The organism is Lichenicola sp. (assembly GCF_965198575.1).
Taxonomy (GTDB): Bacteria; Pseudomonadota; Alphaproteobacteria; order Acetobacterales; family Acetobacteraceae; genus Lichenicola.
Genome location: NZ_OZ240671.1, coordinates 1,680,668 through 1,909,713, shown reverse-complemented (window position 1 = coordinate 1,909,713; position 229,046 = coordinate 1,680,668). Strand labels below are relative to the sequence as shown.

The following is a 229,046-nucleotide window of genomic DNA, read 5'->3' as shown; positions in this document are numbered from 1 at the left end:
TGTTCGCGGCCCAGCATGTGCAGCGCGTCGGCGTCCAGGCTCTGCACCCCCAGCGACACGCGGTTCACGCCGGCGTCGCGGAACCCCCGCAACCGACCGAGCTCGACGCTGGTCGGGTTGGCCTCCAGGGTGATCTCGAGGTCCGGCATCGGCGGGAACAGACGGCAGGCGTCGTCGATCAGGGCGGCGACGGTGGCCGGCTCCATCAGGCTCGGAGTGCCGCCGCCGAAAAAGATCGACGCCAAAGGCCGTGGCCCCAGCCGGGCGGCCTCGGTGGCGAGCTCGGTGCGGAGCGCGCGCGCGAACCGGGCCTGCGGAATCTCGTCCCGGACATGGCTGTTGAAATCGCAATAAGGGCATTTGGCCAGACAGAACGGCCAGTGCACGTAGAGGGCGAGACCCATCGACGACAGATGGCCCCCCTTGCTCAGATAGCAACGCGGACGCCGAGCTCCACCACGCGGTCGGACGGAATGCGGAAGAATTCGATCGCCGGCACCGCGTTGCGTGCCATCACCAGGAACAGCGACATGCGCCACAACGGCATCTTCGGGATCGCCGCGCGCACCAGCACCTCGCGATTGACGAAATAGGAGGCCTGCATCGGGTCGAACGCCACGCCGTGCACGCGCAGCTCTTCCAGCGCGCGAGGCAGGTTCGGGCTCTCCATGAAGCCGTAGCGGAGCGTCACCCGGTGGATGCCCGGCGCCATCTCCTCGACCATCATGCGGCCGCCGACATCGGCTTCCGGCTGGTCCAGGTTCTGCGCCGTGACGAACAGGATGCGCTCGTGCAGCACCTTGTTATGCTTCAGGTTGTGCAGCAGCGAGGCCGGCACGAAGTCGGCATTGGCGGTCAGGAAGATCGCGATCCCCGGCACGCGCAGGGTGCGGGATTGCGGCAGCCGGGCCAGGAACGAGGCGAGCGGCAGGCTGTCCTGCTTCCAGCGCTGCAGGATCAGCCCGCGGCCGGTCTTCCAGGTGGTCATCAGGGTGGCGAGCACGGTGCCGAGCAGCAGCGGCACCCAGCCACCCTGCGGGATCTTCAGCGCGTTGGCGGCAAAGAACACGGCGTCCATCAGGAAGAACCCGCCGAACGTGCCGAGGGCCGCAAACCGCGACCAGTGATACACGCGGCGGAACACCACGGCGGCCAGCACGCAGGTGCACATGAAGGTGCCGGTCACCGCGATGCCATACGCCGAGGCAAGCGCGCTTGACGAGCGGAACGCCAGGACCAGCAGCAGCACGCCGACCAGCAGCGCCCAGTTCACCTGCGGCACGTAGATCTGGCCTTCCTCGTCGGCGTTGGTGTGCAGCACACGCATGCGGGGGAAGTAGCCGAGCTGCACCATCTGCCGGGCCATCGAGTAGGCGCCGGTGATCATCGCCTGGCTGGCGATCACGGTCGCCATGGTCGCCAGGATCACCATCGGCAGCCGGATCCAGGACGGGCACAGCAGGAAGAACGGGTTCACCATGGCGTCCGGGTGCTCGATGATGAGCGCGCCCTGGCCGAGGTAGTTGAGCGCCAACGCCGGCAGCACCAGGGCGAGCCAGGCCGCCCGGATCGGCTTGCGCCCGAAATGGCCCATGTCGGCGTAGAGCGCTTCCGCCCCGGTCACCGCCAGCACCACCGCCCCGAGGGCGACGAACGCCATCCAGCCGTGATTCCAGATGAAGATCGCCGCGTGGTGGGGCAGCAACGCCTCCAGTACGAAGGGGTAACGCGCGACCTCGATCCCGCCGAAAATGCCGATGCTGATGAACCAGAGCAGCATGATCGGACCGAACACGCGTCCGACGCCGCCGGAGCCGCGCCACTGCACGCTGAACAGCACCACGATCACCACGACGGAGATCGGCAGCACGACCTCGGCGGCGCTGGGCAGGCTGACCTCGAGGCCCTCGACCGCGGACAGCACCGAAATGGCGGGCGTGATGGTGCCGTCGCCAAAGAACAGGCAAGCGCCGATGACGCCGACGAAGCCGAGGATCTGCCGCAGACGCTGGCCGGTCGCGACCCGCTGCGCCAGCGCCATCAACGCCAGGATGCCACCCTCGCCGTTGTTGTCGGCGCGCATGATCAGCATCACGTACTTGACGGTGACGACCAGGATCAGCGCCCAGAAGATCAGGCTCTCGATGCCGAGCACCTCCCAGCGCGAGACGGCGTGGGCGTTCGGGCTGACGATCTCGAGCGTGGATTTCAGCGCGTAGAGCGGGCTGGTGCCGATGTCGCCATAGACGACGCCGAGCACCGCCAGCAGCGAGGCCACGGTGACACCACGGTTGCGGACCAGGCCGTGGCCACTGCCAGGTGCCGGCTCCGTCGACTGGCTCTGGTCGCCAGCAAACCGGCTGGACGGGGTTGCGCCAGAGACCCCGGCGACATCACTCATCCAGCCATGCTCCGGAGGATGGGCGCGTTCGATCAGGCGCCCGATGCAGCCCCATACGACCTAGTCCGAGGCGGATGCAAGCAAAGTCCCGGCATCGGGGGCGACCGGTGCCGGCCTGCCGCCGAAGATTGCCGTGCCGATCCGCACCGAGGTAGCCCCGCAGGCGATCGCCTGTTCGAAATCACCGGACATGCCCATCGAGATCCCGGCCAGGCCGTGCGCTGCCGCCATCGCCGCCAGCCGGTGGAAGAATGGCTGCGGGTCGACGTCCGCGGGCGGGATCGCCATCAGGCCGGTCAGGACGCTGCCGAACCGTTGCCGGCACGTCTCGATGAACCGGTCGGCATCCTCGAGGGCGATCCCGGCTTTCTGTGGCTCGCTGCCGATATTCACCTGGACCAGGAGGTCGGGCAGGCGGCCGGCCTTCTGCGCAGCCTGGTCGATCGCATCGGCCAGGCGCGGACGGTCGAGCGTCTCGATCACATCCGCCAGCCGGACCGCCTCGAGCGCCTTGTTGGTCTGCAACGGACCGATCAGGTGCAGCACCGGGCCAGGCGCACCCGCTTCCATGCGTGCGGCACGCAGCTGCGGGAACTTGGCCTGGGCTTCCTGCACACGGTTCTCGCCGAACACGATCTGCCCGGCGCCGACGGCTGCAGCGATGGCGCTGGCGGGATGCGTCTTGGATACCGCAACCAGGGTCACCTCGGCGGGATCGCGTCCTGCCTCCGATGCGGCGGTCTCGATCCTCCGGCGGATCCGTTGCAATGCTGCACCGATCCGGTCATCGGGCAGTTGCAGGTCACCTGTGTCGGCGTCCGCGTCGGGTGGAGTCATCGAACGCAAGGTCCCCTGCCACGGCGTCATGGTCAAGGCCAGGCGGTCTCGATCTCCAGTGTGATTTCGCGCATCCGGATGCGCTCGTTGCGCGTCACCATCTGGCCGAGCTCGTCGGACCATGGTTGTTGCCCGGCCTCCCCCGGCATCTGGCGGCCCGCCCCCGGCTTGCCCGGCGGCGACCATCCCTCGCCGGCACCGGTCGCGCCTGCGAGCGTCGCGATCTCTGGAATCAGGGAGCGCCTGGCCCGTGGGGTCCGGGCGTCGAACCACACGAGGCAGATCCGATCCCAGCCATCGAACACGCTCTCCAGGCCATCGAGCCAGGCCGGCACGCCATGGGCGACCCCGTCACGCCAGGCCTCGAGCGCCGGCCTCGGGTCGATCAGCAGCGCGTCGATCTCCGGAAGCAGGTCCCGGGCGAGGCGGATGCAGCGGTCGGTGGCGACGATGATCCGGCCCAGCGTCATGCTGTCCGGGCCGCTGCGGGAGAACTGCTCCTCCGCAAGAGAGAGCCGGAGTTGCTGGACAAGTGCGAGCAGCTTGCCCCACCGGCCGGTGGCGAGGGAGGGGCGGAACTCCAACCGATCAGCAGCTGAAGTATCGTGCGGACTGCCTGCGGCCGCGCTTCCACCGGGTGTGGTTCGACCAGGCCCGGCAACCACCGAAGCAAGCTGCACCGAGAGCTGCTCGATGGCGTCAGCCAGTTGCGGTCCGTGCCAGCCCAGGCGAGCGGCCAGCCTGTTGAAACCGGTGGCGGTCAGGCAGCTCGCTTCGTCCTCCGCCCGCTGGAAGCCGGCGAGGCGGATCAGGGTGCGCAGGAAATGCGCCCGCAGGCGCAACGATGCCTTGGTCAGCGCCTCGAGCGACAGCTGCGCCGCCTCGCCGGCTGCATGTCCGGCATGGCCTGCGAGGGCGACTTCACAGGCAGCCTGCCTGACGTCGGCGGGGCCGATCGCATCCCGACCCGAGAGCCGCCCGACGAGCAGCGTGTCGTGCAGTGTCGGATCCGCGAAGCCACTGACGACGCCCCAGGCTGCCACGTACACGCCGCGGCCGCCGGAGGGGTTCGGCAGGATGAACTCGAGCTCACCCCGGTTGGACCTGACCCGGACGCCGCATAGCGTCGGCGCGATGAACGGAAGATGGACGCCCAGATCGACCCCGTGATCGGCGCGTCGCTGCGGCATTGCGCCGATGCTCCAGGCCGTCCGGCTGACGACCGGCGGCGCATCGGCGAGCCGGGGCGTGGACATGCCGTGGCCCGGGATCCCGAGCGCTGCAACTCGTCCGCGGAAGGCGGCCCCACCCGAAGACCGTTCCATTGCGAGCATCGACTGGAAAGCTGCCAAAGCATGTCACCTGGTGCCGATGGTTCAGGCCGGTGCGGGAAGGCGTTGCTGCCGTGTCGTCTGCCGGTCATTCGATCCCGCACGATTGCACAGGTGAGATGAACGAAACGTGAAGACGCTTCGTGATCACGATGTCGGACCTAGGCCAGGCGGAACAACTGGATGGTCTTCTCAGCCCCGACCAGCAATTCCGTCAGCCGCATCCGGTCGGCGTCGGTCAGGGAAGCATCGGCGGCGGCATAGCGGGATGCAGCCTCCAGCAGCAGGCGGTCATACTGATCGCCATCGCCCAGTTTCGCGGCCGCGAGCGAGAACCGCCGCAGCGCGCGAGCCTCCGATTCGAGCACGCCGACTTCAGCCGGCGTGCATAACGGCGCCGCCACAGGGCCCGAAGGTTCCGGCACAGGCAGATCTGTACCCCACTTTCGTGAGCCCGGCAGTCGCGCGGCGAGTGTCTGCTCGAACACCAGCCGGTTTGCCTTCGACAGGGCCTGACGTAGCGCTGCGACGTGGCGCTGCTCGCCGGGCGGACGATGCTGCAGCCGTCCGAACGCCTCGACCCGGCCGATCAACCCGAGCCTGACATCGAGCCCATGCGGGTCGAGCAGGTCCGCCGGCGTCGGCGGCTCGTCGATCAGCGTCTGCATCCGATCGAGCGTTCCGGCCACTGCGGCATCCAGCCCAGCATGCAGCGACGTCGCGAACCGGTTTCCGCGGGCGAGGGTGGTGGCAGCTGCTGCCACGCGGTCGGGTGCCGAGGCGTCCATCAGCAGCGCGAGCATGATGCCCCATCCGAGGGGGCCGGTGCGGGCTGCGTCGCTGAGCAGCGCGGTCAGTAAATGTTCGTAGAGCGGGTCCGTCGGCGCAGGCAACGTCCGGAGCTCGACCGCCCGCCCGAGGATCAGGCGGATGACCGCGATCAGCTGCCTGGCCATGGCGGCGGTCAGGCCGTGCTGGGACTGCCATGCCGGAGTGGACCAGCTTTCGGGCAGCACCAGGTCAGACAGAAGCTGGGCGGAAGCAGCCCAGAGCGGTGCGCCGACCCGTGTCACCGCAGCCCGGTCGGGCTCGCCCAGGCGAAGCGAAGCAGCGGGAGACGATGCGAAAACGGTCCTGTCGAGGTTCTCCAGGATCAACGCCGATAACGGCCGGATGATCGAGCGCGGGACCGCCAATTCGCCCGGCTTCCAGCGACCGGCCGCGACCAGCACGGGATCGAATGGCACGAACAGCAACCGGCTGGTGGTCATCGCGCGGACCGGACGGAGCCGGGACAGGCGATCGCGTACCGGTGCCAGCAGCAGGTCTGCCTGACCCCGCTCGGGAAGCAGGTCGATCATGCGGGTGATCTGCAGCAGCTTCGGGTTGTCTGCCCGCAGCAATTCCTCGGAAAGGGTGCGCAGTGTCGTATCTCGGCCGCCGTCGCGCTTCGTGGTCGCGTCAGGCATCGACATCATCCAGTGCCAGTTCGTCGGCCCGGACACGTTCGTTGCGCTCGACCAGCACGGATGGCGGGTCCGCGAGCGCCGTGGTCGCACTGGCTTGATCCGGCGAGGCTGCAGGTCCGGCGGGTCTTGCTGACCCCGGCGGTCCAGGCGGCTGTGGGGCTCCGGGCGCCGCCGGCTTCGCACATGCCGGGAGGCCGGCGATCGAGGCCAGCCGGCTGAGTTCCCCGATCATTCCGACACGCGCGGAGAGCGTCGGAGCGTCCAGCCAGAGCAGGCAGATCCGATCCCATCCATCGAGGGCCGCCTCGAGGGCAGACATCGGGGCAAGTGCGGCAGCCGGGTTCTTGCGCCAGCGGTCGACCAGGGCCGCCGGATCCGAGCATGCCGCGGTCGCCGCAGCGAGGAGCAGGTCGCCCTGTGCGAGGCACTGCTCGAGGCGGCCGAGGATTCGGGCAACACCGGCCAGGGGCTGCATCGTCAGGTGCGATTGTTCCTCGAGCAGCGCGTCGTGCAAGCGTCGGAGCAAGGCGAGCAGCTTGTGCACACGGCCCGGGCCGGTCTTGCCGGCGGTTCCGGGCGCGATCGGCACGAAGGCCGTCGAGAGTTGTTCCAGCGCGCTCGACAGCAGTGCTGGCTCCCATCCCAGCGAGTGCGCCAAAGCCGCGAACCCGTCGGCCACCTGGCTGGGAACGACGCCGGTCGCCTCGTTCAGGACGATCGGGTGGTCGAGCGCGGAGACCTCGCCGCGGCGGACCATCGCCATCAGGAAACTCGCCCAGAGCCGGAGCGCCTCGGCGTCGATCGCTGCTCTGGACGTGGCGCCGGCAGCGGCGGCGGCCCGGCCGGCATAGCCCTCGCATGCCACCGCCCGCGCTGCGGCTCGCACCGAGCTCGGCGTCAGGAGGGGCAGCCCGGCCAGACGCTGGGACAGCAGCGTGTCGTGCAGCGTCGGGCTGGCGAAATCGCTCACCATGCTCCAGAGCGCCACGTAGGCGCCGCGGCCACCCGACAGGTTGGGCAGGATGTAGTCGACCGTGCGGTCCCGCAGCCGCCCACGCGCGCCACCCAGCAGTGGCGCGGTGAAGGGGAGGTGTACCCCGGGGGCCGGCGGCGGTGCCTGTTTGGCTGCGGGCCAGGTCTGGGTCGTCGTACTGCTCAACCCGATGCTCCCACGGTTGCTCGCATGCTGCGGCCGGGCAAGGGCGCCCGCGCGCCGCTCTGGTCGACGGCAGGGCCACGTGCCATCTGTCCTGCCGACACTGTGCCCGGTTTGAATGAACAAGCGATTAAGCGATGCCGGCTCCAGGCCGGGTAATACGGCGACTCCCCCTGCGACTGGTCCTGCCACGGCGCCGGCCGACCCGACGCGCGCGATCGCCTTCGACGTGCTGGTTGCCGTGACCGAACGGCGGCGGCCGCTCGAGGAGGCGCTCGACCAGGCCGACACGTCCGGGCTGGTGCCACTGCGTGACCGTGCCGCGGCACATCGGCTGGCCGCGACGGTGTTGCGCCGCATGGGGACGCTGGATGCGGTGCTGGAGCCGTTCCTGGCCAAGGCACCCCCCGGCCGGGTGCGGCTCGCGCTGCTGATCGGGGCGGCCCAGCTGCTGATCCTCGACACCCCGCCGCATGCCGCGGTCGGCACCGTGGTGTCGCTGGTGCGTGCGCGCGGACTTGCACCCTTCGCCGGGCTGGTGAACGCGGTGCTGCGGCGGGTCGCTACGGCGGGGGTGGGCGCGCTGGACGGCCTCGACGCCCCACGGCTGGACATCCCGGCCTGGCTCTGGTCGTCCTGGGGCAGCAACGCGCGCCAGATTGCCGAAGCGTTGGTCGCCGAGGCCCCGCTCGATCTGACGCTGGCGAGGGGCGTGGCGGTCCCGGAGGGCGGGATGCTGCTGCCGACGGGGTCGGTGCGTCTGCCGCCCGGCACGCGTGTGGCCGATATCCCCGGCTACGCTGAGGGCGAGTTCTGGGTGCAGGATGCCGCCGCGGCGCTGCCTGCCATGCTGCTGGGTGCCCAGGCGGGCGAGCATGTCGCCGATCTCTGCGCCGCGCCCGGCGGCAAGACGGCGCAACTCGCCGCAACCGGCGCCCGGGTGTTCGCGGTGGAGCGTGACGGCCACCGGCTGCAGCGGTTGCGCCAGAACCTCACCCGGCTGCGTCTCGAGGCCGACGCCGTCGAGGCCGATGTCACGACCTGGACGCCGCCGGAGCCGCTCGACGCGATCCTGCTCGACGCACCCTGCAGCGCCACCGGGACCGCGCGGCGACACCCCGACGTGCTGCGCCTCAAGCGGCAATCCGATATTGCAAGCCTGGTCGAGGGGCAAGACCGGCTGATCGAGGCGGCGGCGAGGATGCTCAGGCCGGGTGGACGGCTGGTCTATGCGGTGTGCTCGCTGCAGCCGGAAGAGGGCGAGCAGCGCGCGCAGGCCGCAACCCGGTTCGGGCTGGAGCCGTCGCCGTTCACCCCGGAAGAGCTGGCCGCCCTGCCCGAGGCGCGGACGCCGGAGGGGTGGTTGCGCACGCATCCCGGCATGTGGCCGGAGCTGGGTGGAATGGACGGGTTCTTTGCCGCCCGCTTCATTCGTCCTTCATCGTGGTGATGGGATCGAGCCACCTCTCCATCTTGTGTCAGGCTTGTCACTTCCTGCTACAACCCTCGCAATGTCAGCCACCGATACGTCCGCGCTCCGTTCATCCCGACGTGTGATCGTCGCGCCCAGCCTCCTGGCTGCCGATTTCGGCCGTGCCGCCGACGAGGTTGCCGCGGTTGAGGCGGCAGGTGCCGACTGGTTGCATCTGGACGTCATGGACGGTCATTTCGTGCCCAACCTCTCGTTCGGTCCGCAGCTGATCAAGGCGTTGCGCCCGCGCACCCGGATGACGTTCGACGTGCATCTCATGATCGCCCCGGTCGACCAGTACCTCGCCGCCTTTGCCGAGGCCGGCGCCGACCACATCAACCTGCATATCGAGGCCGGTCCCAACACCCACCGCTCGCTGCAGGTCGTGAAGTCGCTCGGGCTGAAGGCGGGCATCGCGCTGAACCCGGCGACCATGGCGGAGGCGGTGGCGCCGGTGCTGGATCTGGCCGACCTGATCCTGGTGATGACCGTGAACCCGGGGTTCGGCGGCCAGAGCTTCCTGCACAGCCAGCTCGACAAGATCGCGCGCCTGCGTCGCATGGTCGCCGCCACGGGTCGCGACATCCGCATCGTGGTCGATGGCGGCATCGATCCCGCAACCGCCCGGCTGGTGATCGAGGCCGGCGCGGATACGCTGGTCGCCGGGACCTCGATATTCGCCCAGCCGGACTATGCGGCGGCAATCGCGGCGCTGCGTGGCGACGCCACCGGCCGGCACGCCGCCTGACGTGAGGCCACCCGCACCCCTGGCGACGGCATCCGGACCAGGGGCCGGCTGATGGTCGTCCGGCGTCTTGCCCGTGACGCGCGCCTCTCGCTGGCCCGGCTGCCCGGCCTCGGGGGCTCGCTCGGCGGGTCCAACGTCCCGGATGCGCCGGCGGTGGCGATCCGCGATCTGTGGCCAGGCGATACCGGACGCGGCGCCCGCCTGATGAAGGGTGAGCTGGTGTTCGCCGGCGCCGTCACACCGCTGCAGCCGGGTGCTCCCGCCAGGAACGGGCACGCGCCGAATGGGCACGCCTCGGGGGGCCAAGTGGGCAGCCATTGGACCGACCTCGGCGTGCCGCCGCTGCTGCGCGCCCATGCACAAGGATTTTCCTGGCTGCGTGACCTGCGGGCGCTCGGGACCGATGGCGGCCGGCTGCGTGCGCGGGCTCTCGCCTCGGAGTGGCTGGCGCGGCCGCCGAACGACCCTGTCGCGCGCGCTCCGCATGTGGTGGCGTCGCGGGTCACCGCCTGGCTCACGCATTACGACTTCTTCGCCGCGTCCGCCGACGACGCCTTCCGGCAGCGGCTGATGACCCGGCTGATGACCGACGCCCGCACGCTGGCCGCCAACATCCCGACCTCGTTCCACGACCACCGGGCGCTCACCTGCCTGAAGGGCCTGCTCGCCTGCGCCGTGGCGATGCCGGAGCAGTCCGGGTTCCTGACCCGCACGATGCGCCATATCGGCCCGGAGATCGGCCGCCAGATCCTGGCCGACGGCACCCACGCCGAGCGCAGTCCCGGCGCGCAACTGGGTGCCCTGCGCGAGCTCGCCGAGATGCGTGCGCTCATGCAGATCGGCCAGATTGCGCCGCCGCTGGCACTTGCTGCCGCACTCGACCGGATGAGCCCGGTGCTGCGCGCGCTGCGTCATGGCGATGGCGGCCTGGCGCTGTTCAACGGCAGCCACGAGGAGAACCCGGCCCAGATCGACCTGGTGCTCGCGCAATCGACCCGCGGCCGCGTGGTGGCGGCGGAAATGCCGGATGGCGGCTTCATCCGGGTCCAGGCCGGGCGCAGCCTGCTGCTGGTCGATGCCGGGCCGCCGCCGCCGACCGGCTTCGACGTAACCGCGCATGCCGGCACCTTGTCGTTCGAGCTGTCGGTCGGTCGCGAGCGGCTCATCGTCAATTGCGGTGCAGGTATCCTCCCCGCCTGGCGTGACGCGCTGCGGGCGACGGCGGCGCATTCCACCCTGGTGGTGGCCGATACCAGCTCCTCGGAGTTCCGCCAGGGCGCGATCGTCCGTCGCCCGGCCAACGTCACCATCGATCACCGGCAGGCGAACGGCGCGCACTGGCTCGACCTCAGCCAGGACGGCTACGCACCGGGTTTCGGCGCCGTGCATCATCGCCGCATCTATGTCGCGGAGGGCGGCGAGGACGTCCGTGGCGAGGACATGCTGGTGGCCGACAAGCCGGTGGCGCTGGCACTCCGGTTCCATCTGCATCCCGGGGTGAAGGTCGCGCGCGACGGCGTGGTCGGGGCGAATGCGGGTCCGGAGCAGCCGGAGGAGGAAGCCGGCGCCGTGTTGCTGACTTTGCCGTCGGGGTCGATGTGGCGGCTGCGGGCCGATAGTGGCCGCCTCAGCATCGAGGAGGGCGTCTATCTCGGTGGCGAGAGCCCGCGACAGGGAAGCCAGGTCGTGATCACGGTCACGCCGGACGCGGCGTCGGCCGACGGTCCGCCGGGTGAGCCGCCGACACCCGCAGGCGATGCAGCGGCTTCCGGATCTGGCGAGGAGCAGCCGGTCGGACGGCAAACCGTCCGGTGGGCGATCAGCCGCGTCGAGTCCTGAGCTGGCCGGCTTCCGCGTCCCCGCGTGAAGATCCTCGAGATCACCAATGTCGATTTCTCGCTCCGGCACTTCCTGCTGCCGCTGATGCGGGGGCTGCGCGACCGGGGGCATGAGGTGGTGGGCGTCTGCGCCGACGGGAAGCTGCTGTCGGACGTACGGGCTGAGGGGTTCCGGGTCGAGCCGTTGCCGATGGCGCGCAGCCTGTCACCTCTCGCGCAGGCGCGCGCGTTCCTTTCCCTTGTCGCGCTGATCCGGGCCGAGCGCCCCGACCTGGTGCACGCTCACATGCCGATCAGCGGCGTGCTCGCCCGTTTCGCCGCCCGTCTCTGCGGGGTGAAGGTGATCGCCTACACGTGCCACGGCTTCCTGTTCAACCAGCCAGGCCGGTGGCCGCGGCGGGTCGTGGCTCTCGTGCTGGAGTGGATCGCCGGGCACGTCACCGATCGCTATTTCACGGTGTCCGAGGAGGAGGCCCGGGATGCGCGCCGGCTGCGCATCCATCCCCGCCCGGTCGCGATCGGCAACGGACGGCCGCCGGCGGTCTTCCATCCGGACGCCATCGCCAGAGCAAGGGTCCGAGCGGAACTGGGCGTGGACCAGGCGACCGTCGTGGTCATCGTCGTGTCCAGGCTGGTGCGCCACAAGGGACACCCAGAGTTGTTGACGGCGATGCAGCAGGTGCCGGGCGCAGAGCTCTGGGTGGTGGGCGACCGTCTTGCCTCCGACCATGGCGAGACGCTGGAGGCTGCGTTTGCCGAGGCGGGGCGGCCTGATCGGCTCGGTGCCCGGCTGCGTCGCCTGGGCTATCGCACCGACATCGCGGCATTGCTGGCCAGTGCTGACATCTTCGCGCTGCCGAGCCATTTCGAGGGGCTGCCGATGTCGGTGATCGAGGCGATGCTGTGCGGACTGCCGGTGGTCGCGACAGACATCCGCGGTCCACGCGAGCAGGTGATACCGGGTGAGACGGGGCTGCTGGTGCCACCGATGGACGTGCCGAGCCTGGCCGTAGCGATCCAACACCTGGTGTGCGACGCGTCGCTTCGTGCCCGGATGGGCGAGGCCGGTCGCGCCAGGGCCATGGCCCTCTACGACGAGGCGGCCATCACCCGGCGCACCCTGGATCTCCTGGGCGCCTGATCAGCCGGGCGGCGTCACACCCACTCGCCGCCGCGCATGAGCGGCTCGTGGTCGCCACCTTGCGTGATCGCGTCGACATCGATCTCGCCGGAGCCGATCATCCAGTCGATATGGATCAGGCTGGTGTTGGCGCCACGCGCCGATAGCGTGGCGGCGTCCTGGCCGTCGGTGTCGCGCAGGCACTTGGTGTAGGCCTGACCGACAGCGAGATGGCTGGCCGCGTTCTCGTCGAACAGTGTGTTCTGGAACAGCACGCCGCTCTGCGAAATCGGCGACGAGTGCGGCACCAGCGCCACCTCGCCGAGCCGTGAGGCACCCTCGTCGGTGGCGAGCACACGTGTCAGCACGCTCTCGCCGCGCGATGCATGGGCCTCGACGATCCGGCCATCCTGGAACCGGACCATGATGTCCTCGATCAGGGTGCCCTGGTAGGACAGTGGCTTGGTGCTGCGGACGAACCCGTCGACCCGCGCCCGATGCGGCGTGGTGAACACCTCCTCGGTGGGGATGTTCGGGTTGCAGACGATGCCGTTCATCGCCCGCTCGGCACCGCCCGCCCACAGGTGACCGTCCGCCAGTCCGACCACCAGGTCGGTGCCGGGACCACGGAAGTGCAGGCCGGAGAAATCACGCTCGTTCAGGTACTGGCTGCGGGCGGCCAGCGTGGCGTTGTGGGCGGCCCACGCCGCCACCGGATCGTCGCCGTCGGTGCGCGAGGCAGCGAAAATGGCGTCCCATAGCTTGCCGACCGCAATGTCCGCGGACTCCCCCGGGAATACCGTCCGGGCCCAGGCCGGCGTGGCGTAGGCGACGATGTTCCAGTTGATGGCGAAGGTGGTGATCAGCTCGAGCGAGGGGCGGTTGACCCGGGAATTGGCCCGGTTCGCGCGCGCAACCCGGTCCGGATCCTGGCCGCCGAGCAGCGACGGATCCTCGCCGCTGATCGCCAGGCGAGCCGCATTGCCGCGGAAGGCGTTGGCGATCCCGTCCGCAAGCCAGCCGGACGCCACGTCGAAGGCATCGTCCGGCGCATACTTGAAGCGGGCAAGCTTGCTCTCGTCGTCGCTGTAGAAGCAGGTCACCAGCGATGCGCCTGCTCGATAGGCATGCTCGGTGACGCGCCGGACCAGTGGGGCCGCATCCATGGGCGCGGTGATCACCAGCTCCTGGCCGCGCGCCAGATTAAGCCCGACCCGGACGACGATCTCGCCGAGACGGTCGAGACGTGCCGGATCGGGGTGGCCTGCCTGGAGCGGAGCCTGGACCGGGACCGCGGCGGCGTGGGTGTCCATGAATGGACCTCCGGGTGTTCCTGGTGTCGAGGGATCGAGCGCAGCAGCCCCTTCGGGCACGCTTGCCAGCCGTTGCGTGCTGCGCGAAGGCAAGCCGGCCGAATGACCGGCTTGCAGTCGGCCAGCTACTTCTTCTTGGCGGCAGGCTTGGCCGGCGCCTTGGCGGCTTTCGGTGTTGCCGCGGCAGCGTGCTTGCCTTCATCCGCGTTGAGCGTGTCCTTCAACGACTTCGCAGCGCGGAAGCGGGCCACCTTGCTGGCGGCAATGGAGATTGCCTCGCCGGTCTGCGGGTTGCGTCCCTGGCGGGCAGCGCGTGCCGAGATGTCGAAGATGCCGAGGCCCGAGTAGCGGACCTCCTCGCCGGCATGCAGGGACTCGCTGATGGTTTTGGCGATGGCTTCGATGGCCTGCGCGGCGCTTTCCTTGGACAGGTCGGCAGTCGACGCGACCTTGGCCACGAGATCGGCGTGATTCACTAGATTTCCTCCCGATAGTGATAAGCAGCAACGTCCGGCGCGCCCAAGGTTTCGATGCCGAAGCGTCGAGCGACATGCCGTGATGCACGAGAGTCGGCTGCCGGGCGGAAAAACACAACAGCGGGAGCGGTCGCATCATCCCGTCGAGGGCTCCGTAACCGCCGTGCGGCCGCTTGAGAATGGCGGCACCAGCGTTCATGTAGAGCCTCGCCGCGGCCCGATATGGGCCGGGCCGCGCCGCCCAGGAGCCAGACGATGCCGACCGAGACCCTGACCTACCAGGCAGACGGCCTGACCATGCACAGCCAGCTGTTCTTCGAGCCCGCCGATGGACCGCGCCCCGGCGTGCTGGTGTTCCCGGAGGCGTTTGGCCTCAGCGAGCATGCGATCGGCCGGGCAAAGCGGCTGGCCGAGATGGGGTACGTGGCGCTGGCCTGCGACCTGCACGGCGATGGCTGCCTGGTGGACGACCTGCAGGAGGCGTTGGGCCTGCTGAAGCCGCTGTATGCGGACCCCTCCAAGACCCGTGCCCGGGCGGCGGGCGGCCTGCAGGCGCTGGTGCAGCGGGCGGAGGTCGATCCGGCCAAGGTCGCGGCGATCGGTTTCTGCTTCGGCGGCACCATGGGGCTCGAGCTTGCCCGGTCCGGTGCCGACATCAAGGCGGTGGCCGGCTTCCATAGCGGGCTCGGCACGGCCGCACCGAAAACCGACGCGAAGGCGATCCGCGGGCGCATCCTGGTGTGCATCGGCGCCGACGACCCGATGATCCCGCCCGAGCAGCGCGCCGCGTTCGAGACCGAGATGCGGGAGGCCGGCGTCGATTGGCAGATGCACCTGTATGGCAACACCGTGCACAGCTTCACCAGCCAGGGTGCGGCCAAGCGCAACATGCCGGACGCGATCCGGTACAGCGCCGAAGCCGATGCCCGCTCGTGGGCTGCGATGCAGACGCTGTTCGGCGAGACCATCGGCTGACCGGCGCGCACGCGGATCGTGGTGATGCGATCGATGGGAGCAGCCGGATGCCTGTAGAGGGCGCGACCTACCGGGAGGCGATGTCGCGTCTCGGCGCTGCGGTGAACGTCATCACCACCATCGACGAGCGCGGGCGGCATGGTCTCACCGCGTCGGCCGTATGCTCGGTGACCGACCAGCCGGCAACCCTGCTGGTGTGCATCAACCGGAGCTCGCGCTCGCGCGTGGCGTTCCGGGTCGGTGGGCCGATCTGCGTCAACACCCTGGCGCACGCGCAGCGGGAGATCTCGGTGGCGTTTGCCGGCCGGCTGGGAATGGAGGAACGCTTCGAGGAAGGCGTCTGGACAACCCTCGCCACCGGCGCGCCGGTGCTCGAGGAGGCGCTGGTGTCGTTCGATTGCCTGGTGTCGAGCATCGTCGAAGTCGGCACCCACAGCGTGATCTTCTGCCATGTGCAGGAGATCCGGCTCGGCGACGCGGCGGAGGCGCTGGTGTATTTCGCCCGCGCCTACCACGGACTGTCGCACCAGCCGGGCTGATCACGGCGTCAGGGGAGTGACCCGCCAGCCCTGGTTCATCTCCGTCACCGTGTAGCGCTGGGGCTGCAGCAGCACGCGCGGCTGACCCGGCCGCGGCGGTTGGCCCGGCCCCGCGGCGTAGTCCGGATTGCGCACGCGTTGCCAGATCGAGCAGACCCGCGTGTCCGGCGTGGCGCCCGGCTGGCTGCCTACCCCGTCACGGACCAGGCCGAGATAGGCCAGGTTGGCGTTGCGGTCGGCGTTGTCGAGCCAGTCGAGCACGTACGGGTTGCTGCAGCCGGGGGCGGCACAGCCTGCCAGCGTCGGGATGGCCAGCGCCGACGCGACCAGGGCTGCCAGCCGCAGCGGCGCCGGTGACCGGGTGGGCCAAGTCTTGATCATGCGTTCCTCCATGCAACCGTCCGTCGCTGCCGCCGCCGGAGCCAGTGTGTGGCCGGGCCACCGCCCGGTGCTGCGACGATGCCGTCTGCACCCTGCAGCGGTTCGGCCAGCAGATCGAGATGGTCGGTGCCGCGCGCCTCGTGCTCGGCGGTGCTGGCGTCCGGCGCCGCGCGTGTAAGGCTGCCATCCGGCATCATGATCCTCGGGCTGTATCCGGGGCCGACCAGCCAATCGGGATACAAGCGGCCGTGCATCAGGCCCTGGCTGGATTGGTTCATGTTGCCGGGCCGGTCCAGGCGGATGAGCTCGGTGCGTCGGGCTCGCGGCGCCAGCGTCTCGACACGCCGATAGCCGGCCATCCCGGCCTCGAGCAGAGCCGTCCGATCATCCGGCGCGGCCGAGGTGATGCCGTTGGAGTGGGAGCGGTGCGGTATCGGCAATCCCGGCGCCGGGCCGCCAGCGACCTGCAACATGGTGACCTGGTCGAAGCCGTTGGCGGGCCGACTCGCCTCGACCGGGCGGGCGTTGCTCGGGGTCGGCTCGACCGCAATGACCGAGCCGGCCGGTCCGACCAAGCCCGCTGACAGCATCGTGAAGCAGCCGATCTTCGCTTCGAAATCCCGTACTTCGGCCCCCGCGGCGCAGCAACGTCCGGAACACCTTCGTCGCATTTGCCCCGTCGCTGTCGGCCGCGACATGGCCGACGGAGGCGTCGTCGCGTTATGTGGAGATGCGGAAGCGGGGAGCTTGGCGAGATCGATGCTGCCCCGCATGGCCGGGCGGTCCAGACCGCGGGGCGAGGATTCGCGCCGGCCGGCATGGCGCGACATCACCTGACTGAGCCGCTCCCCGACCCGCATCGTGTGTTCCGGCCACCCCTCATGGTTCGGCACGCGTCCCGGCGGCGGCCGGGAGCGGTGATCGATGTCGGTGGCATCTGCGGACGGCGAGGCGTTGCCGTCCCGGGGTTTGCGAAGCGGCGCCGGGCGATCATCCGTCTGTGTCTTCGACAAGGCCACGTTGACGCACCGCTCCGGATGGCGCACCCCGACCGGAGTTGGCAGGATGCGCGATAACGGAACAGTGGCAGCGCTTTCCGACAAGTGCCAGCTGCCGGCCGACGGGATGTCGCGACGTTTTGGCGTGACGACGGTCCCGCGCGAGACCTGTCCATGACGCCGGCGCCCGCGGCCCTGACGACCCCAAGAAGCGGGAGAAAAACGTGCCCAACAGGATCTGGGTCGATGTCGAGGATCTTTTCCAGTACGCGATCTTCAACACCCGGCCGAGCGGCATCCAGCGAATCGAGTTCGAGCTGTGCCGCTCCCTGGCGCTGATGCCGGAGGCGCGCGACCGGGTCGGTTTCGTGCGCCACGCCGCCGCCCAGAACAGCTTCTACGCGATCCCGTTCGCCGAGGTGGACGCACTGCATGCGCGCCTAACCGGAGCACCTCCTGCCGTGGCCGGATCGCCTGCCGCCGAGCAGGCGAGGCCGTCCGACAGCGCCGGTGAGCACTCGGCCCGTCCCGCGGCCCGGCGCAGTGCCGCGCAGCAGCCGCGGGGCCTCGGTGTCGCTGCACGGCGTCTGGCCTATCGGATGCCGCTCGATCTGCGGACGCCGCTGGTCACGCTGTTCAAGGCGCAGCGCGACAGCCTGCGTGCGGCTGGCAGCCTGACCGCCGCCGCCGCCGGGCGGATCTCGATGCGACGGACGAATGCGGCGCCCGCGTCCGGCGGTGCCTACGGGTCCGGTACGGCCACGGACGGGCTGACGGTGGCGGCGTTCGAGACCACCGCCGAGGCCGGTGACGTGCTGCTGGTGCTGGGATCGCCGTGGTTCCACCCGTTCTATGTCGATCTGGTCGCTCGTACGCGCGACAGATGGGGCCTGCGGGTGGCGCTGCTGATCTACGACATCATCCCGCTGCTGCGGCCGGAATGGTGCGACGAGAACCTGGTCGCCCGGTTCGGGATGTGGGCGCGCGGCATGCTGCCGCTGGCCGACACGCTGCTGACGATCAGCCAGGCCAGTGCCCACGATATCGTCCGGATCGCGGACCGCCTGCATCTGCCGCTGCGGGCGCAGCCGAGCCCGATCCCGGTCGGCACCGGTTTCAGCCGGCCGGTCGGCCGTCCCGGCGATGCCATCACGGCGAATGCGCCGCCGCCGGTGCGCACCGATCGCCTGCCGCCCCCCGGCAGCTACGTGCTGCTGGTCTCGACGATCGAGGCGCGCAAGAACCACGTGCTGATGTTCCGGGTATGGCGCCGTCTGCTCGACGAGCTGCCGGCGGACCGGGTGCCGACCCTAGTATTTGCCGGCAAGGTCGGCTGGCTGGTCGACGACCTGATGCAGCAGCTGCGCAACGCCCATTGCCTCGATGGCAAGATCCTGCTGATCGAGAACCCGCAGGATGGCGAGCTCGAGCGGCTGTACGAGGGCTGCCTGTTCACCGTGTTCCCGTCCTTCTACGAGGGCTGGGGCCTGCCGGTGACCGAGAGCCTGAGCTTCGGCCGGCCCTGTATCATCTCCAACGCGAGCGCGTTGCCCGAAGCCGGCGGCACGCTGGCGCGCTACTTCGATCCCGAGAATGGCGGCGAGGCGTTCCGCGTGATCCGCCGGGCGATCGAGGATCCGGACGAGACCCGGGCCTGGGGTGCGAGGGTGGCGGCCGAGTTCCGGCCGGTCAGCTGGGACGAGTCAGCGCGCGCCATGCTGCGGCTGATCGATCATGCGCGTCCCCGCGTGAAGCTGCTGGATGCCGGGACCGAGGCCGGGCCGCCCGGAGCGGCCGTGCATGATGAGACGATCGTTCGAAGATCGGCGTCGCACCTGGCATGACGCGGCCGACCTGCTCATGACGTTCGTCTCGCCCGCGCAAGAGTGCGAGGACGTGCTGATGTGGCGCGCCCTCGGCACCCTAGACCCTGCGGGCCTGATTCCGGCCGGGCAGTGCGCTTGATGGGCTCGCCGCGATCAGCTGTTCACGCCAGCTGATCCACACGGCCTTCGGTTCACCGCCATCGGTTTCCCGATCATGGCCTGGCACGCGCCGTATTGGCCGGCGGCATCGCGATCGGCCGCACTAGCGTCGTCCGCGTCGGAGCTGACGGGCGAGGGTGCCGGCGCCGACAGGGGTCGGCTGCTCAGCCGACCGCGCGCCGGGCAGTCCGGATGAGCCGCCGCTGCATCGCCAGCCGCGCGGCCACCCCGCTTTTCGCGATCGATCGAGGGCCAGCCTGTCCCGGCACGAACAGCCGGATCGCCGACTGCGTCACCAACACCTGATACGCCGTGTTGAACACCGCGGTGTGCGAGTGATAGTTGCCGACCGCACGCATCAGGTCGCCATGCGTCTCGTCGAGGTAGGTGCGCATGATCGCGCCGGCTGCCGCCACATTGTAACAGGCGTCGTCGCGCAGCCGCATGTACACGGTCGCGGCGGAGGTGTGGGTGTAGCTGGCCAGCGGCCGCAGCCAGGTCGTGTTGACCTGCATGACGCCCAGATCTTCCGTGTTGTTGGTGTTCCGGTGCACGATGCCCGGGCTACCGCCTTCGACCGCCTGGATCGAGGGCAGCACGCGCGGCGGCAGATGGTAGATCGAGGCGACCAGTCCCATGCAGGCGAGGTATGGAACCGGCATCAGGAGGCCAGGGTCCGGTGGTCGCCCGCATCGTTGCGCATCAGGGTCCCGTTCGTTGTCACGCCACCATTCTAGAGGGTCTATCGGTATATGTTGAAGAGCCTTCGCATGACGCGCCGTCAGACGCCTGCCGGCGAGCCCCTGCCCGACGCCGGCTTCACGCTGATCGAGTTGCTGGTGGTGATCGCCATCCTCGGCCTCCTGATCGCGCTGGTGGCGCCGGCGGTACTGCGCCAGCTGAGCGGCGCCAAGCTCAACATCGCCCGGCAGTCGATCGAGCGGATCGGCCAGATCCTGGACCTCTACAAGCTCGACGTCGGCAACTACCCGGGCACCGATGACGGCCTGCAGGCGCTGGTCACCAAGCCGTCCGACGCCGACAACTGGAACGGCCCCTACGTGAAGAGCAACCAGGTGCCGATGGACCCTTGGAACCACGCATACCTGTATCGCAACCCGTCCAACCGGGAAGGCCATGATTACGACCTTTGCTCGGCCGGGCCCGGTGGCAACGCGAACGATACCGCCGCCGAGATCTGCAACAAGTAAGCGGCCGCGTGCCGGTCTGGCTGCTGCCGTTGCTGCTGGCGCCGATCGTCGGCAGCTTCCTGGGCGTGCTGGTGCGGCGCCTCCCGGAGGGGCGGCCGGTGGCGCTGGCGCGATCCGCCTGCGACAGCTGCGGCACACCGCTCGGGGCCCGCGAGCTGGTGCCGCTGGTCAGCTACCTGGCCCTGCGTGGCCGCTGCCGGCATTGCGCCGCGCCGATCGGGCGGTTCCATCCGGCGATCGAACTGGCGGCTGTGCTGGTCGCTGCGATCGTGGTGTTCGCCTGGTCCATGGGCCCGCCGTCTCTATCGTTGTCGGATCAGGGCAGCGCCGTATGGCTGTGGTCCGGCTGCGTGCTGGGCTGGATCACGCTGGCGCTGGCCTGGATCGACTTGCGCTGGATGCGCCTGCCCGACCTGCTGACCCTGCCGCTGCTGTTGCTGGGGCTGCTGTCCTGCCGCCTGCTCGACCCGGACGCCCTGCCAGCGCACGCCGCCGCCGCAGCACTCGGCTATTCCTCCTTCGCCGCACTTGCCTGGAGCTATCGCCGGCTGCGCGGCCGCGACGGGCTCGGTCCGGGCGACGCCAAGCTGCTGGCCGCGTCCGGCGCCTGGGTCGGGCTCGCGGCGCTGCCGATGCTCGTGCTGCTCGCCGCCGTTGCCACATTGGTGGTCGCCTTGCCAAGCCGGCGGGCGCGGGCCCAGGTGCCGATCCCGTTCGGGCCGGGACTTGCCTTCTCCCTGTTCGCGGTCTGGCTGTATGCTGCTCCCGGCCGCTGACCGGCCCCATGCGAGGCAGACGATGAACCTCATCACCGACCCTCCGGAGACGACCCGCCTGATCCGCAACGGCACCGCCGAGGGTTCGCCGCTGGACCAGCTCGGGCGGCTGCTGGTCGAAACCGGCCGCTGCGACCCACGCAGTCTCGACCGTGCCTACCGCGCCGCGGACGAGAGCGGCGGCCGGCTCGACGTGATCCTGCTGCAGCTTGGGCTGGTGTCCGAGCGCGGACTGGCGGACGGCTATGCCGAGCTGCTCGGGCTGCCGATCGTCTCGACCGAGCGCTACCCGGCCGAGGAGCCGCTGCTGTCCGAGCGCCTTGCCGTGCGGTTCCTGCGCGACGTGCGGGCGCTGCCCGTGGCGCTCGAGGACGGACAGCTGGTGGTCGCCGTCGCCGACCCCCTCGACCCGTTCGCGCCGTCGGCGATCGCGGCTGCCACGGGGTATGCGGTGCGCACCGAGATCGCCGTGCCGATCGAGCTCGAGGCCGCGTTCGACCGGCTCTATCCGCGCGAGGGCGAGGCGCAGGCGCAGTCCGACGACGAGGCGGTGCCGCTCGAGGAGGATGCCGAGCGGCTGAAGGACCTCGCCTCCGAGGCGCCGGTGATCCGGCTGGTCAACCAGATCATCTTCCGCGCCGTCGAGACCCGCGCCTCCGACATCCATATCGAGCCGTTCGAGGACCGCCTGCGCGTGCGCTACCGCTATGACGGCGTGCTGCACGAGATGGAGAGCCCACCGCCCAGGCTGATCCCGGCGATCACGTCGCGCATCAAGATCATGGCCCGGCTCGACATCGCCGAGCGCCGGCTGCCGCAGGATGGCCGCATCAAGCTGGCGGTCCGCGGCCAGGAGGTCGATTTCCGCGTGTCCACGATCCCGTCGCTGCATGGCGAGACCGTCGTGCTGCGCGTGCTCGATCGCAACGCGGTGACGTTCGACTACGAGAAGCTGGGGCTGGCGCCGCAGGTGGTGCATCGCCTCGACGAGACGCTGGCGCTGCCGAACGGCATCATGCTGGTCACCGGCCCGACCGGCTCGGGCAAGACGACTACACTCTATACCGGGCTGCTGACGCTGAATGCCGTCACCCGCAAGGTGGTGACCGTCGAGGACCCGATCGAGTACCAGCTGCGCGGCATCAACCAGATCCAGATCAAGCCGCAGATCGGGCTGACTTTTGCGACCCTGCTGCGCTCGATCCTGCGCCAGGATCCGGACGTGATCATGGTCGGCGAGATCCGCGACCTCGAGACCGCTCAGATCGCCATCCAGGCGGCACTCACCGGGCATCTGGTGCTCTCGACGCTGCACACCAACTCGGCCGCTGCGGCGATCACCCGGCTGCGCGACATGGGCGTCGAGGACTACCTGCTGACCGCTGTGCTGCGCGGCGTGATGGGCCAGCGACTGGTGCGGCGGCTGTGCGACGCCTGCAAGGTCGAGGTGCCGGCGCCGCCTGAGCTGGTCACGCGGTTCGGGCTGGAGCGGCGCACCGAGCGGCGGCCGATCACCCTGTTCCATCCGGTCGGGTGCGCGAACTGCCGCAACACCGGCTATCGCGGGCGGCAGGCGATCGCCGAGTTCCTGGCGCCGGACGCCGAGATCGAGCGGCTGATCTTCGCCCGCACCGACCATAGCGCGATCGAGCGGGCCGCCATGGCTGCGGGGATGGTCACCATGTTCGATGCCGGGGTCGATGCGGCACTGGCGGGCACCACCACGATCGAGGAGGTGTCCCGCAGCATCCGATCCGAGAACCAGGAGTCGTGAGCGCTCGAGAGCGCGCTGTGCCGGCGATCCGACAGGCCTGTCTGCGCTTGCCGCGTGCCCGGCCAGCAGGCCGCTCCGCTCCGGTTCCGGACAGACCTGCCGGGCGCTTCCGAGGGGAAGCTCTCACTCGGCACACCACGCTCTCGAACGCTCACTCGGCGCGATGAGGCATTCCGTTGGGTAACTACAGGTTCACTGCCATCACGCCCACGGGGGAGACCGTGCGGGGTACCACGGTCGCGGCGACCGAGGCGGAGGCGATTGCGTGGATCCGGCGGCAGGGCAACATCCCGATGCGGGCCGAGGCGTCAGGTGGGGGCTTGCTCGAAGCCGGACTGCGGTTCGAAATCGGCCGGCTCAACCGGAAGTCGCTGAAGCGCCAGGAGGTCACCAACCTCACCCGTGAGCTGGCGGTCATGCTCGGCGCCGGCCAGGACCTCGACCGCGCGATGCGGTTCCTGGTCGAGACCGCGCCGAACCCGCGGATCCGTGCGGTGCTCGACGGGCTGCGGGCGGCGGTGCGTGACGGCTCGACGCTGCATGCCGCGCTGACGCGCTACCCGGACAGTTTTCCGCGGCTCTATATCGGCCTGGTGCGCGCGGCCGAGGCCGGCGGTGACCTGGCCTCGACGCTGGAGCGGCTGGCGACGCTGATGGAGCGCGAGCGCGCCCTGGTGACGACGCTGCAATCGGCGATGATCTACCCGGCGATGCTGACCCTGGCGGCGATCAGCTCGATCGTGCTGCTGCTGACCAAGGTGCTGCCGCAGTTCGTGCCGCTGTTCGAGCAGAACGGCGCCGCCCTGCCGCGCTCGACGCAGTTCCTGATCACCGCCGGCAACGTGCTCGCCGATTACGGGCTGTTCATGCTGCTCGGGCTGGTGCTGCTGGGGATCGTGGCACGGCAGGCGTTGCGGCAGGAGCGGACCCGGCTGGTGGTCGATCGCACGCTGCTGCGGCTGCCGATCGTCGGGCTGCTGACCCGCGAGGTGCTGGCCGCGCGCTTCACCCGCACGCTCGGCACGCTGCTCGGCAACGGCGTGCCGCTGATCGCCGCGATGGGCATCGTGCGCGAGGTGATCGGCAACCTGGCGGTGCTGGGCGCCATCGACCGCGCCACCGAGAGCGCCAAGGGCGGTGCCGGCCTGGCGCGCACGCTGGATGCCGCGGGCATCTTCCCGGTACGGGCGATCCATCTGCTGCGGCTCGGCGAGGAGACCGCCCAGCTCGGTGCCCTGGCGCTGCGGGCCGCGGAGATCCACGAGGAGCAGGTCCGGGTCAGGGTCGGACGGCTGGTGGCACTCCTGGTGCCGGCGATCACCGTCATCATGGGTGCCGCGATCGCCGGGATCGTGTCGTCGCTGCTGCTGGCGATGCTGAGCCTGAACGACCTTGCCCAGTAGGGGGGCCCAGTAGGGGGGCCAGTAGAGGAGCCCAGTAGGCGGCCTTACTGGTGCACGATCATGCTCTCATGCACCCAACCCCACGGTGCGGTGTCCCCGACCTGATACCAGCCGCCTCCGGCCTGGCCGAATACGTGCATCACGGTTCCGGCTGGCACCACCCTGACCGGTGGGCCGTGCGGCGCGGAATGGACATTGGCGTTCTGCCGCATCGTGACGGCCCCCGAGGCCGGGAGCACGATGGTTCCGGCATCACCGGCGGCCGGGCCCGTCGGGGTTGCGGCACCCGACGCGGCCACTCCCGGAACGCCCACAGCCGGCGCGGCGGTTGCCGGTGGCGTGGCGGTCGCCACGACGGGCTCGTGCGGATTGGCGACAGTGTCCGGCAGCGGCGGCAGTGGGGTCACGCTTTGCAGCGCACCCGGCGCCGGACCGCCCTTGTCGTAGCAGTCGGCGACCAGGGCCACATAGACGCGGTCGGCCTCGGTCGTGCTGATGCCGACGTGGCTGTCGACCGGCTTGCCGTCGCTGCGGCCGTTGCCGTCGAGTGTGACCACCGTCACGAACGGGACAAAGATGTTCTCGTCGTCGGCGAACGGCGAGGCCTGGCCGCAGACCGCCCAGTGCTGCGACACCGCCTGGCTCCAGACCTGCACGCCGCGGAACTGGGCGTTCCGGTTCGCGACGGTGGATCTGATCGCCTGCTCTGCTATGGCGCGCGCCTGGTCCGCCGATCCACTGCTGCCGGAGTTCACATCTCCGCGGGTCTGGCTCGTCGGGGCAGGGTCGCCCTGGGTCTCGGCGGGTGCGGTCCCGTCGGCTTGGCCCCCGGCTTTCTTGTCCGGCTTGCAACCGCCGAGTGCCAGGAGGGCCCCCAAAAACGCGATGGGAAAGGCAGTGCAGAGCGTCAAGTTCAAGGTTTTCGCCGATCCCGGTTGCATGCGGGCGCAGTATTGCGATCCTGCGCGCAGGCTCAAGCGGTCCAGCACCGGCTGTCCCATTCGTGAGTGAAGCATTCTGTCACGGCCCGGCATCCGGCGCTTCTGTCACGACGTTTCCGTATGGCCAGTTGTTAACGGAAGCTTCACCCTCGACGGGTAAGACTTCTCGGGACAGGGGTGCCTCATCCCGCCTACACTCGCTTGGTCAGGGCTTGCGTGCTTCGCGACCTCGTCTTCGACCTTCCGGAAAAATCTGCGAAAACGACCTGCTAGAACCCGAATGACCGATCCTGACCCTATAGCCGTTCCATTGACAGCGCAGTCCGCCACCTGGCGTGCCATGGTTGCGCCCTATCTCAAACCGGATTGGCGGCGCGCCCTGATCCAGCTCTCGAACACCGCGCTGCCCTTCCTGGCAGTGATGGCGGCGATCATGGTGGGCTTCGAGTACGGCTTCTGGGAGGCGCTGCTGCTGGTGCCGCTGGCTGCTTTCCTGCTCGTTCGGCTCTTCATGTTCCAGCACGATTGCGGGCATGGCTCGTTCTTTCCGGCGCGCTGGGCAAACGACCTCCTCGGCAGCGTGCTGGGCGTGCTGACCCTGACCCCATACAAGGCCTGGCGTGGCGATCACGCGCAGCATCACGCCGGCGCCGGCAACCTCGACCGGCGCGGCATCGGTGACGTCACCACCCTGACAGTCGATGAATACCTCGCTCTGCCGGCTGGCAGGCGGCTGCGATACCGGGTGTATCGCCACCCACTGGTGCTGTTCGGCATCGGGCCGGCCTGGCAATTCCTGATCAACCAGCGCATTCCCGTCGGCAGTCCACGCCGGCGCTGGCGGGACTGGCTGAGCGTGCTCGGGACCAACGCCGGCCTGCTCGGCATGCTGACGGTGCTGGTCGTGGCTCTGGGCCCGATCCCGGTGCTGGTCGGCTGGCTGCCGGTCACCGTACTGGCCGCTACCATCGGTATCTGGCTGTTCTACATCCAGCACCAGTTCGAGGACGCCTACTGGGAGCCGAAGCCGGACTGGGACTTCCAGGCCGCCGCCCTGAAGGGTTCCTCGTTCTATGATCTGCCGCGGGCCCTGCACTGGTTGACCGGGAACATCGGCTTCCACCACATCCACCATCTGTCGAGCCGGATCCCGAACTACCGTCTGCGCGCCTGCCACGAAGAGAACCCGGCGCTGCAGGGGGTGTCCCGCTTGTCTCTCCTGGGCAGCCTGAAATGCGCGAGGCTGGCGGTCTGGGACAGTGAACACGGCAAGCTGGTGTCGTTCCGCGGCGTCCGGGTCGCGGTGGCGCGTCGCAAGGCTCGCCTCGCTGCGTGATGCGGATCAGCCGGGACACACGGCTGTGCATGTCGCTATCGGCGCGGCCTGGTAACTTCGGCACGCGCTTCCAGAATTACCTCTACGAGGCGCTCGGGCTCGACTTCGTCTACAAGGCGTTCAGCACGACGGATCTCCCGGCGGCGATCGGCGGGATCCGGGCGCTCGGCATCCGCGGCTGTGCGATCTCGATGCCGTTCAAGGAAGCCTGTATCCCGCTGCTGGACCGGCTCGACCCGTCCGCGGCGGCGATCGGCTCGGTCAACACCATCGTCAACGACGACGCACACCTTGCCGGCTACAACACCGACTACATCGCCATCGTGCGGCTGATCGAGCGATACGCGATCAGCCCGGACACGCGCCTGGTGCTGCGCGGCAGCGGCGGCATGGGCAAGGCGGTGGCGTCGGCGTTCCGCGACCAGGGGTTCCGCCACGGCACCATCGTCGCCCGCAACGAGGCCGCCGGCCGGACGCTGGCGGAGGCGTGCGGCTGGGACTGGTGCGCCACCCCCGAGGCAGCGACGGGCACGTTGCTGGTGAACGTGACGCCGATCGGCATGTCGGGCGGTCCCGAGGCGGGGGCGCTGGCCTTCCCGGACGCCATGATTGCGGCGTCGGAAACCGTGTTCGACGTCGTGGCGATCCCGGTGGAGACGCCGCTGATCCGGGCAGCGCGAGCCCTCGATCGCACGGTCATCACCGGCGGCGAGGTGCTGGTGCTGCAGGGCGTCGAGCAGTTCGTGCTCTATACCGGCGTCCGGCCAACCGCCGCGCAGATCCAGGCGGCAGCCGACGTGGCACTGGCCTAGCAGGACCGCACGGCGTCATTGCTTCATGGCGAAGTGCCACAAGCCTGGCACGCTGCAACGTGGCGACGGGGCATCGCTGCGCCGGCACGGCCGGATGCCGACCATGCCGGACCTGCTCGTCGTGGATGACGACGAGGACGTGCTTGCGTTGCCGTGCCGCTCCTGCCGGTCGCACGCCTACAGGCTGACAGCGGCCAGCCGTGGTGCCGGGCTGTTCCAGGCCCTGTCGGCCGGCGCCATCGACCTGGTCATTCCTGACGTGATGATGCCGGGCAAGGGCGGACTGAGGCGGTGTCGCTGGATGCGCCAGGACTGGAACACGCCGATCATCATGCTGACGGCAGCCATGACCTATACCCATCGCGTGGTGGGCCCGAGGTGTCGAGGGCGGCGCGCGTGAGCTTGCTCGATCCGGTGGCTCGGTGATCCGGTCCGGTCTTTGTCATCGGAGCGTGCTAGACGGTGAGCCTGCCGTCATAACACTGGGCTGATACTGGGCGAGCGCGACCGGGCGGCTGGCTGTCGATAAGGAGTTCGGATGGAATACGCGCGTCGCTTCAAGTTCCTGGTTTGCGTGCCGGCGTTCAATCCATCCGACCTGGAAGGTGCGCGGCTGCACCAGATCCTCGCCGAGATCGAGCAGGACGGCTACAGCATCCTGCGTGCCCAGCGCGACGACGATGCCGAGCTGGCGATCCGCACGGATGCCGCGATCGGGTGCGTCGTCGTCGACTGGGGCAAGAAGGGGGCCAGCGGTAAGTCGGCCGACCTGATCCAGCTGATCCGCAAGCGCGGCCTCGACATGCCGGTCATCATCCTGGTGCGGCGGCAGACGCTCGAGCAGATCCCGGTCGACGTGCTCGATCATGTCGACGGGTTCGTTTTCCTCGGCGAGGAAACTCCGGACTTCATCGCCAAGACCCTGGTGGCGCGGCTGCGGCAATATGCCGACACGCTGAAGACTCCGTTTTTCGGGGCCCTCGTCGATTATTCGGAACAGGGCAACATGCTCTGGACCTGCCCCGGGCATAACGGCGGCGCGTTCTACCGGCGCAGTCCAATCGGGCGTATTTTCGTCGAGCATCTGGGCGAGGCGATATTTCGCGACGATCTCGATAATTCCGTGCTGCAGCTGGGTGACCTGCTGACGCATGAAGGGCCGGCCCTGCGCGCGCAGCAGGATGCGGCCAAGATATTCGGCGCCGAGCGGACCTATTTCGTGCTGAACGGCACCTCGACCTCGAACAAGATCGCGCTCGGCGCGCTGCTGGCCGAGGGCGACCTGGTGCTGTTCGACCGCAACAACCACAAGGCGGCGCATCACGGCGCGATGTTCCTTGGTGGCGCCACGCCGATCTTTGTCGAGACGGCGCGTAACCCGCATGGGCTGATCGGGCCGATGCGGTATGCGGCGCTTGGCGAGGAGCGGCTGCGTGAGGCGATCCGGGTGCATCCGCTGGTGCGCGACAAGGAGGCCTGGCGGTCGAAGCGGCCGTTCCGCGCGGCAGTGATCGAGCAATGCACCTATGACGGCACGATCTGCTCGGCGGAGGAAGTGCTCGCCCAGATCGGCCATCTTTGCGACTACATCCTGTTCGACGAGGCCTGGGCCGGCTTCATGAAATTCCATCCGCTGTTCCGCGGTCGCTTTGGCATGGGGCTGCGCGGCCTCGGGCCCGACGATCCTGGCATCATCGTCACGCAGAGCACGCACAAGCAGCTGGCGAGCTTCTCGCAGGCGTCGCAGATCCACGTGAAGGACAGCCACCTGAAGGGGCAGCGGCGCCATGTCGGACACCGGCGCTTCAACGAGATGTTCCTGCTGCACGCAACAACGAGCCCGTTCTACCCGCTGTTCGCGTCGCTCGATGTCGGCGCGCAGATGATGAAGGGCCGGTCCGGCGAGGTGCTATGGGACGACACGGTGCGGCTCGGCATCGAGATGCGCAAGAAAATCCGGCTGGCGGCGCGCGAGTATGGCGAGGACGAGCCGAGCCCGGCGAAGCGCTGGTTCTTCGAGCCGTTCGTGCCGAAGTTCCTGCAGCCGTCGGCATTGTCGGCCGGGCTGGACGGGGTGCGATGGGAGGATGCATCGACCGATCTGCTGGCGACCGACGCGGCGCAATGGGAGCTGCGGCCGGGGCAGGACTGGCACGGATTTCCGCATACCCGGCAGGGCTGGGCGATGACCGACCCGAACAAGCTGACGCTGCTGACACCAGGGTTCGACAGCAAGTCGGCGGACGGATACAGCGAGCATGGCGTGCCGGCGCCGGTGGTGGCGGAATATCTTCGCGAGAACCGCATCGTGCCGGAAAAGAACGACCTGAACTCGCTGCTGTTCCTGTTGACGCCGGGTGTGGAGAGCAGCAAGGCCGGCACGCTCCTGTCGCACCTGGTCACGTTCAAGAAACTGCATGACGAGAACCGGCTGCTCGAGGAGGTCATACCGGTGTTCGTGCGACGTCGGGCGACGCGCTACACCGGCGTGCGGCTGCGCGATCTGTGTGCCGACATGCACGCGTTCTACCGCACGGCCGGCATGAGCAACCTGCAGGCGGCGCAATTCCGGGCCGAGCATCTGCCCGAGATGGCGATGCTGCCGCACGAGGCGACCCGCGAGCTGGTCCGCAACAACGTCGACTATGTCAGCCTGGATGATGTGGGGGGCCGTATCGCCGCGACCTTGTGGCTGGTCTATCCGCCGGGGATCGCGACGATCGTGCCCGGCGAGCGGATCACCGAGACGGCGCGGCCGATGGTCGATTACCTGAAGGCGTTCGAGCAGGCCTCGAACCTTTTCCCCGGCTTCGAGACCGAGGTGCAGGGCCTGTATCGCGAGGTCGAGGATGGCCGCATGCGCTTCTATACCTACGTCGTGCGCGAGGATGGCGAGCCGCCGGGGCGCGGTAACGGATCCGTCCGCTGAACGGCGGCCAGGACGACGATGCGCTCGATGACCTCGTAGGACCGGACGAAGGCAGGCACTGGAAGGAACTCGAACGGCGAGTGGAAATTAAGCGCGCCGGTGAAGATGTTCGGCGTCGGGATGCCGCGGGCGGATAGCGCCGAACCGTCCGTGCCACCGCGCATGGCAATGATGTTGGGGGTGATGCCGAGCTGCTCATAGGCGCTCGTCATCAACTCGACGCTGCGCCGGTCGTCGCCGAGGCTCGAGGAGATGTTGCGATACACATCCTCGATGTGGCAGGTGAGGGTCGCCGCCGGCCAGGCCGCGCTGGTCGCTGCGACCTGCGCCTGCACGAGTGCCTTGCGATCCGCGAAGGCACCATCATCGAAGTCGCGGATCGAGAGCGTGAGCGTGGCCGTGGCGGCATTGGCGGTGAGGCCGTTGACCCAGCAATATCCCTGGCGCCCCGCGGTGTGCTCCGGCGTGTCCAGCGGATCGAACCGGCCGATCAGGTCGGTGGCCACCAGGATCGGATTGACCAGCACGCCCTTAGCCGACATCGGGTGCGCGGTGACGCCGGTGATCCCGATCGTAGCCTGTGCCGCATTGAAGGTCTCGACAACGAACTCGCCGACCGCGCAGCAGTCGACGGTGTAGGCGAAATCCACCGGAAACCGGTCGAGCGACAGGGCCTTGGCACCGCGCAGGCCGATCTCCTCGTCCGGCACGAACGCCACCACGATGTCGCCGTGCGGCGGACGCTCGCGGGTTAGGCGGTCCAGCAGCGTCATCACAACGGTCACGGCCGCCTTGTTGTCGGCGCCGAGCACGCTGGTGCCATCGGTGACGATCACGTCCTGGCCTGCATGATCGAGGATTTCCGGATGCTCGGCGGTCCGCAGCCAGATGTCGCGGGCGACGTTCAGGCAGAGATCGTCGCCCGTGAAAGGCACGAGGCTCGGGCGGATATGCGGGGACAGCCCGACATCGACAGTATCCACATGCGCGCAGAAGCCGATCCGGGGAGCGCCTGGCGTGTTGCCCGGCAGTCGGGCCGTGAGTATCGCGTTCTCGTCAACATGGATGTCGTGCAGGCCGAAGCCGGCGAGCTCGGCTTCAAGGAGGTGCACCATCTCCCATTGCCCGGGCGTGCTCGGAAGCGTCGTGGCGCGGGCGTCGCTCTGGCTGGTGATGGCGAGGTAGCGGAAGAAGCGGCAAACCAGCCGCTCTTCGAGAGGGCGGTCTTCCAGAGGGACGGTCATTGGCGGGTCCTGCCTGAGGGGGCGCCGCATCATGACACGGCGCAGCGCCCGTCGAGGACCCCACACAAGAAAACGACCGCGCGGATATTCCGCGCGGCCGCAAAGTTCACGCTGTGTCCGAGAGGTTAGAACAGCTGGATGTGGCTCTTGAAGCCGAACACGGCGGCGTCGGGAAGGTTCGCCTGTGCGTTCGGACGGATGAAGTACTGGAAGTCCGGTGCGAAGGTCACGCCACGGAACACGTGGATCTGGTAGTTGAGCTCGATGTTGTAGGTGTGGCTCTGCACGCCGGGAGGTGCGTCGGATCCGTTGTTGTAGAACTGGCCGCTGCCGGTGATCGGCAGGCCGAGCTCCTGCTGGAGGGCCTCGGTCTTGCCGACCAGGCTGGAGACCTCGAGGTAGCTGAAGCCGAGCGAGATGCCGTCCTGCGGACGCGCCTTCCAGAACCCGTGATCGACAGCGCCGATTTCGGCCTGGCTGGTGCGGGTCGAGGTGCTGTTGTCGTTGTGGAACAGCGCGCCGAAGGCGATCAGGCCGTTGGTCGCACCGGCGCCATGACGGAGCAGCATCTGGTCGACGAGGACGTATTCAGCGGTCGAGCCATGGTCGACGCGCGGCGGCAGGCCGCTCTGGGCGAAGGCGCTTCCGGCGACGTCGAAGTAGTCGTTGTTGTGCTTTGTGTTGTCATAGACGAAGCCGACGCTGTAGTGGCCCGGCAGGTGATCGGGGCCGAAGCTCGGCTCCCAGCCGGCCTGCACCGGGAACGACTGGCCGGCGATCTGCCCGGAGTCGAACTCGAAGCCGGAACGGAAGCCGTTGCTCGCGCTGTAGATGTTCTGCTGGTCGAAGAAGATGCCGGTTTCGACGTAGGTCGACTGGGTCGGCCGCACGCGAATACGGAATGCCCAGTTCGCATCAGGATAGGATGAGAGCGCGGCGTTGTCGGACGACGCCTTCGGGTTTCCGCAGAAGGCGTTGTTCATGAAGTTGCAGTAGAGCGGCGACGAGGCGAAATCATCCAGCAGGGGCATGCGGCCGGCGACGAAATCGACCCGGCCGTTGCCGAGGGTTTCTTCGCCGTAGGCGTAAACGAGATGGATCGCCACGTTGCCGCCGGCGCCGTAGATTTCCTGGCTGGGGTCGAGGTTGTCGCCGAAGGAGCGGCTGTCCGGGATGCCGTAGCGGCCGACCATGACGGTGTGGGTCGAGAAGCCGGTGATGCCGGCAAGACGCTCCCAGTCGATGTCGGTCTCGAGGCCGTACTGGCCCGCGTTGGCCGACCCGGTGTGGAGTCCGGTCACGTTGCCGGCGAACTCGTCGACGTTATCGAGCTGGATGGCGATGCCCATGTTGCGGAGCTTCGGGCCGAAGCCGAAGAGGTCCGGGAAGAGGGCTTCCGACACCGGCAGCGGCGGCACCGAGCTGACCGGATTGATGGGGCCACCGTTTTCCGGCAGCGGCGTCGCGACGCGCTCGCTGGGGTTCAGCGACGTCTGTGCCATGGCGGGGACGGCGGCGGTGCTGGCCAGAGCAGCCGCAACGGCACCGGCCCAGAACTTTCCGGAGACGGCGCAGGACGCGGCGGTCTTCCTTGATGTGGTCATTGGCTTTCCTCGATTTTTTTGTAGCGCAGCGTTTGGCCAGGCCATTCGACCGCCCGAGCAACCGCAGATTAACAGCCAATTTTCCGCGCGCTAGGCCATGATCGTTTTGATCAGTTTGGCGTTGTTAAAAAACCACACTTTGTTTCCGGACGTCCGGAACCCGGCCCGGTGGTCGTGCTGCAACGCAAAACGCCCGCCGGAATGGCGGGCGTTTCGGGGCGTACGGACGAGGCCTGTAGGAGCTAGCGTCGCGCGCTGGTCGCCACGTCGAGCCAGACCGCGAGCAGCAGGATCACGCCCTTGACGATCATCTGCCAGTAGGTGTCGACGCCCAGCATCGACATGCCGTTATCCAGCGTCGCCATGATCAGGGCGCCGATCAGCGCGCCGAACACGGTGCCGACGCCGCCGCGCATCGAGGTGCCGCCGATGATGCACGAGGCGATCGCGTCGAGTTCCTGCAGCGATCCGGCAGACGGCGAACCGGCCGCGAGCCTGGCTGTCGTGGCGATGCCGGCCAGGGCGGCCATCGAGCCCATCAGCGCGAACACCAGCAGCTTGACCATCTGCACGTTGACGCCGGAAAGCCGCGTCGCCTCGAGGTTGCCGCCGACGGCGTAGATCCGTCGCCCGAACACCGTGCGGCGCGCCATCACGGTAAACAGCCCGAGCAGCACCAGCACGATCAGCACCGGCAGCGGCACGCCACGGTAGGCGTCGAGGATCGCGAAGAAGCCGGCGATCACCACCGCGGCGACGGCGAGCTTGCCGAGATCGAGGGCAAGTGGCGGCACCGTCAGGCCGTATTCCGCCCGCTTGGCACGTGACCGCATCGTGGTCATTGCCAGCACCGCGAAAATCAACACGCCGAGCCCGTAGCCGGCGATATCCGGCAGGTAGCTCTGCGAGACGGAGACCAGCGCGTTGGTGACCGGGGCGATGGTGACGCCACCGGTGATGCCCAGCAGGATGCCGCGGAATGCCAACAATCCGGCCAGCGTCACGATGAATGACGGCACCCGCAGATAGGCGACCCAGTATCCGTTGAAGGCGCCGACCGCCGCGCCCAGCACCATGACCAGCGGAATGTTGATGTAGAGCGGCACGTGGTAGGTGACGTCGAAGATCGCCGCGAGGCCGCCCATCAGCCCGAGCAGCGAACCGACCGACAGGTCGATCTCGCCCGAGATGATGACGAACACCATGCCCGAGGCGAGCATGCCGGTGATCGCCATCTGCCGCAGCAGGTTGGACAGGTTGCGGGCGGTGATGAAGTCGCCGTCGGTGAGCTGCGTGAACAGCGCCCAGATGATGGCGATCGCGATCACCAGCGCCAGGATCTTGTTGCGCGCGAAGGCGCTCTTCAGGTGCTCGAGCTTGAGTGTGCGGCGGCGGTCGGTCTGGGCAGCGGCGACTGCGGCTGGGGACGGCGCCAGTGAGGTGGTCTCGGTCATGATATCGGCTTCCGCTCAGGCAGCGCGATCGAGGGGCGTGATGGCCGCCGTCATGATGCGCTCCTGGGTCAAGGTGTCGTCGTTGATGAAGTCGCCGCGCAGTTCGCCCTCGCCGATCACCAGCACGCGGTCGCTGATGCCCATCACCTCGGGCAGCTCCGACGAGACCATGATGATCGACATGCCCTCGCGCACCAGGGCGAACATCAGCTTGTAGATTTCGTACTTGGCGCCGACATCCACGCCGCGGGTCGGCTCGTCCAGGATCAGCACACGCGGCTTCGGCTCCAGCATCTTGGAGATCACTGCCTTCTGTTGGTTGCCGCCGGACAGGCTGGAGATCGGCAGCAGCGGGCTTGCGGTCTTGATGCGAAGCCGGCCGATCGCGTCGCCGATCGTCGAGAATTCCTGCGCCTCGTCGATCAGGCCGCCGCTGGTGAAGCGGTCCAGCACCGACAGGGTGATGTTGTAGCCGACGCCCAGGATCGGAACGATGCCGTGCGCCTTGCGATCCTCCGGCACCATGCAGAGCCCGTGCCTGACCGCATCCTGCGGGTTGCGAATCCGGACCGGCTTGCCGTCGATCCGGACCTCGCCGGAATGGGTGCCGCGATAGGCGCCGAAGATGGCACTCACCATCTCGGTGCGGCCGGCGCCGACCAGCCCCGACACGCCGAGGATCTCGCCGGCACGCAGCGTGAAGGACACGTTGTCGACGCGCTTGCGGAAACGGTTGTCCGGATCGAGGCAGGTGATGCCGATCGCCTCGAACACCACCTCGCCGATCGGGTGCGCCTCGCGCGGGAACAGGTTGTTCATGTCGCGGCCGACCATCATGCGGATGATGTCGCCGGTGCTGATGCTGTCCATCGGCGCGTCGCCGACGAAGCGACCGTCGCGGATCACCGTGACGGAGTCCGCGATCTCCTCGATTTCCTCGAGCTTGTGCGAGATGTACACGCAGGCGGTGCCGCGCGATTTCAGATCCTTGACCAGGCGCAGCAGGATCGAGACCTCGGACTTGGTGAGTGACGAGGTCGGCTCGTCCAGGATCAACAGCCTGGCGTTCTTGCTGAGTGCCTTGGCGATCTCGATCAGCTGCTGTTCGCCGCCGGCATAGTTCGAGACCGGCTTCACCACGTTGATGTGGCTCATCCGGAGCTCGGCCAGCAACTTGGCGGCTTCCACATACATGCGGTCGAAATCGATCATGCCGCCGAGCGACCGCGGCTCACGACCGAGGAAGATGTTCTCCGCAACCGAAAGCTGCGGGATCAGCATCAATTCCTGGTGGATGATGACGATGCCGGCGGCCTCGCTTTCGCGGACCGAGCCGCATTTCAGCTCATGGCCGTCCCACAGGATCGTACCGCCCCAGGTGCCGTATGGATAGACCGCGGACAGCACCTTCATCATCGTCGACTTGCCGGCGCCGTTCTCGCCGCACAGCCCGACGCATTCGCCGGGCCGCACTTTGAGATCGATACCGTCCAGCGCCATGACGCCGGAGAAGTCCTTGGTGATGCCGCGCATTTCGAGCAGGTAGTCAGACACCGAATTGTCCCTCCAGGCTCGTCAGCGCGGCTCCACTGACGGCCTACTTGCCGTCGATCTGCGCCTGCGTGAAGTAGCCGTCCGTCACCAGGCGGCTGACATTCGCCTTGGTCAGGGCGATCGGCGTCAGCAGGATGGTGTTGATGTCGGCCGAGCCGTTGTTCATCTTGCTGGTGTAGGCCGGTGTCTTGCCTTTTGCCAGATCGACGGCCATCTGCGCCGCAGTGCTGGCGATCAACTTCAGCGGCTTGTACACCGTCATGGTCTGCGTGCCCTTCTCGATCCGCTGGGCGGCGGCGAGATCGGCATCCTGGCCCGACACGGCGACCTTGCCGGCAAGGCCCTGGGCCGCCAGCGCCTGGATGGCACCGCCGGCGAGCGCGTCGTTCGAGGCGACGAAGCCCTGGATGTTGTTCTTGTTGGCGGTCAGCGCGTTCTCGCTGATCGACAGCGCCTCGGTGGCGCTCCACTCGTTCACCCACTGCGAGCCGACGATCTTGATCTTGTTGGCATCGACGAGCGGCTGCAGGACTTCCATCTGGCCCTGGCGGAGCAGCTTGGCGTTGTTGTCGGTGGGCGCGCCGCCGAGCAGGTAGTAGTTGCCGGTGGGGGCCGCATTGACCACGCCCTGCGCCTGCATGTGGCCGACACGCACGTTGTCGAACGAGATGTAGGCGTCGATCGGCGCGTCCAGGATCAGGCGGTCGTACGAGATGATCTTGATGCCGGCCTGCTTGGCCTCGTTGATGACGTTGCCGAGCACCTTGCCGTTGAACGGCACGATGACGATCACGTCCATGCCGCGCGAGATCAGGTTCTCGATCTGCGCGTTCTGCCGGCTCTCGCTGGCATCGGCGGACTGCACGTTCACGGTCGCGCCGAGCTTCTTGGCGGCGGCGATGAAGTAGTCGCGATCGTGGCCCCAGCGCTCGAGGCGCAGGTCGTCGATCGAGAAGCCGATCTTCGGATGTGCGGGGCTGGCATGCGCCGCAACCGGCAGCAGTGCGCCGAGGCCGAGCGACAATGCGGCACCAGCCATAAGCTGCTGCGCCAGGCGGCGGCGGCCGGGACGGGAGACGGTGGTATCGGCGACCGCGGTCCGCTTGAAGAGATGCGACACGAACTTTTCCTCCTTGACGCCGGCGCTTGCCAACCCGGGTGAGGGCAGCCCGGTCATTTCCCGTGAACGGTCACCCGACGCGGGTGGCCGGGCTGACGTTGAGCGGACGAAAGCAAATTGCGGCACGTAGCGCAAGCGCACGCGGTCCTCTTTCATCAGACTGGATTCCGCGGAGGCGATACCGCAGCATTCGCGTCACACTCGTCAACATGCGTTGCCAGGAAAGCAGCAAACGGAAGGCGAGCGGCGATCTATTGTGCATCGCACAATTTCTGAGGCGATCAACGGGAACCATCCCGCCGCTGCATTTGGTCGAGGTCGTCACCGATGTGAGGTGATTGTTGATTGACGTGCCTCAGAGCTCGACCTTATCGTCCGGCCAGGGAGACGGCATGCAGAAGATCACCGTGTTCGAGGTTGCGGCCTCCGCCGGCGTGAGCTTGGCTACGGTCGACCGGGTGCTGAACGGTCGCAAAGGTGTGCGCCCCGAGACGATCGTTCGCGTGCGTGCCGCGGTCGACCGGCTGGGATTCCGCCGTGATGCGTTCGCCGCCGGTCTCGCGACACAGCGGCTCGAGCGCTACCTGTTCCTGCTCCCGGCGCGCGGCACCAACAGCTTCATCAACACGCTGCACGACACCGTGGCCCGGGCGGCCAGCGTCATGGCGGACCAGCGGGTGTCGTTGCGCGTGATGGATTATGTCGCATTCGACGATGCCTCGCTCGCGAGCCTGCTCGGCACCGTCGATCCGGAGGCGTTCGACGGGGTTGCGGTGGTGGCGGTCGATGCGCCGGCGGTGCGTCATGAGATCGACCGCCTGGTGGAGCGCGAGATCCCGATCGTGACGCTGGTTTCGGACGTGTCACCGTCGCGTCGCAGCCTGTTCCTCGGCATCGACAACCGCGCGGCCGGTCGCGTCGCCGCCTCGTTGATCGGCCGGATGGCCCAGGCCCGGCAGGCGGGGAGCGGGCGAGGCGGCGTCGGCATCATCGTCGGCCAGATGACGCTGAACGATCATGCCGATCGTCGCCTGGGGTTCGAGCAGGTGATGCGCCGCGAGTTCCCCGGCCTCTCGCTGCTGCCGGTGGTGGAAGGCCTGGACGACAGCGCGGTGAGTGGTCCGCTGGCCGCCCGGATGTTTGCCGAGCACCCCGACATGGTCGGGCTCTACAGCGCCGGCGCCGGCAATCGCGGCATCATCGCAGCGTTGCGAGCGAACGCCGCCGCGCAGGGCACACCACACGTCGACGGCCCGATCGTGGTGGCGCATGAACTGACCGCGCACGCCCGTGACGCGCTATTGTCGGGCACCTTCACCGCGGTCCTGCACCAGGACCAGGAGCAGGAGGTCGAGAACGCCATCGCCGCCCTGCGTTCGGTGACCCGTGCGACTCCGGGCTTCAACCCGAAGCCGGTGCGGATGCAGATTTTTCTGCGGGACAACGTTCCATGATGCGCCCCGCATCATTGTCGGACAGTTTCCCGCCAGAGCGTCGGGCAACGCCCGCCAGAGCAACGGGCAGCGTCCCGCCAAGCATGAGAGAGCCATCATGAGCGACACACTCTTCAGCAACTTCGAGACGGTCCGCTATGCCGGGCCGGACAGCGACGAGCCGCTGGCCTATCGCTACTACGATGCCGACCGCGTCGTGCTCGGCCGGCCGCTGCGCGACCACCTCCGGTTTGCCGTCGCGTACTGGCACAGCCTGGCGATGAACGGCAGCGACCCGTTCGGCGCGCCGACCCTGCAGCGCCCCTGGATGGACCGCTCCGACGAGATGCAGGCGGCGCGCGACAAGGCGGATGCCGCGTTCGACCTGTTCCGCGTGCTCGACGTGCCGTTCTACAGCTTCCACGACCGCGACATCGCACCAGGCGGCGACGACCTGCGCAGCTCGCTGCACAACTTCCACGAGATGGCGGACTATCTCGGGAGCAAGATGCAGTCCTTCAACACCAGGCTGCTCTGGGGCACCGCCAACCTGTTCAGCCATCCGCGCTTCATGGCGGGTGCGGCGACCAACCCCGATCCGGACGTGTTCGCGTTCAGCGCCGCCACGGTGAAGCACTGCATGGACGTCACCAAGCAGCTCGGCGGCGACAACTACGTGCTGTGGGGTGGTCGCGAGGGCTACGAGACGCTGCTGAACACCCGCGTCGGCCAGGAGCTCGACCAGCTCGGTCGCTTCCTGTCGCTGGTGGTCGAGTACAAGCACAAGATCGGCTTTGCCGGGCAGATCCTGATCGAGCCGAAGCCGAAGGAGCCGACCGCGCACCAGTATGATTTCGACACCGCGACGGTGTACGGCTTCCTGAAGCGCTACGGCCTCGAGAATGAGGTGAAGCTGAACCTCGAGGGCAACCACGCGCTGCTCGCCGGGCACAGCTTCGAGCATGAGATCGCCATGGCGGCGAGCTTCGGCATCCTCGGCTCGCTCGACATCAATCGAGGCGACCCGCTGCTCGGCTGGGACACCGACCAGTTCCCGAGCAACCTGCAGGACACCACGATGGCGCTGTACCACGTCATCAAGGCGGGCGGGCTCGGGCTCGGCGGCTGCAACTTCGACGCCAAGATCCGTCGCCAGTCGATCGATCCGGCGGACCTGGTGCATGCCCATGTCGGTGGCATGGACCATTGCGCCCGCGCCTTCCTGATCGCGGCCAGCATCGTCGAGGACGGCCGGCTCGATGCGGCGTTGCAGGAGCGCTATGCCGGTTGGGAGGCAGAGGCCGCGCGCGACATGCTGTCCGGATCGGAAACGCTGGAGAGCATTTCCGACAAGGCTGAAGCACAGAACCTGTCGCCGAAGCCGCGCTCGGGTGGCCAGGAGCGCCTGGAGAACCTGATCTCCCGCTTCTTCTGAAGCCTGGTGGCGGGGTGGCGTGACAGCCACCCCGGTTCAGTCGAGTTCGGCGATCCGCAGGGTCCAGTCGTCGAGCACGTCGCGCAACGTCTGTTCCCAGGTGATTTCCGGGTCCCAGCCGACGCGGTCGCGCAGGCGCCCGGCATTGCCGATGGCGAGCGGGATGTCGGTCGGGCGGGCGCGGGACGGATCCGTCTCGATGCTGACGGCGACCCCCGACAGCGCCAGCAGTCCCTGCAGCACATCGCCGATCCGCCGCGCCGTGCCCGACGCGATGTTCAGGATCGTGCCGGGGGCCAGGCCGTTGGCGTGGCGCAGGCAGAGCGCGTAGGCGCGGCACACATCACGCACATCGAGGAAATCGCGAAACGCGGTCAGGCTGCCGGTGCGCAGGATCGGCTCCTGCCGCCCGGCCCGGATCAGCGCGATCTGCCGCGCGAAGGCCGGGATGGCGAAGTCCGGCGCCTGGCCCGGGCCGGTATGGTTGAACGGGCGCAGGCGGATCACCCGGAAGCCCTCGGCCGCCATCGCCGACATCGCCATGTCGGCCGCCGCCTTGGTTGCCCCGTAGGTGTTGATCGGGGCCAGCGGGGCGTCCTCGTCGAGCGGACGCTCGAGCTTGAAGGAGGCGCCGTACGCGTCACCGCTGGAGACATGCAGGAACCACGCATCCGGCCGTTCGGCGTGCAGCGCGCGGGCGAGATTGAGCGTTCCCTGCAGATTGACTGCCCAGGCCCGGTCGGGGGCGGCGCGGGCGACCGGAATGGCGGAGATCGCAGCCAGGTGCAGGCACGCATCGGGAGACAGGGTTGCCACCGCCTCCTGGACCGCGTCAGCATCCGTGACGTCGCAGGTCAGCGGGAGCAGTTCGCTGTCGGGCAGCACATCCTGCATGGCGCGGGCCAGGTGCTGGCCGACGAACCCGGATAGCCCCGTGACCAGGATGCGCCGATCGCTCATTCCGGCGTCCGGTTCAGGCGTGGAGTTTCGGCAGGGCCGCGGGCGACGGCGGCGGTGCCGTCGGAGCGGGTGCCGCCATCTTGACGGACGCCCCGATGGCGGCCCGATGGCGCGCCAGGTCGGCCTCGACCATCTCGGCGATCATGTCCTCGAGGCTGGTCTCCGCCTGCCAGCCGAGCACCGATTTCGCCTTCGACGCATCGCCCAGCAGCACGTCCACTTCGGCCGGCCGGATCAGGTCGGATCGGCTGACCACATGCTCCCGGTAATCCAGCCCGGCGCAGGAGAAGGCGATGCGGCAGAGCTCGCGGATCGAGGTGGTGCGGCCGGTGGCGACCACGTAATCGTCGGCGACGTCCTGCTGCAGCATCAGCCACATCGCCTTGACGTAGTCGCGCGCATGGCCCCAGTCGCGGGTCGCGTCGAGGTTGCCGAGCGGCAGCTCGCGGGCCATGCCGAGCTTGATCCGCGCCACGCCGTCGGTGACCTTGCGGGTCACGAACTCGATGCCGCGCAGCGGGCTCTCATGGTTGAACAGGATGCCGGACGAGGCATGCAGCCCGAAGCTCTCGCGGTAGTTCACCGTCATCCAGTGGCCGTACAGCTTGGCTACCGCGTAGGGCGAGCGCGGATAGAACGGCGTGCGCTCGCTCTGCACCTTCTCCTGGATCAGGCCGTACATCTCCGACGACGAGGCCTGGTAGAAGCGCGCCTGCGGCCGGGCGATGCGCACCGCCTCCAGCACGTTGACGGCGCCGATGCCGGTGGCCTGGCCGGTCAGGATCGGCTGCTGCCAGGAGGCGGCGACGAAGCTCTGGGCGCCGAGATTGTACACCTCGTCGGGTTCGACCGACTGGATGATGCGGATCAGGCTGCCGATATCGAGCAGGTCGCCATCGACCAGCTCCACCCGGTCGAACACGCCGAGCCAGCGCAGCCGCGCGCTGACCATGTCGGCGGAGGCGGAGCGACGCGCCATGCCGACCACCCGGTATCCCTTCTCGAGCAGCAGGGCGGCAAGATAGGCACCATCCTGGCCGGTAATGCCGGTCACGAGGGCGGTGCGCGAGGGGAGGTCCGGCGTCGTCTGCATGAGCCGAGCGGTTAGAGCAGATTTGCGTGAACGTCCAGGCAGGGCCAGCGCTTTCGGCCGGCGACTGTCATCATGTCTTGGGCGCGCCGGCCGCCGGGGCCTCCCAGGTCATGACCTGGAACGGGCGCTGGTCCGCAGCACCCGGGCCGGTGGAGTTCGTGCCGATCAGCACGATCGCCCGCCGCACGAAGCGATGGCCGGAGCCGTCACGCGCCTCGGCGGTCACCTCGACCACGCTCTCGTCCGGCGCGCTGCCCTGGGCCTGCCCCGGGGGCGCATTATCGTCCGGCGCGGCGCTGCTGCCGGCATCGCCCGGACCGTTGGCGAGGGCGATGGCCTGCCGCACGACAGGGTCGGCGAAGGCGGGATCCGGGTCGTTGTCGTGATACAGCGAGATGTGCGGTTCGAGACGGGCGAGCAGCGCCGGGGTGATGCCGTCCACCAGCCCGAGCTCGGAGATGCTCTCGAACGGCGCGTTCGGCGGCAGGTAGTCGCGGCCGCCCGCTGCCTGCGCCGGCGGTGCGGACTGCCCCACCGGCTGGGCCGTCGGAAACCGCCAGACGATCATCCGGGTGGCGATCGTCACGGCACTCCGGCTGTCGAGCCCGATCGCCTGGAACAGCGCCGCGAGCAGGTCGAGCGACGCCCGGTTGGGATTGACCTTGCCGGCCTGGTTCTCGATCCGGATCGACAGCACGGTGCCGCCGCGCCGGACCAGGTGGGTGCTGCCGTTCGCCGGCCAGTGCGCCTTCGAGGCGTCGATCACGTGGAACACCGCCTCGTCGACGGCGCCATCCGCCTCCGCCTGCAGTTGCGCGTTGCGTTCGAGGTCGGCCGCCTGCCGCGTGCGACCGCTGCCCGATGCGGCGATCGCGGAGACCAGCAGCGAGACCAGCACCAGCGTCCACAGCACGATGAGCAGCGCGAAGCCTCTGTCGCGCCGCCCGCGCACGGGGAGGCGCGCCGCGATCAGGGACCGAGGCCGACGCTGCGGCGCACGCGCTGCTGCGGATCGGCACTGCCGGTCTGGCGCATCGGCGTCAGTTCGCCCGGCACCGCGGCGGCGTTGATCAGCGTGTCGCGCAGATCCTCGGTGAGCGCCTGTGCGTCGCGCTGGTCGTGCAGCACATGCGGCGTGATCAGGATCAAGAGCTCGGTCCGCTGCCGGTTGTTGTTCTGGCTGCCGCCGAAGAAGCCCAGGATCGGGATGTCCTTGAGCCAGGGTATGCCGCTGTTGGCGCGGGTGCTCTGGTCGGTGATCAGCCCGGCGAGGCCGACCGTCTGGCCGTCCTGGATGACCACGCGGGAGACCACCGACTGGTCGTTGAAGGTCGGGTTGGTGGTGGCGTTGCTGCCGGGAACCACCGAGCTGACCTCCTGCGAGATGTCGAGGGTCACCAGGCCGCCGTTATTCACCCGCGGCGTCACGTTCATGATCACGCCGGTCGGCTGGTAGGTGAACTGGTTGAACACCGATCCGGTGCTCAGCGTGCTGGTCTGCGAGCCGGTCTGGATCGGCACCAGCTGGCCCACCTGCAGCCGCGCCGGCTGGTTGTCGAGCACCAGCAGCTCCGGCGACGACAGCACGTGCACGGTGGTGACCGCCTGCAGCGCGTTGAGCGCGATCGGCGCGCCGCCATTGCCGGTGCCGCCGATGATGAAGCCGGGCAGCGTGCTGTTGAAGAGGGTGCTGGTGATGCCGGTGGTGATCGGGCTGATGGTGTTGTTCGAGAGCACCCCGTTGATGCCCCCCGACTTGAAGAAGAACTGGGTGCCGTATTGCAGCTGGTCGTTGAGGGTCACCTCGGCGATCACCGCGTCGATCCGCACCTGCAGCGGCAGGATGTCGATCTTGCGCAGCATCTGGTTGACGGTGTCGTTCTCCTGGTCGGTGGCATAGACCAGGATCGCGTTGTTCTGCGGGTTGGCGATGATCTTCATCGTCCGCGCCTCGTCGCCGCTGCCGCCGCCGCCGGAGCTGTCCAGGCCGCCGAGCAGCGGGTTGCCGCCGGCCGCCTGGTTGCCGCCAGGTGCGCCCGTGCCGGTGCCGGTGCCGCCGCTGGAGCCGAGGCTCGACCCGAGGCCGCCGGATCCCGATCCACCGCCCGAGCCGATGCCGCCACTGGAGCCCAAGCCGCCGCTGGATCCCAGACCGCCGCTCGACCCCAGCCCGCCGCTCGACCCGCCGCCGATACCGCCCGAGCCGCCGTTGGTGCCCTGCTGGTTGCCGCCGGGAATGTTGGCCTGCAGCGGCGCGGTCGGCTGCGCGGTCACGTCATTTGGGGTGAAGGCCTGCTGCAGCACGTACGCCGCATCGTTGGCGTGGCTGTTCTGGAGGTAGTACACGTGCCACGAGCGCACCGTGGTACGGCGGGTGCGCTCGATCAGGGTGAACAGCCGGCGCGCATCGTCGATGAAGTTCGGCTCGTTGGCGACCACCAGCACCGCATCGACGCGGGTCATCGGCACCACCCGAACCACCTGCGAGAGCGAACCGCCGCGGCCCTTGAGCGCGTCCTGCAGGGCGCTGGCGATGTCCTTGGCGTCACCGGAATCGACCGGCAGCAGGGCGTAGGACTGGCCGGCCAGGGCGTCGATGTCGAACGCCTGGATCAGGTTCACCAGCGTGCCGCGCACCGCCGGGTCGCCGCTGACGATCAGCGCGTTCCCGCCCTGCACCGCGGTGATCTTGGAGCCGGCCTGGACGAACGGCTGCAGCGCCTTGGCGAGATCCTCGGCACCGGCATAGCGCAGCGGCACCAGCGCGCTGCCGGACACCGCCGCGTCGGCCGCCAGCGTCTGCATGTTGCCGCCGGCACCGCCCGCAGCGCCACCGCCACCCGGAATACCGGGCGCCTGGCCGCCACCGCCGGCGACGATGCGGTAGATGCCGTTGGACTGGTAGATCGAGGCCCCGACCTGGGCCAGCAGCGCCTGCAACGTCGGCAGCAGCTGGTCGCTGCCGAGCGGTGTCGAGGTGTGCAGCGTGACCGTCCCCTTCACGTTGGGGTCGATCGTGTAGTTGGCGTGCAGCAGCGTGCCGAGGATCTGCGCCACGGCGTCGCGGATGTCGGTGTCGGCGAAATTCAGGGTTATCGAGCCGGCGCCGATGGTCCCGTCCACGTTGCGCACAGCGGGACGGCGATTGCGGCCATAGCTGATCTCGGGCGCCTGAACCGGATCGATCGAGCCGATATCGCCGTTGATGCGGGGCTGTGCGGTGGCAGTGCCGGCACGCAGCGGGGCCAGCGGCTGGATGACCGGCTGCTCCATGTGGTTGCAGCCGGACACCAGCAGGCAGACCGGCGTGACGATGTGCCCGAGGAGCCTCCCCGGGTGGCCCCAGACGGATCGGTTCAGGACGGAACGGCGCGAAACAGAACGGCGTGGAACGAAGATCACGGTGCGTTGGCCTCGCCGGGTGGCTGGAAGGGGAGCCTGCCGGGCGCCTGGCCGGGCGGCGCCGGTGGTGTGAGGAGTGCGGCCGGAAGCCGGGGCATCTGGCCGTTCTGCTGCGTATTTTGGGGCCCGAACTGCAGCCTCCTGTTGCGCAGCAGGTCCAGGATCGAGGGATGATCCGGAAGTGCTCCACCACCGAGGACGTCGGCCGTGCCGGACGATGAGGCGTCCCGCGACGGGGTGAGCGTGCGCGGACCGTCCGGCCCGAACACCTGGACGCTGTTCTGGTCGATCGCCCGCACCTGCCACGCGCCGGCCTGCTGGCCGACCCCGGCGACGATGCCGCGCGCGTCGCCATCGCCGGCGAAGATCGCCCTCCGGCCATCCGGACCCATCACGATCCCGCTGAGACGCGGCTGCTGCGGACCGGCCGCTATGGTGGTGGCTGGCCGGCGCGAGGGACTGAAAAGCGGCCGAGCCAGCACGATCCGGGTCCAGTCGTCGATGCGGGCAGGATCGGGCGCCGCATCATCGGCGGCCGTGGCAGCGTGTGCCGGGCGAGCCGCCGCCAGGGCGCGTTCCGGATAGGCCAGGCGTCCCTCCCGCGTCACGCCGAACTGATATTCGAGCACCAGCACGCCGACAAGCAGGCAGGCGCACGCGGTTGCCAGCCATAGCAGCGGCCGCGGCCGCACGCGACGGGCGACTGAACCACTCATTGCCGGGGCCTGCTCATCGCTGGGGCCCACTCACTGCTGGGGCTCGTCGGACTGGCCGGCGCCGGTGGGCGCATCCGCCTTGCCGGCACGGAACGCCATGACGGTCATCGCGCCCTCGAGCGGCGAGGCCGCCTGCACCATGATGCGTGAGCCATGCAGCTGCAGGTCGTCGATCAGCATCGAGGGCGAGGCCTGCTCGATCGCCGCGATCAGCCGGACCATCACCTCGAACGGCGCGCTGACACTGATCCGCACGCCGACCCGTCGGTAGGCGCCGGCCTGGCTCGCCGGCAGGCTCTCGGTGCTGGACAGGCTGGCGCCGAGCGACGACGCCATCTGCTGTACCTTCTCCTGGAGTGCGGCCGCGGCGACCGCATCGCTGCTGCCCTCGATCAGCGCCACCGGTCCGGACCGGGCCGCACTCCCGGCCGCCGCCTGTCGCAGCGCCGGCAGTTCGGCGGCCAGCATGTCCATCCGGGCCGCCATCTGCCGCTGGCCTTTGATCGCCTCGTCGCGGTCCTGGTACAGCCCGATCAACGGACTGCCGACCGCCTCCCAGAGCAGCAGCAGCACGATCGCCGCGATCCCGAGTGCAGATGCCTGGCCCGCGCGGCCTTGCGGCAGCGAGCCTGCAAAGCCGGCGGGGCGCCCGGCGGAGCGGTTGCCCGGTGAGCGGGTCGACACCGACATCAGCGGCTGATCCCGGCGCGGATCGAGAACAGGTCGGTGTTCTGGCCCTCGATCCGGGTAACCGGCGCCGAGAAGGCTGGCGCCGAGAAGGCCGGATCGCTGCTGATCGCCGGGATCAGCTTGGCGGCACCCGGCGATTGGCCGCTGATCGTCAGCTGGCCCTGCCGCAGCGTGAGATCCGACAGGTAGCTGTCGTCCGGCAGCACGCGCGTCACCGCGGCCAGCACCTCGAGGGTGTCGCCGAGACGGTGGCGCTCGGTCGCCACCAGGTCGCCGCCGGCGGTGCTGCCCGCGATCCGCCGGCGCAACGCCTGCACCGCATCGACGCGCGGCTGCAGCGCCGCCACCTGATGGTTCAGCCTGGAGGCCGCGACAGACTGCAATGCGAACGGCAGCATGATCGCCAGCACGGCCAGGGCGGCGCAGGCAGCTCCTGCGGCTACCAGCAAGCGGCGCTCCTGGATGGCCGAGGCCGTGCGCTCATGCGCCAGCGGGATGCGCAACCGATGGTTGGGGTCGGTCGATGCTCCCGCGTTCACGAAGGCGGGGATTTCGATCCCGCGTGGACTGGCGCCCACAAGGCGCAGCGTGTCGAGCAGCGGCAGCAGCGGCGCCTTCGGAACCAGCGACAGCCGCAGCATGATCCGTCCGGCCTCGCGATCGCGCCGCAGCACCGTCCAGGCAAAGAAGATATCGTCCGCGGCAAAGGGGGTCAGGCGGTCCATCTCGTAGGCGAGCACGCGGTCGAGCCCGGCTTCGGCGGCCAGCGGCAGCGTCACGTCGCGCTGCAATGCCGCACCCGCCGGCAGCCGCAGCAGCACGAAGCGGCCACCCTCCCGCGTCCCGGCGCTGACGATCGCCGCACGCAGCACCGCCGCATCGTCCGGATCGACGTCACCGGGGACTCCCACTCCGGTTGCATCGGGCATGGTCATGCGGCGCAGGGCGAAGTTGCCGAGCACGGTCTCCTCGCCGGACTGGCGACGCAGCAGGCGTACGCCGTCACCGCCGGGGTGCGGCTCCACCAGCAGTGCCCCCACGGCGGAAGGGTCCGGACGCGCAAACCGCGCCGGCACCAGGTCGAGCATCTGGCGCGACCACCAGGTCAGGACGTCGGCAATCATCGGCTGGCACGATAGAGCAAGCTGATGCGGGTTGAAATCCGGCGGCACATGAAGAATTGAAAGCGAGGGAACTTCCGTGACGCGGCCTGCGTGGCGTCGGCGCTGCTCAATCCGGCGACTGGGCGCGTGCCGGTGCGGCGACGATGTCGGGCCAGTGCCGCGGATCGCCGTCCGGGAACACCAGGCGGATGCGGATCAGGTCGGGCGGCTCCGCATCGGACCAACGCGTGTGCCAGACGCCGGCACTGAAATAGCTCACATCGATCTGGTCCACGCCGGTCAGCAGCACCTCGCGATGCGGTGTCGGGACCGGTCCCGCCGGGATGACATGGCGGTGCGGCAGCCAGGCCAGGATCAGCTGGTGCGCCGGATCGACCGAAAGGCGCAGATCGGCCAGGTCGTCTTGCGGCTCCGGCGCGGTCTGCAGGTTCGGCGTCTCCCGGTTTGCGCGGGGTGCGGCATCGGCGATCCGCAGCGGGCTCCGGAACACCAGCCCATGCTGGGCGCCGACCACGCTGTCGCCATCGGTCGAGGTGCCGGGATCGAGCTGCTCGATCAGCCGGCGGAGGGTCCGGTCCGCCGCCTCCAGCCGGCCGCCGGTCTGGATCATGCGGTCCTGGCGGTCGAACGCGGCCAGCCCGAACTGCACGCCCTGGCTCAGCGTCGAAAGCAGGATGCCCAGCACCACCAGCGCCACCACGATCTCGAGCAGGGTGAAGCCGGCATCATCGGAGTTGGACCTGTGGGGCGGCCTCATGGCCCGGCGCCGGGTTGCTGGCCGAGCCGTTCGGTGCGCAGCGTCACCGCGCGGGTGTGGTCGCCGGCCGACGCCTCGTCCGACCATGACTCCGTGAGCTGCACCGAATACAGCACCGCTTGCGGCGCTTGGCTCGAGAGCGTCTGGACGCCGCCGTGATTGCTGGAGCTGCCGATCGTCGTGGATTGCAGCGGCGCGATATGGAGCTTCCAGTGGTAGCCGTGGCCGTCCTCGCCCTCCTGTGTCTCCGCGCGCAGCGGCGTGCCGTGGCCGATGGTGGCGAGATGCGACTGCGCGCGGGACAGCGCCTCCTGGGTGCGATCGGCGATCCGGGTGGAGCGGATGCCCTCGACCGCGCCCTCGAACAGCACGCCGAGTGCCAGGGCGGCGATCACGAACGCGACCAGCACCTCCAGCAGCGTGAAGCCGGCATCCCTACTGACAGTGGGTCCGGCGGGAGCGGCGCCCGGTCGGCGGCAGAGGGAGCGGATCGGCATCGCGCGCATCATCGCCCAGGTGACATATCCTTCATAGGCACGGCGCTTTCCGCGAAGGCACGCGGCTTCTAGTGTGCGCGGCGATACCCGGCTCCCGACTGGATCGGGCAGCCCGACCAGACACGGAGATCGCATGCGCCACCGGACAGAGACCAGGCGGGCGGCCAGCCTGCTGCCGAAGCGCCTGCTCCTGAAGCGGGGGGCGGCGACGGGCCTGATGCTTGCGGCACTCGCCGGGACCGCGCTGGCTGGCCTGGGCGGCACGGCGATCGCGGCCACACCGACCACCGGTCCGAACCCGACGCCGATCCTGCCGGCGGCCCCGACCCCGCACGCCACCGGTGCGGACTCCGCGCTGCGGGCAACGCTGTCGAACGGCCTGCGGGTGGTCATCGTGCAGGACCGGCTGGCCCCCGTGGTCACCACCGAGATCAACTACCTGGCCGGCTCGAACGACGCGCCGCCGGGTTTTCCGGGCACCGCGCACGCCACCGAGCACATGATGTTCCGCGGCAGCGAGGGGCTCGACAAGGACCAGCTGGCCGAGATCGGCGCCAAGCTCGGCGGCGAGTACAACGCCGACACCACCGAGACCGTCACACAGTACTTCTATACCGCACCTGCCGACGACCTTGCGGTGGTGCTGCATGTCGAGGCGCTGCGGATGAACCGGCTCAGCTTGAACCAGGCGGACTGGGACAAGGAGCGCGGCGCCATCGAGCAGGAGGTGTCGCGCGACCTCTCGAGCCCGGCGTACAACTACCTGTCGCAGCTGCAGGCGACGATGTTCGCCGGCACCCCGTACGCGCACGACGCGCTCGGCACCCGGCCCTCGTTCGACAAGACCGACGCGGCGTTGCTGCGGGCGTTCTGGTCACGCTGGTATGCACCCAACAACGCCATCCTGGTGATCGCCGGCGACGTCGATCCGGACAAGGCGCTGGCCGACGTGAAGGCCGCGTTCGGTGACATTCCGCGCAAGGCGCTGCCGCCGCACGCGACCTTCACCCTGGGCCCGGTGGCGCCGCAGACGCTGCAGCTGCCCACGGATTATCCGATCGGGCTGGTGACACTGGCCTACCGGATGCCGGGCGCGCGCTCGCACGACTTCGCCGCCGCCGACATCCTGGGCGATGTGCTGTCGAGCGAGCGTGGCAGCCTGTATGCGCTGGTGCCCGGCGGCGATGCGCTTGCGGCCCAGTTCCTGTATCGCCCGAAGCCCGATGTCGGCTTCGGGGTGGCGCTGGGCGCGTTCCCCAAGGGCGCCGACGGAGCGCCGCTGCTGGCGAAGATGCGCGGCGTCATTGCCGACATTGCCCGCAACGGGGTGCCCGCGGACCTGGTCGATGCGGCACGGCGTCGCGAGATCGCGCAGCTCGGCACGCAGAACGACAGCATCAGCGGCCTGGCGCAGAGCTGGTCCAACGTGCTGGCGTTCCAGGGGCTGGATTCCCCCGATGCGCTCGCGGCGGCGTACCGCGCGGTGACCGTCGATGACGTGAACCGCATCGCCCGCCAGGTCTTCGATCCGGCGCATGTGGTGACCGCGGTGCTGACGCCGCAGGATTCCGGCAAGCCGATCGCCGGCAAGGGCTTCGGGGGTGCGGAATCGTTCGCCTCGGCGCCGGACAAGCCGGTGGCGCTGCCGGACTGGGCGACGACCGCGCTCGCCGCCCTGCATATTCCCGAGGCCTCGCCGGCGCCGGTGGTCAGCACGCTGCCGAACGGCCTGCGGCTGATCGTGCAGACCGAGCACGTCACCAACACCGTGTCGCTTTATGGCCAGATCCGGCAATCGACCGACCTGCAGGAGCCGAAAGGCCAGGAAGGTGTGGGCAGCGTCGTCGAGCGGATGTTCGATTACGGCACCACGACGCACGACCGGTTGAGCTTCCAGAAGGCGCTCGACGATATCGCCGCCGACGAGCAGGCGGGCAGCGGCTTCTCGCTCAAGGTGCTGACCCACCAGTTCGATAGCGGGCTGGCGCTGCTGGCCGACAACGAGCTGCACCCGGTGTTCCCGGACGCGGCGTTCAAGGTGGTGCAGCGGCAGACTGCGGGAAGTCTCGCCGGGCTGCTCGGGTCGCCGAGCTACCTGTTCCAGCGCGCGACCACCCGGGCGGTGGTGCCCCCCGGCGATCCGTCGCTGCGTGAGCCGACGCCGGCGAGCGTGATGGGGCTGACCGTGGCGGACGCCAAGGCGTTCTATGCCAGCGCGTATCGACCCGACCTCACCACCATCGTCATCGTCGGCGACATCACGCCGGAGCATGCGCGCGCTGCGATCCAGCAGAATTTCGGCGGCTGGTCGGCGACCGGACCGACGCCCGTCGTCGACCTGGCGCCGATCCCCGACAACACGACCTCGCGCGCCTACGTGCCGGATCGCAGCAGCCTGCAATCCAACATCGAGCTGAAGGAGGATCTCGGCCTGCGCGTGGCCCAGCCGGACCATTTCAGCCTGGCGCTCGGCAACGAGATCCTCGGCAGCGGCTTTTCCTCGCGGCTGTATCGCGACCTGCGGGTCAAGACCGGCTACGTCTATAGCGTCAGCAGCGCGCTCGACTGGTCACGCAACCGCAGCAATTATTCCGTGACCTACGGCGCCGACGCGCAGAATATCGGCAAGGCGCGCGACCTCGTGGTGCGCGATATCCAGGCGATGCAGTCGGAGCCGGTAAGCGACGCCGAACTCATCCGGGCGAAGGCCTCACTGCTGCGGCAGTTGCCGATGGGTCGTGCCAGTTTCGACGCGATCGGTCTCGAGGATCTGCACCTGGTCGATCTCGGGCTGCCGCTGAACCAGCCGGACCTCGCGGCGCGGCACTATTTCGATACCACGGCAGCCGAAGTTCAGGCGGCGTTCCGGGCGTGGCTGCGTCCGAAGGACCTGGTCGAGGTGGTGCAGGGTCCGCCGTCACCCAGCGGCGGCTGATCCTCGCCCGGCCGACGGATGGGTGCGCCGACCGGGCCGGGCTTCAGGCGTCGATGACGGTGTGTTCCGCGCTGCTTGCGGTTGAGGGTCCCTGACCCGCGGGCAGTGTGCGCTCGATGCGGGTGAAGGTGGCGAGTGCCTGCGCCACGATCTGGTCCATGTTGTAGTAGCGGTAGGTGGCCAGGCGTCCCACGAACCAGATATCCGGGCTGGCATCCGCGAGCGCCTGGTATCGCTTGAAGGTCGCCTGGCTTTCCGCTTGCGGCACCGGATAATACGGCTCGCCGTCGGCTGCCGGATATTCATACATGACGCTGGTGCGGTCGTGGGTCTGGCCGGTCAGGTGCTTGTATTCGGTGATGCGGGTGTAGTCCTGATCCTGCGGGTAGTTCACCGTGCCGACCGGCTGAAAGAACTCGACATCGTGGGTTTCATGCACGAAACGCAGCGACCTGTATGGCAGCCGTCCCTCGGAAAATCCGAAATACTCGTCGATCGGCCCGGTCCAGATCAGCCGTGCACCCGTCACCGTGGTGACGATGTCGGCATAGGACGTGCCGGTGCGCACGGTGATGTTCGGATGTTCCAACATGCGCTCGAACATCTTCGTATAGCCATCCAGCGGCATGCACTGGTGACGGTCGGTGAAATAGCGATCCTCCCGATCGGTGCGCACCGGAATGCGTGCGGTCACGCTCGCATCGAGCTCTGACGGGTCGAGGCCCCATTGCTTCCTGGTGTATGCACGGAAGATCTTTTCGTAGAGATCACGGCCGACCTGGGAGACGACGACATCCTCTGCCGTGGTGACGTTTTCCACCGGTTCGGCGCGCCTGGCCAACCAGGTGGGAAGCTCCGCGGAAGTCAACTGCAGATCGTAGAGTGCATTGACGGTGTCGAGATTGATCGGGATCGGCACGAGACGGCCGTCGACATGACCTTTCACGCGATGCTCGTATGGCCGCCAGTCGGTGAAACGCGACAGATAGTCGAACACCATCGTCGAGTTGGTATGGAAGATGTGCGGGCCGTATTCATGCACCAGAAGGCCGGCATCATCGAAGCGGTCATAGGCATTTCCCGCGATGTGCGGACGCTTGTCGATGATCATCACGCGCTGGCCATGTGCAGCGAGCCGTTCAGCCAGGATCGAGCCCGCAAACCCTGCACCCACGATAAGCCAGTCGTAGTCGCGCGCAGGCATCTTCGCCTCAGACGCCATGCCGTCCATCATCACCCTTTCTCAATCGAGATCCCAAGCAGGGTGCGGCAAGCATAGGATCAAGTCGCGTCACAACATCGCCAGCGAAAACTGGATCTGCAGAAACTGCCGTAGAAATTCCGGTTTTCGCCTGGCGCCCTGTTGGAAATTTGATGCAGGAACCGGCGCGAGTGACCGCACATTCTAGTTTGCATGGCCAACGCGTTCGAGGAAGCATCGATGGACCAGTTCGCGCGCCCGGTCGATACGAGTGGGGCGGATCACCCTCGCCCAACCGAGCAGACCTTGCAGCGCGTGCTGACCGACCGCCCGCCTGAACTGCGTGCGCTCTACTGGCGTGCCGCCCGGTTGCAGGGAGAAGGGACCGGAGCCTTCGCGGCAGAGTTGCAGCCGGGTGGCGCGATCGACCTGCTGCCCGGTACCACCTTGCTGTTCGATACCTATTTCGGAGCGTTCTTCGAAGCCCACTGGCGCATGAACACCAGATTGAAGGCGCTGCGGCTCTCGGTCACCGTGCGGGGCGCGTGCGTCGTGCGGCTCCTGCGCCGTGCCATCGGCGTCAACACGCTGGTTGCGGAAACCCGGGTGGCGGCCACCGGGCGGGCGCAGACGGTGGGTTTCTCGGTACCCGAACGCAGCAGCAATTTCCGCGAATACGGCCTGCTGTATTTCGAGGTCACGGCCTCCATGACAGGCTCCGGTGCGGAATTCATCGAGGCCGCCTGGCTGGGTGACGAGGCCCCCGTGCCGGTTTCGCTCGGGATCGTCTTCTGCACCTTCAACCGCGAGAGCTTCATGGCCGCGGTGCTCGAGGTGATGGTCGCCGACCCTGTCGTAATGGCCGGTCTGGATCGGGTTTTTATCGTCAACCAGGGCCGGCCGGGCCTGCGCCAGCATGCGTCGATTGCGCCGTTCGCCGAGCAACTCGGGGCGCGGCTGACGGTCATCGAGCAGGGCAATTTCGGGGGCGCCGGCGGATTCACCCGCGGCATGCTGGCGACGCTGGATGATCCCGGCCTTACCCACTGCGCCTTTCTCGATGACGACATCCGGCTGGAGCCCGACACGATCCCCCGGCTGACCGCGTTCCTGTCGCTGGCAAACGAGAATGTCGCGGTCGGCGGCCAGATGCTCGACAGCGTGCAGCCGACGCGGCTGTACGAGGCGGGGGCGGTGATCGACAATCACAGCTGGTTCCCGCGCGCGATCCTGCACAACACCGACCTGCTATCTGCCGACGGCCTGGACAGCATCGCACAGCCGCAATCGGTGCATTTCAACGGCTGGTGGTGTTTCGCGGTGTCGCTCGAGATCGTCCGTCGGGTGGGGCTGCCGTTGCCCTGCTTCATTCGCGGCGACGACGCGGAATACGGCATGCGGCTATATCGGCAAGGCGTGTTCACGACCGTGTTGCCGGGTGCTGCGGTCTGGCACGAGCCGTTCTACCTGAAGCTCGGCAACTGGCAGTTGTATTACGAGACCCGCAACCTGCTGATCCTGGCAGCCCTGCACGACCGCTTCAGCAGCCGTGCCGCATTGCGTCGTGCCGGCCGCAGCTGGCTGCTGCACCTGCTGACGTTCCGCTATTTCGGTGCGGCGCTGATCATGCGCGGGATCGCCGACTTCCTCGCCGGGCCGGAGATCCTGGACCAGGATCCGCAGGCGATCCATGCCGGCATCATGGCGCTGCGCCAGCGCTACGGTGCCCAGCCGGTGCAGCGGCGCCAGGTCGTCGAGGCGGCGGTGGTGTCCCGGATGCCGCGCGGCCGGCCGGCCTTCCTGTTCTGGTTCGTGGTCGTGCTGCTGCGGAATGCGCTGCTGCCGACATCCAGGGCCGAGCCGTCGCTGGTGCAGACCGCCGAGTTCTCCTGGATCGGCCTGCGCCACGCCGAGCATATCGTGCTCGATAACTGGTGGGAGCCCGAGATGTCCGCCTACCGCCGGGATCGCTCGGTGTTCTGGGAGCTCACGAAGCAAACCCTGCCGTTGCTGCTTCGCCTGCAACGTCGCGGCGATCGGGTCGCCGCCGACTGGAAGGCTGCGGCGCCCCGCCTCACCTCAGTGGGATTCTGGCGCCGCTACCTGGGCTGCGACACGGCAGCCGAAACGCCCGCGCCGCCTCCACGCTAGGGCCCTGCAGCTGCATATGCGTTGATATCCGAAGGTGGAACGCGCACGTCACTGACCTTGAAGCATGGGGGCAGCAATGCCCAGGGCCTCGTCCAGGACCGTCGGTCACGTTCCGGCGCCAACCCGACGGGCGACCATCGTGACCCTTCCGAAACCTCTTCTCGGCGAGGCCGGGGAGTTCAGCCTCACCGTCTCGCAAGCGTGCGAGCATGGCCTGCCTGCCAATGTGGCGGTGACGCGAGCGACGCGCCGGCCGGGGCAAAACCGGGCGGCCATGGAGGCTTGAAACCATCATGTCGACGAGCATGGTGGTGTCGGGGCTCCCCGGGCTGGTGGGAACCTTCCTGGTCGCCCAAGCCCTCACTCATACGTTTTTCGGCTTCAGTGCGCTGAGGTTGATGATTTTCGCAGGCGTCTTCCTGGCGATCGTTCTTGCATCCGCAGCACTCGTGGCTGCACCGGAGCTGCGCAGGTCTCTGCTCCACAGCCATCGTAGCCCGCAGAGAGACGAAGCAGACCCTAACGGACCGCGACCTGGCCGGTCAGCCAGTCCACCCGGATGGCCAACCGCCGTTCGCCCTCGCTCAACGTGATGCTGCCCCCCGACGCGCTGCCATCGGCGTGGAACACGATCGGCGCCACCTCACCGTCGATGCCGACCGCGTTTGCCAGCGTGTGCCGCAGACCATCGCGCACGCCGTAATCCCGACGGTCGGCATCCACCGTGAACACCACGTCGTGGTCCGCTGCGATGGCGTCCGCGCGGTCCCGCCGCATGTCGGAGGCCATGGTGCGGGCTTGCGCGCGCAGGTCGAGAGTCGCCGAATGCATCGGGCCGCGGGACAGCACGATCGTGCCGACCAGCGCCAGCACCACCAGCACGACGATCATCTCGATCAGCGTGAACCCGTCATCCGCAGCTGGCCGATCCGGCACCTGGTCGCCTCCTCGCACCATCCGGGGGGCAAGCTCGCGTATTTTCGCCACCCGGGCCAGCCTCGCGCGTTGGGTTCCCGACTTCACGGAGACACATCCCATGGCACCCGAACAAACCCCCGTCTGGTTCATCACCGGCTGCTCCACCGGCTTCGGCCGCGAGATCGCCCGGCTGATCCTCGAGCGTGGCTGGCGCGTGGTCGCCACCGCACGCAAGCCGGAGCAGCTGCAGGACCTGGTCGCCGGGCACGAGGACCGCGCGCTGGCGATCCGCCTGGACGTCACCGACAAGCAGAGCGTGGCCGCCTCGGTCGACGCCGCACTGGAGAAGTTCGGCCGCATCGACGTGCTGGTGAACAATGCCGGCTACGGCTACCTGGCGGCGATCGAGGAGGGCGAGGACGAGGGCATCCGCGCGCAGTTCGAGACCAACGTGTTCGGGCTGATCGAGCTGACCAAAGCGGTCCTGCCCGGCATGCGCAAGCAGAAGAGCGGCCACGTGGTCAATTTCTCATCGATCGGCGGCCTCGTGAGCTTCGCCGCGACCGGCTACTACCATGCCACCAAGTTCGCCGTGGAAGGGCTGTCGGAGAGCCTGGCGATTGAGGGCAAGCCGCTCGGGATCAAGGTCACCATCGTCGAGCCGGGGCCGTTCCGCACCGACTGGGCCGGCCGCTCGATCATCGAGTCCGAGACCGTGATCGACGATTACGCCTCGACCGCCGGCGTGCGCCGCCAGCAGACACGCGAGCGCAGCGGCAACCAGGTCGGCGATCCGGTGCGCGGCTCCGAGGCGGTGATCACTGCCGTCACTTCGGAAAATCCGCCGCTGCATCTGCTGCTCGGCAAGCCGGCGCTCGACATGGCGTACGCCAAGCTCGATACGCTGCGCGCGAACTTCGATGCGTGGAAGGAGCTGACCCTGGGTGCCGATTACCCGCAAGCCTGAGATCCCGGTGCCGGAGGAGTCCACGATCGGGCGCGGCCTGACGGCGGTATTTTCCATCGCCTGCGGGATGGTTGTCGCCAACATCTACTACGCCCAGGCGCTGATCGGGCCGATCAGCGCCTCCCTGCACCTGGCGCCGGGGATCAGCGGGGCGATCGTCACGCTGACGCAGTTGGGCTATGCGCTGGGGCTGCTGCTGCTGGTGCCGCTGACCGACCTCACCGAGAACCGCCGGCTGATCCAGCTGACGATGCTCGGTGCCGCGATCGGCCTGGCCGGGATCGCGCTGTCGGGTTCGGTGACCACCTTCCTGATCGCCAGCGTGGCGGTCGGGCTGTGTTCGGTGGGCACCCAGGTGCTGGTGCCGTTCGCGGCCCACCTGGCGCCGGAGCGGGTCCGCGGCCGGGTGATCGGCAACGTCATGGGCGGGCTGATCACCGGCATCATGCTGGCCCGGCCGGTCGCCAGCCTGGTGGCGGACCGGTTCGGATGGCGGGCGATCTTCGTGCTGGGCGCCGTCGCGATGCTGTCGCTGATGGTCGTGATGGGCCGGTTGCTCCCCAAGCGCGCGCCGGCAGCGGGGATGCATTACGGCCAGATCCTGCTGTCGATGGTCCGGCTGCCGTTGCGCGAGCCCGCCATACGCCGGCGGGCGGCCTACCAGGGGCTGATGTTCGCCGGCTTCAGCCTGTTCTGGACCGCGGTGCCCCTGCTGTTGGCCCACCGCTTCGGGCTCGGGCAGCAGGGGATCGCGCTGTTCGCCCTGGCCGGGGCAGGCGGCGCGTTGGCATCGCCGGTCGCCGGGCGGGTGGCCGATCGCGGCTGGATCAGGCCCGCAACCGGCGTCGCAATGGGCATGATGGTGCTGAGCTTCCTCGGTGCCGCCTGGGCTGCGTCCGCGGGCTCGCTTGTCGGGCTGGCGATCAGCGCGATCGTTCTCGATGCAGGGGTGCAGTCCAACCAGATCGTCGGCCAGCGCGTGATCTATGGCCTGGCGCCGGACATGCGCGGCCGCATCAACGCGATCTACATGACGCTGGTGTTCCTGTGCGGCTCGGTGAGCTCGATGCTCTCCACCATCACCTATGCCTATGGCGGCTGGCACCTGACCGCGATGACCGGCGTCGCGATAGGCGGTCTGGCGTTGCTGGTGCTGACGACCGAATTCATGCCGGCTTCGGCCAGCGCCGATGCAGCCACAGCCAGGACGCCGGCTCGGCCCTGATCCAGTCCTCCAGCCGCCGGTTCATCGCGGTCGCGATCGATCTCGTGTCGGTCGCGCGGTCGCCGGTGAGGGCCACGTCCAGCGGCGGCTCGCAGATCATCCGGAAGCGCGCCGGGCCGAGCCGCACCACATGTACCGGCATGATCGGAGCCCGGAACCTCAGGGCGAACTGGGCCAGCGCCGGGGCCGTCATCGCGTCCCGCCCGAAGAACGGCACGGCAATGCCGTCGTTCATCTTCTGGTCGACCAGCAGCCCGAGCGAGCCGCCCTGCTGCAGATGCGCGAGGGCGGCGCGCGCACCAGGCGCACCCTTGGCGAACATCGACACGCCGGGGGGCATCGCATCGGTGCGCAGGCCCTGGATGATACGGTCGACGGTCCTGTTGGACGCGGCCCGGTAGAACCCGGAGACGCGGAGCCCGAGCCCGCCGGCAATCGGCAGGATCATTTCCCAGTTGCCGAAATGTCCTGAAAAGAACAGCGCCCGGGTGCCCCCGCCGACGAGGGCTGCGAGATGATGCTCGCCCTCGATCTCCCATCCCGGGCCGCTCGTGGTGCGGACGAACGAGGCCAGGTGGGGCAGCTCCGCCGCATTGCGTCCCAGATTGTCCCAGACCGCGCGGATGATCCGGCGGCGGGCGGTAGCCTCCATGTCCGGAAAAGCCTGCACGAGGTTGCGGTCGGCAACCCGTGACACCGGCAGCAGCGGTCCGATCGTGCGGCCGATCCAGCCGCCGAGGTTCGACGCCGCGACCGGCCCGATCCGGCGCAGGCCGGCGATCACCCCGCGCAAGGCGACGCCGACGATCCACTCTTGCGGCGACGCCGGCGGGCTGCGGTGGTGTGAGTTCCGCAAGCGCATCATGGCGTGCAGATAGGTCATTCGGCGGACGTGAGGAAGCACCCCGTCCGACACGACGCGACTCACAAACGTGTCGTCGCGGCGCATCTTCGTCGTTGACTTCGGCAGGGGCGGCTGCGACCTTGGAAGCCGCTGATGTGGGAGAGACCGGCCAGCGCCGGCGCCGAAGGAGCAACCGCCCCGGAAACTCTCAGGCAAACGGACCACTCGGCTAGAACTTCTGGAAAGAGACGTCCCCTGCCGTTCAGGGTTGTCGTCCGCCGACGGGATAACGATCTCAGGCACAACAGACAGAAGGGGCGCAACCGGTCGGAGCTTCCGACTGCTAGGGGCGCCGTGTGCATTGATCGATCCGATGACCGCTTCGTTGAACGCGACCTCGCTCACTTGCTGAGCGTGGCGTTTTCGGCTGCGTGCCGCTCCCCCCGTTGAGAGGACCCCGAACGATGTCCGATTTCTTCGACCGTGCCCTCTCCGACGACCCGCTCGTCGCCGACGCCATCGCGGCCGAGCTGAAGCGCCAGGACGAGGGGATCGAGCTGATCGCCAGCGAAAACATCGTCTCGCCGGCGGTGCTGGCGGCGCAAGGCTCGGTGCTGACCAACAAGTATGCCGAGGGCTATCCCGGCCGGCGCTACTACGGCGGCTGCGTGGAGGTGGACAAGGTCGAGATCGCGGCCATCGAGCGTGCGACGCGGCTGTTCGGTTGCGCCTACGCCAACGTCCAGCCGCATTCCGGCGCGCAGGCCAACACCGCGGTGATGCTGGCGCTGCTGAAGCCGGGCGATACCTTCCTCGGCATGGCGATCGATGCCGGCGGCCACCTGACGCACGGCGCCAAGCCGACCATCTCGGGCAAGTGGTTCAACCCGGTGCAGTACGGCGTGCGCCGCGAGGACGGGCTGCTGGATTACGACCAGGTCGAGGCGCTGGCCCGCGAGCACACGCCGAAGCTGATCATCGCCGGCGGCTCGGCGATTCCCCGCCAGATCGATTTCGCCCGCTTCCGTGCCATCGCCGACGCGGTGGGTGCGCTGCTGCTGGTCGACATGGCGCATTTCTCCGGCCTGGTGGCGGGTGGCGCGCATCCGAGCCCGTTCCCGCACGCCCATGTCGTGACCACCACCACGCACAAGACGCTGCGTGGCCCGCGCGGCGGCATGATCCTGACCAACGACGAGACGCTGGCCAAGAAGTTCAACTCGGCGGTGTTCCCGGGCATGCAGGGCGGCCCGCTGATGCATGTGATCGCCGCCAAGGCGGTGGCGTTCGGCGAGGCGCTGCGTCCGGACTTCAAGGAGTATGCGGCGCAGGTGGTGGCGAACGCCAAGGCGCTCGGCGAGGCGCTGATGGCGCGTGGCTACGATCTCGTCACCGGCGGCACCGACACGCACCTGGTGCTGCTCGACCTGCGCCGCGCCGGCATCACCGGCAAGGCCGCGGAAGCCACGCTCGAGCGCGCCGGCCTCACCTGCAACAAGAACGGCATCCCGTACGACCCGCTGCCGCCGGCCCAGACCAGCGGCATCCGGCTGGGCTCGCCGGCGGCCACCACGCGCGGCTTCCGCGAGGCCGAGTTCCGCCAGGTCGCCAACCTGATCGCCGACGTGCTGGCAGCGCTGGCTGCGAACCCGGACGACAACAGCGCCGCGGAAGCACAGGCGCGTGCCCAGGTGCAGGCCTTGTGTGCCCGGTTCCCGCTCTACCGGCTGCACGTCGCGAAGGCTGCCTGAGCGTGTCGGAAAACATCGAGCTGGTCCTCGACCAGGGCGCGCCGCCCGCCGAGCCGCTGGTCGAGGCGGCCGTCATCCGCACCACGCCGCTGCACGCGCTGCACCTGGAGCTCGGCGCGCGGATGGTGCCGTTCGCCGGCTACAGCATGCCGCTGCAATACAGCAGCGGCATCATGACCGAGCACCTGCACACCCGCAGCGCCTGCGGACTGTTCGACGTGTCGCACATGGGCCAGATCCGGTTGCGGCCGCATTCCGGCGTGGTGCGCGACGCCGCGCTCGCGCTGGAACGCCTGGTGCCGGCGGACATGGCCTCGCTGCTCCCGGGACGGCAGCGCTATGCGCTTCTCACCAACCCGGCCGGCGGCGTGATGGACGACCTGATGGTCGCCAACCTGGATGACAGCCTGCTGCTGGTGGTGAATGCCAGCTGCAAGGCGGCCGACCTGGCGCACCTCGAGCAGCATCTGTCCGGCGACTGCGCGGTCGAGCCACTATTCGACCGCGGGCTGCTGGCGCTGCAGGGGCCGGGTGCGGAGGCCGCGCTGTCGGTGCTGGATCCGGGCGTGGCGTCGATGCGCTTCATGGATGTGCGCACCGTCCTGGTCGACGGCCAGGCCTGCAGCATCTCGCGCTCCGGCTACACCGGCGAGGACGGCTACGAGATCGGCATGCCGGCGGCGTTGGCCGAGCCGATCGCGCGCCTGCTGCTGGCCCAGCCTGGGGTGCTGCCGGTCGGGCTCGGCGCGCGCGACAGCCTCAGGCTGGAAGCCGGGCTCTGCCTTTATGGCAACGATCTCGACGTCACCACGACTCCCATCGAGGCGTCGCTCGAGTGGGCGATCCAGAAGAGCCGCCGCTACGGTGGCGCGCGGGCCGGTGGTTTCCCGGGTGCCGACATCATCCTGCGCCAGCTCGTCGAGGGCACCCGGATGCGGCGTGTCGGCCTCAGCCCGGAGGGACGCGCGCCGTTGCGCCTGGGTGCCGCCCTGTTCTCGCCCGACGCGCTGCACGAGACCGTCGGCCATGTGAGCTCCGGCGCATTCGGCCCGAGCCTGCAGGCGCCGCTCGCCATGGGCTATGTCCCGACTGCGCTGGCACAGCCCGGCACCGCACTGGTCGCAGAGCTGCGCGGCCGGCATGTGCCGGTGACGGTCTGCCCGATGCCGTTCGTCCCCCCCAACTTCAAGCGCTAAGTGGGCTGCTGATGTCCGACACGATCGATCTCTGGAACGACACGCGCCCGTCGCCTGACTCGTTTGCCAAACGCCATATCGGCCCGGACGAGGCCGAGATCGCCGCGATGCTCGCGGCGATCGATGCGCCCGACCTGGAAACGCTGACCCGCCAGACGGTGCCGGCCTCGATCCGCGTGGATGCCGAGGCCTGGCACGAGCAGGTGCGGCTGGGCCCGGGCCTGACCGAGCCCGAGGTGCTGGCCCGTTTGCGTGCGGTCGCCGGGCGCAACCAGGTGCTGACCTCGCTGATCGGCCAGGGCTATCACGGCACCGTCCTACCCGGCGTGATCCAGCGCAACATCCTGGAAAACCCGGCCTGGTACACCGCCTACACGCCGTATCAGCCGGAGATCAGCCAGGGCCGGCTCGAAGCGCTGCTGAACTTCCAGACGCTGGTGTGCGACCTGACCGGCCTCGACGTCGCCAACGCATCGCTGCTCGACGAGGCGACCGCGGCGGCCGAGGCGATGACGCTGGCCAGCCGTATGGCGAAGTCGAAGGCGAAGTCGTTCTTCGTCGATGAGGGCGTTCATCCGCAGACACTGGCGGTGCTGCAGACGCGCGCCGAGCCGCTGGGCATCAGCCTGCTGGTCGGAGATCCTGGCACGCCGTTCGACGTGTCCGCGGTGTTCGGGGCGTTGCTGCAATATCCCGATACGCTCGGCCGCATCCGTAATCCGCGCGACCTGATCGGGCGGCTGCACGAGGCCGGCGCGCTGGTGGCGATGGCGGCCGATCCGCTGGCGCTGACGCTGCTGACCCCGCCTGGCGCGCTCGGCGCCGACATCGCCATCGGCTCAATGCAGCGCTTCGGCGTGCCGATGGGCTTCGGCGGGCCGCATGCCGCGTACATGGCGGTGCGCGATCCGTTGAAGCGCTCGATGCCCGGCCGCCTGGTGGGCGTGTCGATCGACAGTGCCGGCCGCCCTGCCTACCGCCTGGCGTTGCAGACCCGCGAGCAGCATATCCGCCGGGAAAAGGCGACCTCGAACATCTGCACCGCGCAGGTGCTGCTGGCGGTGATCGCCTCGATGTACGCGGTCTATCACGGGCCGGATGGGCTTGCCGCGATCGCCCGTCGGGTGAACCAGCTGACCCGGGTGTTGGCGGCCGGGCTGCGCGGGCTCGGTGCGGCTGTCGAGAACGAGGCGTTCTTCGACACCGTGACGGTGGCGACGGGTGAGCGCACTGCAACGGTGCTTGCCGCCGCCCGTGAGGCGGGCATGAACCTACGACAGGTCGATGCGGGTCGTATCGGCATCAGCCTGGACGAGACCACGACCCCCGAGATCGTCCGCGCGGTCTGGCAGGCCGTGGCGCCGGATGCCGACCTCAGTGCCTTGGAAGCTGGACTGCACGTTGCGGCCGACGCGATCCCGGCCGCGCTGGCGCGCCGGACGCCGTTCATGACCCACCCGGTGTTCCACGAGCACCGCTCCGAGACCGAGATGCTGCGCTACCTGCGCCGGCTCTCGGACCGCGACCTGGCGCTGGACCGGACGATGATCCCGCTCGGTTCCTGCACCATGAAGCTGAACGCCACCGTCGAGATGGTGCCGATCACCTGGCCCGGCTTCTGCGACATCCATCCGTTCGCGCCTGCCGAGCAGACCGCGGGCTATGCCGAGATGTTCGCCGACCTGGAAGCCCGGCTCTGCGCGATCAGCGGCTACGACGCGGTCTCTCTGCAGCCGAATTCCGGTGCCCAGGGCGAGTACGCCGGCCTGTTGGCGATCCGCGGCTACCACCGTGCCAACGGTCATGCCGAGCGCGACGTGTGCCTGATCCCGGCCTCGGCGCATGGCACCAACCCGGCCTCGGCGCAGATGGCCGGCATGCGCGTCGTGGTGGTGGGCTGTGATCGCGAGGGCAATATCGACCTCGACGACCTGCGCGCCCGCATCGACCTGCATCGCGACCGACTGGCCGCGATCATGATCACCTACCCGTCGACGCACGGCGTGTTCGAGGAGAACATCCGCGAGCTGTGCGAGCTGGTGCACGAGGCCGGCGGCCAGGTGTACCTCGACGGCGCCAACCTCAACGCGCAGGTCGGGCTGGCGCGTCCGGGCCAGTACGGCGCCGACGTCAGCCACTTCAACCTGCACAAGACTTTCTGCATCCCGCATGGCGGCGGCGGCCCCGGCATGGGTCCGATCGGCGTCCGGTCGCACCTGGCACCGTACCTGCCTGGCCGCCCCGATGCGGGCGGCGAGCATGCGGTGTCGGCGGCGCCGTACGGGTCGGCGTCGATCCTGCCGATCTCGTGGGCGTACATGCTGCTGATGGGCGACGAGGGCCTGAGGCGCGCGACGCAGGTGGCGATCCTGAACTCGAACTACATCGTGCGCCGGCTCGAGGGTGCGTACCCGGTGCTGTATCGCGGGGCCCAGGGCAGGGTGGCGCATGAGTGCATCATCGATCTGCGCCCGTTCAAGGACCGGCTCGGCGTCACCGTCGACGACATCGCCAAGCGCCTGGTCGATCATGGTTTCCATGCGCCGACGGTCAGCTTCCCGGTCGCCGGCACCTTCATGATCGAGCCGACCGAGTCCGAGAGCCGCGCCGAGCTCGACCGCTTCTGCGACGCGATGCTGGCGATCGCGGAGGAGATCCGCGCGATCGAGCAGGGCCGGATCACGGTGGTGGAGTCGCCGCTGCGGCACGCGCCGCACACCATCCGCGACCTGGTCCGCCCGGACTGGAACCGGGCGTACGACCGCGAGGCCGGCTGCTTCCCGGCGGGGATGACGCCCGGCGGGACCGCGGACAAGTACTTCCCACCGGTCGGGCGCCTCGACAACAGCTACGGCGACCGCAACCTGATCTGCTCGTGCCCCTCCCCGGCGGACTACGCGGAGGCGGCCGACTGACGCGACACGAGGGGAGGGGGCGCTAACCAGCGCCCCCTTCACCTTGACGTGACCAAACATCCCCTCTAGACACCCAGTTGCAAATGAGTTGCATTCACGACGGTGTCGGGCAGGGAGCTTGGTGATCACATGGTTCGTCTTCGCAGCGTCCCGCTCACGTGCCTGGTCTATGCCGGTCTGCATGGTGTCTGCTTCGCGCAAACGACAGCCACCAACCTGCTGGGGCCGGTCTGGGGGGTGCGTCCGTGGCTTGCGCAGTCCGGGGTCAGTGTCGGGCTGAACGAGATCAGCGAACTGTTCGGCAACGCCACCGGCGGCATCCATACCGGCGCCGATTACGACGGCCTGACCGAACTCAGCCTCGGCGTCGATCTGGGCCGCGCGATCGGGCTGAAGGGCGGCACCTTCAACGTGAGCGCGTTCCAGATCCATGGCCGCAGCCTCAGCCAGGACAATCTCGACGACATCGACACCATCAGCGGCATCGAGGCCAGCCGCGCCACCAGGCTCTGGGAGATCTGGTACGACCAGCAGTTCCGCGACGGTCAGTACGACATCAAGATCGGCCAGCAGAGCCTGGACCAGGAATACATCACGAGCGCCAGCGCGGGCGTGTTCGCCAACACGGCGTTCGGCTGGCCGGCGCTGCCCTCGTTCGACATGTATGCCGGTGGCCCGGCCTATCCGCTGTCGTCGCTCGGCGTCCGGGTGCGCGGCAACCAGGGTCCGTTCACCGCACTGCTCGGGGTGTATGACGACAATCCCCCCGGCGGGGCGTTCGACAACGACTCGCAGACCAACGCCAACAAGACCGGCGCGCTGTTCAGCCTCAACACCGGTGCGCTGGTCATCGGCGAAGTGGACTACGCCCTTAACACGCCGTCGCTCGGCGATGCCGCGAAAGGCGGAGCGGCGGCCGGTTCCGGACTGCCCGGCGTGTACAAGATCGGCGCCTGGTACGACAGCGGCGCGTTCCCCGACCAGCGCTACGACGACCAGGGCGGCCTGCTTGCCAGTCCGGACAGCGATGGCCAGGGCCTGATGCGGCAGCATGACTACGCATTCTACGGTGTGGCCGACCAGATGATCTGGCGGCCGGATCCGAACGGGCCGCGGTCGCTGAACATCTTCACCCGTCTGATGGGCGGGCCCGGTGATCGCAACCTGATCGACTTTGCCAGCAATCTCGGGCTGGTGCTGAAGGATCCGCTGCCCGGGCGCGACAACGACACGCTGGGGTTCGCCGGCGGCTTCACCAAGATCGGCCGGAATGCGCTGGAGCACGACCATGATTTCCAGACGCTGAATCCCGGCGTCTATGCGCCGCTGCGGTCGTCGGAAAGCTATCTCGAGTTGACCTACCAGTACGTGCCGGTCGGCTGGCTCACGGTCCAGCCGGACCTGCAATACACCTTCATGCCAGGTGGCGGCATCGCCAACCCGGATGAGCCGAACACCCGGGTGTCCAACGAATTCGTGCTTGGCGTCCGCAGTACGATCGTGTTTTAGACCCCATATGCGACTGCATCGCATTAACCGGAGAGCTTCGATGACACCTGCCACCCGACTGCGTGGCCGCCTGCTGATGGCGACCGTCGGGATTGCGCTGGTGGCGGCGCAGGCGATCGTGCCGGCCCATGCGGTCGATGGGCCGACCTCGTTCCTGGCCGGGCTGAAGCACCACACCACCATCGCCTCGACAGTGCCGGCGAACGGCGACCAGAACCCGTATGCGGTGTTTGTCTCGCCGGTCACCAAGGGTCGCCTGGTGCAGGACCACGTGCTGGTCGGCAACTTCAACAATTCCGGCAACCTGCAGGGTCTCGGCAGCACCATCGTGCAGATCGACCCGGCCTCGCAGCAGCTGTCGCTGTTCGCGTCGGTGCCGCAGAAGCTCGATCGCTGCCCGGGCGGTGTCGGCCTCACCACCGCCTTGGCCGTGCTCAAGAGCGGCTGGGTGATCATCGGCAGCCTGCCCAGCACGGACGGCACCACCGCCACCAAGGGCGCCGGCTGCCTGATGCTGTTCGACGACCAGGGCAAGCTCGCCGATGTCTGGACCGACCCGAAGCTGAACGGGCCGTGGGGCAACATGGCGGTGATCGACCGTGGCAGCAGCGCCACGCTGTTCATCAGCAACACCGGCTTCGATGTCGGGCCGGCGCCGGCCGGGGACGCGCCGGTGACCAGCAAGGCCACGGTATTGCGCGTGGGCCTGCAGATCCCCGATGGCGGCAAGCCGCGTATCACCGACATGACGGTGGTGGCGAACGGCTTCGGCGAGCAGCCCGACAAGGGGGTGTTCATCATCGGCCCGACCGGCATCGCGCTCGGACCGAACGGCTCGATCTATGTGTCGGACGCGATCGGCAACCGCATCGTCAGCATTCCGGCGGCGCTCACCCGCACCGACAGCGCCGGGACCGGCACCGAGATCACCAAGGACGGGCTGTTGAAGCGGCCGCTGGCGCTGGTCAGCGCGCCGAACGGCAATCTGCTGGTGGCAAACGGGCTGAACGGCCAGGTGGTGGAGATCGATCCGCGGCGGACGGGGGACGCGGCACAGGTCGGCGCGCAGTGGATCGATGTCGACAAGGCACAGCAGCCTCCCGGTAGCGGCGACCTGTTCGGGCTCGCCGTCACTCCAAAAGGCGACGGGCTGTATTATGTTGAGGACGACGTGAACACGCTGGTCCTGGCGCATTGAGCAGGGCACCGGATGAGAATCGGACGGAGTTGCAGGATTTGACGGCCAGCGACGACAAGCTCCCCGAGGCGCCCCGGGACGCGGTGGCACCCTCCAGGCGTGCGTTCATGCGTGGCGCCGGCGGGTTGGCGGCGGTCGGAGCGGTGTGCCCGTTCTCCGGCGCCAGTTCGGCGTCGATGCCGCTGTCGCGGCCGGAGGAGCTGGCGAAGGGGATCACGCCGGATAGCCGTGGGCCGTCCCGCGCCATGGTCGAGGCATTCGACGGGCCGCACCAGGCCGGCATCCTGACGCCGATGCAGAATCACAGCTGCTTCGTGGTGTTCGACCTCACCACCACCGATGGCGCGTCGGTGGTGAGGCTGTTGAAGCTCTGGACCGATGCCGCACGCCGGTTGAGCCGCGGCCAGACGGTGGCGCCGTTGGATGGCAATCCGGACAAGCCGGCCGCGGATAGCGGGGAAGCGCTCGGGCTCGGACCGGCGCGGCTGACGCTGACCTTCGGCTTCGGGCCGGGGCTGTTCGAGAAGGACGGGCAGGACCGCTACGGACTGCGCGATCGGCGGCCGGCGGCGCTGGCCGACCTGCCGCATTTCAACGGCGACCAGCTGGTGCCGGGCAATACCGGCGGCGACCTGTCGGTGCAGGCCTGCGCGGACGATCCGCAGGTCGCGTTCCATGCGGTGCGGCAGCTGGCGCGGATCGCCGACGGCACCGCGCAGCTGCGATGGATCCAGAACGCCTACAGCGCGCAGTTCGCGGCCCAGGACACCCCGCGCAACCTGATGGGCTTCAAGGACGGCACCCAGAACCCGATCTCGACAATGCCCGGCCACGTCCAGGCGGTCGCCGGCGGCAAGAGCTACCGGCAGTCGGCGCCGGAGGAGATCGTCTGGGCCGGGTCCGAGGGGCCCGACTGGATGCAGGGCGGGAGCTACATGGTGGCGCGCCGGATCCGGATCTCGCTCGAGCACTGGGACCGGACCGACCTGTCGTTCCAGGAGACGGTGTTCGGCCGCCGCAAGCAGTCCGGCGCGCCGCTCACAGGCCACGCCGAGTTCGACCCGCTGGAGCTGGACGCGGTCGACCGCGACGGCAACCCGGTGATCGACGAGAACGCGCATGTCCGGCTGGGCTCGCCGGCCTCGAACAACGGCGCCCAGATCCTGCGACGCTCGTACTCCTATAATGACGGGCTGAGCTTCGTTGCCGAGCGCTGGCCGCCGTGGCGCCAGGGTCTGCAGTACGATGCCGGGCTGTTCTTCATGTGCTACCAGCGCGACCCGCGCACCGGCTTCGTGCAGATCAACGAGCGGATGTCGAAGCTCGACCTGCTGAACCAGTACGCGACGCATGTCGGCAGCGGCCTGTTCGCCTGCCCGCCTGGAACCGCGAATGGCGGGTTCATCGGCGAGGCGCTGTTCAAGGGCGTGGTGCTGCGGACCGCATCGGCCGGCGCACCTGCCGGGAGCCCGGTGAAGCCGGTCAGCTACTGATCGGAAAACCGGCAGTTTTCCGCACTTCTGCTTCCTTGACAGGTCATTGCACCACCGGTAGTGAGCCGGTGCGCCCGTCAGGAGGTGCGATCGATGGATGAGGATACGGCCGAACCCGGAAAGTCCTTCGACCAGCGGCTGCGGGAAGCGCGGACCAGGCAGGGCCTGGACCCGGTGCCTCCCACGACCGGCCAGGAACCGCCCGATGTCTCCGCCCTGGCGGTGTTCTTCCGGGTCGGCGTCGAGCTCGTCTCGGCACTTCTGGTTGGTCTGGCCATAGGCTGGACGCTGGATCACTTCCTGCACACCCGGCCGGTGTTCCTGATCCTTTTCGTGCTTCTGGGTGGGGTCGCCGGCATCATCAATGTCTGGCGCCTCGTAGCACCACCGCCGTTGCCCGGCCGGAAGAGCTAGGCAGCATCATAATCGGCCGGATCAACCGGCAATCGGCCAAGGTGGCTGGAGACGAGGGGACAGGGTCTTGGCGGGCGGACACTCAATCGACGCGCTGGGTCAGTTCGAGCTGCATCCGGTCCTGGGTTCGCTCGGCGCCTCGCTGCGCTTCAGCCAGTCCAACCTCATGATGGTGATCGCGGCACTCCTGGTGCTGGGACTGCTCTATGTCGGCATGCGGCCGCGGGCGATCATCCCCGGACGGCTGCAGGCCGCGGCCGAGATCCTGTACGACTTCATCTATGACATGGCGACCGACCAGATCGGGCATGAGGGCCGGCGCTTCTTCCCGTTCGTGTTCACGCTGTTCGCCTTCATCCTGGCCGGCAACTATATCGGCCTGGTGCCGGGCGCCTTCACCTTCACCAGCCACATCGCCAACACGGCGGGGCTGGCGGTCCTGGTGTTCGTGGTCGGATTGCTGGTGGCGTTGCGCGAGCAGGGCATGAAGTTCTTCGGCCACTTCATGCCGGAAGGCGCGCCGGTCGCACTGGCGCCGCTGCTCGTGCCGATCGAGATCCTGTCCTACCTGTCACGCCCGATCAGCCTGTCGGTCCGACTGTTCGCCAACATGATGGCCGGCCACGTCATGTTCGAGATGTTCGCAGCCTTCACCATCATGCTGGGTGGCATCCACATCATCGGACCGGTGCTCGGCATCGCGCCGCTGGCGATCAACATCGCGCTGATGGCGCTGGAACTGCTGGTCGGCGGATTACAGGCCTACGTGTTTGCCATCCTCACCTGTATCTATCTGCGCGAGGCGGTTGCGCACTGAGGCGCACCGCGGACCGGCGGCTTAACCCTTTCTCAACCATTTTCTCGTAAACAAGGACTTCCCCATGGATCTCGCTGCCGCACGATACATTGGCGCCGGTCTCGCCGTGATCGCCCTCGCCGGCGTGGGTGTCGGCATCGGCAACATCTTTGCCGCCCTGGTCAGCTCGATCGCCCGCAATCCGGCCGCGCGGCCGCATGTGTTCGGCCTCGGCATCCTCGGCTTCGCGCTGACGGAAGCGGTCGCGCTGTATGCGCTGGTGATCGCCTTCATCATCCTGTTCGTCTGAGACCCGGGGCGGCTCGGTGCGCCTGTTGGTGGAGCGGTCTGCGATGGCACGGCTGACGGCACGCATCGCGATGCTGTCCGGGGTCGGGCTCGCCGTCAGCTGCCGCACCGCATCGGCCGCCGGCATGCCGCAGCTGCAGTTCGGCAACCCGCTCACCACCGGCCAGGTGTTCTGGGGCGCGGTGATCTTCCTCGTGCTGTATCTGCTGCTGAGCCGCTCGGCGCTGCCGCGGGTGGCCTCGGTGCTGGCCGAGCGTCGCAGCCGGATCGAGGGCGATCTCGACATCGCCCAGGGAGCCCGGCACGAGGCGGACAAGGCGATCGACGAGTTGCGTCGCGCGCGCCGCGAGGCCGCTGCCGAGGCGGCCGGCATCGTCGAGAAGGTGGTGTCCGAGGCGCGCGAGCAGGCGGCCGCACGCACCCGCGAGATGAACGAGCGCCTCGAGGCCGAGATCGCACGGGCCGAAGAGGCTGTCGGTGTCGCCCGCCAGGCCGCCCTCGGTTCGCTACGTGCAATCGCCACCGACACCGCACAGCTCCTGGTGACCCGGCTGACCGGGGCGGATGCCGATCGCCTGCTGGTCGAGTCCAAGGTGGACGCCGCACTTGCCGGCCGGCCGGCCTGATCCCGGCCCCGTAGGACAATCGCCATGGACGTCCACACCCTCCTGCACGAGCCGCGCTTCTGGTACACGGTCGCGTTCTTCCTGTTCTTCATCATCTTCGGCGGGCGGCTCTGGCGCCCGCTGGCGGCCCTTCTCGACAACCGCGCGGTGCAGGTCCGGCTGGCGCTCGACGAGGCGGCACGGTTGCGTCGCGAGGCCGAGGCCATGCTTGCCCAGGCGAAGCAGGAGCGCGAGGCGACGCTGGCGGAAGCCAAGCTGGTGATCGAGAACGCCAAGGCCGAGGCAGGTCGCATCGCCGAGGCCGCACAGCAAGACGCCGAAGCGGTCGCGGCCCGGCGCGAGCGCATGGCGCAGGACCGGATCCACGCAGCCGAACGCGCCGCCATCGCAGAGGTGCGCACCGTTGCCGCCGATGTCGCGACCGAGGCGGCGCGCGCCGTGGTGGCCGAGGCGATGACCGCGGAAGCCGATGCCGCCCTGATCGACCGCGCGATTGCCGGTCTTCCTGCCTCCTTCGCGACCCGCGTCGCGGCGTAGTTGCGGTCCGGACTGCGGCTCGACGTGTCCCACAGCGCCATACCCGTCACGCCCACTTTGACCGTCGTTGCGGCGGTGCTGAACGAGGCGGAGAACATCCGACCGGTCTGCGTGGAGATGGCCGCCGCCCTCAAGGGTCTTGCGCCGTTCGAGGTCGTGTTCGTCGATGACGGCAGCACCGACGGCACCGTGGCGGCCCTGCTGGCGGCGCGCGACGTGTTGCCGGAACTGCGGGTGATCAGCCACGACCATCGCTGCGGCAAGTCGGCGGCGCTGCGCACCGGGATCGAGGCGGCGCGCGGCGAGTGGATCGCCACCATCGATGGCGACGGCCAGGACGACCCGGCCGAGATCGTCCCGATGCTGGCACTGGCGCTTGAGGCTGGACCCGCCCGGCCCGGGCCGCTGGTGGTCGGCGTGCGGGTGAAGCGCAACGACAACCTCTCGCGTCGCGCCGCCACCCGATTTGCCAACGGCTTGCGCCGGCGGCTGCTGAATGATGGCTGCCCGGATACCGGCGCGCCGATGAAGCTGTTCCGCCGCGACGACTTCCTGCGGCTGCCGCAGTTCGAGGGCGTGCACCGGTTCCTGCCGGCGCTGTTCCAGCATTACGGCAGCGCGCTGATCTGCAAGCCGGTGCACCACCGCGCCCGGCTGCATGGCAGCTCGAAATACACCAACCTCAACCGGGCGCTGGTCGGCATCCGCGACATGATGGGCGTCATGTGGCTGCAGTCGCGCACCCATATTTCGGCCAGGTCGAGCGAGCGCTAGGCGCCGGCGGTGACGCTGACGTCTCGCCACTACGCGCTGATCACGGCCTTCGTGCTGGCGCTGTTCCTGCCTGGTCGCGCCAGCCTGCCGCCGTTCGATCGTGACGAGCCGCGCTACATGGAAGCGTCCGCGCAGATGCTGCGGACGCATGATTTCGTCGATGTGCGGTTCCAGGACCAGCCGCGCTACCTGCAGCCGGCCGGGATCTACTGGCTCGAGGCCGCCGCGGTCGCCGCCACCGGCACGCTTGAGCAGCGCCAGGTCTGGGCCTACCGCGTCCCGACGCTGATCGCGGTGATCATCTCGGTGCTGCTGACGGCGCGGATGGGCACCGTGCTGTTCGGGCTCCGGGCGGGGCTGACCGGCGCGGCCTTGCTGGCGGTGTCGGTGCTGATGACCGCCGAGGGCCGCCTCGCCACGATCGATAGCTGCCTGCTGGCGGCGATCCTTGCGCTGCAGACAGCCCTGCTCCGCGCCTGGTCCGACCGCGACGCCGACCATCCGACAGGTGCGGGTGCCGCTGTGCTGTACTGGGCCGCACTCGGCGCCGGGCTGATGCTCAAGGGGCCGGTGATGCTGATCCCGGCGCTCGGCACGCCGCTGGCGCTGGCGATCGTCGAGCGTCGCCCCGGCGGGTGGAGTCCCAGCTTGTGGCGGACCGACTGGTGGCGTCGACTGCGGCCGGGCTGGGGCGTGCCGCTGATGCTGGCGATCGTGCTGCCCTGGTGCATCGCGATCGCGCTGGTCAGCCACGGGGCGTTCTTCGGGAAGGCGGTCGGCACCAATTTCCTGGGCAAGGTGGCGTCCGGCCAGCAGGCGCACGGGCTGCCGCCGGGCTACCACCTGGCGGTGTTCGCGGTCGCCTTCTGGCCCGGGTCGCTGTTCGCAGCGATGGCGATCCCGTTCGTCTGGTGGCGCCGGCGCACCGCCCCGGTGCGGTTCCTGCTGTGCTGGATCGTGCCGCACTGGGTGGTGTTCGAGCTGATCGCCACCAAGCTGCCGCACTACGTCCTGCCGACCTACCCGGCGATCGCGTTGCTGACCGCGGCGGCCATGACCCAGGTCGGCGGCTGGCGGCGGCCCGCCCCGCTCTGGGGCCGTGCGCTGCTGGTGCTGTATGGGCTGGTGTGGCTGGCGGTCGGGATTGCCATCACGACAGCCGGGCCGGTGCTGCTCTGGATCCTGCAGCACGAACTGCAGCCGGCCGCGTTGCTGGTCCCGGTGCTGTCGCTGCCGCTGGTGCTGCTGGCGACCTGGCTGATCCTGCGTGGCCAGGTGCAGGACGCCGTACTCTCGGCGGCGGGTGCGGCGGTGATCGTGTATTTCGGGCTGTTCAGCGTGGTGCTGCCGGAGCTGACGACGATCTGGCTCAGCCCGCGCATCGCCCGCGCGGTGGATCTGGTGAAGCCGTGCCCGGACAGCGTGCTGGCGTCGGCCTCGTTCAGCGAGCCGAGCCTGGTGTTCCTGGTCGGCCAGAGCACGCGGCTGGTCAACGCCAACGGTGCCGCAGACTTCCTGTTCGACAACCGCGCCTGCGGGCTGGCGCTGATCGGCGCCCGCGACGAGGCGTCCTTCCGCGCCGGCCTCGCCCGGCATGACCTCTCGGTCCGGCAGCTGGGGACGATCGACGGCATCAACTACTCGAACGGCCGACACCTGCAGCTGAAGCTGTTCAAGGCCGGCCAGTAGGCGCGTGGTGTGGTCGGCCAACTGTTGGGGCCGGGATCCATGGCTCGAAACGGTGCCACGGTCGTTCCTGTTGAAAAGTGTAGTGGCGGCAACGCGTTAGGTCCGGCAGCCGGGCCACGCCGGCTGGCACACCGCTTGCGAAACGAAGGTCGAGGCACCGTGCCTCCGGAGCCGTTCGATGACCTATCGTCCCAGTCCCTTCTCACGGTTCGACGACATGCCGTACGGCACGGTCGATGAGCCAGGGCGCGATATCGCGAGCCTGAACTACATCCTCTACATCCTCGGCTTCTTCACCGGAGTCACCGCGGTGGTCGGCGTCGTGCTCGCCTACGTGCGGCGCGGCAGGAGCTACGGGAGCGTGCGCAGCCATTTCGACTGGCAGATCCGGATCTTCTGGCACTGCGTCCTGGCGTTCATCGCGATCGGCGTGCTGCACGCGGTGATTATCGGGCTCGGCGCCATAACCTTCGGGGTCGGGCTCGTGTTCCTGGTGATCCCGTGGGCGCTCGGGATTGCCTGGCTGGTCTGGACCATCTGGGCGATCGCCAAGGGCATGCGGCGCCTCAACCGGCATTTGCCGATCGCCTGATCCCCGATCACCCGGTCAGGACTTAACCCGGGGCAGGTGTGGACGTGCGGTCCGCAGCGGGACGGTCCGCACGGAATCGCCTGCCTGCACCACGCCCTCCCGCTCGACCAGCGCCAGCAGGCCGCGCCGCCCGGTCGACGCCCGGCCGAACGCTCCTGCCAGCCGAGAGTCGCCATGCGCAGCTGCGATTCGGGCACCGGGATGACGACACGGCACGTTCTGCTCGGTGATGAAGATCGTGGCGCCGGAGGGGAATTGCAGCCGGGTCGCGGGCGGCAGCAGGCTCAGCGACGCGATCCCCTGCAGCACGAGGTTCGGCCCGAGCAGCGCCGGATCCAGCGTGGCGAGACCTAGGGCCGCCGCGATCTCCTCGCATTCCTCGAGGGAGACCAGCGAAAGCTGGCGGGTGTTGGCGATTGGCGTGCCGCGGGGGTGCCACGGGGTGCGCGCATCGGCCCGGCGGGTGTTGCCCGCGTGACGGTCCGCGTGCAGGCCGCCGAAGGTCAGCGACAGGCAGGCGACCTTTCGACCGACGAAATCACCGCTGTCGGCGATCAGCAGGGTCGTGACCATTGGGGATGTAGCGGCCGTCGTGGTCGGGAGGAGTGAACCGGTCGGCCAGTTGTTCAAGAAGCGATCCTGCGCTGGAGCACCGAAGCAACGGACCATGCAAGACCGGTGCCCCCCGCCGCGGGTCAGCCGGTGAGGATCACCCGGTGGCCATCCGGATCGATCAGGATGCGTGCCGGTTGCCCGGCGTCAGCGTCGGTCAGCACGCTCCGGGTGCAGGCGATGTCGGCCGGCCCGGACGTGCCCCCGCGCACCGCTGGCGTCGCGTAGGCCAGCAGCTCGAGATGCGGGGTCGCACCGTCGTGCGACAGCGCGGTGACGTCGACCGCCACGTCGCTGACCCCGTCCAGTGCCTGCTGCTCCGGCCCGTGGTTGCGGGACCGGTTGCCGACCGCCAGGCCGAACCCTTCGTAGAAGGCGATGCTCGCATCCGTGTCGGTGACGACGATCGCGGAGTGGTCGATGCCGATGCAGGGCCCGATGGCCGACGAGTTTGCCCAATGGGATGGCGCGCCCCCTGCGGGGAACTCGAGCAGTTCCAGCGGGTGGCCTTCCGGATCGCGGAACTTGAACGCGGTCACGCCGCCGGACGATTGCGGCAGCTGCACCGGCCGGCTCCCGGCGGTGATGGCGTCCCAGTCGGCGGTCGTGGTCAGGCGGGCATAGGCGGCCGCGATGTCCGTGGTGACCAGCGCCAGGTGCTGGAACCAGCGGTCATGGCTGGTGCTGTCCGGAGGATACGGCGCTCCGGGTGTGTCGAACCCGACGAGCTCGATTTCCTGGGCGCCGAGACGCAGGCGCTGCACGGTCGCCATCCCGGTGGCGCCATAGATCGAGGCATCGACGCGGTAGGCGATGGCCGGCGTGAAGCCGAGCAACCCGATATAGAACCGCGCGAACCGGCTCGGGTCGGCGCTGGTCAGGCTGAAGCGGGCGATCCCCGTTGTGGTGGTTCCTGTCGTCGCGATCATGGCCATTGCGCGCCTCTGCGGTTGAGGAAGATCGAGAACAGGGTGTGCGAGCCGCCGATGAACAGCCGGCTCTTGTAGCGGTCGCCGAAGGTAAGATTGGACACCACATGCGGCACCAGGATCTTGCCCAGCAGCTTGCCTGAGGGGGCGATGCAATGCACGCCATCCGCGGCGCTGCTCCAGATGTTGCCGTCCTCGTCGAGCCGGAAACCGTCGGAGTAGCCAGGCTCCACCTTGTGGAAGACGTCGCCGCCGGTCAGCCTTAGCCCGTCCGCGGACACGTCGAACACCCGCAGATACTGCTTCGGGTCGGGGCGCTGCTGGTCGCCGGTTTCGGCCACGTAGAGGCGGCGTTCATCCGGCGAGAAGGCCAGGCCGTTGGGCCCGTCGAAATCGCCCGCCATGACCCGGATGTCGCCGGTCTCCGGATCCAGCCGATACAGTGCCGGCGGCTGCTCGCTCGCCTGGCGGCCGCCCTCGTAATCGTTGAGCAGGCCATACAGGGGGTCGCTGAACCAGATCGAGCCGTCGGATTTCACCACCACGTCGTTCGGTGCATTGAGCCTGCGCCCGTCATGGTGGGTGACCAGCGTCGTGATGGTGCCGTCCCATTCGGTGCGATACAGGCAGCGCCCGCGATGCGAGCAGGTGACCAGCCGGCCCTGGCGGTCGCGGGTCTGGCCGTTGCCGTAATTGGAGGACGCACGCCACACCGAAAACCCGTCGGCCTCGCTCCAGCGCATGGTGCGGTCGTTGGGCAGGTCCTGGAACAGCAGGCAGTTCCAGTCCGCCATCCATACCGGCCCCTCGATCCAGCGAAATCCGCCGCCGAGTTCCTGCAGCGTCGCGTTGCCGAGGATGTAGGTGGCAAATTTCGGGTCGCGGATATCGAAGCCGGCCATGGCCGCCTCAGCGGAAGCGGCAGGGACTGTTTATCGTCGGCGTCTGTTCGTACTGCACGATCATCTGCACGCAGGGAGTGTCGCCGACGGTCCCGGACAAATGGCCGTGCTTGCCGTCACGCGGAGTGCAGTTCTGGTCCTCGCCGAAATGGATCGCGCCGGGGCCGAAGGTGAGCCGCCGGCCGTCCATCGCCTCGACATACCAGGCGCCGGAGAGCGGGATCACCCATTGCGGCTTCGGGTTCTCGTGCCAGTCACCGAACCATCCGACAGGCAGCACGACGAACGACACGCTGAACGGTCCGGTGGTCTTGTGGCCCTGCCATTGTGGTGCGCTCGTAAGGGCCTTCCATTCGAGCTCGGTCATCGCGCATTGCACGAAACGGCTATGGTGGTCGGCATCGACGTAGAGGTGCCAGTACGGGATCGACGGCTTGGGCGTCTGTGCGTCGCTCATGGTTTGCTGCTCTCACCGGCGACAGGGCCGTATGCCGCAGTCGCGTAGGGGTGCGTCGACGAGAGCGGGTCTGCCAGGAAGCTTGAGAGCGTGAGGCTTCCGACAGTGATCAGCAGGAAGCCACCGGCGAGGGAGAAATTCTTGAGGAAATCCCAAAACAAGCCGCGGCCCTTGCTGTCGCTGCCGGCCCAGAAATCCCCGGGCGCCCAGAACCGCTTGAACAACAGGGCCGTCATCATGCAGTAGCCGGCCATGATCAGGGCGGCGAGGCGGTCGGCGTATCCGGTCAGGATGCAGATCGGCATGACGATCTCGACCAGCAGGCCGGTCATCAGCATCGCCGTGGCGGCGCCGTGCGATGGAACCACCTCCCGCGCCTGGGCCACCGCACCCTTGAAGTTCAGGATCTTGTCCAGTGCACTGAACGGGAAGAACAGCACCACCAGCAGGTAGCGAACGGCCAGCACGACTACGAAGCTCAGGCCAGTCATGCGTATCTCCAGACGGTGGCGGCAGCCGATGCTACACCAGTTTTTCCAATGGGCCTCATCGCCCGCCTGCAGGCGAGGTTCCTGGAACAACTCCCGGGGGGCGGCGTTCCTGCGTCAGCCACCGGCCGGAGTGCCCCAGCGTCATGAGCAGCAGCCAACATTACGACGTCATCGTCGTCGGCTCCGGGCCTGGTGGTGGTACGATGGCCTGGAAACTGGCGCAGACCGGCAAGCGCATCCTGCTGCTGGAACGCGGCGACTACCTGCGTCGCGGCCGCGAGAACTGGGACAGCCAGGCGGTGTTCGTCGACGGCATCTACCAGGCGACCGAGACCTGGTACAGCAGCAAGGGCGAGAGTTTCCACCCAGGGTTGCACTACTTTGTCGGCGGCAACAGCAAGGTCTATGGCTCGGTGCTGTTCCGGCTGCGTGAGCGCGATTTCGGGGTGATCAACCATCCGGACGGGATCTCGCCCGGCTGGCCGGTCGGATACGATGCGTTCGAGCCGTATTATCAGGCGGCCGAGGAATTGTTCCACGTGCACGGCCTGCGCGGCGAGGACCCGACGGAGCCCCCCAGCAGCAAGCCCTATGCTTATCCGCCGGTCAGCCATGAGCCGCGGATCCAGGAATTGTTCGATGGGATGAAGAAGCTCGGCCATCACCCGTTCCATCTCCCGGTAGGCGTCCTGCTCGACGAAAAGGACGGCGTGCCGCTGCCGGAGAGTCCGTGCTGCAAGTGCGACGCCTTCGATGGCTATCCGTGTGCCACCAACGGCAAGGCCGATGCGCAGATCATCGTGGTGGATCCGGCGCTGAAGGCCAATCCGAACCTCACGCTGCTGACCAACGCCTATGTCGACAAACTCGTCACCGATCCGTCCGGCCGGACCATTACAGGTGTCGAGGTGATCCGGCATGGCGAGCGGCTGAGTTTCAGCGCCGACATCGTCGTGGTTGCGTGTGGCGCGCTGTCCTCGGCGCTGCTGATGCTGCGGTCGGGCAACGACCAGCATCCGAATGGACTGGCGAACGGTTCGGACCAGGTCGGCCGCAACTACATGCGGCACAACAACTCGACGGTCCTGGCGGTGTCGAAGCAGCCGAACCCGACGAAGTTCCAGAAGACGCTCGGGCTGAACGATTTCTATTTCGGCAGCGACGATTGGGACTATCCGTTGGGCCACATCCAGATGGTCGGCAAGTCGGATGGCGTGCAGGTGCATGGCGAGGGGTTGCCGAAGTTCCTGCAGTGGCTGCCGGAGATGCCGTTCGACTACATCGCCAAGCACTCGATCGACTTCTGGCTGACATCGGAGGATATTCCGCTGCCGCAGAACCGTATTTTCTACAAGGACGACAAGGTGCATCTCGATCTCACCGAGACCAACATGGAGGGGTTGAAGCGCCTGAAGGCGAAGCTGCGTGGCATGTGCAACGATCTGGACATGCATCCGCATCTGTTCGACCGCGAGCTCTATCTCGGCAAGGACGTGCCGATCGGCGGCACCGCGCACCAGGCCGGGACGTTGCGGTTCGGGATCGATCCCCTGACGTCGGTGCTGGACGTCAATTGCAAGGCACACGAACTCGACAACCTGTATGTCACCGACGCCAGCTTCTTTCCGTCGATCGGTGCGGTGAACCCGACCCTTACCATCATCGCCAACGCGATGCGGGTAGCCGACGTGATCGCCGCGCGCTTGCAATAGCGCGCGCTTGACCGGCCTGGAGCGGCCCGGCACGGTTCCGGGTCGCCCTTGCTGCCGGAGCTGCCGATGCGCCTTATTCGTACCCTCGGTCTTGGACTTGCTGGTCTCGCCGTAGGGCTGCCCGCGCGTGCTGCGGCTCCCACTCATCCGCCGGTGGCTCAGGTAAAGCCGGTCACCGACGATTATTTCGGCACCAGGATCATCGATCCGTATCGCTGGATGGAGAGCGAGCCGAAGCCGCAATTCCTGAATTATCTGCACGCCGAGAACGACTACGCGCGACGCGTGCTGGCGCGGATCCCCGGGCGCGACAAGCTGGCACGTGATATCGGTGAGGTCAGCGGCCTGGCGGCGAGGGTGCGGACGGTGGAGCTCGCCGGCGGCCGGATGTTCTATCTGAAGCGCGATGCGGGGGCGCAGATCGACCGGCTGTACATGTCGGATACGGCCGGGCACGAGACGCTGCTGGTCGATCCGTCATCGCTCGGGAGCGGCGGCAAGCATGCCGAGATCGACCAGTTCGAGCCGTCACAGGATGGCAGCCTGGTCGCCTACGGGATCTCGATCGGCGGCTCGGAGAACAGCACGCTGCATGTGATCGATAGCGCCACCAGGACCGTGCGGCCGGACAGCATCGACCGGGCGCAGTTCGCGGACGTGTCCTGGGCGCCGGACGGCAAAAGCTTCTTCTTCGCGCGGCTGCCGGCGGGTTCGGCGACTGCCAAAGCCGACCAGCAATACGCGCACATGGAGGTGTATCGGCACGCTCTCGGCGATGACCCGGCGCACGATGCGGCGGTGCTGGATTCCGACCATCTGCCGTTTCCGTTCAAGGCGGCGGCCGTGTTTCCGTCGATCAGCGTGGTGCCCGGCTCGAGTTATGCCCTGGCCGGGATCTCCGATGGCGTGTCGCCGGAAGTCACGCTGTATGCGTCATCACTCGCTGATCTCCTGGCGGGACATCCTGCGTGGAAACAGGTGGCGTTGCAGTCGGATGGGGTGGTCGGAGCGGCAGTGCGTGGCGACCGCATCGACCTGATGACGCACCAGGACGCGCCGCGTTTTCGGGTCGTGGAGACCGGCCTCGCCGCGCCCGACCTGGCGCACGCCAAGGTCATCGTGCCGGAGCCCGAGGGCGTGCTGACCGGGATCGCGGCCGCCAAGGATGGGCTCTATTTTGCCACCCGCGACGGCGCGACCTTCAGCCTGCACCGGCTCGGCGAAGGGGCGATCCAACCGCAAGCCATCGCGCTGCCATTCGCCGGCACGATCTCGCCGGATGGCGGACTGGTCACCGATCCTGTGCAACCGGGTGCGCTGGTGAGCCTCGAATCGTGGGTCAGGCCGCACCAGTGGCTGCGCTACGACGCGGCGACCGGCGCCGTGACCGACACCCACCTCGTGCCGGCGTTTCCGCGCGACCTGTCCGGCTACGAGAGCGTCGAGACCACCGCGACCGCTCCGGACGGCACGAAAATCCCGCTCTCGATCATCACCCGCAAGGGACTGGCGCATGACGGGAAGCGGCCGACCTACCTGGTGGGTTACGGCTCCTACGGGATTTCCTACGACCCCGCATTCTCACCCACCTTCCTGCCCTGGCTCGACCGCGGCGGGGTCTATGCGGTGGCGCATGTCCGCGGCGGCGGCGAAGGCGGGCAGGCGTGGCACGATGCCGGCAAGATCGCCACCAAGCAGAACACCATCCACGACTTCATCGCGGCCGGTGAGGCGCTGATCGCCCAGGGCTACACCGACAAGGCCCATCTGGGCGGCGAGGGCACCAGCGCCGGCGGCATCCTGATCGGCGGCGCCATCACGCAGCGGCCGGACCTGTTCCGTGCGGCGCTGATCCGCGTCGGCGCCACCAACACGATCCGCGAGGAATACACGGCGGGCGGCCCGGCCAATATCCCCGAGTTCGGCACTGTCACCGACAAGGCGCAGTTCCCGGCGATGCTGGCGATGGATGCCTATAACCACGTCAGGAGGGGCGTGGCCTACCCGGGCGTGCTGCTGACCGGCGGCGCCGACGATCCGCGCGTGACGGTGTGGATCCCGGCGAAGATGACGGCAAAACTGCAGGCTGCGAATTCGGGGTCTGGAGGCAGCCATCGTCCGGTGCTGTTCCGGGTCGAGTTCGACGCCGGCCATGGGATCGGCTCCACCCGCAAGCAGCGTGACGACGAAACCGCCGACGAGTTCGCGTTCCTGCTCTGGCAGTTCGGTGAGCCCGGCTACCAGCCGGCAAAATGACTTGACGGGGAGCGCGTGAGGGGAGAGTGACAACGGCATGACCGGGGTGCCCACCGACGTGGGCTGAGATCAAACCCGTCGAACCTGATCTGGGTCATTCCAGCGAAGGGAGGCATGATGCTGAAACGCCATACGCGCGTTCTTCTTGTTCAAGGTTTACTCGGGTGCGGGGTATGTGCGGGGGCCGCTCCCGCCGGCGCCCAGGAAAACATCACCGTCATCGGACATGCTTCGGTGGATACGGCGAACGGCCCGGTCGGCGGCCAGGCCGGCGGTGGGCTGATCCGTCCGGAGACGGCGGCGAAATCCACCAGCACGGCATCGTCGGATTTCATTCGCAGGCAGGCTCCCACCGAGAACGCGTTCCAGCTCGTATCCCTGCTGCCTGGCGCCAACGTGGCGACGTCCGATCCGCTGGGGATCTCGGCGGAAGACGATCTCAGCCTGCGTGGCCTGGATGGTGACGAGATCGGCTACACGCTCGAGGGCATGCCGCTCAACGACATCGCCTATTATACCGGCTACCCGGGGCAGTTTGCCGACACCGAGAATATCGACCATGTCAGCCTCTCGCAGGGCACCGGCGATCTGGCGACGCCGGTGATCAATGCCGCCGGCGGGTTGCTGTCGGTGACGTTGCGCGATCCGACGAAACAGGCGGGCGGGCTGCTGGAAGGCGCGTACGGGTCGTATCACACCAACCGTGAATTCATCCGGCTCGATACTGGAGATCTGGGAACCAGCGGGATACGCGGCTTCGTCTCGTACTCGAATACGTCGGCGGACAACTGGCGCGGACCGGGGCGCGACAAGCGCCAGCATATCGACTTCAAGTTCGTCCGCGACTGGAGCAACGGAGACCGGGTGGCGCTGATCGGCACCTGGAACGACGCCGTCACCAGCGCGTATCCGCAGCCGACGCAGGCCGACTGGAAACAGTATGGCCGCTCCGGACCGGACAATTACGACGGCACCTACACGCCTGGCGACACCAATTACTGGCGGCTGTACCAGCAGCCGTACCGGTTGTTTTACTTGCTCGCTCCGACGCATATTCGTGTGAGCCAGTCTCTGAGCTTCGATGCGACGCCATACGCGCAATACGGCTACGGCAACACGCCGGGTGGTGCGACGCTGCCGACCAGCGGGCTGTTCGAGGGCACGCAGCCGGTGCCGGGTATGCTGTCGCTGCCGGGCGTGCAGAACGGCCAGGTGACGGTGGCGAGCGACTACCAGCAGGCGAGCTACCGCGCCGGCGTGGTGCCGAAGCTGACCTGGACGCTCGGCAACAACACGATCGTCGCCGGAGTTTGGTACGATTATTCCGACGATCGCGAGCCGGCGCCATTCAATCCGGTCAGTGCGGACGGCACACCCGCCGACATCTGGGTGAACTCGTCGCGCGGCACCATCGTTCTTGCCGACGGCCGGCAGCTGCTGGCGCAGAACGAACACACCATCACCCAGGTCAATGCGCTGTTCCTTGGTGACACGATCTCGCTGCTCGATCATCGGCTGAGCGTGGATCTCGGCTTCAAGGAGGTGATGGTGACGCGGCAGGGCTGGAACGATATTCCAGGTGCCACGTACCGTACCGGCGCGAATGGTGCCGAGCCGTTGCCGCGGATCGGCATGCGTTACCAGATCGACCACCGCAACCAGGTGTTTGCCAGCGTCTCGACAAACTTCCGCACGCCGTCCGCCCCCACGCTGTTCGACAGCTTCGATCCGACATCGGGAACCCTGGAGAGCCGTGCCTCGACGAACCTGCGTGACGAGTATTCGATCAGCGAGGAGGTCGGATACCGGCGTGACGGTGACTGGCTGATCGGCAGCGTGACGGCGTTCAACTACAACTTCACCAACAGGCAGATCGCCACCGTGATCGACCTGAACGGCGTGCTGACGGGCTCGACGATCAATGCCGGAGGCCAGACATCGCGCGGGGTCGACGCAGAGGTCGGGCTGCGACCCTGGCATCATCTGAGCCCGTACATGTCAGGCGAATACCTGCACGCCACGATCGACAACGATCTCGCTGTCGATGGCGATCTATTGCCCACGGCGGGTCATGTCGCGGTGCGCAGTCCGGCATGGCAAGGGGCGGTCGGTCTCACCTACGACGACGGCATGCTGTTCGGCACCGCCAGCGTGAAATATGTCGGTCCGGAATATGCAAGCTTCATGGATGACGAGAAGATTGCCGATCACGCCCAGGGCGATATCACGCTCGGCGTCAGGCTGCCGACACTCGGGCCGGCAAAGCACCCGGAATTCCGGCTCAACCTGGTCAACGTGACGGACACCAACGTGTTGTCAGGGATCGCAGCGCCCACGACCAATGCACGCACCGTGATTGGCCGCTACGGCACCGTCATTCCGGGTTCGCCGGCCACGTACTATGTCGGGCCGGGTTTTGCTGCGCTGCTGACCGTCAGCTCGGCATTCTGATGGCCAGGATGTTCCACGTGAAACATTCCTGCCTCGCAATGCTCCTGATGCTGGTCTGGATGTCGCCGGTGCACGCTGCGGACCGATTGCGCATCATCCTGGACTGGTTCGTAAACGCCAACCACGAGGCGTTGTTCGTTGCCCAATATAGCGGAGCCTATGCGCGGCAGAACCTGGACGTGCAGTTCATCGTGCCGTCCGATCCGTCCTCGCCGCCGCGGCTGCTGGCAGCGCACCAGGCCGATCTGTGCATCAGCTACGAACCGGAACTGGCGATGCTCGACGCGGCGGGCCTGAAGCTGGTGCGGATCGGCACGATCGAGGACACGCCGCTCAACGCCCTGATCGTGCTGGGTGACGGGCCGATCAAGACCCTCGCGGATCTGAAGGGGCGTCGGATCGGCGTGTCGGTGGGTGCGACGGATGATGCGCTGCTGCACGCGATGCTGGCGACGGTCGGGCTGAAGCCGTCCGACGTGACCCTCACCGAGGTCAATTTCCAGCTCGAGCAGGCGTTGATGTCGCACCGTGTCGACGCGATCCTCGGCGGAATGCGCAATTACGAGCTGATCGACCTGCAGCAGCGCGGACTGAACCCGGTGGCGCTGTTTCCCGAGGAACATGGTGTGCCGCTCTATGACGAGCTCATCCTGCTGGCCCGCCAGAACGATGCGCACGACCCGCGGATACGGCGTTTCCTGGCGGCACTCCAGGACGGCACCAACACGCTGCTCAATCACCCGGACGAGATGTGGCAGGCCTTCATCAAGGATCATCCCGAGCTCGACACCAAGCTGAATCACGCCGCCTGGTTTGCCACCTTGCCGCGGCTTGCGAAGAATCCTGCCCTGCTTGATGACCAGCGTTATGCGGCGTTCGAGACGTTCATGGTCGCGCAGGGTGTGATTGCGACCGCGTTGCCGGTCAGCGCGTTGGCGGTGCAGCCGTGACGAGTGGGAGCAAGATCATGCGGGGCTGGTTGGTCGGGATGACATTGAGTGCACTGACATTGACCGCCTGTGCGGGGCCGCCACCCAGCGCGGATCAACGCCGAGCGGCGAACGACGATCTCAACCAGTCGGGCAGGCCGTATGACGGACCGAAGGGCGTTCCGGTCAGCAACCCGCCCGCGGATAACGGCGACCACCGGCTGACCTGCCATCCGGAAGGAGCGGGCTCGGTCTGCGATCGCGACCCCTGAACCCGGGCGCCGTTCGGTTTCTAGCAGTGGCGCCAGTTCGATCATGAATCGCCGGTCGAGGCGGTGGCGAGACTCGCTGGTTGTCGCGCCGGACTAAGCGGATGGCAGAAACTCCGCTACGACCTCGATCCGGCCGACGATTGCCGCATTGAACGCCGGAAGCTCAGCAGCCGGGATCCAGTATTCCTTGTGTTCTCGTCCACCGGCTTCCTGTGGGGCATACTGATCGAGAAACTCACGCCGAACCGCGAAACGCACGACATATCCTCCCCCACGTGGCCCGTTCCAATCACGAGCAATCTTGATCGCGTAGGCTTCACTGAGAACCGGGTAGAAGATCGGCTGACCAGGCAAGCGAGGCGGAAAGGCCTGCATGTCGGACTGCACGACAAGCTCGAGCTCGCTCGGTCCAATAGGCCGCCAAAGGATGATGGCCTCGTCGAGCAATGGGGCTACGCCGGTCGTCATGCAGATCCTGCTGTCAGGCAGCGGAGGCCTGCGCCGCGATCCGGCCGCCGACCTCGGGCTGCCCGCCACCAGCCAACACCGCGTGGGCGGCGGCAACGATGCCGTAGGAATGCTTGCGCGCCGCGTGGTCGTAGATCTGGCCGGCAATCATCAGCTCGTCGGCGCCAGTGTGGGCGATGAAGGACGCCAGTCCACGGCGCACGGTGTCCGGCGCACCGACGATCGACGTCGACAGGGCGTGGGCGACGTGGTGCTCCAGATGCGGGTTGACCGCTTCCGCCATCTCCCGGCTCGGTGGCTTCAGCTTGCCCGGCGTGCCTGACCGCAACGCGATCAGCTGCTGCTTGGCGGAGGTGGCGATAAAGGCAGCCTCATCGTCCGTGTCGGCTGCGAACACGCTCACGCCGAGCATCACGTGCGGCTTGGCCAGCGCGTCGGACGGCTCGAAACGGCTGCGATAGATCTGGATCGCGTCCATCATCGCATCCGGTGCGAAATGCGAGGCAAACGCGAACGGCAGCCCGAGCATTGCCGCCAGCTGGGCGCTGAACAGGCTGGAGCCGAGCAGCCAGATCGGCACATCGAGCCCACCACCCGGCACCGCCTGGATCGCCTGGCCTGGCTGAACGGCGCGGAAGTAGGACTGCAGCTCGACGACGTCGCGCGGGAACGTGTCGGCGCTCATCGGGTCGCGGCGCAGGGCACGCATCGTGCGCTGATCGGTCCCGGGCGCCCGCCCCAGTCCAAGATCGATGCGGCCTGGGAACAGCGCGGCCAGGGTGCCGAACTGCTCGGCAACGGTCAGGGGCGAGTGGTTCGGCAGCATGATGCCGCCGGAGCCGACCCGGATCCGACTGGTGCCGGCAGCGACGTGGCCGATCACCACCGCCGTCGCAGCACTGGCGATGCCGGGCATGTTGTGGTGCTCAGCCAGCCAGTAGCGGTTGAAGCCAAGGCTCTCGGCATGCCGCGCCAGGTCCAGCGTGTTGCGGAAGGCGAGGGACGCGTCGCCGCCCTCGATGATCGGAGAGAGGTCGAGGACCGAGAACGGGATCATGCACTTACCCTCTGCTGTCAGCGTCGCAATATCGTTCGCACGAAGCCTGCGCACACCACGACGAACGCCACGGCACCCAACCACTGTGCGGTTTCGGCAAACCCCGGACCGACGACGGCGAGAACGTCCTCGCGGCCGGTGCTGCCGATGGCCGCGGCGATGGCCACGCCCATAAGACTCTCGCCGACGATGAACCCCGATGCGAACATCACCCCACGCCGGCGCTGCCTGTCCAACATGGGGTCGAGCGAGGTGCTCGCCAACCCGGGTGCGGCGCCCGCCCGTGCCGACAGCACCCGGCCGACGATCCAGGACAGCACCGACCCGACCACCAGCGTGACCGAGACCGTCGGCGGCAGATACAGGCCGATCCCCACCACCAGCACCGGCAGTGACCGGCCATTCCGGCGCAGCAGCGTGTCGGTCAGGACCAGGATGACGCCGAGCGCCACGCCGATCAGGATCATCGACCAGTCGAGCTGGTGCAGGAAGATGCCGCGGGCCAGCGTCGAGAGCAGCGTCGCCTGCGGGGCCGCGAGCGCCCGGGCCGGGTCCATGCCCGCCCGCGGGAGTGCGCCGGTGAAGCCGTAGGCGTTGTAGAGCAGATTCAGCACCGGCGGGATCACCACGGCACCGACCGCACAGCCGACCAGCAGCGCCACCTGCTGCCGCCAGGGCGTGGCGCCGACCAGCTGGCCGGTTTTCAGATCCTGCAGGTTGTCGTTGGAGATGGTCGCCGCAGCCAGCACCGCCGAGGTCACGAACAGCACCGCGCCGATCGCCAGCATGCGTCCCTGCGCATCGAACGCCGCCGGTAGCAGCCCCGCCGCGTCCAGTCCCAGCAGCAGCAGCGACACCAGCAGCACCGCGACGATGGCGATGCCGGAGATCGGGCTCGACGAGGACCCGACGATGCCCGCCATGTAGCCGCACGCCGCCGCCACCAGGAAGCCGAACAGCGTGCAGAACACCACGCACACGACGGCGATCGCGGCGATGCTGCCGCCCGAGGCGCCGAGCGGGCCGCCGCGCTGCCACAGGAACACCCCGATCGCTGCCAGCAGGCACAGCAGCAGCACGCCGCCGAGCAGCACGATCACTCTCGGCGACAGGTCGCGGTCGGCTTCAGGATTGACGGCTCCCGCTTCGGACACGGTTGCCGAAGCTGGTGCCGCGCTGGCCCGGAAGGCGGCGCGCAGACCCGCCGTGACCGGCCCGATCAGTGTCAGCAGCGTCCATACGGCGGCAATCGCGATCGTCCCGGCGCCGATCAGCCGGACCTTGTGCGACCAGATCCCGGTGGCGAAGTCGGCCATCGAGACGCCGGCCTGGTGCGGGGTCATGGCGGTCAGCGCCGGCACGAACACGCACCAGCTCAACACTGCGCCGAGCAGCATCGCCAGGCCGCCGCCGATGCCGATCAGGTAGCCGGCGCCGACCAGGGCCAGCGAGAACCCGGTGGAGAGCCGGAACACCGCCGCCCCGGTGGCAAACGTCACGCTGGCACTGTCGCCGAACAGCCGCAGGCCGCCGCTCAGCAGGCTGAACCCGGCCGCCACCAGGCCGCCATTGATCAGCGCCCGCAGACCGCTCTCGGCGCCGAGCCCGCTTTCGCCCCCGCTTTCGTGATCGACGTTGCCACTGCCGGCGCCGACCCGCAGCACCTCGGCGGCGGCGGTGCCTTCCGGGTAGGGCAGGGTGCTGCCGGTGACCAGCGCGCGCCGCAACGGGATCGTGAACAGCACGCCCAGCATGCCGCCGGCACCGCAAATTGCCGCCACCGGCCAGAACGGGAAGCCCTGCCAGTAGCCGATCATCAGCAGCCCGGGCAGCACGAAGATGATCGAGGACAAGGTGCCGGCGGCAGAGGCCTGGGTCTGCACCATGTTGTTCTCGAGGATGCCGCCGCGCCCTGGCCGGCCGCGATCCAGGATCCGCAGCACCGCCATCGAGATCACCGCGGCGGGGATCGAGGAGGCGAAGGTGAGGCCGATTTTCAGGCCGAGATAGATGTTCGAGGCGGTGAAGATGACGGTGATCAGGGCGCCGAGCAGGAGCCCGCGCACAGTCAATTCACGGATCGGCATGCGTGGTCCCCGTCGCAGTCGTCTGGAACACCGGGATTGTTGCAAAATCCAGCCACTGGCAAGGCCTGGGCGCCAGGCGTTGGTGTCGGACAGGTGAAGCCGGGGCAGCGGGTGGCTGTTACGTTGGCTTGCCGGTCCGAAGAGTGTGCCGCCGATACGTGCTGCGCTTGCTGCTGGGCCTCGCCGCAGGTGGGCTCGCGGCGGCGGCGGTTCCTGCGATCCGCACCATTGCCGACCAGGCCAGGCATAAGGTCGTGGTGCCGGTGGTGGGCGGGCGGATCGCCGACCTCCGGTAAGTCCATAACTCCGGTAAGCGCATAACGAGGTGCTGATCATGCCCGGCGCCCTGTCCTCGATCGCCCTTACCGTGGACCGACCCTCGATCACGCCCTGGATGTTCCGGGTGGCGGCCGAACTGAAACGGGCGATCCGGCTGGCGAGCTCGACGCTCACCGCAGGGACCCTGCTGTCCGGCAGGCCCACGTGGGGGTGTTCCCCTATCCCGTGCATGAGGTCGTCGTCCCCGGGCGGCTGCCGGCCGCCACCATCGGACGCGGCCTCACCGGGCGGGGCCGCGAGATCGCCGCGGTCGCCATGCGTCGGGTCGGCGTCTCGCATCTCGTCGACCCGGCCTACACCCTGCTGTCCGGCGGCGAGCGGCAGAGCGTGCTGATCGCGCGGGCACTGGCGCAGAGGGCCGGCATCCTGATCCTGGACGAGCCGGCAACCGGCCTCGATTTAGGCCAGCAGCTGCGCCTGTCAGACATCCGGCGCGGGCTGGAGGCTGGCTGCCTGGTGATCCTGTCGATCGCGCGCGACCCGTTTCGTGCCCGCAATACAGTCGACAGGCCGGTGCTGCTGCATCGCGGCCGCGTCCTGGCAGACGGTCCGGCGAGCGAACCTATAGCGAGCCGTCGGTGCGGACTCTCTCTCGGCTGGAAGCGGATCGGAGCCTGCCGGCTGCCTGGAGATCGGGTGCCCTCCGGCTCACGACGATTCGCCTGGACCAGTCTCAGGCGTCGGATCAATGTAACGCGGAACGGGACGCAGAGCCCGCCCACGGGAGATCAGCAAACGACAGGGAGGTCAGGCCATGACGATCGCGGCAATCCTGAACACCAAGGGACGAGACATCGTCCGGATCGCGCCGATGGCTCCGGTCAGCGAGGTCGTCGGACTGCTGGCCGAGCACCGGATCGGTGCGGTGCTGGTGATCGATGCGGCCGCCCCGCGCCACAACACGATGTGGCATGACATTGCCGGCATCCTCAGCGAACGCGATATCGTGCGCGCACTCGGCAAGGCGCAATCGGGCGGCGACGTGCTGGACATGACCGCGAGCCAGCTCATGACCGAAGCGCGCTACACCGTGTCGCCGAACGCCACGCTGGCCGAGGCGGCCACGCTGATGACGGAGCGCCGGGTGCGGCACCTGCCGGTCATCGAGCACGACATTCTCGTCGGCATGGTCAGCATCGGTGACGTGGTGAAGGCCCGCCTGGAACAGCAGACCACGGAGGTGGAAAGCCTGAAGGCTTATGTCGTGGGCGGATAATTCCCTGATCGAAAGGAGCGGTTCCAAGGGCGGCGGGAGCCGAGTGTTTACTGTACTTGCCCGATCGCTGTCGGGCACCGCACCGTCTGCACATCCGGCCGAAGCCAACGACGCAGTCCGTGGCGTTCGCCGATATACGGGCAGGTCACGTAGCCCCGTCCCGTCACGGCTGCCTGCACGGCCACTTCCGTGACGGGAATTGCCACGACGGTGCCGAACACCGCTGCCACCGCAATGGTCAACCACACCACGCCTCTGTTGGGTCGCTCGCGCGTGCGACGGTCCCGGCCCTGTCCGCGTGCAGGCATGGGGTATAGAGTCATCGCTCCGAGCGCGAAAAACAGAACGGCCAACGGGAGTGCCACCGCCTCATGCGGTGACAGTACCACCATCGGCGCACGCGTCCTGATCGCTCGAACGACAGGAAGAAGCTGATGCAGAAACAACCATGTGAGACCGCAACCGACAGCGATGAAAGCACCGAACACCGGTAGCGCTTTCAAGCGCGCCTGGTTCGCGTCCGACACGGTTACCAAAGCCGGACCAACTCCGCACGAACCCAGTCCCGATCTCGTGCCAGGCCTGCGGCAAGAGCCTGGACGTCACGCGACATGTCATGAACCGTCTGGCTGTTCGCAAGCTGGCGGAATTTCTGATCAGCAGACGCTCCGAGCTTCTGGCTGATCTGCGCGAGTTTGCCGAGGCCCTCATCATAAAGAGCGCTCAGTTTATCGGTGAGACCGAATTGCTGGTCCAATTCGAAGAATGCGAAGCCTGCGAGGATGCCGACTCCGAATGCAATCAGGAATGGTCCGCAGGCAAAACTTCCGATGAGTGCGAATGCGCCGATCGAACTTCCGGCAACGAACGATCCCGCCGCGGCGCCGATTGCGGATGCAAGCACCACGGCAGGCAGGTCGATGCTCAGGCTTCCCAGGAGTTGTCCCAACGTCGCGTTGTCGCGAAGCAGGTAGTCCGCCACATCGACCGCTACCACGAGATAGATGCCGAACCGCGCGGATTCCTTGGCCGCTGCCCGCAATCCGGGCTTGCCGATCTGAAGCTCCACGATCTTCGGATTGTCGACCTTGTAGCGTGTACCGGTCACCAGCTTTCGTCCGCTTGGCCAACCCTTGAAGATAACGAGCTCGCCGGTCTTGCCCTGGCGGAACTCGACCCGCGCGCCCTTCCATGACGCGAAATCCTTGCTCAACTTGTAGAGCAATTTAACGCTTCCGAGGCCGTCCTTGAACGGGCCTGTCCAAAGCTTGCCCTGGTTTTCGGAATCCTGCAGGAGCTTGTCTGCCTCCACCACTGTCAGTTGGCGTCGTGCTACGCTTTCCTCGAGCCATAGTCGGAGCAGGTTCTTCTCGTCCACGATCATCACGCGATAACTCGGCTGTGACGCCGACGCGCTTGGTGACGTTGCGACCAAATCAACCTCCGTCGACTTCAGCATCCTGCAATGTTTCAGCTGAGCACACGCATCACGTGTATTCCAGCCTTTTCTCCAGGACTACGCCGCGGTCCCGGCCGCCATGGCCGTAACGGTGCCCGAAGCGTCGGTTCACGCGCGGAAGGGGGGGATGGCGCACCATCGTGACGGCACCGTGACGGTGCATACGTGGCCATGGCCGGAGTAATGCTGCACCGACACCTACGACGCAGCGCTCGGATCGACTGCGCCAACGATAGGAGGCCGACAGCGGCCCCGGTGCCGCGGGCCAGCTACCGCCCGCCAGGCCAGGCGAGTGCAGCAAGCGGCCGAGTCCGCCCGGGGCTGGGCGGGCGATGTGAGGAACCGGTGTCGCCCGCTCACCCGTCCGCCACGGCCGTGGCGTCAGAGGGACTCGACGAAGCTCTGATAGGCTTCCTCGTCCATCATCGCGTGCACAGCCTCCGGATTGGTCGGCTCGAGCCGGAAGAACCAGGCCTCGTCCTCGGGGTCGCGATTGACCAGCGACGGGTCCTCGGCGAGCAACTCGTTCATGTCCAGCACCGTGCCGGCCACCGGCGCGTAGATGTCGGACGCCGCCTTCACGCTCTCGACCACGGCACAGCTCTCGCCCTCCGCCAGCACGCGGCCGGATTCCGGCAGCTCGACGAACACGATGTCACCGAGCGCCTCCTGGGCATGGTCGGTGATGCCGACGGTGAGGGTGCCGTCCTCCTCCAGACGGACCCATTCATGTTCCTTGGTGTAGCGCATCTCAGCCATAGGGGCCTCCTGTCGGGTGGTCGCGGCGCAGGTTACGGATCAACGCGGCGGATGGTTCCGGTTGTAGTCGAGCTGCTGCGGGGTGAGCTGGAACCCGACATCGATCTTGTAGGACGTGCCGGGATGCGCCCGCGTCACCGGCAGGTCGAACGTGATCTGATCGGTCCGGACCAGCACCCTGTCGCCGTTGTCGGGGAATTGCGCCAGGGCGGTCAGGTTCTGCTTGCTGATGATCGCGCCGTCCTGGGTGACGGCGATGAAGTACGGCACCGTGATGCTGCTGCCGGGGGCGACCGGGCCGCGCGTGATGGCCAGCTGCATCCCGATCGCGGTATGCAGCATCGTGCCGTTCGCCGCACTGCTGCAATGGCCCGCTACGCCGACGATGCTGCCCTGGCTGACGAGGCGGCTGAGGTCGGGCTGGGCTTCGGAGCCGCCATAGTCGCTGTAGTCGGCTGCCTGCCCGAGGATGCCGACCGGCGCGCAGGCCGGGGCGAAGGCGTTCTCGTCCTGCGGTCCGCAGCCTGCCAGCAGGGCCAGCGGTGCGGCACAGGCGGTGACAAGTGCGAGGGTCCGTATCTGCAGCGGCACGTTCATTCTCGACTTTCGACCGGCCTCCCCTGTAAGCCGGGGCGGCGTTGATGGCGACGCGCCTGGCCGGGGTGGCCAAGGCTGGCGTCGGATGGGGTGTCGCGCCATATAGAGCGCGACGCAGGTTTGGGGAACAAGATGCCGGACCAGATGCTCGATCAGGTGATCTCGAGCCTAAAGGGAGCCCTCACCGGGGCCCCGGACCAGACGGTCGACACGCAGGCGGGCGGCAGCCCGCTGCCGCGGCTGAAGGTGCTGCTGGCCGGCCCGCGCGGGTTCTGCGCCGGCGTCGACCGGGCCATCCGGGTGGTCGAGGAGGCGCTGCGTCGCTACGGCGCGCCGGTCTATGTGCGCCACGAGATCGTGCATAACCGCACCGTCGTGGAGGAGCTGGAGGCCAAGGGCGCCATCTTCGTCGAGGAGCTCGACGAGGTGCCGGTCGACGGCCAGGTGGTGTTCTCCGCCCACGGCGTGCCCAAGACCGTCCCGGCCGAGGCCGAGCGCCGCAACCTGCTCTATCTCGACGCGACCTGCCCGCTGGTCAGCAAGGTCCACCGTGAGGCCGAACGCCACTACGCCGATGGTGGCCCCGAGAGCCGGCACATCCTGATGATCGGCCACAACGGGCACCCCGAGGTGGTCGGCACCATGGGCCAGCTGCCGCCCGGCGCGGTCACCCTGGTGAACGACGCTGGCGAGGCGCGGCGTGTGCAGCCCGCCGACCCGACGCGGCTGGCATTCATCACCCAGACCACGCTTTCGGTGGATGACACCGCAGAGATCGTCGAGATCCTTCGCTCGCGCTTCCCGCTGATCGAGGGACCGAAGCGCGAGGACATCTGCTACGCCACCACCAACCGCCAGGAAGCGGTGAAGGCGATCGCGCCCGGCTGCGACCTGGTGATCGTCATCGGCAGCCCGAACTCGTCGAACTCGCAGCGTCTGCGCGAGGTGGCCGAGCGGTCCGGAGCGCCGCGGGCGTTGCTGGTGCCACGACTGCGCGACCTCGACTGGTCGGTGCTGGACGGGGTGAACACGCTCGGCATCACCGCCGGCGCGTCCGCTCCGGAGGCGCTGGTGCAGGAGATGGTGACCGCACTCGGCCTGCACTACCAGCTCGAGATCGAGGAGCGGACGGTGAAACTCGAGGACGTGATCTTCAAGCTGCCGGCACCGCTCGGCTGACGGCCGGGGCGTCGCTGCCGGGTCGCCCGGGTTCGGACTGATGGCCGTTTATACCGACGTGTCCGACGAGGCCCTGGCAGCGTTTCTGGAAGCCTACCCGCTCGGCGAGCTGGTAGCGTTCCGGGGCATCGCCGAGGGGGTCGAGAACAGCAACTTCTCGCTGCGCACCGGCACCGGCGACTACATCCTGACGCTCTACGAAAAGCGGGTCGATCCGCAGGAGCTGCCGTGGTTCCTGGGGCTGATGCGCCACCTGGCCAGCCGCGGCGTGACGTGTCCGCAGCCGATCGCCGGGCGTGACGGCGAGGCCTTGCGCACGCTGGCGGGGCGGCCGGCCGCGATCACCTCGTTCCTCCCCGGCGTCTGGCCCAGGCGGGTCCGTCCGGAGCATTGCCGCCTGCTCGGCCACGCATTGGCGACGTTGCACCTGGCTGGCGCCGACTATCCGGTCGAGCGCCCGAACGCGCTGGGTCCGCATGCGTGGATGCCGCTGCTGGAGAGCTGCCGCGCCACCGGTGACCGCGTGCAGCCCGGCCTGGTCGACGAACTGGACCGTGCGCTGGCATCGATCCTGCCGGCCTGGCCGACGCAACTGCCGCGCGGCCAGATCCACGCCGACCTGTTCCCGGACAACGTGTTCTTCCTGGAGAGCGCCGGTCGGCGGCATCTGTCCGGCCTGATCGACTTCTATTTCGCCTGCACCGACCTGCTCGCGTACGATATCGGCGTGTGCCTGAACGCCTGGTGCTTCGAGCCGGGCATGGAGTTCAACCTGACCAAGGCGAAGCATCTGCTGGCCGGCTATGAGAGCGTGCGCCGGCTCGATCCGGCCGAACGCGCGGCGGTGCCGGTGCTGGCACAGGGGGCGGCGATCCGTTTCCTGCTGACCCGCCTCTACGACTGGGTGAACACGCCCGCCGGCGCCATGGTCACCCGCAAGGACCCGCTCGAATACCTGCGTCGGCTGCGCTTCCACCTGACCGCGCCCGGCCCCGAGGCGCTCGGACTGTGAGCGAGCTTGCGGGCGGCATGCCACCTGGACCGGAGCCGGTACCGGACGGCGAGCCGGAGGTCGAGGTCTGGACCGATGGCGGCTGCCGGCCCAATCCGGGCCCGGGCGGCTGGGCGGCGCTGCTGCGCTTCCGCGGCCATGAGCGCGAGCTGTCAGGCGGCGAGAAGGCCACCACCAACAACCGCATGGAATTGACCGCGGCGGCCGAGGCGCTCGAGGCGCTGACCCGTCCGTGCCGGATCGCCGTGCACACCGACAGCGAGTATGTGCGCAACGGCGTCACCCGCTGGAGCACCGGCTGGGTGCGGCGCAACTGGCGCAACGCGGCCGGCGATCCGGTCGCCAACATGGATCTGTGGCGCCGCGTGCTGGACGCCGCCAAGCGTCACGAGGTCAGCTGGCACTGGGTCCGCGGCCACGCCGGCGACATCAACAACGAACGCGTCGACAAGCTCGCCACCGCTGCCCGGATCGCCATCGAGGCGGAGTGATGTCGCGCATACGATGAGGACGACATGACCGAGAAGGCGCCTATGATCGTCAACATGCACACGGCGCCGGAAATTGCCGCCGACGTGCCCGCCGCCTGGACGCATTTTCGGCGCGCGTTGACGCCTGCGATGAAGGATGCCGGGCCGGGGCGTTTCGGAATGGGCCGGCTCGGCATGAACGCCACGCGCGTGCCCCCGGGCCACAGTGCGTGCCCGGCGCACACGCATCTCATGGCGGACGAGATCTTCGTCGTGCTCGAGGGGCAGGGCCTGTTCCGCTATGGCGATCGTGTGCACGAGATCCGCGCCGGAGACTGCATCTCCTGTCCGGCCGACACCGGGATCGCCCATCAGATCGCCAACCCAGCGACCCCGGAGAATACGGGCGACCTGGTCTATCTCGCGATCGGCGCCGAGCCGCCCGCGGACGTCTGCACCTATCCCGACAGCGGCGCGATCGTTGTCGACGCCCTCGGTCGCCACGGATTCCTGCGCGAGGCCGATTATTACGAGGGGCAGCCAGAACCCACGCCGCTCCTGACGCCCGGCCGCGACGCACCGGATTAATGAACGGGTTGTTCTGCGGGACGGCGGAAGACGTCGATAAACCACGTACGCCGGTCGAGATTGTCCGGGTTGGCGCTGATGATCATCGTGTAGGACAGTAGCGCTCGGACATCGCCGCGACCGAATACAGCGGAACCATTCTTCCGCCCGAGTGCGACGCCTCGCAGCAACCGATCCGCACAGCAACGCGGCTCCACCCTCGAGCCAGCAAGAGGGCGTTGATCAGCTTGTAGGCCGAACAGGCAGCCAACCGCGTCGCTCTCCAGACCTTTGCGCCATCCGCTCCGCCGTCGGGCGGCTCCGTCCGTCAGGCGCCGCCCACGCCGTCGCCGACCATGCTCCTGGCGTCCACAACCCGATCGAACGTCGCCGCATCGACGAACCCGGACTTCAACGCCGCCTCCCGCAACGTGCTGCCATCCGCGTTGGCGGACTCCGCGATGTGTGCCGCCTTCTGGTAGCCGATCAACGGCGACAATGCGGTCACCAGCATCAGGCTGTTCCCGACCAGGCTCGCGATCCGCGTCTCGTTGAGTTCGGTGCCCTCGACCGAATGCAGGCGGAATTTCTCGCACCCGTCACCAAGGATGCGCGCCGAGTGCAGGAACGCGTTGACGATGATCGGGCGCATCGTGTTCAGCTCGAAATTGCCCTGGCTGCCGGCAAACCCCACCGCGGAATTATCCCCCAGCACCTGGATCGCGATCATCACGATCGCCTCGCACTGCGTCGGATTGACCTTGCCCGGCATGATCGACGAGCCAGGCTCGTTGTCCGGCAGCTTCAATTCGCCCAACCCGCAGCGCGGACCGGATGCCAGCCAGCGCATGTCGTTGGCGATCTTCATCAGCGCCACCGCGAGGCCGGCCAGTGCCGCATGCGCCCGCACCATGGCGTCGAGCGAGCCCTGCGCCATGAACTTGTTCGGCGCCGTCACGAACGGCTTGCCTGTCAGCCGGGCGATCTCGGCGGCAACGTTGACCGAGAACCCCTTGGGCGCGTTCAGCCCGGTGCCCACCGCGGTGCCGCCCACCGCCAGCTCATACAAGCCGCGTCGGCTCTCCGCGATCGCCTCCATGCAGGCGCGGATCTGCGCCGCATAGCCCGACCATTCCTGGCCGACGGTGAGCGGCGTCGCATCCTCCAGGTGGGTGCGGCCGATCTTGACCACATCCATCCAGGCCGCCGCCTTGGCCTCGATCGCCCCGGCCAGCGCGTCGAGCTTCGGCAACAGGCGGCCGTCGATCTCCTCCACCGCGGCCACATGCATGGCGGTCGGGAAGGTGTCGTTGGAGGACTGGCCCATGTTGACGTCGTCGTTCGGGCCGACCGGCTGCTGGCTGCCGAGCGTGCCGCCGAGGAGCTGGATCGCGCGGTTCGACAGCACCTCGTTGACGTTCATGTTCGACTGCGTGCCGGAGCCGGTCTGCCAGACATAGAGCGGGAAGTGGTCGTCGAGCCGGCCGGTGATGGCCTCGTCGGCGGCCTGGATGATGGCGTCGGCCTTCCATCCCGGCAGCCGGCCTTCGGCCCGATGCACCAGCGCGCAGGCTTTCTTGACGACGCCGTACGCGTGATAGAGCGGTTTCGGCATGCGGTCGTCGCCGATCGAGAAGTGGATCAGCGAGCGGGCCGTCTGGGCCCCGTAGTACCGGTCCGCCGGGACCTCGATGCGGCCCATGGAGTCGAATTCGGTGCGGGTGCCGTTGGCATCGAGCCCGATCGGGATGGCCTGGATGGTCGGGTGGTCGTCGGCTGCCATGATCGGACCTTTCTGATGTCAGCGGGATGATGGCGGGTGCCTGCAGGTCGTGATGCCGATGGCAGCGGGCGCGCGAAAACGCTGTCCCGCAAGGGTGATCGACATACCCAGTGATGCAAGCCGGCGTGCGTGGACAACACGACTCGGCATCTCCATCATTGGCGCATGATCCACGTTCATTTGGACCCGCTTGGCGGGGTTGCCGGCGACATGTTCGCCGCAGCGTTGCTCGCGGCGTATCCCGGGCACGCGGCGTCTGTCGATGAGGCGGTGCGGCGGGCGGCGCCGGTGCAGTGCCGGTTGCGGCCGTTCGATGACGGCGTGCTGACCGGCATGCAGTTCAACGTGGAGACGCCCGGCGGCGAGCCTGCAGATCATGCCGGCCACGACCATGGGCATGAACACCACCACGATCACGACCATCACGACGACCAGGCGCACGGCCACGATCGCGGCGATGCGCACGACCACGACCACGACCACGACCACCATCGTCACCGGGCGCATGGCCATCGCGCCTGGAGCGACATCCGCGCGCATCTGCAGGCGTGCGGCCTGGCCGACGCGGTGCGCGATCATGCGCTCGGCATTTTCGCGGTGCTGGCCGAGGCGGAAGGCCGCGTGCACGGGAAGCCGGCGGATGCAGTCACGTTCCACGAGGTGGGTGCTGCGGACTCCATCGCCGACATCGTCGCGGCCGCCGTGCTGATCGATCGGATCGGGGCGGCGAGCTGGAGCATCTCGGCGCTGCCGATCGGCGGCGGACGGATTCGCACGGCGCACGGCATCATGCCGGTCCCGGCACCGGCGACCGTGCTGCTGCTCGACGGGTTCGAGCTGCTCGATGACGGCATCGCCGGCGAGCGGGTGACGCCGACCGGTGCCGCGATCCTGCGCTACCTGCGTGCAAGCGGCCTGCTGCAGGCGCGACCGGCGGGTCGGCTGTCGGGTACCGGCATCGGGTTCGGCACCCGCAGGCTGCCCGGAACCAGCAACTGCCTGCGGGTGCTGCTGCTCGATGTCGGCGGCGAGGCGACCGTCGCCAGCGCGCAGCGCTCGCTGGTGGTGATCGCGTTCGAGGTGGACGACCAGTCCGGCGAGGATCTCGCGGCCGGTCTCGATCGGGTGCGGGCAGTGGCGGGGGTGCACGACGTCGTGCAGATGATGGCGATCGGCAAGAAGGGGCGCCTGACGATACACGTGCAGGTGCTGGCCGCACCGGACGCGCTGGCCGAGGCGACGGAGGCCTGCTTCCGCGAGACCACGACCATCGGGCTGCGCACGCATCTGGTGGAGGGGCAGGCACTGCCGCGGCGGATGGCGCAGACGATGATCGATGGCGTGCCGGTGGCCGTGAAGCTGGTGCAGCGTCCGGACGGGCAGACCGGCAAGGCCGAGGCCGACCACCTGCTGGGTCTGCCGGGTCACGCCACCCGCACCCGGCTGCGGCGCCAGGCGGAAGCAACAGCCGCAGAGCAGGAGCCGGCATCGTGATCCTGGACCAGGAGGCTGCAGCAGCGCTTGCCCGCTTGCAGTCGGTGCTCGGCGAGCTCGACGCACCGCACGTCGCGATCGCCGTCAGCGGCGGGATCGACAGCCTGACTCTGGCGGCGAGTGCGATGCCGGTGCTGGGCGAGCGCCTGACCCTGCATCACGCGACCTCTCCGGCGGTGCCTCCCGAAGCCACCGCACGCACCCGGACGCTGGCCGAGGAGCGCCACGCCCGGCTCGAGGTGTTCGATGCCGGCGAGTTCGAGGATGCACGCTACCGGGCCAATCCCGCCAATCGCTGCTTCTTCTGCAAGAGCCGTCTGTACGGCACCATCGCCGAGCGGCTGCGCGGCACCGGCACGCTGGTGCTGTCCGGCACCAACCTCGACGATCTCGGCGACTACCGGCCCGGTCTGCAGGCGGCGGCCGAGAACGATGTGCGGCATCCCTTCGTCGAGGCCGGCATCTCCAAGGCGATGCTGCGTCGGATCGCGCCGCTGGTCGGGCTGGCCGGGCTGGCGGACCTGCCGTCGGCACCCTGCCTGTCGAGCCGGATCGAGACCGGCCTGTCGATCGAGCCCGCGACGCTCCGCCTGGTGCATGCGGTCGAACGCCTGGTCAGTGATCGGCTTGCCCCCCACACGGTGCGGGCCCGGATCCGTCGCGAGGGGATGGTGGTCGAGCTCGACGAGGCCAGCCTGGAGGCGCTCGATTCCGCCCGCGACGCCGAACTGCGCGAGTCGGTGGCGGCGATCGAGGCGTCGGCCGGGGAGTTACACCGGCCGCTGCGGTTCGCCCTCTACCGCACTGGCAGCGCCTTCCTCCGGCCGGATACGCCCGCATCCGTCGTCGTGCACGAGCCGCATTCATGAGCGGCGATCCGGCACCAGCCGAGTTCCTGCTCGACCATGAGCGGACCGCGCGCATCGGCTTCGGCGAGGCGGTGTATTGCGCGGGCAAGTCGCCGGAACAGATCGCCGCCATCCTGGAGGCCTCGCGAAACACGCCGCTGTTGCTGACCAGGCTCGATCCGGGTCGCTTCGCGCTGCTGCCAGAGTCGATGCAGGCCCGGCTGGATTACGATCCGATCTCGCGCACCGCGTGGCAGGGCGAGCCGGCGCCGCTCGTGGGTGGCGCGCGCGTGGCGGTGGTCACCGCGGGCACCTCCGACGTGCCGGTTGCGCGCGAGGTGACACGGACCCTGCGTTTCTCCGGACACGCCGCCCAGGAAATCGCCGATGTTGGGGTGGCCGGGCTGTGGCGGCTGCTGCGCCGGGTCGAGGAACTGCGCCGCTTTCCGATCGTGGTGGTCGTCGCGGGCATGGATGCGGCACTGCCATCGGTGGTGGCGGGGCTGTTGCCCGGGATGATCGTCGGTGTGCCGACTTCGGTCGGATACGGCGTCGCGGAAGGCGGCCGCGCGGGTCTCGATGCGATGCTGGCGTCCTGCGCACCCGGGCTTTCGGTGGTGAATATCGATAACGGCTATGGTGCGGCCTGCGTGGCGTTGCGCGTGCTGGGTCAGATTTCCTCCTGAACGAACCGACAAGGACATCACGATGGACCGTCGCGACTTCATCAAGACCGTGGCAGCCGCCGCTGCTGCCGGTTCGCTGCCCGTGGATGCGCTGGCCGCTGCCGCCGCGATGCAGGCCGGCAACGCCACGCCGCAACCCGGCAGCGTGACGGCCGGCATTCCGCAGCATCCGGACATGAAATACCGGCCGCTGGGTCGGACCGGCGAGGCGGTGTCGCTGGTCGGCATGGGCGGCTACCATCTCGCCAAGCCGGGCGGCATGGATAATGACGAGGCGATCCGCGTGGTGCATGCCGGGATCGATGCCGGCATCAATTTCTGCGATAATTGCTGGGACTATAATGGCGGCGAGAGCGAGGTCAGGCTCGGCCGTGCGCTGGCGATGCAGGGGTATCGCCACCGGACCTTCCTGATGACCAAGATCGATGGCCGCACCGCCAAGGCGGCGATGGGACAGATCGAGACATCGCTCAACCGGCTGCAGACCGATCATATCGACCTGCTGCAGTTCCACGAGATCATCCGCCCGGACGATCCTGCCCGCGTGTTTGCCCAAGGCGGGGCGCTGGAGGCGGTGCTGAAGGCGCGCGAGCAGGGCAAGATCCGCTATATCGGCTTCACCGGCCACAAGAGTCCGGCGATTCACGCGAGCATGTTCGAGACTGCCGACCAGCACGAGTTCCATTTCGACACCGTGCAGATGCCGCTCAACATCATGGACGCGCATTACGACAGCTTCGAGAAGACCGTGGTGCCGATGGCGGTGGCGCGCGGCACCGGCATCATGGGCATGAAGGCGTTCGGCGACAATTTCATCCTGAAGTCGAACGTGATGCCGCCGATCCAGATGCTGCAATATCCGATGAGCCTGCCGATCAGCATCCAGATCACCGGAATCGACAGCATGGCCATCCTGCACCAGGCGCTCGAGGCCGTCAGGACCTATCAGCCGACCACGCCGGGAATGCGCGCGGCGTTGCTTGCCCGCAGCGAGCAGATCGCGATGACCGGCAAGACCGAGCTCTACAAGACCACCGAGCATTTCGACGGCACCAACCAGAACCCGCAATGGCTCACCGAGGCCTGACCGGCGCCTAGGGCGTCGGTATCATCACCAGGCGCAGCGCGTGGTCGAGTTCGTGGGTGCGGAACGGCTTGGCCAGCACAGGCACGTTCCGCATCGGTTCGGGCAGCACGAGCTCGTCATAGCCGCTGGCGAACACGAACGGGATGTTGCGCCCGAGCAGCATCACGGCGATCGGGTAGCTCAACGTTCCGGCCAGGTTGACGTCGAGCAGCGCCACGTCGAGTTCCAGGGTGCGCGCATGCTCCAGGCCGGCGGTCAGGCTCGACGCGGTCACCACCTCGTAGCCGAGGCTGCCCAGGCTGTCCTCCATCACCATGGACAGCAGGATCTCATCCTCGACCAGCAGGACGCGTTTCATCCGGCGCCGGTCCTGACCGTGGCCGAGGCGGCGTACGGGTGATCGCGACCCAGCCCTGGATGCTTCGACATAGGCCTCGACTTCGGCGTCGGGTGGACTTCGCTGCACTCTGCCAGGTCGAAACGAAGCGGTGACGGCCCGGGCCCTCGCAGTCTGCGTCAAGCCCGGCCGAACCGAAAGCGTCATGCTGCGTCATATCATGACAGGTCTGAAGATCGGGTCAGGGCATCATCTCGCCGGCGGTCGCCGTCCCACCGGACCCGCGGCAGGGCCACCTCCAAGGAAGCGCTCGAACGCTTCCAGGGTCGAGGCCGAGACGTGATGCTCGATGCCCTCGGCGTCCGCTTCCGCCTCGGCTTCGGGAACCCCCACCGCGCGCAAAAGCTCCACCACCACGCGATGCCGGCGCCGGACCGTCGCCGCCAAGGCGTGGCCCTGCTCGGTCAGCGACACCCCGCGATAGGGCAATGTGGTCGCGAGACCGGCACGCCCGAGCCGGCCGATGCACTTGATGACGCTGGCATGGCTCACCCCCAGATGCCGGGCGAGGGCACTCGGACCGACCGCCTCGCCGCCGGCCGCCAGGTCCGAGATCAGCTCCACATAATCCTCGAGCAGCACCCGGGTGCGCGCCGAACGGGCCCGGTCGAGATGCTCGGCCAGCGCTGGCCGCTCGTCCTCCACGTCCGACTTCGGATCGGGCCCGGGTGTGGTTGCAGCAATCGGCATCTCGTCCCGTCGCGCGCTTGTCATCCGGCGAGCACGATAACCGGCTTTCTTCCGTTGACCGAATTGTAGCCATGGCTACAACGTGTGCCGAAACGTCCGCGTATCGCGACCTGTTCCGGAAGTCCCGCTTCATCGACATCGCGCCCAACCTGACGGCCCGCACCCGGACGGCACTCAGCGAGACGCTGGGTGGCCAACGGATCGGCATGCGCAGCCTGCTGGCGCTGCTCGGGCCGGCGGTGGTGGCGTCGGTGGCGTATGTCGATCCGGGCAACTACGTCACTAACATCCAGGCCGGCGCCCGCTACGGCTATGCGCTGCTCTGGGTGGTGGTGCTGGCCAACCTGATCGCGATGTTCTTCCAGGCGCAGGCGGCCCGGCTCGGCATCGTCACCGGTCGCAACCTCGCCGAGCTCTCCCGGGAACGCTTCCCGGTCGGCGCCGCCACGGCGATGTGGATCCTGACCGAGCTCGCGGCGATCGCCACCGATCTCGCCGAGTTCATCGGCGGTGCGGTCGGGCTGTCGCTGCTGCTGCATGTCGGACTGCTGCCGGCCATGGTCGCCATGGGGGTGCTAACGCTGCTGCTGCTGGGCATGCAGAGGCGTGGCTTCCGGCCGCTCGAGATCCTGATCGGCGGGCTGGTGGCGGCCATCAGCGTCAGCTACCTGGGCGAGTTGCTGATCGCGCCGGCGGACTGGGGAGCGGTGGTGCATCACAGCCTGGTGCCGAGCCTGCCCGACAACGCGGCGATCACGCTGTGCATCGGCCTGGTCGGCGCCACCGTGATGCCGCACGCGATCTACCTGCATTCCAGCCTGACGCAGGACCGGGTGCCGATCCGCAACGACGTCGAGCGCGCCCGCATGGTGCGGTTCTCCAACCGCGAGGTGATCTTCGCGCTGACCATTGCCGGCCTGGTGAACATGGCCATGGTGATCATGGCGGCCTGCTTCCACGGCAACCACGCCGAGATCGACAGCCTGGACGGCGCCTACCACACCCTGACGCCGCTGCTCGGACGGGCCGCCGCACTGATCTTCCTGGTGTCGCTGCTGGCGTCCGGGCTGTCGAGCTCGCTGGTGGCGACGATGGCCGGTCAGGTGGTGATGCAGGGCTTCGTCGGCTTCCGCATCCCGATCTGGGTGCGGCGGGTGGTGACGATGGTGCCGTCCTTCGTGGTGATCGCGATGGGCGCCGACGTCACCAGCGCGCTGGTCTGGAGCCAGGTGGTGCTGAGCTTCGTGCTGCCGCTGCCGATGGTGACGCTGGTGATGATCAGCCGCGACGCCAAGGTGATGGGCCGCTTCCGCATGTCCGGCCGCACCCTGGTGATCGCCTGGATCATGGTGGCGTTCGTGGGCCTGCTGAACCTGGCGCTGTTGCTGCAGACCGCGGGCATGCTGCCGAGCTGACCTGGTTTCCAGCGTCCCGGCGAGACCGTAAACTTCCGGTCAGCCAGCCCTGACGCCGGAGTTCGAATGACCGTCGAGATCCCGCAGCCGCGGACCGTGCCGTTCCTCGGCAACCTGACCAGCATCGACAGCCACGCGCCGGTGCAGAGTCTCATGCGGCTGGCCCGCGAGCAGGGACCGATTTATCGCCTGTCGCTGGCCGGGTCGGATCTCACGATCGTCAGTTCGCATGCGCTGGTCAACGAACTCTGCGACGAGGCACGGTTCGTGAAGGCGGTGCATGCGTCGCTGCAGCAGTTCCGCCCGATCACCGGCGACGGCCTGTTCACCGCCTATAACGACGAGCCGAACTGGGCAAAGGCCCACGCGCTGCTGATGCCGGCGTTCGGGCCGATCGGCATCCGCGGCATGTTCCCGAAAATGCTCGATATCGCCGAGCAGATGCTGCTGCGCTGGGAGCGCTTCGGCGACGCGACGATCGACGTCGCCGACAACATGACCCGGCTGACGCTCGACACCATCGCGTTGTGCGCGTTCGATTACCGCTTCAACAGCTTCTACCAGAACGAGATGCACCCGTTCGTCAGCGCGATGGTCGGCGCTCTCGACGAGGCCGGCGCGCGGGCCCGCCGGCCGAGCGTCGCCTCGCGCATCATGCTGCCGAACCGCCTGCATTTCGATGCCGACGTGCGCTTCATGCACAGCCTGGCCGACACGCTGGTCACCGAGCGACGAGCTGCGAGAAAGTTCGGGCAAGCGGGCGCGGACGGCTCCGATGCAGGCCCGCAGGATCTGCTCGACATCATGCTGACCGGTCGCGACCCTGCCACCGGCGAAGGTCTCGACGACGAGAACATCCGCAACCAGATGGTGACGTTCCTGATCGCCGGCCACGAGACGACGAGTGGCCTGCTCTCCTTCGCGCTGTATTTCCTGCTCGCCAATCCAGGCGTTCTGGAGAAAGCCCGGGCGCAGATCGACGAGGTGCTGGGCGCGACCACGCCGCAGGTCGAGGAGCTGCACAAGCTGCACGTCGTCGAGCAGATCCTGATGGAGACGCTCCGGCTCTGGCCGACCGCGCCCGCCTTTGCCGTGCAGCCGCGCGAGCCCACGGTGATCGGCGGCCGCTACGCCGTGACGCCCGACGACGCGCTGCTGGTGCTGATCCCGACGCTGCATCGCGACCGGTCGGTCTGGGGCGACGATGTCGAGCAGTTCCGGCCGGAACGCTTCGAGCCCGAGCGTGCGAAACACCTGCCGCCGAATGCGTGGAAGCCGTTCGGCAACGGCCACCGCTCGTGCATCGGCCGTGTTTTTGCGTTCCAGGAGGCGCAGCTCGCCTTGGCCATGATCCTGCAGCGCTTCGACATCGAGTTGGCCGATCCGGATTACCGGCTGATGATCGCCGAGACGCTGACGATCAAGCCGCACGGCCTCACGATCCATGCCCGGCGCCGCGACGACAATCCGTCCCGCGTGCGCAGCGCCATGCCGTCCGCACCGCAACGCAAGCTGACCCCCGCAGCCGGTCCGGCCCGCCCGCTGCCCGAGCCGATCGGCAGGTTGCTGGTGCTGTACGGCAGCAATACCGGCTCGTGCGAAGCGTTCGCGCGCAGGATCGCCGGCGACGCGGCAGGGCGTGGCTACGCGGCGGTCGTCGCTACCATGGACGATTACGTGGAAAGGCTGCCGGCGGAGGGCGCGGTCGTCATCGTCACCGCGTCCTACGAGGGACAGCCGCCCGACAATGCGCGCCACTTCGTCGAGTGGCTCGAGGGCGTGCCGGAGGGGAGCCTAGCTGGCGTCAGTTTCGCGGTGTTCGGCTGCGGCAACCGGCAATGGGCGCGGACCTACCAGGCGACCCCGAAGCGCGTCGATGCGGCGATGCAGGCAGCCGGCGCCGAACGCATCAGGCCGCGTGGCGAGACCGATGCGAGTGGGGATTTCTTCGGCGCGTTCGATGACTGGTACCGCACGCTGTGGTCCGAGCTCGGCCGCGCCTTCGGCAGGGCAGTCGCCGACGAGGCCGCTTTTGCCGCACCGGCCGTGGAGGTCGAGATCCTGCGGTCGGGGCGCGAGGCGGTGTTGCGCGTCGGCCAGATGGAGCAGGCGACGGTGCTGGTCAACCGCGAGCTGGCGCAGGGACGCGACGGACCTGGCGGCTCGAAGCGGCATCTCGAATTGGCGCTCCCCCAGGGCATGACCTACCGCTGCGGCGACTACATCGCGGTGCTGCCGCGCAACGACGACGACCGGGTCGGGCGTGTGCTGCGTCGCTTCGGCTTTGCTGCGGAAACGGCCGTGGTTCTGCGCGGCGGCGCCGGCGGCTCGACCACGCTGCCGCTCGGCATCCCGATCAGCGTCGGCGAGATCCTGTCGAATTTCGTCGAGCTCGAGGTGCCGGCCAGCCGCGACCAGATCGGCCTGCTGGTCGAAGCGACGCGCTGCCCCCCGGACAAGGCAGCGTTGTCGGCATTGGCCGATCCGGAGACCTACAGGCGCGAGATCCTCGACAAGCGCGTCAGCGTGCTCGCCCTGCTGGAGCGGTTTCCGGCGTGCGAGCTGAGCTTCGCCGCCTTCCTCTCGACGATGCCCGGCCTGCGCGTCCGGCAATACTCGATCTCGTCGAGCCCGCTGCACGACCCTGGCCGCTGCTCGATCACCCTCGCCGTGCTGGATGCGCCGGCGCTTTCGGGGCAGGGGCGCCATCACGGCATCGCGTCCTCGTACCTGGCGCGGCTGCCTGTCGGAGCCCGGCTTTCGGTCGCGGTGCGCCAATCGCAGGCGGCGTTCCATCCGCCTGCCGATCCGGCCACGCCGCTGATCATGGTGTGCGCCGGAAGCGGGATCGCGCCGTTCCGCGGCTTCCTGCAGGAGCGCGCGATCCGGAAGGCGGCGGGCGGGACGGTCGGACCCGCGCTGCTGTTCTTCGGGATCACCGATCCAGACGTCGATTATCTCTACCGCGACGAGCTGGCGGCCTGGGAAGCCCAGGGCCTGGTCAGCGTGCGCATGGCGTTCTCGAGGCGGCCGGAGGGCGAGGTGAGATACGTGCAGCACCGCGTCTGGCAGGATCGCGCCGACCTCGCCGACCTGTTCCGTCAGAACGGCACGATGTTCGTGTGCGGCGACGGTCAGCGGATGGCGCCGGCGGTCAGGGAGACGGTCATCCGGATCTACCAGGAGGCCCGGGCCGTCAGCGCCGAGGAGGCCGAGCAATGGGCCGACCGGATCGAGCACGAGACCGCTCGCTACGTCGCCGACGTGTTTTCCTGAACGCCGCACTCCCGAAGGTGAGACCGTCCGCACTTGCGAAAGCCCGCCGCACCTGCTGCAACCGCGCGCCGCACCTTTGGAAATCGCCCGCATGAGCTTCACCTCCAGCCTGACCCTGGGCCATCTCGACACCCGGCAGCACGAGGCGGCAGCGGCAGCCGTGCTGCGGGTGCTCGAGGCGCACGACCTCGAGGTGGAGCTCGTCCCGGCCGACCGCGATGGGCTGGTGGCGCACATGCAGGCCGGCCGCATCGACCTGCTGGCCACCGCCTGGCTGCCGGACCTCGATGCCGGCCTGGTCGATCCCGCGCAGATGGAGGTTCTCGGCGGCGTGCTGTATCGGCCGTTCCTGATGTGGGCGGTGCCGGCGGCCCTGGTCATTCCCGGCCTGGTGTCGATCGCCGACCTGCACCGGCCGGAGATCGCCGCGGTGATCGACACCAAGATCGTGCTGCCGCCTTGGCTCGAGCCGCATGCGCAGCGGGTGATGACGGTGTACGAGCTGGGGCGTTCGGGCTATCGGCTGGAGGTGCTGGACGCCGAGGTGGCGTTCGACCGTGCCAGTGCGCTGCTCGACGCTGCCGCCGCTGCTGTGTTGCCGCTTTCGCAGCCGCACGCGCTGGCGCATGGCGGTCGGCTGCGTCCGCTCGAGGATCCGGAGGCGGCACTCAACACCCGCCAGGAAGCCAGGCTGCTGCTGCGGCGCGGCCTGCGCGCCTCGCTCGATCCCGACCTGATGGATGAGCTGGAGGAGCTGACCCTCGGCAATCCGGTGGTCAGCGCCCTGGAACACGCCATGCGTCGCGACGGCATGACCGCCGACGAAGCCGCCGAAGCCTGGCAGCGCGGACGCCTGACGCCCCGTGCCTGAGGATCAGGCGGACCACGACGTGCCTGAGGATCAGGCGGACCACGACGTGCCTGAGGATCAGGCGAAAAGCGACGTGCCTGAGGATCAGGCGGATCAGGACGTGCCTGAGGATCAGGCGGACCTGAGCCTCGCCGCCCAGTACGAGGCTTATCCCTACCCGCAGCGTGATCCGCGCGACGAGGCGAAACGGCTGTTCATCGGCAGCCCGAGCCACCTGCGCGAGATCGACCATTGGGTGTTCGGCGCGGCACGACCCGCGAGCCGGCCGTTGCAGGTGCTGGTCGCCGGCTGCGGCACCGGTGACGCTGCCATCATGCTGGCCACCCAGATGCAGCGTGCCGGGCGAGCGGGGCAGGTGCTGTGCCTGGACCGCTCGGAGCAGGCGCTCGGCATCGCGCGCGCCCGGGCGGAGGTGCGCGGCCTGTCCAACATCGCCTTCCAGCGCCGCTCGCTGACCGAGCTGCCCGCCGCCGACCTGGGGCCGTTCGATTACATCGATTGCTGCGGCGTGCTGCATCACCTGCCTGACCCGCTGGCCGCGCTGCGTGGGTTGGAGCGGTCGCTGGCGCCGGGCGGCGGCATGGGGCTGATGGTGTATGCGCCGCATGGTCGCACCGGCGTCTATATGCTGCAGGATGCGCTGGCGCTGCTGGCTCCTGCAGGCGAGCCACCGCCGGCGCGGCTCGATGTGGCGCGCCGGGTGATGCGGCATCTGCCGGCGACGGCTTGGCTGCGCGCCAACAGCAATTTCGGCGACCATCTCTCCGGCGGCGATGCCGGGCTGTACGACCTGCTGCTGAACCCGCGCGACCGCGCCTACGACATCGCCGGGTTCCTTGAACTGCTCGACCAGGCCGGTCTGGAGGCTGCCTGCCTGATGGAGCCTGCGCGTTACGACCCGGACCTGCTGCTGCCCGATCCGCGGCTGCGTGCCCGCGCGGCATCGCTGTCGCCGACCGGGCGCGCCGCGCTGGCGGAAAGTCTTGCCGGCAACATGAACACCCACGTGGTGTATGCGGTGCGTCGCGGCGAGGCACCGGCGGCACCCGACCCGATGGCGCCGGACGCCGTGCCGGTGGCGCGCGAGATGCCGGTCGCCGAGATCGTCCGCCAGATCGGGCCGGACGGCAGCCTGCCGGTGGCGTTCGGGCGGCTCACGGTGCCGGTGCCGCTGCCACCACAGGCACGCGCGATCCTCGGCTTGATCGATGGCGAGCGGAACGTGTCGGCGATCGCGGCGGCCCTCGCCGAACGTGGCATCGGGCCGGCGAAGTTCGCGGCTGCCTGGGCCGAGACCTTCCGCGCGCTATCCCGGGTGAACCGCATCCTGCTGCGGCCTCCGGCTTGAGTGACGGGCACCCCGCCGCGATCATCGTCTTCGGGGCGGCATTGCGTCGGGACGGCTCGCCCACCCCGACCCTGACCTGGCGGGTCGAGGCGGCGTCCGGTTTCGGCGAGCAGCTTGCCACCCCGCCGCTGTACCTGCCGACCGGCGGGATAGGCCGCCATGGTCCCTCCGAGGCCTCGGCGATGGCGACACTGCTCCAAGCCCACGGCATCCCGGAAACGCGCATCCGGCGAGAGGAGACCGCGACCGACACCCTGGATTCCGTCCGGGCCTGCGCCGCGCTGCTGCACGCGATCGGCCATGCCGGGCCGGTGTTTGCCGCCACCAGCGCGTATCATCTGCCGCGCTGCCTGGTGCTGCTGCGTCTGCAGGGGGTGGCGGCGCGCGCGGTTCCGCCGCCGCCGCGGCCCGCGTCGCAGCAGTTCCTGCGCCGGTGGCGGTGGCGGTTGCGCGAGGTGCCGGCGCTGCCCTGGGACGTGGCTCTGCTGCTCGGCAAGCGAATGATCGACAGGGCCCTGACAAAACGTTAGCTTGGGCGGGATCCGAACCAGCGCGGTGCCATGTATCATTCACCCGGCGCCGAGGCGCTGTTCAAGACGTTCCGCGATCGTAGCGACGAAAACTGGCTCGACATCCTGGTGAGCTCGCTGCGGGTGCCCGATATCGAGGGCGTGCCGATGCCGGGCTTCCCGCCGGAGGAGTTGCAGCGCGAGATCCACGGCCATGCCGGCGAGGTGTCGCTGCACGAGGCGCACGTGTTCTTCCGCGAGATCAAGTCGTATTGCGCCTATGCCGGGCGACCGATTGCGGCACACCGAACGATGCTGGATTTCGGCTGCGGCTGGGGCCGGATGCTGCGCCTGTTCATGAAGGACATCGAGCCCGCGAACCTCTTCGGCGCCGACAGCACCTCGCGTTTCCTGATGGAGGCCAGGCGCTGCAACGCCAGCGTCAATTTCCTCTCCTGCCAGCTGACACCGCCGATGATCCTGGCACCCGAGAGCCTGGATTATGTGATTTCCTGGTCGGTGTTCAGCCATCTCGACGAGTTTCTGTCGCTGCGCTGGATCGAGGAATTCCAGCGCCTGTTGAAGCCTGGCGGGTTATTGTTGATCACCACGCAGAGTCGCCGCTTCATCGGCTTCTGTGCGGAAATGCGGCTCAGGCGGGCATCCGGGATCCGCCTCGAGCATCCCTGGTACGAGGCCTGCGCCGACAGCTTCATCGACGAGCCGCTCGAGAATTCCCGTTACGAGGCCGGCCATTTCCTGCATGCGGCGTCCACCACGCCGCCGCATCCGCAGGCGCATTACGGCGAGGCGGTGATCCCGCGCGGCTATGTGCTCAAGAAATGGGGCCACCTGTTCAGGCTTATCGACTTCCTCGACAACCCGGTGCGGTTGCCGCAGGTGCTGCTGGTGCTGCAGAAGCCGGGCTGAGTGCCGGGCCGGACTATTTGGCGGTGGTCGTCCGGTCGTCCATTTTCTGCCAGACCTTCCGGAGTGCGGATATGATCGAGCGGCTTGAATAGGGTTTGGCGATGCAGCCGTCGCCTTTAGACCTGATCAGCATCGGATGATCGGGGTTGCCGGTCGCGTATAATACACCGAATTGTCCAAGCTTGCGGAGTTCGGCTGTGACTTCCGTCCCGTATCCGCCGCCGGCGAGCCGGAAATCGATCACGCCGAGGTCGGGCCTCTGGCTTTTACCGAGCCTGACCGCTTCGTCGACCGTGCTGGCGATGCCGCAAACTTCATAGCCTGCATCGACGAGGATCTCTTCCAAGGCATCGGCGATCATGAGATCATCTTCGACGACAAGAACTTTCAGCATGGGCTGGCCCCGAAAATCCGCAGCACCATACTTGCACCGCCGCGCCACTTAAATATAATAACACTACCGAAACCTATTCAAAACCCACTCGCTCCGCAACAAGATAATCGAGAAGGTCTGCATGTCCGATAACAGCAAGGATCTGGATGTTGTTCGCTTATTGAGACAACAGGCCGCGCTTGCTGCGTTCGGTAGCTATGCTTTTCGCGAACCAATCCTGCTCAACATTCTCACCGAGGCAGCCCGCGTGTGCGCCGCCGGGCTGGGGGTTCCGTTCTGCAAGATATGCAGGTACCGGGTGACGGAGAACGATCTTCTGATCGAGGCTGGCTATGGCTGGAAGCCCGGGGTCGTCGGGCTGGTGGTGTCGGAAGCCAACGAGACCTCGCCGCAGGGCCGCGCCTACGTGACCGGCCAGCCGGTCATCCTGCAGAACCTTGCCGAGGCCCGGGACGTCGTGCTGCCTGCCTTCTACGGTGACCATGGCATCGTCTCGACACTGGACGTGATCATCAAGGGCATGGATGGTCCGCCGTACGGCGTGCTCGAGATCGACAGCACGGAACAGCATACCTACGACCAGCATGACGTGAACTTCCTGACCGGCTTTGCCAATGTGCTGGCCGAGGCGGTGGCGACCGTGGAGCGCAACGAGACGTTGCAGCAGACCATCGAGCAGATGGAAATCCTGGTGTCCGAGAAGGACCGCCTGCTGCAGGAGCGGACGATGCTCGCCGAGGAGCTGAAACATCGTGTGCGCAACAACCTGCAGCTCGTCCAGGTGATGCTCGAGAGCCATACGAAGCTCGAGAGTTACCGGCACGAGCGGGCCTCGGTCGCCGCGATCACCCGTCGCGTCACGACCCTGGCCGAGGTGTACGAGCAGCTGCTCGGGTCCGGCATGGATCGGTCGGTCGATCTCGGTGCCTATCTGACGGCGCTGTGCGAGAGCCTTCCCGAGCTGCAGATCGACCATAACAGCGAGGTCAGCCTGGTTTGCAGGGCCGCGAGCCTGCTGGTCGATCTCGATACGGTCACCGCACTCGGGATGGTCGTGGCCGAGCTGGTGTCGAACAGCTACGAGCACGGCCTGTTCAACGATACGGGCACCATCACCGTGACCCTGCAGCAGGGCGAGGGCGCCGAGGCCGTGCTGATGGTGCAGGATAACGGCGCCGGCTTCGTCGAGCAGCCCGGCAACAAGCGGCATGGCGTCGGCCTGGTCCGGCGGCTGGTGCAGCAGGTGCATGGAACCGCCGTCATGACCGCCGCCGGCGGCACCACCTGGACGATCGGCTTTCCCTCCCGCCCCGGCCCGGCCGAGCGTGGCGGGATCCTCGCCGGGGAGACCGCGTAGCGGAAGCGGTCCGGCGGGCGCGTAACCTGGCGCGATTGCGTGTAGAAGCGGTCGATCAACAGACGCTGGAACGTTCCGCAATGGCCGTTATGCCAGCCGCCCCGGGGCACAGCCTGCCGCCCGACCCTGGCGGGGTGAAGCAGCCCGAGCGGCCGAAGCTGCTGCAGATCATGGGACCGGGCCTGATCACCGGCGCTTCCGACGACGACCCCAGCGGCATCGCCACCTATTCCCAGGCGGGCGCGCAACTCGGCTACGACCTCGGCTGGACGCTGCTGTTCAGCTGGCCGCTGATGTGCGCGATCCAGGAGGTCAGTGCCCGCATCGGCCGCGTCACCGGGCGCGGCATCGCCGGCAACCTGCTGCACCATTATCCGACCTGGCTGGTGACGCTGGTACTGGCCGGCCTGGTGGTCGCCAACGTCATCAATCTCGGCGCCGATCTCGGAGCGATGGCGGCGGCACTGAACCTGGTCGCCGGCGGTCCGCTGTTCCTCTACGTGCTGGGGTTCGGGCTGCTGACCATGCTGCTCGAGGTGTTCGTCCGCTACTCGCGCTACGTGTCGGTGCTGAAATGGCTGGCCTTGTCGCTGTTCAGCTACGTGGCCGTGGCGCTGGTGGTGCATGTGCCGTGGGGCCTCATGCTGACCCGCATCGTGGCGCCGCATATCAGCCTCGATGCCGGATACCTGACCGTCGTCGTGGCGGTGCTCGGCACCACCATCAGCCCCTACCTGTTTTTCTGGCAGGCGGAGGAGGAGGTCGACGATATCGAGGAACGACCCGCCGCGCGGCCGCTGCGCGACGATCCGGCCAGTGCGCCGAACGAGTTCCGGCGCATCCGCATCGACACCTGGATCGGCATGGGTCTGTCGAACATCGTCGCACTGTTCATCATGACCACGGCCGCCGCCACTCTGCATTCGCACGGCATCACCAACATCCAGACCTCGTCGCAGGCCGCGCTGGCGCTGCAGCCGATCGCCGGCCGTTTCGCGTTCGAGCTGTTCGCGCTCGGCATCATCGGCACCGGGCTGCTGGCGGTGCCGGTGCTGGCCGGATCCACGGCGTATGCGATCGGCGAAAGCCTGCACTGGACGGTGGGGCTGGGCCGCCGTCCGGGCCGCGCGCGGGCGTTCTACGCGGTGCTGTGCATCTCGATCGTGGTCGGGTGCGCGATGAACCTGATCCGGATCGACCCGGTGAAGGCGCTGTTCTGGAGTGCGGTGATCAACGGGGTGGCGGCGGTGCCGATCATGGCGCTGATGATGCACGTGTCCGCGCGTGCCGACATCATGGGCGCGTTCGTGTTGCCGCGGGTCCTACGCAGCGTCGGCTGGATCGCCACGGCTGTGATGGCGGTGGCGGCGGTCGGCATGTTCGCGACCATGGGGGCCTGACGCGAGGCCATCACGCGCTCAAGATTGACATCCGGTAACCTCGTCCCTCAACTCACGCGCCACACCCCCGGGCGCCTGTCGCGCCGGGAGCCGGTGCCGGAGCGGCTCGCTGCCCAGCACCCGTCAACAGCCGGAATGCCTCCTGATGCCTGTGCACGCCTTCATCTTCCCCGGCCAGGGAAGCCAGTTCGCCGGCATGGGCCGCGACCTGGCCGCCGCCTTCGCCGCCGCGCGCGAGGTGTTCCAGGAGGTCGATGACGCACTCGGCGAGAAGCTGTCCAAGCTGATGTTCTCCGGCCCGATCGAGGAGCTCACCCTCACCCAGAACGCCCAGCCGGCGCTGATGGCGATGTCCATGGCGGTGCTTCGGGTGCTGGAGCAGGAGGGCGGGCTGCGGCTGGCGGATCGCGCGACGCTGGTGGCCGGACACTCGCTCGGTGAATATTCCGCGCTGGCGGCTGCCGGCAGCCTGAACATCGTCGACAGCGCCCGGCTGCTGCGGGTTCGCGGCAACGCCATGCAGAAGGCGGTGCCGGCGGGCGAGGGCGGCATGGCGGCGCTGCTCGGCGTCGAGCTCGAGCAGGCGCAGGGGATCTGCGACGCCGCTGCCGAGGTCCCGGTCGAGGCCGGTGAGAAGCCCCGGCGCGAGGTGATCGAGGTCGCCAACGACAATGGCGGCGGCCAGGTGGTGATTTCCGGCGCGGCGGGAGCAGTCGCGCGCGCCATCGACATCGCCAAGGCGCGCGGCGTGAAGCGGGCGATGCCGTTGCCGGTCTCGGCGCCGTTCCACTGCTCGCTGATGCAGCCGGCCGCGGACACCATGCACGAGGCGCTCGGCGAGGCCGCGATCGCTGCCCCCGCGGTGCCGCTGATCGCCAACGTCACGGCTGCCAAGGTGACCGCGCCGGACCGCATCCGCGAGCTGCTGGTGGCCCAGGTGACCGGCACCGTGCGCTGGCGCGAGAGCGTCATGGCGATGACCGCGATCGGCATCGACAGCTTCATCGAGCTCGGCGCCGGCAAGGTGCTGTCGGGCCTGGTCAAGCGCATCGCGCCCGACGCCACCATCCGCTCGGCCGGCACGCCGGACGAGATCGAGGCGCTGCTCAAGTCGCTCTGAGCCATATTCCCGAAACCGACACAGGACAGATCCATGTTCAGGCTCGACGGCCAGACGGCCCTGGTCACCGGCGCGTCAGGCGGAATCGGTGCTGCCATCGCACGCGCACTGCACGCCCAGGGCGCCAGCGTCGCATTGTCCGGCACCAGGCGTGACGCGCTCGACACACTGGCGGCCGAACTCGACGGGATCTCGCCCGGACGCGCGCATGTGTGCCCGGCCGATCTCAGCGACCCCGCAGCACCGGACGCGCTGGTCGCCGCTGCGGAGGCAGCCCTCGGATCGCCGCTCGCCATCCTGGTGAACAATGCCGGCCTGACCCGCGACATGCTGGCGCTGCGCCTCAAGGACGCCGACTGGAGCGCCGTGCTGGAGGTCGATCTCGCCGCCCCCTTCCGTCTCGCACGGGCGGCTCTCAAGGGCATGGTCAGGCGCCGTGCCGGCCGCATCATCTCGATCGGCAGCATCGTCGGCAGCACCGGCAATGCCGGCCAGGCGAACTACGCCGCCGCCAAGGCCGGGCTGATCGCGATGAGCAAGTCGCTGGCGCAGGAAGTCGGCTCGCGCGGCATCACCGTGAACGTGGTGGCGCCCGGCTTCGTCGCCACGGCGATGACCGACGTGCTGGGCGACGAGCAGCGGGCCAAGCTCAACGCCGCCATCCCGCTCGGCCGCATGGGCACGCCCGAGGACATCGCCGCCGCGGTGGTCTATCTGGCGTCGGCGGAAGCGGCGTGGGTGACCGGCGCCACCCTGCACGTCAATGGCGGCATGGCAATGATTTGACGCCGGACACCCTGCGGCATGACCCTGTGCCGTCCCCGCCTTGGCGGCCGGGAGGGAACCATGCTAATCGCCCGCTGCTTCGTCCGGAGCGGGGTGTCGCACTCGCAACGGTCGCCCTAACATGGCGTTGGGCGTCGGTGGCGGGGCCGGGTGGCAAAGAGAGTTTAGAACGCGTTCGAACCGCCCGTATCACCAGGGGCAGACAGGAAGCAGAAGCAGATGAGCGAAATCGCCGACAAGGTTAAGAAGATCGTGGTCGAGCACCTCGGCGTCGAGGAGAGCAAGGTGACTCCCGAGGCTTCGTTCATCGACGACCTGGGCGCCGACAGCCTGGACACGGTCGAGCTGGTGATGGCTTTCGAGGAAGCCTTCGGCGTCGAGATCCCCGAGGATGCGGCCGAGAAGATCAGCACCGTCAAGGACGCGATCGACTACATCGAGAAGCAGAAGGCCGCCTGAGGCCTTTCCGCGCGGCGGTGTGCTAGTCACTGGGATCCGGATACATGGCGACTGACAGCCACACCCCGACCGGTGCGCCCGGTCCTGCACCTGCGGCGCGCCGACGTGTCGTCGTCACCGGGATGGGCATCGCAAGCCCACTCGGGATCGGCGTCGAGCACGTCTGGACACGGCTGATCGAGGGGCAGTCCGGCATCGTCCGGATCACCGCGTTCGATCCGTCCGACCTTCCCGCCCAGGTCGGCGGCCAGGTGCCCGAGGGTCCGAAAGAGACCGGCGGCCTCACTCTCGACGAGTGGATCCCGCACAAGGACCAGAAGAAGATGGACCGGTTCATCCATCTCGGACTGGTCGCCGCGATCGAGGCGATCGAGGATAGCGGCTGGGTGCCGCAGACCGAAGCCGACCGTGAGGCCACCGGCGTCATGATCGGCTCCGGGATCGGCGGGCTGCAATCGATCTACGATGCGTCGGTGCAGGTGCATGAGGGCAAGGCGCGTCGTCTGTCGCCGTTCTTCATCCCGTCCGCGCTGATCAACCTGATTTCCGGCCACGTCTCGATCCGTTACGGCTTCAAGGGCCCGAACCATTCCGCGGTCACCGCTTGCGCGACCGGCGTGCATGCCATCGGCGATGCCGCCCGGCTGATCATGCTGGACGACGCCGACGTGATGGTGGCGGGCGGTGCCGAGGCGGCCGTCTGTGCTTTGGGCATCGCCGGCTTCTGCGCCTCGCGTGCGCTCTCGACCGGCTTCAACGACACGCCGGCCCGCGCGTCGCGGCCGTGGGACCGCGATCGCGACGGCTTCGTCATGGGCGAGGGCGCCGGCATCGTCGTGCTCGAGGAGTACGAGCATGCCCGCAAGCGTGGCGCGAAGATCTACGGCGAGATCATCGGATACGGCCTGTCGGGCGACGCGCATCACATCACCGCACCCGCCGAGGGTCATGCCGGCGCGTTCCGGGCGATGGTCAAGACGCTGAAGAGCGCCGGGCTCACCCCCGCCGACATCCAGTACGTCAACGCACACGGCACCTCGACGATGGCGGACGATCTCGAGCTCGATGCGGTCGAGCGGCTGTTCGGCGACAGCGCCCGCGGCCTGGCGATGTCCTCCACCAAGTCCGCGATCGGTCATCTGCTCGGAGCGGCCGGAGCGGTCGAGGCGATCTTCTCGCTGCTGGCGATCCGCGACAACGTGGCGCCGCCGACCCTGAACCTCGACAATCCGAGCCGGGAGTCGGTCATCGACCGGGTGGCGCACGAGGCCCAGCGCCGGCCGATCAACGTGGCACTGTCGAACAGCTTCGGCTTCGGCGGCACCAACGCCAGCCTGCTGATGCGTGGCGTCTGAGGCTGGCCGCCTGATCGTCGCCGGCGGTTCGACTTACTGATGCGCCTGTTCGTCCGCCTCCTCTCCATCCTCGTCGTGCTGCTGGTGCTGGCGGGTGCCGGCGGCGCGGTGGTTCTGCGGATGCTCTGGCATCGCCCGGGACCGTTGCCGCAGACGGCCGACCTGGTGGTCCCGCGGAGCCGGCTGCCCGTCCTGGCAAGCGTGCTGCAACGCGACCAGCTGCTGCGTCCGGGCGATTCCGACCGGCTGGTATTCATGATCCTGGCCCGCCTGACTGCGTCCGGTGGCGCGCTGCATGCGGGCGAGTTGAGGTTCCCGGCGCACGCCTCGATCGGCGCGATCCTGCAGATCCTGCGTCACGCCAAGCCGGTGCAGCACGAGCTGACCATCCCCGAGGGCCTGACCTCCGCGCAGATCGCCGGACTGGTCGAGCGCGCCCCCGCCCTGGTCGGCGACCTGGCCGTGCCGCCGGAGGGGTCGATCCTGCCGGAGACCTATGCCTACGAGCTCGGCACTTCGCGGACCGCGTTGCTGGCGCGGATGCACGCGGCGCTACGGGCGGCCCTGGCGCAGACCTGGGCCGGCCGCGACCCGTCGCTGCCGCTGTCCGATCCCCGCCAGCTGCTGATCCTGGCCAGCATCGTCGAGCGCGAGACCGGCGTCGGGTCCGAGCGTGCGCAGGTGGCGGAAGTCTTCGTCAACCGCATCCGCCAGGGCATGAAGCTGCAGTCGGACCCGACCGTGGCCTATGGCGCGGGTGGCGGCCTCGGCAGCCTGCCGCGTCCGCTGACCCGTGCCGACCTGGTGCAGCCGAGCCCGTACAACACCTACGTCATCCCCGGCCTGCCGGTCGGCCCGATCAGCGCTCCGGGGATCGCGTCGCTGCAGGCGGTGGCGCATCCGGCAACGGGTGACCTGCTGTATTTCGTCGCCACCGGCAGCGGCGGACACGCCTTCGCGGCAACGCTGCCGGAGCATCTGCGCAACGTCGCCCAGCTGCGCGCGATCGAGGCGGCCCGTCCGAGCCAGGCTGCCACGCTGGACCCGCTACGTCCGCCGCCGCAGGTGCCGATGGAGGCGCGGGGCCGGTAGTTGTTCAAGTCGTCGTCGGTGCGGAACCGCGTCGTGTCCATAAGGGTTGAGCCGCCGGTAACCGGAGATGGCGCCATGGCCGAACTCACCCGTCGCACCCTGTTCGGCAGCACCGCCGGTCTCGCCGCCGGGATCGGCCTGATCGCGCCGGCGCTCGGTGCCACCGCACCCATGGCTCCATCCGGGCAGGAGCCCGGGGCGCTCCGTGGATCGGTCGCGGACGGCAAGGTCACGCTGCCGCCGCTGCATCAGGCGAGCGAGCAGAACGGCGAGGCGCCCAACCCGATGCCGCCAGGCAAGCGTCTCGGCGTCGCGGTCGTCGGCCTCGGAGCGCTGGCGCTCGAGAACATCATTCCGGGGTTCGGCGAGGCGAAGTCGGTCAGGCTGACCGCGCTGGTGAGCGGCGAGCCGGACAAGGCGCGCATCGTCGCGGCACAGTACGGGGTTCCGGAAAAGAACCTGTACAGCTATGCCGACTTCGATCGCATCCGCGACAATCCCGACATCGACATCGTGTACATCGTACTGCCGAACGCGATGCATGCGGAGTTCACCATCCGCGCCGCCAAGGCCGGCAAGCATGTGCTGTGCGAGAAGCCGATGGCGGCGACGGTGGCCGAGGCGCAGTCGATGGTCGATGCCTGCAAGCAGGCCAACGTCCGCCTGATGATCGCGTACCGCTTGCAATACACCCCCGAGCATCGCACCGTCATCGACCTTGCGCGCAGTAAGGCGTTCGGCAAGGTGCGCATGATCGAGGCGGTGAACGGCCAGAACGACGCGGCGAACGGTCAGTGGCGGCAGATCAAGGCGATGGCCGGTGGCGGGTCGCTGCCCGACGTCGGGCTCTATTGCCTGAACGCGTTCCGCTACATCACCGGCGAGGAACCGGTCGAAATCACCGCGCAGATGACCCACCCGGCAAACGACCCGCGCTTCCAGCAGGTCGAGGACATCGCGATGTTCACCTTGCGGTTTCCGAGCGGCATCGTCGCCAGCGGCACGTCCGCCTACAGTTTCCACGAGAGCCGCTTCCTGCGGGTGCATGCGGAGACTGGATGGTTCGGGCTCGATCCGGCATTTGGCTACGACAACCTGACCCTCGGCATCAACCGGAAGGCCGGCAAGGCAAGCTCCATGGACAGCCGCCGCTTCACGCCGAAGAGCCAGTTCGCGCAGGAGATGGATGCGTTTGCCGCGTCGCTGCATGCGGGCGAGGAGCCGCACACGCCCGGCGCCGAGGGCCTGCAGGACATGAAGATCATGGCGGCGATCTATCAGGCGGCGGCCGGCGGTGGCATCGTGAAACTGCCGCTGGTGACCGGCCTCGACACCACGCGCGGTCCGTGGCCGAAGGCGCTGGGGCCGTTCGTGCCGGCGTGATCCTGGCCACATCGCCATGCTTCGGAAACGATCCGGCAATCCAACGAGGCGCATAGCTTTCGACACACGCGCCGAGGCGCCAGTCGGAAGCTGTCCAGATGCGCCTGATTTCGATGTCGCTGGTTGCCGCGTTGCTGTCTCCGATCGCCGCACATGCTGCGGACAATCCCTGGAACGGCAGCTGGAAACTCGACCCGGCACGCAGCAGTCCGGGGGGAGGCGGCGCGCCCGGATACCGGTTCCTGCTCGGTCCGGACAATTCCATTCGGTGGGAGATCCCGGAACTCGGCGAAGTCGTCACCGGACATGTGGACGGCCGGCCGATGCAGATCCACCGCACGAAACCGACGCCGGGGCTGACCCTGAGCGTGTCGCCCGGTGCATCCGACGGCCCCCCGATCCTGAACTACGCGGTCGCCAGAAACGGCATCCAGCTCGGCGGCGGCACCATGACGCTCATCGAGGGCGGCAAGGCGTGGGTCGACGTGTCCTGGGGCGGTACTCATCCGGAGGACGGCGGCGAACTCGTGTACATCAGGCAGTAGCCGATCCGACACAGGTCGCGGATCTTCGGCGGCACGCGACTTCCGCGCTCTCGCAGCCGCCGTTATATCGGAGGGCGAGGCCTCGGCAGGTGTCGCGGCTCTCCCCGAGAGGACGATCCGATGCGCCGCCACCAGCTTCTTTGCACAGCGCTCGTGCTCGGCCTGTGCACCGGCCTCGGGTCGCACGCGGCCCGCGCGGACACCATCACCGGCCCGTATGTCAGCCTTGGCGGCGGCTACAATATCCTGCAGGACACGCGGAGCTTCTTCCCGCCAGGCACCATCAACCCGGGTCCCAGCAAGCGGACGTTCCGCTGGACCGACGGTTTCACCGGCGAGGGCTCGGTCGGCTTCGGTTTCGGCAACGGCCTGCGCGTCGAGATCGAGGGCGACGATTACGGCAACACCGTGATCAACCGCGTCCATAGCGGGATCCCCAACACCACCACCGGCAGCAACAACGCGTACGGCCCGATGGTCAACGTGCTCTACGACATCGACCTCGCCCGCTTCGGCCTGGTCGTGCCGGTCACGCCCTATGTCGGCGTCGGCGCCGGCTACCAGTGGAATCACCTCTCGCCGCTTACCAGCGTGTCCGCCGGCGGTCCGGCCTCGCAGACCGCAGTCAGCCGTGTCGGAGGTACGCAAGGGTCGTTCGCGTATCAGGGGATTGTCGGAGCGGCGTACGACATCCGACCGGTTCCGGGCCTCGCCGTCACTGCCGAATATCGTTTCCTCGGCACCGACGACGAGACCGAGGGCGCTTACTCGGTCGAGCAGTTCGCCGGCCGCGGCGAGACCCGTGGGCCGGCCTATTTCGGTGACCGCTTCAACCATAGTTTCATGCTGGGGCTTCGCTACGCCTTCGACACCGCAGCCCCGCCACCGCCGCCGCCGGCTCCGATGGTGCCCGCAGCGCCGCCAGCCGAGGCGCGCACGTACCTGGTGTTCTTCGACTGGGACCGCTCGGAGCTAACCGGACGCGCCCGCGAGATCGTCGCCCAGGCAGCGCAGGCTTCCACGCACGTGCAGACCACCCGCATCGAGGTCAACGGCTACACCGACACCTCGTCGATCCATGGCGGCATCCGCGGCGCCCGATACAATCAGGGCCTGTCGGTTCGTCGCGCCGAAAGCGTGAAGGCGGAGCTGATCCGAGACGGCGTTCCGGGCTCGGCGATCGACATCCACGGCTACGGCGAGAACCACCCGCTCGTCGCCACCGGTCCGAACACCCGCGAGCCGCAGAACCGGCGGGTCGAGATCATCCTGCATTGATCTCGCGAAGGGCAGTCGAGATCATCCTGCATTGAGCCGTGTGACCAGCGGTCGGATGCTGTGCGGATAATGTGACCGCCCGATCCGACCGGGCCGCGGAACTGCGGGGGGCGGGCTGGCTTAGCGCGGCGCAGATGATGGATTGCGCCGATGCCTGAAGACACGTCCCCCCTCTCGCGGCGGGACATCCTCGCCGGACTGGCCGCCACGTCGCTGGTTTCGCTCGCCGGCGGGGGTGCGCGGGCCGAGGCCGCCACCGATACGCAAGGGGCGACGCTCGAGCTCGTGGCGCGCTTCACCAGCCCCCGGCAAGTGACCGGCGTGGCCGTCTCCAAGACCGGCCGCATCTTCGTGAACTTCCCGCGCTGGGAGGAGGATGTCGCGATCTCGGTTGCCGAGGTCGGGCCGAATGGCGCCCTGACCCCATACCCGGATACCGAGTGGAACCGCTTCCGCAATGCCGATCCGGCTGGGACCGCGAAGGCGCCGACCAGCTTCGTGTGCGTGCAGAGCGTCACTGTCGACGCGCAGAACCGGCTCTGGGTGCTCGACCCGGCCGCGCCTGGACTGACCTTCATCGTGCCTGGTGGCCCGAAACTGGTCTGCATCGACCTCGCCACCAACAAGGTGGTGCGCACCTACCATTTCGATACGAGCGTGGCGCCGCAGGGCTCGTATCTGAACGACATCCGTTTCACCGCGGACGGCAAGCGTGCGGTTCTCACCAATTCAGGCAATCCCGGATCGCTGGTGGTGTTCGATGTCGAGACCGGGCACGCGCGCCAGGTGCTTGTCGGACATCCGTCGACGCAGTTCGATCCGAACGTCACCATCACCGTGTCCGGCAAGCCGCTGGTCATGCTGGACGCGCAGCCGGCGCGGTTCTCCGCCGACGGACTGCTGATCGATGGACAGGATCGCTTCGCATACTGGCAGGCCACGACCGGCGACACGATGTACCGGATCCCCCTGGCAGCCTTGTTCGACCACGCAGTGTCGCCGGAACGACTGGCGGCAAAAGTCGAGCGTCTGGGCAAGACGTTCGTGGCTGATGGCTACTGGTTCAGCCACAAGAGCGGCATGCTGTTGACCAGCGCCGAGACGTTTTCCGTGAAGCGTCTGGACCCCAACGGCAACTTCACCGTGCTCGTGCAGGATCCGCGGCTGTTCTGGCCTGACAGCATGGCCGAGGGTCCGGACGGCGCGATCTACGTGACCGCTTCCCACATCCCGGAAATGAAGACGTGGCAGGGTCCTGGCATCAAGGAAACACAGCTGTTCCGTTTCCATCCGAACGCAGCGAAATAGGGACCACCCATGACCAAGGCCATCGGCTATGCCGCACAGCATTCGTATAGCCGCCTGAAGCCGATCAGCTTCGAGCGCGACGACCCGAAGGCGAACGAGGTCGAGATCGAGGTGCTGTTCTGCGGCGTCTGTCATTCCGACATCCACCAGGTCAAGAACGAGTGGTCGAACACGGTCTATCCGTGCATGCCTGGCCACGAAATCGTCGGTCGTGTGACGCGCGCCGGGACTGGCGTCAGCCGTCACGCGGTGGGCGACCTTGTCGGTGTGGGCTGCATGATCGACAGCTGCCGCGAGTGCGAGCCGTGTCATGCGCATGAGGAGAATTATTGCGAGGGCCCGAACAGCTGGCTCGCAACCTATAACGGTCCGATGGTGCCGGCGAAGATGTCACCGGACGGCAGCAACATGTATGGGCGCGACAACACCTATGGCGGATATTCCAGTTCCGTCGTGGTGCCCGAGGATTTCGTGCTGAAGATCCCGGCCTCGCTGAAGCCGGAAGTGGCAGCCCCGATCCTGTGTGCGGGCGTCACCACCTACTCGCCGATGACGCATTGGGGCGTGAAGGCCGGAGACAAGGTCGGCATCGTGGGTTTCGGCGGACTTGGTGACATGGCCGCCAAGATCGCCAAGGCGATGGGCGCCGAGGTGACGCTGTTCACCACCACCGCCGAGAAGCTCGACGAGGCGCAACGGCTCGGTGTCACGGTCGTCCTGCAGAGCGACAAGAAGACCATGACGTCGCTCGCCAACAGTTTCGACTTCATGCTCAGCACGATCCCGGAGAAGCACGACGTCAACCCGTTCGTGCAGATGCTCAAGCGGGACTGCACACTGGCGGTGGTCGGCGCGATCGAGCCGCTCGCCTCGGAGAACAACCAGGAGCGGGTGATGCATCGCAAAAGTGTTGCCGGTTCGCTGATCGGCAGCATCGCCGAGACCCAGGCGGTTCTGGATCTCTGCGCCGAGCACGGCATCGGCCCGGACATCCAGGTGATCCCGATCCAGGAGATCAACAAGGCCTACAAGCACGTCGAGAAAGGCGAAGTCCGGTTCCGTTACGTCATCGACATGGCGTCGCTGAAGCAGGACGAGGAGGCCGCCTGAACCCTAACGCGGCGGCGGCAGGTTCTCCTGCTGCACCGGCCCGGTCGGCGCAAGCTGCATCGGGCCGTTCGCATTGGCGGGGTCGGCGTAGCGCGCACCAGGCGGCGGATAGGCCGGCGGTCCGTATCCAGGCGCCGCGGGTCGAGCGCCGTAGCTCATCAGCGCGGCACGGAGCGGATCCGCGCCTGGATTGTTGACCCGCATCGCCACCACGATGTCCTCCGGCCCAACCGGCTGACCGTAATAGGCACGGTTACCGATGCTGTCGGAGCTCATCATGCTGCCCTGCAGGGAGATGCCGGCGAACAAGCCCTTGGACTTTTCCACCGCGACGATGTCGGCCAGGAACGCTGCCGTGGTCGATCCCTCCATGCCGGCGCCGAATGTCGCGATCGCCACCGAGGCGTCGCCGCCGATCTTGAACTGGCTGTCCATGACCGCCGTGAGGCCGCGATGGGTCTCGATGAACATGACCAGTTCCGCGTCCTGGATGCCGGCCTGCAGGCCGAAGCTGCCGGAGCTCATCGAGTAGAACGCGGGCGCCGACCAGGAGCCGTTGGCATCGCGGGCCAGCAGCACGCAGCCGCCGCCGGAGCCGCCGAACAGGAAGCTCATGCGGAAGATGCTGGGGCAAATCATCACGCCTTTGGCGTGGGAGAGCAGTCGCTGCGACATGCCGTTATCCCGTTTCCAGGCCAGCACGTCCTGCACCGCGAGGGTTGCGCGGTCCACCAGCTGCTGCTGCTGCAGTTGCCGCTCGCTCTGCGCCGATGCGGGCAGGGCTCCGAAGCCGGAACCCGCCGCGACCAGTGCAACCAGGCCAAGGAGACGCCTCGCCCGGGTTGCCGCCCGCCCGCTGCCTGACGTGGTGTGTGTCACGCGCATTCTCGTGGTCCTCGATGTTTCAGCGCTGCCTGGGCTCTGGCATCTGTTGGCACCGAAAATGCGCCAAAACAATGTCCTGCGCCAGAACCTTCAGGCGGGCGCTTACCCCCGTCGCATCAGTCGAGACGGATGCGCGCTGCCTCCGACAGGCGAGCCGCGATCCCGGGTGCGCAGGCCAGGATCGGGATGTCGCCGTCGAGGCCGCCATCGCGCAGGAACGGCGACACCACGGCGTCGGTCTCGGCCAGGATCGCCAGTGCTGCCGCCACGTCCCAGATCTGGATCGAGAGCTCGATATAGCCGTCTGACCGTCCGCAGGCGACATCGGCCAGGGCCAGCGCACCGGACCCGCCGGATCGGGGCATGGCGCCCTCGGTCATCACCCGGTCGATGGTGGCGATGAAGTCCGGCACCGCGACCCGGTGGCCCCAGCCCACCTCGACCATGGCACGGTGGAAGTCGGTGGTCGGCGCCGACTGGATGCGGGTGCCGTTGAGCGTGGCGCCCTCGCCGCGCACCGCCGCGAAGGTCTCGCCGAGGGCGGGTGCCACGATGATGCCGGCGACCGGGACGTCGTGCTCGACCAGCCCGAGCGAGACGCACCATCGGTCCCGGCCGCGGGCGAAGTTGGAGGTGCCGTCGATCGGGTCGACGATCCAGCGGAAGGCGCCGTCATGGGTGCGGCCGGTCTCCTCGCCCTGGAAGCCGTCCTCGGGAAACAGCGCCGCCATCCGCTCGGCGATGAATGCCTCGACCGCGCCGTCCGCCTCCGTCAGCCAGTCCTGCGCGCTCTTCTGGATGCCGGACGGGCCCCCCGCGGGTGGACGCATCTGCATCGCGAGTTCTGCCGCCTCGGCGACGATCGGACCGGCCGCGTCGAAGCGGCGGCGGAGTTCGGCAGGGGCGGGCGAGGGTGCGGTTGTCATGGCGCGCAGCCTCGCACGGCCGGGGCGCCCGCCGCCAGACTTGCGGCCTATTCCACCCGCAGGGCCGCCCGCAGCGACGCGGTGATCGCGGGATCTTCCAGGGCGGCCAGGCGGCTCGCGGCGATGGTGGCGAAACGCTGGGTCAGGGCGCGACGGGTCGCCGGCGGCAACCGATGCGTCGGCGCCTCACGCAGCAGTTCGGCCTCCCCGGCGACGCCCGGCAGGCAGTGCGGGCCGACGCAGGCGACCATGATGCCGACATCGTCCGGCAGCAGATCCAGCGGGAATGCGTCGTCCACGGCGAAATACAGCGTGTCGCAATACGGGCGATATTCCGGCCACTTGTCGTCGACCAGGAAGTCGCGCGGGCCGGATTTCACCTCGATGCAGGCGAAGCCGCCATCCGGTCGCAACGCCAGGATGTCGGCGCGGCGGCCGTTCGGGAGCGACACCTCGTGCAGCACCACCCAGGCGAGACGGCTGCACAGATGGGCGGCCGCCCGGCGGATCGCGAGCTGGTTCTGCGGCAGGCCGAAGTGCGGCAGGGGCATGTCCATCGCCACCTTCATGCAGCCGGCGACGGCCGCTCCGCAAGCCGTGTTCGCGAGGCCGGCTGACGCACGCGGAACGATTGGCAACGGCACGGCGGCCAGCCCGTTTGCTGCCGGCCAATAGCCTCCGGAGCCGTTCGATGACCACCCAGAACCAGTACGCGATGCAAGACCCGACCAAGCAGTACCCGCAGCCGAAATTCGACAAGCAGCCGCAATCGGCGCCGGGCCTGGCCAAGGACATGGACCCGAAGCCTGACCACGGCGAGGACAGCTACAAGGGCTTCGGTCGCCTGGCCGGCCGCAAGGCGTTGATCACCGGCGCCGATAGCGGCATCGGCCGTGCCGTGGCGATCGCCTTTGCCCGCGAGGGTGCCGACATCGTCATGAACTACCTGCCCTCCGAGGAGGAGGATGCGCGGGAAGTCGTGGCACTCATCGAGCAGGCCGGCCGCAAGGTCGTGGCCGCTCCCGGCGACATTTCCGACGAGATGTTCTGCATGGCCCTGGTCGACACCGCCAGCAAGGCGCTCGGCGGCATCGACATCCTGGTCAACGTCGCTGGCAAGCAGACCGCACAGAAGGCCATCGCCGACCTGACCACCGAGCAGTTCGACGCCACCTTCCGCACCAACGTCCACGCGATGTTCTGGCTGTGCAAGGCGGCCCTGCCGCTGATGCCGCCGGGCGCCACCATCATCAACACGACGTCGATCCAGGCCTACCAGCCGTCCGAATTCCTGCTCGACTACGCCAGCACCAAGGCGGCGATCGTCGCCTTCACCCACGCGCTGGCCAAGCAGGTCGCCGAGAAGGGCATCCGGGTGAATGCCGTGGCACCGGGTCCCGTGTGGACGCCGCTGCAGACGTCGGGCGGCCAGCCGCAGGACAAGATCCCCGAGCTCGGGACGAAGGTGCCGCTCGGCCGCCCCGGTCAGCCGGCGGAACTGGCGCCGATCTACGTGCTGCTGGCATCGCAGGAGAGCTCCTACGTCACCGGCGAGATCTATGGCGTGACCGGCGGCAACCACCTGCCCTGAGCATCGGCTCCGCAGAGCCTGGCCGGCAGCCCTACGGGCAGGGTTGTCAGCCGGGTTCGCCGGGTGGCGCGCGTCTCCAGCGCAGCATCACGATCGACACCACCATCACCAGGATGAGTGCAGCAAGCACCAGCAGCTCCAGCATGCTCGAGGTGATGAGGTCGTGCGCCTCGGGGGTGAGCTTGGGTGGGCCTCCCGCAGGAGATGCCGGGGCCGCCTGCGACGATCGCAGGGTGATCACCAGCACGCGCCGGATCGAGGCGATCAGTCCGACCACGAGAAACGGCTCGCAAACCAGCGTCCCGGACCGGAACGAGACCCGGACGGTGTGCATGATCTCGACCAGCATCAGCACGAACAGCAGCCGGTCGATCGTGGCGACGATGGCGTTCGGATCGCCGCGCGCCATCAGCGCACTCCAGAGCGCCCCACCGGCACTGGCCATGCCGATCAGCGTGGTCAGCGCGAGCAGCACGCCCAGCGCGATGTAGGCGACCGTCTCGACATTCAGGAAGACGCGGGTGGCGACAGTGGCGATCCGCTTCACCGTCTGGCCGTCATGGGCATCGGGATCCATCGAAGCTCCTCGGACCCGCCCGGTGCGGGCCGCTATTCGGGGCGCAGCAGCAGGTGCTGCTTGCGTCCGACCGACAGCTTAACAGCGCCATCGATCAGATCTGCATCCGATACCACGCGCGCCTCGTCCTCGACCGGCTGATCGTTGAGCCGGGCGCCGCCGCCGCGGATCAGCCGGCGAGCCTCGCCGTTGCTGGCCGACAATCCACAGTCCGCGAACAGCCGGAAGATCGGGATGCCGGCGGTCAGTTCTGCCGCAGGGACCCCGCGCGATGGCAGCGCAGCCTGCACCAGCTGGCCTTGCTCGAAGCTGAGCCGCGCGGTCTCTGCCACCGCGAGGGCCGTCTCGCGGCCGTGGCAAAGCGCTGTCGCCTCGGTGGCCAGGATCTTCTTGGCTTCGTTGATCTCGGCGCCGGCGAGGGCGGCCAGCCGGTCGCACTCCCCCAGGGCCAGGTCGGTGAACAGCCGCAGGAAGCGGCCGACATCGGCGTCCTCGGTGTTGCGCCAGAACTGCCAGTAATCGAACGGCGAGACCCGGTCCGCGGACAGCCACACCGCCCCGGCCGCGGTCTTGCCCATCTTGGCGCCCGACGCGGTGGCGATCAGCGGCGTGGTGAGCCCGAACACCTGGCGGCTGTCGGTGCGCCGCACCAACTCGACGCCGGACACGATGTTGCCCCACTGGTCCGAGCCGCCCATCTGCAGCGCCACGCCATGCCGCCGGCCGAGCTCGCGGAAATCGTAGCTCTGCAGGATCGAGTAGTTGAACTCAAGGAAGCTCAGGCCCTGCTCGCGCTCCAGCCGCAGCCTGACGCTGTCGAACGACAGCATCCGGCTGAGCGAGAAATGCGGCCCGACCTCACGCAGCAGCTCGATATAGCCGAGCCGGTCGAGCCACTCGGCATTGTCGGCGATCAGCGCGTCGGTCGGGCCGTCGCCGGCGTGCACGAAGCGGCTGACGATGCCCTGGATCGCCTGGCCGTTGCTGGCGATCCGCTCCGGCGTGAGCAGCTGGCGCGCCTCCTCCTTGCCGGACGGGTCGCCGATCTTGGTGGTGCCGCCGCCGAGCAGCAGCACCGGGCGATGGCCATGACGCTGCAGCAGCCGCAGCAGCATGATCTGCACCATCGAGCCGACATGCAGGCTGTCCGCGGTGAGGTCGAAGCCGATATAGCCGGACACGATGCCCGCCTGGAGTGCGGCGTCGAGGCCGTCGCTATCGGTGCACTGGAACACGAAGCCCCGGGCTTCGGCCTCGGCCAGAAAATCGCTCTTGGGCATGTGCGGAACCACCATCGGCTGCACCGGATCTCCTGGCCCGGCGGGGGCGGTGCTGTAGCATGCGCAGATCGGTTCCCGAAGCGGCGAGCCGGCGGGGACCAGGTGCTCGGGGGCGGGACGACGATGCAGCGGGTGATCGGACTGATGAGCGGCACCTCGCTCGACGGGGTGGATGCGGCCCTGGTCGAGACTGACGGCGTGCATGTCGGCGAGCGCGGCGCCTCCATCACGGTGCCCTACGACCCGGACCTGCGTGCGGCGCTGCGACGGCTGCTCGATCGTGCCGCCGATCCGGCTGCCAATCTCGACGACACCGATCCGGAGCTTCTGCGCCTCGAACGGCGACTGACCGACGTGCATGCCGATGCGGTGGCGGCACTCGGCGAGCCGGCGACGCTGATCGGCTTCCATGGCCAGACCATCCTGCATCGGCCGCGCCAGCGCCGGACCTGGCAGATCGGCGACGCGGCATACCTGGCCCATCGCACCGGGCTGCCGGTGGCGTACGACTTCCGCAGCGCCGACGTGGCTGCCGGCGGGGAGGGCGCGCCGCTGGTCCCGGCCTATCACGCGGCACTCGCGGCCGGGCTCGACCAGCCGTTGGTGGTGCTGAATATCGGCGGTGTCGCGAACCTGACCTGGATCGGTCCGGACGCGCTGCTGGCTTGCGACACCGGTCCGGGCAATGCGCTGCTGGATGACTGGGCGATGCGCCACACCGGAACACCCTGCGATATCGACGGCGCGCTGGCTGCCTCGGGGCAGGTCGACCAGGCGATCCTGGCAGGCCTGCTCGCGCATCCGTTCCTGCGCCGGCCGGCGCCCAAGTCGCTCGACCGACTTGATTTCAGCGGCGCGCTGCACGCGGTGTCCGGGTTGTCCGCCACGGATGGAGCGGCGACACTGACCGCCTTCACCGCCGCTGCGGTCGCCGCGACCAGCCTGCCGGAGCGGCCGACACGCTGGGTGGTGTGCGGCGGTGGCCGTCACAACCCGGTGCTGATGCGGGAGCTGAATGACCGGCTCGGCGTGCCCGTCGTGCCGGTCGAGGCGTTGGGCTGGGATGGGGACGCGCTCGAGGCGCAGTGCTTCGCGTTCCTGGCGGCCCGGGTGGAGGCGGGGTTGCCGCTCTCCTGGCCCGGGACGACGGGCGTACCGGAGCCGACCCCGGGAGGCCGGCTGGTCACCCCATCGGGATTGCCGCTATCGTTCTAGTCGGCAGCCAGCGCCAGCGCCTTGCGGGCGACGATCTTGCCGACATAGTCCTCGACCGCTTCCGACACGGTGTCGGCATGTGTCGCGAACACATGGTCGGCGCCGGCGCACACCCGGTAATCGACCGTGACGTTCTTCTGGGTGTTGAGCTTGTCGACCAGCTTGCGGACCGCCGGCTCCGGCACGAGCTCGTCCGAGTCGCCATGCATGAGCAGGCCGCCGCACGGACACGGCGCCAGGAAGCCGAAATCGTAATGGTTGGCGGGAGGTGCGACGCTGACCCAGCCGGAGATTTCCGGACGGCGCATCAGCAGCTGCATGCCGACGAAAGCGCCGAACGAATAGCCTGCGATCCACAGCCCGCCGGAATTCGGGTTGACCATCTGCATCCAGTCGAGAGCCGCTGCCGCATCCGAGATCTCGCCGAAGCCGCCGTCATAGCGACCCTGGCTGCGACCAACGCCTCGGAAGTTGAAGCGCATCACCGAAAAGCCGAGCTTCTCGAAGCTGCGATACATGTTGTAGGTGACGCGATTGTTCATCGTCCCGCCATGCATCGGATGCGGGTGCAGCACGAGAGCGAGCGGCGCGTTGCTCTCTCCGGAATGGTGGTAGCGTCCCTCGAGGCGGCCATCGGGGCCGGCAAACATCACCTCAGGCATAATTTCCCGCGATTCTTATTGCTCCGTTCCGTGGCATGAACGGCAGCTTGTTAACGTAATCTCGACATCCGGCGATGCCCCGCCGGAAGTTGTTCGAGGATGCAGGTCGTTTCCTTGGGTGCCGGACCCCAAGGCATCCGGATGCGACGCATATGGAGCAGAAGACCGTCACGTTCAAAGAGCGTGCAGGTCACGGATGTGCATGGCGCGGGGCTGCGGGAGGACCAGGTGGAGCTTGATCAGCCGAAAGTCGGACACGAAGTCTCTCCCTGATCCGATGCGGTGATTGCCGGGCCGGGCACCCGGCTCGGCGTCGTCCCGCTTCCGGCGCTTTGTCGACAGCGCCTGTCACAGAACTCTATAACGAGACGGTCCTAGCAATTACAATGGAATACGCACACGCATCGATCGCTGCTGACCTGTTTCTCGACACGGACGCGTGAGGACGACCGCATGACCTACCTCGATGCCAATGCCAGCGAGCCGTTGCGTCCGGAGGCGAGGCAGGCGGCGATTGCGGCGCTCGAGCTCGACGGCAACCCGGCCTCGGTGCACGCATCCGGGCGGCAGTCCCGCCGAGCCTTGGAGGATGCCAGGGAGCGCATCGCCACTCTGTTCGGGGCCGATCCGGCCGGGCTGGTGTTCACCTCCGGCGGCACCGAGAGCGACGCGCTGGCGATCCATGCGCTGGGCCGCGGACGTCGCCGGCTGATCGGCGCGACAGAGCATGAAGCGGTGCTGCGGGCGGGCGGCGAGGCACCAGGCGAGACGGTACTGCTGCCGGTGCTTGCCGACGGACGGCTCGATCTGGACGGCCTTGCGGCCGCACTTGCCGGATCCGTCCGCTCCGCACTGGTCTGCGTGATGCTCGCCAACAACGAGACCGGCGTGCTGCATCCGGTGGCGGAGGCGGCGGAGCTGTGCCGGCGGCATGGCGCGCGGCTGCATGTCGATGCGGTGCAGGCGGCGGGGCGCATGCCGGTCTCGCTGGCAGCACTCGGCGCCGACAGCATCGCAATCTCGGCGCACAAGCTTGGGGGTCCGAAAGGCTCCGGCGCGCTGCTGCTGGCAGCTTCGGTGGACGGGTTCCACCTGGCGCCGCTGATCGAGGGCGGTGGCCAGGAGCGCGGCCGGCGTGGTGGCACCCCGGCGCTGCCGGCGATCTGCGGCTTCGCGGCGGCTGCCGATGCTGCCTGCCGCGATCTCCCGGAACAGGCACGGCTTGCCCGCCTGCGCGACCGGATCGAGCGCGCGGCCGAGGCGGCGGGCGCGATCGTCTGCGGGGCAGGGGCGCCGCGTCTGGCCAACACCACATGCCTGGCCCTGCCCGGACGGCGCGCCGACACGCAGCTGATCGCGCTCGACCTGGCTGGGTTCGCCGTGTCGGCCGGCGCTGCATGCTCCTCCGGCAAGGTGTCGCGATCGCACGTCTTGGAGGCGATGGGCCGCCCCGACCTGGCCGGTTCGGCGATCCGTGTCTCGCTGCCGTGGAACGTCGAGGCGGCGGCGATCGACCGCTTCATCGACGCCTACCTCGCGATGTCCCGGGCCACGCCGGTCGGCCGCGCCGCATGATCTATCTCGACAACCAGGCCACCACGCAGTGCGATCCGCGCGTGCTGGAGGCGATGCTGCCGTGGTTCGGCGTCGAATACGGCAATCCGCACAGCGCCGAGCACGCCATGGGCCAGACGGCGGCCGATGCCATCGAGCACGCACGCGGCCAGCTCGCGGAACTGCTGCACGCCGATCCGAGGGAGCTGGTGTTCACGTCGGGCGCCACCGAGAGCAACAACCTGGCGATCAAGGGTGCGGCCCGGCATGCACGCCGCACCGGCGATCCCCGCCGTCGCATCGTCACCCTGGTCACCGAGCATCCGTGCGTGCTGGGCCCGGTGCGCGACCTGGCGGAGGAGGGGTTCGAGCCGGTCATGCTGCCGGTCGGGCCCGATGGCCGGCTCGATCCGCAGCGTCTGCGTGACGCGCTTGCGGTGCCGACGCTGCTGGTCAGCGTGATGGCGGTGAACAACGAGACCGGGGTGATCCAGGATCTGGCCGCACTGGCGCCGATCGTCCGTGCCGGCGGCGCGATGCTGCACAGCGATCTCGCCCAGGCGGTCGGCAAGCTGCCGCTCGACATGCGCGCCCTCGATCTCGACCTGGCCTCGATCAGCGGACACAAGTTCTACGGGCCGAAGGGGATCGGGGCGTTGTTCGTTCGCCGTCGCCCGCGGGTCCGGCTGGTGCCGCTGCTGTCCGGCGGCGGCCAGGAGCGGGGCCTGCGCTCCGGTACGCTGCCGACCCCGCTCGTCGTCGGGCTCGGCGAGGCGGCGCAACTGGCAGCGCTGGAACTTACCAAGGAGGCAGCGCGGATCCGGGCCCTGCGCGACCGGGTGCTGGCTCGGCTGCAGGCGCTGATCCCGGGCATGATGGTGAATGGCAGCCTGGAGCAGCGTATCCCCGGCAACCTGAACTTGCGCCTGCCGAACCGGGATGCGCTGGCGGTCATGGCGATGGCGCCCGGCGTGTGCCTGTCCACCGGCTCGGCCTGCTCGGCTGCCGAAATCCAGCCGTCGCACGTGCTGAGCGCCATGGGGCTGGAGCCGGACCAGGTGGCGCGGAGCTTGCGCCTGGGGATCGGACGATTTACCTCCGCGGACGAGCTGGATCGGGCCGCCGACATGCTCGCAAGCGCCCATGATGGCGTTGCGGTGCCGGCCTGATGCCACGCGAACGCCAGTGAACCGCCGCAGCCCGAAAGGCCGACGATGCCCAGCATGACTTTCATCGAGCGCAACGGGAATGCGCGCCAGGTCGAGGCGCCGGTCGGGTTGTCCGTGCTCGAGATCGCGCATCGCCATGGCGTCGATCTGGAAGGTGCGTGCGAAGGCTCGCTCGCCTGCGCCACCTGCCACGTGGTGGTCGATCCCGCCTGGGCGCCGAAGCTCGCAGCCCCGACCGAGGACGAGGAGGACATGCTCGATCTCGCCTTCGGGCTGGAGAAAACCTCCCGCCTGGGCTGCCAGCTGGTCATCACCGCGGCGCTCGACGGGCTGGTCGTGCGCCTGCCCAAGACCGGCTGACCGCCATGCGCGTCCTGGTGGCGATGTCCGGAGGCGTCGATAGCAGCGTGGTCGCGGCGATGCTGGCCGAGCAGGGTCATGACGTCGTCGGCGCCACGCTGCAGCTGTATGACCATGGTGCCAGCGCCAAGCGCCGCGGGGCCTGCTGTGCCGGCGACGACATCCACGATGCTAAGCGGGTGGCCGACCGGTTCGGCTTCCCGCATTACGTGATCGATGCCGAGAGCCGGTTCCGCGAGACAGTGATCGAACAGTTCGCCGACGCGTATGCCGCGGGCGAGACGCCGGTGCCGTGCATCGCCTGCAACCAGGGGGTCAAGTTCACCGACCTGCTGGGGCTCGCTCGTGAGCTCGGCTGCGACGCCATGGCGACCGGCCACTACGTGCGTCGGATCGAGGGTGCGGGCGGCGCCGAGCTGCACCGGCCGGTCGATGCCGGTCGCGACCAGAGCTGGTTCCTGTTCGGCACCACGCGCGCCCAGCTCGACTTCCTGCGCTTTCCGCTCGGCGACCTGGCCAGCAAGGACGTCGTGCGCGGTCACGCGCAGCGCCTCGGGCTGACCGTGGCCGAGAAGCCGGACAGCCAGGATCTGTGCTTCGTGCCGACCGGCTCCTACACCGACCTGGTGACCCGTCTGCGTCCAGAAACCGCGCAAGCGGGGGAGATCGTGGATGCGCGCGGCACGGTGCTCGGCGCGCATGCGGGGTTGGCGGGCTACACCGTCGGGCAGTCGAAGCGCCTCGGCACGGCCGCGATGCGTGACGGCGAGCGGCAGCAGGTGGTGTCGCTGGATCCGGCCTTGCGACGGGTCGTGGTCGGCCCGCGCGGCGGCGCCATTACGCGTGATCTGACCCTGCGCGACGTCAACTGGCTGATCGACCGGCCGTCCGCGCCCTGGACCTGCCAGGTGCAGTTGCGCGCCCGCGAACCGGTCCGCGCCGCTACCATCGACGGCGAGTCGGTGCGGCTCGATGAACCGGCCCTGCCGGCGCCGGGACAGGCGTGCGTGTTCTATGACGGCAGCCGGATTCTTGGTGGCGGCTTCATCCGCAGGCCGGCCGAACTGCAGGGAGCTGCTTGATGCCAGATGGCACGCTTTACCTCGGCACCAGGCGGTATTCGTCGTGGTCGCTGCGTGGCTGGCTGATGGTGCGCCTGGCAGGACTTGACGTCGAAGAGCAGGTGATCCCCTTGGCCGCCGGCGCGACATCGGCAATTGCCGCCGTTTCGCCGAGCGGGCTGGTGCCGTATCTCGAGCATGACGGCAACCGGATCTGGGAAAGCCTGGCGATCGGCGAGTACTGCGCCGAGCTGGCCCCCGGGCTGTGGCCGTTCGAACGACGTGTGCGGGCGCATGCCAGGGTGGTTTCGGCGGAGATGCATGCCGGCTTCCGGCCGTTGCGGATGGCCATGCCGATGAACCTCGGCCGCGACGAACCCCTGGCAGCCGGGATCGCACCCGACGTTCAGGCCGACATAAACCGGGTGGAGCATCTCTGGAGCAGCACCCGCGACGGGTACGGCACTGACGGCGCGTTCCTGTTCGGCGACCTGTTCACCCTGGCCGATGCGATGTTCGCACCGGTGGTGGCGCGCTTCCTCTCCTATGGGGTGCCACTCGGCGCGACCGCGGCATCGTATTGCGACGCCGTCCGGGCGCATCCGCTGATGGTGCAGTGGTATGAAGCTGCCGCTCAGGAGCCTGCCAGCTGGCAGCTCGAACGGTACGAGAACCTGCCCTGAGCGCATCCGGAGCGGACCCACGCGTCGCGATCGTGCTGCCGCCGCGTGAAGGGTTTTCACCCGAGGCGGTCGGCGCGATCGGGCTGCTGGTGCATCGGCTCTCCCGCCCGGATGACCTGGTGCTCGGCCGGGCAATCGCCGAAACGCCGTTCCTCGATCGGCGCTACAGCCCGGTCCGGCCGCTCTCCTGGCCGCCGCATCTGCGCCTGCGCGGGCCAGGGATCCGCCATGCTGCCGGCGTCGCCACGATCCTGCAGCAGGCGCGGCCCGGCCTGGTCGAGGTGCATAACCGGCCCGAGATCGCCTCCTACCTGGCCCGGCGGTTTCCCCGCTTGCCGGTCATCCTGGTCCTGCACAACGATCCGCAGGGCATGCGCCGAGCCCGGACGGCATGGCAGCGGTCGCAGCTTGCCCGGCGCGTGCATGTCGTCACCGTGTCGGAGCATCTCCGGCAACGCTTCCTCGAGGGCCTCGCCGGGACGACGCGGGTCGACGTGCTGCCGAACTGCCTCGACCTCGCAGCGCTGCCACCTCACCTGCCGATGCCCGATCGCGGCCGGCTGATCCTGTTCGCCGGCCGCCTGGTTGCCGACAAGGGCGCGGACAGTTTCGTTGCCGCCTGCGCCCGCGCGCTGCCGCAGCTCCCCGGCTGGCGTGCCGAGATGATCGGCGCCGACCGCTTCCACCAGGCCGCCGCCGACACGCCGTTCCTGACCCGGCTTCGCGTCGCGGCGGCCGAGGCGGGCGTGTCGCTGCCGGGCTACCGGCCGCACCAGGCGGTGCTGGAATCGATGGCGCGGGCGGCGATCGTCGTGGTGCCCAGCCGCTGGCCCGAGCCGTTCGGACTGACCGCGCTGGAGGCGATGGCCTGTGGGGCGGCCCTGGTTGCGTCCGATCGCGGCGGCCTGGCCGAGCTGGTCCGGGACGCGGCACTGGTGATCGATCCGGATCGGCCGGACCTGCTGGGGGACGCCCTGGTCGGCCTGGCCCGGAGCGAGCCGGAGCGCATTCGCCTGGCTGCGGCCGGGCTCGCCCGGTCCGCTGGATTCGACCTGCCGGCGGCCCGGTCAAGGCTGGCGGCGATCCGGGCGCAGGTGCTGGCGGCGGTTTCCGCACGTGCCGGTTCGGGCTAACCCCAATTCATGGCCGTTGCCTCCCTGCCTCCTCCCGTCATCCGGCGTCCTGCCGTGATCCGTCTGCTCGACCGCCTTTGCCTCATCGCCACGATGCTGTGCGTGATCTTCCTGGTGCATGGCCGAGGGCTGGCGGAGGCGACGATCGATGTCGTTGCGATCGGCTTCCTGGTGCGATCCGGCCTCAGCGGCGAGTGGCGCTGGACCGCCACGCCATGGGTGCCGATCGCGCTGATCTGGTGGGGGTGGCTGACGATCTGCTCGCTGCCGGTGGGTCCGTTCGGGACTGGCGGCTGGCCGGGGTTCGTCCAGGCTGCTGCCACCTTGCGGTTCCTGCTGTTCGTCGCGGCCCTGCAGCATTCCGTGCTGGAGGGTCCGCGCGCGCGCCGGCTGGTCGGCTGGCTGCTGGCGGTGGCGTGCCTCTACATCGCCGCCCAGATGTTGTTGCAGGACGTGACCGGCCGGAACCTGTTCGGCAACCCCAGGTTCCACGACGGCACCCTGACCGGCCCATACGACAAGCCGCGCGCCGCCGCACCGCTGTCCCGCCTGCTGCTGCCGACGATGCTGGTCGCCAGCGCCTGGATCGCCGGCGGCGCCTGGCTCCGGGGGCGTTCCGTGAAGCCAGCCTTTCGATCGCTGCTGGCGGCCGCCTCGGTGCTGCCGTTGCTGGCCGGCCTCGCCATGATGGTGCTGGCCGGCCAGCGCATGCCGATGCTGCTGACCCTGCTCGGGCTGGTGGTCGCCGGCCTGCTGCTGCGCCGCTTGCGCGGTCCATTGCTGGCAGCCCTGGTGGCCGCACCGCTGCTGGTTGCGGTGTCCGCCGTCCTCTCGCCGCGCAGCTTCAGCCACCTGGTGGTGCTGTTCGCGCGGCAGATGCGCGACTTTCCGCACAGTTCCTACGGGTTGATCTACAACCGCGCGCTGGCGATCGGGCTGGCCAATCCGATGACCGGGCTCGGCTTCGACGGCTTCCGCAACGGCTGCCCCGATCCGGCCTACTTCCACGCATGGCCGCCGTGGGGCGACGCCGAGGGCGATGGCGGAGGTGTGGCGATCTGTGTCCAGCATGCCCACAATCACGCCCTGCAGGCGCTGACGGACTCTGGCGTGGTTGGGCTGGCGCTGTTCTGGGCGATGGTGATTGCCTGGCTGATCGCCCTGTCGCGCGGGCTTGCCTCCAGAGGCCAAGTGCCGCTGCACCAGGCATACCGGGTCGGGCTGTTCGCCGCGGTGTTCATCCATGAGTGGCCGATCGCCTCGGCCAGCGCCTTCACCAACATGCCGCTCGGCGGGTGGTTCTTCCTGATCCTGGGGGTGGGCCTGGCGGAGGTGTCGCCCCCAGCCCCTGGCCACGCCACCCCCCGACCCTATATGCAGCCCACCCTGGAGAGCGAGGCACGAGATGGCTGACACGATCGAGATGCAGGCACCGAACACCACTGCCAGCGCGGGTGCGACGCTTGTGCCGGTGACCGTGCTGACCGGCTATCTCGGGGCCGGCAAGACCACGCTGCTGAACCACATCCTGACCGCCCAGCACGGGCGGAAATATGCGGTCGTGATCAACGAGTTCGGAGAGCTCGGTGTGGATAACGACCTCGTCGTCGAGAGCGACGAGGAGGTGTTCGAGATGAATAACGGGTGCATCTGCTGCACCGTCCGCGGCGACCTGATCCGCATCCTGGGCGCGCTGATGAAGCGGCGCACGAAGTTCGACGGCATCATCGTCGAGACCACCGGCCTGGCCGATCCGGCGCCCGTCGCCCAGACCTTCTTCGTCGATGACGAGATCCGCGCCAAGACCCGCCTCGATGCCGTGGTCACCGTGGTCGACGCGCTGAACCTGCCGGCCCGGCTTCTGGACAGCCCCGAGGCGCGCACCCAGATCGCGTTCGCCGACGTCATCATCCTGAACAAGACCGATCTCGTCGACGAGCCGACGCTGCTGGCACTCGAGGAGCAGATCCGCGGCATCAACCGCTTCGTCCGGCTGCATCGCGCGGTGCGCGGCAACGTGGCCCTCGCCGACGTGCTGGACCAGGGTGGCTTCGATCTCAGCCGGGCGCTGGAAGTGGCGCCGGACTTCCTCGAGGAGGAGAGCCACAGCCACAACGAGGACGTCACCAGCCTGTCCTTCGAGCTGGCCGAGCCGCTCGACCAGGCGAAGTTCCAGGCCTGGATCGGCGCGCTGCTGCAGGAGCAGGGTGGCGACATCCTGCGCTCCAAGGGGATCCTGAATTTCGCCGGCGAGCCCCGCCGCTTCGCGTTCCAGGCGGTGCACATGATGGCCGACGGAGACTTCCTCGGAGCCTGGAAGCCCGACCAGGTGCGCAGCTCGAAGCTGGTGTTCATCGGCCGCAACCTGAACCGCCCGCGCCTGCGTCGCGGCTTCGAGTCCTGCCGCGCCCGATGAGCATGTCCGGCGCCGAGACCACATCCGACCTCGGCACGTCCGCGCTGGCGGATCCCGACCACCTGCTGCGTACCCGCGGCGTCACCAGCACGGTGGACGCGTTCATCGTCGGCTGCGTGTTCTCGCGCGACGGCAGCCTCGCCGGCTTTGCCACCGGTGAGGGCGAGCTGCACCTGGCGCCACGCACGACCAGCTCCGCGGCCGACTGGCGTCTGGTGCCGGTGCATGACGGTGCCGTGCTGAGCCTGGCTGCCGACATCGGACCCCAGGGCTTCCTCACCGGCGGCGACGACAACCGGTTGTGCCGGACCAGCGGCGACGGAGTGGTCATCGAGCTCGCCACCGGCCGGCGATGGGTCGAGCACGTGGCGAGCTTCGCCGACGACAAGCCCGGCCAGGCGAAACGACGTGGCGATAACGAGGCTCCGCGTGGGCTGATCGCGTCTGCCGTGGGCAAGCTCGTGGAGCTGCGTGACGGCAGCGGCCAGCTGCTGAAAACGCTCACGCACGAGAGCACGGTGTCCGGCATCGCATTCGATGCCAAGGGCAAGCGCATCGCGACCTCGCATTACAACGGTGCCTCGCTCTGGTTCGCCGCATCCAAGAGCGACTCGGCGCGGGTGCTTACCTGGAAGGGCAGCCATATCGGCGTGGCGCTGCATCCCGACGGCGAGGCGCTGGTCACCGCGATGCAGGAGAACGAGCTGCATGGCTGGCGGCTGTCGGACGGCCACAACATGCGCATGAGTGGCTATCCGCAAAAAACCCAGTCGTTCAGCTTCTCGCGCAACGGCAAGTGGCTGGCGACCAGTGGTGCCGAGGCGGTCGTGCTGTGGCCGTTCTTCGGCGGCGGCCCGATGGGCAAGCCGCCGACCGAGCTGGCAGGCGTGCCGGACAGCGTCTGCACCCGGGTCGTATTCCATCCGCAGCACGAGATCGTCGCGGCCGGATTCGCCGACGGCACCGTGCTGATGTCCGACGTCGGCAGCCGTCGTGTGCTGCCGGTGTGCGGCGCCGGGCATGGATCCGTCTCGGCGCTGTCGTTCAGCAGCGACGGCAGCGCCCTGGCCTTCGGCACCACAACCGGGCGTATGGCCGTGGTGGATATCGCCGCCCGGTCCTGAGCACCGTTCGGCGCTCCCGGTGTTGAGGGTTCGCTTCCTATAACAAAATCAATGGGTATCGGCCGGCGGACGAAGCAATCCGGGTGCACTGTATCAATATTGAGATAAGTCGCAGATTTAAGGAATAAGTTATTCTTCAGATCGTTTGTTAGGAAGCTGGAACCTTTGTTGTCCTTCGAGCAACAATGTTGACGGTGCTCTTTCTAGAGCCGTCAGGAAGACGGTCGGAGCCAGAAGCACCTCAACATGAGGGATATGAATTATGACGCTCATTCAATCTAAGGACAGCTACATTCCCCAGGCCCCGGCCTCCTCTTCGGCCTGGCCGCATTTTGCCCCGGCCGACGTTGGCCCGTCCGAGCTGCTGGCCACCGGCTTTGAGACGCTGGACGTCGTCATCGACACCAAGCGCCGCACGCTGTGGAATTTCATGCGCCCGCGCGACGGCTTTGTCTGCTTCACCCCGCAGCTCCTCCGCGACATGAAGTCGCTGCACCAGATGATCCCCAACCTGCATGAGATGACCCGTCGCGGCGGTGGCGACCCGGTCCAGTATGTGGTCACGGCGTCGCGCATTCCCGGCATCTACAACCTGGGTGGCGACCTGACCCTGTTCGCCGAAAAGATCCGGAGCGGCAACCGGCTGGCGATGCAGTCCTATGCCCACGCCTGCACCGACCTGATCTACAGCAACTCGACCTCGTTCGGCGTCCCGGTCGTGACGATCGGCCTGATCCAGGGCGATGCGCTCGGTGGCGGCTTCGAGTGTGCGCTGGCCCACGACGTCATCATCGCCGAGCGCAGCGCCAAGATCGGCCTGCCGGAAATCCTGTTCAACCTGTTCCCCGGCATGGGCGCCTACAGCTTCCTGTCGCGTCGCCTCGACTGCGTGCGGGCCGAGAAGATGATCCTGAGCGGACGGATCTATACCGCCGAGGAGCTCTTCGAGATGGGCGTGGTGGACGTCCTGGCAGAAGACGGCGAGGGCGAATATGCGACCGCCCGCTACATCGAGAGCAACGCGCGCAAGCACAACGCGCACACCGCCGTCTATCAGGCGCGCCGGCGGGTGAAGCCGATCTCCGAGCAGGAACTGCGTGACGTCGTCGATATCTGGGTCGAGGCGGCTCTCAACCTCACCGCTGCTGACCTGCGCAAGATGGACCGCCTGGCTGCAGCCCAGAAGAAGCGGGTGGCCAACGCATCGGGCGCGCTCTCGCAGATGGCCGCGGAGTAGATCGCTCCGCAGTGCCATCCACACACGGGCCTGCGGCGAACAGCACACCGACCGGTGCGCCGCGGTCGCCTACCGTCTCAATCGCCGCCTCCGATAAGCGGGAGCCCGGCGCGGTCGTCATGGCGGGGTACCGCCGTGCGGACTCGCGCCAGCTCGATCTGGAAGCGCTGGGCCAGTCTCAGGCCCCGCGTCGTCAACTCGGCCGGCAGCACATCCCGGCACTGGCCGCACATGTCGTGGATGATCCGTGCTCCGACATTGGCCGCCGCACTGCGCAGGGCGTGCGCCTCCGAGCGGTACGTGAGGAGGTCGTTGCCCTCGGCCGCCTCCAGCAGATGCCCGATGACATCCTCGGCATCCTTCACGAAGCCGTTCAGCATCTCGCTCGCGAAGTCCGAGCCACCGAGCGCATGCAGGTCGGCCACGACCTGTCGATCGAGCGCCGGAAGCGCCGCACGAAAATAGGGATGCGAGTCGATGCTCGACACCGTTGCCGCGGGGGCCTGGATGTCCGGTCGCGACCGCGGGGCCGCCAGGTGAGGCAGCAGCTGTTCGATGCGTGCGATCAGCGCGGTCGGGGTGACCGGCTTGGTGATGCAATCGACCATCCCTGCTTCGAGGCATCGACGTGCCATGTCCGGGGTTGCATCCGCCGTTAGCGCCACGATCGGCACCGGCTTGTCGCCCATCGACAGCACGCGGTATTCCTCCGCCGCCTCGAGGCCGCTCATGACCGGCATGTTGACGTCAAGCAGCGCCAGGTCGAAATGCCGGTCGACCAGCGCCACTACCGCGTCCTCGCCATTCTGCACGACATGCACATCGTGGCCGGCGCGTTCGAGGATCTTGGTGACCAGCCGCTGGTTGGTCGCGTTGTCCTCGGCGACAAGGATCTGCAACCGTCGCCCGGGGACAGGCAGGACCTCCTCGACGTCCGGGGAGGCGCCCGTCATCAGCGTGCAGATGCGCAAGGCGGCAAGCAGGTCCTGGCTCGTGCAATCCTGGCCGACCGAAGTGGTGATGTGTCGACGCAGCTGCAGCGCCTCGCCGGCGAGCATCCCGTCGATGATCAGCAGCCGCGGAATGTCTCCTGCGTGGTCGAGCATCGTCAGCAACGGGACGATGACGTCGAAATTCGCCGTCGGTGACGACCCTTCCAGGATCAGGATCGGCCGCGGCGCGCCATTGGTGCCGGGGTTGCGGAGAAGGGCTGCGAGTTCTGTCGGAGTCGTCGCCACGTCCGTCGGGATCGACAGCGCAGCGAGGGGGGGTGGCAGCCCTGTACGCTTGCCCAGCGAGAAAAAGACGATCCGCTGGCGACCCGAGGACAACAGGCGGCTGACCGGCAATGCTTCAATCGGCGGGGTTTCGCATTCCAGGCTGAAGGAGAACACGCTGCCCTCGCCGACCGTGCTGGTGACCCCGATCGTGCCGCCGAGCAGCAGGACCAGGCGCTTGACGATCGCCAGGCCGAGGCCGGTGCCACCGAAGCGGTCGAGGATCGTGCTGTCGGCCTGGGTGAAACTGTCGAAGATGCGGCCGATCGCGTCGGCCTCGATGCCGATGCCGGTATCCATGATGTCGAAGGTGAGGACGGTCCGACCGGAGGCGGCACGACCTGCCCCGACCGAGACCGTGATGCCGCCGGAATCGGTGAACTTGAGCGCGTTGCTGATCAGGTTCAGCAGGATCTCGTGCAGGTGCCGGGCGTCGGTGAGGACCTTCGCCGGCACGTCGCTCGCGATGTGGATGAAGATCCGCAGCCCTTTTGCGCGAGCCTGCGGCGCCATCAAGGTCCGGAGGTCGGCCAGGATGCTGCCGACATCGACCGGCGCGTTGCGGACCGGCATCTGCTCGGCCTCGATCTGCATAAAATCGAGGATGCCGGTCAGCAGCGAGGTCAGGATGTCGGCGCCGATATGCAGCTTGTGGACGAGCTCGTTCTGCTCCGAATCGAGAGGCGTATCCCGCAGCAGGGCAGCGCTGCCGACGATCGCGTTCAATGGCGTCCGGACGCTGTGGCTGACGCTGGCCAGGAACATGCTCTTCGCGCGGTTGCCGGCCTCGGCCTGAAGTCGTGCAGCCGAAAGCTTGCGGATCAAGGTGCCGCCATAGGCAGGGACGATGATCAGCCCGACGAAGAGACCCCCGGATATGTATCTCTGGTTCAGCCAGAACGGTGTCGTCAGGCAGACCAGACCGAAGCCGAGCAGTGCGGCGGCCATGGCGATGAACAGGAAGCGCAGGCCAAAACGGAACCCGTTGCCCAGGATCACCCAGAGATAGAGCGGGTAGAATGCCGAGGTGGGGGCGCCGCCCACATGCATCTCGAACGAGATCATCGAGAAGTCGCCCACGAGCGCCACCGCCGCCCGCACCCGGTTCGCTTCCGGGTAGCGGCGGATGTGCAGGAAGAGGAGACCCGAGAACGCGAAGTAGCCGACGATGTAGAGCAGCCCGACATGCAGGTTGGGCGACCTGACGGCGGTCATGTAGATGCCGGTCACAAGGCAGAACACGAACCGGTTGAGGCTCATCTCCAGCTCGGAGCGCGCCATCGCCGTCCCTGAGACCCCGTCCAGGGATGCCGCAGCCCGCAGCCGTGCACCGCTGGCCTGCTGTTCCGGCAGGCGGTCCAGCCGGCGCATCTGCATCGACCGGAGGCTAGGCATCGCCGGAGGCTGTCTCGGAACGGAGCAGGTCGAGCAGCGCCGCGAGCGGCAGCGGATAGCTGAAATGGAACCCCTGGATCTGGTCGCAGCCGACGCCGGCGAGGTGGGTCAGCTGCTCGACCGTTTCCACACCCTCGGCGACCACGGTCATGTTCAGGTCGTGCGCCATGCCGATGATGCCCTTCACGATGGCCGCATCGTTCAGGTCGGTGTGCAGGTCGCGGATGAAGGACTGGTCGATCTTGACCCGGTTGACCGGAAAGCTCTTCACGTAGTTGAGCGAGGAGTAGCCGACGCCGAAATCGTCGATCGCGACGCTGACACCCAGCTGGCGCAGTCCCTTCAGGGCTTGCGCCGCCGCATCCAGGTCATCCACCAGGTCCCGCTCGGTGAGCTCGAGTTCCAGCAGTGACGGATCGAGCCGGCTGTCGAGAAGCACCCGGGTGATCATCTCCCGCGTCCCGGCGACGCCGATCCGGACCGGCGACAGGTTCACCGCGACCGGGATCGGCGCCCGGTCCGGATGCTGCCATTGCACCGCGTCCGTGCAGGCCCGCTGCAGGACCCAGTCGTCGATCTCGGCGCTGAGGGTGCTCTCTTCCGCCCCGGGCAGGAACTCGTTCGGGCCCAGCAGGCCGCTGGTCGGGTGGTTCCAGCGCAGCAGCGCCTCGACACCGGCGACGCGTCCGGTCCGCAGGCTCATCTGCGGCTGGTAGTACAGCACGAACTCGTCCCGACGGAGCGCCAGGCGGAGCTCCTGCTTGATCCGCAGCGTCCGGATGACGCGCTCGTTCATGTCGGTCACGAAGAAGCGGTAGCTGTTCCGGCCCTCCATCTTGGCCTGGTACATCGCCAGGTCGGCGTTGCGCAGCAGCTCCTCGGCGTCGATCCCGTCGGTCGGCGAGATCGTGATGCCGATGCTGCCGCTGATCGAGACCTCCTGGCCGCCATGCATCAGCGGCCGGCTGATCCGCTCGATCACCTGCACCGCCAGGGCTGCCGCCTCGTCCGGGTGATCGATCTGGGTCTGCAGGATCGCGAACTCGTCGCCACCGATCCTGGCCACGGTGTCGTGCTTGCCGACGCAGTCGATGAGGTGGGCGGCCACCGATTTCAGGAGCATGTCGCCGAGGTGGTGGCCCATCTGGTCGTTCACCTCCTTGAACCGGTCGAGGTCGAGGAAGTGCAGCGCGATGATCCGATCGGCGGTCCGCCCGCGGGCAAGCCGATGCTGCAGGCGTTCGCGCAGCAGCACCCGGTTGGGCAGGTCGGTCAGCCCGTCATGGCTTGCCACGTGTTGCAGATGCCGCTCGGCGCGCTTGCGGTCGGTGATGTCGAGCGAGGTGGTCAGCACGCTGCCGACCTCGCCGGCGCCGTTGCGCAACGGCGATTTCGTGGTCAGCAGGATCCGTGATCGCCCACGCTGGTCCAGCACCTCCTGCTCGAACGATTGCAGCGGCTTGCCGCTCTTGAACACCAGCAGGTCGAGCGACCGGCTGCGCTGCTCGTATTCGCTTCCGAAGGCGGAGACCGGCGCGCCCGGACTGTGCGGCGCGGTTTCCGGCGTCTCAGCGACATCGCCAGGGTCGCCATCGGTGAGCGCCGATTGGGATGCGTTGATGAAGACGATGTTGCCGTCGTGATCCGCGGCACTGATGAAGGCGGGCACCGTATCGATGACCTGGGCCAGCGCCTCGCGGTTGTCGCGCAGGAGCTGCTGCCGGGAGAGCTCGCTGTTCTTGAGCTCGAGCTCGAGATCGCGGGCGCGGGCCTCGATGATGCGGTGCTGCCGGTGCATGCGCAGCAGGTTGCGACCGCGGGTGATGAACTCCGCATGGTCCACCGGACTCTGCAGGAAGTCGGTGGCGCCGGCCTCCAGCGCCTGCAGGCGAAACGACCTGTCATCATACGCGGTGATGACCACGATCGGCACGTCCGCGCAGCCTGGGCAGGCCCGGAAACGCCGGGTGAATTCGGCCCCGTCCAGGTGGGGCATCTTGAAGTCGGTGATGACCAGATCCGGGGCTGTCGCCGGCAGGCGATGCAGGGCCAGCAGCGGATCGTCGAAGGTGACGACTTCGGCGCAGGTTTCCAGGGACGCCGCCAGCCGCGCGTAGATGTTCCGGTTGGTGAGACGATCGTCAAGAATTGCGATCAGAGACATGGTGTCTGGGGCATCCGGGAGCGTTCCCCTCATCATGGGCCAAACAAGGCGTGAAGTGTCTGCTTCTATGGAGTTTCCGTCGTGATTTACAGGCAGCTGAGCGCTCGATGGAGAGGTTGCTCGCCGCCATACCTGTTCCAACTGTCTCCTACCGCATTCCCGCCCCCTCGTGAACACCGATGTTCCTATTATGTTCTTGATGAAGATCTCGTTAAGGACGATAGTCGGGCCGTTCGATAACGCGACGGGTCGGAGTGTTCGAATGTTGCAACAGGCAGGTTTCGGGTCGGCTCCGCCTGTGAGGCGCGGTCGTGGCGTTTCCGGCAACGTCGGCAACCGCTTCGAGCGATTCGATACCGAACCGTTCGACGATGGCTGGGCGACCATCCTGGAGGAGCAGCTGGCGCCGGCCGCCATTGCCACGACCCTGACCCGCGACCGCAGCCGCAGCGCGCTTTCCTGGAACGACAGCCCCGACCTGGGCTTCGACCGTTCGGTCAATCCGTATCGCGGCTGCGAGCATGGCTGCGTCTATTGCTATGCGCGGCCGAGCCACAGCTACCTGGGCTATTCACCCGGGCTCGATTTCGAGACGCGGCTGACCTTCAAGCCGGAGATCGCCCAGATCCTGGAGCGCGAGCTACGGCGGCCCGGCTACACGGCCAAGCCGGTGACGCTCGGTTCGAACACCGACCCCTACCAGCCGGTCGACCGCACGCTTGCCCTGACCCGCCAGGTGCTCGAGGTGCTGGAGCGGTTCGGTCATCCGCTGAGCATCGTCACCAAGTCGGCGGGCGTGATCCGCGACATCGACATCCTGGGCCGCATGGCGGCGCGCGGCCTGGTGCGGGTGTGGCTCTCGATCACTACGCTCGACCCGGTCCTGGCGCGCCGGATGGAACCTCGCGCGGCGACCCCGGAGCGTCGGCTCGCGGCTGTCACCCAGCTCTCGGCGGCCGGGATTCCGGCGGGCGTGCTGGCGGCGCCGATGATCCCCGGCCTCAACGATGCCGAGCTCGAGCGCATTCTGGCCGCCGCCTCGACGGCCGGGGCCGCCCACGCACGCTACGTGCTGCTGCGGCTGCCGCTCGAACTCCGGCAGATGTTCGAGACCTGGCTGCAGCAGCATTATCCGGCGCGGGCGAAACACGTGCTGAACCTGATCCGGGAGACCCGCGAGGGGCAGCTGAACGACAGCCGGTTCGGCGAGCGCTTCCGTGGCACCGGACCCTACGCGGACCTGCTGTCGCAGCGGTTCAGGCAAGCCGCCCTGCGGAACGGACTGACCGAGGGCGGCCCGCTGGTGACAACCCACTTCGCGCAGCCGGACGTGCTGTCACCGGGCGACGCGGCGCCGGACCGGTTCAGGCGCGGCTCCACCAGCCGGCCCGACAATGGCGCGCAGCTCGCCCTGTTCTGAACCGGGCCAGCCCGGCTACACCACGTGCTCGGGCGCCAGCTTGCAGGTATGGCCATCCTCGCCGGTCTCGACCTGGAAGGTGGCGTGGCCGATGCCGTGATCGCGGTCCAGCGCCGCCGCGGCTGCACGCAGCATGGCGTCATCGGCGGGCAGGCCGGGCCGGATCAGGTGGGCGGTGAGTGCGGTCTCGGTGGTGCTCATGCCCCAGATATGCAGGTCGTGCAGGTCGACCACCCCAGGCAACGCACGCAGATCGCGCTCGACCGCGGCCCGATCGATCCCCGCGGGCACCCCGTCCAGCGCCAGGTCGAGCGACTGGCGCAGCAACGACCAGGTGCCCAGCACGATGACCAGGCTGACCACCAGGCTGATCGCCGGGTCGATCCTGAGCCAGCCGGTCTCGATGATCAGGAACCCGGCAACGACCACGGCGGCGGCGGTGGCGGCGTCCGAGGCCATGTGCAGGAAGGCGCCGCGCAGGTTCAGGTCGTTCTTCGCACCCGACATGAAGAGCAGCGCGGTGATGCCGTTCACCAGGATGCCTACGGCCGCCACGATCATTACGATCGATCCCGCCACGGGGGCCGGATCAACCAGGCGGCGGATCGCTTCCCAGGCGATGCCGCCGGTCACCACCAGCAGGACGATCGCGTTGAACAGCGCCGACAGGATCGAGGACCGGCGCAGGCCATAGGTGAAGCGGGCGCTGGGTACGCGACGCCCGAGCCATGACGCGAGCCAGGCGGCCGCGAGCCCCAGCACGTCGCCGAGATTGTGTCCGGCGTCGGCGAGCAGCGCCAGCGATCCGGCGATCACGCCATACGCCGCCTCGCCGCCGACATAGGCGAGGTTCAGGGCGATGCCGACGGCGAACGCCAGCCCGAAACTCGCCGGCGCGTGATGATGCCCGCCTGACCCGTGCGAATGGCCGTGCGCGTGGCCATGACCGTGCGAGTGCCCATGCGCATGGTCGTGGTGATGACCATCGTGATGGCCGGGCTCATGCGCGTGATCATCCATCCGAAATGCCCATCTGCTTGTCCAACGCCTGCCGGATGCCGATGCTAGAGGGTATGCGGGCGCGCGTCAGTGTTGTCCGCCCGGACATGCCGTGTCACCAGGGCCACCATGTTGCGATTGACCGACTTCAAGCTGCCGCTCGATCACGCCCCGGACGCGTTCGCACCCGCCATCGCCGCCCGCCTGGCGATCCCGCAGGCGGACGTCCTGGGGCACCGGGTCTTCCGTCGCGGCTACGATGCCCGCAAGCGCGTCGCGGTCAGCCTCGTGTACACGCTCGACGTGGAGGTTCGCGACGAGGCGGCGGTGCTCGCCCGGCATGCCGACGACAGCCACGTGCAACCGACCCCGGACATGACCTACCGGTTCGTGACCGATGACGGCCCGGTGCTCGCGGCACGCACCGATTTCACGCGGCCACTGGTGATCGGCGCCGGTCCGTGCGGGCTGCTGGCCGGGCTGATCCTGGCGCAGATGGGCCTGCGTCCGATCATCCTCGAGCGCGGCCGCCTGGTCCGCGAGCGCACCGTCGACACCTTCGCACTGTGGCGCAAGTCGGAGCTGACACCGGAGAGCAACGTGCAGTTCGGCGAGGGCGGGGCCGGCACGTTCTCCGACGGCAAGCTGTACAGCCAGGTCGCCGACCGGCAGCATTACGGCCGCAAGGTGCTGCACGAGTTCGTCCGCGCCGGCGCGCCGGAGGAGATCCTCACGGTCTCGAAGCCGCATGTCGGCACCTTCCGCCTGGTCAGCATGGTGGAGAGTATCCGGGCGCAGATCGAGCAGCTCGGCGGCGAGTACCGGTTCCGCAGCCGGGTGGTGTCGTTCGCGATCGGGCGCGGGCCGGGGGGCGGGCGTCGTATCGAAGGCGTGACGCTCGCCGATGGCAGCCAGATCGCGGCGACGCATGTGGTGCTCGCGGTTGGCCATAGTGCGCGCGACAGCTTCGAGGCGCTGCACCAGGCGGGGGTGTCGATGCTGGCCAAGCCGCTCTCGATCGGCGTGCGCATCGAGCATCCGCAATCGCTGATCGACCGGGCGCGCTTCGGCGAGCATGCCGGGCACCCGCTGCTGGGTGCCGCCGACTACAAGCTGGTGCATCACGCCGCCAACGGCCGCGGCGTGTACAGCTTCTGCATGTGCCCGGGCGGCACGGTGGTGGCGGCGACCTCCGAGGTGGGGCGCGTCGTCACCAACGGCATGAGCCAGTACTCGCGCGCCGAGCGGAACGCCAATGCCGGCATCGTGGTCGGGCTGACCCCGGAGGATTTCGCCCCCTACGGCGACGGTGTGCTGGCCGGCATGGCGTTCCAGCGGCATTGGGAGAGCCTGGCGTTCCAGGCCGGCGGCGGTGACTACCGGGCGCCGGCCCAGCTGGTCGGCGACATGCTCGCGGGCCGCGCCTCCACGGAGCTTGGCGCGGTCGTGCCCTCCTACACCCCCGGGGTGACGCCGACCGACATGGCGGCCTGCCTGCCGGACTACGCGATCACCGCGATCCGCGAGGCGTTGCCGCAGTTCGGACGGCAGATCCGCGGCTTCGACATGGCGGATGCGGTGATGACCGGCGTCGAGACCCGGACCTCCTCGCCGATCCGCATCAGCCGTGGCGCCGACATGCAGAGCCTGAACACGCGCGGCCTTTATCCGGCGGGTGAGGGTGCGGGCTACGCCGGCGGCATCATGACCGCCGGCATGGACGGCATCCGGGCCGCCGAAGCCCTGGCGCTGGACATGACCGGTGGTCGCAACCTGCGGGATGTGGCGGCCTGAAGTTCAGTCGGCGGCACAAAGATACAGATCGGCAAGCAGGCCGATAGCTGTTTGATCCGACCATGTTATGTCTAGGCTGTTGACAATCCTGATCGAGATCGGGGGTTGAAAGGTGCTGGTCCGGCCTGCTTCGGCATCTTCGATAATGTGCGCAGTCTGCCTGATGGGGCACGCTTATGCGGCGTCGACATCGTCAGGCGAAGCAGCCCGGTCGTTCTCGAAGCCAATCGACACTAACCTTGATCAACAGCAGGAGCAGATCACCGTCTGGGGCCACCGCCGAAAATTCGCTGCGGCTCCAACGCCTGATGCACAGATCCTGGAGCCGGGGAACACGGGCAGTCTCGGCTTTGGCACTCAGGTCGGTGTGGCCCGCATAGAACGCGGCCCAATAGACGGAGCCATTTCGGACGGAGTGGCCGCAGTCGTCGCGATTCCTTTAGCCGGGGTAAAAGGCCTCGACTTCACTGTCTCGCTAGCCGGAACACGTGACGGCCTGTCTTCCACTGGAACAACTGCCGCCGCCGCGGTGGTCGCAGGCCTCCGCCTGAAGTTCTAGACGGTCAAGCCTCGCTGGCGGCCAAGACATCGAGCCGGGTGATCACCGCCGGCCGCACCAGCAGGTCGTTCGAGCGCTTCATGAGCAACGCGGCCCCCTCGCCGGACAGATGCGCTCGGCGACCGGACTCGTTTGGGAATGTCTCGAAGATCTCGAATACCCGGCGGCTCAGTCGGGTGGCATACCAGGGGCGTGTGCCCGGTTCCTGCTGCACATGGCCCAGGATCTCGAGCACCAGTTCCTCCACCTCGGCCTCGCGGCCCTTGCGGGCTTCCAGACGGATATGCAGCGCCTTCGCCGGGCTGCGACCCTTGCGGCCGATCGTGCGGGCTGGGCGGTGCGACGAGCCGCCGAACACGCTCGACACCAGGAACCCGACCGTCGCCAGCACCGCGCCTGTGAGCACCGGATGCAGCCGCGCCTCGGTGTAGAGGCTGATCTTCTGCACGAAGCCGTCGTAGTTGCCGCGCTCCGACAGCGCCTCCGAGGGCACATCCAACACGCTCTTGTCGCGGTCTCGGCGCGGCATGCGGCCGCTCGGAGTGCCCGGGATGACGGTCGCCTCTATCAGCCGGTCGGTCAGGCCCGGCGCCAGGTGCCCGAGCGCTGCAACCAATCGCCCACCACCACCGACGAACACGTCACGCACCGGCTTTTCGGCGCTATGCAGGATCGCCCGTGCCACTGCATCCGGCGCATAGACCGGCGGCACGTGGTGCGGTTCAGAATCCAGGTAGTTGCGCGCATTGATCGTGAACGGCGTGTCGATCTGGCCTGGCTTGATCAGGGTGACCGACACCGGTGCACCCTCGTCCTCGAGCTCCATCCGGAGCGCTTCGGTGAAGCCCTTGATGGCGTGCTTGGACGCGCAATACATGCCCTGCAGCGGCACCGACCGCTCGGACACCTCGCTGCCGAGATTGATGATCGCGCCGCCGCCCAGCTTCAGGTGCTTCAGCGCTTCGCGCGAGCCATACACGACGCCCCAGAAGTTGGTCTCGAACAGCCGTCGCATGTCTGCGGTGGAGACATCTTCGGTGCGGCCATACAGGCCAACGCCGGCGTTGTTCACCCAGCTATCGATGCGTCCGTATGTCGCCAACGCCTGCTCGGCGATCGCCCGCACATCCTCTTCCAGGGAGACGTCTGCGACCACCGCGATCGCCTGGCCGCCCTCGCGGACGATCTCCTCGGCAAGCTGCTTCAGGGCGCCGGCGCTGCGGGCAGCGAGCACCACGCTGGCTCCGCGTCGGGCGGCGATCCGGGCGGTCGTGAGACCGATGCCCGAGGTGGCGCCGGTGATGACCAGAACCTGCTCGTCGAGCGGCTTCAGCGTGATGCTCATCGACATGAAGCCTATTCGGCTTCCTCGAAGGTGACGGCAACATCGGCATTGGCCGACAGCCGCACCGTGCCGTCCTCGATCTCGGCGACCAGCGCGGTCGCGATGAAGTGGTGATGCTGGTCCGAGGAGTCCTGCTTCGTCAGCTTGATGCGGTCGCCCTGGACATGATCCACGGTCCCCACATGCACGCCGTCGGCGCCGATGACTTCGGCATGTTCCTTGATCAGGCTGAAATCGACCATTCGTCCGTGCTCCTGTTGCAGCTGATGGGACAGCAACGTCGCACGGATCGTTTCAGGGTGCCGGTTCCAATCGTTCGTCGATCACGGTCACGTGTGCGGACTAACGTGTCTCCGAGAGCTGGGTCGGCCGCGCCCTGCTGTTCTCGTCGTGATCCACCAGGCTGATCGGGTAGTCGCCGGTGAAGCAGGCGTCGCAGTAGTGCGGCATCCCGGGATCGCGACCCTCGGGGCGGCCGAGTGCGCGGTAGAGCCCGTCCAGCGAGATGAAGGCCAGGCTGTCGGCGCCGATCAGCCGGGCCATCTCGTCGGTGTCGTGGTTGGCGGCCAGCAGCTTGCCGCGCTCCGGCGTATCGATGCCGTAGAAGCAGGAATGCGTGGTCGGCGGCGACGAGATCCGCATGTGCACCTCGGCGGCTCCGGCGGCGCGCACCATCTCGACGATCTTGCGGCTAGTGGTGCCGCGAACGATCGAGTCGTCGACCAGGATCACCCGCTTGCCCTCGATCACGGCGCGGTTCGCCGAGTGCTTCAGCTTCACGCCCAGGTTGCGGATCTGGTCGGTCGGCTCGATGAAGGTGCGGCCGACATAGTGGTTGCGGATGATGCCGAGCTCGAACGGAATGCCGCTCGCCGCCGCGAAACCGATCGCCGACGGCACGCCGGAGTCCGGCACCGGCACGATCACGTCGGCGTCGATGGAGCTCTCGCGGGCCAGCTCCAGCCCGATCCGCTTGCGCGCCTCGTACACGCCGTGGCCGTCCAACACCGAGTCCGGGCGGGCGAAATAGATGTACTCGAACACGCAGAACCGACCCGCGTGGTTGCCGAACGGCCGGATGCTGCGCACGCCGTCATCGTTGATGATGACGATCTCGCCCGGCTCCACGTCGCGCACGAACTCCGCGCCGACGATGTCCAGCGCGCAGCTCTCGCTGGCCAGCACCCAGGCCGGCTTCTGGTCGCGGCCGTTCTCCGGCGGCTGGTCGATGCGGCCCAGGATCAGCGGCCGCACGCCGAGCGGATCGCGCACCCCGATCAGCGCCTCCTGGCTCAGCACCACCAGCGAGTAGGCGCCGATCACCTGCTTAAGCGCGTCGGTCAGCCGGTCGGTGACGGACGAGTACAGGCTGATCGCGATCAGGTGGATGAACACCTCGCTGTCGGTGGTCGACTGGAAGATGCAGCCGCGGCGGACCAGCGCGCGGCGCAGGTTGGTGGCGTTGGTCAGGTTGCCGTTATGGCCGACCGCCAGGCCGCCGAACTCGAACTCGGCATAGAGCGGCTGCACGTTGCGGATGATGGTGGCGCCGGTGGTGGCGTAGCGGTTGTGGCCGACCGCGGCGTGGCCGGGCAGGGCGCCGATGATGCGCGCGTCGCCGAACACGTCGCCGACCAGGCCCAGGCCCTTGTGGGTGTGGAAGCGCGCACCGTCGACTTGGGCGGTCTTGTCGAACGAGACGATGCCGGTGGCTTCCTGGCCGCGATGCTGCAGCGCGTGCAGCCCGAGTGCGGTCATGGCGCCGGCATCGTGGGCGTTCCAGATGCCGAACACGCCGCATTCCTCGTGCGGCTTGTCGTCGTCATGCGGGCCGAGCGGGGCCGCGTCCATGAACGCCGTGTCCGAATGGGAGTCGGACTGGCCAAACGGATCGGTCATGGCGGGCGTCTCCTGCCGGCGGTGCGGCGTGCTGAGCTCAGGTGGCATGGTCTTCCCCGGCGGTCCCGTCGATGGGCAGCGGGCCTGTGGGTAGTGGGCCGAGGTTGGGCCGGAACTTGTCCGGCAGTCGGGCAGCCACGAACACGGCGCCCGCATGAACATAGGGCAGGCTGCGGCTGTCGCGCAGGAATACCGGCCATTCCGAAACCGGCAGCAGCGGCACCGCCACCAGATAGGCGATCACCAGGACCGCCGCACCGCGGATCAGGCCGAATCCGAAGCCTACCAGCCGGTCGAGTCCGCCCAGCAGCGAGCCGCGTACCAGGCTGCCGAGTGCCGCTGCCACCAGCAGGAAGGCGATCAGCAGCACCGCGAACACCACCAGGAAGGCCACCGGATCGGCTACCGCGTCGTCGCCGATCAGCCGGCGCGACAACGGCAGCGCCTGCGGATAGAGCCGGGTCGCCAGCACCGCCGCGGCAATCCAGGCGCAGAGCCCGAGGATCTCGCGAGCACCGCCACGCATCAGCCCGATCAGGGCGGACAGCAGCAGGACCGCCAGCACGACGAGGTCCACCCAGTTCATCGAGACCGGGGCAGGCGCGCAAGAGCGGGGAGGAAGGTCGGGATCACGATGGCGGCTATATCGCCCCGACGCCGCCAGGACACCAGCCCCATCATGGCTGCTGCGCGCGACGGCATGACATCACGGGCATGATCAGGGCAGCTTGGTGCTGTCGACCTTCCAGGGCTTGAGCAGCCGGCGCGGGGTGCGACTCTGCGCCTGGTTGAGCTGCATCAGCAGGCTGCCGAGCTGCTCGCGCTTGTGCAGCTCGATCCAGATCTCGTCCGGAGTGAGGCCGCAGACCGCCCAGAGCTCGACCAACGTTTCGAGCACCGCGGCGCTGGAGCGCACCACCCCCTCATGCCGGCGGCCGAGTGTGTCGGCAATGCACTGCATCGCCTGGTCGCCCAGCTCCTGGGCCAATGCCCGGGTCGGAGCCGGGGCAATCGCACCAACCCTGGCCCAGAGAGCCGTGAAGATGGTCTCGGCCGTCGTGTGCTGCTCCATCCAGGCCTGGTCCCCCGTCCGCCGCGGCGAATCCGGCGACGATGGCGAGCCTACGGGATCGTTCCGCGTTCTGCGACCGGTCAGGCGGCCAGACGTGCAGGTGTTGATGGTTCGGGTCGGAGCCGTGCAGGCGTGAGGTCGGCCGCTACGGCGACATCGTCGAGATACAGCATGGTCGCCGCCAGGTGGATGTCGAGAAAGGTCTCGGGTCCGGCGCGTGGGAGGTCGAGCTCGGCGTTGCCGTCGGTCCAGCGCGCACCGTCCATGTCCCCGGTGTCGTCCCGGTGCCAGCCCTCCAGCTGGATGCCCCCGACCCACATGACCTGCTCGTCGAGGCCATCCCAGAGCACCAGCTTGTCGACCGACACGCCCAGCATCCGCCGGTCGTCGATGAACGGGCCGACCATCTCGGAGGGCGCTGCCGACCGCGAAAGCAGCCGCATCGGCTGGGCGCCGCGTGGGATGTGGAACATGTGGCGGTGCTCATCGTGCCAGCAGGCGGCGAGCTCGGCGCCGTCATCGAGCAGCAGCCGCAGGTCCGGCTGGCTGGTCTGGGCCGGCAGCTGCGGGCGCCGCGAGAAACCGGGACGCTGGGCGCGCTCGGAAAGCTTGTCCCAGATCGGCTCGACCAGCGCGCGGGTGACGGCCAACGGCGCCGCCCTTGCAGACATCGCGACCGCCGCGGCATCGCCCGTCGACGGTGCGAGGGAGGCCGTCCGACCGGTGTCCGGCGCGAACAGGCCGCGATTGCCGGTATCCAGGTAGCTCTCGGTGGTCAGGCCCTCGGACAGCAGGATGCCGTGGTTCGGCAGCTCGAGATGGAAGAAGTCGTAGTCGGGCATGTCGCGCTCGATCACGATCGACGTGCCGTTGACCAGCATGCGCGCCGGTATCAGCCCGGCCGGCGTGAGGATGCAGTGCTCGGCCGTGACCAGCAGGTCACGATGGGGAATGTGATCGGAGAATGCGCCTGCCTCGATCCGGACCGGAAAGGCCGCGTCCCGATTGCCGAATTCAGCCGCTCGCATCGATCGTCCGCCGGTCCAGGCAAGCTTTCTGCCGACCTGGGCGCCGTGTTCGATCACCGTGACCAGGTCGCCCGCCCGCAGGCTTTCCACCGTCCTCTCGCCGGCTGGCGTCGCGATCATCGTGCCGCGCAGGAAGCAGGTCGCGTAGCTGATCACCAGGTCGCCGGTGAAGGCGGAGTTGTTGCCGCCCTCGACCAGCGCCGATGCGCCGACGGTGAAGTTCGAGGCGGTGACGCCACTGCCCATGGCGCCGAGCTTGATGCTGTAGGTCGTGCCACCATTGACGTAGGTCAGCTGGCCGTTGCTGTAGCCGGTGATCGAGGCGGCGTGGTCGACGACACCGTTGAAGACGATCTGGTCGCCGGCGGCCTGGAAATTGTTGATCGTACCCAGTAACGCATTGTTAGGGGTGGATGTGTCGAGCACGAGCGTGTTGTCGATGCCGGCAAAGCTGATGCCGTTGGCAAACGTGGTGAGGAGGCCGGTCGAGCCGATCTCCAGCGTGCCGTAGCCTTCCTGCGCCGTGTAGCCCGGGCCGCCGTTCGACGACACAAGCTTGTTCACACCGCTCGAGTAGAACGTCGCTCCCGCTGCCACCACCGACGTGTCGCCGATGGTCAACATCGTGGTCGAGGGAGCAGCCCCGATCGGACCATTATATTCGACATGGCCGAAATAGCCGGCGTTGATCGTGCCGCCGCTGGTCTGGCCGTACAACGCGCCGAACACCACGTCGACGATGGTGCCGGTGCTGCCGAAGGCGGTGAATACGGAGCCGGGACTCGTCGGGAAAGCACCAGAGACATAATTGTACGTAAATTCGACGTTGCTGATCAGGTCCGCCATGGCAGTGCTGTCCTCCCGGGGAGGCGCACACCCATGTCGCGCCGTCAGGAAGCCATAGCGGCAGTCGTCCCACATACGCAACGAAAAACTAACGTCACGTTAGTGGCCTGTGTTGGCCTGGCGGTCCGGCAGCAACCTAGATCGCGAAGTACTTCGCCGACCGGTTGAAGATCACCAGGGCGCTGGTCGATTGCTCGGGATGCAGCTGCCAGCCATCCGACAGCGAAACCCCGACCCGGTCGGCACCGAGCAGACGCAGCAGCGGCTCCTGGTCCTCGAGCCGCGGGCAGGCGGGATAGCCGAACGAGTAGCGCGAGCCGCGGTAGCCCTGGGACAGCAGCTTGTCCATGTCGCGATCATCCTCGGCGGAGAAGCCGAGCTCGGCCCGCATCCGCTTGTGCGCATACTCGGCCATCGCCTCCGCCATCTCGACCGACAGCCCGTGCAGATACAGGTAGTCCTGGTAGCGGTTGGCCTCGAACCAGACGCGCGCCACGTCGGACGCCTTCTGGCCGACCGTCACCACCTGCAGCCCGATCACGTCGCGCACCTCGTCATCGACGTCGCGCACGAAATCGGCGATGCAGGCGCCGTCCTCGCGGGATTGCCGCGGCAGCGAGAAGCGGGTCGCCTCGGTAATGCCGTCCGGCTCGAACAGGATCAGGTCGTTGCCCTGGCCAGCCGCCTTCCAGTAGCCGTAGATCGCTTGCGGCTTCAGGATGTCCTGCTCGGCGCAGAGGGCGAGCATGCGCTTCATCACCGGGCGCAGCTCCTGCTTGGCCCAACCCAGGAACTCCTCGAGCGACCGCCCCTGCTTCCGGAAGCCCCACTGGAACTGGTACAGGCTGCGCTCATTGAGGAACGGGATCACCGCGTTCGGCGTCGCTTCCACCACGCGCGGTCCCCAGAATGGCGGCACCGGCACAGCGTGCTCGCCGCTCAAGCCCTGTCGTCGCTTCCGTGCCGCGTGCAGATCGACCGGCAGGAAGCCGCGGGTGTCCGCCACCTCGGGCACGCGCTTGTTGGTGCGGCCCTTGGAGCCCTGGCGCTTCGTCTGGATGGCGCCGAGATAATCGTCGAACTGGCCGGTGGCGACCTTGTCCATCAGCGACAGCCCGTCGAACGCGTCGCGTGCATAGGCGACGCGGCCGAGTCCGCCATCCTGCGAATAGGCGGCCGCACACTCCTCCTCGACATAGTTGCGGGTCAGTGCCGCGCCGCCGAGCAGCACCGGAACGTCCAGCCCCTGGCGCGCCATCTCCTCGAGATTCTCGCGCATCACCACGGTCGATTTCACCAGCAGCCCGGACATGCCGATCGCGTCCGCCTTGTGCTCGCGGACGGCCGCCAGCATGTCGGCGAGCGGCACCTTGATGCCGAGGTTCCAGACCCGGTAACCATTGTTGGTGAGGATGATGTCGACCAGGTTCTTGCCGATGTCGTGCACGTCGCCCTTCACCGTGGCCAGCACGATGGTGCCGCGCTGCTGGCCCTCGACGCGTTCCATGTGCGGCTCGAGATGCGCCACCGCCGCCTTCATCGTCTCGGCGGATTGCAGCACGAACGGCAGCTGCATCTTGCCCGCGCCGAACAGCTCGCCAACGGTCTTCATGCCGTCGAGCAGGATGGTGTTGATGATGTCCAGCGGCGGCATCCGGCCCATCGCTTCGTTGAGCTCGTCCTCCAGCCCTTTGCGGTCGCCGTCGACGATGCGGTCGCGCAGCCGGCCCTCCACGGTGTCGGCACGAACCTTCTTGACCGCGTCTGCCAGCTTGCGATCGGCAAAGATCTCGAGCAGCTTCTTCAGCGGGTCGTAACCCTCGCGCCTGCGATCGAAGATGAGATCGTCGGCGACCTGCGCTTCCTCGGGCGCGATCAGATGCAGCGGCCGGATCTTGCTGACATGCACGATCGCCCCGGACATGCCCGCGCGAACCGCATGATCGAGAAACACCGAGTTCAGCACGGCACGCGCCGCCGGGTTCAGACCGAACGAGATGTTGGACAGCCCGAGAATGATCTGGATGTCGGGGAACCGGTCGCGGATCAGCCGGATACCTTCCAACGTCCAGGCGCCGAGCTTGCGGTCGTCTTCGTTGCCCGTCGCCACCGTGAAGGTGAGCGGGTCGATCATCAGGTCCGACTGCGGCAGGCCGTGCTTGTCGCAGGCGAAGGCGACCAGGCGCTCGGCGATGCGCAGCTTGTCCTCCGGGGTTTTCGCCATGCCCACCTCGTCGATGGTGAGCGCGATCACCGCGGCGCCGAACTTGCGCGCCAGGATCAGGCGGTCGGTGGCGGCACCCTCGCCATCCTCGAAATTGATCGAGTTGATGATCGGCTTGCCGCCATGCAGCTTCAGCGCGCTCTCGATCACCGGGGTCTCGGTGCTGTCGATCACCAGCGGCGCGTTCACCGAGCTGGTGAAGCGGGTGATGACCTCGTCCATTTCGCGGATCTCGTTGCGGCCGACGAACGCCGTGCACACGTCGAGCGCGTTCGAGCCCTCGGATGCCTGTTCGCGCCCGACCGATACGCAGCCATCCCAGTCGCCGGCTTCCTGCAACTCACGCCACTTCTTCGATCCGTTGGCGTTGCAGCGCTCGCCGATCGAGAAATAGCTGTTCTCCTGGCGCAACGGCGTCTGGCTGTACAGGCTGGCCACCGACGGGATCCACACCGGCCGGCGCAACACCGGAGCCGGGCGGCGCACACTCCCCGCACGACGTCGCAGCATGGCGTCGAGCGCCTGGATGTGGCCGACATCGGTGCCGCAGCAGCCGCCGACCAGGTTGAGCCCGTCCTCCTCGATGAAGCGCTCGATCCAGCTCGCCATGTCGGCGGCACCCAGCGGGTAGTGCGTGGCGCCGTCGACCAGTTCGGGCAGGCCGGCATTGGGCTGCACCGACAGCAGGCCGGGCCAGTTGGCGGCGAGCCAGCGCACATGCTCCGACATCTCCTGCGGCCCGGTGGCGCAGTTCAGCCCGAGCAGGGGCACGTCGAGGGCGTGGATCGCGGTCGCGGCGGCGGCGATGTCCGGCCCGACCAGCAGGGTGCCGGTGGTCTCGACCGTCACCTGGACGAAGATCGGCGTGTCGGTGCCGGCCTCCAGGCGGGCCAGCTTGGCGCCGTTCACCGCCGCCTTGATCTGCAGCGTGTCCTGGCAGGTCTCGATCAGCAGCGCGTCGACGCCGCCGGCAATGAGCCCCCGGCACTGCTCGGCGAGGGCGGCCTCGAGCGGGTCGTAGGCGATGTTGCCGAGCGAGGGCAGCTTGGTGCCGGGCCCGATCGAGCCCACGACGTAGCGGTGGCGGCCGTCGGAGAAGCTGTCGGCGGCCTCGCGGGCGAGCTCACCGGCGATGCGGTTGATCTCGTGGGCGCGCTCGCCCAGGTCGAACTCGCCCAGCGTGACCGGCGAGCCGCCGAAGCTGTTGGTCTCGACCATGTCTGCGCCGGCCTCGAAGTAGCCGCGATGGATCTCGCGCACCAGGTCGGGTCGGGACAGGTTCAGCACCTCGGTGCAGTTCTCGCGGTCCCAGTAGTCGCGCTCGACATCGAGATCGAGCATCTGCACGCGTGATCCCATGCCGCCATCGCAGAGCAGCACCTGGTCGCGGAGCATGTCGAGAAGGTGCGGTCGAGCCATGGAAGTCCTGTCGGCGGGGCGGGTTTGTAGCTGTTAGGCGGGGAACGTGTAGATAGGGTTAAGACGCCGCTCACAAGACCAGGCGCCGATTCTTGGGGCGCCAAGACCGACATGCCGATTGGGACCTGAGCGGCGAAGGTCGCCAGTGAACATCGCGAAATCGCACGCTGACAGGATGCACATGATGTCGGTCGATGCCCGGATCCCGGTGCTGATCGTGCCGTGGCGCGGACCTGGGCCAGCCGCCCAGGTCGAGCCGGACGGCCGCGCCGTGCTGGTCATCGTCGCGCCGGACGAGGCCCGATCCGGTGGCACGTCCACCCCAGAACCTGGCTGGGCCGTCGAGCCCGGATGGGCGGCGGTCCGCCGGGTTGCGCCGAATGCATCGCCCGCCGTAATGTTCGTTCGCGAGCCCGGCCACGGCTCCGGGTGCGCCTGCTGCGTCGCCCGATCGCCCCTTGTCGAAACGCTGTCACAGCTGTTCCGGCAGCGGGCGCTGGGAGAGCTGCCGCTGTTCGCCAGGGTGCTGCTGGTCGTCCCGTTGACCTCGGCAGATGCGGTCTCTGCGTTGCTGATCAGCGACAGGTTGGTCGCCGGACGGTTCCGGCCGCTCGTCCCCAAGTAGAAAGTTGATCACTTTCGACGCCGCTACATGCTAGGGTTGTCTCGATTGGCCGCATCTGTGGCGCTTGCGCCTTCTGCCCGGGGAGGGTCCTGAACCCGGCGGCGTCCTGACGAAGGAGATCCTGTGGATCAACGCGACGACAACGCCGGTGACTTCGGCAACCCGCCGGAGAGCCTCGCTGCCGGGCCTGGTGCCAGGGCTCCTGAGCCGCTGGAGGTCCGCCTGCGCGCGGTCATGGCGGCCTCGAAGTATCACGGTGTCGAGCTCGACCTGAAAACCTTCAGGGCCGAGCCGAACGAGCCGTCGCCCTCGCCGGCGACGCTGGTACGCTGGCTGGATGACCAGGGCATGGTCGCCAAGGGCATGCACCTGAAGTGGCGCTACCTGGTCCGCATGTTCAACACGCCCCCGGTCGTGCTGATGTTCAAGGATGGCTCTGCTGGCCTGTTCATCTCGGCCGATTATGCCCGCGGCGTGGTCTGGCTGCGCGACCCGATGGGCGACGAGGGCGATCCGCTGGTGGCGGTTGACGAGCTGCGCCTGGCCCAGGTCTGGACCGGCGACGTACTGCTGGTGCGTCGCTCGCGCACCCAGGCGGAATCCGAGTCGCCGGTCGATATCCGCTGGCTGACCCGCGTTGTCATGCGCGAGAAGAAGTCGCTGCGCGACATCGCGCTGGCCTCGATGGTGCTCTCGGTGCTGACCATCCTGCCGGCGCTGATCATCATGCAGGTCATCAACAAGGTCATCGGCCAGCACTCCATGGCGACCTTGTTCTCGATCGTCATGATCATGATCACCATCACATTCTATGAGACTCTGCTCAGCTACGCGAGACGAGAACTCGTCCTGGTGATGAGTGCGCGCATCGACAGCCGCATCAGCATCCACGTGTTCAACCGGCTGCTTGCCTTGCCGCTGGAGTATTTCGAGCGTCAGCAGGCCGGTAACGTCATCGGCCGTGTGATGGCGATCTACCGGGTGCGCGACTTCATGACGGGTTCGCTGCTGCGGACCTTCCTCGACATGTTCACCCTCGTCATCATCCTGCCGTTCCTGTTCTTCCTGGACGCGACGCTGGCCTGGATGGTGCTGGCTGCCGCCGGTGCGATCGGCCTGATCGTGGTGATCTTCATGGGTCCGGTCAGCTACTACGTGGCCCGCGTGACCGGCGCCGAGATGGCCCGTGGCGCGGTGCTGTACGAGTCCATTGCCGGCATCCGGACGCTCAAGACGCTGGCGCTCGAGCCGGCGCGCAAGCAGGAGTGGGACGAGAAGACCGCCGAGGTCACCCGCTGGAAGCTCGCGGCCGGCCGCATGAGCAACTGGCCGCAGACCATCATCATGCCGATCGAGATGTTCATCACCCGGGGCATCATCCTGGTAGGTGCCTATCTCGCCTTGACCGACACCAGCGGCAGCACGGTCGGTGCCGGCGGCCTGGTCGCGTTCATGATGCTGGGTGGCCGGGTGGCGTCGCCGCTGGTGGGGTTTGCCCGCCTGCTGGAGGACTTCACCGAGGTGCGCTCGTCGCTCGAGCAGGTCGGATCGGTGCTGAACAACCCGACCGAGACCAAGGCGCTGACCACCGGCATGCGCCCGAAGATCGTCGGGGCGCTGTCCTTCATCGACGTGAACTTCGCCTATCCCGGCGCCACCACGAAGGCGCTGGACGGGGTCGATTTCCAGATCCCGGCCGGCACCAGCCTCGGCATCGTGGGCCGAAGCGGTTCGGGCAAGTCGACCCTCACGCGCCTGCTGCAGGGCGTCAGCCGGAACTACACCGGCTACCTGAAGCTCGACGGCATCGACATGCGCGAGATCAACCTCACGCATCTGCGCCGCTCGTTCGGCGTGGTGCTGCAGGACAACTTCCTGTTCCGCGGCACCATCCGCGACAACATCACCGCCGGCAGGCCTGGCCTGACCCTGGATGACGTGGTGGCGGCGGCACGCCTCGCCGGCGCGGAAGAGTTCATCGAGCGCATGCCGGCCGGCTACGAGACCTTCATCGAGGAAGGCTCGACCAACATCTCTGGTGGCCAGAAGCAGCGTCTGGCGATCGCCCGTGCACTGATCTCCGACCCGAAGCTGCTGATCCTGGACGAGGCGACGTCCGCCCTCGACCCGGAGAGCGAGGCGCTGGTGAACGCCAACCTGGCGCGGATCGCCAAGAACCGCACCATGGTCATCGTGTCGCACAGGCTGTCGTCGCTGGTGGATTGCGACCAGATCCTGGTCATGGAGCAGGGCAAGGTCGACGACATCGCGCCGCATAGCGTGCTGGTCGAGCGTTGCGCGATCTATCGCCAGCTCTGGCTGCAGCAGAACCGGCACATGAACCCTGACCGCAACACCGGTCCTGCACCGATGCTGGCCGAGGGAGACTGATCATGAGCGGCACCGAACTCACGACGCAGGACTCCGACGCCGACCGCAAGGCCATCCGTCGGCGCAGCAACAACGACGACATGCCGCCGGCCCTGCTGGAATTCCACTCCCCGAGTGCGGCGATCGCAGCGATGCCGCCGACGCCCTCGGCGCGCTACATCACCTGGATCGTCTCCTCGATGGCGTTTGCCGGGTTCATGGTGCTGGCGCTGTTCCCGATCGACCGGGTCGTGACGGCCACGGGTGCGCTGGTCCCGACGGTGCCGACGATCGTCGTGCAGCCGCTCGAGACCTCGATCGTCAAGTCGATCGACGTCCGCGAGGGGGACGTGGTCCATAAGGGCCAAGTCCTGGCCCACCTGGATCCGACCATCTCCAATGCCGATGTCGGGAATCTGCGCAGTCAGTCGCAGAGCTACCAGGCGCAGGTTGCCCGGCTGACGGCCGAGGTCACCGGCAAGGAATATGTCGTCGATCCGTCCAACCCGGCCTCCAACGAGCAGGAAGCGACTTTCCTGCGCCGGAAGGCCGAGAACGTCGCGAAGATGACGGATTATGACCAGCAGATCGCCGGCGCACAGAGCGACCTGGTCGGCGCCCAGGCGAGTGCCGCGATGTATGCCGGGCGCGTGAAGGTGGCCTCGGACGTGCACAACATGCGCGTCGAGCTGCAGCGTGACCAGGTGGGCAGCCGCCTGAACTCGCTGTCGGCCCAGGACGACATGATGGAGATGGAGCGCTCGCAGCTGACGGCTCAGCAGGCTGCAACGTCGGCGCGCAACAAGCTGAACGCGCTGATCGCCGAGCGCACTGAATACATCGAGAACTCGAAGGCGGAAGACTACAAGGATCTGACCGACGCGCAGATCAAGATGTACGACGCCAACAGCTCCTACACGAAGGCGCAGCTCTCGAGCCGGCTGACCACCATGGTGGCCGACCGCGACGCCATCGTGCTGAACATCGCCAAGGTCTCGGTGGGTTCGGTGCTGAACGCCGCGCAGCAGTTCATGAACCTGATGCCGCTCGATGCTCCGCTGCAGGTCGAGGCACGGATGCAGGCGGACCAGGCTGGCTTCGTCAAGCTCGGCGACAAGGCCAACATCAAGTTCCAGACGTTCTCGTACATCCAGTATGGCGGCGGGCTCGGCACGGTGACGAACATCAGTGCGGACGCATTCTCCGCCGACGATGTGCAGGCGGGAGCCGCGAGCGCTCCGGCAAACGGCATGACCACGCCGGGCGGTGGGCAGAGCCAGCCGTTCTACCGGGTGCGGATTCGCGTGGACCAGTACACGCTCCACGACGTGCCGAAGTTCTTCAAGCCGACGCCTGGCATGGTGGTGTCGGCGGATATCGGTGTGGGCAAGCGGACGATCCTGCAATTCCTGCTGAGCACGGTCATCCCGACCGCCAGCGAAGGCATGCGCGACCCGTCCTAGAACCCGGGTTAGCCGGTATCTGTCCCGGACAGGGGTCGCCCAGGCGGCCCCTGCCAGGCTTGCGCGAGTAGCGTTGCGGGTATCCCGGCAGTCGTTCACTCACAGGAGTTTTGCAAGGTCCGATGGCGAACTTCCTGACCCAACGCGCCGCCTCGTTCTTCTCGCCGCGCGCAAAGCTCCGCTACGCCCTGAGCCTGGTCGAGGCGGGTGAGGTTGGCCGTGCCTTCGCACCGCTGAGCGCTGCAGCGACCGCAGGTATTCCGGAGGCGCAATTCCGTGTCGGCCGGGCCTATCTCGATGGCGCCGGCGTCCCGGTCAGCCGTGAGGAGGGTGCGCGCTGGATGGAGCGCGCGGCCGGTGCGGGCTGGGTCGAGGCGCAGGTGGTGCTTGCGACCCTGCATCTGTTTGGCCTGGTGGTCGGGGCGGCCGGCGGCGGCATGGTGTTCGCGCCGGGGCCGAACCGGCACGACGCCAAGCCGGATTATGAGCGTGCCGCGTCGTGGGCCAGGCGGGCAGCGGACGCCGGATCGCCGGATGGACAGGCGCTGCTCGGCTACATCCTCACCTCGGGTCCAGCGGAGATGCGGGACCTCGAGGAAGCCGATGGGTGGTATCAGCGATCGGCAGATGCGGGCTGTCCCCAGGGTCATCTCGGCGTCGCCCTGGCGCAGCTGCGTAACGCGCTCGATGCGGAAGGCCAGAACAAGGCCGCAGCCAGTCTTGCGAAGGCGGCAGAGGGCGGTCTCGGCACCGCCCTGTATCTGCTCGGTGTCATGACCGAACGCGGCGCCGGCGTGAAGCAGGATCTCTCCGCCGCGGTGGAACTCTACCGGCAGGCGGCTGAACGCAATGTCCGGTCCGGTGAGGCGCGCTACGGGCTTGCCCTGATCGAGGGCCGTGGCGTCGAGCGCAATCCGCAGAAGGGCGAGTCCTGGCTGCGTCGGGCCGCACTCGGGGGCGATGCCGAGGCTGCGGCGCTGGTCGGTGACATCTATTCCCGCGGTGGCGAGCTGCCGCCGAACTACGTCGAGGCCGCGACCTGGTATGGTCGTGCGGCGGCTGCCGGTCATGCGGCGTCGGCCCGGGCGCTCGGCCTGCTGTATCTCACCGGCGCCGGTGTGCAGCGCGATGCCGAGGAAGCCGCCCGGTGGTTCCGCCACTCGGCCGAGCGCGGCGACCAGCTTGCCCATGTCGACCTCGGCAACCTCGTGCTCAACGGCGCTGGGACCGAGCAGGACCGGATTGCTGCGCGGGAACGCTTCGAGAAGGCGGCCGAGACCGGTGATCTGGTGGCGGCGTTCAATTTCGGCGTCTGCCTGGCCGAGGGTGTCGGAGTGGAGCGCAACGACCGCCAGGCGGCACTCTGGCTGCGTCGCGCGGCCGACGGCGTGGTCAACGCACAGTACTGGTATGGCCGCATGCTGGCCGAGGGTCGTGGTGTCGAGGTCGACCTCAAGGAGGGCCGGCATTGGATCGCCAAGGCTGCCGAGGCGGGCCTGCCCGATGCGGAAATGGCCTATGCGGAGATGATGCTGGGCGGCAGGGGTGGCTCGCGCGATCACCCAGCGGCGCTGGAGATGTTCGAGCGTGCGGCGAAGCAGGGCCATATCAACGCGATCTTCTCGGTTGCCGCGATGCATGGCGGCGGCCACGACGTTCCGGAAAACCGGGTGATGGCACAGTCCTTCTTCCGGCAGGCCGCCGAGCGCGGGCATGCGATGGCGCAGCTGATGCTCGGGCGCTACCTCGCCAAGGGCCTGGCTGGGGAGACCAACACCGCCGAGGCCCGGTTGTGGCTGCAGCGCGCCCGCAGCCAGGGCATCAGCCAGGCCGATACCGAGCTGGCCAAGCTCGGCAGCCGTCCCCAGGCCACGACCCAGCCAGCGCCGGCACCCGTGGCACGTGCCGCCAGCCAGAACTAGCCGGCCTGCCGGGCCCCCTTCCATGACGGCCCCGAAGTGCCTGACTTCCGCAAGGCTACGGCACCGCCATGCCGACTAGCCCGGGCGCCCGTACTGCACAGGCTGCACCGACCCGCCGGATCACCGAGGCCGACCGGGCCGCATGGCGACACTGGGCGCAGTCGCGTGCGCAGGATGCGTTCCGGCGCGGCCGCCTCGCCACCGATCATGGGCAGCCGGAGGAGGCGTTGCGCTGGCTGGAGCGTGCCCGTCGATTGGCCCCGCACGCGCCGCATGTGACGTTCCCGCTCGCCGTCGCGCGGATGAATTGCGGCGACCCGCACGGCGCGATCCGCCTGCTGCAGCCGCTGGTGCAGCAGTTCGACTTCCGCGAGGGCTGGGTGACGCTGGCCGCCGTCCGTCGCGCTGCCGGCTCGCCCGACGAGGCCGCCGCGGCGATCGCCGAAGCGTTGTCGCGCCATGCGCCCGACCAGGCGGTGCTGGGCCTGCTGACCGACGTGGCTCGGGCCGCCGGCTGGCCAGGCTGGTGCGGGCTGTCGGGCGATGGCCGGCTGCATCTGGACCGGCCTGCTCCGGCCGGCGCCCGTCCCGATACCGCCAATGTCCTGACGCTCCGCCTCGATGGTGAGCCCTGGCCGGTGCAGACGCGCCGGAAGGTGAGCACTCTGACCGGCGACTGGCGGCGGGGACACCGGCTCGAGGTGTTGCGCGGTGGCCGGCCGCTGCTCGGGAGCCCGCTGGACATCCAGGCGATCCTTCGGGTCGAGGGCTTCGTCGAGGTCAGGGACGGCAAGCTTGCCGGCTGGGTCTGGCATCCGGGAGAGCCGGAGCGGGTGCCGGTGGTGACGATCGAGCCGGTCGCGGCTCCCGCCCTCGGCCTGATGCTCGCGATGCCCGGCTACGCCGACGACATCCAGAGCGAGCGCCCGTTGGCCCGTCCGCGTGCGCTGCTGTTCCCGGACCCGAGTCTCGCCGTCCAATCCGACGGGCCGGTGCGGTTGCGGGGCAGCGACGGGCGCGACCTGCTCGGCAGCCCGCTCGATCCGGGCCTCGAGCTTCGTGCCGCCGCCGCCGCTGCGTTGCTGCAGGCGCGCCACAGCACCAGCACACGGCGCCACACCCCGGATGCATCTAGCGCCGCCGCAGAGCCGCCGATCGCGCTGCCGCCGTTCCTGCCGATTTCCGCCTGGCTGGTGGGGCGCTGGCCGGCCGTGTCGACCGCGCCTGCTCCCCCGGTCGATGTCGTAGTGCCGGTGTACCGGCATCTTCGCCGCACCATGGACTGCCTGAACAGCGTGCTCGCCAGCGTGCCCCCCGAGACCAGCCTGGTGGTGGTCGAGGATGCGAGTCCCGAGCCGGCACTGGGACGCGCCCTGGATGAGATGGCTGCAGCGGGGCGGATCCGGCTGATCCGGCATGCCGAGAACACCGGCTTCCCGGCCAGCGCCAATGACGGCATCGCGGCCTGCGCCGGCCGCGACGTCGTGCTGCTCAACAGCGATACGCTGGTGGCGCCCGGCTGGCTCGAGGCGCTGCGGCGGGCGGCCTACCACGCCCCGGAGATCGGCACCGCGACGCCGCTCTCGAACGACGCCAGCATCCTGAGCTATCCGGATCACCGCGACCGCAACAAGGCCCCCGACCTCTCCGGCACCCGCCGGATGATGGCCCAGGCGGCGTCGGCCAACCCGGGCGGGGTGCACGACATCCCCACCGGCAACGGCTTCTGCCTCTATCTCCGGCGCGACTGCCTCGACCAGGTCGGCCTCCTGCGCGAGGACCTGTTCGCGCAGGGCTACGGCGAGGAGAACGATTTCTGCCTGCGTGCGCGTCATCTCGGCTGGCGGCACGTCGCAGCCCTTGGTGTGTATGTCTCACATTATGGAAACGTCTCGTTCGGTGCCGCACGATCGGAGCTGATGCGTCGCAACCTCGACGTGCTGAACCGGCTGCATCCCGGCTACAACGAGATGATCCTCGACTACATCGCGACCGACCCGCTGGCGCCGGCGCGACGGCGGCTCGACTTGGTGCGTTGGGCGCAGGCGAGACGGTCGCGCACGGCTCCTGACATGGCCCCGCGTGCCGCTCTGCTGATCACCCACGACCAGGGCGGCGGCGTGGATCGGGTGGTGCAGGAGCGCGCCCGGCAGCTGCGTGCACAGGGCATCCGGCCGATCGTGCTGCGGCCGGACCGGCTCGGCGCCGCCCAGGTGGCGGCGGACCCGGACGCGATACCGGCCTTGGATGCAGCTCCGGAGACGGCCGAGGACAGCCGCGGCGTGACGCTGTCCGACGCCTCCAGCGAGGAGAACTACCCCAACCTGCGCTATGCCCTGCCGGGCGAACTCGAGGAGCTCGTGGCGCTGCTCGCCGGGGAGGGCGTGCTGCATGCGGAGTGGCACCATCTGCTCGGCCATCATGCGTCGCTGCGCGCGCTGTGCGACCGGCTCGGCGTCCCGTACGACGCCTACATCCACGACTATGCCTGGTTCTGCCAGCGGATCGCGCTGGTCGGGCCACAGGGACGCTATTGCGGCGAGCCGGATGTCGCCGGTTGCGAGACCTGCATCGCGATCCAGGGCAGCAACCTCGACGAGACGATCTCGATGCCGGGCCTGCTGGCACGATCGGCGATCGAGCTGGCAGCGGCCCGGCGGGTGATCGCGCCATCCCGCGACGCTGCCCGCCGGATCACGCGGCATTTCCCGCGGGTCAGACCGGACGTGGTGGCATGGGAGGATGACCGGCCGGACCTGTCGCTCGAACGGCTCAGCGCGGCGTCTGCCCTGGCGCCCCGGGCCGGCGGGGATCGGGCGCCGCGTCGCGCTTCGGGCGGCGGACAGCCGGGGGGTGCGGCGGCACCGCGCGACCGACGGCCGGGGCGCGTCGTGGTGATCGGCGGCATCGGCCGCGAGAAGGGCTACGAGGTGCTGCTCGCCTGCCTGGAGGATGCCCGCATGCGCGCATTGCCGCTGGAATTCGTCGTGGTGGGGCACACGCCCGACGATACCGCCCTGATCGAGGCCGGCTGCGTGTTCGTCACCGGCGAATACCGCGAGGACGAGGCGATCGGGTTGATCGGCGCGCAGTCGGCCGACCTGGCATTGCTGCCGTCGATCTGGCCGGAAACCTGGTGCTTCACCCTGAGCCTGGCCTGGCGTGCAGGGCTTCCGGTCGCTTCTTTCGATATTGGTGCACAAGCGGAACGCATCCGCAGCACGGGTCGCGGCGTTGTCCTGCCACTCGGATTGCCGGTTGCGGAGCTTAACACCTTGCTGCTCAAGCTCTGCGCGCGAAGCTCTGCCCTGATCCTGCCACCGTCTGCGACCATGCAGGCCATTGCAGAGCCGGGGCGCCCGTCGCACCATCGCAGCCCACAACGCTAACCCGCCCCCGGGCCGGTAGTAGAAACGGATATCCCTGATGTCGCAGACCAGTCCGACACCGAACCAGAAAGTGGTGACGGAGCTGAAAGTGTCAGCCCACCTGATGCTGCTCGATCCCGGCCTTTTCTGCGTGTTCCATGCGCCGGGCGGCCCGTTGCCGGATCCGGTCAGCGGCCTGCCGGGCGTGCGCATCACCCGGCCACCGGCAACGCCGCCCGAGGCGCTCACCATCAGCACCTTCAATCCGGATGGCTGGCTCGGCAGTGACAGCAGTGCGGCGCTGGTGCGCATCGACCAGGGGCCGGCGCAGGTGCTGGTGACCATCTACCAGTCGATGAACAGCAACCAGGAGGCCCCGAAACTGCAGGTACTGCGCCTCAGCGATGCGCCGCCGGTCCGCCAGGTGGTTGCCCAAGGCGCGGGCCAGCCGCAGGATGGGGGTCATGCGGTGCAGGCGCCGGTTGCCGGCCAGATCGTGCCCGCGGCGAACACCGAGGCGCCGGCGCCGACCGCCAAGCTCGAGGTCGCGGCGCATGTGCAGCGGCGTGGCGACGTGCTGAGCCGGCTCGGCGAGTGGATGGGCGAGCGCGGCAGCCAGAGCTGGATCGAGGGGTTCGCGATCTCCCCGACGCGGCTGGTCACGCCGGCGGACATCGAATACCAGGCGGTGTTGGGCAAGGGATGGCTGTCGCCGTGGTCAGAGGGCGGCCAGTATTGCGGCAGCCGGGGCATGGCGCTGCCGATCCTGGGCCTGCGCGTCCGGCTGAAGGGTCAGGCCGCGGAACAGTATGACGTCCGGGTCAGCGCCAGCTTCACCGACGGCAGCAGCATCGGCCCGGTGGATGGCTCGGAGACCGCCGAGGCCGCCAGCCTGGCGCCGCTCGAGGCGTTCCTGGTCGAGATCGTGCCGCAGGACGATGCCGAAAGCCTGGCTTCCGAGACGGCTAAGCCGCCTGCGCATGCGGTGGCGGCGGCCGAATCCGAGGCACCTGCGGGTCTGCGCCGCGCGGCCAGGCCGGTAGCCAAGGAGGAGCCGGTCCAGGCTGCCGCTGCCAGGACCGGCGCCAAGCCGGTGCCCGTCGCTCCGGCGCAACCGGCCCGCGGCGGTCCGGCACGTCCTGCCTTCCCGGGTGGTCGACCCGGCGACAAGACGGGCTCCAAGGGCCGTCGCTGAACGGTTGGGCGCGGTTCCGCGTCCTGCGTGCAGGCTCGGGCTCGGATGTCGGCCAGCTGAGCCCGCTTGTGAGGCAGTTCCGCGATCATGCAGGTGCGCGGCCACCCCGCGCCTGATCACTACCGTCTGTCGAAGGGCAGGTCAGCGTTGAAATTCCTGTTCGTCCATCAGAACTTCCCGGGCCAGTTCCTGCATCTGGTGCGTCACCTGACCCGGCAGGGCGAGCACGAGGTCGTCTTCATCAGCGAGCCGAATGCGAACGTACTGCCCGGCGTCCGGCGCATTTTCTACAAAATGAAGCGGACCGCATTCATCGAGACGCACGTCGCCGCGCAGGAATTCGAGATCGCCACGCTGCGTGCGGAAATGGTCGCGCAGACGGCGCAGACCCTGAAGGGGTTGGGCTTCGAGCCGGACATCATCATCGGCCATCACGGCTGGGGCGAGCTGCTCAACATCCGTGACGTCTATCCCGACACGCCGATGCTGGGGTACCTCGAATTCTATTATCATACCGACAGGTTCGACGTCGGTTTCGATCCGGAATTCCCGGACGATCCGACGATGTATCCGCGCGTGCGGGCCAAGAACGCGGTCAACCTGCTGGCGCTGAACACCCTCGGCCGCGGCCAGACCCCGACCTTCTTCCAGAAATCGACCTACCCGGCCTGGTCGCACGACCTCATCGAGGTGCTGCACGAGGGCGTTGATCTGCAGGCCTGCGCGCCCGATCCGTCGCTTGCGCGGAAGGATTTCCTGCTGCGCAACGTGCTGGTCTCACCCGACGAGAAACTGGTGACCTACGTTGCGCGCGACCTCGAGCCGTATCGCGGGTTCCACATCTTCATGCGTGCCCTGCCGCGGATCCTGGAGGCGCGCCCGGACGCCAGGGTCATCGTCGTCGGCGGCGACGGCGTGAGCTATGGCGCGCGGCTGGCGGAAGGCTGCTGGCGCGAGCGGTTGACCGCCGAGCTCGGGGCGCGGCTGGACCTCTCGCGGGTGCATTTCGTCGGCAAGCTCGACTACCAGAGCTACGCAGACCTGCTGAAGCGCTCCGACGCGCATGTCTATCTGACCTACCCGTTCGTCGCGTCCTGGTCGCTCCGGGAGGCGCTGGCCTCGGGATGCGCGCTGGTCGCCAGCGATACCGGACCGGTGCAGGAGTTCGTCAGGCACCGCAAGAACGGCCTGCTGGTGCCGTTCCATGATCCGGATGCGGTGGCAGAGAGTGTACTGGAGTTGCTGGAGAACAAGGCGTTGTCGCAGCGGTTGCGTCGGGCGGCGCGCAAGGATGCCGAGCGGACGCTGTCGATGGACGACTATCTCGCCCGCTACGACGCGCTCATCGAACGGACCATCGCCGCCGCGTGATCCCGCGGCGGCCGGGTTCGGGTGGGGGGTTCAGGCCTTGCCGGCGGCGGCGAGCGACTGGCGGATGACCTCCGCGGCGGCGTCCTTGCCGGCCCAGCCACTGACCTTCACCCACTTGCCCTTCTCGAGATCCTTGTAGCGGGTGAAGAAGTGCTCGATCACCTGGCGGGTGATCTCGGGCAACTCCATCACGTCCTGGATGTCGGTGAACTGGGTGTGCATCTTGTCGTGCGGCACGCAGATGATCTTCTCGTCCTGGCCGCTCTCATCCTCCATCTGCAGCATGCCGATCGGCCGGGCGCGGATCACGCAGCCGGGAACCACCGGCGCCGGGGCCAGCACCAATGCATCGGCAGGATCACCGTCGGCAGCCAGGGTGCCGGGGATGAAGCCGTAGGCGGCGGGGTAGGCCATCGGGGTGAACAGGAAACGGTCGACGAAAATCGCGCCGCTCTCCTTGTCGAGCTCGTACTTGACCGAGGACCCCTGCGGAATCTCGATGAAGACGTTGATGTCCCACGGGACGTCCTTGCCGGGGCTGATCTTGGTGACGTCCATCTGGCGCTACTCTTCGTATTGGGGTTGGCATCGGCCGGGGCGCGACCGTATCGAGGGGCCGAGCCTTTGCCAAGCAGAGCCCGCCTTGCAAAAGCCCGGGCTTTGCGCGATCTGATGGCCTGCTTGTGCGCCTGTAGCTCAATGGTTAGAGCGGGCCGCTCATAACGGCTTGGTTGCGGGTTCGAGTCCTGCCGGGCGCAGATCCATCTTCAGGGCGCGCGTCCAGCACCTGATCGCCTCGACGCCGAAGCCTGTCGCATACCCTCGCTCGGGAGCCGCTCCATGGCCGCCTACCAGTATGTCTATGTGATGAAGGACCTGACCAAGGCGTATCCCGGTGGTCGCGAGGTCTTCAAGGGCATCACCCTGTCGTTCCTGCCGGGCGTCAAGATCGGCGTGCTCGGCGTCAACGGCGCCGGCAAGTCGACCCTGCTGAAGATCATCGCCGGGATCGAGAAGGAATATGGCGGCGAGGCCTGGGCGGCCGAGGGCGTCAGCATCGGCTACCTGGAGCAGGAGCCGAAGCTGCGCGAGGACCTGACCGTCGGCGAGAACGTCGCCTTGGGGTTCGGCAAGCTGAAGCTGGCGGTCGATCGCTTCAACGAGATCTCCAACCGGTTTGCCGAGCCGATGGAAGAGGAGGAGATGAACGACCTCCTCGCCGAGCAGTCGACCCTGCAGGAGGAGATCGAGGCCGGCGATGGCTGGGAGCTCGACCGCAAGATCGAGATCGCGCTGGACGCGCTGGCCTGCCCGCCCGCGGAAGCCAATGTCGACAAGCTGTCAGGCGGCGAGCGGCGTCGCGTCGCGCTGTGCCGGCTGCTGCTCGAGAAGCCGGACATCCTGCTGCTCGACGAGCCGACCAATCATCTCGATGCCGAAAGCGTGGCCTGGTTGGAGCGCACCCTGCGCGACTACGAGGGCACCGTCATGGTGATCACCCATGACCGCTACTTCCTCGACAACGTGACCAACTGGATCCTCGAGATCGAGCGTGGCCGCGGCTACCCGTTCGAGGGCAACTACTCCTCCTGGCTGACCCAGAAGCGCAAGCGGCTGCAGCAGGAGGAAAAGGAGGAGAGCGCACGGTCACGCGCACTTGCCGCCGAGCAGGAATGGATCGGCGCCAGCCCGAAGGCGCGCCAGGCCAAGAACAAGGCGCGCATCGCCAAGTACGAGGAGATGCAGGCGCAGAGCCAGGAGCGCGGCGGCGGCACGGCCGACATCGTCATCCCGCCCGGCCCGCGCCTCGGCGGCACCGTCATCCAGGCGGAGGAGCTGCGGAAGGGCTTCGGCAACCGCATGCTGATCGACGGGCTCGATTTCTCGCTCCCCCCGGGTGGCATCGTCGGCGTGATCGGGCCGAACGGCGCCGGCAAGTCGACGCTGTTCAAGATGATCACCGGCGACGACAAGCCGGATGGCGGCTCGCTCAAGATCGGCGAGACGGTGAAGCTCGGCTATGTCGACCAGTCGCGTAACTCGCTGGACGACAACAAGAATGTCTGGGAGGAAATCTCCGGCGGCACCGACATCATCTATCTCGGCAAGCGCGCCGTGCCGTCACGCGCTTACGTGGGCGCGTTCAACTTCAAGGGCGCGGACCAGCAGAAGAAGGTCGGCATCCTGTCGGGCGGCGAGCGCAACCGGGTGCATTTGGCCAAGATGCTCCGGCTCGAGAGCAACGTCATCCTGCTCGACGAGCCGACCAACGACCTCGATGTCGACACGCTGCGGGCACTCGAGGACGCGCTCGGCGAGTTTGCCGGCTGTGCGGTGATCATCAGCCATGATCGTTGGTTCCTCGACCGGCTAGCCACGCACATCCTGGCCTTCGAGGGCGACAGCCACGTCGAGTGGTTCGAGGGCAATTTCCAGGCCTACGAAGAGGACAAGCGACGCCGACTTGGCGCCGACGCCACCGAGCCGCACCGGATCAAGTACCGCCCGCTGGCGCGCTGAGCCGACGGGGCCGGTTTCCGGTCGCATCGCCGAGCCTGTAGCCGTGTCGATGGGGCGAACGATCCGCACCGGACGCCTGCTGCTGGCGCCGGTGACGTGGCGGGACATGGACGACATGGCGGCGCTGAAGGGCGACGCGGGCGCGTTCGGGCTGATGCTGGGGGGCGTGCGGCGGCGTTTGGAGGTCGAGGCCGAGATGGTCGAGGATCTCGGCTTCTGGGCCAGGCGGGGCGTCGGCATCTTCACGATCCGCGAGGATGGCCGCTTCGTCGGCATGACCGGCCTGCATGAGAGGCCGGATGGACGCGGGCTCGGCCTGCGGTTCGCGCTGTTCCAGTGGGCGCGAGGGCGTGGCCTTGCGCGCGAGGCGGCAGCAGCGGCGCTGCGGTTCGCCCATGACGCCGGCGAGCGCCGGATCGTCGCCATCGCGCGGGACACCAACTTCGCCTCGCGCACCACGCTGGGCGGCATCGGCATGACCGTATGCGACAGCTTCGAGCGCGATGGTCACATCATGCTGGTCTATGAGAGCATCCGTGACCCAGGGTCAGTCAGGATGAGCTGACCTGGGTCGGACGGAAGCGGCTGGTCGGGTCAGGAGGAGCGCGACACCTGGCGGGTCAGGGCAGCGATCAGCGCATCGATGTTGTTGCCATTATGTGCGAGGTAGCTCGCATAGTCGCTGCGCTGGGTCAGGCTCAGGCTGACGCCCTCGGCCACGATGTCCACGACCTTTGGCGACCCGCTGGCGCTGCTGATCTTCCACTGCACGGCGGCGGTCGGCTGACCGGGGCGGGTGATGACGGTCGGCACGTAGCTGGCGCCATCCTGCTGGTTCGGCTGGCCGACAGCGATGCTGACGCCCTTGTACTCGCCGAGCTTGCCGGTGATGCTGTTCACCAGCACCTGGTGGAACAGCTTCAGGTAGCGCTGCTGCTGGTCGGGGGTGGCGGTCCGCCAGAACCGGCCGAGGCAGAAGCGACCGATCGCGTCCACGTCGACGTCCTGGTCGAGCAGCGGCAGGATCGCCGTCTTCTTTTCCATGTTGCCGCCCGAGCCGTTGACGACGGCAACGAGCCGCGTGGTCAGTCCCTGGACGAAGGCTGCGTCGGAGCCTTGCGCCTGCGCCGAGGCGATCAGTGCGGACCCGGACGGTGCCAGCCCCAGTTGGGCCAACCCGACCTGCACGAGTGCCAGGGCGCCGATCGACGCGGTCGCCGGTCGGAGTGCCTTCATCGTGGCTACCGCGCGGCGGCGGATGGTGGTCTTCAGCATAACGATCCTGCCCCGTTTCAGTGGGAATACCAGTCCGGAACGGTCATCCGGTGGTCGTCGCGCATCGCCTGGATTTCGGCGGTGCGGTGTTGTCGATACAGGCTGCGTATCGTCGCGTAAGGGTCTAGCGCATTTTTCTGGAGCTGGTCGAGTTCGTCCAGCACTTGAGCCCGTGCATCGATCACGCCGAGGCCATATCGGGCCCAGTTGAAGGTGAGCAGGCCATAGCCGCGCGGCACGTAGGTGAACGGCGAGAGGGCAATATCGATCCCGAAGCCGGTGACGGCGCGTGGGCTGGATGGGCCAAGCAGCGGCAGGAACAGGTACGGCCCCTGCGGCACGCCCCAGCTCGCCAGCGTCATGCCGCCATCGGCCTCGTGGGCGGGGTAGCCCCAGCCGGTGGCGACATCGAGCACACCGCCGATGCCGACGCTCGAATTGATGACGAACCGCATGAAGGTGTCGCCGGCGCGGCGCGGGCGGGTCTCGAAGACGTCGTTGAAGAACACCACCGGACTGGCGAGGTTGGAGAGCGCGTTGTGGATCCCGGTGCGGACCGCGAACGGGACCACCCACACATAGCCCTGCGCCACCGGCTTCAGCGTGTAGGCGTCGATCGTGTTGCTGAGGCGGTAGAAGACGCGGTTGGTCGGCTCGAGCGGGTCGTTCGTCTGCTCGTATTCCGCGAGGCCGGCGGGGTCGATCGGCTTGGCCGCGCAGGCTCCAAGGGCCAGCAGCGAACCGGCGAGACCCGCGCTGAGCGCGATGCGGCGGGGGCTGCGGAAGGTATCCGGCGCCTGGCCAGGGGGTCGATGGCGATTGTCCCGGCGCATGCACGACCTCGGGTGGAGTGATGCCCGGATCCCGAAGCCCGGGCCCGGCCTGCACAGCCAGTGAGCCTCTGACCGTGGAAACTACCGACAGGCCTGTCTAACATGGGATTGCCGGGGTGCAAGGCAGGGCCGCGGTCAGGTACGTGGCTCGGGCGAATGACAAGACGGTGTTTGTTAGGCTGGGGAGCAGTGCCTAGCATGCAGATGCGGCCTCCAAGGGCTTGGCAGTGGCCAGGGTCGGGCCAACATCGAGCCTGCACCGGTGCGGCGCACTCCACTCTCGAACCTGGATCAGCATGATCGACCTCGACGACGACAGCATGGTTCCCGGAACCGCACGGCAGGGCGGTGCACCGCAGTCCGAGGCGGCGCGGAGCCGAATGGCGCCGCTGGAGCGCTGGCTGACCGGGCCGCGGGTTGCCGGGCTCCCGGCGCCGAATGCCGACCGGGCGCCTCCGTTGCTCTCGTTCGAATTCTTCCCGCCGCGCACCGAGGCGCTGGAGCAGCAGCTCTGGGTCTGCATCCGGCGGCTCGAGACACTGCGGCCGAGCTTCGTATCGGTCACCTACGGGGCCGGCGGCTCGACCCAGGCGCGCACCCACGACACGGTGGCGCGACTGGTGCGCGAGACCGCGCTGACCCCGGCCGCACATCTGACCTGCGTCGGCGCCAGCCGCGGCGAGGTCGACGACGTCGCTCGCCAGTACTGGGATTGCGGCGTGCGGCACATCGTCGCGCTGCGTGGCGATCCGTCGGTCAGGGGCGGCCGGTTCGAGCCACATCCCGAGGGCTATGCCAGCGCCGCGGAACTGGTGGCCGGGCTCAGGCGCGTGGCGGACTTCGAGATCTCGGTGGCGGCGTATCCCGAGATGCATCCGGAGGCTGCGAGCCAGGCGGCCGATCTCGACAACCTCAAGCGCAAGCTCGATGCCGGCGCCACCCGCGCGATCACCCAGCTGTTTTTCGACGTCGACACCTACCTGCAGTTCCTGGATCGCTGCCTGCAGGTCGGGATCACGGCGCCGGTGGTCCCCGGTATCATGCCGGTGTCGAATTTCGGCCCGGCCAAGCGGTTTGCCCAGAGCTGTGGCGCGGGCGTTCCGGCCTGGCTGGAAGGCATGTTCGCCGGCACCGAGGACGACCCCGAGACGCGCCGCATGATCGGGGTCGCGATCGCCGCCGAGCAGGTCCGGCTGCTGCAGGCCAACGGCGTCGACGAGTTCCACTTCTACACGTTGAACCGCCCGGACCTGACCTACGCGATCGCGCACATCCTCGGTGTCCGGCCTGTGCCGCTCGCGACGCCGCCGGTGGGCCAGCCGGAAATCATGCCTGCAGGCTGAGCTGTCCCCCAAGCGCCGACGACGGGGACTGGCTCTCGTTCGCCGACACGGTGGAGACCGAGAGGATGGCCCCCGCAGCGCTGGTGACGGTGGTCGTCACCGAGCCGTCGGCGTTGGTCGCGACGCTGGTGCTGCTGGCGGAACTCGAACTGCTGCCGCTGCCGGAGGACGAACCCGTCCCGGAACTGGACTTGGCGGCGACGGGCGCCGCAGAGCTCGAGGACGCCGTCTGTGGACGGGCAGCCAAGGCGGAAGAGATCTGACCGATACTGCCGCTCATGGCCTGGTGTCCTGAAGAAGTGTGAAGCGTCGATCCGGATCATCCGCCGGAAAGGTTAACGGGGTCCTAAGACGCCCGTGCCTGCGACCGCCTGCTCACCGCCAGCCTTCGAGCTCCCGCCGCACCAGTCGTTCGAGCAGCGTGATGGCTGCAGGCGAGTCGTTGAGGCACGGGATGGTGGCGAACTTCTCGCCGCCGGCATGGATGAAAGCCTCGCGGACCTCGTTGCCGATCTCGTCGAGCGTCTCGATGCAGTCGGCGAGGAACCCCGGGGTGAAGATGGCGATGCGACGGACGCCGCGTGCCGCCATGCGCTTGACCCGGGGCTCGGTATAGGGTGCCAGCCAGCGGGTCGGCCCGAAGCGGGACTGGAACGTCATCGGCAATTCCCGTGACGTCATGCCGAGTGTCGCGCGCAACGCCCGCATCGTCTGCGCGCACTCCGTCATGTAGGGGTCGCCGCGCTGCACGTACTCGACCGGCAGCCCGTGGAACGAGGCGATCAGCACCTCCGGCTTCCAGTCGAGGCCGGCCAGTCCGTCGCGGATGCTCGTGGCGAGAGCCTCGATGTAGGCCGGATCGTCCGGGAAGGATGGCACCGTGCGCAGCGCCGGCTGCCGACGCAGGCGCATCAGCGCGCGAAAGGCTTGGTCATTGGCGGTTGCGGTGGTGGTCGCGGAATATTGCGGATACAGCGGCAGCAGCAGGATGCGGTCGCAGCCACGCTCGATCAGGCGCTCGATCCCGCGGGCCGTCGTCGGGCTGCCATAACGCATCGCCCACTCGACCGGGATGCCGTCCGCCTGCAGGCGTGTCTGCAGTCCCTCCGCCTGGCCGCGGGTGTAGGTGCGCAGCGGGCTCTCGTCGCCGGTGGCATTCCAGATTCGCTTGTAGTTCGCGGCACTCTTGCGCGGCCGCGTGTTCAGTACGACGGTGCGCAGGATCGGCTGCCAGATCGCCGGGCTGGCCTCGATGACCCGCCGGTCCGACAGGAACTCGCCGAGATAACGGCGCACGGACCGGATATCGGTGCCGTCCGGCGTGCCGAGATTGACCAGCAGCACGCCTGCCGTGCCCGGACGAACGAAAGCGGCCGCGGTTCCGGGATTGCCGGTCCTGCGGTTTCTGGCATCGATGAAACCCATGGCCACTATCTAGCGCGTCGGGACCGGATCCCCAAGGCGGGTTGGTGCGCTTCGAGGATCCGGAGCGTTATTCCGCGGCTTCGGCGACCTCGGCGTTCGTGGTTGGCGCGGAGGCGTCGTCATCGGCGTGAGTTGCACGCAGCAATGCCGCACGCACGCCGGCTTCCCAGGCCGGATCGGCCTTGCCGAAATGCACCATCTGGCGTTCGACGATGTCCTGCGGAACACCCTGCATGGCGCCGGCGATGTTGGCGAAGAAGCGCTGGCGCTGACCGTCGTCGAACATCCGGAACAGGTCGCCCGGCTGGGTGTAGTCGTCGTTGCCGTCACGATGATTGTAATAATCGGCGTCACCGTTGATGTGCAGCGGCGGCTCCTGCGCGGAGTGCTGCTCGACCGGGCCGTTGAACGAGTTCGGCTCGTAATAGGCGTCGGTGCCCTTCGGTGCATCGAAGCGCATCGGGCCGTCGGCATGGTAGGTGTTCACCACCGACCGGGGACGGTTGACCGGCAGTGATTCGTAATTGGTCCCGACGCGATAGCGATGCGCGTCCGCGTAGGCGAAGATGCGTCCCTGCAGCATCTTGTCCGGCGAGAAGCCGATGCCGGGAACGATGTTGGACGGCGAGAACGAGGACTGCTCGATCTCGGCGAAATAATGCTCCGGATTGCGGTTCAGCGCGACGATACCGACCTCGATCAGCGGATACTCGGCGTGCGGCCACACCTTGGTCACGTCGAACGGGTTGTACGAGGTCGTTTCCGCATCCAGCTCCGGCATCAGCTGCACGCACAGCCGCCACTTCGGACCACGGCCCGCTTCGATCGATTCGTAAAGATCGCGCTGGGCGCTCTCACGATCGTTGGCGATGACGACGTTGGCTTCCTCGTTGGTCCAGTGCTTGTGGCCGTCGATCGTCTTGAAGTGGAACTTCACCCAGGTGCGCTGGCCTTCGTCGTTCCAGAACGAGAAGGTGTGGCTGCCATAGCCGTTCATGTGACGATAGCCCTGCGGCAGGCCACGGTCGGAGAACAGGATCGCAACCTGGTGCAGGCTCTCCGGGCTCAGCGACCAGAAATCCCACATCGCCGTCGGCGAGCGCATGTTGGTGCGCGGATGGCGCTTCTGGGTGCGGATGAAATCCGGGAACTTCATCGGGTCGCGAATGAAGAACACCGGCGTGTTGTTGCCGACCAGGTCCCAATTGCCTTCCTCGGTGTAGAACTTCACCGAGAAACCACGCACGTCGCGTTCGGCATCGGCGGCTCCGCGCTCGCCGGCGACGGTCGAGAACCGCATCAGCAGTTCGGTCGTCTTGCCGATCTCGGAAAACAGCTTCGCCTTGGTGAACGCGCTGAGGTCGTGGGTGACGGTCAGCGTGCCGTAGGCGCCGGAGCCCTTGGCATGCACCACGCGTTCGGGGATGCGCTCGCGGTTCTGGTGCGCGAGCTTCTCGAGCAGCTGGTAGTTCTGCAGCAGCAGCGGGCCACGCGGGCCGGCGGACTGGCTGTTCTGGTTGTCCGGCAGCGGCGCACCGGCCGTTGTCGTGAGAATGGGTCGCGTCGTCTGGTCGCTCATTCGGAGGCTCCTGCCTTCGCGCATTCGGGGCGCGCTATCACGGCGGTTGATACTGCCGCCAGGGCGATAGGTGAAATCGATCGTTCCTCGCGAACCGATAGGCATATGCTATACGAGCCCTCTGTCATCCGGAGGATCTCGACCTGTCACAGCCTCATCTCGGCGGCCTGTCCCTGCGCGACCTCGACTACGCCCTCGCACTCTCGGAGCTGCGCCATTTCGGTCGCGCTGCAGAGCGGTGCGGGGTCAGCCAGCCGGGACTGAGCGAGCAGATCCGCAAGCTCGAGGCCGTGCTCGGCACGCCGCTGTTCGAGCGTGCCCGCGGCGGCGTCAGTCCGACCCCGCGTGGCCGGCAGCTGCTGCGCCAGATCGAGATCGTGGTCGGCCAGGCACGCCGGCTGCTGGAGATGGCACGCACCCAGGTCGGCGCACTCAACGGGCAGGTGGTGCTCGGGGTGATTCCGACGCTCGGTCCGTATTACGTGCCGCTGGTGCTGCGCGACCTGCGGCGGGAATTTCCCGAGCTGGAACTCCGGCTGCAGGAGAACCAGACGACGGTGCTGCTCGATGCGCTGGCCCGGTTCAATCTCGATGTGGCGATGGTGGCACTCCCGGCCGAGCAGGATGGCCTGACCACCAGTCCGCTGTTCTTCGAACCGTTCCAGGTGCTGCTGCCATCCGGTCACCGGCTCGCGAACTCGCCGACGCTCGAGCTGTCGACGCTCGATACCGCCGAGCTGCTGCTGCTGGAGGAGGGGCATTGCCTGCGCGACCAAGCGGTCTCGCTCTGCAGGCGCCCGGTCGGCCCGTCGCCCGGCCGCCGTGCGTCGCGTTCGGCCAGCAGCCTGGAGATGCTCCGTCACATGGTGGCGGCGGGCGAGGGGTTCTCGCTGATGCCGGCCCTGGCGACGCGCGAGGTTTCGGACCTGAACGGGCTGGTCCGGCTGCGCCCGCTCTCGCAAGGCCACGCCGGCCGGACCATCGGGCTGGTCTGGCGGGCGAGCGACCCGCGCGGACCGGATTTCGAGCGTCTTGCCGCGGTGCTGCGGCAGAGTGCTCCGGATGTCACCCTGCCGGTCGATGCCGACGGCAGACCGATGGTCGCTGGCGCCGTCAGTCCGGCTGGATGAGGCTGCGGAGGGTGCCGTCGAGACGATCCCGGCTGGCCAGGTCGCCGATCAGGACGACACGTCTGCCGCGGCCCGACGCGATCAGGGTCGGCGTCACGATCACGCCGTCGGTGATGGCGCGCCCCGGCTGCGTGAAGACGTCGACGACCTCCAGCGCGAGGTGGGCGGTCTCGGTGTCGATCGAGGCCAGCGCAGCCATCAGATTGGCCTGTGCACGAACCGAATTCGGCGTCGACTTCGCGACATAGAGCCGCAGCCGCACCATCGTGTCGTCGTCATCCCGGTCCTGGACTGGCAGCGCCTGGTTTGCGAACGGGTCAGCCGGCTGCATCGTCTTGACCCTTCGCAACCGCTTGCGGCAGGGCCGGATCGGCAGCCGGCCCGTCATCGCGCGCCCGCCTCAGATCCAGCCGTTCGATCGCCACCACTCGATGGGCCTCACGCCGGCTCCGTTCCGCCAGGGCGAGCAGGTCCGCCTCCCGCTGCTTCCAGCCGAGCTCCAGAACCGCCAGTTCCATTTCGGAGCGCGCTTCCGCCAGTTGCCGTTCGAGGTTGAGCCTTTGGCGCTCGGTGGCGATCTGGTCGAGGACCTCCAGGCGCTCGACCTCCGCCTCCTTCTGCGCCCGGGCACTGCCCATGAGGACCTCGCCCTCCGCCACATAGACGTCCACCAGGTCGATTCCGGCTGCATCGAGAACCAGCTCGCGCACCTGGTTGGAGTGTCCGATGCCGCGCGACTTGATGATGGTGATGGCCCGGTTGCGCTCGCCGTCACGCGCAACATACGAGACGTGCAGCCACGTATCGGCAATCGTCGACACCTGGCTCGAGGACAGCTCGGTGGCGCCCGTCGCCTGGTCCAGCAGCGACGTGCACAACACGGTAATTCCGACGGCCTTGGCCGTATCGAGCAGGTTCTCGCAGATCAGTGACGAGAACGGGTAGTCCGCCTTCAGGAATGCCGAGATCGGGTCGATGACCAGGCAATCCGGCTGTGCGGATCGCAGCAGGTTGCGGATCTCGACGAAATGCTCCTCCGGGCTGCGGCCGCTCGAGAGAAACGAGGAGATCGAGAGCCGGCCGGCTTCGACGAAGGGTGCCAGGTCGATCCCGATCGATCTCATGTTCGCGATGATCTGGGACGCGCTTTCATCGAAACTCACCAGCAGCGCGCGTTCCCCGCGTGCGCAGGCGGCGGCGATGAAGCTCACCGCCAGGCTGGTCTTGGAGGTGCCCGGCGAGCCCGAAATCAGGGTGCTGCTGCCACGCAGGTAGCCACCGTTCAGCAGCGCATCGAGCCGCATCACGCCCGACGAGATCCGGTCGGTGAAGATCGGGTAGCCGATCCGGGCAACCTTGAAGGCGACGACATCGATCCCAGATCTGCCGATGACGAAGGGCGTCGGGCTGGCCGAGAATCCGGAGCCGCGATACTTGCCGATGCGGATGGTGCGGGATGCGCCGGTGGCGGTGACGGTATCGACCAGGACGACCAGGCAGTCCGTCATGTAGAGCAGGAAATCGGCGCGGACCTGGTCACGGTCGCCGGCGCCAAAGGTCTTGACGGTCACGATCGCCGACAGCGCTGCCTCGCGGATCCAGCTATCGAGACGCAACAACTCATGGCGTTCCAGGCGCTCGTTCTGCAGGCCGCTCAGAAGCATGTCGATGCCGTCGAAGACGATGTTGCGTGCACCGATCTCGCCGGCCAGCGCCGTCAGTCCGGCGAGCAGTCCCTCGAGGTCGAACGCGCCTGTCACCACGGCTTCCGCCGGCATCCGGGCATCGACGAAACGGAACAGCCGGCTCTCGAGCGCATCCGCCGGCCAGTCGAACGAGGCGGCATTGTCGCGGATCCGCGAAACCGGCTCCTCGAAGGTTACAAAGATGCAGGGCTCACCCAGCAAGGTCAGGCGGTTGATGATGGTCTGCAGCGCGAACACGGTCTTGCCGGCGCCGGCCGCACCCACGATCGCGGTCAACCGGCCCCGCGGCAATCCGCCGCCGCTGATTTCGTCGAAGCCGGCAATGCCGGTCACGACCTTGGGGATCGTCCGGCCGGGCGCGTGTGCAGCACGATCCGCGGGGCGCTTGTCGGTCATCAGGATGGCACTTCCGGAGCCGGGTCGAGCAACGGCAGCGTCACGTTGTTGGCGAGCATCCAGGCGAAATCCTCGGCGACGAGCGGTATGCTGAACAGGTAGCCCTGGCCGATCATGCACCCTTCGCGCTGAAGAAACTGCCGCTGCATCTCGGTCTCGATGCCTTCTGCCACGAAGCCGATCCCCATGCTCCGGCTCAGCGAGATGACCGCGCGGATGATCAGCGCGTCATTCGACTCGACGACGAGCTTGCGCACGAACAACTGGTCGATCTTGACCTTGTCGACGGGGAATTCCCGGAGATAGCGGAATGTCGCGTTGCCGGTGCCGAAGTCATCGATGACAATCGTGAAGCCCATGTTCCGAAGCATGTGCAGCGACGACAGGGTCTGCTGTGTCGCCTCGATGATCTGGCTCTCGGTCAGCTCGAGTTCGAAGTCGCGCGCATGGCCGCCGAGCCGCTCCAGAGCTGCCGCGGCGAATTCCACGAAACCGGGCTCGCGGAGCTGGTTGCCCGACACGTTGACGGAAATCGACGGCGTTGCCAGGCCGGCGTCGGCCCAAAGCTTGCGCTGTCGTATGGCCTCCTCGAGCACCCAGCGCCCCAGCTCCACGATCAGGCCGGATGTCTCGGCGAGCGGAATGAAGAGATCGGGTCGCAGCAGGCCGAGCGTCGGATGGTTCCAGCGCACCAGCGCCTCGGCCGATACGACGCGGCCCGATGCGAGGTCGACCAGCGGCTGGTAATGCAGCTCCATCTCGCCGTCCTGGATCGCCCGTTCCAGCGTCTGCGCCAGAATACCCCGGTTGCGGACACGATCGTCCTGTGCTGCGGAATAAATCACCTGGGTCCGGCAGGAGCTCCGTTTCGACCAGTGCAGCGCGAGTTCGGCCTGGGTCATCAATTCGCTGGCGACGTCCGGGTCCGGTGTGTCGGGCCGGTCCTGGCTCGCGAGCAATGCCGCACCGATGCAGAGGCGGATCGTCACCGACTGTCCGCCGGCGATGATCGGACGTCCGAGAGCCTCCTCCAGGTCGGCTGCGAGTCTCGGCAGTGCATCGTCATGCGCCGAGATCGGCGCCAGCATGGCGAACTCGTCGCCACCGACACGACCGCACACACCGTCGAGCGATGCGGTGATGCTGGCGATCCGTCGCGCCAGCTCACGCAGGACGTTGTCGCACCGGTCATGGCCGAATCTGTGGTTGAGGGAACTGAACGCCTGGATGTCGATGTGGACAAGTCCGTAGCAGGACGCATCGTTCTCGACGGATGCGATGCGTCCGGTCACGGCCTGGCGCCACGCCTCACGGGTCAGCAGGCCGGTCAGCGGATCGTGCCGGGCGAGCTGCGCGATCTCGGTCTGCCAGCGTTTCTCGGCGCTGATCTCGAGCGCCAGGCCGTCCCATATGATCTCGCCGTTCGGCATCTGCCGAGGCTGGGCCTCGCTGCGAAACCAGCGCACGTCGCCGCTGGTTGAGACCATGCGGATTTCCTCGCGGAAAATCGACATGCTGTCGGCGGAGGAAAGAATGGCCGCGTGCATGCGGTCACGATCGGCCGGATGGATGTGGTCGTAGAGCGAACGCAGCGGGCTCGCGTCGTCGAGCCCGAGCAGCTTGCCCAGCGACGGACTGCAATACACCAGATCGATGGTGCCGTCGGTGCGCATGACGCGCCTGAAGATGTAGCCTGGGATGTCGCTCGCAACGCTCTGCAGTTTGGAATCGAGTTGCGTCCGCGCATCGTCCGCGCGGTGGATCCCGGCCAGGTCGGCGCAGATGGCGACGTAGCCGGTCAGCCGGCCGTAGGCGTCGTGGATCGGGTCCATCGTCAGGTCGATCCAGAACGGCTCGCCATTCCTGCGGTAGTTCAGGATCTCCCGACGAATGCCGACGCCGGAGCCGACGGCGGCGGCGATCTCGGCGAGAACTACAGGATCGGTATCGACACCATGCAGCAGGTCGCAGTTGCGGCCTACGATCTCCGCCTCCGAATAGCCATAAAGAGTGCCGAACGCGGCGTTCATGTAGGTGATCGGATTGTCGGGCCGTGTCGGATCGGTAACGACGATCGGCCATGACGTTGCGGCCATCGCGACGAGCGCATCGGCCGGTCCGATTGCCGGAGCGGACGCGATGGATTTCATCCGGGACCGAACGACCGGACCGTAACGGGAACGACGGCCGAGTAGAAGGATCCTGGACAGGTAATGATCCACGCTGACTTTCAAGCCTCCGGCGGGTCGTTCCCCCGGGAGTGGGGCCATCTGGCGCGCTCCCCCCCGACGGGTTTTAGCATCTTTTTGACGCTAGCCCTGAATAAACTGGATCAGGTTGCGGCGCTAGCGTCCGACCGGGTCACGATCTTGATTGTTACCTCCGGTAAGCGGCAACCCAGGTTTGTAACTGGTTCTTTATGACACTGGTTGAACGCGTGCGCCGCGCTCAAAGCGCAGGCCGGGCGTTCGGTTGGAACAGACCCGGCGATGGCTGCCGCTCCGTCCTCGTCGCTGGGCAGAGTCGCGGGCTCCAACTGGCGATCAGGGCAGCCACGCGTGCGCGCAAGCCATCCCGATCCAGGAGAACGCGAGCGGTCTCCATCCGGCGATCGGCGTCTGGGAGTGCCGCCAGCGGTGCCAGTCGCTGTTCCGCAACGAACGCCGGCAGTTCCGACAGAGCGACGAAGCTGATCGGCAGAACGAGTTCCTGGGTCTGTCCGCGCGTCGCGTTGCCGATGAGCGACGTGCCGACCACGGCCGTGCCGATGGTGAAGCCGCCGGTCGCCGAGAAGCTGCCGGAGAGGTCGAGCGTGAGGTCATGCGCCAGCAGCGGGATCTCCGGATCGGCCCGGCCCGCGGCGCACTGGGCCGACCGGGCGGCGGCGGCGAACTGCACGGGAGCGCTGCCGACGGCACTGACCGCGCCTGCATCGGCCAGTTCCCGCTGCAGCGACTGCAGCGCCTGGGCAACGGTGACCGGGTCGCTCTGCTGCGCACACCCCGCCAGCAGCACAGACATGACGATGATGCCTATTAGTTGAACTTGCCCCAGCGCATGAGACGTTTGTAGAGTGCCGGGATTGTGACCATTGGTAGCACATTTTAGCGGCACTTTTGGTGTTCCTCTGCGTGATCACCGCACGTTAACGTTGTTGTAACGGATCGCCCGTAGAAGCGCGACGTTCGTTGTATGGGAGGACTTGCCGTGAGCCATCTGACAAACAGGACTGCTGAGATTTGGAAACTGTGGCGAAAGGCCGACGCCGAGGTTCATCGGACGACTGGCTTGGCGTTGCACCACCGCGGCGATGTGCAGGAGGACGTTCTGGTGAAGCGGACGCGCGACCATGCGCGTGCGATCGACCAGCGTGTTGCGATACTCCGTCAGCTCAACATACAGACGGGTGAGGCAATTCTGAGGGGCGAAGCCGAGCCCATGGGCTTTCGCGAGCATCGCGAGTTGTGGGCGGCCGATTAGCGCAACGCCCGCCCGGCTGAAGCCACCCGTTGCAAGTATCGCCGAACGGTCTAAAAACCCGATCCTGACGTATGCCGGGTTAGCACAGTGGTAGTGCAGCGGTTTTGTAAACCGAAGGCCGGGGGTTCAAATCCCTCACCCGGCACCGTTCGAGCAGGGCCTCCTGCCAACGTCGCACCGGGACCCGACGCCTCCGCCGACAGCTCCGACTCAGAGCCTGGGGCGCACTGGATCGCGCGGCGGCCACGTCCCATCTGATGTGGATGGCACGCTGGAGGCGTCGTTGGATCAGTTGAGCCCGTTGACGCTGCCGCAATACAGCCTGCGCTTCCAGGTCGACGGCATGAGTTGCGCCTCGTGTGTCGGTCGCGTCGAGCGGGCCATCTCCAGTGTGCCAGGCGTCATCGGCGCTACGGCGAATGTCATCGGCGGTCTGGCGGAGGCCCACTTCCAGGGCCCGATCCCGGAGGGTGCTGCCGGCGCTGTCGTCGCTGCGGTGCGGGTGATCGGCTTCACCATCCGGCCGGAAATCCTGGGATTCGACGTCGACGGCATGCATTGCGGGTCGTGCGTGCGGCGGGTCGAGCAGGCAGCACTCGGCGTGCCCGGGGTCGCGGCAGCCGCCGCCACCCTTGCGACGAGCCGCCTGACGGTGACGCTGGATGCCAGGCTCGGTGCGCCGCCGTCCACTCGGACGCCGGATGGCAGTGAAGCCGCCATCGAGGCTGCCATCGCCGGCCTCGGCTATACGGCACATCGCGAGGACCATGCCGATCGATCGTCCGACGATCGCCACGCCGCGCGGGAGGCAGACGATGCCCGGTCCCGGCGCGATGTCCTGATCGCGGCGGCGCTCACGGTCCCGCTCCTGCTGATCACGATGGGTGGCCCTGCCATCGGTCTCCGCTCCGGCGAACCGATGGCGCTGCTGTCGCTGCTGCTGGCGACTGCGGTGCTGTTCGGCCCGGGTCGGCACATCGTGCGGACGGGCGCGCGCACGATCTGGCATCGCGCACCCGACATGAACGCGCTGGTACTGCTCGGCGCCGGCGCGGCCTGGCTGTTCTCGGCCATCGTGACGTTGCTGCCGGGCCTGCTGCCTGGGCAGGCCGGCCACGCCTACTTCGACACCGGGTCGGTGATCGTGACGCTGATCCTGCTGGGCCGGCTGCTCGAGTCGCGGGCGCGTCATCGCACCGGCGAGGCGGTGCGCGGGTTGGTGCAGCTGCAGCCACGCACTGCCCGGCTGCGTCGCGGTACGGAACTGGTCGAGGTCCCGGTGGGTACGCTGCGTGTGGGCGACCTGCTGCAGGTGCAGCCGGGCGAGCGGTTGCCGGTCGATGGCGTGGTCACCGAGGGGCAGTCGCTGGTCGACCAGTCGATGCTGACCGGCGAGCCGCTGCCTGTCGGACGCACGGTCGGCGACGCGGTGGTCGGCGGCACGTTGAACGGGAACGGGTCGCTCACGATCCGCGCGAGCCAGGTCGGCGAGGCCACGGTGCTGGCGGGCATCGTCCGCATGGTCGAGGCGGCGCAGGCTGGCAAGCTGCCGATCCAGGCCGTGCTGGACCGGGTGACGCAGTGGTTCGTGCCGGCGATCATCCTGGCGGCGCTGGTGACCTTCACCGGCTGGATGCTGGCAGGTGCCGGCATCGCCGTGGCGCTCGGTTTCGCAATGTCGGTGCTGATCGTCGCCTGCCCTTGCGCCATGGGCCTGGCGACGCCGGTCTCGATCATGGTCGGCACCGGACGCGCAGCCGAGCTCGGCGTGCTGTTCGCCAGGCCGATGGTGCTGCAGCGCCTGGCCGCGGCCGATTTCGTGGCATTCGACAAGACCGGGACGCTGACCACGGGACGTCCGACGGTCACCACGATCCTGCAAGCCCCGGGCACCGCGTTGAGCCAGCCGGACCTGCTCGGTTTGGCCGCGTCGGTCGAAGCCCGTTCCGAGCACCCGCTGGCCGCCGCGGTGGTCGCGGCCGCCCGGGAGCGTGGCGCGGTGACGGCTCCGGTCGAGGAATTCGCGGCACTCCCGGGGTTCGGCGTCACCGGCCGCGTGCAGGGCCGCACCGTGGCGATCGGCTCGGCCCGGCTGATGACCAGGCTTGGCCTCGACGCGTCGGGTCTCGAGGCACCGGCGACGGCACTTGCCGGGCAGGGCGCATCGCCGATGCTGGTGGCGATCGACGGTCGCGTCGAGGGCCTGCTGGGCCTCTCGGATACGTTGCGTGCCCATTCGACAGCCGCGGTGGCGGCGCTGCGGGCGCGCGGGACGCAGGTGGCGATGCTGACCGGCGATCATCCGGCCACCGCCGCTTTCGTGGGCAAGCAGCTTGGCATCGACACCGTGCTGGCCGGGCTGCTGCCGGGCGACAAGGCGCTCCGGCTGCGGGAGCTGGCGGGCAAGCGGACGCTGGTATTCGTCGGCGACGGCATCAACGACGCGCCCGCTCTGGCCGAGGCGGATATCGGCATCGCGATGGGCACCGGCACCGATATCGCCATCGAGAGCGCGGACGTCGTGCTGGTGTCAGGCGATCCGATGGGCGTGGTCACCGCGTTCGGACTGGCGCGCGCGGTCATGCGCAACATCCACCAGAACCTGTTCTGGGCGTTCGGCTACAACGTGCTGCTGATCCCGGTCGCGGCCGGGGTGCTGGTGCCGGCGCTCGGGATCTCGCTGTCGCCGATGCTGGCGGCCGCCGCGATGGCGCTGTCGAGCGTCTTCGTGCTGTCCAACGCGTTGCGTCTGCGGCGCGCGTCGGTGCATCCCTGACGCGCATGCGCGATTGGGACGACGATGAGCGGTTTCCTGCACACCTATGCCGAGGCGGGTTTCGATCTGCAGGCGCCGATGGCGGCGGCGGTGATCATGCCGACCACGCTGCGGAGCTCGATCGTCGAGGCGCTGCGCTCGATCTTCCGCCAGACCCTGCAGGCGCCGATCCATGTGCTGATCGGCATCGACCAGGCGCTCGGTGACCTCGAGCTGATCGAGCAGGCCTGCCGCGGTCGGCCGCCGCATGTGGTGGTGCAGGTGCTCGATCCCGGATATTCGACATCGGTCCGGCATGGCGGGCTGCATCCGGCGCGCGATGGCGGCGTGCTGCGGTGCGTGCTGAGCTATCTCGCCAACAGCCCCTACGTGGCCTACCTCGACGACGACAACTGGTGGGCGCCGGAGCATCTGGCGCAATTGCTCGGTGTGCTGCAGGCATCCGATGCCGCGTACGACTACGCGTATTCCTACCGCATGTTCGTGCATCCACGGTCGCTGCGGCCGATCTGCATCGACGAGTGGGAGTCGGTGGGCGTCGGCCGTGGCGTGTTCAAGGCGGCCAGGAACGGCTTCGTCGATCCGAACTGCCTGATGCTCGACAAGCGCCGGTGTGCGGACGCGCTGCCCGCCTGGACCATGCCGCTGCCCGGCGATACCAAGGCGATGTCGGCGGACCGGATGGTGTTCGACATGCTGCAACGCCATCATGCCGGCGCCAGCACCGGCCAGGCGAGCTGCTACTACCGGCTGGATCCGACAGACGGGTTGCAGGCCATGCGGATGTCGCTGTTCGGGGCGAAATACGACCAGGCGGCGTTGTTCGGTGATCATGGGGACGGGGCGTGAAGCGGCTCGTGGCGATGCTGGCGCTGCTGGGTGCGGGCGTTGCCGGGTCCGGTGCGGCAGTCGCGCGCGATCCGATGCCGCAGGTTGCCTACTGGGACAACTGGACCGACCATGCGGGGGTCAGTCACCTGACGCGCTGCACGCTGCACGGCTTTTCGCTGCACAGCGTCGCCAGGCCAGCTGCACCCGAGTGGCAGGATCGCCAGGCCACGCCGGCCAGCGCCATCCTCACCAATGTCGAGCCGCCCGGCTGGGTCGGGCAGTGGCACGAGAACCCAAAGGTGCAGTGGATCATGCCGATCGCCGGCAGCTGGTTCGTGCAGGCGATGGATGGCAGCGACGTGACCGTCGGGCCGGGCGACGTCATTGTCGGCGAAGATCAGGGCACGAAACCCGACGCCGCCGGCCACAAGGGGCATTTGGCGCGCAACCCGGGCCCGGGTCCGGTGTCGCTGATGATCGTGCAGATGGCGGGGATGCCGCCCACTGCCGGGCCGTGCCGTTTCGAGTAGCTGGCAATTCAGCCGCCACTCCGGGGAGCGAGGGCACGCGGGCTTCCTTGTCCGGGCCGAGCCGGTTCGGGGTATGGCCAGTGCCATCCAGACAAGTCGACCGTCCATCGCGACCGGGCTCGGCGGTGACACCTTCCTGAAGCTCCTGGCCGCCGGGACCGCCTGACCGAGTGGCAGAGCGTGCGACAACGGCGCCCGGGGGTCGGTGACGACCGGGCAGTCTGCCAATGCGGGCGCCCTCGTCGCGACTCCTGCGGCGTCGGCGACACCGACCGGGCCGCCCGCGACGATGCATGAGCTGTCTCGCGTGCGCGCGGATGCTCCGCGTCCAGGCCAGGATGATCATGTCCCATCACGGTGCATCGGGACGCGCCCCCACGCCCGCCGGCACGGTCCGTGCTACGATCCTGAGATGGAGACCAAGCTTCCTACCCCCCAGGCCGTCCTCGTCGGCATCCAGACGCCCGAGATCGATGACGTCGCGCACGAAGCCAGCCTCGAGGAACTCGGCCGGCTGGTGAAGACGCTCGGCTACGAGGTGGCCGGCACCGTGTCGCAGAAACGCGAAGGCACCGGCGGCGCGTTGCTGCTGGGCAGCGGCAAGCTGGCGGAACTGGCAGCCCTCACCGGCGGCACCGGCGTGGTCGGCTCGATGGCGCCACCGCCCCGGTCCAAGGCGCGCGAACGGTTCGAGGGCGCGCATGGAGGGGCCCATGGAGGGACCGGGGGAGGGACCGGATCCGACACCCTGTCCGACAATCCCGATGAACCCGACGCGGATGGCGCTCGCAAGCCCGCCTTCGTCATCGTCGATCACGAGCTCTCGCCGAGCCAGATCCGGAACCTGGAGCGGGCCACCGGTGCCCAGGTGCTGGACCGCACCGGCGTCATCGTCGAGATCTTCCACCGCCACGCCAACACCCGCGAGGCCAAGCTGCAGGTGGAGATGGCGCGGCTGAAATACGTCGCCCCGCGGATGCGCGAGTCGTCGGCCGGGGGAGGCCGTCAGCAGGGTCCGGGTGCCGGCGAGAGCGCGCTCGCACTGGATCGACGCAAAGTCCGTGACCGGCTGTCGGAGCTCAGGGACCAGCTCGAGGCGGTGCAGCGCGACGGCGACCAGCGCCGGTCGGCCCGGCGGGACCAGCTGCGTGTGGCGCTGGTCGGCTACACCAATGCGGGCAAGTCCTCGCTGATGCGGGCGCTGACCGGCAGCCAGGTGCTGGTCGAGGACAAGCTGTTCGCGACCCTCGACACCACCGTTCGCACGCTGCAGCCTGAAACACGCCCGCGGGTGCTGGTGTCGGATACCGTCGGCTTCATCAAGCAGCTGCCGCACGACCTGGTCGCCTCGTTCCGCTCCACCCTGGCGGAAGCGCTGGAGGCGTCGCTGCTGCTGTTCGTGGTCGACGCGTCGGACCCGACCTGGGAAGCGCAGCTCGAGGTCAGCCGCGACGTGCTGCGCGAGATCGGCGCCGATGCGGTTCCGTCGCGCCTGGTGCTGAACAAGATGGACCGGGTCGATGAAGCGGGGCGTGCGGCGCTGCTGGAGAAGCATCCCGAGGCGATCATGCTCTCCGCCCATGCGCCCGAGGACGTGAGCGCGCTGCGTGACACCATCATCGCGTTCTTCGAGGCGTCGATGGTGGAGGATGTGCTGGTGCTGCCCTACGCCAAGCAGGGCCTTATCGGCGAGGTCTATGAGAGCGCCCGGGTGCTGTCCGAGGCGTACGACGAGACGGGCAGGGTGCTGACTGTCCGCGGCTTGCCCGGCGCCATCACACGGCTGCGCCGGAGCCTTGTCGCATAGTGAGCCTGGTGGCGGGGTAGGACGATGATCGCGAAAAGCCCGGAACATGCGATCGAGCTTCTGGACGCGGCGTTCAACGCGGGCGACCTCGACACGGTGCTCCGTTATTACGAGCCGGATGCCGTCGTGATCCCCGAACCGGGGACCGAGGTGCGGGGAACCGAGGAACTTGCGATCCTTTATGGATCGTTCATGAAGCCGGGCACGACGGCCACCCAGATCAAGACCCATGTGGTCGAGGCAGACGGGATCGCGCTGTTCACGTCCAGCTGGAGGCTCAGCGTCGAGGGGCAGTCACCGCAGGAATTCATCGCGACCACGGTGTTCCGGCAGCAGCCCGATGGCGGCTGGAAAGCCCTGATCGACAACGCACGGGGACCGCTCGTCCTCGATGCCGACTGAAGAAGGACGCCGACCATGCAGTTGCACGGGATCCACCACCTCACCGCGGTGTCCGCCGATGCGCGTGGCAACCACGACTTCTACACCCGCATCCTCGGCATGCGGCTGGTGAAGAAGACGGTGAACCAGGACGACGTCAGCGCCTACCACCTGTTCTATGCCGACGGCGTCGCCAGTCCCGGCACCGACCTCACCTTCTTCGACTTCCCGACGGCACCGGAGCGGCGCGGCACCCGTTCGATCGTCCGCACCGCGCTCCGCGTGTCCGGCGCGCCGGCGCTCGCATATTGGTCGGCACGGCTGGAGGAAGCCGGTGTGCGGCACCAGCCGGTGGCGGAGCAGGACGGGCGACTCCACCTCGATTTCGAGGATCCGGAAGGCCAACGCCTGAGGCTGGTGGATGATGGTGGTGCCGGTCCGGCCCATCCCTGGGAGCGCAGCCCGGTGCCGGCGGAGAGCCAGATCCGCGGCCTCGGCCCGATCACCATCAGCGTGCCAGAGCTCGATGCGTCCAGCCGCTTCCTCACCGACGTGATGGCGATGCGTGCAGGCCGCCGCTTCATGGCGGGTAGTACTCCGGTGCAGGTGTTCGAGATGGGCGAGGGCGGTCCGGCAGCCGAGCTGCACGTGCGCATCGAACCGGGGCTGGCAGCCGCACGGCCCGGCGCCGGCGGGGTGCATCACGTCGCCTTCCGGGTGGCCGACGACGAATACGAATACTGGGCAGACCGGCTGCAGCAGCTGCGCATCCCGTCCAGCGGTCCGGTCGATCGGTTCTATTTCCGCAGCCTCTACACGCGCGAGCCGAACGGCATCCTGTACGAGATCGCCACCGACGGGCCCGGCTTCGCCAGCGACGAGCCGATGGAGACGCTCGGCGAAAGCCTGGCGCTGCCGCCGTTCCTGGAAGCCCGACGGGCTGCCATCGAGCGCAACCTGAAGCCGCTCTGAACCCAGGCTATGTCCGAAACGTCCACGCTGCAGGCGCCATTGATGTCCGGCGGGACCGGTCCGCACTCCGGCCGGCCGATCGCCCAGGCCGGCGCGGCGCTCGGCGAGGCGCGGGCCGTGCTGATCGTCCTGCATGGCCGTGGCGGCAATGCTGCCGACATGCTCGGGCACGGAGGCGCGATTGCCGAGCCGGATGTCGCCCTCATCGCTCCGGAGGCGGCGGCAAACAGCTGGTATTCGTTCCGTTCAGGCGAACCCGGCAGGCGGCGCAAGCCGGACATGGATCCTGCCGTGTCGGTCCTGGGGGATCTCGTCGACCGGCTGGTGCTGGAGGGAACAGAGCCCGCGCGGATCGCCCTGTTCGGCTTTTCGCAAGGCGCCTGCGTGGCTTTGCAATACGCCATGACCGCACGCCGGAGGGTTGGCGCGATCATCGGTTTCAGCGGCGCGCTGATCGGAGACGTCGCCGTAGCCCCGGCTCCGCAAGCCTTTGCCGGGATGCGGCTGCTCCTCGGTTGCAGCGACCAGGACCCGTTATGTCCGATTGCCAAGGTTCGTAACACCGAACGGGTGTTCCGCAGCCTCGGTGCGGATGTGACCACGCGCGTCTATCCGGGCAACGACCATGTCATCAACGCCGACGAGGTGACGATCGCCGGCGACATGATGCGCGTCCTGGCGGCACCTTCGTAAACAGGCCGGACGCGTGTGGCAGCTTTTGCCAAGTAGTCGGTGATGCGATGGGATTTGCACACCCTGTTCTCCGACCAGATTATTCGCGGCGCAGAACCTGGTCGGTCAGGAAGCTCGAGAGGCGGCCGGCGACGAAATCGCGCTTGAGGGCAGCTTCATCGTACTCGTCGCGGACCCAGTCGAGGAACGGCAGCCGGCCTTCCGCGTCGGCGCGGTAGCGCCAGAAGAAGGCGTCCAGGATGCCGGTGCGCGAGCGGTTGAAATGGCCGTAGCGCCAGGAAAGCTGTGCCAGCGCCTGTTCAGCGGTGCCGCCCTCGAACATCAGGACCAGCCCGGAAGCCAGGCCAGCACGATCGGCGCCCGACTTGCAGTGCATCAGGATCGGAAAGGCAAGATCGCGATACAGGCCGGCGAAGCGAAGGATGCGGTCGCGATGCGGGGCACCCCGGCTTTCAAACGCCATGTCGACATGCGCCAACCCGAGCCGCGGCGCCGCCTCCCGCGACAGCGCATCGGAGCCGCATTGACGGTGGCCGCGTAGGTTCACCAGTGTCCGCAGATGGTGGCGGCGGGCGAAGCGGGCGAGGTGGGACGGCGTCGGATGGTTGGCGCGGAATACCCGGCCCGGCACGACTTCCGCAAAGTTGGTCCACAGCGTGCGGAACAGCGCATGATCAACGAGCAGGCTGTCACGCCAGGCCGCTCGTCGGTCCGCGCCGGTGGTCAGGGTACGGTCGAACATCTCAGGTTCGGCAGGCGATCCGGCGGGAGCGGATCAGCCTTTCCGCTCGAGCTGCAACTGCTTGATCTTGCCGATGGCCTCTGCAGGATTGAGGCCCTTGGGGCAGGTCTGGGTGCAGTTCATGATGGTCCGGCACGCATAAAGCTTCAGCGGATCCTCGAGCGCGTCGAGGCGCTGGCCGGTATATTCGTCGCGGCTGTCGGCGATCCAGCGATACGCCGCAAGCAACGTTGCCGGCCCAAGATACTTGTCGCCGTTCCACCAGTAGCTGGGGCAGGCGGTGGTGCAGCAGAAACACAGGATGCATTCCCACATGCCGTCGAGCTTGGAGCGCTCCTCGGTGCTCTGCTTGCGCTCGGCGTCCGGCGGTGCGGCGGTGTCGGTCTTCAGCCAAGGCTCGACCGACCGCAACTGCGCATATGCGGCGGTCAGGTCCGGCACCAGGTCCTTGACCACCGGCATGTGCGGCAGCGGATAGATCGCAACCGCTTTCTTCACTTCCTCGATCGGCTTCAGGCAGGCGAGCGTATTGCCACCGTCGATATTCATCGCGCACGAGCCGCAAATGCCCTCGCGGCAGGAGCGACGGAAGGTCAGCGTCTGATCGACTTCGTTCTTGATGTAGATCAGCGCATCGAGAACCATCGGTCCCATGCGGTCGAGGTCGAGCTCGTAGGTATCCAGCACCGGATTCTGACCGTCATCCGGGTTCCAGCGATAGACCTTGAATTCCTTCACCCGTTTGGCGCCGGGAGCCGCCTTGAAGATGCGACCCTTGCCGATCTTGCTGTTCTTCGGAAGGCTGAACTCGACCATGAAAAGTCCTTCGGATCCCAGTTGCCTGCTGGTGTCTCAGTAAACGCGCTTCTTCGGCGGGAACACCGATACCTCGTTCGTCAGCGTCTGCATCCGCACCGGGCGATACGCCATCGACACCTCGCCGTTGTCTCCCAGATACGAGACCGAGTGCTTCATCCATTCGGCGTCATCGCGATCCGGATAGTCGTCATGCGCCTGCGCGCCACGACTTTCCTTTCGCGCTTCCGCGCTGACCATCGTGACCGTGCCATTGGCGATCAGGTTCTCGTATTCCAGCGCCTCCATCAGGTCGCTGTTCCAGATCAGCGAACGGTCGGCGATGTTGATGTCGGCGAGACCGGTCCAGAGCCGATCCATCTTGTCGACACCCTCGGTCAGGCTGGTCGAGCTGCGGAACACTGCCGCGTGCGCCTGCATGGTGCGCTGCAGCTCCTCGCGCATGGTGGCGACGCGGGTGCCGCCGCTGGCGTGACGCAGCCGGTCGAGCCGATCCAGCGAAGCCTCGCCGGCCCGGTCCGGAAGTGGTGCCACCTTGTCGCCCGGCTTGATCAGCAGGGCGGCACGATTGGCGGCGGCACGGCCGAACACGACCAGGTCGAGCAGCGAGTTGGTGCCGAGCCGGTTGGCGCCATGCACCGACACGCAGGCGGCCTCGCCGACCGCCATCAGCCCGGGCACGGTGGCGTCGGGGTTGGTGGGCGTCGGGCGGATCACCTCGCCGTGGTAGTTCGTGGGAATGCCGCCCATGTTGTAATGCACGGTCGGCAGCACCGGCACCGGATCCTTGGTGACGTCGATGCCGGCGAACACGCGGGCCGTTTCGGAAATGCCCGGCAGCCGCTCATGCAGCAGCTCTGCGCCGATATGCTCGAGATGCATCAGGATGTGGTCCTTGTTCGGACCACAGCCACGGCCTTCATTGATCTCGATGGTCATCGAGCGCGACACGACATCGCGGGACGCAAGGTCCTTCGCGGTCGGGGCATAGCGCTCCATGAAGCGCTCGCCCTCGGCGTTGGTCAGGTACCCGCCCTCGCCGCGGCAACCCTCGGTCAGCAGGCAGCCGGCCGGGAAGATGCCGGTCGGATGGAACTGCACGAACTCCATGTCCTGGGTCGGCACGCCGGCGCGCATCGCCATGCCGCCGCCATCGCCGGTGCAGGTGTGTGCCGAGGTGCAGCTCATGTAGGCGCGGCCGTAACCGCCGGTCGCCAGCACCACCATGTTGGCGCGGAAGCGGTGCATGGTGCCGTCCTCGAGGCACCAGGCCATGACGCCGCGGCAGGCGCCGTCCTCGTCCATGATCAGGTCGAGGGCGAAATACTCGACGAAGAACTCGACGTTGTGCTTCAGGCACTGCTGGTAGAGCGTGTGCAGGATGGCGTGGCCGGTGCGGTCGGCGGCGGCGCAGGCGCGCGGCACCGGGGCCTTGCCGTAATCCGACATGTGACCGCCGAACGGGCGCTGGTAGATGCGGCCATCCTCGGTGCGGCTGAACGGCACGCCGAAATGCTCGAGCTCCTGGATCGCCGGCACCGCCTCGCGGCACATGTATTCGATGGCGTCCTGGTCGCCGAGCCAGTCCGACCCCTTCACGGTGTCGTACATGTGCCAGCGCCAGTTATCCTCGGCCATGTTGCCGAGGGCAGCGCCGATGCCGCCCTGAGCGGCCACGGTGTGGCTTCGGGTCGGGAACACCTTGCTGATGCACGCGGTCTTGAGACCGGCCGCACCCATGCCGAGGGTGGCGCGCAGGCCGGACCCGCCGGCTCCGACCACGATCACGTCGTAGGCATGGTCCACCACCGTATAGGCCCGGGTGGAAGGCAGCGTGATCGCGTTCATCTGTCACTCATTCCAATGACCTGCGGGCGGGAGCGTCCGGCGCTACGCCGTTGCAGATAGGGAGTCAGGCGGCCACAGGCCAGAAGGCCATCTTCAGGATCGCGACGATTGCAAACAAAGCCAGCAGCAGCGCCGCGCCCTTGTTGACCAGGGAGATCGCCAGGTGGGCGCGCTTGTCGTGCACGTAGTCGTCGATCACCACCTGCAGGCCGAGCTGCATGTGGTGGAAGGTCAGCAGCACCAGCGCCAGCAGCAGCACCGTGTTCACCGGCCGCCCGGCCCAGTGCACGACGCCGATCTGCGGCGCGCCGAGCAGCAGCAGCACTGAGACCACGAACCAGATCGTCAGCGGGATCAGCGCGATCCCGGTCAGGCGTTCGACCCACCAATGCTCGACGCCGGATTTGGAGGATCCGAGGCCGCGCACCTGGCCGAGCTGCGAGCGCATGGTTTCAACGTGGAAGGGCTTGTCGGCCATCGGCTCAGCCCCCCGCCGCCGGCACGTTGTGCCAGAGGCTGAAACCCACCGCCCAGATGAGCGCGGTCAGGACGACGGTGGCAACGATCGAGGCGATACCGGTCTTGCGGTAGGTCGGCTTGGCGAACCCGAAGCCGGCATCCCATCCGAGATGCCGCAGGCTGGCGACAAAGTGATAGACCAGCGCCACGGTCCAGCCGAACAGCACGATCATTCCGAGCGGATTGCCGACCACCCGCTGCACCGTCGCGAAGGCGGCAGCCCCGCTCGCCGCGGCGACCAGCCACCAGACCAGCAGCAGCGTGCCGAACGAGCTGGCGACGCCGGTGATCCGGTTGGCGATCGACAGGAACATCGACATCTGGAAGCGATAGACCTGCAGGTGCGGCGACATCGGGCGGCGCACCAGCGTGCCGTCGCTGCGTTGCGCCACGAACAGCGCGTCTCGGACATCCTTCATGGGCGCGCCGGATACTTTCCTGATGTGGCCCGGGGCGGGCGGCCGGCCTGATGCGGCCTCGGACGAACCGACGGCCTCGATGGCACCTTGGTCCTACGACGAGGCAAACAGACGGTCAACGCAGCCAGCATGCTTTGCACCATGCGGATGCGGGTCATGATCTGCCGGGATGCCGCACCTGGTAGAGCCGATTGGCTGTATCGCGATGCACGAGACCGGCGCGTTCGGCACGTTGCAGCCAGAGTTCGACCTGTGCCGGCGCCAGCTCCAGCGCCTCGGCGATCGCCTCCGGGGTGAGTGGCCGGCGTCCCAGCAGCGGCGTCAGTTGCGCCACGAAGGCGTCGAACAGCGCCGCACCTGCCGCGGACGGGGAGACCTGGGTCGGCGCGGATCTGCCTGCCGCCGGTGGAACCAGGCTCAGTCGCGCCCTGGCCTGGCCACCCTCGGGCGCCTTCAGCGCAGGCAGCTGTTCCGCGAAGCCGGCAGCCTGGACGAGCACCGGCCCGGGATTGGCGATCGGCGGCAGCCCGGCGAAGCTGTCGCCGTCGTCGGGCCGGAGCATGTGACCGGGGTGCGGGCCGGGTGCCGGATGCGGCGGCGTCAGCAGCATCCGCAGCGGGGTCTCGGCGCCCGGCCAGGGATGCGCGCCCAGACGCAGCAGCCGGCGCGCCTCGTGGTCGGTGCCGGCCACCCAGATCGGCACCCAGGCGTGTTCCAGCGCTTCGGCGAGGCCGGCCGCACGGTCGCCCTCGCGGCGGCGTCCGAGCAGGATCGCGGCATCCGACAACCCGTAGAGGCAGCGCTCGGCGACCGCTTCCGCCCCGGCCACTTCATCCACGGCGCGGTCCGGCGCGGCGGCGGAGACGAGCAGCAGCCGGTCGCCATCCACGGCCCCACCATGCCTCTCGGTGCCGCGGGTCACCGTTCGCAGCAGGCCACCGCGCAGCACGACGACCAGATACCCGCCCGGGGCCAGCCCATCGCGCAGCACCGGGTTGTCGAGTTCACCCGCGCCGACGATCGCCGAGAGCGGTCTGGAAACCTGCGCCGCAAGCCGCCTGGCGAAATCCCTGGTCGCCGTGGCGGCATCCTCACCGATCAGGAGCGCCAGGCCGCCGCGGTTCAACGATGCCCTGTCGCCGTGGCCGAACAGCACGGGCGGTGCATCGCCGCGCAGGCGCCGCTTCAGCCGCTTCGGATAATCGGGGTCCGCCCGGCCGATCGCCCAGATCCCGGCCGCGTCCCAACGCTCGATGGAGTGTGCCAGCACGGCGCGGTGTTCCAGCAGGGCGATGATACGCGACGCCGGGAGAGCCAGGTCATCCCAGGCGGCGAGATGCATCGATGCACCCTCCGCAAGCAGATCGCCCGGTTGCAGTCCACGCTTCTTCAGCCAGACGGCCAGCTGCGTCCATTGCGCATCGTCGAGCGGCCGGGACGCAGGCATGGCTCCGGCCCGGTCGCCGAAGCGCCCGGTGAGCAGCAGCAGGGCCTGGGTCTGCGGCGTAATGGACATTTTGTCCTCGAATGAGGCGGATCGTCAGCGGACCGGACCAAGCTCCGGCGGCGGCAGGGTGATCGGCGGCGCCGGCATCAGCACCGGCGGTGGCAAGGCGGGCGCCGCTCGGGGATCCACCGGCGCCGGCTTCTCCTTCACGACATCGACACCCACCAGCGTCGGCCAGGGCATCGGGCCCTGGTGATGATGCAGGTGGTGGGCCCAGGCCGGCATGTATGCGGTCGCCAGGTGACGCAGCGCCAGGTACAGCGCACCCTGCGCCGCGATCGCCGTGACCATGCCGAGCACGATCGGCCAGCGCGCACGCGGCGGACGGGCCGGCGGCGCACCCGGCCGCCAGACATAATAGGCCTCGGGCGGCCGCCTGGGTCCGCCAATCCCGAGGCGGGAGAGCAGCGGGCTCAGGCGGCCTTCTTTGCCAGCAGGTCGAGGGCGATCAGCGTTTCGGCGATCTGCACCGCGTTCAGCGCCGCCCCCTTGCGCAGGTTGTCGGCCACCACCCAGAAGGCGAGGCCGTTCGGCACCGAGGGGTCGATGCGCAGCCGGCTGACATAGACCGCGTCCTCGCCGGCGCAGTCGATCGGGGTGACGTAGCCGCCATCCTCGCGATGGTCGTGCAGGATCACGCCGGGTGCGTCGCGCAGCGCCTCGCGGGCCCGCTCCAGGTCCACCGGCTCATCGAACTCGACCACCACGGCCTCGGAATGGCCGATGAACACCGGCACGCGCACGCAGGTGGCGATCACCGCGATGTCGGGGTCGAGGATCTTGCGGGTCTCGACCGCCATCTTCCACTCCTCCTTGGTGGCGCCGTCGTCCATGAAGCGGTCGATATGCGGGATCACGTTGAAGGCGATGGTCTTGGTGAACTGCTCGGCGGTCGGCGGATCGTTCACGAAGCTGCCCTTGGACTGCACGAACAGCTCGTCCATGCCCTCCTTGCCGGCGCCGGAGACCGCCTGGTAGGTCGAGACCACCACCCGCTTGGCGGTGAACAGGTCGTGCAGCGGCTTCAGCGCGACCACGAGCTGGATCGTCGAGCAGTTCGGGTTGGCGATGATCCGCCGCTTGGTGAAGCGCTGCAGCGCCTGCGGATTGACCTCGGGCACCACCAGCGGCACGTCGAAATCCATCCGGAACTGGCTGGTATTGTCGATCACCACGCAGCCGGCGGCGGCGGCGCGGGGGGCATGCACCGCCGAGATCGCGGCCCCCGGGCTGAACAGGCCGATATCCCAGCCCTTGAAGTCGAAGGTCTCGAGGTTCGCCACCTTGAGCACGCGCTTGTCGCCGAAGCTGATCTCCTGGCCGACCGAGCGGGCGGAGGCCAAGGCGGCGATGTCGTCGACCGGGAAATCGCGCTCGGCCAGCGTCTTGATGATCTCGCGCCCGACCGCTCCTGTGGCCCCGGCGACGGCGACGCGATAACCCATGATTCTGGTCCCTGTGGTTCCTCGGGCGGCCAGGTTCCGCCAAGCGGTCTGGGCCGGGTGTTCTGGTCCGAGATGGGGTCTGCTAGCCCGCCACGCCCGCTTCGTGCAAGAAATCAGCATCGAGCGCCGACGGAACCGCTGCTTTCCCTGCCGCGTTTCTGCCACAATCGGCGACTCAGGAGACAACGCTGTATGGCGGATGCGCCTGGAGAACCGGGCCAGCCACCGCGCTGGGAGCCCATCGGCAAGAGCGGGATCGGCCGCAGCCTGCGCGACGATTCCCGGGTGTGGTTCACCCTCGGCAACGGCATCCTCAACGAGATCGCCTATCCGCGCATCGAGCAGACCTCGGTGCGCGATTTCGGGCTGATCGTGACCGATGGTGGGTCGCTGTTCGCCGAGGAGCGCCGCCATTGCGTCAGCACGATCGAGCCGTTGCACCCCGGTGTCCCGGCCTATCGCCTGACCGGCACGCACGAGGGCGGCCGCTTCCGCCTGCACAAGCGCATCATCGCCGATCCGCGTCGCCCGGCGGTGCTGCAGCATGTGCGGCTGGAGGATCTGGCGCCGACGGGTCCTGACGGGACCGCGAACCCGCCGTTGCGGCTGTTCGCGTTGCTGGCGCCGCACCTGGTCAACGTCACCGGCATGGGGACTGCCTGGGTCGGTGACTACAAGGGCCAGGAGATGCTGTTCGCCGAGGCGCAGGGCACGGCGGTGGCGCTGGCGGCAAGCTGCGGCTGGAGCGCCCGGTCTGCCGGATATGCCGGCATCAGCGATGGCTGGCAGGACCTGTCGCGGCACGGCCAGATGACCTGGCAATACGAGCGCGCGATCAATGGCAACGTGGCACTGACCGGCGAGCTCGATCTCGAGGGATCGGGCCAGGAGCTGGTGATCTCGCTCGCCTTCGGACGGATCTGGACCGAAGCGGCGATGCGTGCGCGTGCCGGCCTGCTCGACCGGTTCGACGAGCTCGAGGCGGAATATGTCGCCAGCTGGAGCGGTTGGCTCGCCGGCACCGGGCTGATCGGGTCGTCACCCGGGGATGGTGTCAGGGGCGACGGTGATGCGGCAGGCAGCTCCGCGGCCGGCTACCACACCAGCCTGATGGTGATCCGCACCCACGAGTGCCCGTCGGTCCCGGGGGCACGCATTGCCAGCCTGGGCGTGCCGTGGGCAGCGCTGCAGAACAGCGACTACCCGGCAGCATGCCACCTGGTGCGGGCACGCGACGTGGTCGCGGCGACCACGGCCTTGCTCGCGGCCGGCGACACCGCGGCGGTGCTGGAGGCGCTGCTCTATCTGCACACGGTGCAGGAACCCGACGGGCACTGGCCGCAGAACTTCTGGCTGGACGGCATGCCCGCCTGGCAGGGGCTGCAGCTCGACGAGACCGCCCAGCCGGTGCTGCTGGCGGATCTCGCCCGGCGCCAGGGGCTGCTGGGGGACGCCGAATTCTCCCAGGTCTGGCCGATGGTGCGGGCGGCCGGACTGGCGCTGGCGCGGCATGATCCGCTGGCCGGCCAGGATCGCTGGGGGCGCAGCGACGGGCTGAAGCTGCACACGCTCGGCACCCAGGTCGTGGCTCTCCTGGCGGCTGCGGACTGGGCCGGGCGCGCCGCGGAGCCGGACCTGCAGCAGTTCCTGCAGGACACCGCGGACGCGGTGCGTGACGTCGTCGAATCGCTGCTGGACGAACTCTGTCTGGAACCGGGACCTGCCGAAGCCGATCCCGACATCGTCTCGCTGGCGGTGCTTGGCGTCCTCGGCGTGGAGGATCCGCGTCTGGCCCGGGCCCTCGCGGCGATCGATGCAGCCCTGCGGGTTGACCTGCCGGGTGGTCCCGGCTGGTGCGTGCGCGGCGACGAGGGACTGGCGCCCCGTCCGGTCCTGACCGCCGAACGGGCGACCCTGGCGGTGTTGGCCGGGCAACACGCGGAAGCCCGGGCGTTGCTCGCCAGCTTCGAGGCCTGCGCCGGCGAGGGCGGAATGCTGCCGGAGCGCGTCGATAACGAGGGCGGCCGCGGCGGCATGGTGATGCCGCATCTCTGGACCCACGCCGAGCACGTCAAGCTGCTGCGCTCGATCGCGGACGGACGGTCGTTCTGCGCGCTCCCGCATGCTCGCGCGCGCTACGCCGGGACCGACACCCCGACCCGCATCGCCCGCTGGCGCCATGATCACGAGCTCCGCGAGATGCCGGCCGGTCGGGTGCTGCGCGTCGAACTGCCGGTCGCCGCCGACCTGCACTGGAGCGACGATGGCTGGGTGCGGATCCAGGACACGCCGGTGGTGCCGGTGGGGCTGGGGATCTTCGTGGCCGAACTGCCGACCGCTGCCCTGGTGCCTGGGGCGCGCGTCGTGTTCACCTGGCGCGACCGGAACAGCGGGTCGTGGCTCGGGGTGGATCATCACATCGCCGTGGTCGAACGGACGAACTTATCCTGATCCCGGCGTTGTGATCAGGCACACGCCATAGCCTTGATGGAGCCGTTGATGGACCCGATCGGACACGTCTCTTCGCCGCACACGGCCCATGAGAAACTGGCCGCGCCGGCGACCGAGAAGGCGCCTCCCTGCACGCTGGTGATCTTCGGCGCCCATGGCGACCTCACCAAGCGCCTGCTGATGCCGGCTCTCTACAACCTCACCGGCGCCGGGCTGCTGGATGATGGGTTCTCGGTGATCGGCGTCGACCGCGTCGAGGGCAGCAACCAGGCCTGGATCGACGAGCTCGGCAAGACGATGCAGGAGTTCACCAAGGATCCGAACGCCGAGTTCTACACGCCGCAGATCAACACCGACTGGTGGGGCAAGCTCACCTCGAAGTTCGAGTATGTGCAGGCGGATTTCACCAACCTCGACCAGCTCGGCCAGCTGAAACAGAAACTGCACGGCAACGTCGTGTTCTATCTCGCGGTGGCCGGGCGGTTCTTCGGCACCATCGTCGAGAATCTCGGCAAGGTCGAGCTGGTGGCCCAGGGCGAGAACGCGTTCCGGCGCGTCGTCATCGAGAAGCCGTTCGGCGCCGACCTGCAGAGTGCACGCGCCCTGAACGAGCAGATCCTGAAGGTTCTTGACGAGAGCCAGATCTATCGGATCGACCATTTCCTCGGCAAGGAAACGGTGCAGAACATCCTGGCGATGCGGTTCGGCAACGGTGTGTTCGAGCCGCTATGGCGTCGCGAGTATGTCGACCACGTGCAGATCACCGCGTGCGAGACCGTGGGCGTCGAGGGGCGCGGGGCGTTCTACGAGCCGACCGGTGCATTGCGCGACATGGTGCCGAACCATCTGTTCCAATTGCTGGCGATGGTTGCGATGGAGCCGCCGAACTCGTTCTCTGCCGAAACCGTCAGAACGGCCAAGGAACAGTTGTTCGAGGCGATCCGGCCGATGACGCCGGAGAATGCGGTGCGTGGGCAATATACCGCGGGCAAGGTGCAGGGCCGCGACGTCGCCGCGTATCGCGACAGCCCCGGGGTGGCGAAGGACAGCAACACCGAAACCTACGTCGCGCTGAAGCTCGAGATCGACAACTGGCGCTGGTCCGGGGTGCCGTTCTACATGCGCACCGGAAAGTCGCTGACCGGACGCCTGACCGAGGTGGTCGTGCATTTCCGCCAGGCGCCGTTTGCGATGTTCAAGGATACGCCGGTCGACAAGCTGTCGCCGAACAACCTGACCCTGAACATCCAGCCGACCCAGGGCGTGACGCTCGGCATCAGCGCGAAAATCCCCGGTCCGAAGATGGATCTCGGCGGCGTCGAGATGCGGTTCCGCTACGAGGACGCGTTCCAGCTGACACCGAACGTCGGTTACGAGACGCTGCTGTACGACTGTCTGACCGGCGACGAGACGCTGTTCCAGCGCGCCGACAACATCGAGGCGGCCTGGCGTGTGGTCGATCCGGCGCTGCAGGCGTGGGAAGCGGACAAGGGCGGGCCGGAGCTGTACGAGGCCGGCACTGCCGGGCCGAAGGGTGCCGAGGACCTGCTCGCACGCGACGGCCGCGCCTGGATGCCGCTCGACCGCGACTAGGGCGGCCACTCCCTGAGCCTGGCGCTGCTCGTGGCGGCGTCAGGAATACGCGCGCCTTCCCGACGATCTTAAGGTTCCGTTTACCGTTCGTCGTCACACTCTCCTGATGTCACACCGACTGCCCGTGCGCCTCCGGAGATGCCGTGCAGGCCGTTAGCGTCGCCGCGACGGTGGCGCTGCAGGCAGCCACCACTCCGGCGGGCATGACGACCGCCCAGATCGCGGCCCTCGGCAGTGCTCAGGCCGGGGCATTGACCGGTGCCGATATCGCCTCCCTCAGCGTGCAGCAGGTTGCCGCGTTCTCGCCCACCGGGATCTCCGGCCTGAGCGGGAGCGCCATCTCAGCCTTCGGCACCGACCAGATCGCTGCCCTCCGGCCGGCGCAGGTCGCCGCCCTCAGACCGACGCAGGTCGGCACGTTGGCGCCGACGCAGCTCGCCGCCCTCAGGCCGGTGCAGATCGGGGCCCTGAGCGGCGCGCAGCTCGCCGCCGTGGCCCCGGGCGGTTTCACGGCATTCGGCTCGGGCCAGCTCGCCTCGCTGTCTCCGAACGCGTTTGGCGGACTGACGACCGGCGACCTCGATGCGCTCTCGACCACCCAGGCTGCCGGCCTGACCCGCGCCCAGATCGCCGTACTCAGGCCAACACAAGTTGCGGCCCTGTCGACGACGATCCTCAATTCCCTGGGCGCGAGCCAGCTGTCGGCACTATCCGGGCAGGCGATCGCGGCGTTGACGACCGCCCAGCTCACAGCGTTCACCACGACCCAATTCGGCGCGCTCGGCAGCGGCCAGATAGCGGCATTCGGGTCGGCGCAGGTGGCGGCCTTGCCCGTTGCCGCCATTGCCAGCCTGACGACTGCCCAGGTGTCGGGATTTTCGCCGAGCGGCATCTCCGGCCTGTCTGGCGATGCCATCACCGCCCTCTCGACCAGCCAGGTCGCCGCCCTGAGCCGGGTCCAGACCGCCTCCCTGAGCACCGCCAGCATTGCCGCCCTGTCGGTGAGCCAGATCGGCGTGATCTCCACTGCGGCGATCACCGGTCTCGGCAACGCCCAGGTCCGCGCGCTCAGCGCCATCCAGGCCGGTGCCCTGACCGCCAGCCAGGTCGGAGCGATCAATGTCTCGCAGGCTGCGTCGCTATCGACCGCCGATATCGCGGCTCTCACCTCGACCCAGCTGGCCGCATTCTCGACCGCCGCGGTGACCGGACTGACCACCGCCGACCTGGCAGCACTGGATACCGGCCAGCTTGCCGGCCTCACCCCCGGCCAGTCCGCGGCGCTGCGGCCGCTCCAGGTGGCAGCACTGCCGACCGCAAGCCTGAACTCGCTGACCGCCTCACAGCTCTCGGCCTTCTCGAATGCAGCCATCGCCGCGCTGACGACTACCCAGATCGCCGCCTTCACCCCGGCGCAGACCGGTGCCCTGACCGTCAGGCAGCTCGGTGCTTTGGGTTCAGGCCAGATTGCGACGCTGCCGGTTGCGGATCTCGTCACACTGACCCCGGGCCAGATGGCGGCGCTGTCGCCTGCAGGGATCTCCGGCCTGACCACGACCTCGATCGGCAGCCTCGGCACCGCTCAGATCGCCGCCCTGAGGCCAACCCAGATCGCAGCCTTCAAGCCGGTGCAGGTCGCGGCGCTGACATCTCCCCAGGTTGCCGGCCTGGGCGCCGGACAGATCGGTGCGTTCAGCGCGGTGCAGGTCGCGGCCATCCCCGCCAGCCTGATCCCGGCGCTGAATTCCACGCAGCTTGCCGCCTTCTCCAACCTCGCCATCGTCGGCTTCAACGCGTCGGATCTCGCGGCACTCTCCTCCGATCAGCTGGCGGGCCTGAGCCCCACCCAGCTCGGCAGCCTGCGGGCTGTCCAGGTCGCGGCATTGCCGACCGCAACCCTGAACGCGCTCGGCAGTGCCCAGCTCGCCGCCCTGCCGCCGTCCGACATCGCGGCACTGACGACCACCCAGATCGCCGCCTTCACCTCGACACAAATCAGCGCGCTGACCACCCGCCAGATCGCCGCACTGGGCTCGGCCCAGGTTGCGGCGCTGCCCGTTGCCGATCTGCCAGCCCTGACCACCGCCCAGGTCGCGGCACTGTCGCCGGTGGCGATGAGCGGCCTGAGCAGCACCGCGATCGGGTCCCTCGACGCCGGCCAGATCGCCGCCCTCAAGCCGTCACAGGTCACCGCCCTCAAGCCCGCCCAGGTCGCAGTCCTGAGCGCGGGCCAGGTCGGCCTGCTGAGCGACAGCCAGATCGGCGCACTCACGCCGGCCCAGCTTGCCGCAATCCCGGGCAGTTTCACGGGGGCAATGACATCCGCCCAGCTCGGCGCGATCTCCAACACCGCCATCACCGGCCTGACCGGCAGCGCTCTCGCGGTCCTCTCGACCGATCAGGTGGCCGGGCTGACGACCGGCCAGCTCGCCGCCTTCAGGACCAACCAGGTCGCCGCCCTGCCGACCGCAGCCCTGAACGCACTCGACGGCGCCCAGCTCGCCGCGATCCCGCCCTCCGACATCGCTGCGCTGACGACGGACCAGGTCGCGGCCTTCACCACGGCGCAGATCAGCGCGCTGACCATCCGCCAGGTCGGCGCGTTGGGCTCGGCGCAGGTTGCGGCCCTGTCCGTCACCGATGTCACGGCGCTGACCACTGCCCAGACCGCATCACTCTCTGCCGCCGGCGTAAGCGGCCTGGGCAGCATCGCCCTCAACACGCTCGGCAACGATCAGCTCGGCGCCCTCAAGCCGAGCCAGATCGCCGCGCTGCAGCCGGCACAGGTCGCGTCCCTGGCATCGAACCAGGTCGCCGCCCTCGGCAGCAGCCAGCTCGGGGCGCTCGGATCGGCGCAGCTCGCAGCCTTGCCCGGCAGCAGCGTCGCCGCCCTCAGCTCCAGCCAGATCGCGGCGCTGTCCCCGAATGCGATCCGCGGACTGACCGCGGCCGGTCTGGGCGCGCTGTCCACCACCCAGACTGTCGGCCTGACCCGGCCCCAGGTTGCCGCGTTCCTGCCGGCGCAATCCGCCGTCCTGTCGACGGCCATCCTGGACGCGCTCAGCGGCAGCCAGATCTCGGCCTTCTCCACCCAGTCAGTCGCCGGGTTCACGACCAGCCAGCTGACGGCCTTCACCACCACCCAGGTCGGCGCCCTGACCGGTGTCCAGGTCGGTGCGCTCGGTTCGGCGCAGATCGGCGCGCTCTCCACCGCCGACATCGCTGGTCTTGCAACCAACCAGGTCATGGCGCTTTCCACGGCGGGGATCGCGGGCCTCACCACCGATGCAATCGCCGCCCTGTCCGCGAGCCAGATCGGCGCACTCGGCTGGACCCAGCTCGCGGCCGTCGGGACCGCCGACATGGTGGCACTGTCGAGCACCCAGATCGGTGCCCTGTCCGCTGCCGCCGTCACCGGCCTGACCAGCTTGCAGCTGCAGGCACTCACCCCGACGCAGGCGGCCGGGTTGACCACGATCCAGATGGGAGCTTTGAGCGGGTTGCAAACGGCGGCGCTTGCCACTGCCGACATTGCCTCGCTGACCCCGGTTCAGGTTGCAGCATTCTCGCCCACCGGGATCGCCGGTCTGAGCTCGACTGGAACCAGTGCCTGGAGCACCGCGCAGTTCTCGGTCCTTGGTACCGCTCAGATCGCGGCGCTCGGGAGCCAGAATATCGGCGCGCTGGACGAGCTCCAGATCGACGGCCTCACCACGACGCAGCTTACCGCGCTGACGTCGGTCCAGGCCGCCGCACTCCCGGCCGGTATCATCGCGGCCCTCGGGACCGGACAGCTCGTGGCACTCTCGACGGCTGCTATCGGTGGCCTCTCGACCGCTGCCCTTGCCAGCCTGGGGACGGCGCAGCTTACCGCCCTGACCACCGCGCAGCTCGGCGCCCTCAACGGGGTGCAGACCGCCGCCCTGCTCCCGGATGCGGTGGATGCACTGACCAGCGCGCAGCTGGTCTCGTTTTCCAGGGGTGGCGTCAGCGGGCTCTCCACCGGTGCGATCGGCGGCCTCGGCACCGATCAGCTCGATGCGCTCACGACCGCCCAGATCGGTGCGCTCGGCTCCGGCCAGGTGGCTGCGCTATCGTCGGACCAGCTCGACGCGCTGCCGGATGCGACGCTGCAGGCGCTGTCGGCGGCCGCGATCGGCGGTCTCGACGTCAATGCGACCGCAGCCCGGATCACCTCGCTGCAGCCGGCCCAGCTTGCCGGGCTTGGCTCGGCGCAGGTTGCCGCGCTGTCCAGCACGACGATCGACGCGCTCACCAGCGTCCAGTTCGCGGCCTTGTCGGCTGCCGGGATCGCCGGCCTCGGCACCGCCACCCTTGCAGGCTTCGGAATACAGGTTTCCAGCCTAACGACCACGCAGGTGGCAGGGCTCGGTTCGGACCAGGTCGGATCGCTCTCCACGACGTCGATCGCCGCCCTCTCGACGGGCCAGATCGCCGCCTTGTCCTTTTCCGGCACGACCGGGCTCGGCGTGGCGCAGGTGGCGGTGCTCTCCACGTCACAGGTCGCCGCCCTGGGCGCGATCCAGCTGCTGGCCCTGGCGCCGGCGCAGATTGCCGCCCTGTCCACCACCCAGATCGCCGGGATGAGCACAGCGCAAGCCGCCAGCCTGAGCCCCAACCAGATCGCCGTGCTGACGACCAGCCAGATCGCGGCATTCTCCAACACCGTGGCCGGCTTCGGGTCGGACCAGATGCCTGGCTTGTCCACCGCAGACATCGCCTCGCTCGGCACCGGCCAGTTCACCGCCCTGAGCGATGGCGCTGTCGGCGCCTTGTCGGAGGCGCAGGTCACGGCGGTCACCACCACCCAGCTGACCGCCTACCGGGCGAAGCAGCTCGCAGCCTTCTCGAACGCCCAGATCTACGAAATGACGTCGAGCCAACTCGGCGCGCTGTTCGGCTAGAGCATCATCCGATCGACTCCGCTTCTCGATCGGATAAAGCTGCCCGGCAGGATCGCGGCCTCTCGTGACGGGCAGGCGCCGGTTTTCCAGGATGCAACATGCAGGCAACCGCGTTCATCGGCGACGAGGGCGGTCTGGTCGCGTCCGGCATCGCGGGTCCGGTGCCGTGGTGGAGCTTCACCAAAACCGTCCTTGCGACGGCCGCCCTCCGGCTCGTCGAGGACGGCCTGCTGCAGCTCGATGGGCCGGTCGAGGGTGAACGCTTCAGCCTGCGCCAGCTTCTGCGCCATGAAGCGGGGCTGCCCGACTATGGCGCGCTGCCGGATTACCATCGTGATGTCGCGGCCGGTGCCGCACCCTGGCCGATCGAGCGGCTCCTGGCGGCCGTCGATGTCGAACGGTGGCACTCCGAGCCGGGAGAGGGGTGGGCCTACTCGAATATCGGCTACCTGAAGGTCTCGCAGCTCATCGAACGGGCCTCGGGCCTGCCGCTGCAGGCTGCTCTCGACCGCCTGGTGTTCCAGCCGGCGCGGATCGCGACAGCGCGTCTGGCAACCCTCCCGGCCGACCTCGAGGGCGTCCAGATGGGAGCTGTCGAGAACTACGATCCGGGCTGGGTCTTCCACGGCCTGATCGTCGGAACCGTGGCCGACGCCGCCGGTCTCCTGAGGGCGCTGATGAACGGGGACCTGCTCGGACCGGCCATGCTTGCGGAGATGCTGCGCGGACGCGCGCTCCCCGAGTATCGCGGCGAGCATCCGGACCCCGCCTACGGGCTTGGCATCATGCTATGGGCGAATGATCCGCTGGATCACCCGCTGGGACACCGGGGCGAAGGCCCTGGAAGCAGGATCGCGGTCCTGGCGCGTGGCACGAGAGCAGCCGCGGTGTGGACCGCACTGCCATCACGCCTGGACGCCGAGGCGCATGCCGTCGCCCTGCTGGCCTGACCGTCCGGGCGGACAGACCAACGCCCGTCCATGCCGGCCGAGGATCCGGCCGGCATGAAGATCCAGGTCAGCCTCCAGCCCGTGGATCGGGGCGCGTCGCCCTCTCGTCAGGCCGCGAGACGCGCCCGAATCGCCTCCAGGCCATCGCCATCCTCGATCCGCGGCGCACAGAACAGTGCGGGGCGGCTTGGCGCCCCCGGGTAGAGCTGGGCGTACTCGCCGGCATTCTGGAACATGCCGCGCGATCCGTCATCGACGAAGCTCTCCGACAGCGCGCCTTCGGCCACGATCACGTCGTGGGTGTCCAGCTCGAGATGGATGTAATCGACCTGGTCGACGCACGCCGCCTGCACGATCGCCCGCCCGTCCACCAGGGCCGAGGCCGGCACCAGCACGCCGTCCAGGAACATCGCGTGCAGCGGTGACACCGTGAGCGGGCGGCGCGGTACCGGCTGACCGGCGGAGTCGCGTCCGAGCGAGCCCGGAGCGAAGGTGACCGGCAGGATGTCGGTGCGCGCGGTGATGAAGCGTCCGTCGTACGAGCGGCGCCCGATCCATTTCAGCGGCCGCGACGTCCCGTTGCGCGTGACCAGGTGATCGCCGATCCGGAGGGCCTCGATCGGCACCTCACCCTTGCTCGTCAGGATCAGCGTCCCCGGGCAGTAGCACGGCGTGCCCTGCTCGACGGTCACCGTGACATATTCGCTGCTGCCGCTCACGACGAAATAATCGTTCGCATAATTGCCGACGAGGTCGATCTCGATGGAGAGGCCGCCTGCCGAAACCTCGAGTTGGCCGGTTGCCGCATCCCAGGTGGCGGTGTCCGCTGCGCCGCTCTGGATCCCGAGAAAGCTGAGATTCGCGCCGACATCGAGAGTGACCGCTCCGGTGTCCTGCTCGTATTCGCCGGCCGACGCGCCGGACAGTTCGAGATAGCCGGTGCTCATCACGTGCGCGCCCGCGACGTGGCCGCCGGCCGATACCAACAAGGCGGCGCCGGACAACACCGTTACCCCCGACACGCTGCCCAGCACGGTCTCGCTGCCGTCGTCTTTCACGTCGTTCGAGACGCCGCCCGCATACACGATTTCCTCGCCGTCGATCTGCACGATGGTGCCGGATGCGACACCGCCGGAGAATATTTCCTGGGCACTTTCGTACAGCTGTCCCGAGCCGCCGATCGTGGTGTCGATGGCCAGGCCTCCGGACTCGACGAGTATGGCGGTGCCGCGTCCCGGGGTGGCGGTGAAGTTGCTGAACTGCACGGTGGAACCGACGCCCGTGATGCCGGAGACGACGCCGCCGGCCAGCACGAACACGTCGGCCGCCGAGACATAGACACCGGACAGGCCGTGCGCGTCGTAGGATCCCTGGTTGGAGCCGTTCAACTCCGCGACGCCGGTCGAGACAACCAGGCCGCCTGTCGTGGTGATGCCGCTCGTCGAGGCGCCCGGGGCCACCACGAGGATGCCGCCGCTGGCCACGTCCGCGCCGTCGACGACGCCGCCCGATGCCGCGAACACGATGCCACCCGACCCGATCGTGACGCCGGAGACCGTGCCATCGAGATTGTCGATGATGAAGCCGCCCGAGACCGTGTCGTCGAGCGACACGCCGCCGCCCTTCACGATCTCAAGGCCGCCGCTCGCGATCACGCTCGCGGTCGAATATCCGCCGGTGCTGATCGTGATGTAGCCGGCACCTCCGACATGCGCCGAGGCGATCGTGCCCTCGAGCGCCAGCATCGAGGCATAGGCGCCGGAGACGACCGTGCCTTCCGAGATCCCGCCCTCGTACGCCTCCTCGCCTCCGGAAGCGAAGACGTGGTCGCCGTGGGTGATGGACTGGTTGTCGATCAGGGCGCCCGACGACGCGCTCATCGCGTTGGCGACGCCACCACTCAGGATGTAGGCGAAGGCCGCGCTGGTCACCGATCCCGAGGTGAGCGTGCCGCCGTAATCGAAGATGCGGCCGCCTCGATTCTCGGCGTTGATGTCGATGCCCGAGCCGCCGGAGGAAATGATCACTTCGAGCACGCCGGTGCCGGGCCCGCTTGCCGCGCCGGTCACGCTCGTGTCGCGCACCGTGCCGCCCGACAGCACCGTCACGATCCCGTCCGATGCCGAGATCAATGTGCCGCTATCGAGCACGAGTGCCGTACCGGATCCGAGATCGGCAAAGCTGATGGTGTTGCCGACCACCAGATGGCCATCGTTCTCGTGGATGACGACACCGGTCGAAATGACCTCGCCGCCGTCGGACACGATGCCGCTCAGCACGCTGCCTGCCAGCGCCACCACGTAGCCGCCGGAGGACAGCGTCAGATCCGACACGGCGCCGCCGCTGGAGGCGATCACCAACCCGTCGGACGTCACCGTGCCGCCCTGGACGATGCCGCCGGCGCTGACGAAGGCCTCGCCGCCGCGGCCGATCGTCGCATCGTCCAGCGTTCCTCCCGACATCAGGAGGGCGCTGCCGAAGAGCCGGGCGTCGACCGCGCTGCCGCCGGTTTCGAGGATCAGATAGCCGTTGGCGGCGACCACCGTGGCCGAGGCGACGCCGCCCAGCTCCACCAGCTCCTCGCCGCTCGCGGAAATATAGCTCGAGATCGTCTCACCGCCTCTGACGTCCTGTGTCGCGGCAAAGATGCCGACACCGACGGCAAGGCCGCCAGACAGGACGTTCTGGAACGCGAACGAAAGCGTCGAGCCGGAATCGATGCCGCCGCTCTCCACGTTCTCGACGCCGAGCTGGGTCACCGTCAGGCCGCTGGCGACGCCGCCGGACAGGACGTCGATTGTGCCGGAAATCACGTCGAACGATGCCGAGCCACCCGAGGTCACCTCGACGAGGCTGCCCGACGAGACCGTGCTGCTGTCGATGCTGCCGCGATCGAGCACGAGGACTTCCGTGAAGCCGCCTGAAAGATTGGTCAGGCCGGAACCGACGTAACTGATCCCGCCGCCGCTCGTGAAGAGAAGCTCGCCGGTGGAGACGATAGCGCCGCCGTCATCGATCGTGCCGCTGACGCTGCCGCCGATCACCACCATGACCGCACCGGACAGCAGCGTGTCGCCGTCCGCCACCCCTCCGGACACCAGGACCAGGCCGCCCGACGACACCACGGTGCCGCTATCGATCCCGCCATCGATCAGCAGGCCGCCGCTCGCGATGCTGCCGCCGAACGCCGAGCCGCCCGCACCCACCGTGAGCGCCCCGCCGCCCTGCACGAGTGTCGCCGAGGCGACGCCGCCGCCATCGATCACCGCCGAGCCGCCGGAGAGGATGGACGCGCCCTGCATCGACGCGTCGAAGCCGACTTCCGTACTGCCGCCCGACAGGATCTGCGCCGAGACCGAGACGCCGCCACTGAAGACCGTCGCACTTCCGGCGATGCTGTCGCCCGTCGCGATGCCCCCGGAGAACACGTACTGGCTGGCGCCGGCGCCGATCAGCGAGCCGCTATCGCTGCCGCCTTCGAGGATCTCGGTGACGCTGCCAGAGAACGTGCTGTTCTCGACGATGCCCCCCGACTGGACCTCGACCAGTGTCGGCACCGACGCCGAAATGAAGGCACCCGACAGCACCTGTCCGGATGTGACGATCGTGGCGCCGCTCGAAACCAGCGCCTGTGACGACGAACCGTGCCGCATCATGTCCTCCAACATTCTTATCGGGTGTGACGTGCTGTCACGGATTGCTGCTGGTTTGCGGCGCTCCGGCGGGCGTGGCCGTTGCGGCACCGACGAGGTGATAGACGATCGGCGTGCCGTTCCCGACGGTGTAGTTGTAGTACGCGCCTCCGGTATTCACCGGCTGGTTGTTGGTCACCACGCCATTATATCCGGGGATGCTGCGATGGAAGACCGTCGTCGACCGCGTGGCCGAATTGCTGCCGGAGACAGTCTGTGCGTGGCCGGCGCTGTAGAGATAGGAATTCAGGTTTCCCATCCGGCCATACTGTTCGACCAGAAGCGCCACCACGCTGGAGAATTCCGGCGAGCTGACACTGGTCCCGATCACGCCCACGTATTGGCCGGCCTCGGTGACGACGACCGCGGAGCGCTGCGTATTGCCGTTTCCGTTGAGCGGGGAGTTGCCGCCATTGCAGGGCTGGACCGCTTCGCTGCCGGGGCATCCGCCGACCTGCATGCCGACATCGGGCAGGGCGCGGAAGCTCGTCGAACCGGTCTGCAACCCGGTCTGGTTCTGGAATGCGGGCTTTGCATAGATGGTGGAAATGCCGCCGCCGGCGCCCCACCACAGGTCGCTGATCGTGGCGCCCACGCCATAGGTGTCGGCCGGCACTTCGGGATCGCCATACGCGTTCTCGCCGACGTATGAGGAATCCAGCGAGCCGGCGGTCGATGCGGTGATGAGGTTGGTGCCACCGACGGCGGTCACGTTCGGATCGCTGGCCGGTGTGCTGACGCTCGGGATCGCGGTTCCGTTGGTTCCCTGCAGGACGTAGTTGGCGGTCGGGCATTCGCGACCCGCATCGTCGCCCGACGAGACCAGGAAGGTGATGCCTTCCGCATTGCCCTGCAGGAAGATCTCGTGCTCGAGCTGCAGCTGTCCGGTTTCGTCGACGCCGTTATTGTAGGCGGCGGTGTAGAACAGCTCGCAGGCGCCGAACGAGGATGAGACGACGTCGGTCACGTCCTGCGCCACGACCTTCACGTACGCATCGATGATGCTGGCGTCGGTCAAGTCCGGGATCGAGTAGAGAATGACGTGAGCGCCGGGTGCGCCGCCGAGCGACTGCTGCACGTCGAGCGACGCTTCGACGAACGCGCCGCCGCCCGCAGCGGCGCCGCCATTGACCGGCACCCGCTCGTACAATCTCGGATCTGCCGGCTGGCCCGAGTTCTTGGTGAAGTTCTCGTGGTTGAACATCATCTTGATGTCGGAATCGAGCACGTCGGACGACATCACGATGCCGATGGTGGCGCCGGTGCCGTCCAGGCGCTGTTTCTTGCCGTTGACCGTGATCATGGTCTGGTACGACGGATACTGGTACGCCTGCCGCAGGTCGTCGTACCAGTACACACCGACTGCGCTCTGGCGATTGCCGGGCTGCCCGATCGCCGAGGCCGGCAGCGGCACGCGCTGCGAGTAGATCCGGTGCTCGCGGACGTTGCGGTCGAGGCCCAGCACCGTGCCGCCCGCCGCCCCGATTGCGCCGCCGAACCTGATCACGCCGGTGGCGAAGGGCCGCGTATGGCCGGTCGCGGTGCGTCCCAGGGCGAGCGGTGTGCCGAGCGCGCCGGTCACCGCGGATGCCGGGCCGGATGCGTGCAGCACCCGACCTTCTGCGGTGACCGAAAGGCCCGAAGCGCGGAGCTGTGCGCTCGCGGCCTCGATTGCCGCCGCGTCGGCGCCGAAGCGGGCATTCACCTCGGCCGGCGTCAGCCAGTGATGGAAGGACGCCGAGGACGGATCATGCTGGGCCGCCACCAGCGCCTCCAGCCCCGCCTTGTCGCGCAGCGGCAGCACCACGTCGAACCCAACCGCGCTGGATGGCGCTACCCCGCCCATCATCGCCATGGGTTCCGCCCATGCGCATGTGGAAAAGGCGAGCCCTGCCATGCCTGCCATCAGACCGTATTGGATTCGCAACGCACGCTCCTTTCTGGATGTCGATCTGCGGGATCAGGCGGTCGCTGTTCGGGCGGATGGCGGACGCAGCCGGTCGCGGATCGCTTCCAGCTGTTCGCCGTGTTCGACGCGGGGCGCACAATAGATAGCGGGCCGGCGGGGCTGCCCGGGGTAGAGCCGCTCGAACTCGGCGGCGTTCTCGAACATGCGGCGGCTGTCGTCGTCCACGAAGCTTTCGGACGCCGCACCCTCGGCCAGGATCACGTCGTGGCTGTCGAGCTCGAGATGGATGTATTCCACCGTCGTCACCGTGCGGGCCTGGGTGATGGTCTGGCCGTTCACCAGCGCCGACGCCGGCACCAGCACGCCGTCCAGGAACATCGCGTGCAGCGGAGATACCACCAGCGCCCGCCGCGGCACCGACACCCCGCCCGCGTCGGTCCCCAGCGAGCCGGGCTCGAACGTGACGGGCAGCATGTCGAAACGGTTGGCCAGGAAGCGGCCGTCATAGGCGCGCCGGCCGATCCAGCGAAGCGGGCGCGCAACGCCGCTCACGGTGACCAGCCGGTCGCCGATCGCCAGCTGTTCCACCGGAACCTCGCCCGTGTCGGTCAGGATCAGCGTGCCCGGGCAGTAGCAGGGCGATCCCTGCTCCACCTCGATATAGGTGCCGCCGCCGAACGAGCCGCTGACCACGAAATAGTCGCTGGAGTAATCGCCCGTCAGCTGCAGGTCGATCTCGATGCCGCCGAGCGACACGTGCAGGATGTCGGTTGCCGCATCCAGCGTCGCCGTGGCGGTCGAGGTGGCGTTGTAGCCGTCCAGGAGTACGGTGGCGCCCACGGCCAGGCTGAGGCCTGCCGTCTCGGCCGTGATGTCGCTGCTGGAGCCCACGAACTGGATCGTGCCGCCGCTGCCGACCGAAACATCGCTGGCCACGCCACCGATTTCCAGGATCGCCTGGCCATGCGCCACGGAAAGGCCGGAGACCACGCCTTCCACGACCTCCTCGCCGCCAGCCACCGTCACGTTGCGGCTGATGCCGCCGCTGAGCACGACCTCGACGCCGGAATCGTCCAGGACCGTGCCCGACGCGACGCCGCCGGAAAAGATGTCCTGCTCGCTCGAATACTGGTTGCTGTTCGCGCCGATCACGTCGCCGAACGCCGATCCGTGGTCTTCCACGGCGATGTAGCCGCCCTGGCCCGGCGTCCCGTTGCCGAGGATGAAGAACTCGTGCGAGCCGATGAGCTGCACGTCCGAGATCACGCCGCCGGACAGCGCGATCATCTCGCCGGCCGAGAACACCACGCCCGAGACGCCGGCGCCGTCGTAGCTGCCGATATTGTCCACCGTCATCTGGATGACACCGGTGGACACCACGATGCCGCCATCGAGCGTGACGCCGGTCGTCGTCGCACCGCCGGCGACGGCCAGGATGCCGCCGCTGGAGACCGTGACGCCTTCGGCCGAGCCGCCGGAGTCCACGAAGAGCAGGCCGCCACCATCGATCGCGGCGCCGGACACGGCGCCACCTTCGCGGACGAACACCGAGCCGCTGGAGACGGTCTCGTCGACCGAGGTGCCACCGTCGAAGACGCGCTCCATGCCGCCGCTGCCGACGAAGGTGCCGGACGCCAGGCCGCCGCTGGCCTCGAAGCTCACGCCACCGCCGACGACGGTCGCGCTGCTGAGCGTCCCGCCCTCCGCGTTCAGCTGGGCGAAGGCGCCGGACACGAAGGCATTCACGGCCGTGCCACCCGCCACCACCGTCTCGCCTCCGGTGGACTGGATGATGTCGCCGCTGGTCAGGCCGCCTTCCACGGCAATGGATCCGCCGGCCGCCGCGGTATCGTCGATGCCGATGCCGCCGCTCAGGATCGCGACCGTGGCGTGATCCGAGACGGTGACCGAGGTCAGCGTCCCGCCGGAGTCGACCAGGCTGTCGAGGAGACCCGCCACGTCGACGTTGGTGGCTGAACCTCCCGCCGAGACCACGATCGAGGTCACGCCGCCATCGCCGATGTTGGTGTTCTCGACCAGTCCGGACGCATAGACCTGCACGGTTCCGCCGCCGGACGCGTAGGAGAGCGTGCCCCCTGCGAGGACGTAGGCGGTGCCGCCGGACAGGAACGTTCCGCTGAGTGCCTTCGGGTCGTAGATGATCCCGGACGTGCCTTCATCCACGAGCACGCCCGTCGATACGACCGAACCGCCATCGGCGACGATGCCCGCCACCGTGGAGCCGGACAGGGCGATCACGTAGCCGCCCGAGTCCAGCGTCGCGCCGGACAGGGTCGAGCCGGACTCGAGCAGTACCAGGCCGGCCGAGGCCACCGTGCCGCCATCCGCCTGGCCGCCGGCGGACAGGGCCATGAAGCCGCCGGCTTCGGTCGTCGTGCCGCTGGCGAGGCCGCCGGACAGCACGTACTCCTGGCCGGAGAGATCGGTGCCGATCGTCTCGCCGCCGACGAACACGTACTGCTCGCCGCCGGACGCAACGGTCGTTGCCGATGCGACGCCGCCATCCTCCACCACCTGGAACCCGGATGCGAACAGCTGGGTGGCGAGGCTGCTGCCGCCGGACACGAACTGCTCGCCCCCCGCGGACACGAACGCGGACACCGCCAGGCCCCCGAAGGCGACGGTCTGGAGGCCTTCACGAAGCACCGTCGTGCCGCTGTCGACGCCACCGCTCAGGATCGTTTCAGCGCCAAGCTCGCCGAGCGACAATGCGTGGCCGACGCCGCCGGCCGAAATCCGGATCACGCCGCTCGCCGAGACGACGTCGTAGCTGGCGCTGCCGCCGGAGGTGACGTCGACCGCGGCGCCGAGAAAGCTCACCGAGCCGCTGTCGAAACTGCCCCCGTCCAGCACGACGATGTCGGTGAAGCCGCCCGACACCGCGGTCAGGCCGGACCCGACATAGGAGACGCTGCCGTTGCTTGCGAACACGATCTCGCCGGTGGAGACCACCAGCCCGCCGGGGTCCACGGTCGTGCCGCTGACGCTGCCGCCGCCATACACGGCGATGATGCCGCCGGACGCCACGGTGTCGCCCACGGCCGTTCCGCCGGACACGATCATCAGGCCGCCCGACGCGATCGTGGTGCCGCTGTCGGTGCCGCCGTCGTACAGCAGGCCGCCGGACTGGACGGTGCCGCCCTCGAGCACGCCGGCGCCGACTGTCCCGCCTGCTCCCGAGACCTGCAGCACGCCGCCACTCTCGACCACCACCGCGGACCCGACCGCGCCTGCGTCGATCAGCGCCGAACCGCCGCTTCCGATCGTCAGCTGTCCGACCTGCGCGCCGTCGCCGGCGAGGAGGCTGCCGCCCGAGGCGATCGTATCGGACGTCGCCTGGCCGCCCGACAGGATCTGGGAGCTGCCGGCAATCATGTCGCCCACGGCGCTGCCGCCGGAGAGCACGAGCTGTTCCGCGCCCGATCCGATCAGCGAGCCGCTATCGGTGCCACCCTGCAGGAATTCGATCGTGTTGGAGAGGAACTCGGCACCCGAGATGACGCCACCGGCAAGGACGGTGCCGATCACCGTCACCGCCGCGCCGCCCGACACGACGGCGCCCTCCAGCACCGTCCCTGAACTGACGATGAAGCTCGAGTTGAGGGACGCAGCTGCGGATTTTTCGGTCATCGTGCTTTCTCGGACTGTGGCTGTTCTTGCGGCGTCGTCTGCCGAACGTTACGGGTTGCTGCTGGTCTGCGGGATGCCGGCAGGCGTGGCGCCGGACGCGCCGACGAGCCGGTAGATCACCGGAGTGCCGTTGCCGACGGTGTAGTTGTAGTAGGCGCCGCCGGTGTTCACCGGCTGGTTGTTGGTCACCACGCCGTCATAGCCCGGGATGTTGCGGTGATAGACCGTGGTCGCCTTGGCCGTGCCGTTGGAGCCGGCGCGGGTCTGCGCCTGGCCGAGCGCGTAGAGATACGGGTTCAGGTTGCCCATGCGGCCGTACTGCTCGACGAGCAACGCGACGGCGCCGGCGAACTCCGGCGAGGCCACGCTGGTGCCGATCAGCCCGGCGAACGAGCCGTCGATCGCGACGACCACGGAGGAGCGATCCGTATTGCCGTTGCCGTTCAGTGGCGAGTTGCCGCCGTTGCAGGGCGTCTGTGACTCGCCGCCCGGGCAGCCGCCGACCTGCAGGCCGATATCCGGCAGCGCGCGGTAGCTGGTCGAGCCGGTGTTGATGCCTGTCGTGCTCTGGTAACTCGGCTTGGCGAAGAGGGTCGAGACGCCACCACCGGCACCCCAGTAGCCGCCGCTCAGGGTCGCGCCGACGCCGTACGGATCGTTCGGGATGAGCGGGTCGCCGTACGCGTTCTCCTTGACGTAGGTCGAGTCCAGCGACGTGGCGCTGGCGTTGGTGACGACGTTGGTGCCGCCGACGGCGGTGACGTTCGGATCGGCCGCCGGAACCGACACGCCCTTGAGGAATACGCCGTTGGTGCCGTTCGCGACGTAATTGACGCTGGGACATTCCAGCCCGGCATTGTCGCCCGAGGAGGCGAGGAAGGTGATGCCCTGGGCGTTGCCCTGCAGGAACAGCTCGTGCTCCAGCGTGAGCGTCGCCGTCTCATCAACGCCGTCATTGTAGGCGGCGGTGTAGGTGAGCTCGCAGCCGCCGAACGAGGACGACACCACGTCGGCCTGGTTGTCGGCGATGACCCTTGTGTAGCCATCGATGATGTTCTCGTCCGAAAGCGACGGCACCTCGTAGAGGATCACGTGCGAGCCCGGCGCACCGGTCAGCGCTTCCTGCACATCGAGCGACGCCTCGTCGAGCGCGTCCGAGCCGGTGTTGGAGCCGCCATCCACCGCGACCCGCTTGTAGAGCGTCGGATTCCGCGATTGCCCGGAGTGCGCCTTGAAGTTCTCGTGGTTGAAGACCGCGGCGACGTCGCTGTCGTAGATGTCGGACGACATCAGAATCCCGATCGTGGCGCCGGTGCCGTCCAGCCGCTGCTTCTTGCCGCCGACCGTGATCATGGTCTGGTACGACGGATACTGGTACGCCTGCTTCAGGTCGTCGTACCAGTAGCTGCCGGTGGTGCCGTAGCGGTTCTTCGGATTGGCCAGGGTGGCGGACGACACGTTCACCCGGCGCGACAGGGTGTGCGCCTCGTGCGGATCCGCACTCAGGCCCAGCACGGTGCCGCCGAGCGCCTGCAATGCCTGCGGCAGCGCCGGTCTCGACATCGCAAAGACATGCACGGTCCCGGCGGGCGTGCGGCCACGCACCAGCGACGTGCCGAGCAGGGCGGTCACCTGCGTCCCGCTGCCGGTCGCACGCAGCGACCGGCCGGTGGTCGCCACCGACAGGCCGCGCGCCCGCAATGCTGCTTCCGCCTGCTGCACGGCGGCGGCAGTCGGACCGAAGCGCTGCTGCACCTGGTCCGGGGTCAGCCACTGGTGGAAGCTGGCCGAGGACGGGTCGTGCTGCTGCGCCACGAGGGCTTCCAGGCCCGCCTTGTCGCGCAGCGGCAGCACCAGGCTGAACGCGACGGTCTCGCCCGGAGACACGCCGCCGACCAGCGCCATCGGCGCCGCTTCGGCTTCGGAGCCGGAGCCGGCCCCGAAGCAGGAAAGCAGCGCCAGCATCGCGACACCTGCGCCGAGAACGGTGGACAATCTCATGATGAGCTCCTGGAGGGTTCTGGAACCGGCCCTGGACCGGCGGATCGTTCGGAAGCGGCTGCGTCGATCGCCCTGATCACCTGCTGTCCGGTGATCAGCCGCGTGCATTCGAATTGCCGCGGCGTGTTGGCGTGCCTTGGGCACCACAGGAAATCGTGGTGGTCGAAACGCTCGCGCGGATCGTTCCAGCACGAGTTGCAGCCATGCCAGTTGATGACCCGGAACGGGGTCGCGAACTCGTTGGTCGGATGGGTGAAGCCGCTGATCAGCACGACCGGCGTTCGCGCCGCCCAGGCCAGCCAGGACAGCCCGCTCGACAATCCCACGAACAACGCCGCGTGCTGCAGCCAGCGCGCGCGTTCCGCCAGCGGCCGGTCGCCGGTCTGGTCCTCGGCGCCATGCGGGATGTGGTTCCAGACGATGCCGGTGCCGTGCACCGCTTTCTGGTCGATGCAGATCACCCGGTATCCGGCCTGCTTCAGGTGCGCGATCACCTCGCGCCAGCCGTTCGGGTTGTTCCAGTATTTGCATTGCGACGAGCTCTGCGCCGCGATGCACACATACGGCTCCTCGATCGGACGGCCGCCGGGTGCGGTCACGATGCGCGGGATCTCCTCGGCGGGATCGACGCCCAGGATGTAGCCGGCGGTGCGGTGCAGCCCGACCAGGCGAAAATCGGTCGGCTGGTGAATACTTTCCTTGTCGTCGAAGAACAGGCCGAGCGAGTAGGTGGCGTAGGCCTGCTCTGCCAACTTGCGCGCAACGACGTCCTCGTGGCTGACGAACTC

General features: G+C 68.2%; 189 protein-coding genes, 2 tRNA genes, 1 pseudogene and 2 riboswitches (2 of these 194 running past the window's edge). Of the genes and pseudogenes, 108 read left to right on the top strand and 84 right to left on the bottom strand.

Translation table 11 applies throughout. The features are described from left to right. From hemW to ACOEQ2_RS08710, 6 genes are all read right to left on the bottom strand, one after another. Positions 1-404 carry the 5' end (the start) of a radical SAM family heme chaperone HemW gene (gene hemW / locus ACOEQ2_RS08735; protein WP_419730978.1) on the bottom strand. The gene continues 760 nt to the left of window position 1, outside the view, so only the first 404 of its 1,164 coding nucleotides appear in the window; its start codon is at positions 402-404; its stop codon lies off the left edge, out of view. Positions 405-427: 23 nt separating this feature from the next. Then, the gene (locus tag ACOEQ2_RS08730; RefSeq protein WP_419730977.1) at positions 428-2,401 is read right to left on the bottom strand and encodes a potassium transporter Kup; all 1,974 of its coding nucleotides are present in this window, start codon (positions 2,399-2,401) and stop codon (positions 428-430) included. Between the two features lie 60 nt (positions 2,402-2,461). Further along, the gene (locus ACOEQ2_RS08725) at positions 2,462-3,238 is read right to left on the bottom strand and encodes a YggS family pyridoxal phosphate-dependent enzyme (RefSeq protein ID WP_419730976.1); all 777 of its coding nucleotides are present in this window, start codon (positions 3,236-3,238) and stop codon (positions 2,462-2,464) included. A 32-nt stretch (positions 3,239-3,270) separates the two neighbouring features. Further along, positions 3,271-4,494 (bottom strand): hypothetical protein, encoded by a 1,224-nt coding sequence (locus ACOEQ2_RS08720; protein WP_419730975.1) that lies wholly within the window; start codon positions 4,492-4,494, stop codon positions 3,271-3,273. Between the two features lie 236 nt (positions 4,495-4,730). Further along, on the bottom strand, positions 4,731-6,038 hold the full coding sequence (locus tag ACOEQ2_RS08715) for a hypothetical protein (RefSeq protein WP_419730974.1): 1,308 nt from the start codon (positions 6,036-6,038) through the stop codon (positions 4,731-4,733). After that, positions 6,031-7,197 (bottom strand): hypothetical protein, encoded by a 1,167-nt coding sequence (locus ACOEQ2_RS08710; RefSeq protein WP_419730973.1) that lies wholly within the window; start codon positions 7,195-7,197, stop codon positions 6,031-6,033. Before ACOEQ2_RS08710 ends, ACOEQ2_RS08715 begins: the two co-directional genes overlap by 8 nt. 115 nt (positions 7,198-7,312) lie before the next feature. Here ACOEQ2_RS08710 and ACOEQ2_RS08705 point away from each other — a divergent pair, with 115 nt between their 5' ends. From ACOEQ2_RS08705 to ACOEQ2_RS08690, 4 genes are all read left to right on the top strand, one after another. Then, positions 7,313-8,644: a transcription antitermination factor NusB gene (locus ACOEQ2_RS08705; RefSeq protein ID WP_419730972.1), complete on the top strand. Its 1,332-nt coding sequence runs from the start codon at positions 7,313-7,315 to the stop codon at positions 8,642-8,644. A gap of 61 nt (positions 8,645-8,705) precedes the next feature. Next, entirely contained in the window at positions 8,706-9,413 is a 708-nt protein-coding gene (gene rpe / locus ACOEQ2_RS08700; protein WP_419730971.1) for a ribulose-phosphate 3-epimerase, read from the top strand. Positions 9,414-9,464: 51 nt separating this feature from the next. Next, on the top strand, positions 9,465-11,252 hold the full coding sequence (locus tag ACOEQ2_RS08695) for a heparinase II/III family protein (RefSeq protein ID WP_419730970.1): 1,788 nt from the start codon (positions 9,465-9,467) through the stop codon (positions 11,250-11,252). A gap of 24 nt (positions 11,253-11,276) precedes the next feature. Then, a complete protein-coding gene (locus ACOEQ2_RS08690; protein ID WP_419730969.1) occupies positions 11,277-12,392 on the top strand; it encodes a glycosyltransferase family 4 protein in 1,116 nt (371 codons plus the stop codon). Positions 12,393-12,406: 14 nt separating this feature from the next. Here the strand turns inward: ACOEQ2_RS08690 and ACOEQ2_RS08685 are convergent, their stop codons facing one another. Beyond that, positions 12,407-13,684: an aminopeptidase gene (locus ACOEQ2_RS08685; protein WP_419730968.1), complete on the bottom strand. Its 1,278-nt coding sequence runs from the start codon at positions 13,682-13,684 to the stop codon at positions 12,407-12,409. A 206-nt stretch (positions 13,685-13,890) separates the two neighbouring features. After that, positions 13,891-14,160: pseudogene (locus ACOEQ2_RS08680) on the bottom strand (HU family DNA-binding protein); the annotation flags it as partial. A gap of 255 nt (positions 14,161-14,415) precedes the next feature. On the opposite strand from ACOEQ2_RS08680, the gene ACOEQ2_RS08675 reads away from it, so the two are divergent. Both ACOEQ2_RS08675 and ACOEQ2_RS08670 read left to right on the top strand, forming a co-directional pair. After that, positions 14,416-15,135 (top strand): dienelactone hydrolase family protein, encoded by a 720-nt coding sequence (locus ACOEQ2_RS08675; protein WP_419730967.1) that lies wholly within the window; start codon positions 14,416-14,418, stop codon positions 15,133-15,135. Between the two features lie 47 nt (positions 15,136-15,182). Continuing rightward, positions 15,183-15,674, top strand: a complete 492-nt coding sequence (locus ACOEQ2_RS08670) for a flavin reductase (RefSeq protein ID WP_419730966.1) — start codon at positions 15,183-15,185, stop codon at positions 15,672-15,674. Here ACOEQ2_RS08670 and ACOEQ2_RS08665 read toward each other — a convergent pair whose 3' ends face one another. Together ACOEQ2_RS08665 and ACOEQ2_RS08660 are read right to left on the bottom strand one after the other, a co-directional pair. Beyond that, entirely contained in the window at positions 15,675-16,055 is a 381-nt protein-coding gene (locus tag ACOEQ2_RS08665) for a hypothetical protein (RefSeq protein WP_419730965.1), read from the bottom strand. After that, positions 16,052-16,645: a hypothetical protein gene (locus ACOEQ2_RS08660; protein WP_419730964.1), complete on the bottom strand. Its 594-nt coding sequence runs from the start codon at positions 16,643-16,645 to the stop codon at positions 16,052-16,054. Before ACOEQ2_RS08660 ends, ACOEQ2_RS08665 begins: the two co-directional genes overlap by 4 nt. A gap of 632 nt (positions 16,646-17,277) precedes the next feature. Between ACOEQ2_RS08660 and ACOEQ2_RS08655 the strand changes: the two genes are divergently transcribed. Beyond that, positions 17,278-18,897: a glycosyltransferase family 4 protein gene (locus ACOEQ2_RS08655; protein WP_419730963.1), complete on the top strand. Its 1,620-nt coding sequence runs from the start codon at positions 17,278-17,280 to the stop codon at positions 18,895-18,897. A gap of 305 nt (positions 18,898-19,202) precedes the next feature. Here the strand turns inward: ACOEQ2_RS08655 and ACOEQ2_RS08650 are convergent, their stop codons facing one another. Then, positions 19,203-19,700: a lytic transglycosylase domain-containing protein gene (locus ACOEQ2_RS08650; RefSeq protein ID WP_419730962.1), complete on the bottom strand. Its 498-nt coding sequence runs from the start codon at positions 19,698-19,700 to the stop codon at positions 19,203-19,205. Between the two features lie 108 nt (positions 19,701-19,808). Here ACOEQ2_RS08650 and gspG point away from each other — a divergent pair, with 108 nt between their 5' ends. The 4 genes from gspG to ACOEQ2_RS08630 all read left to right on the top strand — a co-directional run bounded on the left by gspG (position 19,809) and on the right by ACOEQ2_RS08630 (position 24,202). After that, positions 19,809-20,249: a type II secretion system major pseudopilin GspG gene (gspG, locus tag ACOEQ2_RS08645; protein WP_419730961.1), complete on the top strand. Its 441-nt coding sequence runs from the start codon at positions 19,809-19,811 to the stop codon at positions 20,247-20,249. Between the two features lie 8 nt (positions 20,250-20,257). Next, complete coding sequence (locus tag ACOEQ2_RS08640; protein WP_419730960.1) at positions 20,258-21,025, top strand: prepilin peptidase; 768 nt, start codon at positions 20,258-20,260, stop codon at positions 21,023-21,025. Between the two features lie 22 nt (positions 21,026-21,047). After that, positions 21,048-22,799 (top strand): GspE/PulE family protein, encoded by a 1,752-nt coding sequence (locus ACOEQ2_RS08635; protein WP_419730959.1) that lies wholly within the window; start codon positions 21,048-21,050, stop codon positions 22,797-22,799. Positions 22,800-23,020: 221 nt separating this feature from the next. Beyond that, positions 23,021-24,202, top strand: coding sequence for a type II secretion system F family protein (locus tag ACOEQ2_RS08630; RefSeq protein ID WP_419730958.1), 1,182 nt, complete (start codon positions 23,021-23,023; stop codon positions 24,200-24,202). A 44-nt stretch (positions 24,203-24,246) separates the two neighbouring features. Here ACOEQ2_RS08630 and ACOEQ2_RS08625 read toward each other — a convergent pair whose 3' ends face one another. Next, complete coding sequence (locus ACOEQ2_RS08625) at positions 24,247-25,119, bottom strand: SH3 domain-containing protein (RefSeq protein WP_419730957.1); 873 nt, start codon at positions 25,117-25,119, stop codon at positions 24,247-24,249. Positions 25,120-25,483: 364 nt separating this feature from the next. Between ACOEQ2_RS08625 and ACOEQ2_RS08620 the strand changes: the two genes are divergently transcribed. The 4 genes from ACOEQ2_RS08620 to ACOEQ2_RS08605 all read left to right on the top strand — a co-directional run bounded on the left by ACOEQ2_RS08620 (position 25,484) and on the right by ACOEQ2_RS08605 (position 30,220). Continuing rightward, on the top strand, positions 25,484-26,479 hold the full coding sequence (locus ACOEQ2_RS08620) for a fatty acid desaturase (protein ID WP_419730956.1): 996 nt from the start codon (positions 25,484-25,486) through the stop codon (positions 26,477-26,479). Further along, the gene (locus ACOEQ2_RS08615) at positions 26,479-27,291 is read left to right on the top strand and encodes a shikimate 5-dehydrogenase (protein ID WP_419731176.1); all 813 of its coding nucleotides are present in this window, start codon (positions 26,479-26,481) and stop codon (positions 27,289-27,291) included. Before ACOEQ2_RS08620 ends, ACOEQ2_RS08615 begins: the two co-directional genes overlap by 1 nt. Positions 27,292-27,394: 103 nt before the next feature. Further along, positions 27,395-27,691: a response regulator gene (locus ACOEQ2_RS08610; RefSeq protein WP_419730955.1), complete on the top strand. Its 297-nt coding sequence runs from the start codon at positions 27,395-27,397 to the stop codon at positions 27,689-27,691. 138 nt (positions 27,692-27,829) lie between these two features. Continuing rightward, on the top strand, positions 27,830-30,220 hold the full coding sequence (locus ACOEQ2_RS08605; RefSeq protein WP_419730954.1) for an Orn/Lys/Arg decarboxylase N-terminal domain-containing protein: 2,391 nt from the start codon (positions 27,830-27,832) through the stop codon (positions 30,218-30,220). Here ACOEQ2_RS08605 and pepT read toward each other — a convergent pair. The 5 genes from pepT to xylF form a co-directional block, all read right to left on the bottom strand. Then, entirely contained in the window at positions 30,163-31,464 is a 1,302-nt protein-coding gene (gene pepT, locus ACOEQ2_RS08600) for a peptidase T (RefSeq protein ID WP_419730953.1), read from the bottom strand. The genes ACOEQ2_RS08605 and pepT overlap by 58 nt on opposite strands. Before the next feature lie 125 nt (positions 31,465-31,589). Continuing rightward, positions 31,590-33,068 carry a carbohydrate porin gene (locus ACOEQ2_RS08595; protein ID WP_419730952.1) on the bottom strand — a complete coding sequence of 493 codons (1,479 nt, stop codon included), beginning with the start codon at positions 33,066-33,068 and terminating at the stop codon, positions 31,590-31,592. Between the two features lie 242 nt (positions 33,069-33,310). After that, the gene (locus ACOEQ2_RS08590) at positions 33,311-34,522 is read right to left on the bottom strand and encodes a sugar ABC transporter permease (protein ID WP_419730951.1); all 1,212 of its coding nucleotides are present in this window, start codon (positions 34,520-34,522) and stop codon (positions 33,311-33,313) included. Between the two features lie 15 nt (positions 34,523-34,537). Then, a complete protein-coding gene (locus tag ACOEQ2_RS08585) occupies positions 34,538-36,076 on the bottom strand; it encodes a xylose ABC transporter ATP-binding protein (RefSeq protein ID WP_419730950.1) in 1,539 nt (512 codons plus the stop codon). Positions 36,077-36,119: 43 nt separating this feature from the next. After that, complete coding sequence (gene xylF / locus ACOEQ2_RS08580) at positions 36,120-37,196, bottom strand: D-xylose ABC transporter substrate-binding protein (protein WP_419730949.1); 1,077 nt, start codon at positions 37,194-37,196, stop codon at positions 36,120-36,122. A gap of 392 nt (positions 37,197-37,588) precedes the next feature. Here xylF and ACOEQ2_RS08575 point away from each other — a divergent pair, with 392 nt between their 5' ends. Both ACOEQ2_RS08575 and xylA read left to right on the top strand, forming a co-directional pair. Continuing rightward, the gene (locus ACOEQ2_RS08575; RefSeq protein WP_419730948.1) at positions 37,589-38,650 is read left to right on the top strand and encodes a LacI family DNA-binding transcriptional regulator; all 1,062 of its coding nucleotides are present in this window, start codon (positions 37,589-37,591) and stop codon (positions 38,648-38,650) included. 97 nt (positions 38,651-38,747) lie between these two features. Next, positions 38,748-40,064: a xylose isomerase gene (gene xylA, locus ACOEQ2_RS08570; protein WP_419730947.1), complete on the top strand. Its 1,317-nt coding sequence runs from the start codon at positions 38,748-38,750 to the stop codon at positions 40,062-40,064. A 36-nt stretch (positions 40,065-40,100) separates the two neighbouring features. Here the strand turns inward: xylA and ACOEQ2_RS08565 are convergent, their stop codons facing one another. From ACOEQ2_RS08565 to ACOEQ2_RS08525, 9 genes are all read right to left on the bottom strand, one after another. Next, on the bottom strand, positions 40,101-41,024 hold the full coding sequence (locus ACOEQ2_RS08565; RefSeq protein ID WP_419730946.1) for a GDP-mannose 4,6-dehydratase: 924 nt from the start codon (positions 41,022-41,024) through the stop codon (positions 40,101-40,103). Between the two features lie 13 nt (positions 41,025-41,037). After that, the gene (locus ACOEQ2_RS08560) at positions 41,038-42,117 is read right to left on the bottom strand and encodes a GDP-mannose 4,6-dehydratase (RefSeq protein WP_419730945.1); all 1,080 of its coding nucleotides are present in this window, start codon (positions 42,115-42,117) and stop codon (positions 41,038-41,040) included. 70 nt (positions 42,118-42,187) lie between these two features. Next, positions 42,188-43,069 carry a general secretion pathway protein GspK gene (locus ACOEQ2_RS08555; RefSeq protein WP_419730944.1) on the bottom strand — a complete coding sequence of 294 codons (882 nt, stop codon included), beginning with the start codon at positions 43,067-43,069 and terminating at the stop codon, positions 42,188-42,190. A 17-nt stretch (positions 43,070-43,086) separates the two neighbouring features. Next, positions 43,087-45,390 carry a type II secretion system secretin GspD gene (gene gspD, locus ACOEQ2_RS08550; protein ID WP_419730943.1) on the bottom strand — a complete coding sequence of 768 codons (2,304 nt, stop codon included), beginning with the start codon at positions 45,388-45,390 and terminating at the stop codon, positions 43,087-43,089. Between the two features lie 125 nt (positions 45,391-45,515). After that, on the bottom strand, positions 45,516-46,235 hold the full coding sequence (locus ACOEQ2_RS08545) for a hypothetical protein (RefSeq protein WP_419730942.1): 720 nt from the start codon (positions 46,233-46,235) through the stop codon (positions 45,516-45,518). Between the two features lie 30 nt (positions 46,236-46,265). Beyond that, entirely contained in the window at positions 46,266-46,925 is a 660-nt protein-coding gene (gspM, locus tag ACOEQ2_RS08540) for a type II secretion system protein GspM (RefSeq protein ID WP_419730941.1), read from the bottom strand. Beyond that, the gene (locus tag ACOEQ2_RS08535) at positions 46,925-48,049 is read right to left on the bottom strand and encodes a PilN domain-containing protein (protein ID WP_419730940.1); all 1,125 of its coding nucleotides are present in this window, start codon (positions 48,047-48,049) and stop codon (positions 46,925-46,927) included. Before ACOEQ2_RS08535 ends, gspM begins: the two co-directional genes overlap by 1 nt. A 106-nt stretch (positions 48,050-48,155) precedes the next feature. Next, positions 48,156-48,806 carry a prepilin-type N-terminal cleavage/methylation domain-containing protein gene (locus ACOEQ2_RS08530; protein WP_419730939.1) on the bottom strand — a complete coding sequence of 217 codons (651 nt, stop codon included), beginning with the start codon at positions 48,804-48,806 and terminating at the stop codon, positions 48,156-48,158. Further along, positions 48,803-49,303 carry a PulJ/GspJ family protein gene (locus ACOEQ2_RS08525; RefSeq protein ID WP_419730938.1) on the bottom strand — a complete coding sequence of 167 codons (501 nt, stop codon included), beginning with the start codon at positions 49,301-49,303 and terminating at the stop codon, positions 48,803-48,805. Before ACOEQ2_RS08525 ends, ACOEQ2_RS08530 begins: the two co-directional genes overlap by 4 nt. Positions 49,304-49,436: 133 nt before the next feature. On the opposite strand from ACOEQ2_RS08525, the gene ACOEQ2_RS08520 reads away from it, so the two are divergent. Then, a complete protein-coding gene (locus ACOEQ2_RS08520; protein WP_419730937.1) occupies positions 49,437-52,238 on the top strand; it encodes a M16 family metallopeptidase in 2,802 nt (933 codons plus the stop codon). A 43-nt stretch (positions 52,239-52,281) separates the two neighbouring features. On the opposite strand, the gene glf is transcribed toward ACOEQ2_RS08520, so the two are convergent. Further along, the gene (glf, locus tag ACOEQ2_RS08515) at positions 52,282-53,460 is read right to left on the bottom strand and encodes a UDP-galactopyranose mutase (protein WP_419730936.1); all 1,179 of its coding nucleotides are present in this window, start codon (positions 53,458-53,460) and stop codon (positions 52,282-52,284) included. A 219-nt stretch (positions 53,461-53,679) separates the two neighbouring features. On the opposite strand from glf, the gene ACOEQ2_RS08510 reads away from it, so the two are divergent. Then, positions 53,680-55,590, top strand: coding sequence for a glycosyltransferase (locus ACOEQ2_RS08510; protein WP_419730935.1), 1,911 nt, complete (start codon positions 53,680-53,682; stop codon positions 55,588-55,590). A 64-nt stretch (positions 55,591-55,654) separates the two neighbouring features. Next, complete coding sequence (locus ACOEQ2_RS08505; RefSeq protein WP_419730934.1) at positions 55,655-55,876, top strand: type II toxin-antitoxin system CcdA family antitoxin; 222 nt, start codon at positions 55,655-55,657, stop codon at positions 55,874-55,876. 233 nt (positions 55,877-56,109) lie between these two features. Here the strand turns inward: ACOEQ2_RS08505 and ACOEQ2_RS08500 are convergent, their stop codons facing one another. Further along, a complete protein-coding gene (locus ACOEQ2_RS08500; protein WP_419730933.1) occupies positions 56,110-56,526 on the bottom strand; it encodes a prepilin-type N-terminal cleavage/methylation domain-containing protein in 417 nt (138 codons plus the stop codon). A gap of 100 nt (positions 56,527-56,626) precedes the next feature. Here ACOEQ2_RS08500 and ACOEQ2_RS08495 point away from each other — a divergent pair, with 100 nt between their 5' ends. Next, positions 56,627-57,475 (top strand): oxidoreductase, encoded by an 849-nt coding sequence (locus ACOEQ2_RS08495; RefSeq protein WP_419730932.1) that lies wholly within the window; start codon positions 56,627-56,629, stop codon positions 57,473-57,475. Beyond that, the gene (locus tag ACOEQ2_RS08490; protein WP_419730931.1) at positions 57,453-58,700 is read left to right on the top strand and encodes an MFS transporter; all 1,248 of its coding nucleotides are present in this window, start codon (positions 57,453-57,455) and stop codon (positions 58,698-58,700) included. The genes ACOEQ2_RS08495 and ACOEQ2_RS08490 overlap by 23 nt, the downstream gene beginning before the upstream one ends. Here ACOEQ2_RS08490 and ACOEQ2_RS08485 read toward each other — a convergent pair. Continuing rightward, complete coding sequence (locus ACOEQ2_RS08485; RefSeq protein WP_419730930.1) at positions 58,642-59,556, bottom strand: lysophospholipid acyltransferase family protein; 915 nt, start codon at positions 59,554-59,556, stop codon at positions 58,642-58,644. The genes ACOEQ2_RS08490 and ACOEQ2_RS08485 overlap by 59 nt on opposite strands. 133 nt (positions 59,557-59,689) lie before the next feature. Further along, positions 59,690-59,778: riboswitch (glycine riboswitch) on the top strand. Positions 59,779-60,008: 230 nt separating this feature from the next. On the opposite strand from ACOEQ2_RS08485, the gene glyA reads away from it, so the two are divergent. The 14 genes from glyA (at position 60,009) to ACOEQ2_RS08415 (ending at position 75,343) form a co-directional block, all read left to right on the top strand. Continuing rightward, positions 60,009-61,295 carry a serine hydroxymethyltransferase gene (gene glyA, locus ACOEQ2_RS08480; RefSeq protein WP_419730929.1) on the top strand — a complete coding sequence of 429 codons (1,287 nt, stop codon included), beginning with the start codon at positions 60,009-60,011 and terminating at the stop codon, positions 61,293-61,295. 122 nt (positions 61,296-61,417) lie between these two features. Continuing rightward, complete coding sequence (gene gcvT, locus ACOEQ2_RS08475) at positions 61,418-62,491, top strand: glycine cleavage system aminomethyltransferase GcvT (protein WP_419731175.1); 1,074 nt, start codon at positions 61,418-61,420, stop codon at positions 62,489-62,491. 11 nt (positions 62,492-62,502) lie between these two features. After that, complete coding sequence (gene gcvP / locus ACOEQ2_RS08470; protein WP_419730928.1) at positions 62,503-65,406, top strand: aminomethyl-transferring glycine dehydrogenase; 2,904 nt, start codon at positions 62,503-62,505, stop codon at positions 65,404-65,406. A 129-nt stretch (positions 65,407-65,535) separates the two neighbouring features. Further along, positions 65,536-66,915 carry a carbohydrate porin gene (locus tag ACOEQ2_RS08465; RefSeq protein ID WP_419730927.1) on the top strand — a complete coding sequence of 460 codons (1,380 nt, stop codon included), beginning with the start codon at positions 65,536-65,538 and terminating at the stop codon, positions 66,913-66,915. 40 nt (positions 66,916-66,955) lie between these two features. Then, complete coding sequence (locus ACOEQ2_RS08460; protein ID WP_419730926.1) at positions 66,956-68,113, top strand: hypothetical protein; 1,158 nt, start codon at positions 66,956-66,958, stop codon at positions 68,111-68,113. A 29-nt stretch (positions 68,114-68,142) separates the two neighbouring features. Beyond that, on the top strand, positions 68,143-69,606 hold the full coding sequence (locus tag ACOEQ2_RS08455) for a Dyp-type peroxidase (protein ID WP_419730925.1): 1,464 nt from the start codon (positions 68,143-68,145) through the stop codon (positions 69,604-69,606). 93 nt (positions 69,607-69,699) lie between these two features. Next, positions 69,700-70,020, top strand: coding sequence for an AtpZ/AtpI family protein (locus ACOEQ2_RS08450; RefSeq protein ID WP_419730924.1), 321 nt, complete (start codon positions 69,700-69,702; stop codon positions 70,018-70,020). Between the two features lie 67 nt (positions 70,021-70,087). Beyond that, entirely contained in the window at positions 70,088-70,837 is a 750-nt protein-coding gene (locus tag ACOEQ2_RS08445; RefSeq protein ID WP_419730923.1) for a F0F1 ATP synthase subunit A, read from the top strand. 64 nt (positions 70,838-70,901) lie between these two features. Continuing rightward, a complete protein-coding gene (locus ACOEQ2_RS08440; protein WP_419730922.1) occupies positions 70,902-71,126 on the top strand; it encodes an ATP synthase subunit C family protein in 225 nt (74 codons plus the stop codon). A 43-nt stretch (positions 71,127-71,169) separates the two neighbouring features. Continuing rightward, a complete protein-coding gene (locus ACOEQ2_RS08435) occupies positions 71,170-71,751 on the top strand; it encodes a hypothetical protein (protein WP_419730921.1) in 582 nt (193 codons plus the stop codon). A gap of 24 nt (positions 71,752-71,775) precedes the next feature. Then, positions 71,776-72,288 carry a F0F1 ATP synthase subunit B gene (locus ACOEQ2_RS08430; protein ID WP_419730920.1) on the top strand — a complete coding sequence of 171 codons (513 nt, stop codon included), beginning with the start codon at positions 71,776-71,778 and terminating at the stop codon, positions 72,286-72,288. Between the two features lie 117 nt (positions 72,289-72,405). Beyond that, positions 72,406-73,062, top strand: coding sequence for a glycosyltransferase family 2 protein (locus ACOEQ2_RS08425; RefSeq protein WP_419731174.1), 657 nt, complete (start codon positions 72,406-72,408; stop codon positions 73,060-73,062). Positions 73,063-73,071: 9 nt separating this feature from the next. Then, positions 73,072-74,751, top strand: a complete 1,680-nt coding sequence (locus ACOEQ2_RS08420; RefSeq protein WP_419730919.1) for an ArnT family glycosyltransferase — start codon at positions 73,072-73,074, stop codon at positions 74,749-74,751. A gap of 178 nt (positions 74,752-74,929) precedes the next feature. Next, a complete protein-coding gene (locus ACOEQ2_RS08415; RefSeq protein ID WP_419730918.1) occupies positions 74,930-75,343 on the top strand; it encodes a hypothetical protein in 414 nt (137 codons plus the stop codon). A gap of 15 nt (positions 75,344-75,358) precedes the next feature. On the opposite strand, the gene ACOEQ2_RS08410 is transcribed toward ACOEQ2_RS08415, so the two are convergent. From ACOEQ2_RS08410 to ACOEQ2_RS08390, 5 genes are all read right to left on the bottom strand, one after another. Further along, positions 75,359-75,916, bottom strand: a complete 558-nt coding sequence (locus ACOEQ2_RS08410) for an MOSC domain-containing protein (protein ID WP_419730917.1) — start codon at positions 75,914-75,916, stop codon at positions 75,359-75,361. 122 nt (positions 75,917-76,038) lie between these two features. Then, on the bottom strand, positions 76,039-76,884 hold the full coding sequence (locus tag ACOEQ2_RS08405) for a VOC family protein (RefSeq protein ID WP_419730916.1): 846 nt from the start codon (positions 76,882-76,884) through the stop codon (positions 76,039-76,041). Continuing rightward, positions 76,881-77,786: an SMP-30/gluconolactonase/LRE family protein gene (locus ACOEQ2_RS08400; protein ID WP_419730915.1), complete on the bottom strand. Its 906-nt coding sequence runs from the start codon at positions 77,784-77,786 to the stop codon at positions 76,881-76,883. The genes ACOEQ2_RS08405 and ACOEQ2_RS08400 overlap by 4 nt, the downstream gene beginning before the upstream one ends. A 7-nt stretch (positions 77,787-77,793) precedes the next feature. Further along, on the bottom strand, positions 77,794-78,243 hold the full coding sequence (locus tag ACOEQ2_RS08395; RefSeq protein ID WP_419730914.1) for a cupin domain-containing protein: 450 nt from the start codon (positions 78,241-78,243) through the stop codon (positions 77,794-77,796). Further along, positions 78,240-78,734, bottom strand: coding sequence for a DoxX family protein (locus ACOEQ2_RS08390; protein ID WP_419730913.1), 495 nt, complete (start codon positions 78,732-78,734; stop codon positions 78,240-78,242). Before ACOEQ2_RS08390 ends, ACOEQ2_RS08395 begins: the two co-directional genes overlap by 4 nt. Before the next feature lie 143 nt (positions 78,735-78,877). Here ACOEQ2_RS08390 and ACOEQ2_RS08385 point away from each other — a divergent pair, with 143 nt between their 5' ends. The 4 genes from ACOEQ2_RS08385 to ACOEQ2_RS08370 all read left to right on the top strand — a co-directional run bounded on the left by ACOEQ2_RS08385 (position 78,878) and on the right by ACOEQ2_RS08370 (position 86,103). Beyond that, positions 78,878-80,446: a GMC family oxidoreductase gene (locus tag ACOEQ2_RS08385; RefSeq protein WP_419730912.1), complete on the top strand. Its 1,569-nt coding sequence runs from the start codon at positions 78,878-78,880 to the stop codon at positions 80,444-80,446. Between the two features lie 66 nt (positions 80,447-80,512). After that, entirely contained in the window at positions 80,513-82,702 is a 2,190-nt protein-coding gene (locus ACOEQ2_RS08380; protein ID WP_419730911.1) for a prolyl oligopeptidase family serine peptidase, read from the top strand. A gap of 32 nt (positions 82,703-82,734) precedes the next feature. Further along, positions 82,735-82,830: riboswitch (TPP riboswitch) on the top strand. A gap of 106 nt (positions 82,831-82,936) precedes the next feature. After that, positions 82,937-85,153, top strand: a complete 2,217-nt coding sequence (locus tag ACOEQ2_RS08375) for a TonB-dependent receptor (protein ID WP_419730910.1) — start codon at positions 82,937-82,939, stop codon at positions 85,151-85,153. A gap of 8 nt (positions 85,154-85,161) precedes the next feature. After that, positions 85,162-86,103 (top strand): ABC transporter substrate-binding protein, encoded by a 942-nt coding sequence (locus tag ACOEQ2_RS08370; protein WP_419730909.1) that lies wholly within the window; start codon positions 85,162-85,164, stop codon positions 86,101-86,103. Between the two features lie 344 nt (positions 86,104-86,447). Here the strand turns inward: ACOEQ2_RS08370 and ACOEQ2_RS08365 are convergent, their stop codons facing one another. The 3 genes from ACOEQ2_RS08365 to ACOEQ2_RS08355 are packed head-to-tail and all read right to left on the bottom strand — an operon-like array spanning position 86,448 to position 89,966. Beyond that, on the bottom strand, positions 86,448-86,822 hold the full coding sequence (locus tag ACOEQ2_RS08365; RefSeq protein ID WP_419730908.1) for a hypothetical protein: 375 nt from the start codon (positions 86,820-86,822) through the stop codon (positions 86,448-86,450). Positions 86,823-86,835: 13 nt separating this feature from the next. Then, complete coding sequence (locus ACOEQ2_RS08360) at positions 86,836-87,879, bottom strand: LLM class flavin-dependent oxidoreductase (RefSeq protein ID WP_419730907.1); 1,044 nt, start codon at positions 87,877-87,879, stop codon at positions 86,836-86,838. A gap of 17 nt (positions 87,880-87,896) precedes the next feature. Then, positions 87,897-89,966: an OPT family oligopeptide transporter gene (locus ACOEQ2_RS08355; RefSeq protein WP_419730906.1), complete on the bottom strand. Its 2,070-nt coding sequence runs from the start codon at positions 89,964-89,966 to the stop codon at positions 87,897-87,899. Between the two features lie 158 nt (positions 89,967-90,124). Here ACOEQ2_RS08355 and ACOEQ2_RS08350 point away from each other — a divergent pair, with 158 nt between their 5' ends. The 3 genes from ACOEQ2_RS08350 to ACOEQ2_RS08340 all read left to right on the top strand — a co-directional run bounded on the left by ACOEQ2_RS08350 (position 90,125) and on the right by ACOEQ2_RS08340 (position 91,521). Continuing rightward, positions 90,125-90,262: a hypothetical protein gene (locus ACOEQ2_RS08350; RefSeq protein WP_419730905.1), complete on the top strand. Its 138-nt coding sequence runs from the start codon at positions 90,125-90,127 to the stop codon at positions 90,260-90,262. 298 nt (positions 90,263-90,560) lie between these two features. Further along, the gene (locus tag ACOEQ2_RS08345) at positions 90,561-91,220 is read left to right on the top strand and encodes an ATP-binding cassette domain-containing protein (RefSeq protein ID WP_419731173.1); all 660 of its coding nucleotides are present in this window, start codon (positions 90,561-90,563) and stop codon (positions 91,218-91,220) included. Beyond that, a complete protein-coding gene (locus ACOEQ2_RS08340; RefSeq protein WP_419730904.1) occupies positions 91,117-91,521 on the top strand; it encodes a CBS domain-containing protein in 405 nt (134 codons plus the stop codon). Before ACOEQ2_RS08345 ends, ACOEQ2_RS08340 begins: the two co-directional genes overlap by 104 nt. Before the next feature lie 47 nt (positions 91,522-91,568). Here ACOEQ2_RS08340 and ACOEQ2_RS08335 read toward each other — a convergent pair whose 3' ends face one another. The 4 genes from ACOEQ2_RS08335 to ACOEQ2_RS08320 form a co-directional block, all read right to left on the bottom strand. Further along, positions 91,569-92,048 carry a hypothetical protein gene (locus ACOEQ2_RS08335; protein WP_419730903.1) on the bottom strand — a complete coding sequence of 160 codons (480 nt, stop codon included), beginning with the start codon at positions 92,046-92,048 and terminating at the stop codon, positions 91,569-91,571. Positions 92,049-92,050: 2 nt separating this feature from the next. Further along, positions 92,051-92,908, bottom strand: coding sequence for a hypothetical protein (locus ACOEQ2_RS08330; RefSeq protein WP_419730902.1), 858 nt, complete (start codon positions 92,906-92,908; stop codon positions 92,051-92,053). Between the two features lie 453 nt (positions 92,909-93,361). Then, positions 93,362-93,739 carry a glycine cleavage system protein GcvH gene (gene gcvH / locus ACOEQ2_RS08325; RefSeq protein WP_419730901.1) on the bottom strand — a complete coding sequence of 126 codons (378 nt, stop codon included), beginning with the start codon at positions 93,737-93,739 and terminating at the stop codon, positions 93,362-93,364. 39 nt (positions 93,740-93,778) lie between these two features. Next, positions 93,779-94,336 carry a hypothetical protein gene (locus ACOEQ2_RS08320; RefSeq protein WP_419730900.1) on the bottom strand — a complete coding sequence of 186 codons (558 nt, stop codon included), beginning with the start codon at positions 94,334-94,336 and terminating at the stop codon, positions 93,779-93,781. 132 nt (positions 94,337-94,468) lie between these two features. Here ACOEQ2_RS08320 and ispH point away from each other — a divergent pair, with 132 nt between their 5' ends. Genes ispH through ACOEQ2_RS08300 form a run of 4 tightly spaced genes read left to right on the top strand, consistent with a single transcriptional unit; the run spans position 94,469 to position 97,585 of the window. Further along, complete coding sequence (gene ispH, locus ACOEQ2_RS08315) at positions 94,469-95,515, top strand: 4-hydroxy-3-methylbut-2-enyl diphosphate reductase (protein ID WP_419730899.1); 1,047 nt, start codon at positions 94,469-94,471, stop codon at positions 95,513-95,515. 40 nt (positions 95,516-95,555) lie between these two features. Next, a complete protein-coding gene (locus ACOEQ2_RS08310; protein WP_419730898.1) occupies positions 95,556-96,527 on the top strand; it encodes a homoserine kinase in 972 nt (323 codons plus the stop codon). 17 nt (positions 96,528-96,544) lie between these two features. Continuing rightward, positions 96,545-97,018, top strand: coding sequence for a ribonuclease HI (rnhA, locus tag ACOEQ2_RS08305; RefSeq protein ID WP_419731172.1), 474 nt, complete (start codon positions 96,545-96,547; stop codon positions 97,016-97,018). 24 nt (positions 97,019-97,042) lie between these two features. Beyond that, positions 97,043-97,585, top strand: a complete 543-nt coding sequence (locus ACOEQ2_RS08300; RefSeq protein ID WP_419730897.1) for a cupin domain-containing protein — start codon at positions 97,043-97,045, stop codon at positions 97,583-97,585. A 307-nt stretch (positions 97,586-97,892) separates the two neighbouring features. On the opposite strand, the gene fumC is transcribed toward ACOEQ2_RS08300, so the two are convergent. Further along, entirely contained in the window at positions 97,893-99,347 is a 1,455-nt protein-coding gene (gene fumC / locus ACOEQ2_RS08295) for a class II fumarate hydratase (protein ID WP_419730896.1), read from the bottom strand. Between the two features lie 165 nt (positions 99,348-99,512). Between fumC and ACOEQ2_RS08290 the strand changes: the two genes are divergently transcribed. Genes ACOEQ2_RS08290 through ACOEQ2_RS08275 form a run of 4 tightly spaced genes read left to right on the top strand, consistent with a single transcriptional unit; the run spans position 99,513 to position 103,462 of the window. Next, positions 99,513-100,841 carry a LarC family nickel insertion protein gene (locus ACOEQ2_RS08290; protein ID WP_419730895.1) on the top strand — a complete coding sequence of 443 codons (1,329 nt, stop codon included), beginning with the start codon at positions 99,513-99,515 and terminating at the stop codon, positions 100,839-100,841. Then, positions 100,838-101,710 (top strand): hypothetical protein, encoded by an 873-nt coding sequence (locus ACOEQ2_RS08285; protein ID WP_419730894.1) that lies wholly within the window; start codon positions 100,838-100,840, stop codon positions 101,708-101,710. Before ACOEQ2_RS08290 ends, ACOEQ2_RS08285 begins: the two co-directional genes overlap by 4 nt. Then, positions 101,707-102,375: a nickel pincer cofactor biosynthesis protein LarB gene (gene larB / locus ACOEQ2_RS08280; RefSeq protein WP_419730893.1), complete on the top strand. Its 669-nt coding sequence runs from the start codon at positions 101,707-101,709 to the stop codon at positions 102,373-102,375. Before ACOEQ2_RS08285 ends, larB begins: the two co-directional genes overlap by 4 nt. A gap of 22 nt (positions 102,376-102,397) precedes the next feature. After that, complete coding sequence (locus tag ACOEQ2_RS08275) at positions 102,398-103,462, top strand: aldo/keto reductase (RefSeq protein WP_419730892.1); 1,065 nt, start codon at positions 102,398-102,400, stop codon at positions 103,460-103,462. Between the two features lie 7 nt (positions 103,463-103,469). Here the strand turns inward: ACOEQ2_RS08275 and ACOEQ2_RS08270 are convergent, their stop codons facing one another. Both ACOEQ2_RS08270 and mntR read right to left on the bottom strand, forming a co-directional pair. Beyond that, positions 103,470-103,820, bottom strand: coding sequence for a response regulator (locus tag ACOEQ2_RS08270; RefSeq protein ID WP_419730891.1), 351 nt, complete (start codon positions 103,818-103,820; stop codon positions 103,470-103,472). A gap of 228 nt (positions 103,821-104,048) precedes the next feature. Further along, complete coding sequence (gene mntR / locus ACOEQ2_RS08265) at positions 104,049-104,549, bottom strand: manganese-binding transcriptional regulator MntR (protein WP_419730890.1); 501 nt, start codon at positions 104,547-104,549, stop codon at positions 104,049-104,051. 71 nt (positions 104,550-104,620) lie between these two features. Between mntR and ACOEQ2_RS08260 the strand changes: the two genes are divergently transcribed. The 6 genes from ACOEQ2_RS08260 to ACOEQ2_RS08235 all read left to right on the top strand — a co-directional run bounded on the left by ACOEQ2_RS08260 (position 104,621) and on the right by ACOEQ2_RS08235 (position 112,898). Further along, complete coding sequence (locus ACOEQ2_RS08260; protein ID WP_419730889.1) at positions 104,621-105,964, top strand: Nramp family divalent metal transporter; 1,344 nt, start codon at positions 104,621-104,623, stop codon at positions 105,962-105,964. A gap of 66 nt (positions 105,965-106,030) precedes the next feature. After that, positions 106,031-109,240, top strand: a complete 3,210-nt coding sequence (locus ACOEQ2_RS08255; RefSeq protein WP_419730888.1) for a bifunctional cytochrome P450/NADPH--P450 reductase — start codon at positions 106,031-106,033, stop codon at positions 109,238-109,240. Positions 109,241-109,331: 91 nt separating this feature from the next. Then, the gene (locus ACOEQ2_RS08250) at positions 109,332-110,111 is read left to right on the top strand and encodes a glycine betaine ABC transporter substrate-binding protein (protein ID WP_419730887.1); all 780 of its coding nucleotides are present in this window, start codon (positions 109,332-109,334) and stop codon (positions 110,109-110,111) included. A 73-nt stretch (positions 110,112-110,184) separates the two neighbouring features. Then, entirely contained in the window at positions 110,185-111,459 is a 1,275-nt protein-coding gene (locus ACOEQ2_RS08245) for a methyltransferase domain-containing protein (protein WP_419731171.1), read from the top strand. Then, the gene (locus ACOEQ2_RS08240) at positions 111,456-111,989 is read left to right on the top strand and encodes a YdcF family protein (protein ID WP_419730886.1); all 534 of its coding nucleotides are present in this window, start codon (positions 111,456-111,458) and stop codon (positions 111,987-111,989) included. The genes ACOEQ2_RS08245 and ACOEQ2_RS08240 overlap by 4 nt, the downstream gene beginning before the upstream one ends. 30 nt (positions 111,990-112,019) lie before the next feature. Then, positions 112,020-112,898 (top strand): methyltransferase domain-containing protein, encoded by an 879-nt coding sequence (locus ACOEQ2_RS08235; protein WP_419730885.1) that lies wholly within the window; start codon positions 112,020-112,022, stop codon positions 112,896-112,898. A 13-nt stretch (positions 112,899-112,911) separates the two neighbouring features. Here ACOEQ2_RS08235 and ACOEQ2_RS08230 read toward each other — a convergent pair whose 3' ends face one another. Beyond that, complete coding sequence (locus ACOEQ2_RS08230) at positions 112,912-113,292, bottom strand: response regulator (protein ID WP_419730884.1); 381 nt, start codon at positions 113,290-113,292, stop codon at positions 112,912-112,914. Between the two features lie 121 nt (positions 113,293-113,413). Here ACOEQ2_RS08230 and ACOEQ2_RS08225 point away from each other — a divergent pair, with 121 nt between their 5' ends. From ACOEQ2_RS08225 to ACOEQ2_RS08170, 12 genes are all read left to right on the top strand, one after another. After that, positions 113,414-114,649 carry a histidine kinase dimerization/phosphoacceptor domain -containing protein gene (locus tag ACOEQ2_RS08225; protein WP_419730883.1) on the top strand — a complete coding sequence of 412 codons (1,236 nt, stop codon included), beginning with the start codon at positions 113,414-113,416 and terminating at the stop codon, positions 114,647-114,649. An 80-nt stretch (positions 114,650-114,729) separates the two neighbouring features. Continuing rightward, the gene (locus tag ACOEQ2_RS08220; RefSeq protein ID WP_419730882.1) at positions 114,730-116,049 is read left to right on the top strand and encodes an NRAMP family divalent metal transporter; all 1,320 of its coding nucleotides are present in this window, start codon (positions 114,730-114,732) and stop codon (positions 116,047-116,049) included. 145 nt (positions 116,050-116,194) lie between these two features. Continuing rightward, entirely contained in the window at positions 116,195-117,169 is a 975-nt protein-coding gene (fabD, locus tag ACOEQ2_RS08215) for an ACP S-malonyltransferase (protein WP_419730881.1), read from the top strand. Between the two features lie 33 nt (positions 117,170-117,202). After that, positions 117,203-117,955, top strand: a complete 753-nt coding sequence (gene fabG, locus ACOEQ2_RS08210; RefSeq protein ID WP_419730880.1) for a 3-oxoacyl-ACP reductase FabG — start codon at positions 117,203-117,205, stop codon at positions 117,953-117,955. Between the two features lie 219 nt (positions 117,956-118,174). Beyond that, positions 118,175-118,414 carry an acyl carrier protein gene (locus ACOEQ2_RS08205; RefSeq protein WP_138325421.1) on the top strand — a complete coding sequence of 80 codons (240 nt, stop codon included), beginning with the start codon at positions 118,175-118,177 and terminating at the stop codon, positions 118,412-118,414. 122 nt (positions 118,415-118,536) lie between these two features. Next, positions 118,537-119,769: a beta-ketoacyl-ACP synthase II gene (fabF, locus tag ACOEQ2_RS08200; protein ID WP_419731170.1), complete on the top strand. Its 1,233-nt coding sequence runs from the start codon at positions 118,537-118,539 to the stop codon at positions 119,767-119,769. 39 nt (positions 119,770-119,808) lie between these two features. Next, positions 119,809-120,861, top strand: coding sequence for an endolytic transglycosylase MltG (gene mltG, locus ACOEQ2_RS08195; RefSeq protein WP_419730879.1), 1,053 nt, complete (start codon positions 119,809-119,811; stop codon positions 120,859-120,861). Positions 120,862-120,936: 75 nt separating this feature from the next. Then, the gene (locus tag ACOEQ2_RS08190; protein ID WP_419730878.1) at positions 120,937-122,244 is read left to right on the top strand and encodes a Gfo/Idh/MocA family protein; all 1,308 of its coding nucleotides are present in this window, start codon (positions 120,937-120,939) and stop codon (positions 122,242-122,244) included. Between the two features lie 98 nt (positions 122,245-122,342). Further along, on the top strand, positions 122,343-122,789 hold the full coding sequence (locus ACOEQ2_RS08185; RefSeq protein ID WP_419730877.1) for a hypothetical protein: 447 nt from the start codon (positions 122,343-122,345) through the stop codon (positions 122,787-122,789). 120 nt (positions 122,790-122,909) lie between these two features. Next, the gene (locus ACOEQ2_RS08180) at positions 122,910-124,067 is read left to right on the top strand and encodes an OmpA family protein (RefSeq protein ID WP_419730876.1); all 1,158 of its coding nucleotides are present in this window, start codon (positions 122,910-122,912) and stop codon (positions 124,065-124,067) included. Positions 124,068-124,217: 150 nt separating this feature from the next. Then, positions 124,218-125,375 (top strand): L-dopachrome tautomerase-related protein, encoded by a 1,158-nt coding sequence (locus tag ACOEQ2_RS08175; protein ID WP_419730875.1) that lies wholly within the window; start codon positions 124,218-124,220, stop codon positions 125,373-125,375. Positions 125,376-125,384: 9 nt separating this feature from the next. After that, positions 125,385-126,485 carry an NAD(P)-dependent alcohol dehydrogenase gene (locus tag ACOEQ2_RS08170; RefSeq protein ID WP_419730874.1) on the top strand — a complete coding sequence of 367 codons (1,101 nt, stop codon included), beginning with the start codon at positions 125,385-125,387 and terminating at the stop codon, positions 126,483-126,485. A gap of 3 nt (positions 126,486-126,488) precedes the next feature. Here the strand turns inward: ACOEQ2_RS08170 and ACOEQ2_RS08165 are convergent, their stop codons facing one another. The 3 genes from ACOEQ2_RS08165 to ACOEQ2_RS08155 all read right to left on the bottom strand — a co-directional run bounded on the left by ACOEQ2_RS08165 (position 126,489) and on the right by ACOEQ2_RS08155 (position 128,853). Next, positions 126,489-127,364, bottom strand: coding sequence for a lipid-binding SYLF domain-containing protein (locus tag ACOEQ2_RS08165; RefSeq protein WP_419730873.1), 876 nt, complete (start codon positions 127,362-127,364; stop codon positions 126,489-126,491). A gap of 122 nt (positions 127,365-127,486) precedes the next feature. Then, positions 127,487-128,296, bottom strand: a complete 810-nt coding sequence (locus tag ACOEQ2_RS08160; protein ID WP_419730872.1) for an inositol monophosphatase family protein — start codon at positions 128,294-128,296, stop codon at positions 127,487-127,489. A 47-nt stretch (positions 128,297-128,343) separates the two neighbouring features. Further along, positions 128,344-128,853: an MmcB family DNA repair protein gene (locus tag ACOEQ2_RS08155; RefSeq protein WP_419730871.1), complete on the bottom strand. Its 510-nt coding sequence runs from the start codon at positions 128,851-128,853 to the stop codon at positions 128,344-128,346. Between the two features lie 134 nt (positions 128,854-128,987). Between ACOEQ2_RS08155 and ACOEQ2_RS08150 the strand changes: the two genes are divergently transcribed. Further along, complete coding sequence (locus ACOEQ2_RS08150) at positions 128,988-129,887, top strand: SDR family oxidoreductase (protein ID WP_419730870.1); 900 nt, start codon at positions 128,988-128,990, stop codon at positions 129,885-129,887. A 46-nt stretch (positions 129,888-129,933) separates the two neighbouring features. Here the strand turns inward: ACOEQ2_RS08150 and ACOEQ2_RS08145 are convergent, their stop codons facing one another. After that, entirely contained in the window at positions 129,934-130,464 is a 531-nt protein-coding gene (locus ACOEQ2_RS08145; RefSeq protein WP_419730869.1) for a phosphate-starvation-inducible PsiE family protein, read from the bottom strand. Between the two features lie 32 nt (positions 130,465-130,496). After that, positions 130,497-131,744: a tyrosine--tRNA ligase gene (tyrS, locus tag ACOEQ2_RS08140; RefSeq protein WP_419730868.1), complete on the bottom strand. Its 1,248-nt coding sequence runs from the start codon at positions 131,742-131,744 to the stop codon at positions 130,497-130,499. A 123-nt stretch (positions 131,745-131,867) separates the two neighbouring features. Between tyrS and ACOEQ2_RS08135 the strand changes: the two genes are divergently transcribed. Beyond that, positions 131,868-132,959, top strand: coding sequence for an anhydro-N-acetylmuramic acid kinase (locus tag ACOEQ2_RS08135; RefSeq protein WP_419730867.1), 1,092 nt, complete (start codon positions 131,868-131,870; stop codon positions 132,957-132,959). Here the strand turns inward: ACOEQ2_RS08135 and ACOEQ2_RS08130 are convergent. Then, the gene (locus ACOEQ2_RS08130) at positions 132,956-133,621 is read right to left on the bottom strand and encodes an alpha/beta hydrolase (RefSeq protein ID WP_419730866.1); all 666 of its coding nucleotides are present in this window, start codon (positions 133,619-133,621) and stop codon (positions 132,956-132,958) included. The two genes, ACOEQ2_RS08135 and ACOEQ2_RS08130, sit on opposite strands and share 4 nt — an antisense overlap. Positions 133,622-134,074: 453 nt before the next feature. Between ACOEQ2_RS08130 and ACOEQ2_RS08125 the strand changes: the two genes are divergently transcribed. From ACOEQ2_RS08125 to ACOEQ2_RS08080, 10 genes are all read left to right on the top strand, one after another. Beyond that, complete coding sequence (locus ACOEQ2_RS08125) at positions 134,075-135,196, top strand: cysteine desulfurase family protein (RefSeq protein ID WP_419730865.1); 1,122 nt, start codon at positions 134,075-134,077, stop codon at positions 135,194-135,196. After that, positions 135,193-136,344 carry a cysteine desulfurase family protein gene (locus ACOEQ2_RS08120; RefSeq protein WP_419730864.1) on the top strand — a complete coding sequence of 384 codons (1,152 nt, stop codon included), beginning with the start codon at positions 135,193-135,195 and terminating at the stop codon, positions 136,342-136,344. Before ACOEQ2_RS08125 ends, ACOEQ2_RS08120 begins: the two co-directional genes overlap by 4 nt. Before the next feature lie 45 nt (positions 136,345-136,389). Beyond that, the gene (locus ACOEQ2_RS08115; protein WP_419730863.1) at positions 136,390-136,704 is read left to right on the top strand and encodes a ferredoxin family 2Fe-2S iron-sulfur cluster binding protein; all 315 of its coding nucleotides are present in this window, start codon (positions 136,390-136,392) and stop codon (positions 136,702-136,704) included. A 5-nt stretch (positions 136,705-136,709) separates the two neighbouring features. After that, positions 136,710-137,786 (top strand): tRNA 2-thiouridine(34) synthase MnmA, encoded by a 1,077-nt coding sequence (mnmA, locus tag ACOEQ2_RS08110; RefSeq protein ID WP_419730862.1) that lies wholly within the window; start codon positions 136,710-136,712, stop codon positions 137,784-137,786. Beyond that, on the top strand, positions 137,786-138,448 hold the full coding sequence (locus ACOEQ2_RS08105; RefSeq protein ID WP_419730861.1) for a glutathione S-transferase: 663 nt from the start codon (positions 137,786-137,788) through the stop codon (positions 138,446-138,448). The genes mnmA and ACOEQ2_RS08105 overlap by 1 nt, the downstream gene beginning before the upstream one ends. A 32-nt stretch (positions 138,449-138,480) precedes the next feature. Continuing rightward, positions 138,481-139,581, top strand: coding sequence for a glycosyltransferase family 4 protein (locus ACOEQ2_RS08100; protein ID WP_419730860.1), 1,101 nt, complete (start codon positions 138,481-138,483; stop codon positions 139,579-139,581). A 54-nt stretch (positions 139,582-139,635) separates the two neighbouring features. After that, positions 139,636-140,994 (top strand): O-antigen ligase family protein, encoded by a 1,359-nt coding sequence (locus tag ACOEQ2_RS08095; protein WP_419730859.1) that lies wholly within the window; start codon positions 139,636-139,638, stop codon positions 140,992-140,994. Further along, the gene (locus tag ACOEQ2_RS08090) at positions 140,987-141,997 is read left to right on the top strand and encodes a CobW family GTP-binding protein (protein WP_419730858.1); all 1,011 of its coding nucleotides are present in this window, start codon (positions 140,987-140,989) and stop codon (positions 141,995-141,997) included. The genes ACOEQ2_RS08095 and ACOEQ2_RS08090 overlap by 8 nt, the downstream gene beginning before the upstream one ends. A 2-nt stretch (positions 141,998-141,999) precedes the next feature. After that, a complete protein-coding gene (locus ACOEQ2_RS08085) occupies positions 142,000-143,121 on the top strand; it encodes a WD40 repeat domain-containing protein (RefSeq protein ID WP_419731169.1) in 1,122 nt (373 codons plus the stop codon). Positions 143,122-143,383: 262 nt separating this feature from the next. After that, complete coding sequence (locus tag ACOEQ2_RS08080; RefSeq protein ID WP_419730857.1) at positions 143,384-144,358, top strand: crotonase/enoyl-CoA hydratase family protein; 975 nt, start codon at positions 143,384-143,386, stop codon at positions 144,356-144,358. A gap of 77 nt (positions 144,359-144,435) precedes the next feature. Here ACOEQ2_RS08080 and ACOEQ2_RS08075 read toward each other — a convergent pair whose 3' ends face one another. Both ACOEQ2_RS08075 and ACOEQ2_RS08070 read right to left on the bottom strand, forming a co-directional pair. Further along, on the bottom strand, positions 144,436-147,030 hold the full coding sequence (locus ACOEQ2_RS08075; protein ID WP_419730856.1) for a response regulator: 2,595 nt from the start codon (positions 147,028-147,030) through the stop codon (positions 144,436-144,438). After that, positions 147,023-149,194 (bottom strand): EAL domain-containing protein, encoded by a 2,172-nt coding sequence (locus tag ACOEQ2_RS08070; protein WP_419730855.1) that lies wholly within the window; start codon positions 149,192-149,194, stop codon positions 147,023-147,025. Before ACOEQ2_RS08070 ends, ACOEQ2_RS08075 begins: the two co-directional genes overlap by 8 nt. Before the next feature lie 262 nt (positions 149,195-149,456). Between ACOEQ2_RS08070 and ACOEQ2_RS08065 the strand changes: the two genes are divergently transcribed. Beyond that, positions 149,457-150,614 carry a PA0069 family radical SAM protein gene (locus tag ACOEQ2_RS08065; RefSeq protein WP_419730854.1) on the top strand — a complete coding sequence of 386 codons (1,158 nt, stop codon included), beginning with the start codon at positions 149,457-149,459 and terminating at the stop codon, positions 150,612-150,614. Positions 150,615-150,629: 15 nt separating this feature from the next. Here ACOEQ2_RS08065 and ACOEQ2_RS08060 read toward each other — a convergent pair whose 3' ends face one another. After that, entirely contained in the window at positions 150,630-151,634 is a 1,005-nt protein-coding gene (locus ACOEQ2_RS08060) for a cation diffusion facilitator family transporter (RefSeq protein WP_419730853.1), read from the bottom strand. A 108-nt stretch (positions 151,635-151,742) separates the two neighbouring features. Here ACOEQ2_RS08060 and ACOEQ2_RS08055 point away from each other — a divergent pair, with 108 nt between their 5' ends. Beyond that, a complete protein-coding gene (locus tag ACOEQ2_RS08055; protein ID WP_419730852.1) occupies positions 151,743-153,407 on the top strand; it encodes an NAD(P)/FAD-dependent oxidoreductase in 1,665 nt (554 codons plus the stop codon). A gap of 563 nt (positions 153,408-153,970) precedes the next feature. Here ACOEQ2_RS08055 and ACOEQ2_RS08050 read toward each other — a convergent pair. From ACOEQ2_RS08050 to metH, 7 genes are all read right to left on the bottom strand, one after another. Further along, positions 153,971-155,317 carry an SDR family oxidoreductase gene (locus ACOEQ2_RS08050; protein ID WP_419730851.1) on the bottom strand — a complete coding sequence of 449 codons (1,347 nt, stop codon included), beginning with the start codon at positions 155,315-155,317 and terminating at the stop codon, positions 153,971-153,973. 5 nt (positions 155,318-155,322) lie between these two features. Then, a complete protein-coding gene (locus ACOEQ2_RS08045) occupies positions 155,323-155,553 on the bottom strand; it encodes a DUF2171 domain-containing protein (protein WP_419730850.1) in 231 nt (76 codons plus the stop codon). A 100-nt stretch (positions 155,554-155,653) separates the two neighbouring features. Then, on the bottom strand, positions 155,654-157,162 hold the full coding sequence (gene purF / locus ACOEQ2_RS08040; protein WP_419731168.1) for an amidophosphoribosyltransferase: 1,509 nt from the start codon (positions 157,160-157,162) through the stop codon (positions 155,654-155,656). Positions 157,163-157,247: 85 nt separating this feature from the next. Beyond that, positions 157,248-157,796 carry a CvpA family protein gene (locus ACOEQ2_RS08035; protein WP_419730849.1) on the bottom strand — a complete coding sequence of 183 codons (549 nt, stop codon included), beginning with the start codon at positions 157,794-157,796 and terminating at the stop codon, positions 157,248-157,250. A 132-nt stretch (positions 157,797-157,928) separates the two neighbouring features. Beyond that, the gene (locus tag ACOEQ2_RS08030) at positions 157,929-158,282 is read right to left on the bottom strand and encodes a hypothetical protein (RefSeq protein ID WP_419730848.1); all 354 of its coding nucleotides are present in this window, start codon (positions 158,280-158,282) and stop codon (positions 157,929-157,931) included. 80 nt (positions 158,283-158,362) lie between these two features. Beyond that, on the bottom strand, positions 158,363-160,156 hold the full coding sequence (locus tag ACOEQ2_RS08025; protein WP_419730847.1) for a Hint domain-containing protein: 1,794 nt from the start codon (positions 160,154-160,156) through the stop codon (positions 158,363-158,365). A 136-nt stretch (positions 160,157-160,292) separates the two neighbouring features. Next, positions 160,293-163,799 (bottom strand): methionine synthase, encoded by a 3,507-nt coding sequence (metH, locus tag ACOEQ2_RS08020; protein WP_419730846.1) that lies wholly within the window; start codon positions 163,797-163,799, stop codon positions 160,293-160,295. A 181-nt stretch (positions 163,800-163,980) separates the two neighbouring features. On the opposite strand from metH, the gene ACOEQ2_RS08015 reads away from it, so the two are divergent. The 7 genes from ACOEQ2_RS08015 (at position 163,981) to ACOEQ2_RS07985 (ending at position 176,113) form a co-directional block, all read left to right on the top strand. Next, positions 163,981-164,424 carry a hypothetical protein gene (locus ACOEQ2_RS08015; protein ID WP_419730845.1) on the top strand — a complete coding sequence of 148 codons (444 nt, stop codon included), beginning with the start codon at positions 163,981-163,983 and terminating at the stop codon, positions 164,422-164,424. 123 nt (positions 164,425-164,547) lie between these two features. Beyond that, entirely contained in the window at positions 164,548-166,815 is a 2,268-nt protein-coding gene (locus tag ACOEQ2_RS08010; protein ID WP_419730844.1) for a peptidase domain-containing ABC transporter, read from the top strand. A 2-nt stretch (positions 166,816-166,817) separates the two neighbouring features. Then, on the top strand, positions 166,818-168,257 hold the full coding sequence (locus ACOEQ2_RS08005) for an HlyD family type I secretion periplasmic adaptor subunit (RefSeq protein ID WP_419730843.1): 1,440 nt from the start codon (positions 166,818-166,820) through the stop codon (positions 168,255-168,257). Between the two features lie 122 nt (positions 168,258-168,379). Further along, complete coding sequence (locus tag ACOEQ2_RS08000) at positions 168,380-170,179, top strand: SEL1-like repeat protein (protein ID WP_419730842.1); 1,800 nt, start codon at positions 168,380-168,382, stop codon at positions 170,177-170,179. A gap of 68 nt (positions 170,180-170,247) precedes the next feature. Then, on the top strand, positions 170,248-173,568 hold the full coding sequence (locus ACOEQ2_RS07995) for a glycosyltransferase (RefSeq protein ID WP_419730841.1): 3,321 nt from the start codon (positions 170,248-170,250) through the stop codon (positions 173,566-173,568). A 37-nt stretch (positions 173,569-173,605) separates the two neighbouring features. Then, entirely contained in the window at positions 173,606-174,742 is a 1,137-nt protein-coding gene (locus ACOEQ2_RS07990; RefSeq protein ID WP_419730840.1) for a hypothetical protein, read from the top strand. A 147-nt stretch (positions 174,743-174,889) separates the two neighbouring features. Then, positions 174,890-176,113, top strand: coding sequence for a glycosyltransferase family 4 protein (locus ACOEQ2_RS07985; RefSeq protein ID WP_419730839.1), 1,224 nt, complete (start codon positions 174,890-174,892; stop codon positions 176,111-176,113). 30 nt (positions 176,114-176,143) lie between these two features. Here the strand turns inward: ACOEQ2_RS07985 and ppa are convergent, their stop codons facing one another. Then, positions 176,144-176,671 carry an inorganic diphosphatase gene (gene ppa / locus ACOEQ2_RS07980; RefSeq protein WP_419730838.1) on the bottom strand — a complete coding sequence of 176 codons (528 nt, stop codon included), beginning with the start codon at positions 176,669-176,671 and terminating at the stop codon, positions 176,144-176,146. A 127-nt stretch (positions 176,672-176,798) separates the two neighbouring features. Here ppa and ACOEQ2_RS07975 point away from each other — a divergent pair. The 3 genes from ACOEQ2_RS07975 (at position 176,799) to ACOEQ2_RS07965 (ending at position 179,198) form a co-directional block, all read left to right on the top strand. Continuing rightward, a tRNA-Ile gene (locus ACOEQ2_RS07975) sits at positions 176,799-176,871 on the top strand. A gap of 82 nt (positions 176,872-176,953) precedes the next feature. Continuing rightward, on the top strand, positions 176,954-178,633 hold the full coding sequence (gene ettA, locus ACOEQ2_RS07970; RefSeq protein WP_419730837.1) for an energy-dependent translational throttle protein EttA: 1,680 nt from the start codon (positions 176,954-176,956) through the stop codon (positions 178,631-178,633). A 49-nt stretch (positions 178,634-178,682) separates the two neighbouring features. Further along, entirely contained in the window at positions 178,683-179,198 is a 516-nt protein-coding gene (locus tag ACOEQ2_RS07965) for a GNAT family N-acetyltransferase (protein WP_419731167.1), read from the top strand. Between the two features lie 29 nt (positions 179,199-179,227). Here ACOEQ2_RS07965 and ACOEQ2_RS07960 read toward each other — a convergent pair whose 3' ends face one another. Both ACOEQ2_RS07960 and ACOEQ2_RS07955 read right to left on the bottom strand, forming a co-directional pair. Further along, the gene (locus ACOEQ2_RS07960) at positions 179,228-179,908 is read right to left on the bottom strand and encodes an MlaC/ttg2D family ABC transporter substrate-binding protein (protein WP_419730836.1); all 681 of its coding nucleotides are present in this window, start codon (positions 179,906-179,908) and stop codon (positions 179,228-179,230) included. Between the two features lie 17 nt (positions 179,909-179,925). Next, on the bottom strand, positions 179,926-180,741 hold the full coding sequence (locus ACOEQ2_RS07955) for a VacJ family lipoprotein (RefSeq protein WP_419730835.1): 816 nt from the start codon (positions 180,739-180,741) through the stop codon (positions 179,926-179,928). 380 nt (positions 180,742-181,121) lie between these two features. On the opposite strand from ACOEQ2_RS07955, the gene metF reads away from it, so the two are divergent. Then, positions 181,122-182,084 carry a methylenetetrahydrofolate reductase [NAD(P)H] gene (gene metF / locus ACOEQ2_RS07950; protein ID WP_419731166.1) on the top strand — a complete coding sequence of 321 codons (963 nt, stop codon included), beginning with the start codon at positions 181,122-181,124 and terminating at the stop codon, positions 182,082-182,084. A gap of 65 nt (positions 182,085-182,149) precedes the next feature. Further along, the gene (locus ACOEQ2_RS07945; RefSeq protein ID WP_419730834.1) at positions 182,150-182,347 is read left to right on the top strand and encodes a hypothetical protein; all 198 of its coding nucleotides are present in this window, start codon (positions 182,150-182,152) and stop codon (positions 182,345-182,347) included. A 112-nt stretch (positions 182,348-182,459) separates the two neighbouring features. Here the strand turns inward: ACOEQ2_RS07945 and hemH are convergent, their stop codons facing one another. Together hemH and ACOEQ2_RS07935 are read right to left on the bottom strand one after the other, a co-directional pair. Next, the gene (gene hemH / locus ACOEQ2_RS07940) at positions 182,460-183,509 is read right to left on the bottom strand and encodes a ferrochelatase (protein ID WP_419730833.1); all 1,050 of its coding nucleotides are present in this window, start codon (positions 183,507-183,509) and stop codon (positions 182,460-182,462) included. Positions 183,510-183,576: 67 nt separating this feature from the next. Further along, the gene (locus tag ACOEQ2_RS07935) at positions 183,577-185,088 is read right to left on the bottom strand and encodes a catalase (protein WP_419730832.1); all 1,512 of its coding nucleotides are present in this window, start codon (positions 185,086-185,088) and stop codon (positions 183,577-183,579) included. A gap of 110 nt (positions 185,089-185,198) precedes the next feature. On the opposite strand from ACOEQ2_RS07935, the gene ACOEQ2_RS07930 reads away from it, so the two are divergent. Then, positions 185,199-186,218 (top strand): hydrogen peroxide-inducible genes activator, encoded by a 1,020-nt coding sequence (locus ACOEQ2_RS07930; protein ID WP_419731165.1) that lies wholly within the window; start codon positions 185,199-185,201, stop codon positions 186,216-186,218. Here the strand turns inward: ACOEQ2_RS07930 and ACOEQ2_RS07925 are convergent. The 5 genes from ACOEQ2_RS07925 to ACOEQ2_RS07905 all read right to left on the bottom strand — a co-directional run bounded on the left by ACOEQ2_RS07925 (position 186,202) and on the right by ACOEQ2_RS07905 (position 191,776). Continuing rightward, positions 186,202-186,483 carry a circadian clock KaiB family protein gene (locus ACOEQ2_RS07925; RefSeq protein ID WP_419730831.1) on the bottom strand — a complete coding sequence of 94 codons (282 nt, stop codon included), beginning with the start codon at positions 186,481-186,483 and terminating at the stop codon, positions 186,202-186,204. The two genes, ACOEQ2_RS07930 and ACOEQ2_RS07925, sit on opposite strands and share 17 nt — an antisense overlap. Before the next feature lie 52 nt (positions 186,484-186,535). Then, complete coding sequence (gene kaiC / locus ACOEQ2_RS07920) at positions 186,536-188,320, bottom strand: circadian clock protein KaiC (RefSeq protein ID WP_419730830.1); 1,785 nt, start codon at positions 188,318-188,320, stop codon at positions 186,536-186,538. Beyond that, positions 188,320-190,470: an EAL domain-containing protein gene (locus ACOEQ2_RS07915; protein ID WP_419730829.1), complete on the bottom strand. Its 2,151-nt coding sequence runs from the start codon at positions 190,468-190,470 to the stop codon at positions 188,320-188,322. The genes kaiC and ACOEQ2_RS07915 overlap by 1 nt, the downstream gene beginning before the upstream one ends. Before the next feature lie 298 nt (positions 190,471-190,768). Then, the gene (locus ACOEQ2_RS07910; RefSeq protein WP_419730828.1) at positions 190,769-191,341 is read right to left on the bottom strand and encodes a hypothetical protein; all 573 of its coding nucleotides are present in this window, start codon (positions 191,339-191,341) and stop codon (positions 190,769-190,771) included. 114 nt (positions 191,342-191,455) lie between these two features. Next, complete coding sequence (locus ACOEQ2_RS07905; RefSeq protein WP_419730827.1) at positions 191,456-191,776, bottom strand: hypothetical protein; 321 nt, start codon at positions 191,774-191,776, stop codon at positions 191,456-191,458. 97 nt (positions 191,777-191,873) lie between these two features. Here ACOEQ2_RS07905 and ACOEQ2_RS07900 point away from each other — a divergent pair. The 8 genes from ACOEQ2_RS07900 to ACOEQ2_RS07865 all read left to right on the top strand — a co-directional run bounded on the left by ACOEQ2_RS07900 (position 191,874) and on the right by ACOEQ2_RS07865 (position 199,790). Beyond that, positions 191,874-191,945 (top strand) — tRNA-Thr (locus ACOEQ2_RS07900). A 138-nt stretch (positions 191,946-192,083) separates the two neighbouring features. Next, the gene (locus ACOEQ2_RS07895) at positions 192,084-194,576 is read left to right on the top strand and encodes a heavy metal translocating P-type ATPase (RefSeq protein WP_419730826.1); all 2,493 of its coding nucleotides are present in this window, start codon (positions 192,084-192,086) and stop codon (positions 194,574-194,576) included. A 24-nt stretch (positions 194,577-194,600) separates the two neighbouring features. Then, entirely contained in the window at positions 194,601-195,425 is an 825-nt protein-coding gene (locus ACOEQ2_RS07890) for a glycosyltransferase family 2 protein (RefSeq protein WP_419730825.1), read from the top strand. Next, positions 195,422-195,937, top strand: a complete 516-nt coding sequence (locus ACOEQ2_RS07885; RefSeq protein ID WP_419730824.1) for a cupin domain-containing protein — start codon at positions 195,422-195,424, stop codon at positions 195,935-195,937. The genes ACOEQ2_RS07890 and ACOEQ2_RS07885 overlap by 4 nt, the downstream gene beginning before the upstream one ends. Positions 195,938-196,349: 412 nt before the next feature. Then, positions 196,350-197,744, top strand: a complete 1,395-nt coding sequence (hflX, locus tag ACOEQ2_RS07880; protein WP_419730823.1) for a GTPase HflX — start codon at positions 196,350-196,352, stop codon at positions 197,742-197,744. 24 nt (positions 197,745-197,768) lie between these two features. Further along, complete coding sequence (locus tag ACOEQ2_RS07875; RefSeq protein WP_419730822.1) at positions 197,769-198,146, top strand: YybH family protein; 378 nt, start codon at positions 197,769-197,771, stop codon at positions 198,144-198,146. 15 nt (positions 198,147-198,161) lie between these two features. Next, positions 198,162-199,097 carry a ring-cleaving dioxygenase gene (locus ACOEQ2_RS07870; RefSeq protein ID WP_419730821.1) on the top strand — a complete coding sequence of 312 codons (936 nt, stop codon included), beginning with the start codon at positions 198,162-198,164 and terminating at the stop codon, positions 199,095-199,097. Between the two features lie 9 nt (positions 199,098-199,106). Continuing rightward, positions 199,107-199,790 carry an alpha/beta hydrolase gene (locus tag ACOEQ2_RS07865; protein ID WP_419730820.1) on the top strand — a complete coding sequence of 228 codons (684 nt, stop codon included), beginning with the start codon at positions 199,107-199,109 and terminating at the stop codon, positions 199,788-199,790. Between the two features lie 79 nt (positions 199,791-199,869). On the opposite strand, the gene ACOEQ2_RS07860 is transcribed toward ACOEQ2_RS07865, so the two are convergent. The 8 genes from ACOEQ2_RS07860 to ACOEQ2_RS07825 all read right to left on the bottom strand — a co-directional run bounded on the left by ACOEQ2_RS07860 (position 199,870) and on the right by ACOEQ2_RS07825 (position 207,086). Further along, a complete protein-coding gene (locus tag ACOEQ2_RS07860) occupies positions 199,870-200,532 on the bottom strand; it encodes a tyrosine-protein phosphatase (protein ID WP_419730819.1) in 663 nt (220 codons plus the stop codon). Between the two features lie 33 nt (positions 200,533-200,565). Continuing rightward, positions 200,566-201,348, bottom strand: coding sequence for a succinate dehydrogenase iron-sulfur subunit (locus tag ACOEQ2_RS07855; protein ID WP_419730818.1), 783 nt, complete (start codon positions 201,346-201,348; stop codon positions 200,566-200,568). A 36-nt stretch (positions 201,349-201,384) separates the two neighbouring features. Beyond that, complete coding sequence (gene sdhA / locus ACOEQ2_RS07850; RefSeq protein WP_419730817.1) at positions 201,385-203,196, bottom strand: succinate dehydrogenase flavoprotein subunit; 1,812 nt, start codon at positions 203,194-203,196, stop codon at positions 201,385-201,387. Positions 203,197-203,260: 64 nt separating this feature from the next. Further along, a complete protein-coding gene (gene sdhD / locus ACOEQ2_RS07845) occupies positions 203,261-203,674 on the bottom strand; it encodes a succinate dehydrogenase, hydrophobic membrane anchor protein (protein WP_419730816.1) in 414 nt (137 codons plus the stop codon). 4 nt (positions 203,675-203,678) lie between these two features. Further along, positions 203,679-204,134, bottom strand: coding sequence for a succinate dehydrogenase, cytochrome b556 subunit (gene sdhC, locus ACOEQ2_RS07840; RefSeq protein ID WP_419730815.1), 456 nt, complete (start codon positions 204,132-204,134; stop codon positions 203,679-203,681). 154 nt (positions 204,135-204,288) lie between these two features. Then, positions 204,289-205,650, bottom strand: coding sequence for a DNA-processing protein DprA (locus ACOEQ2_RS07835; RefSeq protein WP_419730814.1), 1,362 nt, complete (start codon positions 205,648-205,650; stop codon positions 204,289-204,291). 24 nt (positions 205,651-205,674) lie between these two features. Beyond that, on the bottom strand, positions 205,675-205,932 hold the full coding sequence (locus ACOEQ2_RS07830; RefSeq protein ID WP_419730813.1) for a hypothetical protein: 258 nt from the start codon (positions 205,930-205,932) through the stop codon (positions 205,675-205,677). A 122-nt stretch (positions 205,933-206,054) separates the two neighbouring features. After that, entirely contained in the window at positions 206,055-207,086 is a 1,032-nt protein-coding gene (locus tag ACOEQ2_RS07825; protein ID WP_419730812.1) for an aspartate-semialdehyde dehydrogenase, read from the bottom strand. Between the two features lie 192 nt (positions 207,087-207,278). Here ACOEQ2_RS07825 and ACOEQ2_RS07820 point away from each other — a divergent pair, with 192 nt between their 5' ends. The 4 genes from ACOEQ2_RS07820 to ACOEQ2_RS07805 all read left to right on the top strand — a co-directional run bounded on the left by ACOEQ2_RS07820 (position 207,279) and on the right by ACOEQ2_RS07805 (position 217,005). After that, positions 207,279-209,537 (top strand): glycoside hydrolase family 15 protein, encoded by a 2,259-nt coding sequence (locus ACOEQ2_RS07820; protein WP_419730811.1) that lies wholly within the window; start codon positions 207,279-207,281, stop codon positions 209,535-209,537. Between the two features lie 48 nt (positions 209,538-209,585). After that, complete coding sequence (gene zwf, locus ACOEQ2_RS07815; RefSeq protein ID WP_419730810.1) at positions 209,586-211,130, top strand: glucose-6-phosphate dehydrogenase; 1,545 nt, start codon at positions 209,586-209,588, stop codon at positions 211,128-211,130. 143 nt (positions 211,131-211,273) lie between these two features. Next, complete coding sequence (locus ACOEQ2_RS07810) at positions 211,274-216,055, top strand: beta strand repeat-containing protein (RefSeq protein ID WP_419730809.1); 4,782 nt, start codon at positions 211,274-211,276, stop codon at positions 216,053-216,055. Positions 216,056-216,153: 98 nt separating this feature from the next. After that, entirely contained in the window at positions 216,154-217,005 is an 852-nt protein-coding gene (locus ACOEQ2_RS07805) for a serine hydrolase domain-containing protein (RefSeq protein ID WP_419730808.1), read from the top strand. A gap of 107 nt (positions 217,006-217,112) precedes the next feature. Here the strand turns inward: ACOEQ2_RS07805 and ACOEQ2_RS07800 are convergent, their stop codons facing one another. The 5 genes from ACOEQ2_RS07800 to ACOEQ2_RS07780 all read right to left on the bottom strand — a co-directional run. Beyond that, entirely contained in the window at positions 217,113-220,748 is a 3,636-nt protein-coding gene (locus tag ACOEQ2_RS07800; RefSeq protein WP_419730807.1) for a Hint domain-containing protein, read from the bottom strand. Continuing rightward, entirely contained in the window at positions 220,696-222,552 is a 1,857-nt protein-coding gene (locus tag ACOEQ2_RS07795; RefSeq protein ID WP_419730806.1) for a S53 family peptidase, read from the bottom strand. The genes ACOEQ2_RS07800 and ACOEQ2_RS07795 overlap by 53 nt, the downstream gene beginning before the upstream one ends. A gap of 105 nt (positions 222,553-222,657) precedes the next feature. Then, positions 222,658-226,257 (bottom strand): Hint domain-containing protein, encoded by a 3,600-nt coding sequence (locus ACOEQ2_RS07790; RefSeq protein ID WP_419730805.1) that lies wholly within the window; start codon positions 226,255-226,257, stop codon positions 222,658-222,660. A gap of 48 nt (positions 226,258-226,305) precedes the next feature. After that, positions 226,306-228,258: a S53 family peptidase gene (locus tag ACOEQ2_RS07785; protein WP_419730804.1), complete on the bottom strand. Its 1,953-nt coding sequence runs from the start codon at positions 228,256-228,258 to the stop codon at positions 226,306-226,308. Beyond that, on the bottom strand, positions 228,255-229,046 hold the 3' portion of the coding sequence (locus tag ACOEQ2_RS07780; RefSeq protein WP_419731164.1) for an autotransporter strand-loop-strand O-heptosyltransferase. It continues 498 nt past the right edge of the window; only the last 792 of its 1,290 coding nucleotides appear in the window; its start codon lies beyond the right edge, outside the window; it ends in the stop codon at positions 228,255-228,257. Before ACOEQ2_RS07780 ends, ACOEQ2_RS07785 begins: the two co-directional genes overlap by 4 nt.

What these genes read in the sequence shown, in the direction of transcription:
- ACOEQ2_RS08730 (WP_419730977.1), bottom strand. Translation starts at nt 2,401, where the DNA reads ATGAGTGATGTCGCCGGGGTCTCTGGCGCAACCCCGTCCAGCCGGTTT.
- ACOEQ2_RS08725 (WP_419730976.1), bottom strand. Translation starts at nt 3,238, where the DNA reads ATGACTCCACCCGACGCGGACGCCGACACAGGTGACCTGCAACTGCCC.
- ACOEQ2_RS08720 (WP_419730975.1), bottom strand. Translation starts at nt 4,494, where the DNA reads ATGTCCACGCCCCGGCTCGCCGATGCGCCGCCGGTCGTCAGCCGGACG.
- ACOEQ2_RS08715 (WP_419730974.1), bottom strand. Translation starts at nt 6,038, where the DNA reads ATGCCTGACGCGACCACGAAGCGCGACGGCGGCCGAGATACGACACTG.
- ACOEQ2_RS08705 (WP_419730972.1), top strand. Translation starts at nt 7,313, where the DNA reads ATGAACAAGCGATTAAGCGATGCCGGCTCCAGGCCGGGTAATACGGCG.
- rpe (WP_419730971.1), top strand. Translation starts at nt 8,706, where the DNA reads ATGTCAGCCACCGATACGTCCGCGCTCCGTTCATCCCGACGTGTGATC.
- ACOEQ2_RS08695 (WP_419730970.1), top strand. Translation starts at nt 9,465, where the DNA reads ATGGTCGTCCGGCGTCTTGCCCGTGACGCGCGCCTCTCGCTGGCCCGG.
- ACOEQ2_RS08685 (WP_419730968.1), bottom strand. Translation starts at nt 13,684, where the DNA reads ATGGACACCCACGCCGCCGCGGTCCCGGTCCAGGCTCCGCTCCAGGCA.
- ACOEQ2_RS08675 (WP_419730967.1), top strand. Translation starts at nt 14,416, where the DNA reads ATGCCGACCGAGACCCTGACCTACCAGGCAGACGGCCTGACCATGCAC.
- ACOEQ2_RS08670 (WP_419730966.1), top strand. Translation starts at nt 15,183, where the DNA reads ATGCCTGTAGAGGGCGCGACCTACCGGGAGGCGATGTCGCGTCTCGGC.
- ACOEQ2_RS08665 (WP_419730965.1), bottom strand. Translation starts at nt 16,055, where the DNA reads ATGATCAAGACTTGGCCCACCCGGTCACCGGCGCCGCTGCGGCTGGCA.
- ACOEQ2_RS08660 (WP_419730964.1), bottom strand. Translation starts at nt 16,645, where the DNA reads ATGCTGTCAGCGGGCTTGGTCGGACCGGCCGGCTCGGTCATTGCGGTC.
- ACOEQ2_RS08650 (WP_419730962.1), bottom strand. Translation starts at nt 19,700, where the DNA reads ATGCCGGTTCCATACCTCGCCTGCATGGGACTGGTCGCCTCGATCTAC.
- gspG (WP_419730961.1), top strand. Translation starts at nt 19,809, where the DNA reads ATGACGCGCCGTCAGACGCCTGCCGGCGAGCCCCTGCCCGACGCCGGC.
- ACOEQ2_RS08635 (WP_419730959.1), top strand. Translation starts at nt 21,048, where the DNA reads ATGAACCTCATCACCGACCCTCCGGAGACGACCCGCCTGATCCGCAAC.
- ACOEQ2_RS08620 (WP_419730956.1), top strand. Translation starts at nt 25,484, where the DNA reads ATGGTTGCGCCCTATCTCAAACCGGATTGGCGGCGCGCCCTGATCCAG.
- ACOEQ2_RS08615 (WP_419731176.1), top strand. Translation starts at nt 26,479, where the DNA reads ATGCGGATCAGCCGGGACACACGGCTGTGCATGTCGCTATCGGCGCGG.
- ACOEQ2_RS08610 (WP_419730955.1), top strand. Translation starts at nt 27,395, where the DNA reads ATGCCGGACCTGCTCGTCGTGGATGACGACGAGGACGTGCTTGCGTTG.
- ACOEQ2_RS08605 (WP_419730954.1), top strand. Translation starts at nt 27,830, where the DNA reads ATGGAATACGCGCGTCGCTTCAAGTTCCTGGTTTGCGTGCCGGCGTTC.
- pepT (WP_419730953.1), bottom strand. Translation starts at nt 31,464, where the DNA reads ATGACCGTCCCTCTGGAAGACCGCCCTCTCGAAGAGCGGCTGGTTTGC.
- ACOEQ2_RS08595 (WP_419730952.1), bottom strand. Translation starts at nt 33,068, where the DNA reads ATGACCACATCAAGGAAGACCGCCGCGTCCTGCGCCGTCTCCGGAAAG.
- ACOEQ2_RS08590 (WP_419730951.1), bottom strand. Translation starts at nt 34,522, where the DNA reads ATGACCGAGACCACCTCACTGGCGCCGTCCCCAGCCGCAGTCGCCGCT.
- ACOEQ2_RS08575 (WP_419730948.1), top strand. Translation starts at nt 37,589, where the DNA reads ATGCAGAAGATCACCGTGTTCGAGGTTGCGGCCTCCGCCGGCGTGAGC.
- xylA (WP_419730947.1), top strand. Translation starts at nt 38,748, where the DNA reads ATGAGCGACACACTCTTCAGCAACTTCGAGACGGTCCGCTATGCCGGG.
- ACOEQ2_RS08565 (WP_419730946.1), bottom strand. Translation starts at nt 41,024, where the DNA reads ATGAGCGATCGGCGCATCCTGGTCACGGGGCTATCCGGGTTCGTCGGC.
- ACOEQ2_RS08560 (WP_419730945.1), bottom strand. Translation starts at nt 42,117, where the DNA reads ATGCAGACGACGCCGGACCTCCCCTCGCGCACCGCCCTCGTGACCGGC.
- gspD (WP_419730943.1), bottom strand. Translation starts at nt 45,390, where the DNA reads ATGGAGCAGCCGGTCATCCAGCCGCTGGCCCCGCTGCGTGCCGGCACT.
- ACOEQ2_RS08545 (WP_419730942.1), bottom strand. Translation starts at nt 46,235, where the DNA reads ATGAGTGGTTCAGTCGCCCGTCGCGTGCGGCCGCGGCCGCTGCTATGG.
- gspM (WP_419730941.1), bottom strand. Translation starts at nt 46,925, where the DNA reads ATGTCGGTGTCGACCCGCTCACCGGGCAACCGCTCCGCCGGGCGCCCC.
- ACOEQ2_RS08535 (WP_419730940.1), bottom strand. Translation starts at nt 48,049, where the DNA reads ATGATTGCCGACGTCCTGACCTGGTGGTCGCGCCAGATGCTCGACCTG.
- ACOEQ2_RS08530 (WP_419730939.1), bottom strand. Translation starts at nt 48,806, where the DNA reads ATGAGGCCGCCCCACAGGTCCAACTCCGATGATGCCGGCTTCACCCTG.
- ACOEQ2_RS08525 (WP_419730938.1), bottom strand. Translation starts at nt 49,303, where the DNA reads ATGCCGATCCGCTCCCTCTGCCGCCGACCGGGCGCCGCTCCCGCCGGA.
- ACOEQ2_RS08520 (WP_419730937.1), top strand. Translation starts at nt 49,437, where the DNA reads ATGCGCCACCGGACAGAGACCAGGCGGGCGGCCAGCCTGCTGCCGAAG.
- glf (WP_419730936.1), bottom strand. Translation starts at nt 53,460, where the DNA reads ATGGCGTCTGAGGCGAAGATGCCTGCGCGCGACTACGACTGGCTTATC.
- ACOEQ2_RS08510 (WP_419730935.1), top strand. Translation starts at nt 53,680, where the DNA reads ATGGACCAGTTCGCGCGCCCGGTCGATACGAGTGGGGCGGATCACCCT.
- ACOEQ2_RS08505 (WP_419730934.1), top strand. Translation starts at nt 55,655, where the DNA reads ATGGGGGCAGCAATGCCCAGGGCCTCGTCCAGGACCGTCGGTCACGTT.
- ACOEQ2_RS08495 (WP_419730932.1), top strand. Translation starts at nt 56,627, where the DNA reads ATGGCACCCGAACAAACCCCCGTCTGGTTCATCACCGGCTGCTCCACC.
- glyA (WP_419730929.1), top strand. Translation starts at nt 60,009, where the DNA reads ATGTCCGATTTCTTCGACCGTGCCCTCTCCGACGACCCGCTCGTCGCC.
- gcvT (WP_419731175.1), top strand. Translation starts at nt 61,418, where the DNA reads ATGGTGCCGTTCGCCGGCTACAGCATGCCGCTGCAATACAGCAGCGGC.
- gcvP (WP_419730928.1), top strand. Translation starts at nt 62,503, where the DNA reads ATGTCCGACACGATCGATCTCTGGAACGACACGCGCCCGTCGCCTGAC.
- ACOEQ2_RS08465 (WP_419730927.1), top strand. Translation starts at nt 65,536, where the DNA reads ATGGTTCGTCTTCGCAGCGTCCCGCTCACGTGCCTGGTCTATGCCGGT.
- ACOEQ2_RS08460 (WP_419730926.1), top strand. Translation starts at nt 66,956, where the DNA reads ATGACACCTGCCACCCGACTGCGTGGCCGCCTGCTGATGGCGACCGTC.
- ACOEQ2_RS08450 (WP_419730924.1), top strand. Translation starts at nt 69,700, where the DNA reads ATGGATGAGGATACGGCCGAACCCGGAAAGTCCTTCGACCAGCGGCTG.
- ACOEQ2_RS08440 (WP_419730922.1), top strand. Translation starts at nt 70,902, where the DNA reads ATGGATCTCGCTGCCGCACGATACATTGGCGCCGGTCTCGCCGTGATC.
- ACOEQ2_RS08435 (WP_419730921.1), top strand. Translation starts at nt 71,170, where the DNA reads ATGGCACGGCTGACGGCACGCATCGCGATGCTGTCCGGGGTCGGGCTC.
- ACOEQ2_RS08430 (WP_419730920.1), top strand. Translation starts at nt 71,776, where the DNA reads ATGGACGTCCACACCCTCCTGCACGAGCCGCGCTTCTGGTACACGGTC.
- ACOEQ2_RS08425 (WP_419731174.1), top strand. Translation starts at nt 72,406, where the DNA reads ATGGCCGCCGCCCTCAAGGGTCTTGCGCCGTTCGAGGTCGTGTTCGTC.
- ACOEQ2_RS08415 (WP_419730918.1), top strand. Translation starts at nt 74,930, where the DNA reads ATGACCTATCGTCCCAGTCCCTTCTCACGGTTCGACGACATGCCGTAC.
- ACOEQ2_RS08410 (WP_419730917.1), bottom strand. Translation starts at nt 75,916, where the DNA reads ATGGTCACGACCCTGCTGATCGCCGACAGCGGTGATTTCGTCGGTCGA.
- ACOEQ2_RS08405 (WP_419730916.1), bottom strand. Translation starts at nt 76,884, where the DNA reads ATGATCGCGACGACAGGAACCACCACAACGGGGATCGCCCGCTTCAGC.
- ACOEQ2_RS08400 (WP_419730915.1), bottom strand. Translation starts at nt 77,786, where the DNA reads ATGGCCGGCTTCGATATCCGCGACCCGAAATTTGCCACCTACATCCTC.
- ACOEQ2_RS08395 (WP_419730914.1), bottom strand. Translation starts at nt 78,243, where the DNA reads ATGAGCGACGCACAGACGCCCAAGCCGTCGATCCCGTACTGGCACCTC.
- ACOEQ2_RS08390 (WP_419730913.1), bottom strand. Translation starts at nt 78,734, where the DNA reads ATGACTGGCCTGAGCTTCGTAGTCGTGCTGGCCGTTCGCTACCTGCTG.
- ACOEQ2_RS08385 (WP_419730912.1), top strand. Translation starts at nt 78,878, where the DNA reads ATGAGCAGCAGCCAACATTACGACGTCATCGTCGTCGGCTCCGGGCCT.
- ACOEQ2_RS08380 (WP_419730911.1), top strand. Translation starts at nt 80,513, where the DNA reads ATGCGCCTTATTCGTACCCTCGGTCTTGGACTTGCTGGTCTCGCCGTA.
- ACOEQ2_RS08370 (WP_419730909.1), top strand. Translation starts at nt 85,162, where the DNA reads ATGTTCCACGTGAAACATTCCTGCCTCGCAATGCTCCTGATGCTGGTC.
- ACOEQ2_RS08365 (WP_419730908.1), bottom strand. Translation starts at nt 86,822, where the DNA reads ATGACGACCGGCGTAGCCCCATTGCTCGACGAGGCCATCATCCTTTGG.
- ACOEQ2_RS08360 (WP_419730907.1), bottom strand. Translation starts at nt 87,879, where the DNA reads ATGATCCCGTTCTCGGTCCTCGACCTCTCTCCGATCATCGAGGGCGGC.
- ACOEQ2_RS08355 (WP_419730906.1), bottom strand. Translation starts at nt 89,966, where the DNA reads ATGCCGATCCGTGAATTGACTGTGCGCGGGCTCCTGCTCGGCGCCCTG.
- ACOEQ2_RS08345 (WP_419731173.1), top strand. Translation starts at nt 90,561, where the DNA reads ATGCGTCGGGTCGGCGTCTCGCATCTCGTCGACCCGGCCTACACCCTG.
- ACOEQ2_RS08340 (WP_419730904.1), top strand. Translation starts at nt 91,117, where the DNA reads ATGGCTCCGGTCAGCGAGGTCGTCGGACTGCTGGCCGAGCACCGGATC.
- gcvH (WP_419730901.1), bottom strand. Translation starts at nt 93,739, where the DNA reads ATGGCTGAGATGCGCTACACCAAGGAACATGAATGGGTCCGTCTGGAG.
- ACOEQ2_RS08320 (WP_419730900.1), bottom strand. Translation starts at nt 94,336, where the DNA reads ATGAACGTGCCGCTGCAGATACGGACCCTCGCACTTGTCACCGCCTGT.
- ispH (WP_419730899.1), top strand. Translation starts at nt 94,469, where the DNA reads ATGCCGGACCAGATGCTCGATCAGGTGATCTCGAGCCTAAAGGGAGCC.
- ACOEQ2_RS08310 (WP_419730898.1), top strand. Translation starts at nt 95,556, where the DNA reads ATGGCCGTTTATACCGACGTGTCCGACGAGGCCCTGGCAGCGTTTCTG.
- rnhA (WP_419731172.1), top strand. Translation starts at nt 96,545, where the DNA reads ATGCCACCTGGACCGGAGCCGGTACCGGACGGCGAGCCGGAGGTCGAG.
- ACOEQ2_RS08300 (WP_419730897.1), top strand. Translation starts at nt 97,043, where the DNA reads ATGACCGAGAAGGCGCCTATGATCGTCAACATGCACACGGCGCCGGAA.
- fumC (WP_419730896.1), bottom strand. Translation starts at nt 99,347, where the DNA reads ATGGCAGCCGACGACCACCCGACCATCCAGGCCATCCCGATCGGGCTC.
- ACOEQ2_RS08290 (WP_419730895.1), top strand. Translation starts at nt 99,513, where the DNA reads ATGATCCACGTTCATTTGGACCCGCTTGGCGGGGTTGCCGGCGACATG.
- larB (WP_419730893.1), top strand. Translation starts at nt 101,707, where the DNA reads ATGAGCGGCGATCCGGCACCAGCCGAGTTCCTGCTCGACCATGAGCGG.
- ACOEQ2_RS08275 (WP_419730892.1), top strand. Translation starts at nt 102,398, where the DNA reads ATGGACCGTCGCGACTTCATCAAGACCGTGGCAGCCGCCGCTGCTGCC.
- ACOEQ2_RS08270 (WP_419730891.1), bottom strand. Translation starts at nt 103,820, where the DNA reads ATGAAACGCGTCCTGCTGGTCGAGGATGAGATCCTGCTGTCCATGGTG.
- mntR (WP_419730890.1), bottom strand. Translation starts at nt 104,549, where the DNA reads ATGCCGATTGCTGCAACCACACCCGGGCCCGATCCGAAGTCGGACGTG.
- ACOEQ2_RS08260 (WP_419730889.1), top strand. Translation starts at nt 104,621, where the DNA reads ATGGCTACAACGTGTGCCGAAACGTCCGCGTATCGCGACCTGTTCCGG.
- ACOEQ2_RS08255 (WP_419730888.1), top strand. Translation starts at nt 106,031, where the DNA reads ATGACCGTCGAGATCCCGCAGCCGCGGACCGTGCCGTTCCTCGGCAAC.
- ACOEQ2_RS08250 (WP_419730887.1), top strand. Translation starts at nt 109,332, where the DNA reads ATGAGCTTCACCTCCAGCCTGACCCTGGGCCATCTCGACACCCGGCAG.
- ACOEQ2_RS08235 (WP_419730885.1), top strand. Translation starts at nt 112,020, where the DNA reads ATGTATCATTCACCCGGCGCCGAGGCGCTGTTCAAGACGTTCCGCGAT.
- ACOEQ2_RS08230 (WP_419730884.1), bottom strand. Translation starts at nt 113,292, where the DNA reads ATGCTGAAAGTTCTTGTCGTCGAAGATGATCTCATGATCGCCGATGCC.
- ACOEQ2_RS08225 (WP_419730883.1), top strand. Translation starts at nt 113,414, where the DNA reads ATGTCCGATAACAGCAAGGATCTGGATGTTGTTCGCTTATTGAGACAA.
- ACOEQ2_RS08220 (WP_419730882.1), top strand. Translation starts at nt 114,730, where the DNA reads ATGGCCGTTATGCCAGCCGCCCCGGGGCACAGCCTGCCGCCCGACCCT.
- fabD (WP_419730881.1), top strand. Translation starts at nt 116,195, where the DNA reads ATGCCTGTGCACGCCTTCATCTTCCCCGGCCAGGGAAGCCAGTTCGCC.
- fabG (WP_419730880.1), top strand. Translation starts at nt 117,203, where the DNA reads ATGTTCAGGCTCGACGGCCAGACGGCCCTGGTCACCGGCGCGTCAGGC.
- ACOEQ2_RS08205 (WP_138325421.1), top strand. Translation starts at nt 118,175, where the DNA reads ATGAGCGAAATCGCCGACAAGGTTAAGAAGATCGTGGTCGAGCACCTC.
- fabF (WP_419731170.1), top strand. Translation starts at nt 118,537, where the DNA reads ATGGGCATCGCAAGCCCACTCGGGATCGGCGTCGAGCACGTCTGGACA.
- mltG (WP_419730879.1), top strand. Translation starts at nt 119,809, where the DNA reads ATGCGCCTGTTCGTCCGCCTCCTCTCCATCCTCGTCGTGCTGCTGGTG.
- ACOEQ2_RS08190 (WP_419730878.1), top strand. Translation starts at nt 120,937, where the DNA reads ATGGCCGAACTCACCCGTCGCACCCTGTTCGGCAGCACCGCCGGTCTC.
- ACOEQ2_RS08185 (WP_419730877.1), top strand. Translation starts at nt 122,343, where the DNA reads ATGCGCCTGATTTCGATGTCGCTGGTTGCCGCGTTGCTGTCTCCGATC.
- ACOEQ2_RS08180 (WP_419730876.1), top strand. Translation starts at nt 122,910, where the DNA reads ATGCGCCGCCACCAGCTTCTTTGCACAGCGCTCGTGCTCGGCCTGTGC.
- ACOEQ2_RS08175 (WP_419730875.1), top strand. Translation starts at nt 124,218, where the DNA reads ATGCCTGAAGACACGTCCCCCCTCTCGCGGCGGGACATCCTCGCCGGA.
- ACOEQ2_RS08170 (WP_419730874.1), top strand. Translation starts at nt 125,385, where the DNA reads ATGACCAAGGCCATCGGCTATGCCGCACAGCATTCGTATAGCCGCCTG.
- ACOEQ2_RS08160 (WP_419730872.1), bottom strand. Translation starts at nt 128,296, where the DNA reads ATGACAACCGCACCCTCGCCCGCCCCTGCCGAACTCCGCCGCCGCTTC.
- ACOEQ2_RS08155 (WP_419730871.1), bottom strand. Translation starts at nt 128,853, where the DNA reads ATGGACATGCCCCTGCCGCACTTCGGCCTGCCGCAGAACCAGCTCGCG.
- ACOEQ2_RS08150 (WP_419730870.1), top strand. Translation starts at nt 128,988, where the DNA reads ATGACCACCCAGAACCAGTACGCGATGCAAGACCCGACCAAGCAGTAC.
- ACOEQ2_RS08145 (WP_419730869.1), bottom strand. Translation starts at nt 130,464, where the DNA reads ATGGATCCCGATGCCCATGACGGCCAGACGGTGAAGCGGATCGCCACT.
- tyrS (WP_419730868.1), bottom strand. Translation starts at nt 131,744, where the DNA reads ATGCCCAAGAGCGATTTTCTGGCCGAGGCCGAAGCCCGGGGCTTCGTG.
- ACOEQ2_RS08135 (WP_419730867.1), top strand. Translation starts at nt 131,868, where the DNA reads ATGCAGCGGGTGATCGGACTGATGAGCGGCACCTCGCTCGACGGGGTG.
- ACOEQ2_RS08130 (WP_419730866.1), bottom strand. Translation starts at nt 133,621, where the DNA reads ATGCCTGAGGTGATGTTTGCCGGCCCCGATGGCCGCCTCGAGGGACGC.
- ACOEQ2_RS08125 (WP_419730865.1), top strand. Translation starts at nt 134,075, where the DNA reads ATGACCTACCTCGATGCCAATGCCAGCGAGCCGTTGCGTCCGGAGGCG.
- ACOEQ2_RS08120 (WP_419730864.1), top strand. Translation starts at nt 135,193, where the DNA reads ATGATCTATCTCGACAACCAGGCCACCACGCAGTGCGATCCGCGCGTG.
- ACOEQ2_RS08115 (WP_419730863.1), top strand. Translation starts at nt 136,390, where the DNA reads ATGCCCAGCATGACTTTCATCGAGCGCAACGGGAATGCGCGCCAGGTC.
- mnmA (WP_419730862.1), top strand. Translation starts at nt 136,710, where the DNA reads ATGCGCGTCCTGGTGGCGATGTCCGGAGGCGTCGATAGCAGCGTGGTC.
- ACOEQ2_RS08105 (WP_419730861.1), top strand. Translation starts at nt 137,786, where the DNA reads ATGCCAGATGGCACGCTTTACCTCGGCACCAGGCGGTATTCGTCGTGG.
- ACOEQ2_RS08090 (WP_419730858.1), top strand. Translation starts at nt 140,987, where the DNA reads ATGGCTGACACGATCGAGATGCAGGCACCGAACACCACTGCCAGCGCG.
- ACOEQ2_RS08085 (WP_419731169.1), top strand. Translation starts at nt 142,000, where the DNA reads ATGTCCGGCGCCGAGACCACATCCGACCTCGGCACGTCCGCGCTGGCG.
- ACOEQ2_RS08080 (WP_419730857.1), top strand. Translation starts at nt 143,384, where the DNA reads ATGACGCTCATTCAATCTAAGGACAGCTACATTCCCCAGGCCCCGGCC.
- ACOEQ2_RS08075 (WP_419730856.1), bottom strand. Translation starts at nt 147,030, where the DNA reads ATGCCTAGCCTCCGGTCGATGCAGATGCGCCGGCTGGACCGCCTGCCG.
- ACOEQ2_RS08070 (WP_419730855.1), bottom strand. Translation starts at nt 149,194, where the DNA reads ATGTCTCTGATCGCAATTCTTGACGATCGTCTCACCAACCGGAACATC.
- ACOEQ2_RS08065 (WP_419730854.1), top strand. Translation starts at nt 149,457, where the DNA reads ATGTTGCAACAGGCAGGTTTCGGGTCGGCTCCGCCTGTGAGGCGCGGT.
- ACOEQ2_RS08060 (WP_419730853.1), bottom strand. Translation starts at nt 151,634, where the DNA reads ATGGATGATCACGCGCATGAGCCCGGCCATCACGATGGTCATCACCAC.
- ACOEQ2_RS08055 (WP_419730852.1), top strand. Translation starts at nt 151,743, where the DNA reads ATGTTGCGATTGACCGACTTCAAGCTGCCGCTCGATCACGCCCCGGAC.
- ACOEQ2_RS08050 (WP_419730851.1), bottom strand. Translation starts at nt 155,317, where the DNA reads ATGTCGATGAGCATCACGCTGAAGCCGCTCGACGAGCAGGTTCTGGTC.
- ACOEQ2_RS08045 (WP_419730850.1), bottom strand. Translation starts at nt 155,553, where the DNA reads ATGGTCGATTTCAGCCTGATCAAGGAACATGCCGAAGTCATCGGCGCC.
- purF (WP_419731168.1), bottom strand. Translation starts at nt 157,162, where the DNA reads ATGGACGCGGCCCCGCTCGGCCCGCATGACGACGACAAGCCGCACGAG.
- ACOEQ2_RS08035 (WP_419730849.1), bottom strand. Translation starts at nt 157,796, where the DNA reads ATGAACTGGGTGGACCTCGTCGTGCTGGCGGTCCTGCTGCTGTCCGCC.
- ACOEQ2_RS08030 (WP_419730848.1), bottom strand. Translation starts at nt 158,282, where the DNA reads ATGGAGCAGCACACGACGGCCGAGACCATCTTCACGGCTCTCTGGGCC.
- ACOEQ2_RS08025 (WP_419730847.1), bottom strand. Translation starts at nt 160,156, where the DNA reads ATGGCGGACCTGATCAGCAACGTCGAATTTACGTACAATTATGTCTCT.
- metH (WP_419730846.1), bottom strand. Translation starts at nt 163,799, where the DNA reads ATGGCTCGACCGCACCTTCTCGACATGCTCCGCGACCAGGTGCTGCTC.
- ACOEQ2_RS08015 (WP_419730845.1), top strand. Translation starts at nt 163,981, where the DNA reads ATGATGTCGGTCGATGCCCGGATCCCGGTGCTGATCGTGCCGTGGCGC.
- ACOEQ2_RS08005 (WP_419730843.1), top strand. Translation starts at nt 166,818, where the DNA reads ATGAGCGGCACCGAACTCACGACGCAGGACTCCGACGCCGACCGCAAG.
- ACOEQ2_RS08000 (WP_419730842.1), top strand. Translation starts at nt 168,380, where the DNA reads ATGGCGAACTTCCTGACCCAACGCGCCGCCTCGTTCTTCTCGCCGCGC.
- ACOEQ2_RS07995 (WP_419730841.1), top strand. Translation starts at nt 170,248, where the DNA reads ATGCCGACTAGCCCGGGCGCCCGTACTGCACAGGCTGCACCGACCCGC.
- ACOEQ2_RS07990 (WP_419730840.1), top strand. Translation starts at nt 173,606, where the DNA reads ATGTCGCAGACCAGTCCGACACCGAACCAGAAAGTGGTGACGGAGCTG.
- ppa (WP_419730838.1), bottom strand. Translation starts at nt 176,671, where the DNA reads ATGGACGTCACCAAGATCAGCCCCGGCAAGGACGTCCCGTGGGACATC.
- ettA (WP_419730837.1), top strand. Translation starts at nt 176,954, where the DNA reads ATGGCCGCCTACCAGTATGTCTATGTGATGAAGGACCTGACCAAGGCG.
- ACOEQ2_RS07965 (WP_419731167.1), top strand. Translation starts at nt 178,683, where the DNA reads ATGGGGCGAACGATCCGCACCGGACGCCTGCTGCTGGCGCCGGTGACG.
- ACOEQ2_RS07960 (WP_419730836.1), bottom strand. Translation starts at nt 179,908, where the DNA reads ATGCTGAAGACCACCATCCGCCGCCGCGCGGTAGCCACGATGAAGGCA.
- ACOEQ2_RS07955 (WP_419730835.1), bottom strand. Translation starts at nt 180,741, where the DNA reads ATGCGCCGGGACAATCGCCATCGACCCCCTGGCCAGGCGCCGGATACC.
- metF (WP_419731166.1), top strand. Translation starts at nt 181,122, where the DNA reads ATGGCGCCGCTGGAGCGCTGGCTGACCGGGCCGCGGGTTGCCGGGCTC.
- ACOEQ2_RS07945 (WP_419730834.1), top strand. Translation starts at nt 182,150, where the DNA reads ATGGCCCCCGCAGCGCTGGTGACGGTGGTCGTCACCGAGCCGTCGGCG.
- hemH (WP_419730833.1), bottom strand. Translation starts at nt 183,509, where the DNA reads ATGGGTTTCATCGATGCCAGAAACCGCAGGACCGGCAATCCCGGAACC.
- ACOEQ2_RS07935 (WP_419730832.1), bottom strand. Translation starts at nt 185,088, where the DNA reads ATGAGCGACCAGACGACGCGACCCATTCTCACGACAACGGCCGGTGCG.
- ACOEQ2_RS07925 (WP_419730831.1), bottom strand. Translation starts at nt 186,483, where the DNA reads ATGGTGCGGCTGCGGCTCTATGTCGCGAAGTCGACGCCGAATTCGGTT.
- kaiC (WP_419730830.1), bottom strand. Translation starts at nt 188,320, where the DNA reads ATGACCGACAAGCGCCCCGCGGATCGTGCTGCACACGCGCCCGGCCGG.
- ACOEQ2_RS07915 (WP_419730829.1), bottom strand. Translation starts at nt 190,470, where the DNA reads ATGAAATCCATCGCGTCCGCTCCGGCAATCGGACCGGCCGATGCGCTC.
- ACOEQ2_RS07910 (WP_419730828.1), bottom strand. Translation starts at nt 191,341, where the DNA reads ATGTCTGTGCTGCTGGCGGGGTGTGCGCAGCAGAGCGACCCGGTCACC.
- ACOEQ2_RS07905 (WP_419730827.1), bottom strand. Translation starts at nt 191,776, where the DNA reads ATGCTCGCGAAAGCCCATGGGCTCGGCTTCGCCCCTCAGAATTGCCTC.
- ACOEQ2_RS07890 (WP_419730825.1), top strand. Translation starts at nt 194,601, where the DNA reads ATGAGCGGTTTCCTGCACACCTATGCCGAGGCGGGTTTCGATCTGCAG.
- hflX (WP_419730823.1), top strand. Translation starts at nt 196,350, where the DNA reads ATGGAGACCAAGCTTCCTACCCCCCAGGCCGTCCTCGTCGGCATCCAG.
- ACOEQ2_RS07875 (WP_419730822.1), top strand. Translation starts at nt 197,769, where the DNA reads ATGATCGCGAAAAGCCCGGAACATGCGATCGAGCTTCTGGACGCGGCG.
- ACOEQ2_RS07870 (WP_419730821.1), top strand. Translation starts at nt 198,162, where the DNA reads ATGCAGTTGCACGGGATCCACCACCTCACCGCGGTGTCCGCCGATGCG.
- ACOEQ2_RS07865 (WP_419730820.1), top strand. Translation starts at nt 199,107, where the DNA reads ATGTCCGAAACGTCCACGCTGCAGGCGCCATTGATGTCCGGCGGGACC.
- ACOEQ2_RS07860 (WP_419730819.1), bottom strand. Translation starts at nt 200,532, where the DNA reads ATGTTCGACCGTACCCTGACCACCGGCGCGGACCGACGAGCGGCCTGG.
- ACOEQ2_RS07855 (WP_419730818.1), bottom strand. Translation starts at nt 201,348, where the DNA reads ATGGTCGAGTTCAGCCTTCCGAAGAACAGCAAGATCGGCAAGGGTCGC.
- sdhA (WP_419730817.1), bottom strand. Translation starts at nt 203,196, where the DNA reads ATGAACGCGATCACGCTGCCTTCCACCCGGGCCTATACGGTGGTGGAC.
- sdhD (WP_419730816.1), bottom strand. Translation starts at nt 203,674, where the DNA reads ATGGCCGACAAGCCCTTCCACGTTGAAACCATGCGCTCGCAGCTCGGC.
- sdhC (WP_419730815.1), bottom strand. Translation starts at nt 204,134, where the DNA reads ATGAAGGATGTCCGAGACGCGCTGTTCGTGGCGCAACGCAGCGACGGC.
- ACOEQ2_RS07835 (WP_419730814.1), bottom strand. Translation starts at nt 205,650, where the DNA reads ATGTCCATTACGCCGCAGACCCAGGCCCTGCTGCTGCTCACCGGGCGC.
- ACOEQ2_RS07830 (WP_419730813.1), bottom strand. Translation starts at nt 205,932, where the DNA reads ATGGTCACGGCGATCGCGGCGCAGGGTGCGCTGTACCTGGCGCTGCGT.
- ACOEQ2_RS07825 (WP_419730812.1), bottom strand. Translation starts at nt 207,086, where the DNA reads ATGGGTTATCGCGTCGCCGTCGCCGGGGCCACAGGAGCGGTCGGGCGC.
- ACOEQ2_RS07820 (WP_419730811.1), top strand. Translation starts at nt 207,279, where the DNA reads ATGGCGGATGCGCCTGGAGAACCGGGCCAGCCACCGCGCTGGGAGCCC.
- zwf (WP_419730810.1), top strand. Translation starts at nt 209,586, where the DNA reads ATGGACCCGATCGGACACGTCTCTTCGCCGCACACGGCCCATGAGAAA.
- ACOEQ2_RS07805 (WP_419730808.1), top strand. Translation starts at nt 216,154, where the DNA reads ATGCAGGCAACCGCGTTCATCGGCGACGAGGGCGGTCTGGTCGCGTCC.
- ACOEQ2_RS07795 (WP_419730806.1), bottom strand. Translation starts at nt 222,552, where the DNA reads ATGGCGATGATGGGCGGGGTAGCGCCATCCAGCGCGGTTGGGTTCGAC.
- ACOEQ2_RS07790 (WP_419730805.1), bottom strand. Translation starts at nt 226,257, where the DNA reads ATGACCGAAAAATCCGCAGCTGCGTCCCTCAACTCGAGCTTCATCGTC.
- ACOEQ2_RS07785 (WP_419730804.1), bottom strand. Translation starts at nt 228,258, where the DNA reads ATGAGATTGTCCACCGTTCTCGGCGCAGGTGTCGCGATGCTGGCGCTG.